The organism is Bosea sp. PAMC 26642, assembly GCF_001562255.1.
In the GTDB taxonomy this organism is placed as follows: Bacteria; Pseudomonadota; Alphaproteobacteria; order Rhizobiales; family Beijerinckiaceae; genus Allobosea.
Genome location: NZ_CP014301.1, coordinates 170,313 through 395,772, shown reverse-complemented (window position 1 = coordinate 395,772; position 225,460 = coordinate 170,313). Strand labels below are relative to the sequence as shown.

Here is a 225,460-nt window from a genome sequence, read left to right as displayed (position 1 = left end):
CAATGCCGGCGATGAACTGCAAGGCATCAAGAAGGGCATCATCGAGCTCGCCGACATCATCGCCGTCAACAAAGCCGATGGCGCCGGGGCGATGGCGGCGCGCACCGCGGCAGCGCAGTATCAGGCGGCGCTGCACATCCTGGCGCCCGCATCAGTGATCTGGTCGACGCCCGTTCTGACGATCTCCGGCCTGACCGGAGACGGTCTCGACGCGCTCTGGAGCAAGGTCGAGGACCACCATGCCCGGCACGAGGCCAAGGGCCTCGTTGCCGAGAAGCGTCGGCGCCAGGACGTGAAATGGATGTGGGCGATGGTTCAGGACCGGTTGCAGGCGAAGCTTCGGCACGATCCGGTGCTGAAAGCACGCGCGCCGGCGCTTGAGGTGGCTGTCGGCGCAGGCGAACTTGCCGCGACGGTAGCCGCCGACGACATCGCGAATGCGCTGGGATTGTGAGGTCGGACTGATGGACTTGCTCGTCACAGGGTTCGGCCCCTTCCCGCATGTCAGGGTGAATCCGACGACGACGCTCGCAAAAGCCGTCGCGAGCCGGCTCGCCCGGTCAGGCCTCGACGCGCGGGCACTCGTCGTCGAGACGAGCTACAGCGGTGGACTGCCGACGCTGCGCAAGCGTTTGGCAAAAGCGCGGCCCCGGGCCGTCCTGATGCTCGGTCTCGCCGCGCGCGCCCGTTTCGTGAGGGTCGAATTGTTTGCGCGCGGCCATTCCAGCCGGCTGCATCCCGACAAGACCGGCGGCACGCCGGCCGGGCGGCTGCAGGGTGCGCCGGCCCTGCCCCTGCGGACGACAGGCAATCCGCAAGGCGCGCTCGCCATGCTGAGGCGCAGCGGCATCGCAACGCAGCTTTCGGCCTCGGCGGGGCGCTATCTGTGCGATGCCTGCTATGCGGCGGCGCTGTCGGATACGAAAGGGACGGCCACGCCGGTCCTGTTCGTGCATGTGCCGTGGTTGAAACCGGCGCCCGGAACGAGGCCGACGGAGCGCAGCCGGGGCTTTCGCCCAGACGCGGGGACGCTGGCAGATGCGCTCGCCATGATCGGTCGCAGCCTTGTCGTGCAAGGTCGGCGCGAGCAAGCGGCGTTCCGCTAGTCGCGCACAGGCCGAATTCCTACGGCGATTTGTCTCAGGACAATACTACCAGCATGGCACACGCTTTGAAGCGGCGACGCTTGAAGGAGTGTTTCATGGCGTTTTCGCGACGTTCCGTGCTGGGAGCGGCCGTTTTCGGCACAGGGCTGGTCGCGGCGCGTCAGGCGTTCGGCCAGACACTGCCGCGTGCCGGCGCGGCCGTTCCGCTCGGTTCCTTCGGGCTGGACGCGGCGCAATTCGGCCTGCGCGCCGGCGCGACCGAAGATCAGTCCGGCATCCTTCAGAATGCTCTGGTCGAGGCGGCCAAACGGGAGGCACCGCTCGTTATCGCGCCCGGGCGCTACCGTGTCGCACAGATCGTACTGCCGGAGGGCGCGCGGCTCATCGGCATGCCCGGCGCGACGCATCTGGTCGCGGCCCGGGCCGGCCCTCTGCTGATCGGCCGGAGGATCAAGCGGGTCGCGCTGACCGGGCTGGTGCTCGACGGGCTCGACATCGCCACCGCGCAGCGTAGCGCGTTGCTGAGCTTCGACGAGGTGCTCGACGCCGGCGTGAGCGACTGCGAATTCGCCAATGCAGGCTCGGTCGGTCTTTCGTTGAACCGCACGGCGGGCCGCATCCAGTCGAACCGCTTCCGGACGATACGCGATGCGGCGCTGTTCTCGCTCGATTCGCGCGGGCTCTCGATCGAGGGCAACCAGATCGAGGATTGCGGCAATAACGGCATCCAGATCTGGCGCAGCCAGCCAGGCGATGACCAGTCGATCGTCAGGGGCAACCGGATCAACCGCATCCGCTCGGATGCCGGCGGCGACGGCCCCAACGGCAACGGCATCAGCCTGTACAAGGCCGGCGGCATCATCATCGAGGGCAATTCCCTGCGCGACTGCGCGCTGACCTTCATCCGCAACAATTCCGGCTCCGGCGTCCAGATGATCGGCAATCAGGGCCGGCGCTGCGGCGAGGTCGGACTCTATTCGGAATTTGCCTTCGAGGGCGCGATCATCGCCAACAATCTCGTCGAAGACTGCGCGCAGGGCGCCAACATCACAAATCTGGACCATGGCGGTCGGCTCAGCGTCTTTGCCAACAACATCATCCGCAATGCACAGAAGGGGTTCGCCCCCAAGGGCAAGGAGCCGGTCGGCGGCGTCGGCGTGCACGTCGAGGCGGAAGCCAGCATCACCGGCAACGTCATCGAGAACGCCAGCGAGACCGGCATCTCGCTCGGCTGGTCCTGGGCCATGCGCAATCTGGTGGCCACCGGCAACATGGTGCGCAGGACCGGCATCGGCATCTCGGTCTCGCTCGTGCCCAAGGAACGGAACTGCCTGATCGCCAACAACGTCATCGCGGAAGCGAGCAGGGGCGCTGTGGTCGGAACGGAATATGGGAAGGTCGTGACGGGAGATCTGACGAAGGCGGCCGATGCGCGGGCGGCGGGGGTCAGGGTCGAGAACAACGCGATTGGATAATCAGAAGGCCAAGCCCAATATGAAGGCCAAGCGGGTGTCGATCTCCTGCATCTGCTCTGGCGTCAACGACCCGATTACAGCTCCACATTTCTCTCGCGGCACCGCGATCACGCTACTCACCATGACCGCCGAAATCTCACGCAAGCCGTTTGCAGGCGTCGGAGCAACGACGAGCCTTAACGACGGCGCAGGCGATTTGTTGCGCGTAAGCGGGCAGACAAGCACTTTTGGCGTCGCGTCAACCTTGTTGTTCTGAACGACAAGCGCTGGTCTTGGCTTCCCGAAATCGCCTTGGATGGCAATCGTTACAAGATCGCCCCGCTTCATTCGTCGTCGGTCGGCCAGGCTGCCACGGCCTCGATAAACTTCATGACCTCGATTTCGTCCGGATCGTTCCTGATGAGTTCCATGTCTCGCTTCAACTGAGCGAGAAACGCTGGATCGCTGGTATCGAACGTCCAGATGCGCACCTCCTTCAACCCCGCCGCCTTCTTGGCGGCGCGGTAGCGGGCCTGCTTGGTCAGGCCGTCCTTGATCGCGGGGCGCGGCATGGCGATCTCCTTCGAACGCAAAGGTAATGCGCGACCTTTGCGCCGTCAAACCTCCGCCGCCCTCACCCGCCCGACCTCGATGCCGTTCCAGTTCGTCAGCACGCTCTCGCGCAATGGCGAAAAGCCGATCGTTTCCGTTTCGCTCATCGGCAGGAAACGGGCGATCAGCGCGGCCATGACGACCTCGGCGGCGCGGCCGGCACCGTCGTCGCATTTCAGAGCGATGCCGTAGCCCAGTTCCGGGATCGCGCCGCAATAAACGCCCTCGGCGCCCGTCTTGATGAAAATGCGCTCGCGCAAAAGCTCCATCGCGCGGGTGTCGAAGCGGCCGGTGCCCGCGACCATGAAGGGGTGGGCCGCCACGGCCTTGCGGATGCGGGCGGCAGCCTTGGCGCGCTTAGGGCCGAGGCCATGGCCCGTGCCGATGCGGGCAAATCCGAGTGCCAGCGCGCCCAACGGCACGGCGTAGCTCGGGATCGAGCAGCCATCGGTACCCATGCGCTCGCTGGTATGAGCCGCGCCCGTAACCTCCTCCAGCGCGCCGCGCACGGCCTTCTGCACGGCATGGCCAGCGGTGACGTAGCCGGCGGGATCCTCGTCCAGCCCGCAGGCGAGGCAGACGAAGCCGGCATGTTTGCCCGAGCAGTTGTTGTTCAGCGCGCTCGGCTCGGCGCCGGCCCTCGCGATGGCGCGTGCGGCGGCGTCGTTCATCGGCCAATGCGCCCCGCATTCGAGGCAACCGGCATCGCGCCCGGCCTTGCGCAGCATGGCAAGCGCAGTCTCGGCGTGCTGCGGCTCGCCGGAATGCGAAGCGACGGCAAGCGCGATTTCGGGCTCCGTCAGGCCGTAGCGATCGGCCGCGCCGCTCTCGAACAGCGGTAAGGCCTGGATCGCCTTGACGGCCGAGCGCGGAAACACCGGGCGCGCGACATCGCCGAGCGAGAACACCACCGCACCATCGGCATCGACCACGACCGCCGAGCCGCGATGGCGCGATTCGACGACGTTTCCGCGCGTCACCTCGGCGAGAACCGGGTTGTCCATGGCGATCTCCGCTGCCTGTCGCCGCGTTGGGCGGCGCGCCGCCTTGTGGCGTCTGCCACTCGACCTGTCAAAAGCCATGGCGCACACTGCAGCTCGCTGCCATGCAAGGACTTCCGCCCGCAACGCTCCGGGCCACGAACCCGAGACCAGAATGTCGCCGGACTACGAGACCGAATATAACAACCGCGCCCGCGTGCCCGAACATCCCGGCATCATCACCGGTTGGGCGAGCGATGCGGCGGCCTATCGCAACGCCGCCGTCGGCGAATTCGGCGTGCCCTATGGCGCGAGCGAGCGGCAACGCTACGACCTGTTCAAACCGGACACGGCCAAGGGCAACGCGATCGTACTGTTCATCCATGGCGGCTACTGGCAGGCGCTCGATCCGAGCTTCTTCTCGCATATGGCGCGGGGCCTGAACCTGCTCGGGGTTCCGGTGGCGGTCGCCGGCTATGATCTCTGCCCGCAAGTCGAGGTCGGCCACATCGTTTGGGAGATGCAGCAGGCGGCGGCGGCACTATGGCAGCGCTACAACCTGCCCGTGATCGCGGCCGGGCACTCGGCCGGCGGTCACCTCGCCGCCTGCCTGCTCGCCACGGACTGGAAGAATGTCGATCCGGAGCTGCCGGACCATGTGGTGCCCGCAGCCTATGGCATTTCGGGTCTCTACAATCTCAAACCCCTCACCGAGACCAGCGTCAATACGGCCCTGGGGCTGACATTCGAGGCCGCCGAGCGGGAAAGCCCGCTGTTCTGGCCCGCGCCTTCGCGGCTGGTCATGGACGCGGTCGTCGGCGGTACCGAAAGCGAGGAATATCTCAAGCAGAGCCGACGGATCGTCGATGTCTGGGGGCTGGAAGGCGTCCAGACGCGCTATGAGGAGATTGCAGGGGCGAACCATTTCACGGTGGTAGCCGGGCTTGCAGATCCCGAAAGCGGCATGAGCCGCAGGCTGGCGGCGCTGGCCGGCGCTTGATTGCGAGCGCTTGATCTTGAGGGGCCCGAGCCTCTATCAGAGCGGGCAACGGCTTGGAGCTACGCGATGCAGACCTTCTTCGTCGAGATCAAATGCAAGCTCGGCAAAACCTATGAGGTCGCCAGCGAGCTGGCCGACCGCGAGATCGCCTCGGAAATCTATTCGACCGCCGGCAATTACGACATCCTGGCCAAGTTCCATGTCGGGGCCGACGTCGATATCGGCCATTTCGTGGCGCAGAAGGTGCAGTCGATCCCCGAGATCGCCGATACGCACACAATCATCACGTTCAAGGCGTTCTGAGGCGGCGCCTGAGTTTTCACAGCCCATGAGGCCGAGTTCATGCATCGCTTGAGCCCCGAAATCTGAATCGTTTCAAGATTTTGTGGTGCAACGCTGATCCATTTTATTGTTTTGCTAACCATGTTTTGCGAGCAGCCGCGCTGACTTCGAGCGCAAAGGGCGCGCGCCTTGTCAATGGCCGAGCCTAAGCGTGCACCCGCATCCTCCTCAGTTTGATCAAACGAGTTTCGCCGCTCGATGCTTGACGCGGGCGGCCTTTCCGCGCGACCTCGTTGCCTCGATTACGGACGCGAAGGAAGCGTGGGGATGGCTAAGAGCACCTTGTCGGCAGATCTGCGCTCGGGAGCGCTGGTTTACCATCGCAGCCCCCGTCCCGGTAAGATCGAGATTCAGGCGACCAAGCCGCTCGGCAACCAGCGCGATCTCGCGCTCGCCTATTCGCCCGGCGTCGCTGCTGCCTGCGAGGCGATCGTCGACGATCCCGGCCAGGCGGCGGAACTGACCTCGCGCCAGAACCTCGTCGCCGTCATCACCAACGGCACCGCCGTGCTGGGGCTAGGCGACATCGGGCCGCTGGCCTCCAAGCCAGTGATGGAGGGCAAGGCGGTCCTGTTCAAGAAGTTCGCCGGGATCGACTGCTTCGACATCGAGGTCGAGCAGAAGAACATCGAGAAGTTCGTCGAGGTGGTAGCCGCGCTGGAGCCGACCTTCGGCGGCATCAACCTCGAGGACATCAAGGGCCCGGAATGCTTCGAGATCGAGGAGCAGCTCAAGGCCCGGATGCAGATTCCGGTCTTCCATGACGACCAGCACGGCACGGCGATCATCGTCTCGGCGGCGGTCCTGAACGGGCTCGATCTCGCTCAAAAGAAGATCGCTGACGTCAAGATCGTCGTTTCCGGCGCAGGCGCGGCCGCGCTTGCCTGCCTCAACCTGCTGGTCGAACTCGGGGCGCAGCGCAAGAACATTTGGGTCACCGACCTCGAAGGCGTCGTTCACAAGGGCCGCAACACCCTGATGGACCGCTGGAAGGAGATCTACGCGCAGGAGACCGACGCCCGCACGCTCTCGGAGGTGATCGAAGGCGCCGACATCTTTCTGGGGCTATCGGCGGCCGGCGTGCTCAAGCCCGACATGGCCAAGCGCATGGGGCCGAAGCCGCTGATCCTGGCGCTGGCCAATCCCAATCCCGAGATCACGCCCGAAGATGCGCTGGCAGTCAGGCCCGATGCGATGATCTGCACCGGGCGGTCGGACTATCCCAACCAGGTCAACAACGTCCTGTGCTTTCCCTACATCTTCCGCGGCGCGCTCGACGTGCAGGCGACGACGATCAACGAGGCGATGAAGCTTGCGGCCGTGCGCGCCATCGCGGCGCTTGCCCGCGAAGCGACTTCGGACATCGCGGCGCGGGCCTATGGCGGTGAGGCCTCGACCTTCGGGGCGAATTCGCTGATCCCCAACCCGTTCGATCCGCGCCTGATCCTGCGCATCGCTCCCGCCGTCGCGGAAGCCGCAATGGCGACCGGCGTGGCGCGCAAGCCGCTGGTCGATGTCGAGGCCTATCGCGAGGACCTGTCGCGCTTCATCTTCCGCTCGGGCTTCATCATGAAGCCGCTCTTCGCCAAGGCGAAGGCCAACCCCAAGCGCGTGATCTATGCCGAGGGCGAGGACGAGCGCGTGCTGCGCGCAGCCCAGGTCGCACTGGAGGAAGGGCTCGCCATCCCGATCCTGATCGGCCGGCCGAGCGTGATCGAGACCCGCATCCAGCGCTTCGGCCTGTCGATCAAGCCCGGCGTCGATTTCGAGCTGGTGAACCCGGAAGACGATCCGCGCTATCGCGACTATGTCCAGACCTATCTCGACATCGCCGGCCGGCGCGGCATCACGCCGGAGGCGGCGCGGTCACTCGTTCGCACCAACAACACCGTGATCGCGGCGCTCACCGTGGTGCGCGGCGAGGCGGATGCGATGATCGCGGGGCTGGAGGGGCGCTATCTCTCGCGGCTGCGGCACATCAAGGACATCATCGGCCTGGCGCCCGGCGCGCAGGACATCTCGGCGATGACGCTGATCGTGACCAACAAGGGCGCGTTCTTCCTGGCCGACACCCATGTGAAGGCCGATCCGACCGCCGAGGAGATCGCCGACATGACGGTGCTGGCGGCGAGCCATGTCGCCCGCTTCGGCATCGAGCCCAAGATCGCGCTGCTCTCCCATTCGGATTTCGGCGCGGCCGACACGCCCTCCTCGCTGAAGATGCGCAAGGCGGTCTGCCTGATCCGCGAGCGGGCGCCGGAGCTCGAATGCGACGGCGAGATGGAGGCCGACACCGCGCTGGTCGCGATGGTCCGCGAGCGCGTGCTGCCGTCCTCGCGGCTCAAAGGCGTCGCCAACGTGCTGATCTTCCCCAATCTCGACGCCGCCAACATCGCCTACCAGTTCGCCAAGGTGCTGGCCGACGCGCTGCCCGTCGGGCCGATCCTGATCGGCGCCGCCAAGCCCGCCCATATCCTTACCGGCTCGGTGACGGCGCGCGGCGTGGTCAACATGACGGCGGTCGCGGTGGTCGAGGCGCAGGAGCAGGAGGCGCTGGCGGGTTGAGGACCGACCATTGCCGACGCGGCATCCGCTCTGCCATCATCGGCATCCGATGAATGTCTCGCAGGAGCGATCCCTGTCCTCGATTGTCCGTCTCGCCGTGCTGGGCCTTGCCCTTCTTGCCATGGCCGCGACCGCTTCGCGAGCGCAGGAGCCCCTGCGCGAGGAGAGCACCTTCCTGCGCATCAAGCTCGGCGGTCGCGACGTTCGGCTGGAGGCGCTGATCGTGCGGCCGGCCGCGGCGGCCGGGAAGCTGCCGCTGGCCCTGATCACGCATGGCAAATCGGCCAGCCACATCAGCATGGGCGATCTGCGCGCGGCCTCCTATGCGACGGTGGCGCGCGATCTCGCCCGCCGCGGCTGGCTCGCGGCGGTGGTGATGCGGCGCGGTTTCGGCCAGTCGGACGGGCCGTTCCCGGCCGCCGCCTCCTGCGCCAATCCCGATCTGACGACCCAGTTCAACGGGGACGCCGACGAACTGATCGAGGCCTTGCGAACCCTCCAGCAGCGCCCCGACGTCGATCCCGAGCGGGCCATCGCGCTCGGCGAATCCGCCGGTGGGGCGGCCGTCCTGGCGCTGGCACGGCGCAAGCCCGCCGGTTTGCGCGGCGTGATCAATGTCGCGGGCGGCCTGAACCTCGAAGAGTGCACCGAGAAGGGCCGCGACGCGCTGGTTTCGACCGTGAAGGGCTTTCAGGCCGCGAGCGGCGTGCCTCAGCTCTGGGTCTATGCCAAGAACGACGAACTCTTCCCGCCGCCTCTGGTCGACCGGATGCGGGCGGCGGCGCTCGATGCGGGAGGCGATGTCCGCTTCGTCGAACTGCCCGAGATCAAGCCGCGCGGGCACCTGATCTTCCGCAACGGGCAGGCGCGCTATGTCTGGCTCGCCGAAATGGACGCCTCGCTGCGCGCCTGGAAACTGCCGACATGGTCGCCAGCGCAAGCGCGGCTGCGCTTTGCCAAGCTCGGGCTGACGGCGCGGGCGGGGACGTTCGAGCGCTATTTCGCCGCGCCCGGCGAAAAGGCGATGGCGCTGAGCCCCTCGACAAAGCATTTCCGCTACTGGTTCGGCACCGATAGTCTCGAATTGGCCCGCGAGAATGCGCTGCGCGAGTGCAAGAAGGCCGCGCCTGATTGCGTCGTCGCCTTCGAAAACGACAGGCCGATGCTGCCGGAATAGCGCCGCGCGCAGCGACGAAGCCGTTCGGAAGGGCTCGCATCGCTGGAAGGGCTCGGCTACGAAGAAAACCCATCCTGATCTCCCCTGCCCCTGCCTTGCGAGAGCCCCGATCCATGAGCCGCACTGTCTACGTCAATGGCGAATACCTCCCCGAGGAAGACGCCAGGATCTCGATCTTCGACCGTGGCTTCATCTTCGCCGACGGCATCTACGAGGTCTCAGCGGTGCTCGGCGGCAAGCTGGTCGATTGCGAGGCGCATCTTGCCCGGCTCGAACGCTCCTGCGGCGAGATCAAGCTACCCTTGCCCTGGTCGAAAGCCGAGCTGATCGCGATCCATGAGGAGCTGATCGCGCGCAACGCGGTCGACGAGGGCGGCGTCTACCTGCAGGTGACGCGTGGCGCGACCGATCGCGATTTCGCCTTCCCGAAGGATATCGCCCCGACGCTGGTGATGTTTACCCAAGAGCGCAACATGAGTTCGGCTCCGGCGGCCAGGACCGGCATCAAGGTGGTGACCTGCCCCGACATCCGCTGGGCGCGCCGCGACATCAAGAGCGTGGCTCTGCTGGCGCAGGTGCTGGCCAAGCAGTTCGCGGCCGAGAACGGCGCGGCCGAGACCTGGATGCTGGAGGGCGACGTCGTCACCGAGGGCGCTTCCTCGACCGCCTGGATCGTCAAGGGCAAGACGCTGATCTCGCGGCCGTTGTCGCAGAAGGTGCTGCCGGGCATCACGCGCAAGGCCGTCCTCGCCTATCTCTCCGAGTCCGGCTACGCCTTCGAGGAGCGCGAGTTCACCCTGAGCGAAGCACTCGACGCGGAAGAGGCCTTCATCACCTCCGCCACCAGTCTCGTCATGCCGGTGGTCTCGATCGACGGCCACACGATCCACAACGGCGCGCCAGGACCGGCCGCGCTTCGGCTGCGCGAGATCTATCTCGATTTCGCCAGGAAGGGCGGGGTTCTGGGCTGAACCGGCGTCATTCCGGGGCTTGGCGCAGCCAAGAGCCGGAACCCATACGCACCGTCGCCCGGTAGCCAGGGACCTGCGTTAGAGTTTTCCGCCCGAAGCGCAGTGGCTATGGGTTCCGGGCTCAAGCGCTTCGCGCTTGCCCCGGAATGACGGGAGCGCCCATCACATAGGTCGCGACGATATTGCTGGCGTCGCCCAGCGTGACCAGCACGAACAACTCCTCGGCCAGATCGCGCGCCGTTTCCAGCCGGTGCGCCATCGCCCGCGTCGCGGCGGGATCGAGCACCACGACATCGGCCTCGTGGCCGGTTTCCAGCGAGCCGATGAGGTGGTCGAGGCCGATAGCCATTGCGTTGCCGCGCGTGATGGCGTGGAGCGCCGCCAGCGCGCTGAGCGACTGCCCCTGCAATTGCAGCACCTTGTAGGCCTCGGCCATGGTTCGCAGCATCGAGTAGGAGGTGCCGCCGCCGATATCGGTCGCGACCGCGACGCGCACGCCCTCGTGGCGGGCGCGGGCCCAGTCGAAGAGCCCAGAGCCTAGAAACAGGTTCGAGGTCGGGCAGAACACCGCCACGGCGCGGGCTTGCGCAAAAGCGCGCCATTCGCGCTTGGTCATGTGGATGCAGTGGCCCATCAGGCTGTTGCGTCCGAGCAGACCGAAATCTTCGTAGATGCCGGTGTAGTCGGCGGACTCGGGATAGAGTTCGCGGGCAAAGGCGATCTCGGCCTGGTTCTCGTTGATATGGGTCTGGACGTGGCAGTCGGGATGTTCCGCCGCCAGCCGCCCGGCGGCCGCAAGCTGCTCCGGCGTCGAGGTGATCGCGAAGCGCGGGCTGATCGCGTAACGCTGGCGGCCCCGTCCGTGCCAGCGCTCGATCAGCGCCTTGCTGTCGGAATAGCCGCTTTCGGGGGTATCGGTCAGCGCCTCGGGCGCGTTACGGTCCATCATCACCTTGCCGGCGACCATGCGGGTGTTGCGGCGCTCGGATTCGGTGAAGAAGGCTTCGGCCGATTGCGGATGAACCGAGCAGAAGGCGACTGCCGTCGTGGTGCCGTTCGCCAGCAATTCGTCGAGCAGGAAGGTGGCGAGCTTTTCGGCATGGCCCTGCTGGCCGAGCTTCTGCTCCTCGACGAAGGTGTATCGGTTCAGCCAGTCCATCAGCTGCGCGCCATAGGAGGCAATCACCTGGGTCTGGGGCATGTGCAGATGCGCGTCGATGAAGCCCGGCATGATCAGATGCGGGCGATGGTCGGCGACATGGGTACCTGCCGGCAGCGTCGGCAGGAGCGCGGAGGCCTCGCCGACCGCCGCGATCAGGCCGCCTTCGATCAGCAGCAGCCCGTCCTCGATGTAGCGATGAGCGGCGTCGCCGGCCGCTTCAGGATCATCGACGAACCAGAGCAGGCGACCGCGCAGGGCCGTCAGGGCTTTCGTTTCGCTCAAGGCTTTCGGCTCCGGCCCAAATTCACGCCATATCTGCACCAAATCAGCGCTTCCGGCCAAGCCTGGAACATGCCTAATCTGCGGGCATGATTTGGACGAACGCCACGATCGCGCAAGGCGGTTTCGCGCTGGAACCACTGACGTCATTCCGGGCGCAGCGAAGCGGAGACCCGGAATCCATCATAGGGCGCGGTGCTCTGCGATGGATTCCGGATCGGCGCGGCTTTGCCGCTTGTCCGGTATGACGGCGGTGGTTGGTGCAGGCGTCGCGGGAACCCATTCGCATGCGTGACACGCTGCGCTTCATCCTCGGAACCGAACCGGTCGAGATCGCGTCCTGCGACCCGACGCTGACGGTGCTCGACTGGCTCAGGCTCGACCGGCGCCTGACCGGGAGCAAGGAGGGCTGCGCCGAGGGCGATTGCGGTGCCTGCACCGTCGTTGTCGGGCGGCTCGATCGCGGCCGGCTGCGCTATGAGGCGATCAATGCCTGCATCCGCTTCCTGCCGACATTGGACGGCTGCCATCTGCTCACTGTCGAGCATCTGAAAGGCGCGGACGGCGCACTGCATCCCGTTCAGCAGGCGCTGGTGGACTGCCATGGCTCGCAATGCGGCTTCTGCACGCCGGGCTTCGTGATGTCGCTTCTAGCGCTCTGGCTGAACGAGAACGCGCCGGACGTGGCCCGCATCGAGGATGCGCTCGCGGGCAATCTCTGCCGCTGCACCGGCTACGAGCCGATCATCAAGGCGGCACAGGCGATGTACCGACGCGGTGGACGGGCGAGCGACCGCCTTGCGCTGGACGCCGCCGAGACAGCCGGGCGGCTTGCCGCGATGGCCGGCGACGAGACGCTGTCGCTGGGCGACGGGATGCGGCGTTTCCTTGCGCCGGGCAGTGTCGAGTCGCTGGCCGAGCTTGTCGTCGCCCATCCCGACGCGACGCTGGTGGCAGGCGCGACCGATGTCGGGCTTTGGGTCACCAAGGGCATGCAGCAGCCGGCGACGGTGATCTATCTCGGCCGCATCGCCGCCCTGCGCGAGATCGCCGACGAAGGCGACCATTTGCGCCTCGGCGCAATGGCGAACCACGTCGATGTCCGCACCGCGCTGACGGCACTCTCACCGCAACTTGACGAATTGATGCGCCGTTTCGGCGGGGAGCAGGTGCGCAATGCCGGCACGATCGGCGGCAACATCGCCAACGGCTCGCCGATCGGCGATTTGCCGCCGGCGCTGATCGCGCTGGACGCGCGTCTGATGCTGCGCAAGGGAACGGAACGGCGCGAAATCCCGCTCGAACGTTTCTTCCTCGACTACCGCAAACAGGACCGGCAGCCGGGCGAATTCGTCGAGGCGGTGCTGGTTCCGAAGCTGCCGGCGGGTGCGCTCTTTCACGTCTCGAAAATCTCGAAACGCTTCGACGAGGATATTTCCGCGGTGTGCGGGGCGTTCTTCGTCAGGCTCGACGCGTCCGGCCCCATCGCAGAGGCTCGCCTCGCCTATGGCGGCTTGGCGGGCATCCCGAAGCGCGCCAAGGCAGCGGAGGCCGCGCTCCTCGGACGGCCATGGGACGAGGCCGCCGTCGCTGCAGCCATCGCCGCCCTGCCCCAGGATTTCACGCCGCTTTCGGACATGCGCGCCTCGGCCCGCTATCGCCTGACCGTCGCCGGAAACCTGCTGCGGCGCTTCCTGATCGAGACCACCGACGCGACCATCGAGACCCGCGTCGCCGGCCTGCTCGTGGAGGCCGCCGATGGCTGACGCGCGCAAGCGGCTGGAGCCGGCGAGCATGGCGGGCCTTGTCGGCGCCGCCGTCACACATGATTCTGCCGCCAAGCATGTCGCGGGCGAGGCGCTCTATATCGACGATGTCGCGAGCCCCGCCGGACTCGTGCACGCCTATCTCGGGCTGAGCACCATCGCGCATGGCAGGCTGGTCTCGCTCGACCTCGATGCGGTACGCACGGCGCCCGGCGTTCTCGCCGTCCTGACCGCCGCCGACATTCCAGGCGCCAACGATATCTCCTCGACGCATCGCCATGACGAGCCGGTTTTCGCGACCGGGACGATCCTGCATCACGGCCAGCCGCTTTTCGCGGTGGTCGCAGAGACACGCGACCAGGCGCGGCGCGCCGCCCTGCTGGCGAGGGCCTGCTATGACGAGAAGGCGCCAGTGCTCGACGTCGCGGCGGCACGCGCGGCGGGCGGCGGGCTCGTCACCGATCCGCTGACGCTCGAACGCGGCGACGTCGCCGCTGCCATGGCCGCGAGCCCGCGCCGGCTCAGGGGCTCGATGGCGATCGGGGGCCAGGACCATTTCTATCTGGAAAGCCAGATCGCGCTCGCCATTCCGGGCGAGGACGAGGACATGACCGTGCTCTCCTCGACGCAGCATCCGTCGGAAGTCCAGCACATGGTCGCAGCCGTACTCGGCGTCGGTTCGCATGCAGTGACGGTCGAGATTCGGCGCATGGGCGGCGGGTTCGGCGGCAAGGAGACGCAATCAAACCTGTTCGCCGTCGTGGCGGCGCTCAGCGCCCGCACGCTGAAGCGGCCGGTCAAGCTTAGGCCCGACCGCGACGACGATATGATCATCACCGGCAAGCGCCACGACTTCGTCTGCGACTACGAGATCGGCTTCGACGATGCCGGCCATATCCTGGCAGTCGATGCGGTCTATGGCGCGCGCTGCGGCTGGAACGCCGATCTGTCGGGGCCGGTGACCGACCGTGCGCTGTTCCACATGGACAATTGCTATTTCTATCCGGCGGTGCGGGCCGTCTCCCAGCCCCTGCTGACCAACACCGTCTCCAACACCGCTTTTCGCGGCTTCGGCGGGCCCCAAGGCATGGTCGGGGCCGAGCGCTTCATTGAGGAGGTCGCCTTCGCGACCGGGCTCGACCCGCTGGAGGTGCGCCGGCGCAACCTCTATGGCGGCAGTTCCTCCAGTGAAGGGCCGGGACGCGACGTCACGCCCTATCACCAGACCGTCGAGGACATGATCGCCGGCGAGGTGATGGCTGAGCTGGAGCGTCGTTGCGACTACACCGCGCGACAGCAGGCGATCCGCGAGGCCAACGCCAAAAGTCCGATCATCAAGCGCGGCATCGCGCTGACGCCGGTCAAGTTCGGCATCTCCTTCACCGCGACCTGGTTCAACCAGGCAGGCGCGCTGGTGCATGTCTATACCGACGGCACGGTCATGCTGAACCATGGCGGCACCGAGATGGGCCAGGGGCTCTATGTGAAGGTGGCGCAGGTGGTGGCGCAGGCCTTCGGGATCGGGCTCGATCAGGTCAAGATCACCGCGACAACCACCGGCAAGGTGCCCAACACCTCGGCGACCGCCGCCTCCTCGGGTTCCGACCTCAACGGCATGGCGGCGCTCGATGCCTGCGAGACGATCAAGGCGCGGCTCGTCGCTTTTGCCGTCAAGAAGTGGAGCGTCGCGGAGAGCGACGTCGTGTTTCTGCCCGGCCGGGTGCGGGTCGGCGCGCATGAGATGAGCTTTACCGAACTGGTGTCCGCCGCCTACATGGCCCGCACCCAGCTCTCGGCGACGGGCTTTTACGCCACGCCGAAGATCCACTGGGACCGCAAGACCGGGCGCGGCCACCCGTTCTATTATTTCGCCTATGGCGCGGCGGCAGCCGAAGTCGCGATCGACACGCTGACCGGGGAGTACAAGGTCGAGCGTGTCGATATCCTGCATGATTGCGGGACATCGCTGAACCCCGCGATCGACAAGGGCCAGATCGAGGGCGGCTTCATTCAGGGCATGGGCTGGCTGACCACCGAGGAGCTGGTCTGGGATGAGAAGGGGCGGCTCAAGACCCATGCGCCCTCGACCTACAAGATCCCGGTGGCCTCGGACCGGCCGCGCATCTTCAATGTCGAACTGCTGGAGAATGCACCCAACCGCGAGCCGACGATCCACCGCTCCAAGGCCGTCGGGGAGCCGCCGCTGATGCTGGCGATCTCGGTTCTGCACGCGCTGTCGGACGCGGTAGCGAGCGTGGGCGGGCACAGGGTTTGTCCGAGGCTCGACACGCCGGCGACGCCGGAGCGGGTGCTGGAGGCGGTGGAGCGGGTGCGGGCGGAGGCGGGGCTATGAACCGTTCCGTCATTGCGAGCGAAGCGAAGCAATCCAGAGGTCTCGCGCACACGTCTGGATTGCTTCGCTGCGCTCGCAATGACGGGCGCGGGGAACCCTCTCCCGGAGGGAGAGAGCAGGGTGAGGGGAAGGCCCTTCGCCGATATGTCCGGGACCTCTGCGCTGCCTCGTGCCGAGACGGGCGCGCAACTGGTCTTACGTCCGTCACCTCACCCCTGCCCCTCTCCTTTCAGGAGAGGGGTTCCCCGCGCTTCACCGGCATGCGCCGCGCGAGGCGGTCATGACGCCCCTCTCCGCCTTCCTCGCGCGCCATCTCACCGACGGCGCCATCCTCGTCGCCGTGACGCAGGCTGAAGGCTCAACGCCCCGTGAAACCGGCGCAGCCATGGCCGTCAGTGCCTCGGCCAGCGCCGGCACGATCGGCGGCGGGCAGCTTGAATTTCACTGCATCGACATCGCCCGCACCATGCTGGCGGAGTGCGCATGCGAGCGCAGCCTCGACATCCCGCTCGGGCCGCAGATGGGGCAGTGCTGCGGCGGGCGGGTTCGGGTCTCGCTCCGGCGGGCGACGCAGGCCGATCTCGCCATGCAGGCAGCGCGCGAGAAGGCCGAGGCCGCCGCCCGGCCCACGGTGCTGATCTACGGGGCGGGGCATACCGGCCGGGCTCTGGCGCAGGCGCTCAGCCCCTTGCCCCTTTCCGTCACGCTGATCGACGACCGCGACGGTGTGATGGACGGACTGCCGGCAGCCGTGACCTGCATCCGCATGGCCGATCCGGTCGAAGCGGTCGAGGCCGCGCCGCCGGGCGCCGCCTTTGTCGTGCTGACGCACAGCCATGCGCTCGACTACCGCCTGACGGAGGCCGCACTGGCGCGCGGCAACGCGGCCTATGTCGGCATGATCGGCTCGGCGACCAAGCGCGCGCGCTTCGAATCTGGCTTCCTGCGCGCCGGCGGCACGCGCGCGGCGCTGGCGCATCTGACCTGCCCGATCGGCGGCGGCGATGTCGCCGACAAGCGCCCCGAAGTGATAGCGGCCTTGACGGCGGCCGAGCTGGTGCGGAGCTTGCTTGGCCGGGATGGCGTAGCGGCTGCAAGCTCCAACGCGGGAGAAACGACGAGACGATGACCGCCCCTGCCCGCCTCGCGCTCGCGCATATCTCCAAGAGCTTTCCGGGCGTGAAGGCGAACGAAGATATCAGCCTCAGCGTCGCGCCCGGCGAGATCCACGCTCTGCTCGGCGAGAACGGGGCCGGCAAGTCGACGCTGGTCAAGATCATCTATGGCGTGCAGCAGGCCGACGAGGGCACCATCGCCTGGGACGGACAGCCTGTCGCGATCCCCTCGCCCAAGGCTGCGCGCAAGCTCGGCATCGGCATGGTCTTCCAGCATTTCTCGCTGTTCGACGCGATGACCGTGATCGAGAACATCGCGCTCGGGCTCGACGAGGCGGTCGACCGCGACGAACTCAAGGCCCGCGTCGCCAAAATCCTCGACAGCTATTCGCTGCCACTCGACCCCGAGCGCGAGGTCCACACGCTCTCGGTGGGGGAGCGCCAGCGCATCGAGATCGTGCGCTGCCTGCTGCAGAAGCCCAAGCTCCTGATCATGGACGAGCCGACCTCGGTGCTGACACCGCAGGAGGTCGACAAGCTGTTTCTGACGCTGCGGCAGATCGCGTCGGAGGGCTGCGCGATCCTCTACATCTCGCACAAGCTGCACGAGATCAAAGCGCTGTGCGAGGCGGCCACGATCCTGCGCGGAGGCAAGGTCGTGGCGACCTGCGATCCCAAGGTCGAGAGCACCAAGCGCATGGCCGAGCTGATGATCGGCGCGGAATTGCGCCAGATCGAACGCAAGCCGGCCGGCGGGACCGGCGCGGTCCGACTCGAGATCAAGGGGCTGTCGCTCGACGGCGAGCCGCCCTTCGGCACCGATCTGGAGGAGGTGACATTCGCGGCGCGGGCCGGCGAAATTCTCGGCATCGCCGGCGTCGCCGGGAACGGGCAATCGGAGCTGCTGACGGCGCTGTCGGGCGAGCGGCTGGCAGGGTCGCCGGGCGCGATCCTGCTCGACGGCAAGGCGATCGGGCTGGAGGGCGCCGGCGCGCGCCGGTCGCTCGGGCTCGCCTGCGTGCCCGAGGAGCGCAACGGCCATGCCGCCGTGCCGGATTTTTCGCTGGCAGACAACGCCGTGCTGACGGCGCGCCACCGCCTGCCGCTCGCGCCGCTCGGCTTCATCAGCCGGGGCGACGTGCAGCGCTTTGCCGACGCTGTGATCAAGCGCTTCGATGTCCGCACCACCGGGCCGGCTGCGCTGGCTCGCTCGCTCTCGGGCGGCAATCTGCAGAAATTCATCATGGGCCGCGAAATCGGCCAGACGCCCTCGGTGCTCGTCGTCTGCCAGCCGACCTGGGGCGTGGATGCGGGCGCGGCCGCCGCGATCCGGCAGGAACTGGTCGATCTGGCGGCGAAAGGCTCGGCCGTGGTGGTGATTTCGCAGGATCTCGACGAGTTGCTGGAGCTCGCCGACCGGCTCTGCGTGATCAACGAGGGCAGGCTGTCTGCCCCGCGCGACGTGGCGAGCCTCGGCATCGACGAGATCGGCCTGATGATGGGCGGCGTGCATGGCGAGGAGGCGCAAGCCCATGCTTGAGTGGCGACGCCGCCGCGAGCCGAGCACGCTGATGCTCTATGCCAGCCCGCTGATCGCGGTGGCGCTGACCATGCTGATCGGCATGATCGTGTTCACGGCGATGGGCTATGACGGCTTCCACGCCGTGCGCGACATTTTTCTGACGCCGTTCCTGGAGCCGCAGCGCTGGGCCGATCTCGGGGTGAAGGCGGCCCCGCTGGTGATGATCGCGCTAGGGCTCGCGATCGGCTTCCGCGCCAATGTCTGGAACATCGGGGCGGAAGGGCAATACGTCATGGGCGCGATCGCCGGCACCGGAGTAGCGCTGGCGACGCACGGCATGACCGGCTGGTGGATTTTGCCCGCCATGGCCGTCGCCGGCATCCTGGGCGGCATGGCCTGGGCCGCGATCCCGGCTTTCCTGCGTGTGAAGCTGCAGGTCAGCGAGATCCTGACCAGCCTGATGCTGACCTATGTCGCGGTGCAGGGCCTGTATTATCTCGTGCGCGGCCCGTGGAAGGATCCCGACGGCTTCAATTTCCCGCAGACGCGGATGTTCAGTGCCGACCAGACGCTGCCGGCGATGGCCGAGGGCTCGCTGGTCCATCTTGGTATCCCGCTGGCGATCGTCATCGCGATCGTCGCATGGCTGGTGATAGAAAAGACGACGGCGGGATATGCGGTGAAGGTCGTCGGCCTCGCGCCCGCTGCCGCGCGCCATGGCGGCTTTTCCGCGAATGCCGTGACCTGGGCCTCGCTGCTGGCGGGTGGCGGGCTTGCGGGGCTCGCGGGACTCTTCGAGGCGGCCGGCCCCTTCGGCCAGCTGACGCCGCAATTCCCGACCGGCTATGGCTTCACGGCGATCATCGTTGCGTTTCTCGGGCGGCTGAACCCGCTCGGCATCGTCTTCGGCGGGATTGTGCTGGCGGCGACCTATGTCGGCGGCGAGATCGCGCAGACCACGGTCAAGCTGCCGCAAGCGGCGACGGGGATGTTCCAGGCGCTGCTGCTGTTCGTGCTGCTCGCGACGGATGTGCTGGTGCGGTATCGCATCGGGTGGAAGGTGCGGGCGGCATGAGGATTCGGACATCCTCCTTTGTCATTCCGGGGCTTCGCGCAGCGAAGAACCCGGAACCCACGACCGGGCGAGACCTCGCGACCGGGCAAGAGGCAGGACGGCGCGATTACTCGGTCGTGGGTTCCGGGTTCGCGCCTCTGGCGCGCCCCGGAATGACAGAGGGCGCACCATGACCTCCGCCATGCTCGTTTCCATTCTGATGACCCTCGTTGCGGCCTCGACGCCGATCCTGCTCGCAGCGCTGGGCGAGCTCGTCGTCGAGAAGTCGGGCGTGCTCAATCTCGGCGTCGAGGGCATGATGCTGTGCGGCGCGGTCGCAGGCTTCGCCGTCGCCTACAGCACCGGCAGCACGGGGCTCGGGCTCGTGGCAGCGGCGCTTGCCGGCGTCGCCACCGCGATGGTCTTCGCCGTCCTGACGCTGTCGCTGACCGCAAACCAGGTCGCGACCGGTCTGGCGCTGACGATCTTCGGTATCGGCGCGTCGTCGCTGATCGGGGCCGGCTTCGTCGGGCGCACCATCGCGCGGCTCGGGCCGGTGTTTCCCGAGGCTCTGTCGGGCCATCCTTTGCTTCGCGCCATGTTCGGCCACGACATCGTCGTCTATCTCTCGCTTCTGCTCGTCCTGGCGGTCAGCCTGTTCCTGCGCAGGACGCGACCGGGGCTGATCCTGCGGGCGGTTGGCGAAAACGACGGCTCCGCCCATGCGATCGGCTATCCGGTGATCGGCATCCGCTATGGCGCGATCGCCTTCGGCGGCGCGCTGGCGGGACTGGGCGGGGCCTATTTCTCGCTGGCGCTGACGCCGATGTGGGCCGACCGGTTGACAGCCGGCCGCGGCTGGATCGCGCTGGCGCTCGTCGTCTTCGCGGCGTGGCGGCCCGGACGGCTGCTGCTGGGGGCCTATCTCTTCGGCGCGGTGATGACGCTGGAGCTCCAGGCGAAGGCCGCGGGCGTGACATGGCTTGCGCCCGAGTTCCTGGCGATGGCGCCCTATCTTGCGACGATCGCGGTTCTGACCATGATGTCGCTTGGACGAAAGAGCGGCCGGCTCGATGCGCCGGCCTGCCTCGGCAAACCCTTCTCGGCGTCCTGACGCCGCCACCACCACACGGGAGACCACGAGCATGACATCCATCATCACCCGCCGCAGGTTCAACTTCGGCGCCGGCGCGGCGGCCGCAACGCTTCCGCTGATCGGCGGCGCCTCGGCGCAGGCGCCGCTCGGCGTCGGCTTCATCTATGTCGGTCCGGTCGGCGACCATGGCTGGACCTGGACGCACGACCAGGGGCGGCTGGCGCTGGAGAAGGAGTTCGGCGCCAAGATCAAGACGAGCTTCATCGAGAACGTCGCCGAGGGGCCCGACGCCGCGCGCGCCATCCGGCAGCTGGCGCAGGCCGGCAACCAGATCATCTTCACGACCTCGTTCGGCTTCATGAATCCGACGATCCAGGTCGCCAAGCAGTTTCCGAAGATCCATTTCGAGCACGCCACAGGCTATCAGCGGGCCGAGAACGTCGCGACCTACAATGCCCGTTTCTATGAGGGCCGGGCCGTGATCGGCACCATCGCCGGTCACATGTCGAAATCGGGTCAGGCCGGCTACATCGCCTCCTTCCCGATCCCCGAGGTGGTGATGGGCATCAACGCCTTCACGCTGGCGGCGCAGAAGGTGAACCCCAACTTCAAGACCAAGGTGATCTGGGCCTCGACCTGGTACGACCCTGCCAAGGAGGCCGACGCCGCCAAGGCTCTGATCGACCAGGGCGCCGACATGATCACCCAGCATACCGATTCAGCCGCGGCCCTGCAGGCGGCCGAGCAGCGCGGCGTCTTTGCCTTCGGCCAGGCCTCGGACATGAAGGCGTTCGCGCCCAAGGCTCATCTCTCGGCGATCGTGGACGACTGGTCGGGCTATTACATCAAGCGCGTCAAGGAGGTCATGGACGGCCAGTGGAAGTCGGGCGACGTCTGGGGCGGCATCAAGGACGGCTTCGTCAAGATCGCGCCTTATAACGACGCGGTGACGCCGGCCGCGCGGGCTGCCGCCGACGAGGTGACGAAGGGGATCGTGGCAGGCACGCTGCATCCCTTCACCGGCGAACTGAAGGACCAGAAGGGCGTCGTCCGGGTCAAGGCCGGGGAAAAAGCCTCCGACGAGATCATGTCCAAGATGGACTGGTATGTGGACGGTGTGCAGGCGTGACGCACCACTGTCATTCCGGGGCTTCGCGAAGCTAAGAACCCGGAACCCACGACCGGGTGAATGTTTTCGTCCGGGCTGATGGATGTCTCGCCCGGTCGTGGGTTCCGGGTTCCCGGCGTTGCCGGGCCTCGGAATGACATCGGGCGGGAACCCGAAATTTCTTGCCCAAGAACCCCTTGCAGATATTTTAAGCTTGAAACAATATGGCCTCATCGCGTGGCCCGGGAGGTTGAGGGACCCCCGCCGCGCTGCCGCTTTCTCGCTCGTCCCGGGAGGACATTCGACATGACATCCAAGTTCGCGCTTTCACTCGGTGCCGGCCTGCTCGCGCTCGCCGCCGGCAGCGCCCAGGCCCAGGAGCCGATCAAGATCGGCGTCGTCAGCGTGCTGACCGGCCCGGCAGCCGCGCTCGGCCAGCAGGTCCGCGACGGCTTCCAGCTCGCGGTCGACAAGAACGGCGGCAAGCTCGGCGGCGTGCCCGTGCAGATCACCGTGATCGACGACGAACTGAAGCCCGACGTCGCGGTCGGCAAGGTCCGCAGCTTCGTCGAGGGCAGCAAGGTCGACTTCGTCGTCGGCCCGGTGTTCTCCAACATCCTCGGCGCCATCGCCAAGCCGGTGCTGGATTCGGGCGCCTTCCTGATCTCGCCGAACGCCGGCCCTTCGACCATGGCCGGCAAGGCCTGCAACCAGAACTTCTTCGTAACCTCCTACCAGAACGACCAGGTCCATGAGGTGCTGGGCAAATACGCGCAGGACCAGGGCTACAAGCGCGCCTACATCATCGCGCCGAACTACCAGGCCGGGAAGGACTCGCTCGCCGGCTTCAAGAACTACTTCAAGGGCGAGATCGTCGACGAGGTCTATGCGCCGCTGACCTCCATGGACTTCGCCTCCGACCTCGCCAAGATCGCCTCGACCAAGCCCGACGTGGTCTTCGCCTTCCTTCCCGGCGGGCTCGGCGTCAATTTCGTCAAGCAGTGGTCGCAGGCAGGCCTTCAGGGCAAGATTCCGTTCCTCTCGGCCTTCACCGTCGATGAATCGACGCTGCCGGCACAGCAGGACGCTGCCGTCGGCCTGTTCGGCGGCATGACCTGGGCGCCGAACATGGACAACCCGCAGACCAAGGCCTTCGTCACGGCCTATGAGGCGGCCTACAAGATCGTGCCGGGCTCCTATGCCCAGCAGGCCTACGACGCCGCCATGCTGATCGACTCCGCGGTCAAGGCGGCCGGCGGCACGGGCGACAAGGACAAGCTGCGCGCCGCGATCAAGAAGGCCGACTTCACCTCGCTGCGCGGCAAGTTCAAGTTCAACACCAACGGCTTCCCGATCCAGGACTTCTATCTGGTGAAGGTCGCGAAGCGGCCGGACGGCAAGTTCCAGACCGAGATCGCCCAGAAGGTGTTCACGGACTATGCCGATCCGCACGCGAAGGATTGCCCGCTGAAGTGAGGCTTCGGCGTAGAGCGCTGCGCTCCCCTTCTCCCCTTGCGGGAGAAGGTGGCTCGGCGCGATCGCGCCGAGACGGATGAGGGGTCGCACAGGTTGAGCCGGTGAGAGCGACGCCCCGCCAACCAGAGAGCGCACGGCAACCCCTCATCCGGCCGCTGCGCGGCCACCTTCTCCCGCAAGGGGAGAAGGGGAGCCCTTTCCCGATACGGTGCGCGAACCCATCCGCCATGACCACCAGCCTCCTCATCGTCCAGACTCTTAACGGGCTCCAGTTCGGCATCCTGCTGTTCCTGGTCGCGGCTGGGCTGACGCTCGTGTTCGGGGTGATGGACTTCATCAATCTGGCGCATGGCGTGCAGTACATGCTCGGCGCCTATCTAGCAGTCACCTTCGTTTCGCTGACCGGCAGCTTCGTGCTGGGGTTGGTGCTGGCGCTCGCGGCGGCCCTGCTGATCGGGCTGGCGCTCGAATTCCTCGTCTTCCGCCATCTTTACGAACGCGATCATCTCGATCAGGTTCTGGCGACCTTCGGACTGATCCTGCTGCTGAACCAAGCGGTCAAGATGGTGTGGGGCGCGGCTCCGCTCTCGGTTCCGGTGCCGGAATTCCTCTCCGGCTCGGTCAGGCTGATGGATGGCATCCTCTACCCGACCTACCGTTTCGCGCTGATCGGGGCGGGGCTGGCGGTCGGCGGGCTGCTCTGGTTCATCGTCGAGAAGACGCGGACGGGAATGCTGCTGCGGGCCGGCGCCTCCAATGCCGCCATGGTCTCGGCGCTCGGCGTCGACATCCGCAAGCTGTTCATGATCGTCTTCGCCTTCGGGACGATGCTGGCGGGCTTTGCCGGGGCGATGGCGGCGCCGATCCTCTCGGTCGAACCCGGTATGGGCGACACGGTGCTGATCCTCGCCTTCGTCGTCATCGTGGTCGGGGGGATCGGCTCGATCCGCGGCGCCTTCGTCGGCGCGCTGATCGTCGGCCTCGTCGACACGCTCGGCCGCTCCTTCATGAACGACCTCCTACGGCTGTTCATGAGCGCACCCTCGGCGCGGGCGACGGGTGCGGCGCTCTCCTCGATGCTGATCTATCTCGTCATGGCGATCGTGCTGTTCGTGCGGCCCGAGGGCCTGCTGCCCGCAAAGGGCCGCTCGTGAGGACGCTCGGCGATGCGCAGGCCCTGGCCTTGCCGGCGCGCAGGCGTCGCCCGCTGACCGCGATCGTGCTGTTCGTCCTGCTCGCCGCGCTGCCGCTGGCCGTCTCGCTCGGGCTGCCCGCGCATTGGCTGACGCTGGTGACGAGGGCGATGATTTTTGCGATCGCGGCGCTGTCGCTCGACCTGATTCTGGGCGTCGGCGGGCTGGTCTCCTTCGGCCATGCCGCCTTCATCGGCATCGGCGCCTATGTCACCGGGATCATGATCACGGAGGGGCAGACCGAGGCCCTGCTGGCACTGCCGGCGATCCTGTTGCTGTGCGCCGTCTTCGCGGCCGTCACAGGGGCCGTCTCGCTGCGGACCCGGGGCGTCGCCTTCATCATGATCACGCTCGCCTTCGGGCAGATGGCGTTCTTCCTGGCGCAGGCGCTCTCGGCCTATGGCGGCGACGATGGCTTGACGCTGTCGGATCGCAGCACGCTGCTCGGCTTCAAGCCGTTCGCGAACCGGACGAGCTTCTTCTACGTTGTGCTGGGGACGCTGGCAGGCTGCTACGCGCTGATCAGCGTCATCGTCGCCTCACGCTTCGGGCGGGTGCTGCGGGCGGCACGGGAGAACGCGACGCGGGTCACGGTGACGGGCTACGATGTCGGGCGCATCCGGCTGATCGCCTACATCATCTCCGGCATGATCGCCGGATTGTCGGGCTTCCTGCTGGCCAACCAGACCGAGTTCGTCAGCCCCGCCTACATGTCCTGGCAGCGCTCGGGCGAGTTGATCTTCATGGTCGTGCTCGGCGGCGTCGGAAGCTTGCACGGCGCGATCATCGGGGCACTGACCTATCTTTTCGCGGAAGAGGTGCTGTCGCACTGGACCGAGCATTGGCGCGTGATCTTCGGGCCGATGATCGTGCTGTTCGTGCTGTTCACCCGCGGCGGCCTCGTCGGCATCATGGGCAAGCTCGGCGGGCGCAGCGATGGCTGAGCCGGTGCTCGCCCTCTCCGGTGTCCGCAAGGCCTTCGGCGCGCTGAAGGTCACCGACGGCGTCAGTTTGTCGGTGGCGCCGGGCGAACTTCATGCGCTGATCGGCCCCAACGGCGCCGGAAAGACGACGCTCGTCCACCAGATTTCGGGGATGCTGCGGCCCGACGCCGGAGAGGTGCGGTTTCGCGGGACCGACATCACCGCCTTCTCGCCGGAAAAGCGCGCGCGGGCCGGATTGGCGCGCACCTTCCAGATCACCTCGACGATCGCATCGCTTTCGGTGCTGGAGAATGTCGCGCTCAGCGTCCAGGCGCGGGCGCCTTCGCCGCTCGCGCTGTTTCGCAACGCGGCGCGCGACGAGGCGCTGAACCGGCCGGCCTGGGCCGCGATCGAGTCCGTCGGGCTGGCGTCGCGTGCCCATGTGCTCGCCGGCCGGCTCTCGCATGGCGAGAAGCGCGCGCTCGAGATCGCCATGGCGCTGACGCTGGAGCCTGCCGCGATCCTGCTCGACGAGCCGCTGGCCGGGGTCGGCCGCGAGGAGGGCGAGCGGCTGATCGAGCTGCTCAAGAGCCTGAAGGGCCGCTATGCCATGCTGCTGGTCGAGCACGATATGGAAGCCGTGTTCGCACTCGCCGACACGGTGACGGTGCTGGTCTATGGCCGGGTCATCGCCTCGGGCGATCCGGCGACGGTGCGGGCCGATCCGGCCGTGCGCGAAGCCTATCTCGGCGAGGAGGGGTGATGAGAAGCGCCAGCCTTGTCATTCCGCGGCTTCGCGAAGCGAGGAACCCGGAACCCACGACCGGGCTCGCCCTTTGTGAGGCCATCGGACCGACTCACCCGGTCGCGGGTTCCGGGTTCGGCCCTGCGGGCCGCCCCGGAATGACGGAACGGGACGCTCCATCATGCTGACCGTCGAGGGGCTGGAAGCCGGCTATGGCGAGGCTCAGATCCTGTTCGGGATCGACCTCACAATCGCCGAGGGCGAGGTGGTGACGCTGCTCGGCCGCAACGGCATGGGCAAGACGACGACCGTGCGCGCCATCATGGGGCTGATCCCGCCCAAGGCGGGCAAGGTCAGCGTGGCGGGACGCGACCTGACGGGTGCTCCCCCGTTCCGCATCGCCCAGGCCGGGATCGGCCTCGTGCCGGAAGGCCGGATGATCTTTCCGACGCTGAGCGTCGAGGAGAACCTGATCGCGACTGCCGCGAGCCGTTTCGGCAAGGCGCGCTGGGACATCGCCCGAATCTACGATTTCTTTCCGCGGCTGAAGGAGCGGCGCGCCAATCGCGGCAACCAGCTTTCGGGCGGCGAGCAGCAGATGCTGGCGATCGGCCGGGCGCTGATGACCAATCCGCGGCTGATCATTCTCGACGAGGCGACCGAGGGTCTTGCGCCGATCATCCGGCAGGAGATCTGGTCGTGCCTGGCGGCGCTCAAGGCCGAGGGCGAATCGATCCTCGTCATCGACAAGAACGTCGATGCGCTGGCGAAGATCGCCGACCGGCATGTGGTGCTGGAGAAGGGCCGCGTCGTCTGGCGCGGCACGAGCGATGATCTGCGCAGCGACGCGGCGGTCAAAGACCGCTTCCTGCATTTCTGACGAGGGACAACGACCATGAAGCCGCTGACAGCAGGAGTCACCAAGGCCAATGAGGGCCTCGACGCCATCTCGTGGAACATCCTGGGCCAGACCTATGTGCCGAAAACGCTGAGCGCCGACTCGTTTTCCTGGCACGCGACATTCCCGCCCGGCACATTCGTGCCGCCGCATATCCACACCACCCAGGATGAGTTTATCTACATGCTGGAAGGCCGGCTCGATCTCGTCCTCGACGGGCAGGAGAGCTTTGCCTCGCCCGGCGATGTGATCCGCCTGCCCCGCAACGTGCCGCACGGGCTGTTCAACAAGAGCGACGCGGCGGTGAAGTGCCTGTTCTGGGTCGCGCCCACCGGGCGGCTTTACGACCTGTTCTGGGGCATCCACTCGATGGCCGAGCAGAACCCGGCCGATGTCGTGGCCCTGTCGGCGAAGCACGAGGTCGACTTCCTGCCGCCGCCGCCCGAGGGGGCGTGAGACGCCACCGGATTAAGCCTAACGCAAACTCAAGGCTGCGCGACCTTCGGCTTTCAGGCACGATACCGTGGACCAAGGCCTGCGGATCTGACGGCAGGCCGAGACAACGGAGCCGTGCGATGATGATCGACCGTCGTGAGACCAGGCGCGAACGGCTGCATTCGCGGGCGAGCATCGTATTCAACGGCCGCCAGTCGATTTTCGCCTGTACGCTGCGCAACCGGTCCGAGACCGGCGCCCTTCTCCGCCTGGCCGACTGGACCGAATTGCCGGCGGTTTTCGAAGTCGATGCGAGGGATGGCGAAACCCTGCGCGTGCGCCAGTGCTGGCGGCGCGGCGACGATGTCGGCGTCGTCTTCATGACGGAGGAGGAGTGCGAACCAAACACTCCAATCGATTTCGCTGCCTTCAGGGCGCTGCGGGCGCGGGTGGCGGCATAAACGCGAAGGCTTGTATATGGATCGAAGATCGGCGGGTGTCCGCTACGACCCGCATTTCTCTGCTCGTCAGGTAACCTTAACGGCTACAAAGCCGCACAACTTCGGAGGTTGCGTGTAGTGTTGCCTAGGTTGCAAAATGCAGCTGCCTGGAGCAAGCGGAGGGCCGCGACATGATGACTGAACGCCGGAATTCTCCGCGCCTTCGCACGTTTCTGGGCGGCCATATCCGCTTCAACAGGAACAACTCGACGCTGGACTGCATGGTCCGCAATCTCTCGGATAACGGCGCCCTGCTGCAGCTCTCCGATGCGGTCGCCCTGCCCCATGCGTTCGAGCTGGAAATCCTCCATCGCGAGCGCTGCTATCCGGCACGCGTGCAGTGGCGCGACGGCCAGCGCATCGGCATCGCCTTCGCGCAGGCTGCTGCAGAAGCGAGCGAGGTCGTACCGCTCGACATTGCGCGCCGGCTCAAGCAATCAGAGCAGGACAATGCCCGGCTGAAGAACCGGATCCGGCAACTGACCGAAGCAGGCTGAGACGCAGCACTACCGCTTCTGCGCGGCCAACTGATCCTTCGCAAACCCGGCCTTGCCGGCATAGGCCTTCGCGATCGCCTCGCGCTTGGCATAGCTCAGCACGCGCTCGACATCATCGAAGCCGTTTGGCGCCAGCGCCTCCACCGCATCGATGACGCGCTCGGGGCCGCCGACGCGGTTCATGGCCACGACCTCGGCAGTCGCAGGCAAGCGGATCGCCTCATAGGCCGCCAGCGCATGGCGCGGATGCTCGGCCCCCACCAGCAGATCGGCAAGGCAGCGCGCATCGAGGATCGCCTGCGAGGCGCCGTTCGAACCGACCGGGTACATCGGATGGGCGGCGTCGCCGAGCAGCGTGACCCGGCCATGGGTCCAACGCGGCAGCGGGTCGCGGTCGCACATCGGATAGTCCCAGAAGCCCGGCGAGGCCTGGATCAGGCCCAGAATATCGACGCCCGGCACGGTGAAGCGGCGGGCATGGGGCAGCACGTCCTCGAGCCGGCCCGGCTTCGACCAGGCCTCCTTCGGCGGCGGCTTTGCCGGATCGCCGGTCCGGATGTTGACGACCCAATTGGTCAGGCGCGTCTGCGGGCTCGATCCGGGCGCGATCGGGTAAAGCACGAGCTTGCCGGCCATGCCGCCGGCGATGATCATGCTCTCGCCGTCGAGGAAGAGCGGCCAGTCGCAGGCGCCGCGCCACATCTGCACGCCATTCCAGCGCGGCGGGCCCTGATGCGGGAAATAATGCGCGCGGACGGCCGAATGGATGCCGTCGGCGGCGACCAGGATGTCGGCCCGGTCGGTCTCGCCGGCCTCTCCGCGACGGGAATCGGCGAAATGCGCGGTGACGCCGCCTTCATCCTGCAGAAAACCCTGCAGGCGTCGGCCGGTGCGCAGCGCGCCTGATCCGAGCCGCTCGACGACGGCGTCACGGATCACGCCCTGCAGCCTGCCGCGGTGAATCGAGAACTGCGGGACCGGCGCTCCGGCATGCAGGCCGCGCGGTTCGCGCCAGACGGTCTGGCCGAAGCGGTTCATGTAGATCAGCTCGCGGGTCCGGATCGCGACCGCATCGAGCGCCGGCAGAAGGCCGAGCTCGGCCAGTTCCCTGATCGCGTGCGGCAGCGTGTTGATGCCGACGCCGACCTCGCGGAGCTCGCCCGACTGTTCGTAGACCGTCGCCGCGATGCCGCGCGCGTGCAGCATCAGCGCCAGCGACAAGCCGCCAATTCCACCGCCGACAATGATGGCCTTCATGCCGGAATCATCCCTCGTCTAATTATTTTAAGCTTGAAATAAGCGATCGAACTTTGTCAATCGCCCCGCCAGTGCCTGGCTTTTCGCGAGCTTTGGTCCCCTGGAGCCGGAACGAAGCCGATTTCTGTGCGTATCTACCGCCATGGCAGTCGTCTTTTGATTACCGTCATGTCAACTGCAACCCCGCGCGGTGCGATTCGAGTGCCCGCGGATCGAGCGATCGTCGGATACACAAATCCCGGCGCCTCGCGAGATACATGACCCAACACCCTCTCAAGGAGGATTTCATGACCAAGAACGAATTGATTGCCGCCATTGCTGAAGAGACCAGCAAGTCCAAGACCGACGTTTCGGCCATCCTGACTTCGCTGGGTGCGATCGTCGCCAAGACGCTGAAGGCCGGCGACGACGTCACGCTCGGCGGCGTCGGCAAGCTATCGGCTGCCAAGCGCGATGCCCGCGAGGCCCGCAACCCGTCCACCGGTGCCATGATCAAGGTTCCGGCCAAGACGGTCGTGAAGTTCAAGGTCACCAAGGACCTCGCCGAAGCCGTCGCGTAAGCGCGGACGCTCGTCGGGCAGCATCCGGCCTTTGCGCCGGTGCTGCTTGACCGCGGCACCGGAGCCCTCACAGTAAGGCGATGTTCCTCCGCCTTTTCACCGATCTGCGCGCCGCCAAGGTTCCCGTCACGCTGCGGGAGTATCTGGCCCTGCTCGAAGGGGTCGAGGCCGACCTTGCCGAGCACCGCGTCGACGAGTTCTACTATCTGGCGCGCACCTGCCTGGTGAAGGACGAGCGGCATCTCGACCGCTTCGACACCGTCTTCGCCCAGGTTTTCAAGGGCATGGAGACGCTTCAGCAGGCGATCGAGCAGGCCGGCATTCCGGAGGAATGGCTGCGCAAGCTCGCCGAGAAATATCTGAGCGATGAGGAAAAGGCGCAACTCCAGGCGCTGGGCTGGGACAAGCTCTGGGAGACGCTGAAACAGCGCCTCGAAGAGCAGAAGGGCCGGCATCAGGGCGGCTCGAAATGGATCGGCACCGCCGGCACCTCGCCCTACGGCGCCTATGGCTACAATCCCGAAGGCGTGCGCATCGGCCAGGACGGAAATCGCAATTTCCGCGCGGTGAAGGTCTGGGACAAGCGCGAGTTCGGGGATTTCGACGACACGCGCGAACTCGGCGTGCGCAATCTTCGCATCGCCCTGCGCCGCCTGCGCAAATTCGCCCGCACCGGCGCCGCCGAGGAACTCGACCTCGACAGTACGATCTCGGAGACGGCGCGGCACGGCTATCTCGACGTGAAGCTGCGGCCCGAGCGGCGCAACGCCGTCAAGGTGCTGCTGTTTCTCGACGTCGGCGGCTCGATGGACTGGCACGTCGAACTGGCCGAAGAGCTGTTTTCGGCGGCGCGGGCCGAATTCAAGCATTTCGAACATTTCTACTTCCACAACTGCCCTTATGAGCGGGTCTGGCGCGAGAACCGCCGCCGGCACGACCAGGTCATCCCGACCTTCGAGCTACTGCGAACCTATCCGGCGGATTATCGCGCGGTCTTCGTCGGCGACGCCTCGATGAGCCCCTATGAGATCGCGATGCCGGGCGGCTCGGTCGAGCACTGGAACGAGGAGGCGGGCTCGGTCTGGATGGAGCGGCTGACCGGGCGCTTCCCAAAATCGGTCTGGCTCAACCCGGTGGAGCAGCATCTGTGGAGCTACACCCAGTCGATCCGCCAGATCGGCTCCCTGATGGGTGGACGCATGTTCCCGCTGACGCTGGACGGGCTGGATGGGGCGATGAAGGTGCTGGCGCGGTAGCGAGACGTACAGGCCCCGCAGGGAGCTTAGGTATATGGGCAAAACGCTTAAGCCGATCCCGACCTTTCAGACCGAGGCGGAGGAACGCACGTTCTGGACGACGCATGATTCCACCGACTATGTCGACTGGACCAAGGCTGTCCGAGTCCGGTTCCCGAACCTGAAGCCATCTTCGACCTTGATCTCCATTCGGCTGCCAAATTCTCTGCTGGACGGGATCAAGATCGCGGCGAACCAGCGCGATGTCACCTACCAGTCTCTGATCAAGATTTGGCTTGCGGAAAAGATGGAGGCATCCAAGGGGTGAACAGCAAATAGCATCGCGCTCCCAATCACCACCACCGGCTAACGGCTCGGCGTGCCCTGGGAAATCGCATCCGCCAGCGCCCCTGAACGCGCACCCAGACCGAACTCCGCAGCGAGTGCTGTTCCTCCAAATCCAGGGGTGATTGCCGTGTTGAGCGATAGGTCAGAAGAGCAACGCCTTCCCCAAGCAGGCTCACCCGAAAATCAGACGCCTTCCTGACGTGTTTCGTCCGTTCCCTGGCAAGCGCAGCTATCGTCTGGTCGCGATCATGGATGCCGCCGGATCGCGCGAACTCGATGAAATCATCGGCCAGCAATTCAGTGACCTTCTCTGGTGATGCGCGCTGATCTGCGGCGAGAAGCTCTTCCTCCTGCATTCTGAGCAAGGTCAGTAGGGCATCAGCTTCCGCGCCAGCATCTTTCCGTTCGCTCATCATTGTCTCGCCTCGACCACCATGACTGAACAAAGCAATTGCGGCTTCGATGGCCAGAGACAAGTGCAAGGCGAGTCGCTAAGGCTCGCCGCGATGCAGTTAGAACCCGACGACACCCCTCCCCCGTCCTGGCGCCAACGGCCGCGCCCGATCGGCTTCGAGATCGCCTACAGGCTCGACGGCGATGCGCTGGAGATCGACACGACGCGGAAGGTCGAGCGGGTCAGGCTTTCGGCGGTCGAGCAGGTGCGCTTCATCTATGCGCCCAGCAATATCAGCACGAAAGGCTTCAAGACCCAATTGCGGCTCAGCGACGGCAAGGTGGTCACATTCGGTAACCTGTCCTGGCGCTCGCTGACCGACCTCGACCACGACGATGCCCGCTACCATGCCTTCGTCACGGCGCTTTCGGCCTGCATAGCCCGCGCCAATCCCAGCGTCCGTTTCGTCAGGGGCAAGCCCTATCCGTTATGGCTGGCACTCGCGCTGGTCGGGGGACTTTCCACCGCCATGCTGGCTTTCTTCACGGTGCGCGCCTTTCTCCAGGGCGCGAACACCGCCGGCTTTCTCGGCCTGGCGCTGGCAGCCGCCTCGTTCTGGCAGGTCTGGCCGATGGTAAAGCTCAACCGCCCGCGCGAACTGGCACATGGCGCAGTGCCCGACGATCTGGTGCCGGGGCGTATATCGGCCTGAACGGCCTACCGCACCACCAGCACCGAGCATTTCGCCCGCCGCACGATAGCCGAGGCGTTCGAGCCGATCACATAGGCGAGCATCCCGGGCTCGTGCGAGCCGATCACGATCAGGTCGGCGCCATGCGCGTCGGCCTCGGCGAGAATCTCGCCATGGACGGAGCCGATCAGCACTTTTGCCGAGACCCGCTCCTCGGGCAGCGGAATTTTGGCTGCGATGGCGGCGAGCTTGGCCTCGGCGTCGTCCTGCTGCTCGGAATCGAAACCGGCCGGCACGAACTCCATATAGGTGACCGGCACCAGCGAGCGGACATAAGCCAGCCGGATCGAACCGCCGGAGATGTCGGCCAGGCCCACCGCCGCATCGATCGCGGGTTTGGCCAGATCGGCTTCGGCGAGATCGACGGGGATCAGAATCGATTTGTACATGGCATCCTCCCGGTGCAGTCGATCGATCTTCGCCCGATCCCGCGGCACATGCCATCGATCAGCGCAAGCCCGACGAAATTAGCGCCTAAGGCGCGCCTGAATTGAGGCAGCTCCCGTCGGCCAGAGACGTGTGAGGGTTTCGCTCACCTGCCTGCGGCAACGGCGACCCGCGATGGGCCGCGGGAGGGATGGTGCTGTCGCGCGGCGGGGCTGGCTGCAGAAGGCGGCGTCAGCCCTGGCGCGCGGGCGTCCTGACGATCAGCCCATCGAGTTCGTCGCGCACCCGGATCTGGCAAGAGAGGCGCGAGGTCGGGCGGACGTCGAAGGCGAAATCGAGCATGTCCTCCTCCATCGACTCGGCGGCACCGGTTTTGGCGGCCCAGGTGTCATCGACATAGACATGGCAAGTGGCGCAGGCGCAGGCGCCGCCGCATTCGGCCTCGATGCCCGGGACGGCGTTGCGCACGGCGACTTCCATGACCGTGGAGCCGGTCTCGCCCTCGACGGTTCGGCTCGTGCCCTGCGCGTCGATGAAGGTGATCTGGGGCATCGTGAACTCCGGCCGGCCTTGAGACGCGCTCCGTTTAGATGATTTCCAGGCCAGGGGGAAAGCGCTTTTCGCCCTCACGCAGCGCTGTCGAAGCGCGAGATCGCGGCGCGCGCCTCGGCCGCCGCCAGTGCAAGCGAATCCATCGCGGTCTCGACGCGGCGCGGATCGGGCTCGGCGAGATGCCGCTCGATCGCGTCGGCAGCGTCGGCGACCTGCCAGGCCCCGATCGCCTGGGCGGCGCCTTTCAACGTATGGGCGGCGTCCATTTTCGCCTTGGCGTCCGCGCCGGCGTGGATCGTGCGCAAATGCCGCACGCATTGCTGGGCGAAAAGAGCCAGAAGCTCCCGCTCCAGAGCGTGATCGCCGCCGGTCTGGCGGGCGAGATGGACGAGATCGATGGCTGTCTGGGGCATTGGACGCTCGTAGCAGTGATGGCTGGGCCGAACCTTGCGCCAGCACTCTGACCGCTTAAGAAGCGCGATCATGGTGAATGAGGCGTTAACGACGTTTGTGAATCATGCAGGCAAACGGGTTCCCATCATCCGTGGGGTCCACTACCCTTCCAATCAGTAAATGATGGGCGCAGTGTCCTCGTCATGTCCGGGTCAGAGGCGGCCCGACCGGCGGCATAAGGCACGGCATTGTTGTTGCGTCTGTCGACAGTAGCGTGGTGAGGCGGCGATCATGACACGGCAAAGCAGGCTCCAGGATCCGACCGAGGCGGCCATGTCCGCGATCGAGGAAGCCTTGCGGCTGGATCAGCCGGGCAAGAGCCCCGACGAGATCACGCTCGCCGACGAGCCGAAACTGCCTTCGACGTCCGACACCGACCTTAAATTCGACCTGCCGCGGGTCGAGCCGGTGATGGCGCAGGAGACGGTCGCCGCGCCGCAGCCAAAGCCGCGTCCTGCCATCGCTCCCGACAAGAGCCGTGTCGCCAATGACGACCGCCGCGATTCCAGCTCTTTGGTCCAGGCCTTCTCGGCGCGACCTTCTGCCAAACCCTACTGGCTCGCGGCGTTCGCATCGGTCGCCTGGCTCGCAGGCGCCGCCTTCGCCGTCGTGGGCCGCTTCGGCTCGTTCTCAGGCGGTATGCCGCAAGGTCTGGCAGGCTTTGGACTCGGCGAATGGGCGCTGCTCGCGATCGCGGTCGGGGCACCGGTGGTGTTCTTCTTCGTTCTGGCGGCGCTCTATCGCCGTACGCAGGAGATGCGACTTGTCGCCCGTGCGATGACGGAGGTCGCGCTGCGGCTGGCGGAGCCGGAGGTGGTCGGCACCGATTCGGTTCTCTCGCTGAGCCAGACCATCCGCCGCGAGGTCGCGGCGATGGGCGACGGCATCGAGCGCGCGGTGGCCCGCGCGGGCGAGCTGGAGACCATCGTGCGTGGCGAGATCGCGACGCTGGAGCGCGCCTATGCCGACAATGAAATCCGCCTGCGTTCGCTGATCGACGAACTGGTGACGCAGCGCGAGGCTGTCGTCGGCAATGCCGAGCGTGTGAAGTTCGCGATCAGCGGCGCGCATGAGAACCTGTCCAAGGATCTCGAAAACGCCAGCCGGACGATCGCCGATGCGGTCTCGCAGGCCGGCGACCGGGTAACCGGGTCGCTCGGTGAAAAGGGCGACCAGATCACGCTCGCTTTGGGACGGGCCGGCGAGCGCATGATCGACGAGATCAGCGGCCGCGGCAACGATCTGGTCGAGCGCTTGCAGAGCACCTCGGGCGACGTCAGCGAGCGGCTATCTGGTGCGAGCGACAATTTGTCGGCGCTGCTCGACGGCCGCGCCAGGGAAATCTCGGCCTCGCTGGAGCGCACGGGCGCCGTGCTGACCGAGGGCCTGACGACCGGAGCCCGCGACGTCACGCGCGCGATCAGCGAGACCGGCACCCAGGTCGCCGACACGCTGACGGCGCGCGTCGAGACGGTCAACGAGACCCTGAGGCTGACGGGCGAAAGCCTGGCACAGGAAATTTCCGCCCGCGGCGCGACCGTGTCCGAGCGCTTCGAGACCAGCAGCCGCGCCATGGTCGAGCTGATCGAAGGCCAGAGTGAGGCCCTGCGCATTCGCCTCGCCGAGACAGGCGAGACCTTGCGCGGCGCCCTGGCGGAGGAAGGCGAGAGCGTCACTACACGGCTCACCGAGGTCGGGCGCGGCGTCAGCGGCCTGCTGAACCGCCAGAACGAGTTGATCGCCTCGCGCCTGCTCGAAGTCGGCAACAGCGTGAACACGCAGATCGGAAGCCAGGGCGAGACGCTCGTCGCGCGCCTGAGCGAGACGACGCGCAGCGTCGAGGATGTGTTGCGCGAGCGCGGCGATTCGATCGTGCTGCGGTTCGACGAGGCCAGCAGAACGCTGGGCGAGACGGTGCAGCGCCATGGCGAGGACCTGACGACGCGCATCACCGATGTCGGTGCGACGGTCCATGGGCTGTTTTCCGAGCAGGCGAGCAATCTTGTGACCCGCCTCTCCGAGACCGGCGAAACCGTGCATGTCCTGCTCGACCAGCAGGCCGAGAAGCTGGTTTCACGGATTGCCGGAGCCGGACAGGATGTCGAAGGCGCGGTCGGCAAGCAGGGCGAGCAGCTGGTCGAGCGCCTGCGGGCGGCAAGCACGGATGTCGAGGGGCTGATCGGCGCGCAGCGCGATGCCCTTGTCACCAGCCTTTCGGAGACCGGCACCAAGGTCGCCGGCCTGCTGGAGGAGCAGACCGGTGCGATGACGGTGAAGGTCTCGCAGGCCGGGCTCGAGATGCAGGACCTGCTCACCGGCCAAAGTCAGGCGCTGGTGAGCCGCGTGTCGGATGTCGGCCGCTCGGTGCATGGCCTGCTGGCGGAACGCAGCGGCGCATTGATCGCGCAGCTCTCCGAGACCGGCGAGGCTGTCCAGGGCAAGATCGCCGCGCAGGGAGATGCGCTGGCCGCCCAGGTGGCGACCGCGGTCGATACCGCGCGCAGCACGCTCGAACAGCAGCATAGCGGCTTCATCACAAGGCTCGGCGAAACCGGCGAACAGGTCGGCGCACTGCTGGGCGAGCAGCGCGAGACCCTGGTCCGTGACCTTTCCGGAACCGGGCGCGACGTGCACGCCCTGCTCGGCGGCCAGCGCGAGATCATGGTCCGTGACCTCGTCAGCACCGGGCGCGACGTCCAGATACTGCTCGGCGAGCAGCGCGAGACCATGGTCCGCGATCTCGTCGCCACCGGCCGCGACGTCCACACCCTGCTCGGAGAGCAGAGCGAGGATCTGGCGCGTCGGATGACGGACGCCACCCGCATCCTCACCGAAACGATCAATGTCGACGGCCGGCATGTCGCCGACCGCGTCGCCGAGGCGACGCAGGAGCTGCGCGACACCTTCACCATCCATGCCGAGGACGCCCGCATCAACCTGGCCGGCACCGGCAAGGAAATCGTGCTTGCCCTGACGCAGCAGGGCGGCCGCGTCAACGAGGCGCTGGCTGCCAACGCCGAGTCGATGCTGCGCTCGGTCGAGACCCGCGCGCAGGCGCTGAGCGAGAGCCTGGCCAGCCGCCATGACGCGCTGAACGCGCTGTTCGATACCCAGGGCCGGGAAATCGAGACCAATCTCGGGCTGCGTCTCGCGGCTTTCGAGGACATCCTGGTCAACCAGGGCGGCACGCTGGTCTCGCGCCTCTCGGCCGACGCGCATCACTTCGCCGACACCGTCACCACCCGCCTTGCGCAGGTCGAGCGACTCTTCGGCGAGGAAGGCAAGGCGCTCGCCGACAATGTCGGGGCCCGCTCGAACGAGGCCGTCGAGATCCTCAGGTCGCGCACGGCGGAAGCCGCTGCCGCGATGGAAAGCCAGATCAAGATCTTCGAGGAGCGCTCCGGCGCCAAGAGCGCCGAGATCGCCAATTCGCTGGATGGGCTGATCGACCGCATCGACGGCAACCTTGGATCGCGTGCCACGGCGCTCAACGAAGCGCTGGTCGAGCGCACGGTCGATATCGCCCGCGTTCTGGCCGAAGGCGGTCGCGAGGTCACCCGCGCGCTCGCGGCCAAGGCCGACGAGATCGGCGAGGTCGTGACCTCCAAGAGCGAGGCGTTGACGCGCACGCTGTCCGACAAGGCAGACGCGATCAACACCACGCTGGGCGGGCGGGCGCTCCAGATCGCCGACACGCTCGACCAGAGCGTCGCGCGCTTCGAGGAGCGCGTCGTCAACCGGCTCGACACCGTGTCGGGCACGCTCGACCTGCGCGGCCAGGAGATCGCGGATTCGCTGGAGAACCGCTCGGAAGCGATCGCGCTGGCGCTCGGCACGCGCACCGCCGAATTGCGCGCTCTCTTCGACGAAAAGGGCGGCAGCATGGTGGCCGCGCTCGGCCAGCGCGGAGACGCGATCGCCGCTGCGCTCGGTGTCCGGACGGAGGAGTTGCGGGCGCTCTTCGACGCGCAGGGGAGCGGCGTCGTCACGGCCCTGGGGCAGAGCGGCGAGACGATCGCCGCCGCACTCGGCGTTCGCACCGAGGAACTGCGCGCGCTCTTCGACGAGAAGGGCAACGGCATCGTCGCTGCTCTCGGCCAACGCGGACAGGCCATCGCCGCCACGCTCAGTGCCCGCACCGCCGAATTGCAGGCCCTCTTCGACGACAAGGGCGGCAGCATGGTCGCCGCACTCGGTCAGCGCGGCGAGGCCATCGCCAACGAGGTCGCTACCGTCGGCGAGACGGTCGTGCGTGCCATCGAAAGCCGCGGATCTTCGATCATCGAGGGCCTGCGCGAAAGCGGCGGGCAGATCACCACCGCGCTCGACAGCTCGTCGAATGGCTTGCGCCAGACGCTGGAAGCGGGAACGCGCCAGTCGGTCGATGCGCTGGTCGACACCAACGAGAAGCTTCGCGGCGAGCTGGGCGGCATGCTCGGGCGCCTCGGCGAGGCCAACCAGCTGATGCAGCAGATCGTGACCGGCGCGAACAAGAACCTCGTCGCGATCGAGGGCGGGCTCTCGACGCGGGTCGGCGAATTGCAGACCGTGCTGTCGACCGTCATGGCCGAAGCGAGCAAGGCCTCGCTGCAGGTCGTCGGCCAGATCGAGCAGTTGAAGGCGTTCTCCGAGGGCACGCTGCGCCAGACCGTCGAGCTGGCGACGCAGCTCGATACTCAGGGCACCTCGCTCGGCGAAACGACGCAAGCCAGTACGGCAGCCTTGCACGCCGCCGCCTCGCGGCTCGAGCAGGTCGAGGCCCGCGTCGGCAAGGCGCTGGCGGAGCGCAAGGACTCGCTCGAGCAGTTGCACGGGCTGATCTCCAACCGAACCGACGATGTCGAATCGATCACCCGCTCCTTCGCGGCCATGATCGACGAATCGCTCAGTTCCGCCGAAGCGCGGGCCCGCCAGATCGGCGGCGTCCTCAGCGACTCGGCCGAGGCGACGACGGGCGCGCTGTCGCAGCAGTTCGAGCTGATCCGCACCGCCACCGGCAAGGAGCGCGAGCGGACGGCCCATGCGCTACGCTCGGCCTATGAGCAGGTGACCAGCGAGGTCGGCAGCGAACTCGCCAAGGTGACGGAGCGCTTCCAGAGCGCCGCGCAGGACATGCGCGCGGTTTCGGCCGACATCCAGCAGGAGCTGGAGGCGACACGCGCCGAGCTGAAGCGCGGCGTGCTCGAACTGCCGCGCGAGACGCAGGAATCGACCGCCGCGATGCGGCGCGTCGTCTCCGAGCAGATCAAGGCGTTGAACGAGCTGACCGAGATCGTGACGCGCTCAGGCCGCAGTTCGGACGTCTCCAAGCCGAACCAGGCCCGCAGCCAGCCAGCCGCGGCCGCAGTGATCCAGTCCGGCCCGGCCTATGTCACGGCGGTGACGCAGGCACCGGCGCCGAGCGCGCCCGCGCCGCTGCTGCGCCCGACCATCGATGCGACGCCCGAGCGTGCCGAACCCGAGCGGAGCCCTGTGGCCGAGACGGTGACGGAGCTGCCGCGCGTCGAGTTCCGCCCATCCGCGCCGCCTGCCCCTCCGGCCGCCCGCCTGACCCCCGAAGCGCCGCGCCGCAACGGACCGACCGAGCCGCAGCCCCCGGCGAAGGCCGGCTGGCTGTCGGACCTGCTGAACCGCGCCTCGCGCGACGAGCGTGCCGCGGAGACCCCCAAGCCGACGGCGCATTCGATCGAGAAGCTCGATTCACTTTCGGTCGACATCGCCCGGATGATCGACCATGACGCGGCCGTCGAGCTGTGGGACCGCTACAAGCGCGGCGAGCGCAACGTCTTCACGCGCCGCCTCTACACGTTGCAGGGCCAGCAGACCTTCGACGAAATCCGGCGCAAATACCGCCGCGACGCCGAGTTCAAGGAGACGGTCGACCGTTATATCGACGAGTTCGAGCGCCTGCTCGCCGAAGCGGCCAAGGACGATCGCGACTCGATGGTGGCCAAGACCTACCTGACCTCGGAGACCGGCAAGGTCTATACGATGCTGGCCCATGCGAGCGGGCGGTTCGAGTAGGCCTCATCCAAAGTCGGGTTGAAAAAAGGTCGCCCTTATGGGCGACCTTCCCTTTTTGAAGCGCCACCTGCGTTCAAGCGATTTCGCCTGCAAACACTTCTTTTGCGGCAAAGAGGCCGTTCAGGGCAGCAGGGAATCCGGCGTAGACGGCCATCTGCATGAGAATTTCAACGATCTCGTCGCGGCTAAGCCCAATATTGAGGCCAGCCTGAATATGGATCTTGAGCTGCGGCGCGGCATTGCCGAGCGCAGCCAATGCGGCGATGGTGGCGATCTCGCGCGCTCTCAAATCGAGACCTGGGCGCGAATAGATGTCGCCGAATGGAAACTCGATCAGGTAGCGGGCAAAGTCGGGAGCAATGTCGGATAGTGCCGCGGCAACGGCCTCCCCGCCATTACCGTCGATCTCGGAGAGTGCCTGCCGGCCGCGCTCGAAGCGGGATGCCGGGATTGGTCGTGGGTGTTGATAAAGCATGGCCTGAAAGTCTCCGTTCTGCGTCGCCATAACCGGCGATCTTGGCATCGAGCACGGAGAGGCTGTCCTGGAGACTGGCGATGCGGGCGCTGACGACGTCACGATGCGCTTCCAGCAGTTCTTGGCGCTGGCTACTCGTCGAATCGCCCTGCGCGCGCAGCTTCCCGTAACGAAGCATGTCCCTGATCGGCATGCCCGTCGTCTTCAGACGGTCCAGGAATTCGATCCAGACCAGGATCGACGGATCGTAGTTGCGCTGCTTTGCGTCGTCACGGTCGGCATAGGGCAGAAGCCCGATCCGCTCGTAATAGCGAATTGTGTAAACGCTCAATCCGCTGCGCTTGGCGAGTTCGCCGATCTTCATGACGGCCTCTCTCGGTTTCGACGCAAGGACAGTTACCGGTTCGAGCGCACTCCAGGTCAAGAGCTAAAATCAAGATCGACGGCGCTGGCTTCACCGCACCCAGCGCACGATCTCTACGAGGACCTGCGAGAGCGCCCTGTCGAGTGCCTGGGCGGCCGCGCCGCCGTCGCCGGCCGTGGCGGGCACGCAGGCGGTGAAGAGGCGGGCGCGCTGGACGCGGCCGGTGCGGTCTCCGACCAGTTTTGCCGTGATCTCGACGACCGCGGAACCGGTTGCGGTGTCGATGTTGAAAGCGCGGATATCGGTGTTGAGCTGCAGCTCCGGCACGATGCGCTCGCCCGGCCTTGCCACCGAGCCGAGCCGGCTGCCGTTCTCGAAGGTCTGGATCAGACGGGTCTGGACGAGCTTGGGAACACGGTCGGCCCACTGAGCGCCGCCGGCGAAGGAGAGCGCGCCAGACGAATCCTTGACGATCACGCGGTCGGAATCGAGCGTCTGGACGGTCGTCGGTTCGGCCACGACGAGCGCCGCGCCGCCACCGACCCGGCCGAAATCGCGCGGGGCCGAAAGATCATAGGTCGTGGGCGTCGGGCCGCTGCAGCCTGCGAGCAGCACGGCGCCGGCAAACAGCAAAGGCATGGCGAACAGGCGGGCGGGACGCGGACGTCCGGTCGGGAACGACATCGTCATGGCGTCAGCGTGATCCGTTGTACTGGGGAAGCGGCGGCTTGCCGCCGAAGATGAATTGTTGGGGGTTGCGCTCGAGATTGCGCAGGGTCCGGGTCAGATCGGTCAGGGTGCGCCGGCCGTCGGTGGCGAGCGTCTCGATATCGCGCAGGCCCGGACCGGTGAAGCGGTTGATCCCAGCGGTGATTTCGGCGGTGCGCTTGTCGAGATTGTCGGCGAGCACGCGGATCGACTGGGCCGCGTTGCTGACCTCGGCAAGCGCGCCCTTCCCTTCCTCGCCCGCGGCGGAGTTCAGGAAAGCCTGCGCGCCCTTCAGCACACCCTCGACCTGATCGGCGGCGCGGTTGAGCTTGTCTGTGATCGAGGCAACGTTATCGACCGTCTTGCCGACCTGGTTGCTGGAGCCGCCCAGCGCCGCGGAGAACTTCTCGATGTTGTCGAGCGTGCTGGCGATCTTGGGTCCGTCCAGCGCCCGGTTGAGACGGTCCGAAACGGCGGCGGCATCGCGGATCGCATTGGTGACGAGTTCGCCGGAATTGCCGAGGATGGCGACGAAGCGATCGACGTTGTTCAAGGTGTTGGAAAGTTGGGTCGAATCGATCGCCGCGTTCAGCTTCTGGCTCAGCGAGGCGACTTCACGCACCGTCCTGGTGACATCCTCGCTGGAATTGCCGAGCGAAGCGGTGAATTTCTCGACGTTGTCGAGCGTGCTGGTGATCTTCTTCTGATCGATCGCGCGCACGACCCCCGACAGGTCCTCGCTCAGCGCACCGAGCTTCTGCGAGAGCGGCGCGATCGTCTCTGCGATCACGCCGGCGCTGCGCATCAGCTTATCGACGCCATCGGAATTGTCGCCGAGGGCGGCCGAGAACTTCTCGACATTGCGCACGGTGTTGCTGATCGAGCCGGCGTTCTCCTTGACCAGCCCCTCGACGCTGCCCAGCATCTCGTCGGCGCGCTTGGCGATGGTACGAACGGTCTCCAGGATATCCTGGAACTCGGAGCGCTCGGCGACGATGACCGGCATGGACTGGCCTGGCTGCGCCACCAGCGCAGGCGCGTCCGGCTCGCCACCCAGAAGCTGCACGGCGACGACGCCGGCAAGGCCCTGCGCCTCGATGCGGGCGCGCGTATCAACCTTGAGCGGGGTGGTGCCATCGACCGAAATCACGGCATAGATGCGGCGCGGATCGTCCGGCTGAAGCTGGATCGTGGAGACCTCGCCGACACGCAGGCCGTTGAAGAGCACGCTCGAGCCGCGTCCGAGCCCCGTGACGGTGCCGCTGAAGATGACGCGCACATTCAGCTTGCTGCCGGCGCCGCCGCTGTTGAACCAGTAGACGAAGCCGAACATCGCCGCCAGGACGGCGAGCGTGAACAATCCGACCAGCGCATAATTCGCACGCGATTCCATCGTCGAAACGCTTCGTCCTTACTTGTCCGACGCAAGCCGGGCGCGAGCCCGCTCGCCGCCGAAATAGGCTTTCAGCCAGGGATGATCGGATGCCAGCATAGTGGCGAGCGGTCCGACCGCGATCACCTTCTTGTCCGCCAAAGCTGCGATGCGGTCGCAGGCGGAATAGAGGCTGTCGAGATCGTGGGTTACCATGAAGACGGTCAGGCCCAAAGTCTGCTTGAGGGTCATGATCAGTTCGTCGAACTCGGCGGCGCCGATCGGATCGAGCCCCGAGGTCGGCTCGTCGAGAAAGACGATCTCGGGATCGAGCGCCAGCGCGCGGGCGAGCGCCGCGCGCTTGATCATGCCGCCGGAGAGTTCGGAGGGCGATTTCTCGGCGGAATCGGGTTTGAGACCGACGAGATCGAGCTTCACCATCGCCATCTCGTCGAGCAGCTTGGGCGAGAGCTCAAGATATTCGCGCATTGGCACCTGGATGTTCTGCTTGACGCTGAGCGCCGAGAACAGCGCGCCATGCTGGAACATCACGCCGAAGCGTCGCTCCATGGCACGGCGCTGGGCCTGATCGAGTGCGTCGACGTCCTCGCCCAGCAGTTCGATCGTGCCGCGGGCCTTGCGGACGAGGCCGAGGATGGTGCGGGTCAGCACCGATTTGCCGGTGCCCGAACCGCCGACGAAGCCCAGGATCTCGCCCCGCATCACGTCAAGGTCGAGCCCCTCCATGATGACCTTGTCGCCGAAGGCGACCTTGAGGTCGCGCACACGGATCACGATTTCGGGATCGGCCGCCTGGTCATGGCCGGTTTGGTCGCGGAGCGTCTGGCCGGGCTCCAGGGCCATTGTGTCGCTCATGATCGGATTACGATCCTCAAAACGCGATGGATGCAAAAAACATGGCAAAGAGGCCATCGACCACGATGACCATGAAGATCGCCTTGACCACCGAGGCCGTGACCTGACGGCCGAGCGATTCTGCCGAGCCCTTGACCGCCAGGCCCTCGATGGAGGCGATCAGGCCGATGACGAAGGCCATGAAAGGGGCTTTGATGAGGCCGGCTGCGAAATGCTTCCAGGTGATGACCGACTGGAGGCGCGCCAGAAAGGTGTCGATGCCGATGCCGCCATAGAGCCAGGCGACGAGAGCCGCGCCCGTCAGGCCCGACATCGACGACAGGAAGGTCAGGATCGGCAGCGAGATCACCAGCGCCAAAATGCGTGGCACGACCAGCACCTCGATCGGGTCGAGCCCCATCACCCGCAGCGCATCGATCTCTTCGCGCATCTTCATCGAGCCGATCTCCGCCGTGAAGGCCGAGCCGGACCGGCCGGCGATCATGATCGAGGTCAGCAGCACGGAGAGTTCGCGCAGGACCAGAATGCCGGTCAGATTGACGACGAAGACCGTGGCGCCGAACTGCTGGAGCTGGAAGATGCCCTGCTGGGCGACGATACAGCCGACCAGAAACGAGATCAGCATGATGATGGGGGCGCCATTGAAGGCGATCAGCTCGATCTGGTTGATCAGGGAGGGTCCGCGAAACCGACGCGGGCCGAGCATGACGCCGGCCGCCCCGACCACCACCTCGCCCAGGAACATCGCACCGGCGACCATGTCGCGCCCGAAGCTCACCACCGAGGCGCCGATATCGACCAGCACGCTGACGACGCCGAAATGAGCGGCCGGTTGCGGGACCTCGTGGTCGCGGACTCCGATCTCGGCAAGCAGGACCGCATGTTCGGGCCGGCTGCTGACGATCTCGACGGCGCCCCCTTGCGTCTCGCGGTCGGCCTTGAGACGATTGAGTACAAAGGCGCCCAGAGTATCGAGCCGCGCGACGGCGGAAAGGTCGAGCGTCGCACGCGACACCTTGCCGACGCGCTCGCCGATCTCCTCGATCAGCTGTTCGACACGCGGGCCACGGTCGGCGCTCCACGAGCCGGCAAGCGTCACGGCAAGCGTGCCCGCATCGTCAAGGAAGACCGCTTGCGGTTCGGCGGTGTCGGGGCTCGCCATGGCAGTCCGTGATCTTTCCCGCGCGGCCAAAAGGTCAAGTCGCGACCCGACCGTTGCAAAACGCCGGCCGATGCGCCCGGTTCCTACCCCTTGCGTCTATATCGCCGGGGCGACCACGCTTTGCAAGCAAGGCGGAGTTCCAGCTCGTCCATCGAAGATTTGTAACCCGGAAGATGCCCTTTTCGGCCGCGTATCGGCGCTTGCAGCACTTCCTTAATCAGTTCGGAACAGGATCAACACGGTGCATCACGGCCGGGGGCATTCGATTCGTCTGGCCATCCAGGGCAGACAGGCATGAGCGAAGCGCGTTCGCTGACCCCGCTGAGCGAAGCGGACTACGAGGTCATCGCGGCCGCCGTGATGGAAACGTCGCGCGGGCGCTGGTTCATGGCCGAATATGCCCGGCGAAACCGCCAGGCCGATACGACCCAGCTGCTGGGTGCGATCAGCCGGATCGAGCGGGCCGTGGGGGCCGCGTCCCAACAGGCAACCGCCACGAACGAACCCGGCCTGCGTGAGGCCGCCGCCCTCATCGTCGATCTGCGAGTCGATCTCGAGCGGGTCAGCGGCAAGGCCGGCGAACCGGCCTCGGGCCTTGCAGCACGGATCGAAGCGGCATCGGCCAGCATCGTGGCTGCGACAGAACATGTCCAGGAGGCCTCCTGGGGCCTGCGCGAAGCGGGATCGAGCGAGGAATTCTGCGACGCGCTCGATCGCAGCGCCACCGAGATCTATGCTGCAACCGCGATTATCGAGGGGGCCGGCTTGCAGATCGGCAAGATCGCCGACACCGTCGCAATGCTCGACAGCAGCCTGCGCGCCATTGCAGACGCGCCTCCCGAGCCGATCATCGGCGACGCCGAGATCGTCCCCTCGCCCGACCTGTTCCTCAACCTGCGGGAGGCTGCACCGCTCAGCAGCTACGAGGACATCGATATCGTCGAGATCGATAGCCGTTCTTCGTCGATCGTACCTGGCGAGCGACCGAGTGCTGCCAAGAGCAGCGCCGACCGCAAGATGGGCACCATGAAGGCGCTGGCCGACGACATCGTCTTCAGCGAGATCGGCAGCCCGCTCCCGGCCGACCCCGCCAAGCCCGCCGAAACTTCGGAGGCGGGCCTGCGCGCCATCGACATGCTGCCACCGGCCGAGAAGCTCGCCTATTTCGCCTGATCGGGCCGTTCGGGGAGCAAGCGCACCATCTTGGCGGGTCGAGCGGTCCGCGGGATTGGCGATCATCACGCTCGCTGCCTCAGGTAAGGCGATGATCTCGTTCAGGCGCTCGCGGATGTGACGCGGTTTCGCCGGGACGTTTGTATCTGGCTGCCGATTGACTGGAATTCGACCGTTAGGGGGGTCAAAAACAAAAGGGGCTCAAGCGACCTTCAAGGCTCGTTCGACCACCTCGGGAGCCTGATCGATCACCTTCAGCAGAGCCCGCGCGGTGCGATCCATGCTCCGGCGGCCCTGCTCCCAATCGCGCAATGTTGCGGCACTCAGGCCAAACTTTCGGGCAAAGGCATCCTGCGACAGCCCCAGCCTCTTGCGAATAGCCACAACGTCGACGATCTCGACCGCGATCGTCCTGGCGGGCTTCTTCTCACCACGAGCCATCGCCAGTGCTTCGCTGGCGCTTTCGATCAGATCCTGGCCGAACGTCGCCATGTCATCGCTCTCCTGTCTTCATCGTCTGCCGGTAGGCCTCGGCAATCTTCGGCAAGGTTTTGGCAAGATTGTTGCGTTCGGCCTTGGTCAGATTGGCTTTTTTCCCCTTGTCGATCAGCGCGAGGAGGAAGAGAGGCACATCGTCCCCGCCAAAGTAATGGATCGTGCGGTATCCGCCACTCTTGCCCTCGCCGCGACCGGCGTGTCGCATCTTACGGGCACCGCCGGTCCCGGCCATCAGATCACCCCCGAGGGGATCGCTCGCGATCGCTACGGCAACGTCCTGAATCTCCTCCTCACCCAAACCAGCCGCTTTGGCCTGCCGTTCGAAAACGGATGTCAACAGGACGGTCTGCATGGATGACAATATACGGCAATGCCGTATTCCTGCAAGCGGGACGGCGTGGGGGAGGCCTTGCGAACTCCGCTACTCCCCCGCCTTCATCTGCCTTGCATAGATGTCCTTGTATTGCTCCCGCAGCAGGTTCTTCTGGACCTTGCCCATAGTGTTGCGCGGCAGATCGTCGACGATGAAGACCTGCTTGGGCAGCTTGAACTTCGCCAGCCGCTGCTCAAGCGTCCGGGCGATCGAGGCAGCGGTGATCGTAGCGCCGGGCTTGACTACCACGACCGCCGTGACGCCCTCGCCGAAATCGGGATGGGGACAGCCGATGACGGCGCTTTCGATTACGCCCTGCATTTCGTCGATCTCGGTCTCGACCTCCTTGGGATAGACATTGTAGCCGCCGGTGATGATCAGGTCCTTGCCACGCCCGACGATGTGGACGTAGCCGGCAGGGTCGATCTTGCCGAGGTCGCCGGTGATGAAGAAGCCGTCGGCGCGGAACTCGGCTGCGGTCTTTTCGGGGTTGCGCCAATAGCCCTTGAAGACGTTGGGGCCCCTGACCTCGATCATGCCGATCTCGTCGGTGCCCAGCACTTTTGCCGTCTCGGGATCGGTGACGCGGGCCGCGATGCCCGGCAGCGGGAAACCGACCGTGCCTGCGACGCGCTCTCCCTCATAGGGGTTGGAGGTGTTCATGTTGGTCTCGGTCATGCCGTAGCGCTCGAGGATGGCGTGGCCGGTGCGCTGGCGCCATTCGCGATGCGTCTCGGCGAGCAGTGGCGCCGAGCCCGAAACGAAGAGGCGCATATGGGCGGTCAATTCCCGCGTCAGGCGCTCGTCCTGCAGCAGCCGGACGTAGAACGTCGGCACGCCCATCATGCAGGTCGCCTGCGGTAGGTACTTGAAGACCTGATCGGGGTCGAATTTCGGCAGCAGGATCATCGAGGCGCCGGAGAACAGCGCGCAATTGGTCGCGACGAAGAGCCCGTGCGTGTGGAAGATCGGCAGCGCGTGCAGCAGCACGTCGTCCTTCGTGAAGCGCCAGTAATCGACCAGCGCCAGCGCGTTCGAGGCGAGGTTGTCGTGACTGAGCATCGCGCCCTTGGAGCGGCCGGTGGTGCCCGAGGTGTAGAGGATGGCGGCGAGATCGTCGGGGCCGCGCTCGATGTCGGCGAAGTCGGTCGCAGCGGCAAGCGCCTTGTCGGAGAGCGTGCCTGCGGAAACGTCCGGCGAGCGCCAGACGCCTAGCGTCTCCAGCTTCGCCCCGGCCTTGTCGGCGTAAGGCCTCAGCGCCTCGGCCTTTGCGGGATCGCAGATGAAGACGGAAGGCTCGGCATCGCCCAGGAAATACTCGATCTCGACCGGCGTATAGGCAGTGTTGAGCGGCAGGAAGATCGCGCCGGCCCGCACCGTGCCGAGATAGAGCATCAGCGCCTCGATCGACTTCTCGACCTGGACCGCGACCCGATCGCCGGGCTTCACGCCGAGCCCGACCAGCGCATCGGCGAAGCGGGCCGAGACATCGACCATGTCGGCATAGGAATAGCGCCGGCCGTCATGGAGCAGCGCGAAAGGCGCATCCGGCGCAGGAATTCGGGCGCGGATCAGGTCGAACAGGTGGTTGCCCATGATTTCGGGTCCTTTCAGGCGTTTCCGGTCTGATGCTTCTTGAATTTCATCTCAGCCCTCATCCTGAGGAGCAAGCGAAGCTTGCGTCTAAAAGGATGCTCCAGAAAGCTCCGGGGATATCTGGAGCATCCTTCGAGACGCCGCTGCGTGGCTCCTCAGGATGAGGGCTGTATTCACATGTTCCTGGCCAAAACCAGCGTCAACTCGCGACCGGCCGCAGCAGTTTCCTCGCAGCCGAGGAGGCGACGACGGTGTTGCGGGTGGCGAAGGCCTCGTGATTGATCTCGATGTCGTCGAGGTCGTAGCGATAATTGACCATCACGCCATGCGACTCGCGCAGGCCCCGCGCCGACATGTTGCCACCGACATTGATACGCTCAAGCCTCGCACCGTTGCCGAGATGGAAGCGCGCCACGGGATCGATGACACGGCCCGACGCGCTGCGGGCGCGCAGAAGATATTGCGCCGCCATCTGGCCGAGCAGTTTGACGCGGCGGGCCTTGGTCGCATCGTCGAGGGTGATCGTCTCGCCGGTCGGCCGGGCGAGTTCGGACAACTCCTCATTGGACATCCGGACCTCGCCGGGATCGGCGACGAAGGCGTCGAGCCAGCGCGCAAAGCCCGGCAGGGGCGAGAGCGTGACGAAGGTGTCGAGGCCCGGCAGCTCACGCTTCAGATCCTCGGCCACCTGCTTGATCAGGAAATTGCCGAAGGAGATACCGCGCAAGCCCTCCTGGCAGTTCGAGATCGAATAGAACACGGCTGTCTTCGCAGCGGCGGCCGGCAGGACCTCACGAGAATCGGTCAGGAGATCGACGATGCCGGCGGGGATGTCGGCCGTCAGCGCGACCTCGACGAAGATCAGCGGCTCGTCGATCAGCTGCGGATGGAAGAAGGCGAAGCAGCGCCTGTCGCCCGGCTCCAGCCTGCGCCGCAGGTCGTCCCAGCCTTGAATCTCATGGACCGCCTCGTAGCGGATGATCTTCTCAAGCACGTTGGCGGGGGTGCGCCAGTCGATGCGGCGCAGCACCAGGAAGCCGCGGTTGAACCAGGAGCCGAAGAGGTGGCGGAAATCGCTGTCGACGGCCTTCAGCTCGGGGTCGGCTTCCATCGCCTCGAACAGGGCCTCGCGCATCCGCACCAGCACATGGGTGCCGCCGGGCGCGAGGTTGAGGCGGCGCAGCAATTCCTGGCGGCGCGGCTCCGAGGCCAGGTGCAGGCTGGCGATGTTGGCGGCGTTGGGATCGGCGCGATAGGCCTCGATTGCATTGCCGAGCCGTTGATGATCGGGACCGAAGCGCTCCTGCAGGATAGTGAAGAAGGCCTGCCGTCCGGCCCGGTCGAGCCGCTCCCAGGCGTCGAGAACGCCCTGCGCCAGCGCCATGCCCGAGGCCTCGCCGCGGCCCGACAGAAGATCCTCGCAGAGCTGGTCGATCGGGCGGCCCTTGCCGCCCCCGAACCGCTCGAAGCCGATGAGCGCCCGGCCGCGATCGGCCACGCTGGTCAGAAGATCGCCGAGAAACGCCATGTCCATGCCTACCCCCTTTCAGCGAGCGGCAGTCTATACGAGTTTCCTGCGGCCGAAACCGTGCGCCATCGACGCAAGCTCAGTTCAGCAGGCTCCACGCTTTCAGAAAGAAGTCGGGCGCGCCGAAATTGCCGGATTTGAGCGCGATCACCATCTCCGGCCCGCCGACCACGCGGGTCCAGGGCACGCCCGGATCGATCTCGGGGCCGATCTCCAGCGTGGCGATGCCCAGACCCTGAACGACAGCGCCAGAGGTTTCGCCGCCGGCGACGAGCAGCTTCGAGACGCCGCCCTGCGCCAGCAAGCGGGCAACCTCTGCGAAGACGCGTTCGACCGTCTCGCCAGCCTTTTCGCGGCCGAGCTTGTCCTGGATGCGCGTGACCTCCGCCGGGTCATCGCTCGAATAGAGCAGGAAAGGCTTTTCCGCCGACTGGGCCAGCGCCCATTGCGCAAGCGTCTCCGCTGTCTGCTCGCCCGAGGTGAGAGCGAGCGGATCGACCTTCAGCGCCGGATAGCCCGCCTCGATCGCCGCCTTGATCTGACCACGCGTCGCCGTCGAGCAGCTACCGGAAATGATGCCGGTGCGGCCTTGCGGGGCGCTCAGGGTCGCGGCCACCGCGCGCTCCGGCAGGAGCCCCGCCTTGCGGAAGTTCTGCGGCAGGCCCATCGCGATGCCGGAGCCGCCGGTCAGCAGGACATGGCCGTCGATCGCGGCGCCCAGTACCAGCAGGTCGTCATTGCTCAGCGCATCGGTGACGGCATAGCGCGCGCCCTGCCCGGCCAGCGCCTCCAGGCGGGCCTTCACGGCATCGACGCCGGCCTGAACCGTCGCGTGGTCGACCAGTCCGACCGTTGCCGTCGTCTGCGCCCCCATCAGCCGCATCAGGTTCGAATCGCGCATCGGCGTCAGCGGGTGGTCCTTCATCGAGCTTTCGTGAAGCGGCACGGCGCCGACGAAGAGATAGCCTTGGTAGATCGAGCGGCCATTGGCGGGAAAAGCCGGGCAGATGATGGCGATCTCCGCGCCCAGCCGCTGCATCAGCGCATCCGCGACCGGCCCGATATTGCCAGTCGGGGTCGAATCGAAGGTCGAGCAGTATTTGAACAGGATCTGCCGTGCTCCCGCCGCCAGCAGCGCTTCGCAGGCGGCCAGCGAATCCGTGACGGCCTCCGCCACGGGATTGGTGCGGGATTTCAGCGCCACGACGACGGCATCGGCGTCGGGCGGCGGGGCACCCCGCTCAGGCGCGCCGATGACCTGCACGGTGCGCATTCCGGCACGGTTGAGCATCAGGGCGACGTCGGTCGCGCCCGTCATGTCATCGGCGATCACACCCAGAAGCATTGGATCGGATTCCGTTCCTGGCCTGTTTCCGGCACGCTTCGGCCTGAAGCGCCGCAGATCCTTGTTAGCAGAGAAGATCGTAGCCGAAAGCCTTCCCGCACCGGAGCAGCTCGACCACAACCGCATATCGACATAGGGCTGGCCGCCTCCTTGCATGTGCCGGCCCGCCATGGCGGCATGTCTGTCGGCTGCAGGCAGCGAAACGGGCGGCATCGACGCCGGCTCGAAACTAGACCACACTGGTACCGAACGGAACAAAATCGCAGGCGATGGGCAGGGCGCCCCGACCATTGCGTCGGAGATGCGGCATCGTTTGCGCCCACAGTCACGCAAGTATGGGGACAATTCAGATGAAGCTCGTCACCGCCCTGGCTTCGGCCACGATCCTGGCACTTTCGGCCCTGCCGACGCTGGCGCAGACGCCGTCGGTCTTACGTATCGGGCTGCAGGAAGACCCCGACATGCTGGATCCGCACAAGGCCCGCACTTTCGTCGGCCGCATCGTCTTCAAGGGCCTGTGCGACAAGTTTTTGGACATCACGCCCGACCTGAAGATCGTCCCCCGGCTGGCGACGGAATGGTCCTTCTCTGAGGACGGCAAGACGTTGACGATGAAGCTGCGGCCCGGCGTCAAGTTCCATGACGGCGAGCCTTTCAACGCCGAGGCCGCCAAGGCCAATCTCGACCGCGCCCGCACCCTGCCCGACTCGCTGCGCCGCTCGGAGCTCGCCTCGGTCGACAGCGTCGAGGTGGTCGATCCGATGACGATCGCACTCAAGCTGAAGCGGCCAGACGCGACGCTGCTGGCGCAACTCACCGACCGGGCGAGCATGATGATGTCGCCGAAATCGCTCTCCGGCGATGTCGCGGCCAAGCCCGTCTGCTCGGGCCCCTACAAGTTCGTCGAGCGCGTGCAGAACGACCGCATCGTGCTGGAAAAGTTCGCGGACTTCTGGGAGGCGGACAAATATGCGTTCGACCGCATCGTCTACCGGGCCATCCCCGACACCACGGTGCGGCTGGCCAATCTACGCTCGGGCGAGCTGGACATGATCGAGCGCCTGGCCGCCACCGACGTGAAATCAGCTCGCGCCGACAAGAGCCTCAAGGTCGTGGACACGCCCGGCATCGGCTATCAGGGCATGACGCTGAACCACAACAATGGCGAGATGGCGAACTCGCCCTTCTCCAAGGACAAGCGCGTGCGCCAGGCGTTCTCGCTGGCGATCGACCGCAACGTCCTGAACGACGTCGTCTTCGAGGGCACGCATCCGCCAAGCATGCAGCCCTTTCCGCCGGCCTCGCCCTATTTCATGAAGGAGCTGGTCGTCACCAAGCGCGACATTCCCAAGGCGAAGGCGCTGCTCAAGGAAGCCGGCGCCGAGCGCGTCAAGCTCGACATGATGGTGACCAACAACCCGGTCGATGCCCAGCTCGGCCAGGTCGTACAGGCGATGGCCTCAGAGGCCGGCTTCGACGTGCAGCTGCGTTCGTCGGAATTCGCCAGCCAGTTGCGCGACCAGCAGCAGGGCAAGTTCCAGCTCAGCCGCGTCGGCTGGTCGGGCCGCGTCGATCCCGACGGCAACATTCACCAGTTCGTCCATTCGACCGGCAGCCAGAACGACGGCAAGTTCAAGAATGCCCGCATCGACGAACTGCTCGACAGGGCCCGCACCGTCTACGACGTCGCCGAGCGCAAGAAGCTCTATGACGAGGCGCAGACGATCATGCAGGACGAGATGCCGCTGATCTATCTCTACAACCAGCCCTGGTTCTTCGCGATGCGCGCCAATGTGTCGGGCTTCGTGGTCAGCCCCGACGGCATGATCCGGCTGGCGGGATTGAAGAAGCAGTGAGGGCAGCTTTTCTCATGCTCGCACAGAGCGGCGCTCACCTGTCCCCTTCCCCCCGCCTGCGGTGGGGAAGGGTTAGGGATGGGGGGGCGTGCAGGAAGAGGCGAAACGGCTCGTCTTGGCGACCCGCCCCCCCACCCCGGCCCTCCCCACCGCAAGCGGGGGGAGGGAGAAGAGCTCCATGCTGACCCTCATCGGACGGCGCATCCTGATCGCGCTGCCGACGCTGTTTCTGGTGTCGATCTTCGTGTTCGCCCTGCAGCGCGCGCTGCCGGGGGATCCGTTCCTGGTCATGGCCGGTGAGGAGCGCGATCCGGAGGCGATCGCGCGGCTGCGGGCGATCTACCGGATGGACGATCCGATCGTGGTGCAGTTCTTCGCCTGGCTCGCCCAGGTGGTGCAGGGCGATTTCGGGCGCTCGCTGCGGACCGGCGAGCCGGTTCTCGGGCTGATCCTGCAGAAGCTGCCTGTGACGATCCAACTTGCCACGGCCTCGATCATCATCGCGATCGCGATCGGTCTGCCGGCCGGGATTCTGGCCGCCCGGCGCAAGGGCAGCGTGGTCGATTACTCCGTCAGCGCGGTCGCCCTGACTGGTCTCTCGATCCCGAATTTCTGGCTCGGCATCATGCTGATCCTGGTGGTTTCGGTGCAGCTCAGATGGCTTCCCGCATCGGGATACGAGTCGATTTTCGTCGATCCGAAGGCCGCCATCGAGCGGTTGATCCTGCCGGCTTTCGTCCTCGGGAACGGCCTGGCCGCCTTCATCATGCGCCATACGCGTTCGGCCATGCTCGAGGTGCTGCGCTCGGATTATGTCCGCACCGCCCGCGCCAAGGGGCTTGACGAAGATACGGTCGTCAATCGCCACGCGCTGCGCAATGCGCTGATGCCGATCATCACGCTGTCGACGCTGCTCTTCGGCGAATTGCTGGCCGGATCGGTTCTGACCGAGCAGGTCTTCACCATCCCCGGGTTCGGCAAGCTGATCGTCGATGCGGTGTTCAACCGCGACTATGGCGTGGTCCAGGGCGTGGTGCTGTGCACCGCGATCGGCTTCATCCTGATGAACCTCCTGGCCGACATCCTCTATGTCCTCGCCAATCCGCGACTGAGGACCGGCTGATGGCGGATGCAACCCTCGACAAGCCGGCGCTGGCCACAGCCGGCGAGACGCCGCTTCCGAAGCGCCGCGGCGCGATCGGCAAGCTGCTGCGCAACCGCTCGGCGCTGATCGGCGGCACGATGGTGCTGCTGTTCCTCCTGATGGCGGTGCTGGCGCCGATCCTGCCGCTGGCGGACCCGCTGAAGTCGAACTTCCTCGCCATCCGCAAGCCGCCCTCGGAGCTCTACTGGTTCGGAACGGACGAACTCGGCCGCGACCAGGTTTCGCGGCTGTTCTACGGCGCGCAGACCTCGCTGTTGGCCGGCGGAGTCTCGGTGATGATCGCGCTGGCGATCGGGCTGCCTTTCGGCCTGCTTGCCGGCTGGTATGGCGGCTGGATCGACATCGCGATCTCGCGCGTGACCGAGGCGATGCTGGCCTGCCCGTTCCTGATCCTCGCCATCGCCTTCGCGGCGATCCTCGGCCCGTCGCTGACCAATGCGATGATCGCGATCGGGCTGTCGGCGGTGCCGATCTTCATCCGGCTGGTGCGCGGCCAGGTGATGAGCGTAAAGGCCGAGGATTTCGTCGAGGGTGCCCGCTCGGTCGGCGCGCGCGACCTGCGGATCATGGTCGTGCACGTGCTGCCGAACACAACGTCGCCGATCGTGGTGCAGTCGACGCTGTTCATGGCGCAGGCGATCATCCTGGAGGCCTCACTATCGTTTCTGGGGCTCGGCCAGCAGCCGCCCTCCCCGTCCTGGGGCCAGATGCTGAACGTGGCCAAGAACTTCATGGAACAGGCGCCGTGGATGTCGGTGGCGCCCGGCATCGCCATTTTCCTCGCCGTGCTGGGCTTCAACCTGCTCGGCGACGGTCTGCGCGACGCGCTCGATCCCAAAGACAACTGAGACCCAAGGATACGCCCATGTTCACCACCCGCCCCGAAATCCTCGGCACTTTCGGCGTCGTCACCTCGACGCACTGGCTCGCGACCGCGTCGGGCATGGCCATGCTGGAGAAGGGAGGCAATGCCTTCGACGCCTGCGCGGCCGCCGCCTTCGTGCTGCAGGTGGTCGAGCCGCATCTCGTCGGCCCGGCGGGCGACATGCCGGCAGTGTTCTATTCGGCGAAGTCGAAGAAGGTCGAGGTGATGTGCGCGCAGGGGCCCTCCCCCCAGGCCGCGACGATCGAGGCCTTCAAGGAACTCGGGCTCGACATGATCCCGGGCTCGGGGCTGCTCGCGACCGTGGTGCCCGGCGCCTTCGGCGGCTGGATGGCGCTGCTGCGCGACCACGGCCTGCTGAGCCTGCGCGAGGTGCTGGAGCCCGCGATCGGCTATTTCGAGAACGGCCATCCGATGCTGCCGCGCGTCTCGGACACGATCGGCTCGCTGACGGACCTGTTCACCAATGAATGGCCAACATCGGGCGCGGTCTATCTGCCCGGCGGCAAGGTGCCCGAAGGGCGCAAGCTGTTCCAGAACAAAGCGGCGGCCGAAACCTACAAGCGCATCCTGTCTGAGGCCGAAGCGGCAGGCCCCGACCGCCAGACCCAAATCCAGGCGGCCTATGACGCCTGGTACAAGGGCTTCGTCGCCGAGGCGATGGACAGGTTCTGCCGCACGACCGAGGTAATGGATTCCTCGGGCCGCCGGCACAAGGGCCTGCTGACCGCCGACGACATGGCGCGCTGGCAGCCGAGCTACGAGGCGCCCGCCAGCGTCAATTATCATGGCTGGGAGGTCTTCAAGATCGGCGCCTGGGGCCAGGGGCCGGTCTTCCTGCAAACGCTGAAGATCCTCGAAGGGATCGACATCGCGGCGATGGGGTCGACGAGCCCGGCCTTCGTGCATCACGTCATGGAGGCCATGAAGCTCTCCTTTGCCGATCGCGAGGCCTATTACGGCGACCCTGATTTCGTGAAGGTGCCGCTGGCGACGCTGCTTTCGGACGACTATGCGCGCGGACGGCGCGACCTGATCTCGGACAAGGCCTCGCACGAATTACGGCCAGGCATGATCCCCGGCTTCGAGACGCAGGTGTCGCGGATGCTGGCCAATCTGCGGATCGCCGGTCAATCGGGCAAGGGCGGCGCCAGCGTCGGCGAGCCGACCATGGCCTCGATGGTCGCGGCCGGGAAGACAGGCGACACCGTCCATATCGACGTCATCGACAAATGGGGCAACATGATCGCCGCGACCCCCTCGGGCGGCTGGCTGCAATCCTCGCCGGTCATTCCGGAACTCGGCTTCCCGCTGAATTCGCGCGCGCAGATGTTCTGGCTGGAGGACGGGCTGCCGGCATCGCTGGCGCCGTTCAAGCGCCCGCGCACGACGCTGACGCCGACGCTCGCCTTCGAGAACGGCGAGCCGCGCCTTGTCTTCGGCACGCCGGGCGGCGACCAGCAGGAGCAATGGCAGATGGGGATGTTCCTGCGCCGCGTGCATCACGGACTGAACCTGCAGGAGGCGATCGACCTGCCGCTGTTCCATACGCAGCACTTCCCTTCCTCCTTCTACCCGCGCGAGGCGCGGCCCGGCCATCTCATGGTCGAGGAGAGCATCGGCGAGGCGGCGCTGGCCGATCTGGAAAAGCGCGGGCACGCCGTCGAGCGCGCGCCGGCCTGGACGGTCGGCCGGCTGACGGCGGCCGAGACCGGTTCGGACGGCCTGTTGCGGGCGGCAGCCACCCCGCGGCTGATGCAGGCCTACGCCGCGGGGCGGTAGGACCTCGAAATTTCTTTAACCTCGACGCTGCGGCTTCCGATCCCCTCCCCCCGCTTGCGGTGGGGAGGGTTAGGGTGGGGGGCCGAAAAGCAGGTCTCGACCTGATTTCAGCGCCTCACCAAGCGGAACTGCCCCCCACCCCGGCCCTCCCCACCGCAAGCGGGGGGAGGGAGAAGCATGAAGCGCGGACGCTCACTTCGCGTCGAGCAGGTCCTTCACCGAGAGCAGGACGAGTTCGTTGTCGTCGGCCTTCTTCGGATCGCGCGACGACGAGAACGGCAGGTTGTTGTCGTTGCCGACGACGATGACGCCGTTGGCGCGATCGACGACATCGACGTTCTCGATGGTGAAGAAGGGGAAGGGCAGCACGCCGTCGATGGCGCCCTGCTTCGCCTTCTTGTCAGGGTCGGCAATCTTGAGCAGGTCGATATAGCCGACCTTGCGCACCGACTTGCCGACATTGGCGTCGGTCATCTCGATCTTCACGACGCGCTTGAACTTTGCGAGGTCGTGGAAACAGTCGGGGCCGCGCTGGCCCGCCGCGCAGGCACGGTCGGCGGTCCCTTCGCCATTGTCGCGTTCGATGATCAGCGCGGTGGTCGCATCGATCATGTTGAAATCGCCGATGGCGTTGCCCTTCTGCTCGAGCGGGAAGAACCAGGAGCGGCCGGTCCACTTTTCGGCGGCGACATCGAATTCGAGGATGCGCAGGACTTCCTTGCCGTCGACTTCCTCGTTGCCCTTGGTCTCGGCGTTCCAGAGCGGACCTTCGAGCAGCGGGTAGAGGAAGCGCCCGTCCGGCGACTGGGCCATGCCCTCATAGCCCTTGGACCGGCGAACGTTGAACTCGACGGGCAGATTCGGCGCGGCCGGCGTGGTCACGGCATAATGGTCGGGCGAGCGGGCGGGCTTGCCATCGACCGTCGTCTCGAACACGGCCTCGACCTTGCCGGTCGCATCGACGCGGATGAGATAGGGTCCGAACTCGTCGCCGATCCAGAACTTGCCGCCGATCGGCTGGATCGACTCGGGGTCGAAGTCGGAGCCGGTCAAATAGCGCTTCTCGGTGCCCTCGTTGGCGATGCGGAACGGCACCTTCTTGTCGGGATCGTGCAGGAAGGTGGTGGCGGTGCGCTCGATCGTGCCGCCCGCGAAATCGGCCTTCAGGCGGTGGAAATACAGCATGGCGTCGGGCGAGTTTGCCTTGGCGCCGAAGCCGTTGTCGGTCAGCACCAGGAACTCGCCATTGCCGAGCGAGCGAATGCCGGAGAAGCCCTGCACGGGCTGACCGGCGAAGGGCGTCGAGAGGCCGGTCGGGCGGCCGCCCGAGGTCCCCATGACGGTACCGACCGCCTCGACGCGTTTGCCGGGCGTGGTGAACTTGCCGGAGACCTTGAGGTCGGCCGGCGCATCGGCGGGAGCGGCGACCATGGTGTTGGCCGGCAGCAGCGCATGGCCGAGCAGCTTTGCCGGGAACTCCTTCTGAGCTTCCTGGGCGCCGGCGAGCATGGTGGAGGACAGCAGCAGGGCTGCGACGAGGGACAGGCGCATGGGACGCTCCGGGTTGGGGGATGGCCCCTCCGCTTGGCCCCGGCTGATTTCAGCGCGACGACGGGCGCGTGACGTTGGCGTGACGATCCGCCTTTGTCATTCCGGGGCTCGCGAAGCGAGAACCCGGAACCCACGACCGGGCGCGATCTTCAACAAGGCCAGTCGATCACACTCATCCCGTCGTGGGTTCCGGGCTCGCGCCTGCGGCGCGCCCCGGAATGACAGCTGGTGCTCAATACCCCCTTGCCGGATCGACCACATGCTCCAGCGGCTCGCCGGCTTCCAGCCGCCTGATCTGCGTCGCGATCAGGCTCGCCACGGCGTCCGGCTCCGACATCGCGGCGTTGTGCGGCGTTACCGTCACGGCGGGATGCGTCCAGAGCGGTGAGTCTGCGGGCAGCGGTTCGGTCTCGAAGACGTCGAGCGTCGCCCCCTTCAGCGTGCCGGCCTCGAGCGCAGCGAGAATGTCGGCCTCGACCTGGAGCCCGCCGCGGCCGGCATTGACCAGGAACGGCCCGCCCAGCCGGCCGTTCTGTGCCAGGCCGGCCAGCAGTGTCGCGTTGATGGTTCCGCGCGTTTCAGGCGTCAGCGGCAGCAGGCTGACGAGGATGTCGGTGCGGGCGAGAAAGCCTGCCATTCCATCGGAGCCTGAGAAGGTTGCCAAGCCATCGACAGTCTTTGGCGAACGGCTCCAGCCGGCGACGTCGAAGCCCATCACCTTCAGCTTGCGGGCGGCGTCGAGACCGAGTTCGCCCAGCCCCATGATGCCGACGCGCACCGAGCGGGCGGCAGGTTGATTGCGGTCATCGTCCCAGCTCTTCAGCGGTTGCTGCCGGTCGTAGCGCCGCTGCTGGCGCAAGATCATCAGGCAATGCAACACGATGTATTCGCTCATCCGCGTCGTCAGATCGGGATCGACTACGCGGGCGATCGGCGCTTCGGGAAGACGCGAATCGGCGAAGAGATGATCTACGCCGGCGCCCAGCGAGAAGATCGCGGCGAGGTTGGGCAAGCCGGCAAGGCTGCCCTCGGGATGCTTCCAGCTCGCGACATAATGCACCGAGCGCCGGTCGAAGGGCTCGCCGAGCGTCACGATCGGCATCTCCGGCAGCAGCGCGGCGAAACGCTCCCGCCAGTCTTCAAGATGCCAGCCGGTCATCGCCAGAAGCAAACTCATGCGTGCGAACTCTCCGTGATCCGCTCCGCGACCAGCGCGCCGCGTTCCGGCCTACCTTCTCCCAGGCGATAGGCTTTCCGCAAGCGCAGTTGGGCAGCCTCAAAACCGGCTTCATCGCGGGCGTGCACGATGCCGAGCGGGCGGCCCGCTCCAACCGCGTCGCCGAGCCCCGCGAGATCGACGATGCCGACGGCGTGGTCGATCGGGTCCTGTGGCCGCGTACGGCCGCCACCGAGCGCCACCACGGCGAGCCCGACGCCGCGCGTGTCGATCGCCTGGACCGTGCCGGGCGAGGTGGCGAAGACCGGCTTTACGATCGGCGCCGCCGCCAGATATTTGTCCGGCCGCTCAAGCAGATCGGCCGGCCCGCCCAGCGCCGCGACCATGCGCGCGAAGCGCTCGGCTGCGGCGCCGCTGGCGAAGGCCGCCTCGATTTTCGCCCTGGCTTGGTCGATATCGGCCGCGAGCCGTCCGAGCAGCAGCATCTCGGCGGCCAGCGCGACCGTGACTTCATGGAAGCGCGGCTCGCGCCGCCTTCCGGCGAGGTGGTCGAGCGCATAGGCGACTTCGAGCGCATTGCCGGCCGCGCTTGCCAGCGGCTCGTCCATGTCGGTCATCAGCGCGGTCGTCGGCAGGCCGGCGCCGTTGGCGACGCCGACCAGCGCGTCGGCGAGCGCCCGCGCCTTGCCGTAATCGGGCAGGAAGGCGCCCGAGCCATATTTCACATCCATCACCAGCCCGTGTAGCCCGGCCGCGAGTTTCTTCGACAGGATCGAGGAGGTCAGCAGCGGAATCGTCTCGACCGTCGCCGTGACGTCGCGGATGGCGTAGAGGCGCTTGTCGGCGGGCGCCAGATCGGCCGTCTGGCCGATGATGGCGCAGCCCTGCTCTCGCACCACTTTTCGGAACAGGGCAATGTCGGGCTGGGTGACGTAGCCCGGCACGGCGTCGAGCTTGTCGAGCGTACCGCCGGTATGGCCGAGGCCGCGGCCAGAAATCATTGGGACATGGCCGCCGCAGGCCGCGACCGCCGCTGCCAAGGGCAGGCTGACGGTGTCGCCGACACCGCCGGTCGAGTGCTTGTCGAGCGCCGGGCCCGGCAGATCGTCCCAGTTCAGCACCGTGCCGGAATCGCGCATGGCCAGCGTCAGCGCGACGCGCTCCTTGGCCGTCATGTCGCGGAAGAACACCGACATGGCGAAAGCGGCCGCCTGCCCCTCGCTGACCGAGCCGTCGGCGATACCAACGACGATCTGGCGGATGTCGGCGTCGGGCAGTTCGGTGCCGTCACGCTTGGCGGCGATGATTTCCTGCGTCAGTTTCATTTCAATAGGGTCCGCTTGCCTGTCCCGCCGCGCCGCCCGCGATCACATCGGCCAGCACCTGATGCAGCCCGCTCGCGCCGAAGCGGAAGGTCTCGGGTGTAGCCCAGCCTGGCCCCATGATCTCGTCGGCGAGCGCGAGATAGCCTGCAGCATCGGCAAGGGTGCGGATACCGCCAGACGGTTTCAGCCCGACCGGCCGCCCCGCCGCCGCCGCGATGACCGTGAGCATCGTCCGCGCCGCCGCCAGGCTAGCCGAGTGCGCGGTCTTGCCAGTCGAGGTCTTGATGAAGTCGGCGCCGGCGGCAATCGCGAGTTCCGAGGCTTCGCGGACACGGTCGAGATCGGGATATTCGCCGGTCTCGAGGATGACCTTGAGCGTCTTGGCCCCGCAGGTTTGCTTGATCTGCTCGACCATGCGGCGGGGGCTCTCGCGGTCGCCCTACAGGAAAGCCCGCCACGGCAGGACGAGGTCGATCTCGTCGGCGCCCGCGTCGAGTGCGGCCTGCGTCTCATCCGTGACCGCGGCGACATCCGTGCCGCCCGTCGGGAAATTGACCACCGTGGCGATGCGCATGGACAAGGGGCCCAGGGTTTGGCGAGCGACGCCGATGAAGCGCGGCCAGATGCAGATGGCGGCGACAGGCGAAGGTCCGCCGCGGGCGCGCTGGCACAGTGCCTGCACACTGGCCGCGCTGGAATCCTCTGCGAGATCGGTAAGATCGAGCAGCGCCAGCGCGCGCCTCGCGACCAGCATGTCCGACATGGGCTAGAGCTCCGACAGGAACGCGCGCAGAAGCCGGCGCAGCCCCGTCGTTGCGCCCGTGGCGACGTCGCGCGTCTCGCTGTGGCTCGGTGTGCCGCCGAGCAGGCCCGCGCCCATATTGGTGATGACCGAGATGGCGGCGACGCGAATGCCAAAGCGCCGCGCCAGAATCACCTCCGGCACGGTCGACATGCCGACCAGATCGGCGCCCAGCAGCTTCGCCATCCGGATTTCGGCAGGCGTCTCGAAGCTCGGGCCTGTGAACCACATATAGACGCCCTCGCCGAGATGCGCGCCGGAACTCGCCGCCGCTCTCGTCAGCCGTCCACGCAGATTCACGTCATAGGCATCGACCATCGGCACGAAGCGCCCGTCGCCGATGTCGCCGACGAGCGGATTGGGACCGTTCAGGTTGATGTGGTCGGTGATCAGGGCAAGTCCGCCCGGCCTCAGATCGGGCTTCAGGGAGCCGGCGGCATTGGTCAGGATCAGCGGCGGCGAGCCGAAGGCAGCCAGCATCCCGATCGGCACGCGCATCACGGCCGGGTTGCCGCTTTCATAGTAGTGCGCCCGCCCCTCGAAGATCAGCACCTTCTTGCCATGCAGGGTGCCGTAGCTCAGTTGCTTGGCATGGCCGGAGACCGCGCCCTCCGGAAATCCCGGAATCTCGGCGAAAGGGATCGTGACCCTGTCCAGCATCTCCTCGACGATCCGCCCCAGCCCGGTGCCGAGCACGATCGCGCAATCGATCACGCCATCCATGCCGCGGTCGATCAAGGTCGATGCCGCCTGGTCGAATACTGGATCGGCCGCCATGGCTTGTCTCCCGGTCGCGAAATCACCCGCCCCGGCAGGAGGTCCGGAAAAGCAAATCACCGGCGCAAATTGTCTGGTCCGAAGGACGCTGGCAACAGCTCGGCCAACGAAAAGCGCTGCCTGATGCCGCTTGGCCCGGCGATCGCGACGGGCGTGTCCGGGTTGGCGAATTCGCGGATGCGCTGACGGCAGGCGCCGCAAGGTGTGACCAGTGCCTCGCCCTCGCCCATCACGAGGATGGCCACGATGCGCTGGCTGCCGCCGGCGATCATCGCCGAGATCGCGCCGGCCTCGGCGCAGGCCCCGACGGGATAGGCGGCGTTCTCGACATTGCAGCCGGCATAAATCGCGCCGTCATCGGCGAGGATCGCGGCACCGACCTTGAAGTGCGAATAAGGCGCATAGGCCAGCGGCTGGACGCGGCCTGCCGCCGCGAAGAGAGCATCGAAATCGGAATCGACGGACATGGCGGCTCAGCGTTCCTTGACATAGGGCAGGCCCGAGGCTTTGGGCGGCGTCGACTTGCCGATGAAGCCGGCGAGCAGGATCACCGTCATCAGATAAGGCAAGGCCTGGATCGCCTGCACCGGCACCTGCCCGACGCCTGGCAGGACCACGCCCTGGAGCCGGATCGCGATCGCGTCGAGCCCGCCGAAGAGCAGGCAGGCTCCCAGCGCCGGGCCGGGGCGCCAGTTCGCGAAGATCACGGCCGCTAGCGCGATGAAGCCCTTGCCGGCGGTCATGTGCGGCAAGAAGCCGGCCGATTGCGAGACGGCGAGATAGGTCCCGCCGAGCCCGCAGAGCACGCCGCAGATGATGACGGCGGCATAGCGGAGGCCTGCGACCGAAATGCCGGCGGTATCGACGGCGGCGGGGTTCTCGCCGACGGCGCGCAGGCGCAGGCCGAAACGCGTGCGCTTCAGCACCAGCGCCGTCAGCAGCACGCTCAGGAAGGCGAGGTAGACCGGCGCGGCATGGCCGGAGACGACCTCGTCATAGAGCGGGCCGACGACCGGGACATGCTCGCGCGCCCAAGGACCGAGCGGCCAGGCGAGATCGGGGAAGCGCGCCGCGCCTTCGAGCGAGGGCGTGCGGCCGCCCTGCCCGTACCACGCGTTGCCGAGGATCACGGTGAGACCCGCGGCCAGCATGTTGATGGCGACGCCGGAGACGATCTGATTGCCGCGCCAGGTGATGGCGGCAAAGCCGTGCAGCAGCGCGAGCGCGACCGAGGCGAGGATGCCGGCGCCCAAGCCGGCCCAGGCCGAGCCGCTCTGCCAGGCGACGACCGCCGAGGCGAAGGCCGCGACCAGCATCTTGCCTTCGAGCCCGATATCGACGACGCCCGCCCGCTCCGACCAGAGGCCCGCCATGGCGGCGCAAAGCAGCGGAATCGACAACCGGATAGCAGAATCGAAGATCACGGCGATGGTCTGGACCCATTCCATCGTCAGATGCCCACTCCTGTCATTCCGGGGCTTCGCCCTCGGGTCCGTCCTTCGGCCGGCCCAAGGATAAACTCCGCGAAGAACCCGGAACCCACGACCGGGCGCGCGTGGCCGATGCGGTCACAGCGGGACTCGGCCGGTCGTGGGTTCCGGGTTCGGTCCTGCGGACCGCCCCGGAATGACGGAGGGGCTCGCCCTTTCATACCGTTCGCCCCAGGCGCAACCCGCTCGCGACGATGCGCCTGAACAGCCCGTCAAGCGCGCCGGCGAAGAGGATGATGACGCCGCCGATGACGACGACCATGTCGCGGGTGATGCTCGGCTTGTCGAAGGAGAGTTCGGCCCCACCCTGATAGAGGATGCCGAAGAGCAGGGCTGCGAGCGCGACGCCGACGGGATGGCCACGCCCCATCAGCGCGACCGCGATGCCCACAAAACCGTAGCCGGCGGTGAAATCGAGCAGCAGCCGGTGCTGCACGCCCATGACCTCGTTGACGGCAAGCCCGCCTGCGAGCGCACCGGAGATCGCCATCGCGACCATGGTGATGCGCGCGACCGAGATGCCGGCATAGGCGGCCGCGCGCGGATTGGCGCCGACGGTGCGGATGCAATAGCCCAGCCGCGAACGATAGATCAGCGCCCAGACCGCGACGAGCGAGGCCAGCGCCAGCAGGAAGGCGCTGTTCAGCGGCGTCGCCGGCAGAATAACGCCGAGCGGCGCCAGCAGCTTGTGCATCGGCGTCAGGATCGCATGGGGCGGGAACTCCGCCGTCTCGGGCTGCATCGAACCCGGCTTGCCGATGACTTCGACCAGCAGATAGACGATCACCGTCGCCGCGATGAAGTTGAACATGATGGTGGTGATGACGACGTGGCTGCCGCGTGTCGCCTGCAGCCAGCCGGGGATCAGCCCGTAGAGCGCGCCCCCCGCCGCCGCTGCGAGGACGGCGAGCGGCACCAGCAGGATGCCGGGCAGCGGTGCGAGCCAAAGACAGGCGAACGCAGCGAAAATGCCCGCCACCGTCGCCTGGCCCTCGCCGCCGATGTTGAACAGGCCGGCATGGAAGGCGACCGCGACCGCGAGCCCCGTGAAGATGAAATTGGTGCTGTAGTAGAGCGTGAAGGCGGTGCCCTCGGCCGAGCCGAGCGCACCGCGCAGCAGCAGCGCGGTCGCCTCCAGCGGGCTCTCGCCGATGCCGAGCACGACAAGGCCAGCAACGAGCAGGGCGGCCGCAACGGCAACGAGCGGGACGAGCCCGGCATCGGCCCAACGGGGGAGTTCGATGGGGGCGGCGCTCATGGCGCGGCCCCACAGGATGCGGCGCGGGGAACCCCTCTCCCGGGTGGGAGAGGGGCAGGGGTGAGGGACCGCCGGTGCAGACTGAAGCAGCGGCAGGCCCTCATCAGGCCCTCCGGGCCACCTTCTCCCATCCGGGAGAAGGAAAGAGGCCGTTGCGCGTGCGACAAGGCAGCCACCATCACGCGGCCCGCTCCGTCACACCCGCCATCAGCAACCCAAGATCGCGCTCGTCGGTCGCCTCGGCCTGGCGCTCGCCGGTGATGCGGCCGCCGCACATGGCGAGGATGCGGTCCGACAGCGCCATCACCTCCTCCAGTTCGACCGAGACCAGCAGGATGGCGACGCCGGCATCGCGCAGTGCGATCAGGCGGCGGTGGATGAACTCGATCGCGCCGATATCGACGCCGCGCGTCGGCTGGCCGATGAGCAGCACCTTCGGGGCGCGCTCGATTTCGCGGGCCAGCACGATCTTCTGCTGGTTGCCGCCGGAGAACTTTCCGCTTTTCAGCGCGGGATTGGGCGGACGGACGTCGTAGGCGGTCATTCCCGCCTTCGCATGCGCCCCGACGACCGAGGGCGAGAGGAACGGGCCGGGGCCGAAGGCGGGATCGTCCTGATAGCCGAGGATAGCGTTCTCGGCGGCGGAGAAGGCGGTGACGAGGCCGGCCTTCTGCCGGTCCTCGGGGATATGCATCACGCCGAGCCTGCGCAGGCGCGCCGGAGAGCGGTCGGCAGCGCCGAGGATCTGTCCGTTCAGCCTCACGACGCCGCGCGAGGGCTGGATCAGCCCTGCCAGCGTCTCCAGCAATTCGCTCTGGCCGTTGCCGGCGACGCCTGCGATCCCGACGATCTCGCCGGCATGGAGTGTCAGGCTCACGTCCTTCAGGGTCTCGCAGTTGCGCTCGTCGGTGTAGGACAGACCGACCGCCTCCAGCACGGGTGCGCCGCGCGGGCGCGGCGTCTTTTCGACGCGCAGCAGCACGCGGCGGCCGACCATCGCCTCCGCGAGCGCCGGCGGCGAGGTTTCGCTCGTGGCGACATGGGCGACCATCGCGCCGCGCCGCATCACCGAGACGCGGTCGGTCACGTCCATGATCTCGCGCAGCTTGTGGGTGATCAGGATCACTGTTCGCCCTTGCGCCTTCAGCGCACGCAGCAGCACGAAAAGCTGGTCGGCCTCGGGGGGCGTCAGCACTGCGGTCGGTTCGTCGAGGATCAGGATCTGGGCGCCGCGATAGAGCGCTTTTAGAATCTCAACCCGTTGCTGCAAGCCGACCGACAGATTGCCGACGATGGCGTCGGGATCGATGATGAGGCCGTAATCCTGCGCCAAGCGCTGCAGTTCGGCGCGCGCCCTGGCGATACCGCCGCCGAGCAGCGCGCCACCCTCGGCCCCGAGCACGACGTTCTCGACGACGCTCAGGGTCTCCACCAGCATGAAATGCTGGTGGACCATGCCGATCCCCGCCGCGATGGCGTCGCCCGATGAGCGGATGGTGCGAGGCTGGCCGGCGATCCTGATCTCGCCGCTATCGGCCTCGTAGAAGCCGTAGAGGATCGACATCAGGGTCGATTTGCCAGCCCCGTTTTCGCCGACGATGCCGTGGATCGAGCCCGCCGCGACAGAGAGGGACACGTCCCTGTTGGCCTGGACCGGGCCGAAGCGCTTCGAAATCGCGACGAGTTCGATGGCGGGAGGCGAGACCTCTCCACTCACATCGTGCACTTCGAATCCGACATGTAGTCGTGGACCTTGACGGCGCCTGAGATGATGTCGGCCCTGGCCTTGTCGGCGGCCGCCTTCATCTCCGGCGTGATCAGCGACTTGTTGGCGTCGTCCAGCGCCCAGCCGACGCCATCCTCCTTGAGGCCGAGCACCGACAGGCCAGGCTTCCAAGTTCCGTCGCGGGCGGCCTTGAACGAGGCATAGGCCGCGACGTCGACGCGCTTCAGCATCGAGGTCAGCACCTTGCCGGGCTGCAGCGCATTCTGGTTGGAATCGACGCCGATGCCGAGCTTGCCAGCGTCGGCGGCGGCGCGAAGGACGCCGATGCCGGTGCCGCCGGCGGCGTGGTAGATCACGTCGGCGCCGCGGTCGATCTGCGATTTGGCCAGTTCGCCGCCCTTGACCGGGTCGTTCCACGCGGCCGGGGTCGAGCCGGTCATGTTCTGGAAGATCTCCGCGTCCTTCTTCGCCGCCTTGACGCCCTGGACATAGCCGCAGGCGAATTTCCGGATCAGCGGGATGTCCATGCCGCCGACGAAGCCGACCTTGTTGGCCTTGGAGGCGAGGCCGGCGAGCAGGCCGACGAGATAGGAGCCCTCATGCTCCTTGAACACGATCGACTGGACGTTGGGCAGATCGACAACCATGTCGATGATGGTGAATTTCAGGGCCGGGAACTCGGCCGCGACCTTCTGCAGCGCTGTCGCCTGGCTGAAGCCGACCGCGATGATCGGCGAATGGCCGTCGCGGGCGAAGCGGCGCAGCGCCTGCTCGATCTGGGCGTCGTTATTGGGCTCGAAATCGCGAAAATCGACGCCGGTCTCCTGCTTGAACTTGTCGGCCCCGGCGAAGACGCCCTCGTTGAAGGATTTGTCGAACTTGCCGCCCTTGTCATAGACGACCGCCGGCTTGATCTCTGTCTGCGCCAGAGACGCCATCGCCGAAAGAGCGACGCCGGCCAGCGCCAGCGCGAATGACTTCAACCGCATGTCGTAATCCCCTCATGTGCTGAGCGGTTGAGCCGCCCTGTATGGGCCTACGATGGCATGGCTTGGCGACGTGGCCAAGCGGGGCCGAAACCGAAAGCGGCACGGGCGGCCGCGGCGATTGCCGGCGACGGGCGAAGGGCCTAACCCTTGCGCCATGAGCCTGAACGACGACGAAATCGAGCGCTATGCGCGCCATCTGGTGCTGCCGGAGATCGGCGGGCCCGGCCAGGCGAAGCTCAAGCGCGCTCGCGTCCTCGTGATCGGCGCAGGCGGGCTCGGCGCGCCGCTGATCCAGTATCTCGCGGCGGCGGGCGTCGGCCATATCGGCATCGTCGACAACGACACGGTCTCGCTGTCGAACCTGCAGCGCCAGACCATCTTCGGTACGCAGGATGTCGGCGCGCACAAGGCCGTGGCGGCGGCGGCCTTCGTGAAGCGGCTCAATCCGCATGTCGTGGTCGACGAGCATGTCACCCGGATCGATCCGCACAACGCCCGCGCGCTGGTTGCCTTCTACGACGCCGTCGCCGAGGGCTCGGACAATTTCGCGACGCGCTATGCCGTTTCGGATGCCTGCTTCCATGAGCGGAAGCCGCTGGTCACAGCGGCGCTGGGCCGCTTCGACGGCTCGCTGACGACGATCCGGGCGCATGAGACGGGCGCGGACGGCCTGCGCAACCCGACCTATCGCTGCCTGTTTCCGGTCGAGCCTCCGCCCGGCACCGTCGCGCCCTGCGCCGAGGCCGGCGTGCTCGGCGCGCTGGCTGGCGTGATGGGTTCGCTGATGGCGCTGGAGGTGATCCGCGCCGTCACCGGCTTCGGCGAGCCGCTGGTCGGCAAGCTTTTGCTCGTCGACGCGATGACGATGCGGTTCGAGACGATGGGCTATGGCTGGGACGAGGGGAATGCGTTGAACGGGGCAGTCGGCAATCGGCAGTAGGCAGTGGATCTTGTTCCTATTGCCTACTGCCCATTGCCTACTGCCTATCGCTTGCTCTCGATCACGTCCCACAACTGCGCCGCCAGATCCGGGCCGCCGAGCTTCTTGATGGCGCGCACGCCAGTGGGCGCCGTAACGTTGATCTCGGTCAGGTTGCCACCGATCACATCGATGCCGACGAGCAGCAGGCCGCGCTCGCGCAGCGTCGGGCCGATGGCCTCGCAGATTTCGAGTTCGCGCTTCGACAGGTCGGTGGGCTTCGCCGCGCCGCCGCGCACCATGTTGGCGCGCAGATCACCCTCTGCCGGCACGCGGTTGACGGCGCCGGCCGCCTTGCCGTCGATCAGGATGATGCGCTTGTCGCCGGCCGAGACCTCCTTCATGAAGCGCTGGACGACCCAGGGTTCGCGGAAGATGCCGGCGAAGAGGTCGAACAGCGAGCCGAAATTCGGATCGCCCTTGCCGGTCTTGAACACGGTCGCGCCGCCATGGCCGTAGAGCGGCTTCATCACGATCTCGCCGAACTCGTCGCGGAAGGCCTCGATCTCGGCCTTGTCGCGGGTGATCAGCGTCTGCGGCATCAACTCGGGGAAATGCGTCACGAGAATCTTCTCGGGCGCGTTGCGAACCTCGGCGGGGTTGTTGACCACCAGCGTCTTGGGGTGGATGCGCTCCAGCAGATGCGTCGTCGTGACGTACGCCATGTCGAAGGGCGGGTCCTGCCGCAGCAGCACGACATCGAGCGTCGACAGATCGACGCGCTCCTCCGTGCCGGCCGTGAAATGGTCGCCCTCGACGTCGCGCACGGTGACAGGCCTGATCCGGGCCGTGACCTTGCCGTCGCGCAGGGTCAGCTTGTCGGGGGTGTAAGTGTAGAGCGTGTGCCCGCGCGCCTGCGCTTCCAGCATCAGCGAGAAGCCGGTGTCGCCGGCGATCCGGATGCGCTCGATCGGGTCCATCTGGATGGCGACGTTGAAGGTCATCGGCTGCGCTCCGTTTGGCTGGCGCGCCCTTATGGTCCGGCACGTGGCGGATCGGCAAGTGGGCGCTGTCGCGTCACATGATTGGCGCGACGGCGGACGGGACATGGCGCCAGCGCTTGATTGACCGTGGGCATGGTAGCGCGCTACTTAAAGCTATCTTGATGCTGCCTTACCGAATCTTACTGGAGGACATCATGCCTCGCACCGCCGCGTCGAAGCCTGCCCAAAGCAAATTCGCCCGCTACCGCGCCTCAAAAAAGCGGCAGGGGCTCAAGCTGCTGCGCATCTGGGTGCCCGACGTCAATGCGCCGGGATTTGCGGAGGAGGCGGCGCGGCAGGCAGCGATCATCAACGCCGCTCCCGACAATGCCGAGATCATGGCATTCATTGACGCTTCCACCCTCGACTGGGATCAGGAACCTTACGATTGGGGGCCGGACGGACCACCCCCTTGGCCCGACCACTTGGACGACAAATCGCAACCAAAATGAGACGCGGCGATCTCGTCACCGTTGCGCTTCCCGGAAGCTACGGCAAGCCAAGACCGGCCATCGTCGTGCAGTCGGAACGCATGTCCGACGTAAACAGTGTTGTCGTCGCTATCCTCAGCAGCCATCAGCTCGATGCACCGCTTTATCGACTGCCGCTTGTCCCATCCAAGACAAATGGTTTGCACTGGCCATCCGATGTCCTGGCGGAAAAGCTGTTCACTGTTCCCAAAGAGAAGGTCGGCCCGGCCTTCGGTCATGCTTCCGACGAGCAGATGCTTACCCTCAATCGAATGTTGGCTTTCGTTCTGGGATTGTACGACGTCGAGCGCTAAAGATGTCACACGTCCAACTCGAACATCCGCACGATATGCCGCGGCCAGCGCCATGGCGCGAGAAACACAGCGTCGGCCCTCAGATGGCAATCCATCGCCCAGGGATTTCGCGCGAGCCACTGCCTGATCCGCATCTCGACGAGCCGGCGCTTCTGCGGCGTGATCGCGCCCATCGCATCCTCGATCACGCCACGCGCCTTGACCTCGACGAAGGCGACGGTGCGGCCGCGCTTCACGATCAGGTCGATCTCGCCGCCCTTGCCACCGAAGCGGCGGGCGAGGAGACGATAGCCCTTGGCGGAAAGCCACAGGATCGCCAGCCATTCGGCGCGGCGGCCGGTCATGCCCGAGCGTCTCGCGCGGGCCGTTCGGCCGGGCGCGGTCAAGGCTCCCGCGTCAGTTCGAGCGCGCGGGCGTAGATCGTGCGGCGCGGCTGCCCGGTCTGGGCCGCGACCTGGGCGACGGCCTCCTTCAGCGAAACGGCTTTCAGTGCCTCGCGCAGGCGCTCTTCGATGACGTCGCCGGCCGGCGCCAGTTCATTCGCTCCGGGCGGGCCGATGATGACCACGATCTCGCCGCGCGCCTCTTCCTCGGCGTCGTAATGGGCCGCGAGTTCGGCAAGTGGGCCGCGCCGGACGTTCTCGTAAAACTTCGTCAGCTCGCGCGCCACGGCGGCAGGCCGCGGGCCGAAAACGGCTGCCGCATCGGCCAGCATCCCCCCCAGACGCCGCGGCGATTCGAAGAAGACGAGCGTGCCCGGGATCGCGGCGAGTTCGGTCAGGCGCCCGCGCCGCGCGGCGGCCTTGGGCGGCAGGAAACCTTCGAAAAAGAAGCGGTCGGTCGGCAGACCAGCCAGTACCAGCGCCGCCAGCACAGCCGAGGGACCGGGAATGCCTGTGACCGGCAGCCCCTGCGCCACCAGTTCGGCGACGAGCTTGTAGCCGGGATCGGAGACCAGCGGCGTACCGGCGTCCGAGATCAGCGCGAGCTTGCCGCCCTCGCGCAGCTTCGCCAGGATCTTGGGCCGCATCTGCTCGGCATTGTGCTCGTGATAGGGGTAGAGCGGCGTCGAGATGCCGTAATGCGCCAGCAGCGTCTTGCTGGTGCGCGTATCCTCCGCCAGCACGGCGTCGGCGGCGGCCAGCGTCGCCAGCGCGCGAAACGAGATGTCGCGCAGATTGCCGATCGGCGTCGCGACGATGTGAAGGCCGGGCGCCAGAGGTTCGGCCTCGGCCTTCAGCCCAAAGGCGGTGTAGCTGTGGCTGCGCGGGGCCGGCTGATGGATCGACATGGCGGCAAACTGCCACAAGCACCGGCGCTGCGCCACGGCCGGAACCGCAATTTGGCCGGACGCTGCCCGCGCAACCCAGAGTTAACAACTTGAAAATACCGTGCCGGGCTGGCAGGAAAGACGTTCGTGGTAGACTGCTCTGGTGGACGGCCCTGCCGACCCGAATCAGGACTGGAGATCGCCTCGTGTTGCGTCAATGGCAGTTTGCTTCAGTCTCCCGGTTGAGCCTATCAGCCCTCCTGCTTTCGTTCGCGCTTGGGTTCTCGGCCTGTGTCGGCGGCCCCGGCGGCCTGCCCGGTGTCGATAACCAGCCGCCCGGCGCGGCTACGACCGGCCAGACGCTGGGGACCGGCTCGGTCAAAGTCGGGCTAATCCTGCCACTGACGGCCGAAGGCCAGGGCGCGGTCGTCGGCAACTCGCTGAAGAATGCCGCCGAAATGGCGCTTGCCGAATTCCCCGGCGCGGACCTGACCTTGCTGGTGAAGGACGATCGCGGCACGGCCGAGGGCGCTCAGGCCGCAGCCCAGGAAGCCTTGCGCGAGGGTGCAGAGCTCATCATCGGGCCGCTGTTTGCGCCCTCCGTACAGGCGGCGGGCCAGGTGGCGCGCGCCGCGAACCGGCCGATCATGGCCTTTTCGAGCGATTCCAACGTCGCAAGCCGCGGCGTCTATCTCCTGTCCTTCCCGCCCGAGAACGACGTCAACCGGGTGATCGCCTATGCGGCATCGCAAGGGCGGAAATCCTTCGCTGCGCTGGTGCCCGACACCGCCTATGGCAAGGTCGTCGAAGCCGCCTTCCAGCAGGCGGTCGCCAATCGCGGGGCGCGCACGGTCGCGATCGAGCGTTTCGGCTCGGACGCCAACAGCATGAGAGCCGCCGTCGGACGGCTGATGCCGTCGCTGGGGCAGGCCGACGCGCTTCTGGTTCCAGCCGGCGCCGATACCATGCCGGCGCTGGGGCTTGCCTTGCAGCAGGGCGGCTACGACCCGACCAAGGTCAAGCCACTCGGCACCGGCGTCTGGAACGACGCCAATGTCGCCCGCGTGCCGGCGATCCAGGGCGGCTGGTTCGCCTCGCCCGACACCGCCGGGTTCAACGCCTTCGCCGGACGCTACCAGCAGCGCTTCAACAGTGCGCCGACCCGCACCGCGACGCTGGCCTATGACGCAGTCTCGCTGGCGGCGGCGCTGGCCCGCACGCAAGGCTCGCAGCGCTTCTCGGAGGCCGTCCTGACCAACGCCTCGGGCTTTGCCGGCGCCGACGGCGTCTTCCGCTTCCGTCCCGACGGGCAAAACGAGCGGGGGCTGGCGGTGCTGGAACTGCGCAACGGCCAGATCGTGACGGTGAATGCGGCGCCGAAGGATCTGGGGCCGCGGACGCAGTGATCTCGCGTCACGCTCGGGTTTGAACCGAGCACCTCCCGAAAGAGATTCTCGGGTCAAGCCCGAGAATGACGGCGGGTTCTACGCCGCCAGATCTGCCACTAGCGCGTCCAGAACCAGCGCCCCGTCCGGCGTGCAGGCGAGCTTGCCGCCGGGCTTGTGGGTCAGAAGCCCCTCCCCGATCAGGCTGTCGACACGTGAGGAGTCCAGTTTGCGGCCCGAAAGCGCGCGGAATTTTACCGGGTCGATACCCTCGACCAGGCGCAGGCCCATTAGCAGGTATTCGTCGCCTTGCGCCTCGGCGTTCAGCCGCTCGTCCTCGACCAGGGCATGACCTTCCGCTTCGACGCGGGCCAGCCAGGTCTCGGGGCGCTTTTCGGTCGATTGCGCCATGCGGCCTTCAGTCGTGACCAAGCGGCCATGGGCGCCGGGTCCGATGCCGGCATATTCGCCGTAGCGCCAGTAGACGAGGTTGTGCCGGCATTCGGCGCCCGGCCGGGCATGGTTGGAGATCTCGTAGACCGGCAGGCCGTGTCTGGCCGTGATCTCCTGCGTAATCTCGTAGAGCACCGCGCCCGCCTCATGATCGGGGATGGCGAGCTTGCCGGCCTTGAACAGCCGCTCGAACGCCGTGTCGGGCTCGATCGTCAGCTGGTAGAGCGAGAGATGCTCGGCAGCATGGCTGATCGCCAGTTCGAGTTCGGCGCGCCACAAGGCGGGCGTCTGTCCGACGGAGCGGGCATAGATCAGATCGAAGGAATAGCGCTCGAAATACTTTCGCGCGATCGCAACCGCATCGAGCGCTTCCTGCGTCGAGTGCATCCGGCCGAGCGCCTTGAGATCGGTGTCGTTCAGGGCCTGCACGCCCAGCGAAACGCGGTTGACGCCGGCTGAGCGGAAATCGCGGAAGCGGCCTGCCTCGACACTGGTCGGATTGGCCTCCAGCGAGACCTCGACATCCGGGGCGACCGCCCAATGCTCGCCGATCGCGTCGAGGATGGCGCCGACGGTGCGGCCCTCCATCAGCGAGGGTGTGCCGCCGCCGAAGAAGATCGAGGAGACGGTGCGCCCCGGAGCAAGCTGCGCACGATGGGCGATTTCGCGCCGGAAGGCGGCGATATAGCGCGCCTGGTCCGGCTGCTGCAGGCGGACATGGGAGTTGAAGTCGCAATAGGGGCATTTGGCCAGACAGAAGGGCCAATGCACATAGACTGCAAAGCCAGCGTCAGAAGTCGGGTGCTCCGGCACCGTCGAACGTTCCGCGAAGGCGGCAAGCGCAGTCACGCCGGCGCCCTGAGGCAGGCCGCCGCGAGCAGCGCGAAGGCGCGTGCCCGGTGCGACAGCGCCTCGGCCTCGCCGCTCTTGATGGTCGTGCTCATCTCGGCAAAAGTCTGGTCATGGCCGTCGGGCTTGAAGATCGGGTTGTAGCCGAAGCCGCCGCTGCCGCGCGGGGCATCGACGATCTCGCCGAAGACGCGGCCCTCGAACAGCTCCTGATGCCCGTCCGGCCAGGCGATCACCAGAGCCGAGACGAAGTGGGCGCGCCGCTGTTCGGGCTTCGTCGCGCCGCGCTTGGCCATCTCGGCGAGCACCCGCGCCATGGCCGGCTTGAAATCCTTGCCGGGCCCCGCCCAGTTGGCCGAGAACAGTCCCGGCGCGCCGTCGAGCGCATCGACGCAAATCCCGGAATCGTCCGCCAGCGCCGGCAGGCCGCTCGCCTGCATTGCCGCGACCGCCTTGATCGCCGCATTCTCGGAGAACATGTAGCCGGTCTCGTCGGGCTCGGGCAGGCTGAGTTCACCAGCCGAGACCAGTTCGATCCCATAGGGCGCCATGAGCTCGCGCATCTCGACGAGCTTGCCCTTGTTGTGGGTCGCGATCACGACCTTGCCGGTGAGGAGGCGATGAACGGCCGTCATTCCGGGGCGCTCCGCAGGAGCGAACCCGGAACCCATAAACTCAGCGTCATGGTATCGAAGCGCGACGTCGTCATTGTCCTTGTCCAGGGTCCGTCTCGGGCGATCTCGCCATGTCGGTGTCTATGGGTTCCGGGCTCGACCTTTCAGGTCGCCCCGGAATGACGGAGGCCCTTACGCCACCGTCGTCTTCTGCAGCGCCACCAGCTTGCTCACCCCGCCCTTGGCGAGCTTGAGCAGGGCCAGCAATTCCTCTTCCGAGAACGGCGCGCCCTCGGCCGTGCCCTGAACCTCGACGAGGCCGCCGGAGCCGGTGATGACGAAATTGGCGTCGGTCTGGGCGCCGGAATCCTCGATATAGTCGAGATCGAGCACCGGATTGCCGGCGACGATGCCGCAGGAGATCGCGGCGACATGATCCTTGAGCGGGTTCGGCCCCTTCAGCATGGAGCGGCCCTCCATCCATTTCAGCGCATCGTGCAGCGCGACCCATGCGCCGGTGATCGAGGCCGTGCGCGTGCCGCCATCGGCCTGGAGCACATCGCAATCGACAACGATCTGGCGCTCGCCGATCGCGGTCAGGTCGACCACGGCGCGAAGCGAGCGCCCGACCAGCCGCTGGATTTCCTGGGTGCGGCCCGACGGCTTGCCGGATGTGACCTCGCGGCGGTTGCGCTCATGGGTGGCGCGCGGCAGCATCGCGTATTCGGCCGTGACCCAGCCCTTGCCGGTGCCGCGCAGCCAGGGCGGGCCCTTTTCCTCGACGGTCGCGGCGCAAAGCACCCTGGTCTCGCCGAACGTGACCATGCAGGAGCCCTCGGCATAGCGCACCACGCCGCGTTCGAGCGTGACCTTGCGCATTTCATCGGCCGCGCGTTTGGAGGGTCGCATGGAAATATCCTGATCGTTTCGAGGTTGGCGGCTTGTAGGCGGTCGGGCCGAAGGCGGCAAGGCGGTCGTCGCACGGGCTCTTGAACGAGGGCCGTGCAATACGAATTTAGTCAGGCCCGTAAATGAGTTATGATGCGGTATGACTTCACATACGCCGATGCGCCCCGAATCCCCCAGCGGCCTTATCGAGACCGACATGCGGTCGCGTGAGATATTTCGTCAGATCGTCGACGGCTATCTCGCCACGGGCGAGCCTGTGGGTTCGCGCAACATCGCCCGGCTGCTGCCGATGTCGCTGTCGCCAGCCACCGTACGCAACGTCATGACCGACCTCGAACTGGCGGGGCTGATCTATGCGCCCCACACCTCGGCCGGCCGCCTCCCGACCGAGCGTGGCCTGCGCTTCTTCGTCGATGCGATGATGGAGGTCGGCAACCTGACCTCCGACGAGCGCAGCCGGATCGAGGCGCAGATGAAGGCGGCTGCGACAGGCCGGACGCTGGACGGGACGCTGACGGAGGCCTCGGCGCTGCTGTCGGGGCTCTCGCGCGGGGCTGGTGTCGTCGTCACGACCAAGGCCAATGCGCGGCTGAAGCATATCGAGTTCGTCCGGCTCGATCCGGCGCGCGCGCTCGTCGTACTGGTCGCGGATGACGGCACGGTCGAGAACCGCCTCCTGGCGCTGCCGCCGGGCCTGCCGGCCTCGGCGCTGACGGAGGCCGGCAATTTCCTCAATGCCCGCATCATGGGCAAGACGCTGGGCGATCTGCGCCGGGAGATCGCCGAGCATCGCGCGCAGATGGAAAGCGAACTCGATACGCTGACGGCCAAGCTGGTCGAGAGCGGCATCGCCACCTCTTCGGGCCCGACGAGCGACCGGCATCTGATCGTGCGCGGACAGGCCAATCTGCTGGAGGACCTGCGGGCGCAGGAGGATCTGGAGCGCATCCGGCTGCTGTTCGGCGATCTCGAGACGCAGACCGACGTGATCGACCTGCTCTCCCGCGCCGAGGCGGGCGACGGCGTGCGCATCTTCATCGGCTCCGAGAACAAGCTGTTCTCGATGTCGGGCTCCTCGATGGTGGCCGCGCCTTTCCGCGATTCCGAGCAGCGCATCGTCGGCGTCGTCGGCATCATCGGCCCGACGCGCCTGAATTATGCGCGCATCGTGCCGATGGTGGACTACACGGCGAAGTTGGTCGGACGGCTGCTGGATGGCGGGCGGTGAGCCGCGCGGCCCATGCCCTCGCTACCCTGCTGGTTCTCACGATCATGACGACTCCTGCCGCCCATGCGAGCTCCGCGCTTCTCGCAGCCATGGGCGCTGGAGAGCTTGCCGAGGTCGAGCGGCTGATCGCGGCGCGGGCCGATCTGGAGACCCGGGATTCGCAAGGTCGCAGCGCGCTTATGCTCGCCGTCGCCGGCAACCATGTCGCCATCGCCAGAGCGCTGCTGGCGGCCGGTGCGAGCCCGAACGCACAGGCTGCCAACAAGGACACGCCATGGCTCCTCGCCGGGGCGTCGGGCCGGACCGAGATCGTCGCGGCGATGCTGCCGTTGAAGCCGGACCTGTCGATCCGCAACCGCTATGGCGGCAATGCGCTGATCCCAGCCTGCGAAAGGGCGCATGTCGAGACCGTGAAGCTGCTGCTGACGAGCGGGATCGACGTAAATCACGTCAACGATCTCGGCTGGAGTTGCCTGCTGGAGATCGTGCTTCTCGGCGATGGCGGACCACGGCATCAGGAGGTGGCGCGGATGGTTCTCGCCGCAGGAGCCGATGCCAACCTCGCCGACAAGGACGGCGTCAGCCCTTTGGCCCATGCCCGAAAGCGAGGCCAAACGGCCGTCGCACGGTTGATCGAGCAGGCCGGCGGACGCTGAGACCGGCCGCGATTTGGCATTGGCGGAAGATGGCGCTACCTCTGCGGCCACCGCGACGACGTTCGCCGCCACTCTTCGCATGCCAAGGCCAGCCCGATGACCGACACGCTTCCCGACCGCCTTTCCTCGAATCCCAACAGCCCGTTCTATGACGAGGAGTTGCTGTCGCGCGACATCGGCGTGCGGTTCAAGGGCGTCGACAAGACCAATGTCGAGGAATACTGCGTCAGCGAGGGCTGGGTGCGCTTGACCGCCGGCAATGCCAAGGACCGCTTCGGCAACCCGATGACAGTGAAGCTCAAGGGCGAGGTCGAGCCCTATTTCCGCCAGGCCGCGCCGGAGGCGTAAGACGGGCGGACGCTTCGGTTCAGCGCAGGCTCTTGTAGAAGAAGGTCGCGTTGCAATCGCTACCATCGGGCATCAGCGCGTAACGCGGGATGGTGCCGGCCGCGATCCAGCCGAGCTTGCCATAGAGTGCGTGAGCCGCGCTCGCGTCGTCGGTGTCGAGCACCAGCAGGTTGCGGCCGCGGCGCGCGGCCTCGGTTTCGGCGGCATGCATCAGTCGCTCGGCGATGCCGCGCCGGCGGGCAGCCGAGTGCACCAGCACCTTGGCGATCTCAGCCCGGTGCGGCTGGTTGGGCTTGCCGATGAGCTGAAGCTGCGACGTGCCGACGATGCGCCCGTCGCGCATGGCGACGAACAGGATGGTGCGCCCGGCGCCAACCTCGGCGGCCACGCCTTGCCAGAAGCGCTCATACTCGGCGATCGCCGTCCCGGCCATGAATCCGACCGAGGCGCCGCTCTCGACGGCATCGGCAAGGATGCCGGCGAGCTCCGGAATGGCCGCTGCCGCTCCGGCGACATCGAGCTGGGCGATCGCGATTTCATCGGCCTGCGTCATGTCAGTCGTCCGCTCCAGTTATCGGCTGCGGCGAGCACCACCGCATAACGCGCCGGCTCGGCGCCCGGATTGTGGAAGCTGATCGGCCCGTCGAGCAGCATGGCGAGGCAGTCGCCGGCGGCCAGCCTATGCTCGCGCTCGCCGAGGCCGATCACGAGTTCGCCCTCCAGCAGCCAGAACTGCTGGTCGAGCCGGAAGCCGGCGCGCTGCGCTTCGAGCAGCACGCGCGCGCCGGCCGGCATCTCGACCTCGACGATCTCGAGCCGCGAGCCGGTGCCGGCGGGCGAGACGGTGCGGCGGCGGTAGCCGCTGGCCGGATCGGTCCAGACCTGTTGCTCATCGCGGCGCACGAGCGGCCCGGCGCCGTGCTCGTCGCGAAAGAGCGCCGAGAGCACGATGCCGAGCCCGGCGCAGAGGCGGTCCAGCAGCGCGGCAGTCGGGCTCGATTCGCCGCGCTCGACCCGCGAGATCATGGCGCGGCTGACGCCCGAGCGTGTAGCGAGTTCGTCCAGGGTCAGATTCAGGCGCTGCCGCGTCGCCTTCAGGCGCACGCCGAGCCGCCTGTCGAGATCAACGGCATCAGTATCCATGCAATGAGATTTATTCTATTATATTAGAAACGCAAGCAGCGGATGGCCCTGGAACAAGAATACGGCCCCTGCGTCAAACCCTTGGCGCAATGCAGCAACGCTGCTATTCCCGCGCCTATGAGCACCCAGAGCTTCGACAACATCCGCAACTTCTCGATCGTGGCGCATATCGACCACGGCAAGTCCACGCTGGCCGACCGGCTGATCCAGACCACCGGCACGGTGGCGGCCCGCGACATGAGCGAGCAGATCCTCGACTCGATGGATATCGAGAAGGAACGCGGCATCACCATCAAGGCGCAGACCGTGCGGCTCGATTACCGGGCCCAGGACGGCAAGGATTATATCCTGAACCTGATGGACACCCCCGGCCATGTCGACTTCGCCTATGAGGTCTCGCGGTCGCTGGCGGCCTGCGAAGGCTCGCTGCTCGTCGTCGATGCCTCTCAAGGGGTGGAGGCGCAGACGCTGGCGAACGTCTACCAGGCGCTCGACGCCGGGCACGAGATCGTCACGGTCCTGAACAAGATCGACCTGCCGGCGGCCGAGCCCGAGCGCATCAAGCAGCAGATCGAGGATGTTATCGGGCTCGACGCTTCGGAAGCCGTGGCGATCTCGGCCAAGACCGGGATCAACATCGAGGGCGTGCTGGAGGCCATCGTCCAGAGGCTTCCCGCGCCGAAGGGCGACAAGGACGCCCCGCTGAAGTGCCTGCTGGTCGACAGCTGGTATGACGCCTATCTCGGCGTCGTCGTGCTGGTGCGGGTCATCGACGGCGTGTTGAAGAAGAACATGACGATCCGGATGATCCGGGCCAACGCCGTCTATGGCGTCGACCGCGTCGGCGTGTTCAAGCCCAAGATGCTGGAGGTCAAGGAACTCGGCCCCGGCGAAGTCGGTTTCTTCACCGCCTCGATCAAGGAGGTCGCCGATACCGCCGTCGGCGACACCATCACCGACGACAAGCGCCAGACGGCCCAGCCGCTGCCGGGCTTCAAGCCGGTGCAGCCGGTGGTGTTCTGCGGCATCTTCCCGGTCGATGCGGCTGATTTCGAAGTGCTGCGCGCCGCGATGAGCCGCCTGCGCCTGAACGATGCCTCGTTCTCCTACGAAATGGAGACCTCGGCTGCGCTCGGCTTCGGCTTCCGCTGCGGCTTTCTCGGCCTGCTCCACCTGGAGATCATCCAGGAGCGGCTGGAACGCGAATTCAACCTCAATCTGATCTCTACGGCGCCCTCTGTCGTCTACCATCTCAATCTGCGCGACGGCACGGTGCTGGAACTGCACAACCCGGCCGACATGCCCGACGTGATGAAGATCGAGACGATCGAGGAACCCTGGATCAAGGCGACGATCTTCACGCCCGACGAATATCTCGGTTCGGTGCTGAAGCTTTGCCAGGACCGGCGCGGCGTGCAGACCGACCTGTCCTATGTCGGCTCGCGCGCCAAGGTCGTCTACGACCTGCCGCTGAACGAAGTCGTGTTCGATTTCTACGACCGGCTGAAGTCGATCTCGAAGGGTTATGCCTCCTTCGACTACGCCATCACCGACTATCGCGAGGGCGACCTCGTGCGCATGTCGATCCTGGTCAATGCCGAGCCTGTCGATGCGCTCTCCATGCTGGTGCACCGGTCGCGCGCCGACGCGCGGGGCCGGGCGATGTGCGAGAAGCTGAAGGACCTGATTCCGCCGCACATGTTCCAGATCCCCGTCCAGGCGGCGATCGGCGGCAAGATCATCGCGCGTGAAACCATCCGCGCTCTGCGCAAGGACGTCACGGCAAAGTGCTATGGCGGCGACGCGTCCCGCAAGCGCAAGCTTCTGGACAAGCAGAAGGAAGGCAAGAAGAAGATGCGGCAGTTCGGCAGGGTCGAAATCCCGCAGGAAGCCTTCATCGCCGCGCTGAAGATGGATGATTGAGGGCTCGCCCTGTCGTCAATCCGATGACGGCGCGGCGTCTGCGTGCGATCCTGCCTACTCGCGATAGTCCTAGGTTGCCTTCCCTCTTGTCCAACGAACAGGACGCTTCCCATGACATGGTCCATCGTCGCCCGTGACGCCGCGACCGGCGCCTATGGCGTCGCGGTCTCGACCTGCGCCTTCGCCGTCGGCGCGCGCGTGCCCTATGGCGCAGGGCGTGTCGGCGCGATCGCAAGCCAGGCCTTCGTCAACCCGCTCTATGGCATCGACGGGCTGAGGCTGCTGCAAGAAGGACGCTCGGCGGTCGAGATCATCGCGGGCCTGACGGCAGCCGACGAGGGCCGGGCGCACCGCCAGCTGCATGTCATCGACCGCGAGGGCAAGACGGCGTCCCATATCGGCTCGGCCTGCATCGACTGGTGCGGCGCGGTCGATGGTCCCCAGGTCTCCGTCGCCGGCAACATGCTGGCCGGGCCGGAGGTGATCAAAGAGACGCTAAAGGCTTATATCGCCAACTCGGCGCTGGATTTCGACGAGCGGCTGCTGGTCGCGCTGGAGGCGGGCGAGAAGGCCGGCGGCGACAAGCGCGGCCGACAGTCCTGCGCGATCCGGATCTGGGCCGGTGAACCGATGCCGAGCTTCGACATCAGGGTCGATGACCATGCCGACCCGCTGGCGGAACTGCGCCGGATCTGGCGCGTGGCGCATCAGCGCTACGTCCCGTTCCAGGCCGCCTCGCCCTCGCGGGCTCGGCCGGCGGGCGTGACCGATCGCGAGGAACTCGACCGGCTGTGCACGGAGTATGCGGCCAACTGGAACGCGCGGCACCCGGAGACATGACGCCTCGACTATGCTTCTCCCCACAGCCGGTCGTGCTACAGTAACCTTCCGTCATCTCGTCACGCGATGCTGGAGGCCGCCATGGCCGATCCCGACACCGAAGGATTGCAACGTCGGATAGCCGCGCTCGAAGCCCAGCTCGCGCTCTTGATGCAGGCCATCACGGCAGATCGCGCCGGCAACGTAACGATCACATCCCCCGGCTTTTTCACGCTCAACTGCGGCGGCAACATCGCGGTGACGGCAGGCGGTTCCCTATCGATGACAGCCGGCAGCGCCATGTCGATGAACGCCGGTGGCGCGCTCGCCATGGCGGTCGGCTCCAATATGAGCCTCTCGGTCGGTGGGCGGATCAAGATCAACTGCGGCCAGGAGTTCGGCCTCGACGCGCGCTATTGCAATCTCTCCGCCTCGGTCGATTGCAGCGTTGTCAGCGGCCAGACGATTTCGGTCAAATCCGGCAAGGATATGAACGTCGCCGTCGGCAAAACGCTGCAGATCACAAGCCAGGACGTCTCAACTCTGAAATCCGGCAGCGCCGCACTCGGCCTGAAGAAGGACGGAAGCGTCGATCTCCACGGCCGCAACATCGTGATCAGGTCGAACGGCAATCTTGAGGTCAAGGCATCCGGGGCCGTCACCATGAAGGGCTCCAAGATCCTGCAGACCTGATGAATCCAGACCGCCGCCGAGCGTCCAAAGCGGCGATCCATCTCTTTGTGTCGGCATCGAATTTCCCCAAAACGGGAATTCCGCTTTTCAGTCCGATGCTCTAGCTCAGCTTGCCTCGCGCCGCGACCGGGAGTTCGCCAATCAGCTTGTCGCCGCGCACGGTGATCACTCGATCGACCATGTTGACAACAACGCAGACGTGGTTGGGCACCACGCGCACGACCTCGCCGACATTGGGCCGGTCATTGCTGGCCGAAAGGTCGAGGAAGCCGTGCTCCTCGGCGAATCTGGCGATTTTCGCTGCCGGGTATTCGAGGATGTAGCCATGGCCGTCGAGGCCGCCTGAGTCGCTGGTCAGCGTCTTCGAGCCTGAATCGAGAATGCCGCGCTCCGGCCCTGCCCGGCTCACCACCGTCGCATAGACCGTCAGCGCGCAGTCATCCAGCGTCGCCACGCCTGCCGCGACCTGCATGCGATCGTTGAAGATCGAGGTGCCGGCGCGGTGCTCGGTCGCGCCTCTGAGCTTTCCGATATTGGGGATGTTGGGCGAGCCGCCGGTCGAGATCATGCCGGCTTCCAGCCCGGCATCGCGCAGGCCGGCATTGGCGGTATCGAGGAAAAGCTGCGTGCGCTCCCAGCCGTCTTCCGGCGGGTACATCAGGAAGCCCGCGAAGCGCAGGCCGGGCAAACTCGCGATCAGCTTTGCAAGCTCGACCGCCTCGCCCGGCGTCTCGACCCCGGCACGCTGGCGGCCGGTGTCGCACTCGACGACGACCTCGAGGTCGCGATCGGCGATGCCGGCCGCGACCGGCAGGCCCGCGATGGTGACCGGGTTGTCGGCCGCCACGATCATCCGGACACGACGCTGCAAGGCGCCGAGCCGGCCGAGCTTCTGCTCGCCCAGAATGTTGTAGCTGATCAGGATGTCGTCGATGCCGCCATCGGCCATCACCTCGGCCTCGCCGAGCTTCTGGCAGGTGATGCCGCGCGCTCCGGACTCGACCTGGAGCCGGGCGAGTTCGGGAGACTTGTGCGTCTTGATATGCGGGCGGTTGGCGACGCCGGCGGCGTCGCAGGCCGCCTGGAGCCGGGCGATATTGGCCTCGACCTTGTCAAGATCGATGACGACGGCGGGCGTGCCGTAGAGGCGGGCGATTTCCTCAGAAAGAGCTGTCACGGCAGCACCCGGACGATGACTTCGATCTCCACGGGTTGCCGGGCAGCGAGCCCATGCCGACCGCAGAACGCGCATGGCGCCCGTTCTCGCCCAATACCGCCACGAAAAGGTCGGAGCAGCCATTGATGACTTTTGGCTGGTCGCCGAACTCTGGCACGCCGTTGACCATGCCGAGCAGCTTGATGACCTCGATCTTGTCGAGCGAGCCGGCGGCCTCCTTCATGGCCGCGAGCAAACCGAGCCCCGTGGTCTTCGCGAATTCATAGGCCTGCTCGGTGGTGAACTCCTTGCCGACCTTGCCGTTGGGGATCGAGCCGTCGGGATTGCGCGGACCCTGCCCCGACAGAAAGACGAGATCGCCGGCCTTTTTGAAGCGAACATAGTTGGCCATCGGGGCGGCGACGGATGGAAGCGTAAGGCCGAGTTCGGCGAGTTTGGCTTCGGCGGACATGGGAGGGTTCCTTTTAAAACAGCGTCATTCTCGGGCGGAGCAAAGCGGAGACCCGAGAATCTCCGGCCAGAGATGCTCGGGGCAAGCCCGAGCATGACGGCAGTGGTTCCGTAACCGCGCTACGCAGCAACCTTCCTGAACTTGTTGGTGCGCCTGGGATGCCACCAGGCGCCCTTGAGCACGACGCCTTCGGAGACGATCTTCTTGTCGCCGATCATGTGCTCGCCGGTGACGTCGGCATAGTCGAACTTGCCTTCCTTGACCGTAAGGATCGTCGCGTCGCCGAGCGAACCGACCTTGAGCGAGCCGTATTCGGGCCGCTTCAGCGCCATGGCGGCGTTGACCGTCGAGGCGGCGATGACATTGTTCAGGCTCATGCCCATGAGCAGGAACTTCGACATGGTGGTGACCTGGTCATAGGCGGGCCCATCGATGCAGAGCTTGTGGACGTCGGACGAGATCACATCGGGCTCGAAGCCGTTGGCGAGCATGGCGCGCGTCGTCTTGAACGAGAACGAGCCCTTGCCGTGGCCGATGTCGAAGATGACGCCGCGCTTGCGGGCGGCCTGGACCTCGGGCTTCACCGTGCCCTGCGCGGTGCAGGGCGCGTTCGGGAAGGGGCGGAAGGCGTGGGTCAGGACGTCGCCCGGCCGCAGCATGTTGACCACCTCCTCATAGGATGGCGGCGGATGGTCGATATGGCACATCAGCGGTATGCCGACCTCGTTGGCGACCTGCAGCGCGATGTTGAGCGGCGCCGTGCCCTGGTCGCCCGAGGCATGCAGCCCGACGCGAACCTTGATGCCGACGATGAGGTCGCGGTTCTTGTCCGCGACCTCGGCGCAATCGATCGGGTTCATCATCGCCATGTCGCGGCTCTCGCCGACCATGACGCGATGGTCGAAGCCGTAGATGCCGGCATGGGAGACATGGAGATAGGCGAGAATGCGGGCCTGGCTGCGCTCGATGACGTGCTTGCGGAAGCCCGGCCAGTTGCCGGGGCCAGCCGAGCCGGTATCGACCGAGGTGGTGACGCCCGAGGCGCGGCAGAACTCGTCGGCGTCGATGCCCAGCGAGGTGCCGCCCCAATAGACATGGGTGTGGAGGTCGATCAGGCCGGGCGTGACGATGTAGCCGGAGACGTCGCGGGTCTCTTTTGCGCCCTTGAGGTCCTTGCCGAAGCCGGAAACCTTGCCGTCGGTGAAGGCAACGTCGAGGACGCCGTCATGCTTCTGCGAGGGGTCGATGACCCGGCCGCCTTTGAGGATGAGATCGTGGGTCATGGCTTGTCCTGAGGGGCGGCTGCGGAAGGAAGAAAAGGAGCATATCGGGCAGGTCTGTCAGACCCAATTCTCGACGCGCAGGCCGGGCATGCGGTCAAATTCGCGGCGATTATTGGTGACGACGATCAGGCCTTGGCTGCGGGCATGGGCGCCGATCTGGGTGTCGAGCGGCCCGCAAGGTGTACCCGCGCGCGCCAAGACCGCGCGCAACTCGCCGTAGTGACCGGCAGCCTGAACATCGAATGGTAGGACGAGCATCCTGTCGATGAAGCGTTCCAGGGCTTCGAAGTTCTGCGCGCGGCGATCAGACTTCTCAGCTCCATAGCTCAGCTCTCCCAGAGTTACGCTGGAAACGCATACTCGACCGCTTGCATCCTTGAAATGCTGCCGGAGGGCTGGCAGCTTGTCCTTGATCAGGTAGATGCAAATATTCGTGTCGAGCATATAGGCCAGCATCAGAACTCTTCCCGTTCCTCTGCCGCCAGTGGCTGGTCCCTCGTGACCATGAAATCCTCACTGGCAAAGGGGCCATTGTCGAAGAAGTCGTCCCATCCCTTGCCTTTCGGCACGATCAGCACCCCCGAGCCCTGCCTGATGATCTCGACCTCGGTCACCTCCGGCGGGAAGGCAAGTTCTTTCGGCAGGCGCACGGCCTGAGTGCGGTTGGTCACGAAGAGCTTCGTCGTCGCTCGGGCCTTGGCCGGCATCGTCACCTCCGTATATCCAAGAAGGATATACTACGCCTCTGCCACCGATCCGACAAGGCCAACGCCATCACGTCGGTCCCACCGCGCCCTTGCGCTCGACGATCAGCCCATAGGCCTGCGGCTCGCGGTGCTTGGCAAAGTTGAAGGTCGAGGTCTTGTAGCTCCTGCCGATATCCATGTCGCAGCGGGCGACAACGAGTTCATCGCCCTCGGTCACGGCCTGCGCAACGACCTCGCCCGTCGGGGCGATGATGCAGGAGCCGCCGATCTGGTCGACGCCGGCCTCCAGCCCCGCCTTGGCGACGCCGACGACCCAGGTCGCGTTCTGGTAGGCGCCGGCCTGCATCACGAGCTGGTTGTGGAAATTGCCGAGCCGGTCGTGGTCCGGGGCCGGCGGATTGTGCTTGGGGGTATTGTAGCCGAGCACGATCAGCTCGACGTCCTGCAGGCCCATCGCACGGTAGCTTTCGGGCCAGCGCCGGTCGTTGCAGATCATCATGCCGATATTGGCGTCCATCGTCCGCCAGACCGGCCAGCCGAGATTGCCGGTTTCGAAATAGCGCTTTTCGAGGTTCTGGAACGGCGCCTCGGGACGGTGCTCCGGATGTCCCGGCAGATGGATCTTGCGGTACTTTCCGACGATCGAGCCGGTCTTGTCGACCAGGATCGCGGTGTTGAAGCGGCGCTTGCGGCAATCTTCATTGGCCAATTCGCAATAGCCGAGATGGAAGCCGATGCCGAGGCGCTTTGCCTCCTCGAACAGTGGCGCGGTCTCGTTGCCCGGCATCGCGCTCTCGAAATGGGAGTCGACTTCGTCTTCATCGTCGATCCACCAATGCGGGAAGAAGGCGGTCAGCGCCGCTTCCGGATAGACGACGAGGTCGGCGCCGTGGCCCTTGGCCTGCCGCATCAGCGCGATCATACGCGCGACCGCCGAGGCGCGGGGCTCGTCGCGCTGGATCGGCCCGAGCTGGGCCGCGGCAATTGTCAGGATGCGGGGCATGACGCCCGTGCTTTTCTCAGCGTCGACGGACAGGCGCGTGGCATAGATTTCTGGCGCGCTCCCACCCACGGGAACGCCGCGAAGCCGCCTGTTGCGCCGCCTCCAGCGTGGGCGTAGCGTCGGGCCAGCTGCCCGCCTGCGCGGCCCCAAACCGCTACCCAGCGCTCGTGCAGCGGGGGAGCAAAACCATGACCACGTTCAACGTCGTGCGTTTCCGCATCAAGGACGGCAGGGACGAGGAGTTTCTCGCAGCCCATCGCGATGGCCGGGCGCGCTGGCCCGGCCTCGTCGCCGGTCGCATCATCAAGACCGGGGACCGATCCTATTGCCTGATCGGGGAATGGGCCGATGCCGCGGCGATCAAAGCCGCCCGCACGCAGATGATCGCGACGCTCGACAGCTTCCGCGACACGCTCGAAGAGCTTGGCGGCGGCCTCGGCGTCACCGATGCCGTGTCCGGCGACGCGGTGGTCGATCTGACCGCCTAAGCGGGACGCGAGCAGTTCGCTTGCCGCGCAGTCTAGCCCGCGCGTATTGCGCGACTGCGCCGTCGCGCGCCACCTATGCTTCAAGGCCTCGGCCCGCGCCGTTTGCGCGCCCTTCTCGACCGATATCCAAACCCCAGTCACAACGCCTTTGCCAGACGTGGATCCAGCGAGTCGCGCAATCCGTCGCCAAGCAGGTTCACGGCCAGCACGGTGATCGAGAGGAACAGCGCCGGGAAGAAGATGATGTGCGGCCGAACCTGCCAAAGCGCCCTGCCCTCAGCCATGATGTTGCCCCAGGACGGTGTCGCCGGTGGCACACCCGCGCCGATAAAGGACAGGATCGCCTCGACGATCATGGCGCTGGCGCAGATATAGGTTGCCTGCACCATCATAGGAGCCACCGTGTTGGGCAGGATGTGGCGGAAGATGATGCGCGGAACGCGGGCGCCCTGGGACACCGCCGCCTCGACATAGGGCTGCTCGCGGAGGGACAGCACGACGCTGCGGACCAGCCGGGCGACGCGCGGAATCTCGGCAAGCGTGATCGCGATGATGACGTTCTGGACGGAGCCGCGCGTCAGGGCCATCAGCGCGATCGCGAGCAGGATCGGCGGGATCGACATCATGCCGTCGATGATCCGCATGACGATGCCGTCGGCCCAGCGGACGAATCCGGCGAAGAGGCCGATGGAGAGCCCGATGACGGAGGCGCAAAAAGCGACGCTGAAGCCCACCAGCAGCGAGACGCGCGCGCCATAGGTCACACGCGAATAGATGTCGCGGCCCAGCATGTCCGTGCCGAACCAGTAAAGCTCGGAGGGCACACGCGTGCGCCGCGAGGTCGAGATCGCGGTCGGATCGACGGTCCAGAGCAGGGGGGCGAAGACCGCGATGAAGATCATCGTCAGCAGCAGAACGGCCCCGACCGTCACGGCGGGATGCTTGCGCCAATAGGAGCGCTTGCGAGGAGCCGCGACGGGCACCTCTGCGGCGATCGTCTCGATGGGGGCGGATGGGGCGGTTGAGGCGCTCAATACCGTATCCTCGGATCAACAAGGGTATAGATCACGTCCACGAGCAGGTTCACCAGAACGTAGACGAAGCTGAAGATCAGCACGACGCCCTGGATGACGGGATAGTCGCGGCGCAGGATCGCATCGAGCGTCAGCCGGCCGAGACCCGGAATGGCGAAAACGCTCTCGGTGACGACGGCGCCGCCGATCAGCAGCGCCACGCCGATGCCGATGATCGTGATGACCGGCACGGCCGCATTCTTCAGCGCGTGTACGAAGAGCACGTTGCGCTGCCCGACGCCCTTGGCCTCGGCAGTCCGGACATAGTCCTGCTGCAGCACTTCGAGCATGGTGGCGCGGGTGATACGGGCGATAAGCGCGATATAGACGAAACCGAGCGTGATCGCAGGCAGGATCAGATTTCTGAACCAGGGCCAGATGCCCTGCGAAATCGGCGTGTAGCCCTGCACCGGCACCCAGTCGAGTTGCAGCGCGAAGACGTAAGCCAAAAGATAGCCGACGACGAAGACCGGCACCGAAAATCCGAAGACGGCGAAGGCGACGACGCTACGGTCGATCCAGCTGCCGGCCTTCCAGGCGGCGATCACGCCCATCGGCACGGCAACGACGACGGCGAAGATCAGCGTCAGCAGCATCAGCGACACGGTGGGCTCGATGCGCTGCGAGATGAGCTGGGTGACCGGCAGCGAGGTGAAGATCGAGGTGCCGAGATCGCCCTGCAGAACGCGGAAGAACCATTCGCCGAAGCGGATGAGATAGGGCCGGTCGAGGCCGAGGCTGGCCCTGATCTTCTCGACATCGGCCGGCGAGGCCTGATCGCCGGCGATGACCGCGGCCGGGTCGCCTGGCGCGATGTAGAGCAGCGAGAAGACGAACAGCGCCACGAACCCCATGACCGGTATCGTGGTGATGATCCGCCTGACGATGAATGCGAGCATGTTGATCCCGTTGTTCTCAGCGCCCCGGTGCTGGCCGCTCGTGCAGAGCCTGGTAACCCATCACCGGCAGCCTCGCCGGCGATCGCGACAGGCGATCCAAGGGGACGGCGAGCCGCCCCCCCCCGGACGCCGGAATCAGGCCTTGGCGACGCCCCAGAAGAAGGGCAGCGGTCCGCTGGCGACGCCGGTGACGTTCTTCCGCCAAGCCTGGTAGCCGAGATAAAAACCGGTCGGCGCGTAGACGACCTCTTCCATCGCGGCCTTGTTGAGCTTGGCGATGGCAGCCTTCTCCTCGTCGAGGTTCTTCGCTTCGAACCAGGCCGTGACCTGATCCTCGACCGCCGGGACGTTGGGCCAGCCGAACCAGGCCTTGTCGCCATTGGCGCGAATGGCCGTGTAGGCGGCCGGATTGGTGCAGTCGGCGCCGGCATGCCAGGTGTGGAACATGCTCCAGCCGCCCTGACCCGGAGGCGTCTTCTGAGCGCGGCGCGCACCGACGGTACCCCAGTCGGTGGCGACGAAATCGACCTTCATGCCGATGCTCTTGAGCAGTTCGGCCGTGACGTCGCCCATCGACTTGGTCGCGGCCATGTCCTGCGCCACCACGCAAACCACCGGCTCGTCCTTGTAGCCGGATTCGGCAAGCAGCTTCTTGGCTTCGGCGACGTTGCGCTTCTTCAGGATCTCGCCGCCCTCTTCAGAATAAAGCGGCGTGCCGGGCGTAAAATAGCTCGGCATGTTCTTCCAGAGCTTGTCGTCGTCGCCGACGATCGAGCGCATGTAGTCTTCCTGGTTCAGCGCGGTCATGACCGCACGGCGCACCTTCACATTGTTGAAGGGCGGGAAGAGATGGTTCATGCGGAACGCGCCGACATTGCCGAGCGGATCGCCGATATCGACATTGACGTTGGCGTTCTTCTTGAGAACCGGCACGAGATCGGAGATCGGCGTCTCCCACCAGTCGATCTCGCCGCTCTGGAGCGCGGCGGCTGCCGTCGCTGGATCGGGGATGATCACCCATTCGATGCGGTCGACCAGCATCTTCTTGCCGCCGGCAAGCCAGTCGGCGGGCTCCGAGCGCGGCACGTAGTCGGCGAATTTCTCGAACACGGCCTTGGCGCCGGGCACCCATTCGGCGCGCATGAACTTCATCGGGCCCGAACCGATATATTCGGTGATCTGCGTGAACGGGTCGGTCTTGGCGATGCGCTCGGGCATGATGAAGGTGCAGGGCGCATTGTTCTTGCCCATCGCCAGCAGCATCTTGGGATAAGGCTTGCTGAGCTTCCAGGTCCAGCTCGTGTCGTCGACGGGGGCGAGTTCGACCTCGATCGCCTTGATCATCAGGCCCATCGGATCGCGGGCCTGCCAGCGCTTCAGGCTCTGGACGACGTCTTTGGATGTGACGGGCGCACCGTCATGGAATTTGAGGCCCGGCCGCAGCTTGAAGGTCCAGACCAGGCCATCAGCGGAGACCGTCTCCGATTCGACCATCTGGCGCTGCGGCTGGAACTTGGAATCGATGCCGTAGAGCGTGTCCCAGACCAGGGCCGCCGCATTGCGCACGACGTATTGCGTGCCCCAGATCGGATCGAAATTGGCGAGGTTGGCCTGCGGCACGAAGCGCAGCGTCTTGGCCGCAGTGCCTTGCGACAGGGCCGGCAGCGACAAGGCGCCGGTCGCGGCAAGCGCACCCGTTCCGGCTGCGGATTTCAGAAACGTCCTGCGGTCCATGTCACGTTACTCCCCTGTAGCGGCAACCTCTAGGCGGGCGACCTTGGCGCGAGTTTGGGCAGAAAACATCCGCCGTGACAACACACCTGGCCGAGCGCCCACAGCCGGCCGCCGACTTGCAGGCTTCGTGCCAAACGGAACCGAGTTCCGGGAAGCGCCTCCATGTCGCGGAATTTTATACGGATTTCATTGGTCGGGCGGAACAACGCCTAACCTCGACGTCAAAGCGACCTGATCGGCGCGTCGATGCGGGCGAAAGGCCGTGCCGTCTCGAAGGCGGCGGCCGCGCGTAGCACCAGGGTGTCGTGCCCGAATGCCCCAGCGAGTTGCAGTCCTGCCGGCAACCCTGCCTTCGTCAGCCCGCAGGGCAGCGAAATCGCCGGCGCCTGCGTGATGTTGAAAGGATAGGTGAACGGCGTCCAGCGTGTCCAGTCATCGCCATAGGCGCCGTGCTCGGGCGTGTTGGCACCGACCGCGAAGGCCGGCAGCGGCAAGGTCGGCGTCAGCAACAGGTCGAAGCGTGCATGAAATTGCGCCATATGGTGGGCAAGCGCGTTGCGCTGGTTGAGCAGGGCATCGACATAAGCAGAGCCCGCGACGCGCTCGCCGGCTTCCGCAACCGCAACAAGGCCGGGATCCATCCGGGTGCGATCCTGCGGCCCGGCGCTGCGCAGGGCGAGGGCGGCACCGGCCGACCAGATCGTCATCAGGGTCTCGATCGGATCGTCGAAGCCGGGATCGACCTCCTCGACGCTTGCGCCGAGATCGCGGAAGGCCAGTGCCGCTTCGCGCGCCAGCGCCGCGATCTCCGGATCGACTTTCACGTCGCCGCCGAGCCTCGGCGACCAGGCGATGCGCAATCCCTTCACGCCGCCCTTTAGAGCGGCCACGAAATCCGGTGGCTCGTCGATCATCGCCGTCATGTCGCGGTTGTCGGGCCGGCCGATCGCGTTCATCGCCAGCGCCGTATCAGTGACCGTACGCGTCAGCGGACCGAGATGGGCGAGGAAGCCCATCGTCGAGACGGGATAGGCAGGTACCCGACCATAGGTGGGCTTGAGGCCGACGACACCGGTGAAGGCGGCGGGAATGCGCACCGAGCCGGCCCCGTCTGTGCCGATATGGATGCAGCCGAGATTGAGCGCGGCACAGGAGGCAGCACCCGCCGAGGAGCCGCCGGGGCCGGTCGCCGTGTCCCAGGGATTGCGCGTGATGCCGGAGAGCGGCGAATCGCCGACGCCTTTCCAGCCATATTCCGGCATCGTCGTCTTGCCGAGGAAGACGCAGCCGGCCTCGCGCAGGCGGGCCGCGGCCGGGGCGTCATCGGGCCAGGGAGCGTCCGAGCCGACCGCAGAGCCGCGCCGCATCGGCCAGCCGGCGATGCCGATGTTGTCCTTGATGGTGACCGGTACGCCGTCGAGCGGCCCGAGCGCCGCGCCTTTCAGGTGGCGGGCTTCGGCCGCTTGCGCCATCGCCAGCGTCACCTTCGCATCCCGCACCACGAAGGCGTTGATCTCAGGCTCGAAGCGCTCGATGCGGTCGAGCGCGTCCCTGGCCACCTCGACGGGGGAGAGAGCGCGGGAGACGAAGAGCGGGCCGAGTTCGGCTGCGGAGAGGGATGCGATGGCAGTCATAATCGGTCTCCTTCGACTGGGCGCAGGCGTCGCGCCAGTCGGCGCTCGGCAGGGCAGATCGGCGATTGTGCCGCCCACATGACGCGGATGATGGCCTGCCCGCAACGGCGGAGCCAGTACGTTTGCAATGGACGCCTGCGCATGGCGCGCGGATCGCGCCTGTCCGTCGATGGCTGTCGCCCGGAGCGAAGGACAGCTAGAAGCGACGGCCATGTCGGAGCTTGCCCAGTCGATCCGCCCGGTGAACCCCTGGTTCAGCGAAGCCAAAGCCATGCTGGCGCTGAGCTGGCCGATGGTGCTGACCAATCTTGCCCAGACGGCGATGACCACGACCGACGTGCTGATGATGGGCCAGCTCGGCCCGCAGGCGCTGGCGGCCGGCGCTCTCGGCGCCAATCTCTACATGGCCATGCTGATCTTCGGCATCGGCGTGATGAGCGCGGTCTCGCCGATGATCTCGATCGAACTTGGCGCCAACCGCCATGCCGTGCGCGAGGTGCGCCGCACGGTGCGCCAGGGGTTTTGGGCGGCTGTCACGCTGGTCGGCCCGATGTGGCTCTTCTTGTGGCAGGCCGACGTCATCCTGCCGGCGCTAGGCCAGGATCCGGCTCTCTCGCAGGCGGCCGCCTCCTATCTGCGGACGCTGCAGTGGAGTCTGCTGCCGTTCTTCGGGTACCTCGTGCTGCGCGGCTTCGTCGCCGCGCTGCAGCGGCCGTTCGCCGCCTTCGTCGTCGCGATCGTCGCCGTCGGCTTCAACGCCTTCGCGAACTGGTGCCTGATGTTCGGCCGGCTCGGCTTTCCGGAGCTCGGCCTGCCGGGCTCGGGCCTCGCGACCACGTTGTCATCGACGCTGATGTTCCTGGGCGTGGCGGGTGCGGTCGCGTTTGATCGGCGTTTTCGGCGTTACCGCCTGTTCGGACGCTTTTGGGTCGCGGACTGGCCGCGTTTCCGGGCTTTCTGGCGGCTTGGCCTGCCGATCGGGATCACGGTTGCCTTCGAGGTGTTGATCTTCAACGGCGCCGCCTTTCTGATGGGCCTGCTCGGGCAGACCTCGCTGGCGGCACACGCCATCGCGATCCAGATCGCATCGCTGACCTTCATGGTGCCGCTGGGGATCGGCCAGGCCGGAACCGTGCGCGTCGGGCGGGCGTTCGGCGCGGGCGACACAGAGGGCATAACGAGGGCCGGCGCGACCGCGATGGGGCTCGCCACGGCGTTCATGGCGGCGACTGCCCTGCTGATGCTTCTGGTGCCGCAACTGCTGGTCGGGCCGTTCCTCGATGCCGGACGGCCGGGCGCAGCGGCGGCGGCGGAACTCGCCGCCGTCTTCCTGTTCTACGCAGCCATCTTCCAGATCGCCGACGGCGTGCAGGTGGTCGGGTCCAGCATCCTGCGAGGTCTAGGCGATACGCGCGTGCCGATGCTGATCGCCGGGCTCGGCTATTGGGGGATCGGGCTGCCGCTCTCGGCCGCACTGGGTTTCTGGACGCCGCTGGCAGGCGTCGGCATCTGGATCGGCCTGGCAACGGGGCTCGGCATCGTGGCGATGCTGATGCTGTGGCGGTGGTGGCAGCGCGAGCGGTTCGGACTTCTGGTGGTCCGCCCGGAAAGCGACGGCACAATCTGAGCCGGTTTCGCAGAACGCCGGCGGTCGTGGTATCGTCGCCCTCGCCAACCTTGGACGCAATTGCTCCCGCCGCATGTGGGACATCGGCTTTAAGGCGGCAACGGGGGACCGGATGCGAGCTGACGACATCGCGCTGGTGCGCGAAAGCTTCGCCCATCTTCACCGCCGCAAGGCCGAAACGGCGACGCTGTTCTATGGTCGGCTGTTCGAGATCGCGGCGGAGACACTGTCGTTGTTCAAGGGCGACATGTCGACCCAAGGCGTCAAGCTGATGGAAATGCTGACGGTCGCGATCGCCACCCTGAACGACCGTGACGGCCTGACGACGCTGTTGAAGCGACTCGGACGCAACCACAAGAGCTACGGCGTCCACGACGAGCATTATGCGAAGATCCGCGAAGCCCTGCTCTGGACGATGAAGACATCGCTTGGCCCGGCGCATACTCCCGAGGTCGCGCACGCCTGGGCAGCGCTTTACGACCATATCGCCGCGATCATGATGGACGCCGGCCGCGCGACCTGAATGCCAGGGCGGAGCGTTTCGGCTCTCGATATCGCCTCAGAATTCTTCCCAGCCCGCATCGCTGGCGCGGGCGTTGGCGACCTTTTTGACCGGAACGCGCCGGACCTCCGCCTGCTGGCGAGCCTGCCCGAACGCGGCCTCTGCGAGCTTGCGCAGGCGCTCGGGCTCGCCGGCCGGGGTGGTGCTGCGGCCGGGCGCGTCCTGGCCGGTCCTGAACGCCGCGACGAGGTCGTTGAGCTGGCCGATCTTGCCGGTGAGCGAGCCCGCCGAGGCCGCGCTCTGTTCGGCGAGCGCCGCATTCTGCTGGGTCATCTCGTCGAGATGGGCGACCGCCTGGCTCATCTCGTCGATGCCGTTGGCCTGTTCGGCCGAGGCCGTCGAGATCTCGGCGATGGTCGAGGCGACCTTGCGCGAGGCCTCGAGGATGCGGGCCAGTTGCTCCCCGGCCTGGCGCACCAGCTTGACGCCGCCGGTGACCTCCTCGTTCGAGGACGAGATCAGTCCGGAGATGTCCTTGGCGGCCGAGGACGAGCGCTGCGCCAGCGTGCGCACCTCGGAGGCGACGACCGCAAAGCCCTTGCCGGCGTCGCCGGCGCGCGCGGCTTCCACCGCCGCGTTCAGGGCGAGCAGATTGGTCTGGAAGGCGATGTCGTCGATCACCCGGATGATGTCGGAGATCTTCTGCGAGGCCGTCTCGATGCGCGCCATCGCCGCCACGGCCTCGGTCGCGATCGCGCCGCCGCTTTGGGCCGCCTGCATCGCCTCGTCGGCGATCGTCGCCGCCTGGCGCGCGCCTTGCGCCGAGGCCTTCACCGAGGCCGCGAGCTCCTCGGTCGTGGCGGCGGTCTCCTCCAGGCTCGAGGCCTGCTCCTCGGTGCGCTTCGACAGGTCGTCGGCGCCCATGTTGATCTCGCGCGCTGCCAGACCGACATCCGAGGAGGTCGTCTGGATCGTGCGCACCGTCGTCGACAGACGATCCACCGTCTCGTTGATCGCACCCTTCAGCTCGGCGAACTTGCCGAGGTAGCCGGTCTCGATCCGGCTCGTCAGATCGCCGCCGGCCACAGCCTGCAGGGCCAATGCGAACTCGCTCGTCGCACTGTCGACGACTGCGTTGATCTCGTTGATGCCGGAGACCAGCTTCTGCATCTGCTCGTCGGCATGGTCGATCTGCAGCCGCGCCGAGAAATCGCCCGCAGCCGCCGCCGCAACCACCTCGCCGACATCGGAAACCACCGCCTCCATCGACTGCGCCCGCGCCAGACGCGCCGCCGAAGCCGTGCGCTCCTGATCCTGCAGGATGGCGACCTCCTCGGTGCTCTTGCGCAGAACCGCAACGGCGCGGGCCATCGCGCCGATCTCGTCCTTGCGCGAGGTATGGGGCACGGACATCTGCGTTTCGCCGGCGGTCAACTTCTCCATCACGGTTCCGAGATCGACCAGTGGGCGCGTGATCGAGCGCCGGGCGAAGAGCAGAGCGGCGGCGAGCGAGGCCAGCAACGTCGAGAGCAGGACGACCGGCAAGATCCACTGCACCTGCGCGGTAAAGGCCGCCGCCTCGTCGCCGAGCGCGTTCCCGACATTCTCGTTGCGCTTGCCGAAAGCCACGAGAAGGTCGTTCAGGGCTTTGCGGTTGGCGCGATTGAGATCGTTGTTGCCCTGGGCGTTGGCCGCTTCAGGCGAAACCGCGCGGCCGAGACGGACCGTTTCGGTGCGGAAGGTAATGAAGTCGGCGACGGCCTTCTCGACCTGGCCGACGCGATCGCGCTCGCCTGCAGGCACAAGCCGGGCGAGATCGGCGGTCAGTGTCCTGAGTTGGGGAAAGCGCGCCTCGATGCCCTTGGCGTAGGGATCGGCCTCTTGCAGCGTCTTCGACATGTAGATGCCGCGTGAATCCATCACGACGCCGAGAACGACGGCGTTGATCCGTTCCGTCAGCAACGCGATGTCGCCCTGAGTGCTGGAGCGGCCGTTGAGATCGGCGGATCGCGACAGCGCATAGAGGCTGAGACCAGCGGAGAGGATCGCGCCTGTGGAAATCATCGCAAGCATGGCGATGATCTTGAACCTGATGGATTTCATGCGGAGCGCCCCGTCCAGTTCATTCGCCGCCTCGCCGCATTCGCAGGTCGTCAATCCTGACGCATTGACTCCGGAAGCTGGAGGGACGGCCCGTCACATTGTGACGAAGCCTTGAAGAAAGCCTTAAACATGACATTTCGCGCCAGATCGCACTTGTTTCGGGCACGACGCGATCCCTTCCTGTCACCTGCCTACGCATCTCGTCATGCAGCGCAAGCAGGCATACTGTTGCCATGAAGCCACGCTCTGCGTTCGCCGCAATTCTGCCGCATCGAATCCACCTCAACGCCATGTGAGGTCACTCAACGTTTCGCTAGAAACGATTGCGATGGAACCACGCGGTCGCCTGCCTGTTTCTGCCCCGCAAGACAAACACCTGGAACGAGACCCAACTGATGCCCGCCTTGCCGACCCCGAATGCCCCCAAGCTGAAGGCCCGCCGTCTGGCCGCGCGCTTCGCCGCCATGCTGATGCCGCTGTTTCTGGCCGCCTGCCTGAACAACCAGCCGGAACCCTTCGAGTCGGCGCGGCCGATCGGCGTCAGCGCCCAGTATCTGGCGATGTATGGCGAGCAGCCCGACGAGACCTATCCGCTGCCCGCCACGGATCTGTCCGAGGTGGACCCGCAGTTCCTCCGCCGCGAGGTTGCCTATCCGACCCGCGAGCAGCCCGGGACGATCGTCGTCGATACCGACAACCGCTTCCTCTATCTGGTCCGCCCCAATGGCCGCGCCATCCGCTACGGCATCGGCGTTGGCAAGCAGGGCATGTCGTGGCGCGGCCGCGCCACGGTCGCCCGCAAGGCCGCCTGGCCGCGCTGGACGCCGACTGCGGCGATGGTAGCGCGCGATCCTGAAAAGAACGGCCGTTGGGCCGGCGGCATGGATGCCGGGCTCGAGAACCCGCTCGGAGCGCGTGCGCTCTACTTGTACCAGGGCGATCGCGACACGCTCTACCGCATCCACGGCACCTCCGAGCCCTGGTCGATCGGCCAGTCAGTCTCGAGCGGCTGCATCCGGATGTTCAACCAGGACATCATCGACCTGCACAGCCGCGTCCCGACGGGCACCACCGTGGTGGTGCTGAACCGCGGACAACTGCTCTCTCCCGAGTCCAGCAGCGGCCTCGACGAATTCCTGCCGCCCGACGACATCTGACGGGGCCCAAGGCCTCCGGCATTCGCGCAAACGCGCCGGGGGCTTTCTTCCTCGTCATCGCAGCGACATCGCGATCTTCCACCACGCGACGGGCGACGCGACGTTGTATCGCCGCGTCGTCCTGTTGTAGGCGGGGCAGCCTGTCGAAAGCAGGGGGTGCCGCGACGGGGTTCGCCCGGTCGGGGCGACGAGAAGGAATGCGGCGATGCGCGTGACGATGATCGGTTCGGGCTATGTCGGCCTGGTATCGGGGGCATGCTTTGCCGATTTCGGCCATGTCGTGACCTGCGTCGATACCGACGAAGCCAAGATCGCGGCGCTGAAGCGCGGCGAGATGCCGATCTTCGAGCCGGGGCTCGATGCGCTCGTCGCAAAGAACGTGCGTGAGGGACGGCTCAGTTTTACCACCGAACTGGCGCGGCCGGTGCGCGAGGCCGACGCGGTCTTCATCGCGGTCGGCACGCCGGCACGTCGCGGCGACGGCCATGCCGACCTGAGCTATGTCTATCAGGCGGCGCGCGATGTCGTTGCCGAGCTCGACGGCTTCACCGTCGTCATCACCAAATCGACGGTGCCGGTCGGTACCGGCGACGAGGTCGAGCGGATCATGCGCGAGGCCCGACCCGAGGGCGATTTCGCCGTGGTGTCCAACCCTGAATTTCTGCGTGAAGGCGCCGCCATCGCCGATTTCAAGCGGCCCGACCGCATCGTCATCGGAACGGATGACGGCCGCGCCCGCGGCGTCATGGAGGACCTCTACCGGCCGCTCTATCTCAACGCCGCGCCGCTGCTGTTCACCCAGCGCCGGACCTCGGAGCTGATCAAATACGCCGCCAACGCGTTCCTGGCGACCAAGATAACTTTCATCAACGAGTTGGCCGATCTCTCCGAGGCGGTCGGCGCCAATGTGCAGGAGGTCGCGCGCGGGATCGGGCTCGACAACCGCATCGGCTCGAAATTCCTCCATGCCGGCCCGGGCTATGGCGGCTCCTGCTTTCCCAAGGACACGCTGGCGCTGATGAAGACGGCGCAGGACATGGGGACGCCGCTGCGCATCGTCGAGACGGTCGTCGCCGTCAACGACCAGCGCAAGCGCGCCATGGCACGCAAGGTCGTGACGGCGTGCGGCGGCTCGGTGCGCGGCAAGCGGATCGCGCTGCTCGGGCTGGCGTTCAAGCCCAACACCGACGACATGCGCGAGGCGCCCTCGCTGGCAATCGTCACCGCCCTGCTCGATGCCGGTGCCGAGATCGTCGCCTACGATCCCGAGAGCATGGCGGCGGCCAAGCCGCTGCTGCCGGGCATCCAGTTCGCGACCGACGCCTATTCCTGCATCGATGGCGCCGACGCGCTGGTGATCGTTACCGAATGGGACGCTTTTCGCGCGCTCGACCTCGACCGGGTCAAGGCGAGCCTGCGCGAGCCCGTGGTGGTCGATCTGCGCAACATCTACCGCTCGGAAGACATGCGGCGGCGGGGGTTCCATTACAGCAATGTCGGCAACGCCTGATCGGCTGCCTTGATACCGTCATGGCCGTACCCCACCTCTTGATCGGTCGCGCAGCCGCGTGACCCACAATGAGAGGAGATGACGATGACGCCGCAAGAACGCGACGTGATCGCCGGGATTTTCGACCGCCTGAAACAGGCGGCCAACCAGCCCCGCGACCCCGAGGCTGAACGCTTCATCGCCGACCGCCTGCGCGAACAGCCCTATGCGCCCTATGCCATGGCGCAGTCGGTCTACGTCCAGGAGCAGGCGCTGACCAACCTGCAGGCGCAAGTCGAGGATCTGCAGGCGCAAGTTCGCGATCTGCAGAACCGGCCCGCCGAGGCGCCGGCGCAGGCTGGCGGTTTCCTGTCTGGCATCTTCGGGGGCGCGCAACCGCAGCCGGGGCGGCCGCGCTCGGTGCCTGCCTTTCCCCAGCGTGCCGACGGCGCGCCGTCCAGTGCCTGGAACACGCAGGCACAGCCGACCCAGATGCAGCCCGCCCCCGGGCAGCCCGGGATGCAGCAGCCCGGTCCTTGGGCGAACCAGGGCGCCCAGCAGCCGGGACGCGGCGGCGGTTTCATGGCAAGCGCCCTGACAACCGCAGCCGGCGTCGCCGGCGGCATGATGCTGGGGAATGTGCTGACCAACGCCTTTAGCGGCCACAAGGCCGGCGAGGCGAAGGCGGCGGAGACCGCCAGCGCCGATTCCACTGCAAAAAGCGACAGCGCCGGCTCGCAGACGGCCAGCGACAACAGCAACTACAACGATGGCTCGTCGGATTCGGGGAACTATCAGCAGGCGGCCAATCAGGCGCCGGCTGACGAAGGTTACGACGACGGTTCCAGCGGGATGGACGACGACGACAGCTGGGCCTGATCAAGGTCCGTACGGTCGCCAACGTCGGAAATGAAAGCCCGCCCGGTGCGAACCGGGCGGGCTTTTCTGCGCCTCGTGCGAACGGGCCGGACTTAGATCACCTGCACCTTGGCGCCGACGCGGACGCGCTCGTAAAGGTCGGTGACGTCATCATTGGTCATGCGGATGCAGCCCGAGGAGACCGCCTGCCCGATCGTGTGCGGCTCGTTGGTGCCATGGATGCGGTAGAGCGAGGAGCCGAGATACATGGCGCGGGCGCCCATCGGGTTCTCCGGGCCGCCGGGCATGAAGCGCGGCAGATCGGGACGGCGCTTCAGCATCTCGGATGGCGGCGTCCAGCTCGGCCATTCGGCCTTGCGCGTCACCGATTTCAGGCCGGCCCATTCGAAGCCCGGCCGGCCGACGCCGATGCCGTAGCGCAGCGCCCGTCCGCCCGACTGGATCAGGAAGAGGAATTTCTGGTTAGTGTCGATCACGATCGTGCCCGGAGCGTGCCGCCCGTCATAAGCGACCTCCTGCTTGCGGAAACGCGGATCGATGATGCGCTCGATCGGGCGTTCCATCTCGACCGGCTCGCCCAGCGCCGCCATGCGACGGCCGGGCACGCGCTGGGCCTGCTCGAAGGGATCGGCTCCGTAGCCCGGCGCCGGCTGCCGGCTCTGCCCATAAGCAGAATAGCCGCCGGGACGGTTGTAGCCAGCGGCACCACGGCCGACCGGCGTCGGATCACGGCCGGTCATCAGCAGTTCGATGAAGCCGCCGCCATAGGTCTGTGCGAAGGCCGGAGCCTGCGGCGCGATGCCGGCAACAGCAAGGGTAAAGGACAGCAAGAGGACGGGACGCATGACGCAACTCTCTCGACATTTGGATCGAGCGGAGACTGCTCAGCGGGCCGGCAACGAATGGTAAATCGTTGACTCTGAGGCGCCGTTTGGGGGCTTAATCGCGCGAATTCGACGAATTAACCTTAGCGAAGCGCTCAAAGACAGGGTGAACGGAGTGTTGCGGCGCGTGTCAGCGCTTGCAGCGGACGAAGACCATCGTGCCGTAGCGACCGGCGACGCTCGCATCGACCCAGCGCAAAACCAGCCGGGTGCCGTCATAGGAGACGATCTCGCGGTCCTTCGCGCCGCCTGCCTCTCCGGCCGGACCGATATAGCTCTTGCCCAACAGCGAGGATTTGACGACGTGCTCGCTCGTTCTGCTCTCGTCAGGACGATGCAGCATCACGCCCCCGGACGGCCCCTTGCCGATGATGTAGGGCGCGCCGCACTGGCTCGCGGCAGCCGCCGCCACCTGCGGAGCGGCGGCATCGCGGAAATAGGACGCCAGCCCCCAGCGGCCGACAAGCTGGTCGGCAGTCTGCGCCTGCGCCGGGATCGCATGAAGAGCGAATGCCGATGCGATCAGCACTGCGGTTGCCTTGCCAAGCATCATGGCGCGTTTCCTCCGGTTGTCGCCTTGCGGCCGCGGCGCATCGCGCGCCAGAGCAGCAGGCGGGTCCGGCCATGCATCACGTTGCAGGCCAGCAGCACGGCGCCGTAGACGATCGCGCCGATGCCGACCTGCAGGGCGAGTTCGATCGGGGCACTGAAGCGGCCCGATAGCGGCCAGATCGCCAGCGCCATCAGTGCGACGGCCAGCAGCACGCAGGCGCAGTTACGCCAGGACGGCCAGACCGGCAGCACCCGCAGCGCGCCTACGGCTGTGACGACGAGCGCGACCGTGAAGCCGGCCGACTGTGCGACCGCCAGCAGCAAGGGCCCTTGCATGAGCGCGGGGCCGAAAGCCATTGCGAGGTTTAGGGCGAGGCCGAGCCCGGCGGCGAGCGTCGCGATGCCGGTGCGCTTGCCGAGCAGGAAAACCGGGTAGAGCGCTGCCTGAAAAATGGTGATCGCAGCAAAGCCGGGGATCAAGATGGCCATATAGCCCGAGAAGTGACCCTGAAAACTCGGCGGCACGATCAGCCGCTCGAAGGCCGGCAGCACCAGAAACAGCCCGACCGCGGTCGGCAGCGCCACCAACAGGACCACGACCATATTGCGGGCGATCTGCCTGTGGGCCGCGAGCCGTCCGCGCGCCTCGTCGAGCCTGATGACCTCGCGCAGCAGCACGATCTCCAGCGTCGCGCCGAGCGCTCCGAACAGGCGCAGACCCATGTCGGAGGCGAGCGAGAAATAGCCGGCCTCGGCAAAGCCATAAGTGTTGGCCAGCAGCGAACGGTTCAGCAGGGGCATCAGCGAATAGAGCGCGTTTCCGGCGACGAGCGGCAGGGCATAGACCAGAAAGCTCCAGGCGAGATCCTTGCGCGCCCCAGAGAGCGACAGCGGGGCATCGGCAAGGGCGCGGCGCACGGCCAGCAGCGCGACCGCGACGCTGAGCAGTCCGCCGAGCAGAACGACCGTCGGGTCGCGGGTCAGCCAAGCGCCGCCGACCATCAGGATCAGCGCCATCAGATTCTTGACGACGACCATCCTGGCGTAGGCTGCGTCGAGATAGCGGGCGCGGGCGATGGCGCCGTGATAGTCGAACAGCCCGGCGCCGATGCCGGCCAGCACCGAGGCCGAGAGCAGCATCGCCGGCAGCCTGAAATCGACCCCGACGACGACTGCGATGACGAGCAGGCCAGCCAGCGCGATGCTGATGCCCGCCACCAGCACGTCGAGCGTGGCGCGGATCTCGGGCTGGGTTTCCCGGGTGGTCAGCGAATAGAAGCGCACGGCTGACAGGCGCAACCAGTCCAGCAGGGCGGTGTTGACCAGGACGATGATCGCCGCGCCGATGGCGTAGCGGCCGAACTCGGCCGGGCCGAGGAAATAGGCGATGAGCAGCCCGAGGACGAAATTGAGCCCGGCATTGACGACGAAGGGGACAAGGACGGTCATGTCGTCTGCGTCACGGCGTCCATGCGGCGTTTCTCTTTCGACTCAGGCAAGCGCCGGGAGGCCCGCCTTCAGCATGGCCTAGCCGTCCGGGTGGGGTTTTCCAAGGGGAAGCGCGACCGGTCGGCTAGACGACGTCCCGCGGATTGCGCCTCATCAGAACACGCGAAGCGCCGATTGCTGAACTCGCTCGCTCAGCAGCGGATGCAGGCTGTCGCGTGTGATCACATCGACCGGACGCTGCAACTCGTCTTCAAGGTAAAGCTTGATGCCGACCAGATCGAGAAGCGAGCAGCGTGAGTCCTGGTCATAGTCGATGAACAGGTCGATATCGCTCGTCTCAGACGCTTCGTCGCGGACCGTCGAACCGAACAGGAACAGCGCCGTCGCACCCATCGCCCTGAGGGCGTCGGCTCGGTGGTTCAACTCCTGCAGGGCGATATCGCGCTTCATCCCGGCAGTATAGCGTATCATGGCATAGGTGAAAACGCGGGCCGCTGTCCCGAGGATCAAGCCGGCCGACATGCGCGGGTCGAATGTAACCGGTCTGCGCAGCCACTGTCGCGCGCCGTGCCGGCTCGCTAAGGCAGGCGGCATGACCGCCGCCCTGCCGCCAATCCGCGATGCCCACGATACCGATTCCGAGCCGCTGGCAGCTCTGATCGCCGCAAGCTTCGCGGAATATCCGAACTGCCTGTTCGACTGGTCAGAGTTTCCCGAACTGCGCCGTCCCGCGAGCCATTTCGCCGCGAAGGGCGGCAGGCTCTGGGTCGCGGAGGCGCCCGGAGGCGGCATCGCGGGTTCGCTCGGTGTCGCGCCGGTGCCGGGACAGGACGCGGTCGAGATCACCAAGGTCTATGCCGATCCGGCCTTTCGCGGCGCGGGATTGGCACAGGCGCTGTTTGCGCAGGCGCGGGGCTTTGCCGAAGGCAGCGGCCATGCCGAGATGATGCTGTGGTCCGACACGCGCTTTGCGCGCGCACACCGCTTTTACGAGAAGCTCGGCTTCGTGCGCTGGCCTTGCACGCGCTACCTTGCCGATGTCTCAGCGACATGGGAGTTCCATTACCGACTGTCGCTGACCGGTGGGACGCCATGACCATCGGGACGGCGTTGCGGGCCGCGCTTGGAATCGCTCTGCTCACTGCGATGGACGCGGTGATCAAGGGGCAGATGCGGCAGCATCCCTTTCTTCTGGCGCTGTTCATGCGCTTTGCCATGGGCGGCGTCTGCGCGCTGGCGGTGCTGGCCCTGGTCCGCCCTGCCCTGCCGACGCGCAACAGCCTGATCGGCAATACGATACGCGTGCCCGTAGTGGTGATCACGGCCGGCAGCTTCTTCTATTCGCTCTCGGTGCTGCCGCTGGCCGAGGCTCTGACGCTGGCCTTCCTGGCGCCAGTATTCGTGGCGCTGCTCGGCGCGCTGCTGCTGAAGGAAAAGCTCGATTCGCGCATTTTCCAGGCGCTCGGCTTCGGCGTGGCCGGGATGCTGGTGATGGTCTGGCCGCGGCTGCAGGGCCATGTCAGCGGGGCCGGGCTCGGCGTCGCGGCCGCGCTGTTCTCGGCCGTCGCGTACGCCTTCAACCTGATCCTGCTCAGGCGGATCGCGATGAAAGAGCACCCGGCCGTTATCGTTGCGTTCCAGAATCTCGGGCCGGCGTTGCTTCTCGCGATCCCGGCGGCCTTCGTCTTCGTACCGATGACGGCCAGGGATCTCGGAGCCTATCTGGGGGCTGGCGCGCTCGGCGTGGCAGGCCACCTGATGCTGACCTCGGCCTTCGCGCGTGCCGCCGCCTCGCGGATCGCGCCGATCGAGTACACCGCACTGATCTGGGCGAGCCTGCTCGGCTACGCGATGTTCGGCGAGGTGCCGCTGTTCACGACCTATGCCGGTGCGTTGCTGATCGTGGCGGGAGCGATCGCGGTCAGCCGGCGCTAGGTCGCGCCGGGAAGATCATGCAGGTCTCGGTGCCGTGCGCCAGCAGCCTGCCCCGCGCATCGACCAGCCGACCCTCCGTCGTCACTACCGTGCCGCCGCGATGGATCAGCTTGCCCTCGCAACGGACGAGGCCGCTTCCGGGCATGACCGGCCGCACATAGTTCAGCTTCATCTCGAGCGTGGTGTAGCCCTCGCCGGCCTTCAGCGTCGAATGCGCCGCGCAAGCCATGGCGGAATCGAGGATCGTCGCGGTCCAGCCGCCATGGATGGTACCAAGCGGATTGAAGAACCGCTCCGAGGGTGTGCCGACGAAGACGACGCGGCCCTGCTCTACCTCGGCCAGATCGAAGCCCATTTCGGCCGCGAAAGGCGCGCCGGGATGGCGCCCTTCCATCATGCCGCGCAGGAAGGAAACGCCATCCTCCGCCAGCAGAACCTCGCGTGCCACCACTCCGACATTGCGCTTCATAACGGCGTCCATTCCACTAACGTGTAGATGCACGTTATTCGGAAGCCGAAGCCCCGGTCAAGCGTGGTTCAACCGCCACGGGCAACGCGACGTAACGCCTTCAGCCCGTCGCGGGTCTCACTCCAGCGCTCGATGCCGAGCCCGCCCTCGATCCTGTCCTGCGCGGCGCGCCAATAGGGGATCGCGGCCTCGATCGCGGCCTTGCCCTTGTCGGTAACGGCGTAGATAGAGGCACGCCCCTTGCAATCGACGGGTTCGATCAACTGCTCGGCCGCCAGAAGCTGGAGGTTGCGGCTCAACGAGGTGCGCTCCAGGGCAAAACGTTCGGCGAGTTCCGTGACCGAGCGCCAGACCCCGGTGCTGAGCGCCGAGAGCAGAACGAACTGGGTGATCTTGAGGCCGCTCGGGCGCATTGCCTCATCATAGGCGCGCGTCACGGCGCGCGCGGTCATGCGCACATGCAGCGCGACGCAGGAGCGCCCGATATCGTCGAGCCGCGGGTCCGATCCTGAAGCTGTCATACTCAGACGCTAGCGTGTTCCTGCAAACGGCGCAGCAGCCGTGCGCCCGCACCTGCCGCGATACTTTGTCTCGAAGATTTCTTGACTCGCGCAGGGGACGCGCCTATCTCCGCGCCATCGGCTGGCACTCACGATCCGAGACTGCTAGCAGATGCCCGTCGCGGGTCGTCTGAACGACGCCGCACCGAAATAAGACTTCAAGAGGAAGACAGAACCATGAAGTTCCGTCCGTTGCATGACCGCGTTGTGGTCCGTCGCCTTGATGGCGAAGAGAAGACCAAGGGTGGCATCATCATCCCCGACACCGCCAAGGAAAAGCCCCAGGAGGGCGAGGTCGTGTCCGTTGGACCCGGCAACCGCGATGAAGATGGCAAGCTGATCAAGCTCGACGTCAAGTCGGGCGACCGCGTCCTGTTCGGCAAGTGGTCGGGGACCGAGGTCAAGATCGATGGCCAGGATCTCCTGATCATGAAGGAATCCGACATCATGGGCGTCATCGGCTGAACGCCTGAGACCCCTTTTCCCGACATCTCATAAGGAGTTGCTCTCATGGCAGCCAAAGACGTCAAGTTCTCCACCGATGCGCGCGACCGGATGCTGCGCGGCGTGGAAATTCTCAACAACGCCGTCAAGGTCACGCTCGGTCCCAAGGGCCGCAACGTCGTCATCGACAAGTCGTTCGGCGCGCCGCGCATCACCAAGGACGGCGTCACCGTCGCCAAGGAGATCGAGCTCGCCGACAAGTTCGAGAACATGGGCGCCCAGATGGTGCGCGAAGTGGCCTCGAAGCAGAACGACGCCGCCGGCGACGGCACCACGACCGCGACCGTTCTCGCCGCCGCCATCATGCGCGAAGGCCTGAAGTCGGTTGCCGCCGGCATGAACCCGATGGACCTGAAGCGCGGCATCGACCTTGCGGTCGAGGCGATCGTTTCGGACCTGAAGAAGAACTCCAAGAAGGTCACGTCCAACTCTGAAGTCGCGCAGGTCGGCACGATCTCGGCCAATGGCGACGAGACGGTCGGCAAGATGATCGCGACCGCCATGCAGAAGGTCGGCAACGAGGGTGTCATCACCGTCGAGGAAGCCAAGACCGCCGAGACCGAACTCGACGTCGTCGAGGGCATGCAGTTCGATCGTGGCTATCTCTCGCCCTACTTCATCACCAACTCCGAGAAGATGGTCGTCGAGCTCGAGGATCCCTACATCCTCATCTTCGAGAAGAAGCTGTCGTCGCTCCAGACGATGCTGCCGATCCTCGAAGCCGTCGTCCAGACCGGCAAGCCGCTGCTCATCATCGCCGAGGACGTCGAGGGCGAGGCCCTGGCCACGCTCGTCGTCAACAAGCTCCGTGGCGGCCTGAAGGTCGCGGCCGTCAAGGCTCCGGGCTTCGGTGATCGCCGCAAGGCCATGCTCGAGGACATCTCGATCCTGACCGCCGGCCAGATGATCTCGGAAGACCTCGGCATCAAGCTCGAGACCGTGACGCTCGCCATGCTCGGACGCGCCAAGAAGGTGCGCATCGAGAAGGAGAACACCACGATCATCGACGGCGCCGGCAAGAAGAAGGACATCGAAGGCCGCGTTTCGCAGATCAAGGCGCAGATCGAGGAGACCACCTCGGACTACGATCGTGAGAAGCTCCAGGAGCGTCTGGCCAAGCTCGCTGGCGGCGTCGCGGTCATCCGCGTCGGCGGCGCGACCGAGGTCGAGGTCAAGGAGAAGAAGGACCGCGTCGACGACGCCCTGAACGCGACCCGCGCGGCCGTGGAAGAAGGTGTCCTGCCGGGCGGCGGCGTTGCTCTCCTGCGCGCGCTCCAGACTGTCAAGTCGATCAAGACCCAGAACGACGACCAGAAGACCGGCGTCGAGATCGTCCGCAAGGCGATCATGGCGCCTGCCAAGCAGATCGTCGACAACGCCGGTGATGACGGCGCCGTCGTGGTCGGCAAGCTGCTCGAGTCGAAAGACTACGCCTTCGGCTACAACGCCCAGACCGGCGAATACGGCGACCTCGTGAAGATGGGCATCATCGACCCGACCAAGGTCGTGCGCACGGCGATCCAGGACGCGGCTTCGATCGCCGGCCTGCTGATCACCACCGAGGCGATGATCGCGGAGCTTCCCAAGAAGGACTCCCCGATGCCGATGGGCGGCGGCGGCGGCATGGGCGGCATGGATTTCTGATCCAAGCTTCTCCTGGCTCGCAAGAGAACGAAGGCCCGGCGCAAGCCGGGCCTTTTTCGTTTGGGGGCCTCCGGATGGCTTTGGGCAGAGCATCCCATCATGGTGAGCCACTGTTAGCTCCCCCCTCCGCGTCATTCCGGGCGCAGCGAAGCGGAGACCCGGAATCCATCGTAAGGTATTGCGCTTTATGATGGATTCCGGATCTGCGCGGCTGCACCGCTTGTCCGGAATGACGTCGCAATTGATTGAACGAGACCGGGAGTCGTCGAGGGGCGCTTCCAGCGCTTGAATCGCAGCCGCCCGCCGTGATTATTTCCAGATCGGAAAAGATGGAGCGGGCATGGACCGGTTCGGCGATCTCGACGTCTTCGCCCATGTCGTCACCGCCAAAAGCATGTCGGCGGCCGGGCGGCAGCTGAAGCTTTCGCCGGCGGTCATCTCCAAGCGCATCCGACGGCTCGAGGAGCGGCTGGGCGTCCGGCTGCTCCAGCGTACGACGCGGCAGCTCTCTCTGACCGAGGCGGGCCAGGGCTTCTACGAGCGCGTGGTCTCGATCCTGTCCTCGATCGAGGATGCCGAGGCCTGGGTCGCGAGCGGCTCGGGGCAGGCGCGCGGCACGTTGCGCGTCTCTGCGCCGACCTCGTTCGGCCGGATGCATATCGCGCCGCATCTCAAACCCTTCCTCGACGCCAACCCGCTGGTCAATGTCGAGCTCATTCTGGGCGACGACTTCGTCGATATCATCGGCGAGGGCTTCGACCTGGCGGTGCGCATCGCCGATCTGCAGGATTCCAGCTTCGTCGCGCGGCGGCTGGCGCCCAACCACCGCGTCCTCTGCGCCGCGCCGGACTATCTGGCTGCGGCGGGGATGCCTGCGAATATCGACGAACTCGCCCGCCACACGCTGATCACGCACAATGCCGACCAGTGGCGGCTCGACGGACCGTCCGGGCCAGTCATGGTCCGGGTCGGCGGGCCGCTTCGGACCAATTCCAGCGAGGTCGTGCGCGAGGCGCTGCTGGCGGGCGTCGGCATCGCGCTGCGCTCGACCTGGGATGTCGGGCCGGAGCTGAAATCGGGCCGGCTGGTGCGCGTGCTGCCACGTTACTCCGTGGGCCAGCGCGTGGCTGTCCATGCCGTTTATCCGAGCCGGCGGCATATGGAGCAGAAGGTGCGCGCCTTCGTCGATTATCTCGCTGAACTCTACGGCGCGACGCCCTATTGGGACGAGGGGCTGAAGCTCTAACCTGCCTGTCAATTTTCAATCTTCACTATAGTTGCGACAATCTTTGCGAAAACGGCTCAAAGCGCTGCAATATGCTCACTGCATCAGCAACGGAGACGGGATCGCGATGGGACGGGTTCATGCAGCGCGGGCGACGGGCTTCGCGGCCATCCTGGCCATCGCAATCGCCGGCACCGAGGCGCAGGCCCAGGCCCAGTTCAAGCACGACGGCAATGGCCGCATCATCGCGATGACGAACCTGTCGCCGACTGCCGACTGCTTCCCCGAGATCGCGACAGGGACCGTCACCGAGCGCGAGTTCGAGAACGGCGTCGTGCGCGGGATCACCTTCCGCGACAACACGCATGGCGAGATCGGCATCAATGTCCCCGCGCTCTACAACTTCGCCAGCCCGGCGACGCAGGCAAAAGTCGTCGAAGGCTATCAGGCCCTGCTCGGCGCCGACCATGCACTGAGGATCGGCTTCAAGGTCTGCGGGGCGGCCGGACGGATCAAGAAGCTCGACGCCATCTCGCTGGTGGGCGCGCGCGCAGCGCCGGCGAAGCCGATCGCGGATGCGGAGGGCGACAGCGTGCTGACCCGGACACCAGGCAGCAACGACCCCGATCAGGCCCTGCTGCGCTCGCCGGGGACGGCGCCGGAGCAGCGCGTCGTGGCGGCGCAGCCGCCCGTGGCCTCACCGCCTCCGCAGGCGAAGCTAACGCCACCTGCCGCTCCAGCGCCCGCTGCTACCGAGGATGCCGAGGAAATGGACGGCTGGAGTACATCGAACGACAGCGGCTGGAGCAAGATGGGAGTCGCAAGTGGGATGCACTACATCACCATCTGGCTTCGCTGCACGCATCGGACCGGCATGGTCGAGGCGTGGGTCGATGATCCGAAAGCCCGCTATCGCGTCGGGTCGAGACAGTCCTTCACGCTCACGGCTGGCCTGCAAAGCATCTCGGCTCAGGGCAAAACCAGCTATAACGACATGGATGATGTCCGGCAGATCGAGGCCCGTTTCCCGTTCGACGCAATACGTCCGGTGATAGCAGAAATGGCACGCGGCAATCCGTTGACGATCACGAGCCGCGCCGGGCGAACCGTGGTTGCTACCGCCGGCTCCGACAAGGCCGCGCCGGCGTTCCTCTCGGCCTGCTCCAGCGGGCGCTGAGACAACTCCCACCCAATCCCTGTCCTTTCCACGCCCCTCACGGAGCCTCCATGACCGCGCCCATCCCCTTTCGCGCAGCCCTTCTGATCTGCGCCATGACCGCAGCCGCTTCCGCCTCGGCGCAATCCGCCCGCGAGCCGCGTTTCAAGTTCGACGGCAGCGGAACGCGGTTGATCGAGGTCTCGAACCTGCCCGGCACGGAGGGCTGTGCGCCGGCGACCAGTACGGGCCGGATCACCAAGCGCCATATGGAAAATGGCAAATTCACGGGCGTCACTTTCAAGGACGCCCGATACGAGGACCATATCAATCTGCCGGACGCGTCGGAGTTCAGGAGCCGCGCGACCGGCGAGCGCGTGCGGGAAGCGCTCGACGGATTGCTCGTCCCGGGCGCTCAGTTGCGGATCAGATCGGCGGCCTGCGGCGCAGCCGGACGGATCGTCGTCTTGTCCTCCGTGACCCTTGTCGGGGCGCAGGCCGAGCAGCCCAAGCCGGCGGCAAGCGCCGAGCGAGCTCAAGCGACGCTCGGCACCGAAGCGGCAAAACCGGCCGAGCGTGATGACGCCGACCGGGTTCTGTTGCAGGTGCCGGGCGGTTCGCGCGAGCCGTTGGCCGCTGCTCAAGCCGAGCGCAGCGACGCAGGCGTCCGGGCCGAAGCTTCGCCACCCAGCCTACCCAAGCGGACGGCCTGGCGCGCGAGCGCGCCGACGAAGGTCCAGTTCGACATGGCGATCGCTTCGACCGACCGCGCTGCGGGCTGGTCGATCAGCTGCATGAGGAACGTCAAAGGACAGGTCCATTTCAGCAACTGGCTGGTCGGATCGCGCAGCTGGCGTCCGAACGCGCAAACGCCACGGATCGCGATAGACGGCGTCGTGGTGAAGTGGGAGATCGATGGTGCCGATGAGGGCGTCGTCCTGAGCGACAGCATGCAGGACAATGCGACAGCGCTTTCTCCCAATGCGCTGATGCAGATCGCCCGTGGCGAACGCCTCGTCATTGCCGGATTCGGCCCTCGCGACAGACCGCGCGACATCGTCTTCGACATATCCGGTGGCGAGGCCGCATTTGCGTCATTCCAGGCGAGATGCCAGACCTTGCCGCGAAGCTGACCGGTCTACGGGGGTGGCCCCAAGCTCAACCGGCTCTTCATCTGCGGCACGACATCGCTCTACGCGGTTATCACCCGCACCAATGGCGCCGTGCGGCCAAAAGGCTGAGGATTCGATCGGCCAAGCGACACGGTTCCATGCCTCGTCTGGCATAGCGCTTGCTGACTTGTACGCACCTTCCTGCGAAATGGTGCTTACATGTTCAAACGCTTGGCAATATTGGCCGCCCTCGCCTTTTCCTTGACCACCGCGGCCGGGGCAGAGTCGGTGGTGCGCTACGGCATCTCGCTCGCCGATATCCCGCTGACATCAGGACAGCCGGACCGTGGCGCCGGCGCTTACAAATTCACCGGCTACACGATCTACGATCCGCTGGTTGCCTGGGAGATGGATGTCGCCGATCGCCCCGGCAAGCTCGTCCCGGGTCTCGCAGCTGAGTGGAAGGTAGACGCCGCCGACCAGAAGAAGTGGCTTTTCACGCTGCGCGATGGGGTCAAATTCCATGACGGCAGCGTACTCGACGCGGCCGCCGTGGTCTGGAACCTCGACAAGGTGCTAGACGAGAAGGCGGCCCATTACGACCGACGCCAGGCGGCGCAGGTCAAGCCGCGCCTGCCCTCGGTCGCGAGCTACCGCGTGGTGGACCCCAAGACCGTCGAGATCACCACCAAGGCGGTCGATTCCTTCTTTCCCTACCAGATGCTCTGGTTTCTGGTCTCGTCGCCCGCTCAATACGAGAAGGTCGGCAAGGACTGGGACAAATTCGCGATGACGCCCTCGGGCACCGGCCCGTTCAAGCTGGACAAGTTCGTGCCGCGCGAGCGCGCCGAACTGGTGAAGAACCCCGACTATTTCGACAAGAAGCGCCTCGCCAAGGTCGATCGCCTGATCCTGCTGCCGATGCCGGAGGTTCTGGCGCGCACCAATGCGCTGATCACCGGCCAGGTCGACATGATCGAGACGCCAGCCCCCGACACCGTGCCGCAGCTGAAATCGGCGAAGATGCGGATCGTCGAGAACGTCACGCCCCATGTCTGGAACTATCATCTGTCGGTTGCGCCAGGCTCGCCCTGGACGGATGTTCGGCTGCGGAAGGCCTTGAACCTCGCCATCGACCGCGAGGGCATCGTCGCTCTCCTGAACGGGCTGGCGCGCCCGGCCATCGGCCAGGTCGATCCGACCAGCCCGTGGTTCGGCAAACCCAGCTTCCAGATCAAGTACGATCCGGAAGCTGCGAAGAAGCTTTTGGCCGAGGCCGGTTATTCGACACAGAAGCCGCTGAAGACCACCTTCGTGATCGCGCAGGGCGGATCGGGACAGATGCAGTCGCTGCCGATGAACGAGTTCATCCAGCAGAACCTCAAGGATGTCGGGATCGAGATCGAATTCAAGGTCGTCGAGCTCGAAGTGCTCTACACGCGCTGGCGCAAGGGTGCGAAGGACGAGATGAATGCTGACGTCTCCTCGAACAACATCGCCTATGTCACCTCCGACCCGCTCTACGCGATCATCCGCTTCTTCCACTCCAACCAGGTCGCGCCGGTCGGCGTGAACTGGGGGACCTGGTCGAGCCCGGCGGTCGACGCCCTGCTCAATGAAGCCGCCACGAGCTTCGACGTCGCCAAGCAGGACGAACTGCTCGCCAAGGCGCACAGCCTGATCGTCGACGACGCGGTGCTGGGCTGGGTGGTGCACGACACCAACCCGCATGCGCTTTCGCCGAAGATCAAAAACTTCGTGCTGGCCCAGCACTGGTTTCAGGACCTAACGACGATCGGGGTGGATTGATCCTTTTGTCATTCCGGGGCTTCGCGAAAGCGAAGAACCCGGAACCCACGACCGGGAGAGCGTTTGTGATCGGGCTCACATAGTGTCTCACCCAGTCGTGGGTCCGGGTTCGGCCTTTGGCCGCCCCGGAATGACAGGAGCGCCCGAATGGCAACCAATCTGCCGCCTCAAGGCTTGGGCGTCTCGCCTTTCATGCGGGCGACGATGAACGGCATGGCGATGCCGATCATCAGGAAGCGAACAAGGTGATGGGAGCCGACATAGAGCGTGTCGAGCCCCATCGCGAAAGCCAGCATCGCCATGGCTTCCAGCCCGCCCGGAGCGAACGCCGTCATCGCGCTCGCATAGGATACGCCGGCAAAGCGCGCCGCCGGCCAGGCGAAGGCGAACGCCACGCCGATCGAGACGAAGAAGCCGCCAATCGCGAGCGGAAACAGGCCGAGAAGCTCGTTGCGGGGGATGTGGGCGATGCGGCCGCCCATGGTCGAGCCGAGCAGAACCAGTACCGCCGTCTGGATTTCGGTCGGCAGATTGCCTTCGACGAGCCCCGTCCCGTGCAGTAAGGCGCTGGCAAAGGTCGCGCCGAACATCATCGGCGCGGCCACGCCGAGGCGCTCGAAGACGAGCCCGACTGCAAAGCCGCAGAGCAGAAGGAGCAGCATCGTAGCGGCGCCGACCGCCATCGACGGCGGCATCGACGCGGCCGGATGGAGGCCGGTCATCTGCATGGCGCTCGGGAGCAGTGCGACCAGCACGAGCAGGCGAAAGAGCTGCACGACCGAGATGCGGCCGATATTGGCGCCCTTGGCCTGCGCCACGGCGAGCACGGTCGCAAGCGCTCCGGGCGCCGAGGCAAGCAGCGCGTCGATCCATGGCCAGCGCGCGACATAGCGCAGATAGGCACCGCCGGCGATCATGATCGCAGCCACGCCGATCACGAGAACGGCAAGCGAGGCCGGATAGCGCGCTGCTGTCGCCAGCGATTCAGGCGTCGCGGCCGAGCCGATGATCGTGCCGGAGAGCAGAACCGTCGCATCGAACCAGGATTTGCGCAGGAGCGGAAGCGGGCGAATGAACGCAACCGCGGCGCTCAGCATCATCGACCCGGACAGCCAGGCCGCGGGCACGCCGAGCAGGGCGAAAGCCGCACCACCCAGCGCGGCGATGCCGATGACGACGGCCTCGCGCGACAGAACAGCGAACGGGGACGAGGGATAGCCGAGCAGCGCCATCTGGCTCCGAGCGTCTGAGGACAGCAGCGACGCGAGCGATCTCATGACCGTCCTGCAAGCGGGCGTCAAATCGGGACATGCATAAGGGCATAGGCTCGTCCCAGCTGTCATGAAGGGCTTCTATAGCCCCACCGATCTGGTTCGCGCGCAGCGCTTCAGATGGCGGCGAGCGCCCTCTGCAGCCGCGCCACGACCTCGACCAGATCCGAGGCCTTGCGGGCAAAACACAGGCGCAGCCCCGTTTCGCCGCCGGCACCGAAGGCCGTTCCCGGCGCGAGACCGACATTGGCCCTGTCGACGAGTTCGATGGCGAGCGCGCGCGAATCCTCGCGGCCATCGACCGAGAAGAACTGGTAGAAGGCCCCGTCTGGCGGGGCGAGCGTGACGCGATTGGTCGCCTTCAGCCCCTCTGCGATGATCCTGCGTCCCTCGGCCGCACGGGCGATCTGCTCGGCGACGAAGGGCTCGCCCTCGTCGAGCGCGGCGATGGCGGCACGCTGGACGAAAACCGGCGAGCCCGAGGTCGAGTACTGGATCAGGTTCTCGATGATCTGGCCGAAAGCGGCGGGCGCCTCGATCCAGCCGATGCGCCAGCCGGTCATGGCCCAATTCTTCGAGAAGGTCTGGACGAAGAGAACGCGGTCGTCCTCGTCCATCACGTCATGGAAGGAGGCGGCGCGGGGCGAGCCGTCGTAGACGAAACGGGCATAGATCTCGTCGGCGATGATCCAAAGGCCATGCTTGCGCGCCAGCGCCAGGATCGCGGCAAGTTCATCCTTTGTCGCCGTCCAGCCGGTGGGGTTGGCGGGCGAGTTGATGGCGATCGCGCGGGTCCTGGGCGTGATCGCGTCCGCCAGCCGGTCGAGATCGAGCGAGAAGCGGCCATGGACATAGTCCATCGGGACGTTGATCGGCACCGCCCCGGCCACGCCGATGGCCGCGGCGACGTTCGGCCAGGCCGGCGTCGGGATCACGACCTCGTCGCCCGGGCCGGTGATCATGCGCACGACGATCTGGACCGACTGCATACCGGAGCCGGTCACGAAGAAGCGGTCCATCGCGAAGGGCTGGCCATAGAGCGCGGTGTGATAGCGCGCCAGCGCCTCGCGCAGATCCGGGATACCGCGCTGCCAAGTGTAGAAGGTCTCGCCGGCGGCCAAGGATTTGTTGGCGGCGCGCGTGATGAAGTCTGGCGTCGGCAGATCACCCTCGCCGACCCAGAGCGGGATCAGCCCGTCCTTCAGCCGGCCATGATTGACGACCTCGACGATGCCGCTCTCGGGCGCGTTGCGGGCCTCGGGGCGCAGGTCGGAGATCAGGCGGGCGCCCGCAAGCGTCGTGGTCGTCATGAGATCGGCCTCGCAAATGTCATGTCCTGCTTTAGCCGATGGCGGCGGAAGGAGGCATGAAATCGCGAGATCGGGTCGATCGGTCGCGGTGATGAATCATCGCGACCGATCTTGGGAATCAAACTGCTTTCTGCTTCAGCAAATCGCGGATTTCGGCGAGCAGCACGACGTCTTCGGCCGGCGGCGGAGGCGGGGCGGCAGCTTCCTTGCGCTTAAGCCGGTTGATCGCCTGCACGACGAGGAACAGCACGAAGGCGATAATCACGAAGTTGATCGCCACGGTGATGAACGAGCCATAGGCCAGGACCGCACCCTGCTTCTTCGCCTCCACCAGCACCGGAGCGGTGACGGCCTCGTTCAGGCCGATGAAATAATTGGAGAAATCGACGCCGCCGAGAGCACCGATGAACGGCATGATGACGTCCGAGACCAGCGAGTCGACGATCTTGCCAAAGGCCGCGCCGATGATCACGCCGATGGCGAGATCGACGACATTGCCCTTCAGGGCGAATTTCTTGAACTCCTCGAGCATGGCTCAGGCCTCTTCTCTGGTCGCTGTCCTCAGAACAGCGTGACTGGTCGCGTCGCGGCGAGATTAAAACGCTAACGGAGTCGGAGGTCGGTTAGAAGCCCGACGGTCGCTGGTGAGGGCAAACCCTGTTGATGGCTGACGATTGCCGGCAACAACCACACCGAATGGGCTATGGCGAGGGTCGAGTGTCAGCGCTAGGCTGGGCAGGCGCCGGAGCCTGAACGGACAGCCGCTGCTCAGCGCCGGCGAAGGAGGCCGAATGATCCCCGCCTGGTCCGTCATCCTGGTCGCGCTCGCCTATCTGTGCGGCCTGTTCACGGTCGCTCATGTCGCGGACACGTCGGGCCGGCACCTGATGAGCGGGCGGGCGCGCACGACGATCTATGCGCTGGCGCTCGGCGTCTACTGCACCTCCTGGACGTTCTACGGCTCTGTCGGCTTCGCCAGCAAGGCCGGGCTCGACTTCCTCGGAATCTATGTCGGGCCGATTCTGGTGATCGGCTTCGGCCACCGTTTCGTCTCGCGTATCGTCGAGATCGCCAAGTCGCAGAACATCACCTCGATCGCCGATTTCGTCGGCGCACGCTACGGCAAGAGCGAACGGGTCGCCGCGTTGGTCTGCATCGTCGCGGTGATCGGGGCCCTGCCCTACATCGCGTTGCAACTGAAGGCGCTTGCCAATTCGCTGTCGGTCTTCCTGACCGCCGTCGGCGGGCAGGCCCTGACGCCGGACGTGCCGATTCTGAGCGACCTGGCTTTCTTGGTCGCGATGGTGCTGGCGGGCTTCGCCTGCGCCTTCGGTACGCGCCATATCGATGCGACCGAGCATCAGCACGGGCTGGTGCTCGCGATCGCGGTGGAATCGCTGATCAAGCTCGTCGCCTTCCTCGTCCTCGGCATCTTCGTGGTCTACGGCCTGTTCGACGGCACCGCCGACCTCTTCACCCGGGCCGCCAATCTGCCGAGCGGCGTGCCGCTGTGGGAGCGGACCTCGAACTGGCCGACCTTCCTGACGCTGACCCTGCTGTCGGCCTGCGCCTCGCTTCTGCTGGCGCGGCAGTTCCACATGACCATCGTCGAGAACCGCGACCCGCGCGATGTCCGCCGCGCCGCCTGGATGTTTCCGCTCTATCTCGTCCTGATCAATCTCTTCGTGCTACCGCTGGCGATGGCCGGCGAACTTCTGATGCCCGGCCCCGGCATCGACCGCGACATGACCGTGCTGCTGCTGCCGCTGCAGCACAAGGCGGGGATGATCGCGCTGCTGGTCTTTGTCGGCGGCCTGTCGGCTGCGACCGCGATGGTGATCGTCGCCTCGGTCGCGCTGGCGATCATGATCTCGAACCATCTCTTCATGCCGCTGCTGCTGCGCGGGCGCGGGGGGCTAAGCGATCCGGCGCGATCGGTCGCCATGTTGACGTCGCAGAGCGCCAATAACGGCACGGCCGGCGGCGATCTCGGCTCGAAGGTCGTCATCATCCGGCGGATTGCGATCCTGATCGTGATCCTGCTCGGCTATGCCTATTATCGCGCGGCGGGCGAGGCCGCGCTGGTCTCGATCGGCCTTTTGTCATTCGCGGCGACGGCGCAGATCGCGCCGGCCTTCTTCGGCGGACTGGTCTGGCGACGCGGTACGGCGCTGGGCGCCGCGGCCGGGCTGACGATCGGCATCGTGACCTGGGCCTATACGCTGCTGATGCCGAGCCTGGTCCACCCGGGAGGGGCGTGGCACACGATCGTCACGGAGGGTCCGCTCGGCATCGCGGCGCTGCGGCCGGAAGCCTTGTTCGGCCTCGACTGGCCGCCCTTGCCCCATGGCGTCTTCTGGAGCCTTGGTTTGAATGTGCTGGCCTATATCGGCTTTTCGCTGTTGCGCCCCGCGAACGCGATGGAGCGGCTGCAGGCCAATGCCTTCGTCGAATCCGGCCATGCTACGATGGCGCAGTCCTTCTCGCTGTGGCGCTCCAGCGTCACGGAGGCCGAGCTGCAATCGACGATCGGGCGCTATCTCGGGCAGGAGCGGACCCAACGCGCTTTCGAGGGCTTCGCGGCCAGCCGCGGCGCGGCCTCGATCGGCAATCGCGAGGCCGACATCCATCTGCTGCGCTTCGGCGAGCACCTGCTCTCCTCGGCGATCGGCGCGGCCTCGTCGCGCCTAGTGCTGTCGCTGCTGCTGCGGCGGCGCAACCTCTCGACCGAGGCCGCCTTCAAGCTGCTCGACGACGCGTCGGCGGCGCTTCAGTACAATCGCGACATCCTGCAGCACGGGCTCGACCATGCCGGCCAGGGCATCACGGTGCTCGACCGCGACCTGCGCCTGCTCGCCTGGAACCAGGCCTTCATCCAGCTCTACGATCTGCCGCCCTCGCTGGTGCGGTTCGGCACGGGACTTGATGAGGTGGTGCGCTTCAACGCGGCACGCGGCGCCTATGGCGACGGCCAGCAGGACGAGTTGATGGCGGCGCGCCTGCAGAGCTTCGTGCGCGATCGCGAACCGGTGCGGCTCAGGCTCTACCCGTCGAAGAAGGTGATCGAGATCCGCTCCAATCCGCTGCCCGATGGCGGCGTGGTGACGACCTATACCGACATCACAGAGGCGGTCGAGGCGCAGGAGGAGCTGGAGCGGACGAATGAGAGCCTGGAGCGACGCGTCGTCGAGCGCACCGAGGAGATCCTGCGGGTCAATACCGAGCTGCAGCGCGCCAAGGGGGAGGCCGAGGAGGCGAACGCCTCGAAGACGCGGTTCCTAGCGGCTGCCAGCCACGACATCCTGCAACCGCTCAATGCGGCCCGGCTCTATGCCGCTTCGCTGGTCGAGCGCGACCGCGCTGCGGGACATCCCGACCTAGCCGACAACATCGACGCCTCGCTCGATGCGGTGGAGGAGATCCTGACCGCGCTGCTGGAAATCTCGCGGCTCGATGGCGGCGCGCTGAAGCCCGAGATCACGTCCTTCCGTGTCGACGAGCTGATGCGGCAGCTGCAGCGCGAATTCGAGCCGAGCGCGCAGGAGAAGGGGCTCAAACTCGTGCTGATGCCGACCACGCTGGCGCTGCGTTCCGACCGGCGGCTGCTGCGCCGGCTGATGCAGAACCTGATCTCGAACGCGATCAAATACACACCGAACGGAAAGGTGCTCGTCGGCTGTCGCAGACGGGGCGGACAGATCAGCGTCGAGGTGCTGGATACGGGGCTCGGCATCCCGCAGAGCAAGCAGAAGACGGTGTTCCGCGAGTTCCAGAGGCTCGACCAAGGCGCCAAGGTGGCGCGCGGGCTCGGCCTCGGGCTGTCCATCGTCCAGCGCATCGCGCGCACGCTCGACCACCGCCTGACGCTGCTCTCGACGCCCGGACGCGGCACGCGCTTCTGCGTGCTGGTGCCGCGCGCCTCGCCGCTGCCGGCGATGACGACGGGCGCCTCGCCAAGACAGGCTCCGGCCGGACAGCTGGCAGGATTGAGGCTACTCGTGATCGACAACGAGCCGGCCATCCTCGACGGGATGAAGCTGCTGCTGGAAGGCTGGGGCTGCACGGTCGATACCGCCGCAGGCCTGGACGAGGCGCTGACCCTGCGCGCGACGAAATGCCAGCCGGACGTGGTGATCGCCGACTACCACCTCGACAACGGCAACGGGCTGAGCGCGATCAGCGCCTTGCGCGAGCGCTCGACAGGGTCAATGCCCGCGATCCTGCTGACGGCCGACCGGTCGCCGCAGGTGCGTGAGGCGGCGATGGCGCTGGAGGTGCACTTGCTCAACAAGCCGCTGAAGCCCGGCGCGCTCCGGGCGCTGCTGGCGCAATGGCGCGCGACGCGGCTGGCGGCAGAGTAGGCCGAGCCCGATCTGCGCGTGTCAAGCGTCCGACGATGGAGCGGCTGCGCGCAGCGCATCCTCCGAAGCGAGAAAGGCCGCGACCTCGGGGCTCTGCGGCGGGCTTTCGGCATTCCGCCCGATTTCGCCGAGCAGCCGCGCAACCGGCACGAAGCTGCGTTCGCGCTTGTCGTAGAGGGCCGCGCGCACCAGCGCGACGGCCGCCACGATCTCGGCGCCGTCGCGACCGCGGCTCAGGACGCGATGCTGCATCACGAGCCAGGATTGCGTCCAGCAGAGGATTTTCGTTTCGACCCGGAAGGGCCGGAACAGCCGCAGTTCGCGTCGAAACCGAATGGTGCCGGCATTGACGACGGGCAGCCAGCGATGGCGCAGCACGGCGCGCCAGAGGCCGCTGCGGAGCATGAGATCGGTCCGGCCGAGATCCATCAAGGTCCAGTAGCGGCCGTTGTTCATGTGCGGGCTGGTGTCGAGATCGTTGAACCAGACCCGGAAGCGAAGCACGGACGGCGCGAAGGGAGCAACCAGCCTCGGCCGGAACGGTGTCGCCAGCAGCAGCCAGAGCAGTCGGAACCAGAGATTCATTTCGGCCTTGGATTTCGGAGACGTGCGCCGCGTTTGTAGAGCATGACGCGGTCGCTGCGAACATGGCTGGCACATGGGCCGACCTGCAGGCTTGCCTGCCAGCGCCGGGGTGGCCTATCTCATCGACCTACTCGGAGCCCGCCATGCCGACCCTGCACGTCTCGTCTCTGTCGAAACTGCATGAGACGGTGGCCGCCGTTCGGGCCAGCCATGTCGTGACGTTGATCAACGTCAACACGGTCGTCGAATGCCCGCCCGGGATCGACGAGGAGCGCCATCTCTTCCTCGGCATGTCGGACATCACGACGCCAATGGACGGTCATATCGTGCCTGGCGAAGAGCATGTCGCGCGCTTCCTGCGGTTCATGCGCGAATGGGATCGTGCCGCGCCGATCGTGATCCATTGCTGGGCCGGGATCAGCCGGTCGACGGCGGCGGCCTATATCGCGGCCTGCGCGCTCGGCCCCGACCGCGATGAGGACGAGATCGCCTTGCGCCTGCGCGCGGCCTCTCCCTCGGCGACGCCAAATGCAAGGCTGGTCGCGCTCGGCGACGCGATACTGGGACGGGACGGGCGAATGCAACGCGCGATCGCCCGGATCGGCCGGGGCGCCGAGGCCTTCGAAGGCGCGCCGTTCGAAGTCGAACTGACCTGAGCGACCGCGCCGCAACCGGAAGCTTCGTGCGGCCCCTCGCTCGTGACGCGTCGATATCTGGCGCATTCTTCGTCAATCGGCGCAGATTGTTGCTTGCATCGCTCACGTTTTGCGACAATGCATCGGGCAGGACAGGGCGCGATGGGCGAAGCCTATTTTGCTGCCATATCGTCCTACCGGAGCCCGCCACCGCATGACGATCGATCTCGATTCCCGCGACCGCACGATCCTGCGCATCCTGCAGACCGATGGTCGCATCACCAATTCCGAGCTTGCCGACAAGGTCCATCTGTCGCCCTCGGCCTGTCTGCGGCGGGTCCGGCAGCTGGAGGAAAGCGGGCTGATCCGCGGCTATGCCATGCTGCTCGACGACAAGATCGCGGGTTTTCCGGGCACCGCCTTCGTCTTCGTCACGCTCGACCAGCAGGGCCGGGCCTCGCTGGAGGGTTTCGAGCAAGCCGTGCAGAACCTGCCGGAAATCCTCGAATGCCATCTGCTGGCCGGCGCGCACGACTATCTGATGCGGGTGATCTACCGCGACAGCGCCGATTTCGAGCGCATCCACACCGACATCATCACGCAACTGCCCGGCGTCACGCGGGTGCAGTCGACGCTGACGCTGCGGACGATCAAGAAGAGTTCGGCGCTACCTGTGTGAGCGGGGTTGCGGCAGGCAACGGCGCTGCCGATAAGCTACGGCAAAAGGGAATCACGCCGTGACCGATGCCAAGAGCAACGCCGATATCGCAGCCCTGCCGTTCGAGGCGGCGCTCAAGGAACTGGAAGCGATCGTCACCCGGCTCGAGCGGGGCGACGTGCCGCTCGAGGAATCAATCGATATCTACACCCGAGGCGAGGCCCTGAAGGCGCGCTGCGACGCGCTGCTGAAGCAGGCCGAAGCCCGCATCGAGAAGATCACGCTCGGTGCAGACGGCAAGCCGACGGGAACCACGGCGCTCGACGTGGATAAGTAGGCGCCGACGGGTCATTGCTACTAAAGATAGCCGTTCCGGTCACCCAACTGCCTGGCAATATGCTTCCAGACCTGTCGCAGGCGGTGGACGTGGAGATCGTCGATCATCACCATGACCATATGGCGGGTCGTCTCCAGAGAGGGCGCGCCCTCATAGCCAGGGTTGCCAAGGATGAGCGCCTTGCGCAGTGCCTGGTCGCGGATGTTGTCGCGGACCAAGATGTTGCCAATCGCAGCGATAACCGAGGCGCCTGGTTCGGCCGGCGACTTGCCGGTTTCGGCTGCTAAGTTTTTGGCTTCAACCACTGGAGGTTTGACGCCGGCATTGGTGGGCGGGGGAACGGCAGGCAGGCTTATCGATGCCGCCGGAAGCGTCGCCCTCAGGACGCCGATGGCCTCGGCAACTGCCTTGACAGTAGCAGCGGAGGCTGCCGCGGCGGCTTCTGCGTCCTTTGCTTCCGCAGCGGCCTTCGCTGCAACTTTATCTGCGGCTGTCTTCGCTTCCTCCGCTACTTTCGCTTTGTCGATCTCTTCCGGCGTTCCCGAACCGCCTGGTTTTTGCAGTGCCGCGAGTGCCGCCCCAGCGAATTTGGCATCGAGTTCCGTTGCCTGCGCATGGGCTCTCGCCCTGGCTGCGGCGGCAGCCGCCGTTGCCGCCTGGTCTGCCAGCCCCTCGGGGCCCGGATCGAGCACGCGCGGCATGACGGCGCGCTCGAGATCGAAGATCGTGCGGATATTGAGTGTCTTGAGCAGCAGGAAGCGGTCAGGCCCGGCGACCGTGCAAAGCTGCGCCTGGGCGACCCAGTCGATCGTCTCGTAGATGCCGAAGGGGCTTTCGATGTGCAGCATGATCGGGTTCGCGGTCGCGAGGTTCTGGACGTCGAAGATGTTGGCCTCTTCCAGTCTATAGGCGATGAAACTGTCGATGCCGTCGAGAATCGTGACCGGCACGAGCTTGGTGTGCCGCTCGAGGTCGCTGTAGCGCTCCTTGAAGTTCAAACCGCTCTTCTGAAGCACGAACTGCAGCGCGGCGTCAGGAACGAAGCCGAGGCCGAAGGCCACGATCAGCCACAGCGCGCTGACGCTTCCAGCGGCGCCGGCCGGCGGGCAGAGGGCGGGCGTACAGACGTTCGGGATCGCAGGCTGCGGTGTGGTTGCGACACCAGCGGTAGCCCGGAGCACATCCCCGACGCGGGCCAGTGCGTTGGACCAGCCTTCGCCAGATGGAAAGACACGGTAGATCACCACCGCGAGCAGGATCGCCAGCAGGATATGTACGAAGCAACGCAGGAATGTGACCGGCGACAGGTCGAAGACGGCGACTGCCCTCAGTAGCAGCCGCAGACTGTAAAAATACGCACCGGAGAAGGCGAGCACCGCGATGGTCACGACATTGCCGTGCTGCGACGCAAGTGCGACAGCATCGTTGATCGTATTGAGGTCGAGGCCACCGGCTCCCAACACGCTTGGCCTGAACCACGAACCAATCGCATGGAGCTTGCTGAAATAGATCACCTCGACCAGCGGCGCGCACAGAAGAAAGGTGCCGAACCAAGCGATGCCCATATACGGGATCGCGCAGAACAGCAGCATCCAGTCGGCCCTCAACATCATCGGCAGACGCGGCACGTCTTCCAGCGTCGGCTCAATGCCATCTTGATGATCGATGTCGGCGTAGTATTTGCCCTTGACAAATTCAAACGAGACATTGGCGCCGCGGGCGGGGTCGATGAGCGCGGCTATGCCTTGGTTCTTGCCCGACTGGGTGACAAAATTGAACGTATCGGCAAAGAGCGAGATCAGCTTTATCCGTGTGACCCTAATCTCATGGCGGATCGCGATGATCGCGATCGGTGTCACGATCGCCAGAAACATCGCTGACCAGATCGCCGGGCGAAGCTGCTTATTGTTGCCAAACGAAGTCTGAATCAGCAGTCCTGCCGTCAGCATGAGGAGGATGAAGGTGAGGATGGACAGGAAGCCCTCCCGGGGTTGCCGCCAATCCACCACATTTCGTTTTGTCATTGCCAAGCTCCCAACCTGATGGAGGAGACCATTCGCCAGCCCGCGAGGCACAACAAAAACACACTACCTTAGGTTGTAATAGCGTATAATTCACGTTTTAGTTCACCGCTGATCTGTTTTCGAAATGCTCGCTTGCCTGGGCTCTGGGCCCGCAGCAAAGTTGCGACCAGCCGGAGTTCCCAATGTCCCAACTTCCTGCCGAAGACCCCGTCCTGGGCGATGCCCGCTCCTGCCAGGCGATCGAGCAGGTGATCGTGCCGCGCGCCCATGATCTCGGCGGGTTTTCGGTGCGCCGCGCCCTGCCCTCGATCGGGCGCAAGATGGTCGGCCCGTTCATCTTCTTCGACCAGATGGGGCCTGCCGAGTTCCATCTCGGCGAGGGGCTCGACGTGCGCCCGCACCCGCATATCGGCCTCTCGACCGTGACCTATCTCTTCGACGGCGAGATCATGCACCGGGATTCGCTGGGCACGGCGCTGGCGATCAAGCCGGGCGCGGTCAACCTGATGACGGCGGGACGCGGCATCGTCCATTCCGAGCGCACCGGGCTGGAGGCGCGCGCCAACGGGCCGCGCCTCTACGGCATCCAGGCCTGGCTCGCCTTGCCGAAGACGCATGAGGAGGTCGCGCCGGAGTTCATCCACCATGCCGCGCCCGAACTGCCGCGCATCGTCGAAGGCGGGAAGCGGATCAGCCTGATCATGGGCTCGGCCTATGGCGAGACGTCGCCGGTGAAGTTTCCCTGGGACGTGCTCTATGCCGAGGCCGTGCTCTCGCCCGGCGCAATCCTGCCGCTGGACGCCGAGCACGAGGAGCGCGCGGTCTATATCGTTTCGGGCAGGATCGACATCGCCGGCGACGAATTCGGCGCGGGGCAACTGCTGATCTTCAAGCCCGGCGACCGCATCTCGATCCTCGCCCTCGACCAGAGCCGGCTGATGCTGGTCGGCGGCGAGCCGATGGACGGGCCGCGCCACATCTGGTGGAACTTCGTCTCCTCCTCGAAAGAGCGCATCGACCAGGCCAAGGCGGAATGGAAAGCCGGCCGCTTCGACACGGTGCCCGGCGACGAGGCAGAGTTCATTCCGCTGCCTGAGGGGTGAGTTCCCCCTCCGGCATCGTTCTCAACTGCGGCATTCGCGAGGCGACGATCGCCAGGGTCGACAGAGCGAAGAGGGCCACCGGCAGTGCCATCGCCGCCTGCAGCCCGAACCATTCGCCGGCGAAGCCGCCCGAGAGCGCGCCGAGGGGGCGCATCCCGTACATCGCCGTCGTCAAGGTTGCGCTGACGCGGCCGAGCAGGGCAGGCGGCGTAACCGCCTGGCGCAGGCTGGTCTGGGTGATGAACCAGAGGATCGGGCCGAAACCCAGAAGCAAGAAAGCCAGCCCGAGCGCCGCCACGCCGAGCGCTGGCGGGGCGAGCGCCAGTGAGGTCACCCCGATGAGCGAGACTGCGGGGCCGAAGATCAGCAGCGCTCCTGTCGGCAGGCGCGCTATAAGCGTTGGCCCGACCAAAGCGGCCGCGATCGAACCGAGGCCGGCGATCGAGGAGGCTAGCCCGATCGCGGCCGGATCCAGCAGCAGCACGCGCGCCGCATAGGGCACGAACAGCGCAAGAAAGGCGAAGAAGGCGAGGTTCCAGGCGATGGCGCAAAGCGCGATCGGCCTGAGATAGGGATGGCGTGCGACGAATGCGCCGCCCTCGGCGATGGCGCGGTGCAGCGGCAGACGCTGCTGCGGCGCCGGCGCCTCGCCCGGCAACCGCCCCGCCGCGACCAGAATGGCAGCGCCAACACCCGCACAGAGGCCGAGGCCCAGCGACCCGACGCCGCGCGCCACCGCCCAGCCAGCGATGAGCGGCGAAGCGAAGCTCAGCACCGCGCGCCCGAGTTCGAGTCGGCCATTGGCGCGCGGCAGATCCGCCACGGGCACCATGCGCGGCAGCAATACGAAGATCGAAAGCGCGATCACGACGGGGCCGGACGCCGCGACGAAGGCCGAGGCGGCGAGCCCCGGCCCGACGAAGCCGAAGCCGAGCAGCGCCGCCCCGGTGAGCGAGCCGGCCAGCATCAGCGCACCGCCAAGCCGGATCAGCGCACGCGGAGCGATACGGTCGGCGAAGACGCCGGCCGGCAGCGAGACCAGCAGCCATGCCGCCGATTGCGCAGCGACCAACAGACCGACAAGGCGCGGGCTCGCGCCGGCTTGCGTTGCCGCCAGCGAAATGGTGTCGAGCGCCAGCTTGTCGGCGAACTGCGCGAGGACGCCGGTGAGCAGTAGGGCGATCGGGAGCGGGGACGGCATCGGCGGGTTCCTGCTTGCGGGACTATGCAAGCAGTCGCAGCACGGCAGCGCGGAACCCACCCGATTTCTGGCTGCCGGATGCCTTTTGAGCGCGAGTCATCCCGGGTGACCGGAGGTAGACCCGGGATGACGGCCATCGATATTCATAAGCGCGGACGAACCTCACGCCACCATCGGCGGCACCCTGAGATGATAGTCGGTCGCGTGCTGCAGCGCGTAGCCGATGCGTAGCGCCGTCGCCTCCTCATAGCCCTGGCAGCAGATCTGCAAAGAGAGCGGCAGGCCGCCGGCGGTGAAGCCGTTGGGCAGCGAGAGCGCGCACATTTCGAGGAAATTGCCGAACCGTGTGAACCGCGAGGGAAAGACCATCTGATCGACGTCGGCCAGTCTGATCGCAGGGGTCGGCGTCGTCGGGGTCAGCAGGGCGTCGATCCCTTGCATCGCTTCGGCCATGATCCGCTTCGACTGGGCCTGCAGGCGCTTCGTCGCGAGATAGTCCTGGGCGGAGACTTTCGCTCCAGCCAGGATGCGCGGGCGCACCGCCTCGTCGAGCTGGGCCTGCGGATCGTCGACCAGTTCGCGATCGAAAAAATAGGCTTCGGCGGCCGTCACCGCCTGCGCAGCGACGAAATCACCCAACAGGAACGGAAGCCTGATCTCGACGATCTCGGCGCCAAGTTTCGCCAGCAGGTCGAGCGAGGCGTCATAGGCCGCCAGCATTTCCGCATCGACGCCCTCGCGCTCGGCCTCGGGCATATGCGCGATGCGAAGGCCGCGCACGCCGCGTTTCAGGGTCGGCATCGGATCGGCCGCGGCGATGCCACGGGTGTTGGGATCCAGCGGATCGGGACCCTGCAGCACGTTGTAGAGCAGCGCCGCATCCTCGACGGTGCGGGCCATCGGGCCCGGTGTATCGAGCGTGGTCGAGAGCGGCAGGATACCGTAGGTCGAGATGCGCCCGATCGTCGCCTTCAAGCCGGTCAATCCGCAGTAGGCTGCCGGGAGGCGCACCGAGCCGCCGGTATCGGTGCCGATCGCCCAAGGCGCGAGCCGGCTCGCGACAGCGACGCCAGAGCCGCTGCTCGAGCCGCCCGGCGTCCGCGCATCGGTCGCGTCCCAAGGATTGTGGGGCGTGCCCATGTGCTGATTGGTGCCCCAGCCACCATAGGCGAACTCGACGGTATGGGTCTTGCCGAGGACGATCATGCCTTGGGCGATCATGCGTCGGGCGATCGTCGCGGTCACCGTGGAGCGGCGCTTGCGCCACATCGCCGAGCCGCCGGTGGTGACGCGGCCTTCGAGTTCGATCAGATCCTTGAGCGCGACCGGAACGCCGTGGAGCGGGCCGACGGCATGACCGGAGCGGATGGCCTTGTCGGCGCCTTCCGCCGCCAGGCGAGCATCCATGCCATAGACCGAAACGAAGGATTGCAGCTTCGGCTCGAACCTGTCGATGCGCCTGAGCAGCGCATCGACGACATCGACCGGAGATATCCTTCTGGCAGCGATCTCGCGTGCCAGCACATGGGCCGGCAGCAGCGCGAGATCGGTCACATTCGCGGATGTATCATTCATGGCGGTCACTGCATGTTGACGGCCGTCAGATCGACGAACCAGGACTGCGGGGAGACGAAACCCGTCACCCTGCGCGACATGGCGCGCGGGTTGAGATCATGGACGATGTAGAGCCAGGGCGGGTTGTCGACCAGCCGCTCATGGGCGAGCGCCGTCTGCTCGGCGATCGTTCTCGCATCGGTGGCGGCCGCGAGCCTGGCGAAGGCCGCCTCGAAAGCCTCATCCTTCCACTGTGCGAAGTTGAAGCCGTTGGGCGGTGCGCCCGCCGCCGCGAAGTAGCGGGCCATGACGCTGGGGTCGGTGGAGGGTGAGCTGATGTTCAGCGCGAGCGCGCCGTTCAGGGCCGAGGCATCGGGCAAAGCACGCATGTTGTTCAGGAGCACCTGCCATTCGGTGACGACGAACTCGATATCGACGCCGCAGGCTTCCTTGAGGCTGGCCTGCAGGAACTCGTTCATCGGGAGCGGCGACATCTGGCCTGACCCGGAGGTCGAGATCATGACCTTGAAGGACAGCCGCTTCCCGGCGGTGAAGCCGGCCTCGGCCAGCAGTGCCCTCCCGCGGGCGGGATCGAACCCGTAGCGGTTTTCCGGCTTGCCGAAGTCCGGGTCGCTTGCCTGGAGCCAGCCGATAGCGGGCTCCGCCGTGCCGTTGAGCAGAGCGACGATCCCGTCCCGATCGACGCAATAGTTCAGCGCCTGCCGAACGCGGACGTCCTTGAAGGGGCTGTTGGTCGCGGCGATGTTGAAGAACCATGGCCAGACATGCGGATATGAGCCGCTCACGATCGAAAAGCCGGCCTGCTTCAGCGAGGGAATACCGTCGGCAGGCGGAACCTCGATCCAGTCGACCCGGCCGGCGCGCAGCGCGGCAAGGCGGGCGCTGGCCTCCGGGATCGGCATCAGCACGATTTTTTCGACCCTGGCCTTGTGGGCTGAGTCCCAATAGCCATCGTTGCGCGTGAGTTCGACACGCTCGCGCGGGACCACATTCGCAATCCGGAAGGGGCCTGTGCCGGCCGCCCCCATCACGCCGACTTTGGCCCAGTCCCGGCCCGCCTTCTCGAACGAAGTCGGCGACGAGAACAGGATCAGGGCGGCCATATAGGGAAAATAGGATGCCGGGCTCGCGGTCGTGATCGCGACCGTGGCGTCCCCCAGCTTGCGGTAGCCGGTGACGATCGGTGCGCGGGCTCGCACGATCGCCGCCGCCGGCGGCTCGAACTGGGCGGAGTCCTTGTTGAAATAGCGCTCCAGGTTCCAGATCACGGCGTCGGCGTCGAAATCCGTGCCATCATGAAACCTCACGCCCCGGCGCAGATGGAAGATCCAGGTCCTGTTGTCCTCGGAGGCCTGCTCCCAGCGCTCGGCCAGACCGGGACGCAGCGTGGCGAGCCGGTCGGTCCGGCTCAGGTCCCAGAGCACGAGCGATTCGAAGCTCGGGTAGCCGAGGAAGCGCATACCCTCGAAGCCGTTATTGGGCAGGCCGGTCGCGGTCGGGATATCGGACGAGGTCATCGCGATGCGAAGCGTCTGGGCATCGGCGCCGCCTGACATAAAGATCGCGCCGGCGATGGCGCCGCATGACAGCCATCTCGACACGCGGCGAACCCTGGACATGGCTCTCTGGACGATGGTGATCTGCATGTTGGGTTCCGCTGCGGCAATGTTGTGACTATGGAAGTTCAGCAAATTGCGCGCCAGCCCTCCAGGCGCAATCACCTTCCGGCGCGGCCTTGTGTCAGCCCTTGCCGATGCGATAGACCGGTTCCGTGACGAAACGCGCCCCCACTCCCCTTCTCGACCGCGTCGATACGCCCGCCGACCTGCGCAAGCTGGCCGATAGCGATCTGCGCCAGCTCGCGGACGAGTTGCGTCTGGAGACGATCGACGCCGTCTCGGTGACGGGCGGGCACCTCGGCGCCGGCCTCGGCGTGGTCGAGCTGACGGTCGCCTTGCATCATGTCTTCGACACGCCGCGCGACCGGCTGATCTGGGATGTCGGCCATCAGGCCTATCCGCACAAGATTCTGACCGGCCGGCGCGAACGCATCCGCACCTTGCGCCAGCCCGGTGGCCTGTCGGGCTTCACCAAGCGAGCCGAAAGCGAATACGACCCGTTCGGCGCCGCCCATTCCTCGACCTCGATCTCGGCCGGGCTCGGCATGGCCGTGGCGCGCGACCTTGCCGGCAAGCCCAACAACGTCATCGCCGTGATCGGCGACGGCGCGATGTCGGCCGGCATGGCCTATGAGGCGATGAACAATGCCGGCGCGCTCGGCTCGCGCCTCGTGGTGATCCTCAACGACAACGACATGTCGATCGCGCCGCCCGTCGGCGCGATGTCGGCCTATCTGGCGCGGCTCGTCTCGGGTCGGACCTACCGCTCGCTGCGGGAGGTCGCCAAGCATCTGGCCGAGCGGCTGCCGCGCTTCCTCCACGACAAGGCCAAACGCACCGAGGAGTTCGCACGTGGGTTCTGGACCGGCGGGACGCTGTTCGAGGAACTCGGCTTCTACTATGTCGGGCCGATCGACGGGCATAATCTCGACCATCTGCTGCCGGTCCTGCGCAATGTCCGCGATGCCGGCAACGGCCCGATCCTCGTCCATGTCGTGACGCAGAAGGGCAAGGGCTATGCCCCGGCCGAGGCCACGCCCGACAAATACCATGCCGTGGTCAGGTTCGATCCCGTCACCGGCCAGCAGACCAAGGCCCCGGCCAACGCACCGAGCTATACCGGGGTGTTCGGCAACGCCCTGATCAAGGCGGCCCGCGAAGACGACCGGATCGTGGCCGTCACGGCCGCGATGCCGTCGGGAACCGGCCTCGACGCCTTCGCCAAGGAGTTTCCCGGCCGGACCTTCGATGTCGGCATCGCCGAGCAGCACGCCGTGACTTTCGCGGCGGGGCTCGCCACCGAGGGCTACAAGCCGTTCTGCGCGATCTACTCGACCTTCCTGCAGCGCGCCTACGACCAGGTTGTGCATGACGTCGCGATCCAGAAGCTGCCGGTGCGATTCGCGCTCGACCGGGCCGGTCTCGTCGGTGCCGACGGAGCGACCCATGCGGGCGCGTTCGACATCGCCTATCTCGCCTGCCTGCCCGACATGGTGGTGATGGCGGCAGCCGACGAGGCCGAGCTGACGCATATGGTCGCGACCGCGGCCGACTACGACGCCGGCCCGATCGCCTTCCGCTACCCACGCGGCGAGGGCGTCGGCGTCGAGCTGCCGCAATTCGGCGTGCCGCTTGAGATCGGTAAGGGACGGGTCGTGCGCGAGGGTACGCGCGTCGCGCTGCTGTCCCTGGGCACACGACTGGCGGAGTGCCTGAGCGCTGCCGAACTGCTCGGCCAACGCGGCCTCTCGACCACAGTGGCCGATGCGCGCTTCGCCAAGCCGCTCGACGAGGCGCTGATCCTGCGGCTCGCCCGCGAACACGAGATCCTGATTACCGTCGAGGAAGGCTCGGTCGGCGGCTTCGGCAGCCATGTGCTGCATCTCCTGGCGCGCATGGGCCTGCTCGATGGCGGGCTGAAGATCAGGACGCTGACGCTGCCGGACATCTTCCAGGACCACGACAAGCCCGAAGCGATGTATGCCCATGCCGGTCTGGACGCGGCGGGCATCGTCAGGACCGTCGAGGATGCGCTCGGCGTCTCCGAGGCCGCCAGACGGGCCTGAGCGTCAGGCGAAACTCACCATGAAGAGCCGGGCCGATCAGTTTCTCGTCGAGCGCGGCCTGTTCGAAAGCCGGGCCCGCGCCCAGGCCGCGATCGCCGCCGGGCTCGTGACGGCCGATGGCGAGGTCGTGCGCAAGGCCTCGTCCATGATCGCCGCCGATGCCGAAATCCGGGCTACGGCGCCTCACCCTTACGTCTCGCGCGGCGGCCTCAAGCTCGAGGCTGCGCTCGATGCCTTCGGCTTCGACCCTGCCGGCTGCGCCTGCCTCGATATCGGCGCATCGACGGGCGGTTTCACCGACCTGCTGCTGAGGCGGGGGGCGGCCCGGGTCCATGCAGTGGATGTCGGGCACGGCCAGCTTCACGCCTCATTGCGCAGCGACCCGCGCGTGGTCAGCCTGGAGGGCCGCGACGTACGCTCGCTCTCGACCTCGGAACTGGGAGAAGCGCCGGCACTCGCGGTGATCGATGTAAGCTTCATCTCGCTGCAGCTCGTGCTGCCGCCCGTGGCGGCGCTGCTGGCGCCCCATGGCAGAATCGTCGCGCTGATCAAGCCGCAATTCGAGGCCGGCCGTGCCGCCTTGAAGAAGGGCGTGGTCCGGGACGAGGCGATCCACCAGAAGGTCTGCGAGGAGATCGCAGGCCTGCTCGGCGATCTGCGCTTCGCGGTCGAGGGGCCGATCCCCTCCCCCATCACTGGAGGCGACGGCAATCGCGAATTCCTGATCGGCGGCCGGAAGCTCGGCTGAATTTCAGCCCGCCAGCAATGCGTCGATCTGCGCCTGCAGCGCCCCGCCATCGAGCGTCGTGATATCGATATCGCCGTTGGCGTTGATGAACTGGGTCGCACGGGCGATCAGGCTGCGCAGGGCTTCGCTGGCGACATCGACGACCATGGCCGTATCGGCGGCGCCCGGCATCTCCGCCAGAACGGCCGTCACGGTGTGGATCAGGCGCGCCATCGCAAGGCAGAGCTTCTCGAAGGCCTTCCTGCGACCACTGGCAAGCCGGTCATAGGCCAGCAGCGCCGAAGAGGCGCAGCGCAGCGGCGAATCCTGGAAATGCTCGCGATAGCCGATGAATCGCCAAGTCTGCAGATCGCCGAGGATGGTACGATCCGCCGGCGCCATCTCGATCAGCATCAAAGCTTCACCGTAACGATTGAGATAGTCGGTCGAAAGCTGCGGGCCGACCATCGCGGACAGCCGATCATCCACCGCAACAGCCGGTACCTTCATTGCGGGCAGGTTCATAAGAGACCTCGCGGGAAACGCGAGTATCGGCGCAAAACCCGAATAAAGTATTGATCGATCCGCTTCGTCCCGACACATCTGGCAGATCATGTGCGGACGCTATGCCATCACCCTGCCGCCGGAAGCGATGCGTGCGCTCTTCGGCTACGACGAGCAGCCGAACTTTCCGCCGCGCTACAACATCGCGCCGACGCAGCCAGTGCCGGTGGTGCGGCTGCATGAGGGCGCACGCCAGTTCATCCTGATGCGCTGGGGTTTCATTCCCGGCTGGGTCAAGGATCCGAAGGACTTTCCGCTGGTGATCAACATCAGGGGCGAGACCGCTGCCGAAAAGCCCTCCTTCCGCGCGGCGCTGACGCGCAGGCGCTGCCTGATGCCCGTCGATGGCTTCTACGAATGGCACCGAATCGCGCAGGGTCCGCGCGGGGAAAACCGGGCGTATCTGTTCCGCAAGCCCGATCGCGGCCTGTTTGCCTTTGCCGCGCTGTGGGAGACATGGCATTCGCAGGACGGCTCGGAGATCGACACGGTCGCGCTGGTCAACGGCCCCGCGAACGGGCTGATGGCGGCGATCCACGAACGCTGCCCGGTGATCGTCGATCCGCGCCATTTCGGGCTCTGGCTCGACCCGGCGACCGAGCCGAAGGAGGCGTCCGCGCTGCTGCGCCCGCCGCCGGACGATCTGCTGGAGATGGTCAGGATCGGCCCCGCCGTGAACAAGGTCGCCAATGACGGGCCGGAGGTGCAGGAGCCGTTCGACGCTTCGACCGCCGCCGCTCGAATGCCACCTGCTCCGAGCCATGCGCGCAAGGCGACCCGCAACCCCGGAAACGACGGGCAAGGCAGCCTGTTCTGAGACGCAAAATGTGGTCTGATCGCTGCGTCGGCGATGCCGGCTGCGACGACAGGGAACAAAGTCCATGCATGGCCGCCGACCGACGATAAGCTCTCGCCACGGCATGGTCGCCGCCGCTCATCCTTTGGCTGCGCAGGCCGGAGCGCGGCTGCTGATGGAAGGCGGCAACGCCTTCGACGCGGCGGCCGCGACGGCGGCAGCGCTGAACGTCGTCGAGCCGTTCATGTCGAGCCTGTTCGGCATGGGCTCGGCGACGATGTGGGTCGCAGCCGAAGCCCGGGTCCGGGTGCTCGACTTCGTGCCGCCGATCCAGGCGAGCTTCCAGCCCGAGCGCTTCAGCAAGCGCTCCGACCTTGAGCGCGGCGCGTTGTCGGTCGCCATGCCCGGCAATCTCGCCGGCTGGTGTGAGATCGCCGCGAGATATGGCCGCAAGCCGCTCGCCGAGATCCTGGCACCCGCGATCGCTCTGGCGGAGGACGGCTTTGCCCTGGCCGAGTTCGGCGTCGCCGAGTTCAACGAGCAGGCGCCGCTGCTGGAGGCCTGGCCCGAGCTCTATCCCGATTTCGCGGCGGACTATCTGCCCGATGGTGGCCCAGTGGCGCTCGGCACGCTGCTGCGGCAGCCCGATCTGGCGCGGACGCTATCGGGAATTGCCGCCAACGGCCCCGACCATCTCTATCGCGGCGAACTCGGCGAGCGGATCGTCGCGCATCTGGCATCGCTAGGCGGCACGATGACGATGGCCGACCTTGCCGCGGTCGCGCCGCGCTGGCGCGATCCGCTGAGCGCCTCCTATCGCGGCATCGACATCCATGTGCCGCCGCCGACCTGCGAGGCCTTCCAGTTCCTCTTGTCCCTGCGCATCCTCGAAGGCTTCGATCTCGGTAGCCTGCCAAAGGACGGAGCCGAGCATCTCGATCTGGTCTATCGCGCCATCCGCCTGGCTGCGGGGGTGCGGATCGCCAACAACAATCCGTCGGCTGCGAAGCTCGGCGAGATCCTGTCGGACGGTTTCGTCGAAGCGCTTCGGGACCGCGTCCGCGACGGGATGCCGATCAGCGGCCCGACCGAGCAGTGGACGCCGCAGGAGGGCGAGGACCCGGCGCATACGACCTCGTTCTCGGTCGGCGACCGCGAGGGCAACCTTATCTGCATCACCAACAGCCTCGGCAGCCCCTTCGGCAGCGGCGTCGTGGTGCCCGGCACGGGCTTGTGCCTGAACAATTTCCTGTACTGGGCCGACGTCCAGACCGGCAGCCCGAACCGCTCGCGGCCGGGCTCGGAGCTGCCGATGTGCATGTCGCCCAGCCTCTCGACCCGAGACGACAAGCCCGTGGTCGCGCTGGGCACGCCCGGCAGCTACGGCATCATGCAAACCCAAACCCAGGCGATGGTACAGTATCTCGACTTCAGATTGCCGCTGCAGGAGGCCATCGAGGCGCCGCGCGCGCGGCTCTGGGACGGCCGCTTCATTCAGGCAGAGAACCGCATTTCGCCGGAGACGATCGCCGAACTGCAGGCCCGCGGCCACGCGATCGAGGCCTTCGATACCGGCTGGACGATGCGCTGCGGCGGGATGCAGGCGGTAGCGGTCGATCCGGCGACGGGGGTGATGACGGGGGCGGCCGATCCAAGGCGGGACGGTTATGTGGTGGCGGTGTGAGGGTTGAAGGCCGGATGAGCATTCGCGACGAACTGATCGAGCGCTTCTTCCGCTATGCGGCGGTGACGAGCCAGAGCGATGCGAGCGCCGTCCCCTTGCCGAGCACGCCGGGCCAGCAGGACCTCGCGCAACTGCTGTCTGAAGAGCTTCTCGCGCTCGGGCTCGATCGCGTCGTCATCGACGAGCATGCCTGCGTGACCGCGATGCGGCGCGGGACCGTCCCCGGCGCGCCGCGCATCGGCTTCATCGCGCATCTCGACACGGTCGATGTCGGGTTGTCGCCCGACATCCGGCCGCAGATCCAGCGCTTCGAAGGGCATGATCTCTGCCTGAACGGGCCGGAAGATATCTGGCTGCGCGTCGCAGACCATCCCGAGATCGTGCGCTGGGCGGGCGACGACATCATCCTGAGCGATGGTACGAGCGTGCTCGGCGCCGACAACAAGGCCGCGATCACGGTGATCATGACGTTGCTCGGGCATCTTGGGCCCAATGACGCCCATGGCGACATTCTCGTCGCCTTCGTTCCCGACGAGGAGATCGGGCTGCGCGGCGCGAAGGCGCTCGATCTTGGCCGTTTCGACTGCGACTTCGCCTACACGATCGATTGCTGCGAAGTCGGGGAAGTTGTGATCGAGAACTTCAACGCGGCGCAGGCCGAGATCGTCTTCACCGGCGTAAGTACCCATCCGATGTCGGCGAAGGGGGTGATGGTGAACCCGGTGTTGATGGCCCATGATTTCATCGCCATGTTCGACCGGGCCGAGACGCCGGAGCGCACGGCGGGCCGCGACGGCTATGTCTGGTTCAACGCCATCGCCGCCAATGCCAGCGAGGCACGGCTGAAGGTCCTGGTCCGCGAGTTCGACAAGGACCGTTTCGCGCAGCGCAAGCAGCAGCTGCACGATGCCGCCGCCTCGATCGGGCAACGCTATCCGACCGGCCGCGTCGCATGCAGCGTCAGCGACACCTACGGCAACATCCACGATTCACTGGGCGAGGACCGCCGCTCCGTCGACCTGCTCTTTGCGGCGCTTGAGGCGCTGCAGATCAGGCCCAACCAGATCCCGATGCGCGGTGGAACGGACGGCGCCGCCCTGTCGGCGCGCGGCCTGCCGACGCCGAACTTCTTCACCGGCGCCTATAATTTCCATTCGCGCTTCGAGTTCCTGCCCATCCCGGCCTTCGAAAAATCCTGGGAGGTGGCGCGCATGATCTGCCTGATGGCGCCCCGGACCGGCGATCCCGGCGGCTGACGTCAGACCATCGCGCCCGGATTGAGGATTCCCTGCGGATCGAGCGTCGCCTTCAGCGTCTTCATCAGTGCCAGCTCGACCGGGTCCTTGACGCCCGGCAGGAGGTCGCGCTTGAGGCGGCCGATGCCGTGCTCGGCCGAGATCGAGCCGTGCAGTTCGCTGACGATGGCGTGGACCGCCTGGTTCATCTCGCTCCAGCGGGCGATGTAGCCAGCCTTGTCGGCTCCCACCGGCTGGCTGACGTTGAAGTGGATGTTGCCGTCGCCCATGTGGCCGAAGGGCACCGGGCGGCAGCCTGGAACAAGGGACTCGACGGTCGCGCAAGCGCGGGCGATGAACTCCGGCACTGCGTGCAGCGGCACCGAAACGTCGTGCTTGATCGAGCCGCCTTCAAAGGTCTGCACTTCCGACAGCATTTCGCGCAGCTTCCAGAAATCGGCGCGCTGGTTGAGCGAGCCGGCCAGCGCCGCATCGGTGACGAGGCCCTTCTCCAGCGTGTCGCCAAGAAAGGCCTCGACGGCCTCGTCCAGTCCCGTCACGGATTGGGACGAGACCTCCATCAGCACATACCAGGGTGAGGCTTCCGAAAGCGGGTCGCGCGTGCCCGAGGCATGGCGCAGGACGATGTCGAGGCAGAAGCGCGACATCAGCTCGAAAGTGGTGAGCGTACCGCCGGCGCCGGCCTTGGCGGCGTTGAGGACCGTCAGCGCCGCCTCCGGGCTCGGCACGGCCAGGAAGGCGGTGGCGCGCGCGGCCGGCAGCGGAAACAGCTTCAGCACGGCGGCCGTGATGATGCCGAGCGTGCCTTCGGCGCCGATGAAGAGGTTCTTGAGGTCGTAGCCGGTGTTGTCCTTGCGGAGCTGGCGGAGCCCATTCCAGATGCGGCCATCGGCGAGCACGACCTCCAGCCCCATGCAGAGTTCGCGGGCGTTGCCATAGGCGAGCACGGCGGTGCCCCCGGCATTGGTCGAGAGATTGCCACCGATCGTGCAGGAGCCCTCCGACGCCAGCGAAAGCGGGAAGAGGCGGCCGGCGGCCTCGGCCGCCTCCTGCGCTTTCTGGAGCGTCAGGCCTGCCTCAACCGTCATGGTGTCGCTGTCGGCATCGACGCTGCGGATCCTGTCCATGCGCTGGAGCGAGAGAATGATCTCGCGGCCCTCGGCGATCGGGATCTGGCCACCGACGAGGCCGGTATTGCCGCCCTGGGGGACCAGCGTCGCGCCGGCAGCGGCGGCGAGCTTCACGAGCGCCGAGACCTCCTCGGTCGAGCCCGGCCTGACGACCGCGCGGGCCTTGCCACGGAACAGGTCGCGCCACTCCTTGAGGTAGGGCACCATCGCGTCAGCATCGGTGACGACGTTCCTGGCGCCGACGATGGCGGCCATCTGCTCAAGGATATCGGTCGACATGAGGTCTCCGGAGGTCAGCGTCGGCCGGGGCGCCTGAACAGGCCGACGAGTTCGATATGAGCTGAATAGCGGAACTGATCGACGGGCGTGACCATCTCCAGCGCATATCCGCCCGCGATCAAGATCGCGGCGTCGCGGGCGAAGGTGGCCGCGTCGCAGGAGACATAAGCCACGGTCGCGACCTTCGAGGCCGCGAGTCGCCTGATCTGCGCTTCGGCGCCGGCGCGCGGCGGGTCGAGCACGATCGCGTCGAAGACGTTGAGCTCGTGTTCGAGCAAGGGCCGCTTGAACAAGTCGCGTGTTTCGGTCGCGATCGGCTTCAGGCCTTGCGTCGTGCCGGCGGCGCGGGCGAGCGCCAGCAGCGCCGCCTTGTCGCTCTCGAAAGCATGGACCTGCGCCGTTTCCGCCAGGCGAAAGCTGAACGGGCCGCAGCCGGCGAACAGATCCGCGACTTTTCTGGCCTTCCTGGGCAGAGCCGCCGTGACCTGTGCCGCGATCGTCTCCTCGCCGGCCGTGGTCGCCTGCAGGAAGCCGCCCGGACCCGGCGCGACCATCGCCTTGCCCATGCGTTGCTGCGGCGGGCGGCGCTCGACGACGATCTCGCCATGCATGGAGAGCCGGGCGAGATCGAGCCGCTCGGCGGCTTCCGTCAGCGAGAGGCGCAGCTTGTCGCCGGCCGGGCCGTGGCCGCGGATATCGACATCGAGGCCGGCATCGGAGGCCGTGATCTGGATGTCGAGCGGCTTGTTGGAGCCGCCGAGCCGGTTGGCCAGCAACTGCGCCACGGCCGGCGCGCGGGCGAGACCCGGCGCCAGCACCGGGCAGGCCTCGACGGCGATCAGATCGTGGCTGCGCGCGGCCATGAAGCCGACCATCATGCCGGCTCCCTCACGGCGCGCATGGAAGGTGACGCGACGGCGGCCGTCGCCATGGGCATCGACGACATCGGCAACCGTTGCCTCGACACCGGCCCGCTGCAGGGCCGTGACGACCTGCTGGCGCTTCCATGTCCGGTAAAGACCGGGTTCCATGTGCTGGGCGGCACAACCGCCGCAGCGGGTGAAGAGCGGGCAGATCGCGGCAATGCGCGAATCGGCGGGCGCGATGATCTCGACCAGTTGGCCGCGCTCGCCATCGCGCACGATGCGGGCCGTCTCGCCCGGCAGCGTGTAGGGCACGAAGACCTGGCCCTCAGGCGTCTCGGCGATGCCGTCGCCGCGCTGGCCCAGCCGCGCGATGGACACGGCGACGTTCATCGCCAGTCGTCCGGAAGGACGATCATCTCCGTGCGGGGGCCTGTCGGCGAGCATTCTTCTGACCTGCGGTAAAGGGGCCGGCGGGCTGATGACCCGATGGACGGTTTCGCCTATCAGATCGGGGGGAAACAGGGAAATCCGGCATGACCATCCGCAACGGCGTCATCGAAGCCATCGGCAACACGCCGCTGATCAAGCTCAGGCGCGCCTCGGCGCAGACCGGCTGCACGATCCTGGGCAAGGCCGAGTTCATGAATCCCGGCCAGTCGGTCAAGGACCGGGCCGCGCTCGCGATCATCCGCGATGCCGAGGCGCGCGGCACGCTGCGGCCCGGCGGCGTCATCGTCGAGGGCACGGCCGGCAATACCGGCATCGGCATCGCGCTGGTCGGCAATGCGCTGGGCTACCGCTCGGTGATCGTGATCCCTGAGACGCAGAGCCAGGAAAAGAAGGACATGCTGCGGCTGGCCGGCGCGACCTTGGTCGAGGTGCCGGCCGTCGGCTACGTCAATCCCAACAACTATGTGAAGGTCTCGGGGCGTCTCGCCGAGGAGCTGGCGAAGACCGAGCCCAACGGCGCGATCTGGGCCAACCAGTTCGACAATACCGCCAACCGCCAGGGCCATATCGAGACGACCGGGCCGGAAATCTGGCAGCAGACCGAGGGCAAGGTCGACGGTTTCATCTGCGCGGTCGGCTCCGGCGGGACGCTGGCTGGCGTCGGCATCGCGCTGAAGGGCTTCAACCCGAAGATCCGGATCGGGCTCGCCGATCCGCTGGGGGCGGCGCTGCATTCCTTCTACACCACCGGCGAGCTGAAATCGGAGGGCTCCTCGATCACCGAAGGCATCGGCCAGGGGCGGATCACCAAGAATCTGGAGGGCGCGCCGGTCGACGTCTCGTTCCAGATTCCCGATTCGGAGGCCGTGCCGATCGTCTTCGACCTGCTGGAGCATGAGGGCCTGTGCCTGGGCGGCTCGTCGGGCATCAACGTTGCCGGCGCGATCCGGCTCGCCCGGGAGATGGGGCCGGGCCACACCATCGTGACGATCCTGTGCGACTACGGCACGCGCTACCAGTCGAAGCTGTTCAACCCGGAGTTCCTGCGCTCGAAGGGCTTAGCCGTGCCGGGCTGGCTGGAGCCGGACGCGTCGGGGCTGAAGGACGTGATGGCGCGGGTTCTGGGGTGAGTGAAGGGCAGAGCGCTTTGAACGCTCCGCCAATGACCACAACCCTCGCCGTCATTCCGGGTGAAGCGAAGCGCAGACCCGGAATCCATCGTAAGACGAGACAGTGCCCCAGGATGGATTCCGGATCGGCGCCGCTGCGCGGCTTGTCCGGAATGACGCGCGTTTGATTTAAAAACGATCGCAGAAAAGCCGAATGCGATCGCGGTTGGCGCTCTACAGCCACTTCTTCCATCTGAAGAACAGATAGGGCAGCACGGCGAAGATCACCATCATCGCCAGCGCCATCGGATATCCCTGCGCCCATTCGAGCTCCGGCATGGTTTTGAAGTTCATGCCGTAGATCGAGGCGATCAGGGTCGGCGGCATCAGCACCACCGAGACGACCGAGAACAGCTTGATGATCTTGTTCTGCTCCAGCCCGACGAGGCCGAGCGTGGCGTCGAGCATGAACTGCAGCTTGCTGGAGAGGAAGGTGGCGTGTTCCTCGATCGCCTGGACGTCGCGGATCGAGGAGCGCCATTCGGGCACGATCGCGCTCGCCGATTTCTTCGTGCGCTTGAAATTGGCCGAGAGGAAGAGCAGCACGCGCTCGACCGAGACCATGCTCTCGCGTACGTTCGAGATGATGTGCTCGTACTGGCCGATCTTCTGAATGACCGCCTGATAGGCCCCGTTCTGCTCGACCTGCGCGCCCCGCCCCTCGAAGATAATCCGCGAGCGCAGATCGACGCGGTCGCCGACGCCCCGCAGGACCTCGGCCGCGCGATCGACGATGGCCTCGATCAGCCCCTCCATCACCGCAGCGGGCTCCATGCCGCAGCCGCCGGGCTTGGCGACGCGGTTGAGGAAGATCGCGAAGGCACCGGGTTCGTCGTAGCGCACCGTGATCAGCGCGGTCTCGGTCAGGATGAAGGTGACGTCGGCGAGCTTGGGCACCTGCGTGTCGGACTGGCAGATGACGCGCGCCGTCATGTAATGAGCGCCATTCTCGGTGTAGATGATCTCGGACGGCTCGAGATCGTGCATCTCCTCGCGCGTCGGGATCGAGATGCCGAGATGGGTCTCGATCTTTTTGTCTTCGGCCGCGGTCGGATTGAGCAGGTCGATCCAGAGCGCTCCCTTCGGGATCGGCTCCTCGGGGGGCAGCGTGCTATGGATCAGGCGGTCGCCATGGTCGGGGCAGATGCCGTGGATGAGGAGCATGGCGGAGTATCCCGGACTCAAAGCACGTCAGTGCGCGAAAGTGCGCTGCACAAACTCCAATCCCCCATCGGTGTCAAACCGATGACGGCCACGCCGGCGTCATTCCGGGCGCAGCGAAGCGGAGACCCGGAATCCATGCCTGAACCTTTGAGGACCAGCGTTCTGGCATGGATTCCGGATCGGCGCCGCTTCGCGGCTTGTCCGGAATGACGGTCTCACGCTGTCGAAAAGACGCCACCCTTGCCCCTCGGCTTTCGCCAAGCTACCCAACGCACGATCCCGCCCGTGAACACACAAAGCGAAGTCCCATGTCCGCCCCCAGCAAGCTCAAGGCGCGCCAGCCGCGCGGATTCGTCGATCGCGGGCCGGCCGATGTTGCCGCGACCGAGCGGATGCTCGGCGTCATTCGCGACAGCTTTTCGCGCTACGGTTTCGAGCCTGTCGAGACGCCCTTCATCGAGTTCTCGGATGCGCTGGGGAAATTCCTGCCCGATCAGGACAGGCCCAATGAGGGCGTGTTCTCCTTCCAGGACGATGACGAGCAGTGGCTCTCGCTGCGCTACGACCTGACCGCGCCGCTCGCCCGCTATGTCGCGGAGAATTACGACGCGCTGCCAAAACCCTATCGCAGCTACCGCGCCGGCTATGTCTTTCGCAACGAGAAGCCGGGGCCAGGGCGTTTTCGGCAGTTCATGCAGTTCGACGCCGATATCGTCGGGGCGGGTTCGGTCGCGGCCGATGCCGAGATCTGCATGCTGGCGGCGGATACGATGGAGGCGCTGGGGATCAAGCGCGGCGACTATGTCGTCAAGGTCAACAACCGCAAGGTGCTGGACGGTGTGATGGAGGCGATCGGGCTCGGCGGCGAGGAGAATGCCGGGCGGCGGCTGACCGTGCTGCGGGCGATCGACAAGCTCGACAAGTTCGGGGCCGAGGGCGTGCGACTGCTGCTGGGCGACGGGCGCAAGGACGAGAGTGGGGATTTTACGAAGGGTGCAGGTCTCGATGATCTGCAGGTCGACTATGTACTGGCAGTCGTTGAACATAGCCCCGGCATTTGGACAACGGCGAGTGAAGTTGATCGTGCTTCGACCTGGAACGCCAAGCTCCAGCGAAACGCCATGATGGATGAAGGTTTCGGCGAACTCGATCAACTAAGCGCGGCTGTCGTCGCGGCAGGCTACGAGCGCGACCGCATCCGCATCGACCCCTCCGTCGTCCGCGGACTCGAATACTATACCGGCCCGGTTTACGAGGTCGAACTGACCTTCCCCGTCACCAACGAAGACGGGCAGGTCGTGCGCTTCGGCTCGGTCGCGGGTGGTGGGCGCTATGACGGGCTGGTCGGGCGTTTCCGGCCCGATCCGGTGCCGGCGACGGGGTTCTCGATCGGCGTGTCGCGGCTCTATTCGGCGCTGAAGGCGGTGAAGTCGCCGATCGTCGATGCCAAGAGCGAACTGCCTCTCGTCGTCGTGACCGCGATGGACAACAAGTCGCCGGAGCACATGCCGGGTTATCAGGCGATGGTCTCGGCGCTGCGGCAGGCGAAGGACGATGCCGGCAAGCCACTGCTGCGGGCCGATCTCTATCTCGGCTCGTCGGGCTTCAACGCGCAGATGAAATATGCCGACAAGCGCGGCGCGGTCTGCGCCGTGATCCAGGGCTCGTCCGAGCGCGAGGCCGGGACGGTGATCGTCAAGGACCTGATCATGGGTGCGGAACTCGCGGCAGCCGGGCGCGAGGTCAAGGATTCCGCCGAGCACAAGGAGCGGCAGGCGCAGGCGCAGTTCGCCGTGCCGATGGGGGAGTTGGTCGAGGGGGTGAAGACGGTGCTGGCGCGTTATAAGTGAGGCACTGGAAGAACCCCTCTCCCGAGTAGGAGAGGGGCAGGGGTGAGAGACCGCCGGTGCAGACTGAAGCAGCGGCAGGCCCTCATCCGGCCCTCCGGGCCACCTTCTCCCAGCCGGGAGAAGGAAGAGACGGCAGTGCTTCCTCGGCGAGCCCCCTCCGATTCCCGTTCACCCAATTCGCTAAAATCCGTCGAAAATGCGCGTGACCGCTGCTAGGACAGCGGCGCAATCAGGATCATCCGCCTTGCCCGCCATCGCCGCCAGCATCGAGACCGTGATCGCGCTGTTTGCGCGCGAAGGCTATGGCCGCGCCGAGCCGGCGATCCTGCAGCCGGCCGACGTGTTCCTGGACTTGTCGGGCGAGGATATCCGCCGGCGCATCTTCATGACGCAGGATGCCGAGGGCCGCGACTGGTGTCTGCGGCCCGAATACACCATTCCCGTCGCGCTCGATCACATCGCCTCGGGCTCGAGCGAGCCTGCCGCCTATGCCTATGCCGGCCCGGTCTTCCGGATGCGGGCGCGGGAGCCCGGCGAATTCGCGCAGGCCGGGCTGGAATCCTTCGGCCGCAGCGATTTCGCCGCCACCGATGCCGAGATCATGGCGCTGACCATCGAGGCCGCGGCGGCGCTGGGCCTCGCGCAGCCGCGCATCGCGATGGGCGACGTCGCGCTGCTGGACGCCCTGCTCGATCAACTTGCCGTGCCGCAGGCGGCGCGGCGCCGGCTGATGCGTGCCGTCGTGCAGGGGCGCGGGGCCGCGGCGGTCGAGGCGCTCGATCCGCCTGCGAGCAATGGCGAGTCCGATCATGCCGGCCTGCTCAAGGCGCTGGAGGGGCAGGACCCGAAGGCGGCGCGGGCCTTCGTTGAGGACGTACTCTCGATCGCGGGGATTTCCAGCGTCGGCGGGCGCACGGCCGGCGATATCGCCGAGCGCTTCCTGGCGCGGGCGGCCGAGCGCGAGAATCCTGTCGGCGTAGAGGTCAAGGCGCTGCTCGGCCAGGCTCTGGCCATTGCCGGCGATCCGGATACGGCTTCGGCCGCATTGCGAGCGCTGGCGCAGGCCGCCTCGCTCGACCTCGGCGAACGGCTCGACGCTTTCGACGAGCGCACCGGATTTCTGGCGGTGCGCGGCGTCGATGTCGGCGCGATCGCCTTCTCGACGGCCTTCGCGCGCAATCTCGACTACTACACCGGCTTCATCTTCGAGCTGCACGATGCGGCGCGAGCCGACGGCAAGCCCGTCGCCGGCGGCGGGCGCTACGACAATGTGCTCACCCGCCTCGGCGCAGGGAGCGCGATTGCGGCCGTCGGCGCCTCGCTCTGGCTCGACCGGCTGGCGGGAGACGCCTCATGAGTTCGCAGCCGCTCGTCCTGGCAGTGCCCTCCAAGGGGCGCCTGCAGGAAAACGCCACCGCCTTCTTCGGGCGCGCCGGGCTGAAATTCGTGAAGTCGCGCGGCGAGCGCGATTATCGCGGCATGATCGCCGGCGTCGAGGGTGCCGAGGTCGCGTTTCTCTCCGCTTCGGAGATCGTGGCGCAGTTGGCTTCCGGGGCCGCGCATCTGGGCATCACCGGCGAGGATCTGGTGCGCGAGCAGGTCGCCGACGCCGATTCGGCCGTCGAGATGCTGACGCCCCTCGGCTTCGGCAACGCCAATGTCGTCGTCGCCGTGCCGCAGGCCTGGATCGACGTGCGCAACATGGCCGATCTCGACGACGTCGCCTCCACCATGCGTATCCGGCAGGGCCGCAAGCTGCGCGTCGCGACCAAATACGTGAACCTGACGCGGCGCTTCTTCGCCCAGCACGGCCTCGCCGACTACCGCATCGTCGAGAGCCTGGGGGCGACCGAAGGCGCGCCGGCGGCAGGCACGGCCGAGATCGTCGTCGATATCACCACCACCGGCTCGACCCTGGCGGCGAATGCGCTGAAGGTTCTGGATGATGGCGTGATGCTGGCCTCGGAGGCCAATCTCGTCGCCTCGGTGCGCGCTTCCTGGAGCGACGAGGCGCGGCTGGCGGCACGCACCATCCTGTCGCGGATCGCGGCCGAGGAGGAGGCTCGGACACTGCGCGAGATCCGCACGCTAATGCCCCAGGCTGCTCCAGCAATACTGGCCGACGTCGATACCCGCTTCGGCGCAAGGCTGCCGTTGGGCACGCCGCAGCCGGGCGAGGTGCTGACGATCCATTGTCCGGTGAAGTCGGTTTTCTCGCTGGTCGAGCACCTGACCCGCTCTGGCGCCGACGACGTCACAGTCAGCACGCCGGCCTATGTCTTCCGCAATGCCAACCCGCTGATCGAACGGCTTTTCGCGCGCATCGGCTGACGAAAGGCGAGACCGCTCCGGATGCGCGGCGCGAAGTCCGTGCCTCGTGCCGGTTTGCGCCGGCTCGAAAGCGCGCTAAGCGCTTTCGCTGCCCCGGCCCTTGCGATACGGTCCGAGCCAGAATTGCAGGTAGGATGACAATGACTCGACGCCTTGGCTACGCCGCCGCTCTCGCCACGCTGCTGGCGCCTCTGCTCGTGCCTGGCGAGGCGCTGGCGCAGCGCCGCCAGCAGATGCCCTCGCGCACCGAACTGGGCACACCCCCGCCTCCAGCTGCCGTGCAGGAAAAGACGTTTCCGTTCGGCTCCTCGTGGAGCGCGGCCTCGCTCAACGGAAAGCCGGTCAGCGACAAACGGGCGACGCTGCTGGTCGATGCCAATCTGCGCGGCACTGGTTTCGGCGGCTGCAACACCTTCTCGGCTGCCGCCTATCCGCTGCGCGAACAGGGCTTCGCGGTCGGGCCGCTGGCGCTGACCAAGCGCAGCTGCGACAAGGGCCTGTCCGATTTCGAGCGCAGCTTCCTGATCGTCCTGCGCGCAGCGAACAAATGGGATCTGGTCAACGGCAAGCTGGTGATCAAGGGCGGAGCCGGCGAGGCGACATTCGACCGGGCGATGTAAGTATTGACCACACTGGCCGACGGTAGCATTTTGGCCTGACAGCCTTCATCGCGAAAGCATGGCTCGAAATCGGTCGAACGATTTCAGCGATATCACGCCTTCCACGTTCGCCGTCATTCCGGACAAGCCGCTTTAGCGGCGCCGATCCGGGATCCATGCCGGAACGTGGGTCGGGCAAGGCCAGGAATGGATTCCGGGTCTTCGCTGCGCTGCGCCCGGAATGACGTCGCGTTAGCACTAAGCGTGTTGAGCCCGCTATTTAAGAGGCCCGCTTTCAGCCCTGCACGGGCACGTCGCGTTGGACCGCCTTCGGGCTGAACGTTCCGTCCTCGTTGGGCTCCATCCTCACGATCGCGTCGTGCATTTCGCGCAGGGTCGAGCGATGGCCGATCGAGACGATGCGCGTATCAGGCATCTCCTTGTCGATGGTGGCGTAGATCTCGCCCTCGAGCTTCTCGTCGAGCGAGGCGGTCGCCTCGTCGAGGAAGAGCCAGTCGGGCTTCGCCAGCAAGGCGCGCGCCACTGCCAGCCGCTGCTGCTCGCCGCCCGAGAGCCGCTGGCCCCAGAGATCGACGTCGTCCAGCCGGTCGGCAAGATGGCCGAGATTGACCTTTTGCATCGCGGCCCTGATGTCGGCGTCGGCGAAGACGGCTTCTTCCGAGGGGTATGATATCGCCGCCCTGAGCGAGCCCTGCGGCAGATAGGGCCGCTGCGGCAGCAGCATGATGTCGGCCCCGGCCGGAATGCCGACCTTGCCCTCGCCGAAGGGCCAGATGCCGGCGATGGCCCGGAACAGCGTCGACTTGCCCGAGCCCGAGGGGCCGACCAGCAGGGTCCGACGGGCGCCGCCGAGATCGAGATCCTGGATGCGGACGATCGGGGCGCCGTTGGGCAAGGCGAGCGTGGTGCCGCCGATATGCATGGAGGTGTCGGTCGCGGCGGCATGGTGGATGCCGGCCTCGCCGGCGCTCGCAGCCTGCGCCTGGGCGATCGCCGCCTCGAAAGTGGTGAGGCGGTTGATCGAGGCGAGATAGGAGGCGATCGACTGATAGCTGTTGATGAAGAAGGACATCGCCGTCTCGACGCGGCCGAAGGCCGAGGCGACCTGACTCAGCACGCCGAAGGAGATCGCGCCGGCGAAGTAATAGGGCGCCAGCAGGACGTAGGGGATAACGACGTTGGCCTGATTATAGGACAAAGTGAAGGTCGTCAGCTTCAGCTTGCGCCACATCAGCTGGTAGAAATTCTCGACGATGGCAGCAAAGCGCCGGCCGAGATGCTGCTGTTCGGCCGGCTCGCCGCGCATCAGGGCGATCTGCTCTGAGTATTCGCGCAGGCGCGCCAGCGAGAAGCGGAAATTCGCCTCGCGCCGCTCCTGCTCGAAATCGAGCGCAATCAACGGCTTGCCGATGAGATGCGTGATCCAGGTCGCGACGGCGGCATAGATCAGCGTCGCCCAGAACAGGAAGCCCGGAACGATGATGTCGGTGCCCGGGATCGGGATCGCGACCGGGATGTTCCATAGGATGATCGAGAAGGAGACCAGCGTCGAGACCTGCGTCAGCATGGTCAGCGAGAAGGAATAGGTCTGGTTCAGGAAGGACCGTGTGTCCTCCGAGATGCGCTGGTCGGGGTTGTCGGCCGTGCCGGCAAGCGAGATGCGGTAATGCGTGCCGTCGCCGAGCCAGCGCTTGCTGTATTCGGCTGCCATCCATTCGCGCCAGCGGATAAGCAGGACCGATTGCGCGACGATCTCGATCAGGTTGCTGATCGCGGAGATCGCGGCCCAGACGCTGAAGACGTAGATCAACTGCTCCCAAAAGGCGGCAGCGTTCTTTTCCTGGAGAGCGTTGTTGAAGTCGCGATAGAAGAAGTTGATGCGCAGCGAGACGCCGACCTGCGCCTGGTTCAGCACGATGATGAAGACGATCAGCGCAACCGCGAGATGGCCGAGCTTCACCTTGTAGCGCCCCAACAGCCATAAATCGGCGACGGTGGGTTCCTGCGAGAGGAAATAGGGCGAGGAAATGCGCGCGATGCGCTGCACCACCGGCACGAAAGAGATGACGTAGATCAGGACACCGAAGACGGCGACCGTGGTCGGCAGACTCGTCGGCAATGCCGCCGCCTGCCAGTCCTGCGGCCAGTAGCCGAGCTGGGCCAGAAGCGCCAAGCCGCCGAAAACGACATATTCCGTGCCGAAGATGCCGGAGAATATCTTCAGGAAATACGGGATCTCGGTCGAGCGGAAGATCGCTGCCGCGAGAAGGATGCCGACAACGCCCATGCCGATGGTGCCGGCGCTGCCGGTCTGCTGGCCGACGATCAGCGCAAGAACGGCCAGTGCCGCGATGGCGAAACTCAACGGACGCATCGACGATATCCCGGTGAAGGCTGTCCGGCGGCGGGCGCCGCGCGATTCGGACCATGCTGTAACGCAGCGCAACAGACAAGAAAGCCCGGCCTGTGACGCGACGCGACCAGATCAGCGATTCGTGAACGCCTGCGGGACCGGGCCCGCCTGGATGTCGCGCTCTTAGCGGATGATGTCGACATCCCCTGCCCTATTGAGGTTGCTTGCATAGCGTCCACGCTCCCGCCGATAATGACCCCCGGTGTTCCCACTCGAAGGATCACCTGACCCGCAAGGTTCGTCGCCTGACGAGCGAGCCATGGGTCGCGACGGAGGACCGATCCATGAGCGCCATCGCCTTTCCCCTGCCGGACCCGCGCATTCTCGCCCGCCGCGAGGAGATCATCGCAGGGCTGGCTGCGCTCGTGCCTCCCGCGGCGCTGATCACCTCCGAGGACGAGCGCCGGCCCTACGAGACCGATGCGCTGACCGCCTATCGCCGCCTGCCGCTCGCCGTCGTGCTGCCGTCGACGACGCAGGAGGTGGCCGCCGTGCTGAAATTCTGCGGCGAACAGGGCGTGCCGGTGGTGCCGCGCGGGGCCGGGACCTCGCTCGCCGGCGGCGCGATCCCGCAGGAGGACGCGGTCGTGATCGGCGTCTCCAAGATGAACCGCATCCTTGAGATCGACTACGCCAACCGCGTCGCCAAGGTGCAGGCCGGCGTCACCAACCTTGCCGTCACCGGCGAGGTGATGGCGGAGGGCTTCTTCTATGCGCCCGATCCGTCCTCGCAACTCGCCTGCTCGATCGGCGGCAATATCGGGATGAATTCCGGTGGCGCGCATTGCCTGAAATACGGCGTCACGACGAATAATGTGCTCGGGGTGACGCTGGTGATGCTCGACGGCTCGATCGTCGAGATCGGTGGCTCCCATCTCGATTCGGGCGGGCTCGACATTCTCGGCCTGATCGTCGGCTCGGAGGGCCAGCTCGGCATCGTCACGGAGGCGACGGTCCGCATCCTGCGTGCGGCCGAGGGCGCCCGCCCGGTGCTGTTCGGCTTCCCGACCAGCGAGCAGGCCGGCGAGGCGGTCGCCGCCATCATCGGCGCGGGCATCATCCCGGTGGCGATGGAGTTCATGGACAAGCCGGCCATCGAGATCTGCGAGGCCTTTGCTCATGCCGGCTACCCGATGGATGTCGAGGCGCTGCTGATCATCGAGGTCGAGGGTTCGGATGCCGAGATGGACGCGCAGCTCGCCCGCATCGTCGCGATCGCCCGCGAGCATGGGGTCCAGACGGTGAAGGAAAGCCAGTCGGCGATGGAATCCGCCGCGATCTGGAAGGGTCGCAAATCGGCTTTTGGGGCGACCGGGCGCATCGCCGACTATATCTGCATGGACGGCACGATTCCGACCGGGCAGTTGCCGCATGTGCTGCGCCGCATGGACGAGATCGTGAAGGGCTATGGCCTGCGCGTCGCCAACGTCTTCCATGCCGGCGACGGCAATCTCCACCCGCTGATCCTGTACAACTGCAACGACCCCGTGGAAGCGCAGAAGGCCGAGGACGCCGGCATGGACATCCTCAGGCTTTGCGTCGAGGTCGGCGGCTGCCTCACCGGCGAGCACGGCGTCGGCATCGAGAAGCGCGATTTGATGAATGTGCAGTTCAACGAGGCCGACCTGCACCAGCAGATGCGGGTGCGCGCGGTGTTCGACGGGCAATGGCTGATGAACCCGGCGAAGGTGTTCCCGCTGGAAGGGCGGGTTGCGGCGTGACGTTGCACACTCCCTCCTCCGAAGCCGATGCGTGCGCCTTCATCGCGTCCGCCGCTACCGCCCGCACGCCGCTCGCCCTCGTCGGCGGCGGGACGCGGGCCGGGCTGGGGCGGCCGACGCAGACCGAGCGCTCGCTCTCCAGTGCGGGGCTGACCGGCATCACGCTCTACGAGCCCTCCGAGATGGTGATCGGCGCACGCGCCGGGACGCCGCTAGCCGAAGTTCAGAAGACGCTGGCCGATCGCGGGCAGATGCTGCCCTTCGAGCCGATGGACCATCGCGCGCTGCTGAGGACGAGCGGCGAGCCGACCATCGGCGCCATCGCCGCCGGCAACATATCCGGCCCGCGCCGGATCAATGCAGGTGCGGCGCGGGATTCGCTGATCGGCATCCGGCTCGTCAACGGAAAGGGCGAGGCGATCAAGTCAGGCGGGCGGGTGATGAAGAACGTCACGGGCCTGGACCTGGTGAAGCTCGTCGCCGGCAGTTTCGGCACGCTGGGCTTTCTCACGGAGGTGATCTTCCGCGTGCTGCCGGTGCCGGAGCGCGTCGTCACGCTGGTCTGGCGCGGGCTTTCCGACGAGGCCGGCGTCGCGCTCCTGTCGTCAGCGTTGGGCTCGCCGTTCGAGCCGATGGCGGCGGCGCATTTGCCGGCCGGCATCGACGCCGACCATGCGCGCACCCTGCTGCGGCTGGAGAATTTTTCGGTCTCGATCGAGTATCGCCGGGCCGAACTCGCGACGCTGCTGAACTGCCATGGCGCGCCGGAGCTTATCGAGGGCGCGGCATCGGGTGCGCTCTGGCAGGGTGTGCGCGATGCGCGTTTCTTTGCCGGGTCGCAGGAGGCGGTCTGGCGGCTGTCGCTGGCGCCGACCAATGGGCCCAAGGCGATGGCCGCGATCGCCCGCGCACTCCAGCAGGCGCGCTGGTACTACGATTGGGGCGGCGGGCTGGTCTGGCTCGCGGTCCCGGCCGTAGGCGACGCGGGCGCCGCGACGATTCGGGGTGCGATCAGGCCGCTCGGCGGGCATGCGACGCTGGTGCGGGCGCCTGATGCGATCCGCGCTTCGGTGCCGGTGTTCGAGCCGATGAGCGGGCCGCTGCAGCGGGTGACGGCGGGTATCAAGGCAAGTTTCGATCCGGCGGGGATTTTCGAGCCCGGCCGGATGTATGCGGGGGTTTGACGTGGGCCGTCATTCTCGGGCGAAGCGAAACGCAGACCCGAGAACCTCTCGGGACGAGATGCTCGGGTCAAGCCCGAGCATGACGGGCTGGCAGAACGGATAAACCATGCAGACCAATTTCACCCCCGCCCATCTCGCCTCCGATCCGCGCCTGCCAGCGTCGGAGAAGATCCTGCGGACCTGCGTGCATTGCGGCTTCTGCACGGCGACCTGCCCGACATACCTCCTGCTCGGCGACGAGCTCGATAGTCCGCGCGGGCGCATCTACCTGATCAAGGACATGCTGGAGAACGGCAAGCCGGCGACCGAGGAGGTGGTGAAGCATGTCGATCGCTGCCTCTCCTGCCTGTCCTGCATGACGACCTGCCCGTCGGGCGTGAACTACATGCATCTGGTCGACCACGCCCGCGCCCATATCGAGGAGACCTATGAGCGCGGGCTCATGGACCGGGCGCTGCGGCGTGTGCTGGGCGCGGTCCTGCCCTATCCCGGCCGCTTCCGCCTGGCGATGCTGGGCGCGCTGATCGGAAAGCCCTTCGCCGGGCTGCTGGGCGCACTGCCGGTCGTCGGCGCGCGCCTGAAGGCGATGCTGGCGCTGGCGCCGGCACAGCTGCCGACGCGCTCTGCAATGGAAGGGCCGGCGACCTTCTCCGTCAAGGGGGTGCGCCGCAAGCGCGTCGCGCTGCTCTCGGGCTGTGCCCAGCCGGTGCTCGACCCTGGCATCAACGAGGCCACGATCCGGCTGCTGACGCGCCATGGCGTCGAGGTCGTGCTGCCCAGTGGCGAGGGCTGCTGCGGCGCGCTCGTCCACCATATGGGCCGCGAGCTTGACGCGCTCGCCTTTGCGCGCCGGAACATCGACGCCTGGATGGCCGAGATCGAGGGCGGCGGGCTCGATGCGATCGTGATTACGGCATCGGGCTGCGGCACGACGATCAAGGATTACGGCTTCATGTTCCGCAACGAGCCGGCCTATGCGGAGAAGGCGGCGCGCGTCTCAGGACTGGCGAAGGACATCACCGAGTTTCTCGAGACGATCGAGTTGCGCCATGTCCGGCAGGCGCCGGTCGCAATCGCCTATCACTCGGCCTGCTCGATGCAGCATGGACAGCAGATCAAGGACGGCCCAAAGCGGCTGTTGTCTGGCGCCGGCTTCAAGGTGAAGGAGGTGCCGGAGGGGCATATCTGCTGCGGCTCGGCCGGCGTCTACAACATCCTCCAGCCCGAGATCGCCGGGCAGTTGCGCGCCCGCAAGATCGGCAACATCGAAAAGACCAAGCCGCTGCTGGTGGCGACCGGCAATATCGGCTGCATGACGCAGCTGGCGAAGGGTTTTGCCGACAAGGGCGCGACGACGCCGGTGGTGCACACCGCCGAACTGCTCGACTGGACGACCGGCGGGCCGCTGCCGGCGAAGCTCGCCGGGATGGGGTTGGAGCAGATGGTGTCGGCACGCGCCGAGGTTTCGCTCGTGGCGGCGGGGTAAGTCGCGGTTCCAGTGTACGCGCTTTCCGCCACACTGCGTCATTCCGGGCGCAGCGCAGCGGAGACCCGGAATCCATGCCTGACCCTCCCAGGACCAGCGTTCCGGCATGGATTCCGGATTGGCGCCGCTGACGCGGCTTGTCCGGAATGACGGCGCGTTTTTCCGTATCCCGCCCCCACCCTCACGCGGGAATGGTGAAGCGCTCCGGCTGGGTCCCGTCTTTGTCGGTGAAGCCGTAGAGGCGGGCGAGATCGGCGACGCGCAGGACCTCTCCGGCGTGGCGGGCGATGTCGGGATCGGCCGCGAGTGCCACGACCGCGCGGCCGGCATAGAGCGGCGTCTCGGTGGTTTCGCCGGCAAGGCCAGCATCGCGCACGCGCTCGGTCAGGACATGGCCGGGCGACAGGCCGAGCGCCGTGACGCCGAAGGGCTTCAGTTCATGGCCCATGGCGAAGGTCAGCCGGTTCATCGCGGCCTTGGCGAGATCGTAGACGACATCGCCGAGATAGGCCTCAGCCGTATCAAAGCCGACCGTGACGATCAGCCCCCTGCGCGCCTGCACCATGGCCGGCGCGACGGCCCGCGCCAGCAGCAGCTGCGCGTAGACGCCGCTCTCGAAGTTCTGGCCAAGACGCGCCACCGGCCTGCGCCAGAACGGCGTGCCGAATGCCGAGCCGTCGGGGTAATGCTGCCCGTCATAGCCTTCGTTGCCGCCCCAGACCGCATCGACGACGCAGTCGAGCCGGCCGAAGCGGCGCAGGCACCAGGAGACCAGCTGGTCGACCTCGCGCTCCTGGGTGTGGTCGCAGCGATAGGGATGGCCCTTGCCGCCGGCCGCCTCGACCTCGCGCGCGGTATCCTCGAACGTTTCGGAGCGCTGGTCGGTGCGGGGTCCCGCCTCGCTGGAGCGGCCGGTCACGATGACGGTCGCGCCGGCTTCTCCCAGCGCTTTGGCGATGCCGCGGCCGAGACCGCGTGAGGCTCCGGCGACGAGGCAGATGCGGTTGACGAGCCGCTTCCCAGAATCTTCGTCGTTCATAGTCAGGAGCCTCGCGAACGCTCTGGCGGAGCAGAGGCCTATGCTCTAGACGAGCCATCCCCCGAAAAGCGAGAGCGGTCATGGAAGCCAGTGAAGTCGCGGCCTGTTGGGAGGCCAATGCCGAAACCTGGACCCGGCATGCGCGCGCCGGCTACGATCTCTATCGCGACGCGCTGAACACCCCCGTATTCCTGTCGAACCTGCCTTCGGTCGCCGGCCTGAACGGCCTCGATATCGGCTGCGGCGAAGGCTCCAACACCCGCAAGCTTGCCGGGCGCGGTGCGCGGATGACTGCCGTCGACATCGCGCCGACCTTCGTCCGCCATGCGCGGGATACGGAAGCCGCCGCTCCGCTCGGCATCGACTACCGGCTCGGCGACGGCACCGCCCTGCCCTTTGCCGATGCGACCTTCGACTTTGCCACCGCCTTCATGTCGCTGATGGACATGCCCCGGCAGGACCGGGCTCTCGCCGAGGCGGCGCGCGTATTGAAACCGGGCGGCTTCCTGCAACTCTCGATCCTGCACCCCTGCTTCACGCCGCCCTACCGAAAGGTGCTCCGCGAAGCCGATGGAACGGTGCGGGCTGTCGAGGTCGCGCGCTATTTCGACGGGATCGATGGCGAGATCGAGACATGGCGTTTCGGCGCAGCGCCGGCCGAGGTCAAGGCCGCCGCCGAACCCTTCCGCGTGCCGCGCTTTCATCGCACGCTCAGCGAATGGGTGGCGCTGATCGTCGCGGCGGGGCTCACCATCGAACACATGGCCGAGCCTTGCATCGATGCGGAGACGGCGCTTTCGCATCCCTATCTCGCCGATACGCGCGTCGCGCCGCTGTTCCTGCATATCCGGGTCCGCAAGAACGGCTGAGTGGGATCGCCCCGCTCACGCCGCGAAGACCGCCGTTGCATCCTCGACCGCACCCGCCCCTTCCGTGACGGCGAGTTCCAGTGCCGGGGCCTCGGTCGCGAGGTGCTCTGAAAAGAAGCGGGCGGTGGCGAGGTGGCTTAAGGCCCCCTCCTCGCTGCGCAGGGCCAGCGCCTTCTTCGCCAACCCCGTTCCGCCCTGGGCAAGCGCGAAGAGCTTGAGATATGGCGTCGCGCCGGCGAGTACGGCGCCCTGGCTTTCGCCCATCGTCGCCAGCATCCACTGGGTGGCTCGGTCGAGCGAATCAACTGCCGCCTTGAGGCGGGCTGCCGTGTGGCCGAAGCCCGGCGTGTTGGCGCCCTCGACCTCGGCGACGACGCCCCGCATCTCGGCGATCAGCGCCCTGACCGCCTCGCCGCCCGACAGCGGCAGCTTGCGCAGAACGAGATCGATGGCCTGGATGCCGTTGGTGCCCTCGTAGATCGTGCAGATGCGGGCATCGCGCAGATGCTGGGCGGCGCCGGTCTCCTCGATGAAGCCCATGCCGCCATGAACCTGGACGCCGGTCGAGGCGACCTCGACGCCGATATCCGTGGCATAGGCTTTCGCCACAGGCGTCAGGATCGCGGCCCGCTCGGCAGCGGCCTTGCGCTTGCCGGCATCGGTCTCGCGATGCGAGCGGTCGAGCGCCTCGGCGACCAGATAGCAGATCGCACGCGAGCCTTGGGTCTTGGCGCGCATCTCCATCAGCATCCGGCGGACATCGGGATGGACGATGATCGGGCTCATCGGAGCGCCCTTGGGCGCATCGAGCGCTGCGCCCTGCCTGCGCTCCTGCGCAAAGGCGAGCGCCTGCTGATAGGCCCGCTCGGCGATGGCGACGCCCTGCAGGGCCACGTTCAGCCGTGCGTTGTTCATCATCGTGAACATGCAGGCAAGTCCGCGGTTCTCCTCTCCGATGAGCCAGCCGATGGCGCCGCCCTTGTCGCCGAACGCCATCGAGCAGGTCGGCGAGGCATGGATGCCGAGCTTGTGCTCGATGCCGGAGCAGCGCAGGTCGTTGTGCTTACCCAGCGAGCCGTCCGCATTGACGAGGTATTTCGGCACGAGGAAGAGCGAGATGCCGCGCGTGCCGGGAGGGGCATCGGGCAGGCGCGCCAGCACGAGATGGATGATGTTCTCCGTCATGCCATGCTCGCCATAGGTGATGAAGATTTTCTGGCCCGTGATCCGGTAGGTGCCGTCTCCGACCGGCTCGGCCCTGGCCCTCAGTGCGTTGAGATCCGAGCCGGCCTGCGGCTCGGTCAGGTTCATCGTGCCCATCCATTCGCCGGAGACGAGTTTGGCGAGATAGGTCTCTTTCAGATGCTCGGAACCATGCGCGTGTACGGCCTCGATCGAGCCGATCGTCAGAAGCGGCCCGAGCGCAAACGCAAGCGAGGCCGAGTTCCACATCTCCGTACAGGCCGACTGCAGGAGGACGGGGAGACCCTGGCCGCCATAGGCCTCAGGGCCCGGCAGCGCATTCCAGCCGGCGCCGGCCCAGGCGTTGTATGCTTCCTTCCAGCCCGGCGGGGTGGTGACGACGCCGTCCTTCAGGGTCGAGCCGTGCTTGTCGCCGACGCGGTTGAGCGGGCTCAGTACATCCTGCGCGAATTTCGCAGCCTCCTCCAGCACCGCCTCGACGACGCCGCCCTCGAGCTCCGGCGCCAGCCCTTCCGCCTCCAGCCTGTCGAGCCCCGCAACATGGCGGAGCGTGGCGAGCATGTCCTCGACCGGAGCGCGATAACTCATGAATGTCTCCCTGACCGCCTTCGCAACTCGCCTGGCTGGCGGGCGGAGGCTCTGCTTTTGGCGTTGCGGCAATGTTAGCGAGGAACTATCCCCAACGCCACGCGCGGCAACCGCGACCTTCGTCCACGGCGCCGACGTTGCATAGTTTAGATATCAACCATCGCAGGTCAATGGTGCTGCCGCAACGCCCGACGCGACGCCTGGACGACAGCCAAGCGGGAATAGCCGAAGCGGCATCCCTGCTCGTGCAGGGCGGCCTCGTCGCGATCCCGACCGAAACGGTCTATGGGCTCGCCGCCGACGCGACCTCGGGGGCGGCGGTCGCCGGAATCTACGCCGCCAAGGAGCGGCCGAGCTTCAACCCGCTGATCGCGCATCTGCCCGATCTCGATGCGGCGCGGCGGCAGGGGCTGTTCGACGCCAATGCGCTGGCGCTGGCGCGCGCCTTCTGGCCTGGGCCGCTGACGCTGGTCGTGCCGGTCTCGATCGGCTGCACGGTCAGCGATCTGGCACGGGCCGGGCTCGATTCCGTTGCCCTGCGGGTGCCGTCGCATCCGGTTGCGCGCGCCGTTCTGCGCTCGGCTGGCCGGCCGATCGCGGCGCCCTCGGCCAACCGCTCGGGTCGGATCAGCGCCACCAGCGCCGCCCATGTGCTGGCCGATCTCGATGGGCGCATCGACGCCGTGCTCGATGGCGGGCCGACCGAGATCGGCGTCGAATCGACGATCGTCGCCTGCCTGAACGGGGCGCCGCGCCTGTTGCGGCCGGGCGGCGTGCCGCGCACGGCGATCGAGGGCGTGATCGGGCGCACGCTCGTGCTGGAGGGGCCCGCGGGCGCTGCGCCGATCTCGCCGGGGCTGCTCGCCTCGCATTATGCGCCCTCGGCACAGGTCAGGCTGGATGCGGTGGCGCCGAACCCGGGCGAAGCGTGGCTCGGATTCGGGCCGGGCGCGACGGAACTTGCTCCGTCAGAGGCCGCGCTCAACCTGAGCCCGCGCGGCGATCTCACGGAAGCGGCGGCCAACCTGTTCGGATATCTGCGCCGGCTCGATGAGGCGGGCCGGGCGACGATCGCCGTCGCGCCGATCCCGATGCACGGCCTCGGCGAGGCGATCAACGACCGGCTGCGCCGCGCCGCCGCCCCGCGCTGAAGCAGGCGCTATCTTGCAGTCACGCAAGATATCGGCTTGGCTGCGCGCGCGAGCATAGGGCTTCGCGACGGGACCCTGCCGCCGATGAACGCCAATCTCGCCTGGGACGATTTCCGCCTGATCAAGGCGATCTCCGATCATGACGGGCTGACGGGCGCGGCCGCAGCGCTCGGCGTCAACCATTCGACGGTGTTCCGGCGGCTCGGGCAGATCGAGGAGCAACTCGGCCTGCCCTTGTTCGAGCGGCGCAAGACCGGCTATGTCGCGACCGTCGCCGGCAGCGAGATGACCGCGCTGGCCGGCCGGATGGAGGAGGACGTCACCGCCTTCGGCCGCAAGCTCGCCGGGCGCGACGTGGCGCCCTCGGGCGAGGTCCGGGTAACGACGACCGACACGCTCTACCTCAACATGCTGCTGCCGATCTTCGCCGCCTTCCGCAACGCGCATCCGCTGATTCGGCTCGACGTGGTGATCGACAGCCAGACACTCAACCTGTCGAAGCGCGACGCCGATATCGCGATCCGGGCCAGCGATTCACCGGGCGAGACGCTGGTCGGCCGGAGGCTGGCGACCCTGACATGGGCGATCTACGGCCGGGTCCAGGATGGGTTGACGCCCGCCGAGACCGCCGACCCGTCGGCGCTGTTCCAGCGCGACTGGGTCTCGCTCGGCGACCAGCTCGGCTACGTCAAGGCGGCGCGCTATGTCCGCGACCGGGTCGCGCCGGAGCGGATCGCTCTGCGCAGTTCCGCCGTGCTCGGCCTGACCGAGGCCGTGGAACAGGGGCTCGGCATCGGCCCCCTGCCCTGCTTCATCGCCGACCAGCGGCCGGGCCTGATCCGCCTGATGCAGCCCGACCCGGATTTTTCGACCGGGCTGTGGATCCTGACCCATCCCGACATCCGCCACGCGCCGCGCGTGCGAGCGTTCATGGATTTCTGCGGGAACGAACTGGCGAAGAAGCGGGGGCTGATCGAGGGCACGCCGTCATAGCGCTATCTGCATTCGCATACTTGCCAGACTGTACTTTATTTCATACATTTTCATAGGATCGCCACCATGGCGGGGACTGAAGTTTTGCCGGTCGATTTCTTTCAGACCCGTGGCGGTGGTGAGCCGGTCCGGGACTGGTTGAAACAGATCGAGCCTGCGGATCGGCGCGTCATTGGTTATGATCTGTTGCGCGTGCAAAGAGGCTGGCCTGTTGGCATGCCGCTGTGCCGAAATTTGGGAGAAGGACTATGGGAGATCAGGTCAAACTTGCCGAGCCGGCGGATCGCGCGCCTCTTGTTCGTCGTTCGGCAGGAACGGGTTCTGCTACTGCACGGCTTCATCAAGAAGTCGCAGGCAATACCGGCAACGGAACTCGATCTGGCCCGGAAGCGGGCTCGGGAGAGCTATCCGTGACAAAGCCCTGGTATCGAGGCTCTTCGCTGGACGATTTTCTGAAAGAGGAAGGTGTCTATGAGGAGTTCAGCGCCGCGATCGATAAGGAAGTTATCGCTTGGCAGTTCGCCGAAGCGATGAAGGCTCAGAATCTGACCAAGACCAGGATGGCCGCTCTGATGCAGACGAGCCGCACTCAGGTCGACAAGCTGCTCAATCCCAAGGACGGCAACGTTACCCTGGAAACGCTACGCAAGGCGGCAACCGTCCTCGGCAAGCGCTTCGAATTCAAGCTGGTTTGATCCTCACCCGATCTCCACCACCACCCGCCCCCTCACCTTGCCCTCGACGATCGCCTTGCCGGTCTCGACGACGCTGTCGAGCGGGACCGCCGTGGTCATGATCGCGAGCTTTTCGCGGTCGAGGTCGGTCGCGAGCCTTGCCCAAGCTTCCAGCCGGCGCGGTTTCGGGCACATCACCGAATCGACGCCCAGCAGCGCGACGCCGCGCAGGATGAAGGGCGCGACCGAGGCCGGCAGGTCCATGCCCTGCGCCAGCCCGCAGGCGGCGATGGCGCCTCCATATTTCGTCATCGAGAGCACGTTCGCCAGCGTGTGCGAGCCGACCGCATCAACCCCGGCGATCCAGCGCTCCTTGCCGAGCGGGCGGCCAGGCGCGGACAATTCGTTGCGGTCGATGATCTCGGTGGCGCCGAGGCCTTTCAGGTAATCCGCCTCCTCCGCGCGCCCGGTCGAGGCGATGACGTGCCAGCCCGCCTTCGCCAGCAGCGCGATCGCCACCGAGCCGACGCCGCCGGCCGCGCCCGTGACCACGACCGGGCCGTCGGCGGGTTTCAGCCCGTACCTCTCCAGCGCCAGCACGCAGAGCATGGCGGTGTAGCCGGCAGTGCCGATCGCCATCGCCTCGTCGGGATTCATGCCGGGCGGCAGAGGCACCAGCCAGTCGCCCTTGACGCGCGACTTCTGGGCATAGGCACCCAGATGCGTCTCGCCTGTGCCCCAGCCATTGAGGACGACGAGGTCGCCGGGCTTGAAATCGGGGTGCTCGGAGGTCTCGACGCGGCCGGCGAAATCGATGCCGGGGATCATCGGCCAGCGCCGGACCACGGGGGCCTTGCCCGTCAATGCGAGCCCGTCCTTGTAGTTCACCGTCGAATGCGTGACGCGGACGGTGACGTCGCCTTCCATCAGGTCGGCTTCGGCAAAATCGGTGATGGCGAGGTTGGGGCCGGTCTCGCCCTTGGTGGCAACGAGGGCCTTGAACGTGGACATGGGCATCTCCTGTGCTTTGCGCTCAGGAGATACGCGACGCCGGCAGCGCGCAACCCCGCGATCGGTGCGTCTTTCGCCCGTCCCGGATCAGGCCGGCTGCGCCACGGGCCGCTCCACCGGCTTCTCGACGATCGGCAGGTTGATCAGCGCCGAGGCGATGCCGAGCGCGATCGAGAGCCACCAGACGATCTGGTAGGAGCCGGTCGCCTCGTAGAGCACGCCGCCGAGCAGGACGCCGAGGAAGCCGCCGACCTGATGCGAGAAGAAGGCGAAGCCGTAGAGCATCGCCATGTATTTCGTCCCGAACATCAACATGACGAGCGATGAGGTCGGCGGGATGGTCGAGAGCCAGAACAGCCCGATGACGGCGCCGAACATGATCGCGGTGGTCGGGCTCGGCGGCAGCAGGATGAAGGCTGCGATCGCGACCGAGCGGCCGAGATAAATCCAGGCCAGGAGATGGCGCTTTGGCATCCGCGTCGAGAGCCAGCCGGAGCAGAGCGAGCCGACCGCATTCGCTAGCCCGATGACGGCGAGCGTCCAGCCGCCGACCCAGGCTGCCATGCCGACATCCTTGAGATAGGCCGGCATATGCGCGGTGATGAAGGCAAGCTGAAAACCGCAGGTGAAGAAGCCGAGCACGAGAAGCACATAGGAGCGGTGCTTGAACGCCTCCGACAGCGCCTGCGCGATCGACTGGTTGGGCAGGTTTGCAGCCGAGGCGACCTCCTGCCCCGATTTGCGCGTCGCCAACATCACCGCGAACGGCATGACCAGCAGCACCGAAGCGGCGAAGACATACAGCGCCTGATGCCAGCCGATCTGTTCGATCAGAATGTTGCCGATCGGCGGGAACAGGAACTGGCCGAAGGAACCCGCCGCCGTGCCGGCGCCGAAGGCCATTGGCCGCCAGGATTCAGGCAGGAGCTTGCCGAAGGCGGCGAGCACCAGATTGAACGAGCAGGCCGACAGCCCGAAGCCGATCATGACGCCGGCGCCCAGATACATCGTCAGCGGCGTCGAGGCCAAGCCCATGACGACGAGGCCGAGCGCATAGAGCAAGGCGCCGAAGCAGAGCACCCGAACCGTGCCGAACCGGTCGGCGACCGCGCCGGCGAACGGCGCGCCGAGTCCCCAGAGCAGATTCTGGATAGCGATGGCGAGGCTGAAGGTGTCGCGGCCCCAGCCGAATTCTGTGGTCATCGGGATCTGGAACAGGCCGGCGCTGGCGCGCGGGCCGAAGGTGATCAGCGCGATGAGGCAGCCGGAGACAACGACGATCTCCGGAGCATAGCTGCGCACGGGGGCGGCACTCATGGGCAGTCTCCGAAGGTTCCGTGATCGTCGTGTGGCTGCACGATAGCGCCCCCGTCCGCGCTGCGACAGCGCCTTTTCGTGAGGTTTCATATCACGGACACGCATGGGCAAGCCCGGAACGGGACAACCGACAGATCGTGCATTAACCCGGCCTCAACCCTACCGCAGTGATAACGGATTCGCTGGAAAGGTGCGCAATCGCCGCCTTCCGGCGCCGTGGGCTCCAGACGAGCGAGTGGGCGTTGAGTCATTTGCGTTTGCGCAGACGTACGAGGCGGATCGGGTCGGTCGGGCTGAAATGGGCCGTCGCGACGGTTGCGCCCTGGGCTCTCTCAGCCGGGCTGCTGGTCTCCTTCACGGCCTCCGCCGGCCAAACCGACGGCGGCGACAGGATGCCGTCCTCCGTGGTGCAGCGCGCGGCGCCCGCCTTCGCTTCCGAGCTGGAGGAAGGCCCTTCGATGCTGGTCGCGAGCAGCGCCTTCCGGCTGCCCGGCCTCTCGCTCTCCTCGGCGATCCGGCAGGCGCATCTCTCCTTCGACACGCCCGAGCGGCGCATCGCGATCGATCCGCGCCAGCCGCGAGAGGACATGAAGCGCAGCGCCTCGGGCTTCCCGGAGGTCGACCGCACGGGCAAGGGCGACCCGCTGCCGGCCCTGCGGCCGACGATCACCAGCCGCCCGCCGCCGCGCGAACTCGAACAGGTCGTGTTCGGCGATACGCAGCCGGGTCTGATCTCGGCCGGTTTTTCACTCGACGCCCAGCGCGAGGCGGAAGGCATCGTCGGGCCGCAAATCGGCTTCGAACCCTATTCCAATGACGAAGGCCTGACCGACCCCGCGCTGTCGGACGCCTCACCGCATTCGCCCAAGGCGCCGATCACCTCGCCGCGCCACGCGGAACTGCATCTGGAGAGCATCGACGGCTCGACGCCTTCGGTTCCGACGGTTTCGGCACGCGCCTCATCGACGCCTTCGGTGCATTACGACGTCGCGACGCTGGCGCCGCCGACGACGCCGGCCCCGGCTCTCGGCAGCGGCCGGTCGAGCCTGACAGCCAAGGCGCCGGCTGCGGGCAGCCGAATCGCCAAGGGCGATACCGGCGAGCGCGAGATCTACACCTCTCTGATCGCCACCGCCGACATGGCGCGCCAGCAGCGCTGCCTCGCCGAGGCGGTCTATTTCGAGGCGCGCTCGGAATCGGACGAGGGCCGCGCCGCCGTGGCGCAGGTGGTGCTCAACCGGGTCAAGAGCGGGCTCTATCCCGACAGCGTCTGCGGCGTCGTCTACCAGAACAGCAACCGCTACCTTGCCTGCCAGTTCACCTTCACCTGCGAGGGCAAGTCGCTGCGTATCACCGAGCCGGCGCCCTGGCGCGACGCGGTCCGCATCGCCCGCGAGGTCTATGAGGGCACGACCTACATGCCCGAGGTCGGCGCCTCGACGCATTACCACGCGCAATATGTAAGGCCGTACTGGGCGAAGAAGCTGAAGAAGATGGATACGATCGGGCAGCACGTTTTTTACAAGCTACGGCCTGGGCAGACTTGAGGGCAGACGGTCAGATGGTAACTGGCCGCTTTTTTTAGAGGGCGGTTATCCCCTTGACGCAAGTTAGGCAGTGAAGGCCGCCCTGACTCGCATTCCGATAAAATGCGTGGTTCTGTAGGCGCGATGGCGCTGGAACTTGATGAAGCGGTTTTCTATCTGGATTCTGACAAAGAGCTGGCCGCCGGAGCGGGATGGCAGCCTAAGAAAAATCGCGCAGGCAGCTACCCAGTCATGTTTTTCGAGCGCCGCTTGCGCATCGCGCAGGCGATGCCGCGCGGGCTTAAATTTCGGATCTCAGTATTCCCAACCTTCCCTGACGTGGCCACGTTCCAATTGGAGTGTGACCAGCCGGGGCAGAAAACGTGCTTAGTTCTCTATCGCCTTGAATGGCATCCTATCAGCGGTCACAGCAACGGCCTTGGGCTGCCAACGCCACCGGAAATTCAGGGACTAGTTTTCTTGCCTGGAGACACGCACGAACACACATGCAGGGATCATGTGACCGCAGTTGAGCGCCGCGTCTTGGAACCTGGCGTTCACGCTGCGCGCCGGATCGAGCCCGACTTCCAGACATATGATGCTGCGTTATCCTACGTCTGTGGTAGAATCCGCCTGATCAATCCTGAGGCCATTCCCCCGTCAGGCGCGCAGTGGGATTTGGGTGTCTAAAAAATGATCACGGATACACGCCCTCTCAAAAATGCTATCGCGACAGCAGTTTCGCGGCTTGTCTCCGTGCGAGAGTTTGGCGAGGCCAGCGTTGTGAGCGTGCCTGTCTCCTACCCAAGCGGGGCGCTGGCGGCCGTCCATATTTCAGTATCCGGCGATAGATGCTTTGTGTCCGATTGCGCCCTAGGCATGCGCGAGGCCGAGATGTCGGGCGCTTCTGACTTCTTTGATAAAGCCGCGAAGGATACCGCTGATTGGTTTGGCGTCGGCTACGACGGCGCTAGCGTCTTCGCCGCATCCGCGCCGCTCGACCGGATTGAGGGGGCGATTATCTCTGTTGCCAATGCATCCACAGGCGCGGTTGGCCGGGCGCTACTACGTGCCTCAGAGTCCAAAGAGCGACACGCAAACAGCGCTGTTTTTGATCGGGTAAGCGACATCTTCGGCCGCCAGAACGTTGCTCGCAAGCAAGAAATCATGGGACGCGATGCGGCTTGGGAAGCTCATAATATCGTCGTGTTGAACGGGAAAAGAGCCGTTTTCGAGTTTGTTGGCGACCACGCGAACGCTGTCGCGAACAAGTTCCTGATGTTTTCGGATCTGGTGAGGGTGGCAGACGCGCCCTCGCTGAATTCGGTTGTCAGTTCGCTTGCGAAGATTAGCAGCAAGGCCAACATGCTAGGCGACGTGTCGCACATCCTAGAGATAGGTGCGACCAGCGAGACCTTTATCCAATATGCGAGGGCAGCGTGATGTTATCGCTTGAATAAGCAAGAGCGACCGGGGCTGCCCGAGTTGGGGATACTCCCCAAGCACTATTCCCTCGCATTCGAACCATTGCCTTCACCCCTCCTCAACACACCTAAACGCCGCCGCCCGCCTCAAACTGGTTAATTTTACCTTGTTTGGGCGTTTACCTTGCGTTCATCACGCCGGGCGGGCTTGCTGATCTCCACAAGCGGCGCGACGACGCCGCAAGGCAGGTCCGGTCCAAATGATGCGCAAGGTTCTCTCCGCTTCGGCCCTCACGGCAGTCATGCTGCTGGGCTCGCAGGCCGCCATCGCCGGCGGTTGCCGGGGTTCGGCCTGCTACAATCTGGTCTCGACGCCGCCGGTCTACGGCTCTGTCGCGGAGACGGTCATGACCCGACCGGAGCAGACCGAGGCCCGGATCGTGCCGGCCCGCTACGAATATGTCAGCGAACAGGTGATGCTCCATCCCGAGCGCCAGATTCCGCGCCACCAGCCGGCGCAATACGGCACTGTTTCCGAGACGGTGATGGTCTCGGCCGGCGGCAGGCGCTGGGAGGTGACCCGCGACGCCCATGGCCGCACCGTCGGCTGCTGGGTCGAGACCCCGGCGCGCTATGCCCATGTGCAGCGCACCGTCGAGATTTCGCCGGCCAGCGTCTCCTACGAGACGATCCCGGCCGTCTACACCCAACGCCAGCGCAAGGTGATGGTCAGTGCCACGCAGGTGGTGCACGAGACCATTCCCGCGACCTACGAGACCCGCCAGCGCCAGGTCCTTATGACACCGGCTTCCCGGCATTGGGCCCGAGCCGGATACTGAGTTACAGGCAGACCCTATCGACCACGGACACGACCACTTCAAACCCCCGGCTCAGGCCGGGGTTTTTTTATGGGGCAAGGTCTGACGCTGCCGTCATCCCAGGCAAGCGCAGCGCAGACCCGGGATCCATCGTAGGGCAGGACGGTGCCCTATGATGGATCCCGGATCGGCGCCGCTACGCGGCTTGTCCGGGATGACGCGGTGTTTTGGTAATGGGCGTGGACGGTGACGGGCGCGCGGGGACCGCAGCCGGATCAGGCCAGCCCACCCGCCAGCAGCGCCAGCACGCCGACGCCTATGGCGAAGGCGAGCAATCGCGCCGGCATGGCGATGAGGGAGCCCGGCGGGCTGCGCAGGGCTAGGCCCGCGACGATCTCGGCGAGGCCGAGTCCCAGCAGTACGAAGACGAAAGGCGGGAAGGCCTGCGATGTCGCGACCAGGCCCGCCTTCGAGAGATAAGCGACGACGGCTCCGAGCCCGGCGCCGAAGGCAATGAAGACCAGTTCGACCCGCGAAAAGCGCATCGCGCCGATCAGCGCCGACGGAAGTTCTGGTTTCGCGGTGGGCCGCCGGGGCCGGGGCCGGCCGTCTTCTGGCGGAAGTTGATGCGGCCGCGATCGAGATCATAGGGCGACATCTCGACGACGACGCGGTCGCCGGCGATGGTGCGGATGCGGTTCTTCTTCATCTTGCCCGCGGCATAGGCCAGGATCACGTGCTCATTGTCGAGCTTGACCCGGTAATTGCCGTCCGGCAGCACTTCGACCACCGTGCCGTCGAATTCGAGCAGTTCTTCCTTCGCCATTCTTTAGTCCTTCGTCTTCCATGGGCGCCGGGATCGGATCGGCCCCTGGGCGTCGATCCGATCCAACTCAAGCTGGTCGCGCGTCAGTTCGCGCGACGCCGGGCGCCGCCGGTGCGTCGTTGATCTGTTCTTTGCTGCAAGAAGGCGACGCCGCCAAGCCCTTCCTTGGCGGAACCCCCGTCTTTTCGCTGGGCGGGCTGCTCGGTGCGCGCCGGACGGTCGTTGCGCGGCGCCTCACTGCGGGGTGCCTCGCTGCGGCCGCCGCCGGCATGCTGGGGCTTGGCGCCCTGACGCTGGCCGCCGCCGGGCCGGCCGTGATCGCGCCCGCCACCGGCGCCCTGACCACCGCCGCGTCCGCCGCGACCCTGGTTCTGGGGCGGCTTCTTCGGTGTGCGGCCATCCCAATACGGCACCTCGCCCATCGGCGTGATGGCGATGCGGGTCAGCTTCTCGATCGCGGCGAGATCGCCGCGTTCTTCGGGTGTGCAGAAGGCGATCGCCATGCCCGAGGCGCCGGCGCGCGCGGTGCGGCCGATGCGGTGGACATAGGTCTCGGCGACGTTGGGCAAGTCGAACTGCACGACGTGGCTGATACCGTCGACATCGATGCCGCGCGCGGCGATGTCGGTCGCGACCAGAATGCGCAATTCGCCGTCACGGAAGGCGCCGAGCGCCCGCTCGCGCTGGCCCTGGCTCTTGTTGCCGTGGATCGCCGCGGACTTGATGCCGGACACCTCGAGCTGGCGGACGACCTTGTCGGCGCCGTGCTTGGTGCGGGTGAAGACGATGGCGCGCTCCATGTCAGGACCGCTCAGGGTCTTCGCCAGCAGAGCCGGCTTCTCACCGGGCTGGGTGAAGATGACGCGCTGGTCGATCTTCTCTGCGGTGGTCGCGACGGGCGCGACCGAGACCTCGACGGGATCGGTCAGATAGGCCGAGGCGATCTCGCGGATCGGCTTGGGCATCGTCGCCGAGAACAGCAGCGTCTGGCGCTTCTTGGGGATCAGCGTGGCGATCCGGCGCAGCGCATGAACGAAGCCGAGATCGAGCATCTGGTCAGCCTCGTCCAGGACGAGGTATTCGATCTCGCGCAGCGAGACGGCGCGCTGATCGACGAGATCGAGCAGGCGGCCGGGCGTGGCGACGAGGATATCGACATGCTGGCCGAGCGCGCGGATCTGCTTGCCGACGGGGACGCCGCCGAAGACGACGGTCGACTTGATCGTGGTGAACTGGGCATAGGCGCGGATCGAGGTCTCGATCTGCGCGGCGAGCTCACGGGTCGGCGACAGGATCAGCGCACGAACCGAGCGCGTTTCCATGCGGCGCGGCTGCGTCAGCAGGCGCTGGATCAGCGGCAGCGCGAAGGCGGCCGTCTTGCCGGTGCCGGTCTGGGCGGCGCCGAGAAGGTCGCGGCCCTGGAGGATCGGGGGAATCGCCTGGGCCTGGATCGGCGTGGGCGTGGTGTAACCTTCGGAGGCGAGCGCCTTGAGAAGCTGCTCGGCCAGGCCGAGGTCGGTAAATTGAGTCAAAACAGGTCTTTCCGGACGCCGCGACGCAAGGGGCACATGTGGGTATCGGCTGTGCCGCCGGATTGCGTCCGGCCTTGACTATTGGATCTGTCCTGCCGGCGAACCGCTAAGCCACAGCGCCGGAAGGTGTCTTTGGTGAACCAGGCCGGCGCAAGGCCGGCCTGGCCGATAGCTGTTGCTCAGGCGATGGCGAGGTTGCCGGCCGAGGACTTGCCGGTCTTGCGATCGGCGACCATCTCGTAGGAGACGACCTGGCCTTCGACCAGCTCGCGCAGGCCGGCGCGCTCGACGGCGCTGATGTGGACGAAGATGTCCTGGCCGCCGTTAGACGGCGTGATGAAACCGTAGCCCTTGGTGGCGTTGAACCACTTGACGGTGCCCTTATCCATGGAAGGTAGTCCTTACGTTTCAGATCCGCGCATTCGATGAGACCCATGGCTCGACGCGCGGACGCCTCGCCATGGTCGTGTAGTCGATGTGTGGTGGATCTGAATCGTGACCGCCGACCGGGTGAGCCCGCGCGGAGGAATGGCCAGAACCCGGCCGCATCTCGTCTTACGTGGGTTGGGCTAGCATAATTTGCAACGCGGGTCCAGCGGGCGGTCAAAAGGCGAGAGGCGGCAGGCTCTTTGAAACCCGCCGCCTCGTCTTTTCGCTAGCAAGCCTCAGCGCGGGCAGACCGCCCCCGTCTCGGCCCAGGCCTTGAAGAGCATGCCGAACTGGTCCTGCGTCCCGGGCGCGGGTTGGCGGCCCGGTCCCGGGCGCCAGGCCCAGCCGACGAGCGTGTCCTCGGCGACATGCTTGATCAGCGCGGCCATGTCGCGGCTGCCGTTGCGGTTAGGGTCCTTCATCTGCTCGCAGATCTGGCCGAGCGTCTTGCCCTCCCAGGCCATGGAGGCGGGAGCCAGCGCCCAGTGACCATCGCCGGGGACGCGAGCGGGATCGAAGTTCTCCTTGCCGTGGCAGGTGGTGCAGGCCATGCCGGGCGCCCCGTGCCCATCCTTGCCGCGCACGACGAGCGGCTGGTGCGGGCGCTGCGCATCGGTCTGGCGCGGACGCTCGGTCGCGGGATGGCAATTCACGCAGCGGGGATGCTGCAGGACCTTGCCCATTTCGGTGAAGATCGCCGCCGAACGCGCTTCGCGCTGGGCGATGGACTGGAAGCTCTCAACCGGCCGCAGCGTGCCCGCGGCAGGCAGGGCCACGGACGGCACCGCCGTCGTCTGGGCGACCGTAAGGGCCGTCCCGCCGAGCGCGAGGCCAAGCCCCGCCACGGCGGCAAGAAGCATCGAATATCGCATCAGACCATCCCCCCGACCATCGGCAGTTGACGCGGGCGACCCTGGCCGAGCCGCGCCAGCGCGTTGGCGACGGCAGGGCCGATCGGCGGCACGCCGGGCTCGCCCACGCCTGTCGGCTTTTCGGTCGAGGCGATGATCCTGACCTCGACCTCCGGCATCTCGTGGATGCGCAGCGAGCGGTAGCTGTCGAAATTGGTCTGGACCGGCTTGCCCTTGTCGAGGGTGAGTTCGCCATAGAGCGCATGGCCGAGGCCAAAGCCGATGCCGCCTTCCATCTGCGCACGGATGATGTCGGGATTGACGGCGATGCCGCAGTCGATCGCGCACCAGACCTTGTGGACCCTGGGCTCGCCGCCATCGCCCACCGAAACCTCGGCGATCTGGGCGACGAAGGAGCCGAAGCTCTCCGCCACGGCGACGCCGCGCGCCCGGCCGTTGCCGGCGTCGGGGCCTGTCCATTTCGCCAGCTCGGCGACGGCCTTCAGCACGCCGACCAGCCGCGGCTCCTTGCCCATCATGGCAAGACGGCCTGCGACCGGGTCCTGCCCTGCGGCCTGGAGCAGCTCATCGACGAAACACTCCACCGCATAGGCGGTGTGGGTGTGGCCGACCGAGCGCCACCACAAGGTGGGTACGCCGACCTTGGCCGTGTGAACCTCGCAGCGGAAATCCGCGACCTCGTAGGGCAGCTCGTTGGCGCCCTCGACCATGGTCGCATCGACGCCGTTCTTCACCGTCATCGCCTCGAAGGGCGTGCCGAGGAAGAAGGACTGGCCGACGATGCTGTTGGTCCAGGCGGTGATCTTGCCGTCCTTCACGGCACCGCGCAGGCGGTGGACGAAGAGCGGGCGATAATAGCCGCCGGTCAGGTCGTCCTCGCGGGTCCAGACAAGCTTGACCGGGCGGTTGGGGCCGATCGCCTTGGCGCACATGGCCAGTTCGGCTGCCAAATGCTGGCTCACCTGCGCGCGCCGGCCGAAGGATCCGCCGGCCAGCATGGTCTCGAGCTGGACCTTCTCCGGCGGCAGGCCCAGCACCGTCGCGATGGTCATGTGCTCCGTGGTCTGGAACTGGCTGCCGAAGCGGGCGAGCGCGCCATCGGCATTCCATTCGAGATAGCCGTCGAGCGGCTCCATCGGCGCATGCGCCAAATAGGGAAAGACGTATTCGGCCTCGATCACCCGCTCGGCCTTGGCAAGGACCGCCTCGGCATCGCCATGGCGACCGGCGACGGTGCCCGGCGTGCGGGCGAGCGCGCGATATTCGGCGACGAGCTCAGTGCTGCCGCGCTTCTCGGCCTCGCTCTCGTCCCAGACGACCTTCAGCGCCTCGCGGCCCTTGATCGCGGGCCACATGCCCTGCGCATAGACGGCGACGCCCGAGCCGATCTGCTTGACGTCGACGACGCCCCTGACCTTGAGCGCCTCCGCCGCGTCGAAGCTCGCGACCTTGCCGCCGAAGCGCGGAGCGCGGGCGACGACGACCGTCAGCATGTTCGGCGCGCTGATGTCGATGGTGAACTGCGTCTTGCCGCGGGCCTTGTCGGCGCTGTCGAGGCGCTTCACGGCGCCTTCCTTGCCGATCAGGCGGAACTGCGAGGGCTGCTTCAGCGGCGCGTCAGTCGGGACAGGGAGTTTTGCGGCTGCCTCGGCGAATTCTCCGAAGCGGCCCTGCTTGCCCGAAACGTGCTTCAGCACGCCAGCCTCGATCGTGATATCGCCCGCTGGCACCTTCCAGGCCTGCGCCGCAGCCTGGACCAGCATGGCGCGGGCGGTCGCGGCCGCTTTGCGAATCTGCTCGAAGGAATTCGCCATGGCGGTCGAGCCGCCCGTGCCCTGCACGCCGAAGGCGAGATTGGCGTAGAGCTTGACGTCGGCGGGCGCGTGCTCGGCGCGCATCTGGCCCCAATCGGCATCCATCTCCTCGGCCACGAGCGTCGCCAGCCCGGTGAAGGGTCCCTGTCCGAACTCGATATGCTTGACGAGAACGGTGATGCTGTGGTCGGCCGCGACGCGGATGAAGGCGTTCGGCGCAAAGGCGGCCGCTCCGCCTGGGCGGAAGGCCTGTGCCGCGCCGGACTGGGCGCGGGCGGCCTTGGGCAAATGCAACCCGATGATGAGCGCGCCGGCCCCTGACAGGAGCGAGCGGCGCGAAAGGGCGAGATCGTGGGCGGTCATGCTCAACCCTCCAGCGTGCGGGCGGCGGCGTGGATCGCCGTGCGGATGCGGGCATAGGTAGCGCAGCGGCAGATGTTGCCGTTCATCGCGAGATCGATGTCGCGGTCGCTGGGCTTGGGGTTCTCCTTCAGCAGGGCGACCGCGCTCATCACCTGGCCGGACTGGCAATAGCCGCATTGCGGTACGTCGATCTTGTCCCAGGCGGCCTGGACGGCATCGGCTTCCTTGCCGGAAAGCGCCTCGATCGTGGTGACCTTGCCTTCGACGGCCGAGACCGGCGTGACACAGGAGCGCACGGGCTGGCCGTCGATCCAGACCGTGCAGGCGCCGCATTGGGCAACGCCGCAGCCGAACTTGGTGCCGGTCAGGCCGAGATTGTCCCGGATCGCCCAGAGCAGGGGCGTGTCGTCATCGACATCGACGCTGTGCGAGCGTCCATTGATGGTGAGCGTGTGAGCCATGGCTGCCTCGCGGATGAAATGCGGTGTAAAAGCGGAACGACGCTGCGGTGCGGGGTTATCTGCGAACCCTTTCCGGCCTAGCGTTGTGCAGCGGCAGCCGTTGTGGCTGACCGATTTAGACTATTTGGATAAATCCAGTCTAATTGGTATGGTCGCTCAGAGTCTGGAATTCGTCAAGAGTAAGAATGAGCGGCTCACGAGAATGTGCCCCGGCCCCGCCGGACGAAGCCAGGACCCGCATCGAGCAGATCGCCGACGCGGCGCTGCGGCGTTTTGCACGCTATGGCTTCAAGCGCAGCTCGATGGAGGACATCGCGCGGGACGCAGGCCTCGCCAAAGCGACGATCTACCTGCATTTCAAGGGCAAGGACGATGTCTTCCGGGCGATGATCGCGCGCTTCGCGGCACAGGTCGCGGCGCGCTGCGAGGCCGTCATGGGGCAGCCTCTGCCCTTTCCGGACAAGCTTTCAGCACTGATGCTGGCCCATTTCGGGACCGGCTATGCAGCCTTCGGCGATGGCGAGCATCTGCTGGAACTCAAGGCCCTGATGGCCAGCATCGCGGCGCGCGAACTCCAGGCGTTCGAGGGCATCTTCACCACGAACGCGACGGCGCTGCTGACGGATGCTGCGGCGGCCGGCCAGATTACACTGGGGTCGCTCGAACCCGGTACGATCGTCGAGACGCTGGCGCAGGCCGCCATCGGCGCCAAGATGGGCCAGCAGCCCTCGCTGGAGACCTATGAGGCCAGGCTGCGCCAGGCCGCGGCGCTTGCGGCGCAGGCGGTGGCGAGGCGGTAGCGCACGCACCTTTCGCGTTTCGATCTGTGCCTGTCCGCCTCTTCGGCTCATCAGGATGAGGGCTCAATTCCAAACAGTGTCTCAGCCTTCCTTGGCCCGCACCGCACCCAGCGCCGCCTGAGCGGCGGCCAGCCGTGCGATCGGGACCCGGAAGGGCGAGCAAGAGACGTAGTCGAGGCCGACGCTCTCGCAGAAGCCGATCGAGGCGGGATCGCCGCCATGTTCGCCGCAGATGCCCAGCTTGATGTCGGGGCGGGCCTTGCGGCCGCGCTCGGCGGCGATCTTCACAAGCTCGCCGACGCCCTCCTGGTCGATGGTGACGAAGGGGTCGTTGGCGAGGATGCCCTTCGACGTATAGGAGCCGAGGAACGAGCCGGCATCGTCGCGGCTAATGCCGAGGGTCGTCTGCGTCAGATCGTTGGTGCCGAAGGAGAAGAATTCGGCGCTCTTTGCGATTTCCTCCGCTCTCAGGCAGGCGCGCGGCAGCTCGATCATGGTGCCGACCTGATAGGTCAGCTCGACCTTGCTCTCAGCCGTCACGGCCTTGGCCATCGCGTCGATGCGGGCCTTGACCAGATCGAACTCCGGCACGCCCATGACGAGCGGGATCATCACCTCCGGAATCACCGGCTTGCCCGTCTCCTTTGCAGCGATCACAGCCGCCTCGAAGATGGCGCGCGCCTGCATTTCGGCGATCTCGGGATAGGCGATCGCCAGCCGCACGCCGCGGAAGCCGAGCATCGGGTTGAACTCGTGCAGTTCGGCGGCGCGGTGCTTCAGTGCCTCGGGAGTGACGCCGAGCGCTTTTGCGACGGCGGCGATCTCGGCCTCGCCATGCGGCAGGAATTCGTGCAGCGGCGGATCGAGCAGGCGAATGGTGACCGGCAGCCCCTGCATGATGGTGAAGAGCTGGACGAAATCCTGGCGCTGCATCGGCAGCAGCTTGGCCAGCGCGGTGCGGCGGCCGGCATCGTCGTGTGCGAGGATCATCTCGCGCATCGGCTGGATGCGGTCCTCGTCGAAGAACATGTGCTCGGTGCGGCAGAGCCCGATGCCCTCGGCGCCGAACTCGCGCGCGGTGCGGGCGTCGTCGGGTGTCTCGGCATTGGCGCGGACCTTGAGGCGACGAACCTTGTCGGCCCAGCCCATCAGCGTACCGAATTCGCCCGAGAGTTCGGGCTGCTGCATCTTGATCTCGCCGAGCATGACCTGGCCGAGGGCGCCGTCGATCGTGATGAAATCGCCGGCCTTCAGCGTGGTCGAGCCGACCGTCATCGTGCCCTTGGCATAGTCGACGCGGATCTGGCCCGCTCCCGAGACACAGGGCTTGCCCATGCCGCGCGCCACCACGGCTGCGTGCGAGGTCATGCCGCCGCGCGTGGTCAGGATGCCCTCGGCGGCGTGCATTCCGTGAATATCTTCAGGAGAGGTCTCGACGCGCACGAGAATGACCTTGCGACCGGCCTTTTTTGCCGCCTCGGCATCGTCGGAATTGAAGACGATCTCGCCGGCGGCAGCGCCGGGCGAGGCCGGCAGGCCCGTGGTCAGGATGCGGCGCTCTGCCTTGGGGTCGATCATTGGGTGGAGCAGCTGGTCGAGCGCGCCCGGCTCGACGCGGCCGACCGCCTCCTCCTCTGTGATCAGGCCTTCCTTGGCGAGCTCGACTGCGATCCGCAGCGCTGCCTTGGCAGTGCGCTTGCCGGACCGGGTCTGCAGCATCCAGAGCTTGCCCTCCTGGATGGTGAACTCCATGTCCTGCATGTCGCGATAGTGCTTCTCGAGGATGCCGTAGATGCGGACAAGCTCGGCATAGGCCTCCGGCATCTCGCGTTCCATCGAGGGCTTGTCGGAACCCGCCTCCTTGCGGGCGATCTCGGTGATGTCCTGCGGCGTGCGGATGCCGGCGACGACGTCCTCGCCCTGGGCATTGATCAGGAACTCGCCATAGAGCGCGTTCTCGCCGGTCGAGGGATTGCGGGTGAAGGCGACGCCGGTGGCCGAGGTCTCCCCCATATTGCCGAACACCATCGACTGGACGTTGACCGCCGTGCCCCAGGCCGCGGGGATGCCGTTCAGTTCGCGATACTTGATCGCGCGTGCATTCATCCAGGACGAGAAGACCGCGCCGACCGCGCCCCAGAGCTGGGCTTCGGGCTCCTGCGGGAACTCCGAGCCGAGCGCCTTCTTCACGATGTCCTTGTACTTGCCGACCAGCACCTTCCAGTCATCGGCCGAGAGATCGGTGTCGAGATGGTGGCCTTTGCGCTCCTTGAAGTCCTCGAGTGCCTCCTCGAAATGGCCGTGGTCGACGTCGAGGACGACGTTGGAATACATCGTGATGAAGCGGCGATAGCTGTCCCAGGCGAAGCGGGCGTCGCCCGAAGCCTTGGCGACGGCCTCGACGGTGACGTCGTTGAGGCCGAGATTGAGGACGGTGTCCATCATGCCGGGCATCGAGGCGCGCGCGCCCGAACGCACCGAGACCAGAAGCGGGTTGGCAGGATCGCCGAAGACCTTGCCGGTCAGCGTCGCCATCTCGGCGAGCGCGGCCTTGGACTGGGCTTCGAGCTCGGGCGGGAAATTCTTGCCGTTGTCGTAGTACCAGGTGCAGACCTCTGTGGTGATGGTGAAGCCCGGAGGCACGGGCAGGCCGAGATTGCTCATCTCGGCGAGGTTCGCACCCTTGCCGCCGAGCAGATTCTTCATGCCCGCATCGCCCTGCGCCTTGCCGTCACCGAAGGTGTAGACCCAGTTGCCGTCCGCAATCTTGCCACCAGCCATCGTCACAGCCTTCCCCAGATACGACCAGGCGATCAGAACGCGCTGGCGACCGATATGGTTTCGCTTGCACATCGGTAAGCCCGCGCGCGAGCCGGTCATGCCGAAAAGCGCGCGAACAATCAATGAGCGAGCGTTGCCGCTAGCGTGCCTGCCGCGGGATTGACAGCGACTTGAAGCGCGACGCGGCTGCGAATATCCTGCTGTTCAGGCGGGACGAGACGCCTCCGGACCCGCGGAAAAGGCTCAGCCTGCTCGAACACCACAACGTCGATGCGTCTGCTCCTTGTGCAGCCGATTGCGGGTCTTCGGCCTCATGCACTGGAGGCACCATGTCAGAACTTCCCGCATTCCCGAATCTCGATCATCTGCGCAAGCAGGCCAAGCGCCTGCTGCGTGACACCCACGCCGGCACGAGCGAAGCGCTCGGCCGCTTCGCCGCGAGCCTGCCGGCGGCGCGCGGTCTCTCACTGCCGGCTCTGGCGCAGTACCCGCTGCGGCTTCACGATGCGCAGTCCGTCGTCGCGCGCGAACATGGCTTCCGCTCCTGGACCGAGCTCAAGCGCTATGTCGAATGGGCTCGCAGCGCCGCCACCGAGCGGCTGTCGCGCTGGCTGCGCTGCGTCTTCGAGGGCCAGGCGCGCGAGCGCGCACTAGCGCTCAGGATGCTGCACGCCGAGCCCGCGCTGGTCGCAGGCGATCTCTGGCTCGCCTGTCCGGTCGGCGATGTCGCCCGCCTCGAACGCGCGCTCGCGGCCGATCCGGCTTTCGCCAACCGGCCCGGCGGACCCTTCGCGATGCCGCCGCTCGCCGCCGTAACCTCGTCCGCACTGATCCGCGAGCCGGAGTTCGAGGACAGGCTGCTGGCGAGCGCGCGGCTGCTGATCGCCCATGGCGCGGATGTCGACGGCCGCTGGACCGATCCGCGCTTTCCGGACAACCCGCTCTCGGTGCTGTACGGTGCCGCCGGACGGACGCATCACGCCGGCATGACGCGGCTCCTGCTTGATGCCGGCGCTGACCCCAACGACAATGAATCGCTCTATCATTCAGTCGAAAGCGAGGACCTGTCCTGCACCCGGCTGTTGCTCGCGGCGGGCGCCCGCGTGGCGGGGACGAACGCCGTAGCGCGCTCGCTCGACTACGACCGGCCCGAGGCGCTGCAACTGCTGCTGGCGCGGCGCGAAGAACCCGTCGAGACGCATTGGCTGCATCACGCCATGCTGCGGGGGCGCTCGCTCGCCCATATCCGCGCATTGGTCGAGGCCGGCGCGGATCTTTCGGCACGCGACCGGTCCGGGACGAGCGTCTACGCTTTCGCCAGCCGCTTCGGCCGCGAAGACGTGATGGCGCTGCTGCGCGAGCGCGGCGTTATCGATCTCTTGAACCCCGACGAGGCGTTCGTTGCCGCCTGTGCGCGCGGCGATGAGGCAGCGGCGAAAGCAATGCTGCGAGCTGCCCCGGACATGCTCTCGCGTCTGAGCGAGGCGCAGCTCAAGGCCATGCCGCAACTCGCCGCGATCGGCCGGCTGGAGGCCGTCAGGACGATGCTGGCGCTCGGCTGGCCGCGCGAGGTCAAGGAGGGCTGGCAGGCCACGGCGCTGAACCTCGCTATCTTCTCCGGTGACGCGATGATGACGCGGCTGTTGCTTGAACACGGCGCGGATTGGCGCACGCAGCATGGCTATGGCGACAACGCGCTGGGCACGCTCTCCTTCGCGTCGCAGGCGGACGATCTCGGCGACAATGCCCCGCGTGATCATGCCGGCTGCGCGGCCGCCCTGCTCGCTTACGGCGTGCCGATGGAGGCCTTCGGGAGGTATGCTTTCTCGGAAGAGGTCAGCGATCTGCTCGAAGGCGAGCGCGTGGAGGAGCCGGAGATCGCCGACGGGTAATTGTCCCGAAGACAGGGCGAGGGTGCGCTCAGCGCGCTTTCGCCGCCTTCGGCCAGCGCAGCGGCCAGTTGACGATGCGCTCGGGCAGGTCCTCTTCGGCGACCTCGTCCTCGCTGGCGAAGACGCGGCCCTTCACCGAGATGCCGGCCTGAACAACGGTCTGCGGATCGCCGGAGACGAGCGGATGCCACCAGGGCAGGTCCGACCCTTCGGCCACGAGCCGGTAGGCGCAAGTCGGCGGCAGCCAGCGCAGCGTGCGCACCGCCTCGGGCGTCAGCGTCACGCAATCGGGCACGGTCGTCGAGCGCTGTTCGTAATCCTTGCAGCGGCACGTGCCCGCGTCGAACAGGCGGCAGCCGATATCGGTCGCCAGGATGGCCCCGGTATCGTCGTCTTCCAGCTTGATCAGGCAGCAGCGGCCGCAGCCGTCGCACAGCGATTCCCACTGGCGGGGCGACATTTCCTCAAGTGTGATCGTGCGCCAGAATGGCACGGAATTGGGCATGGCGTCGGTCATCGGCCCCTTATGCGCCCTTGGTCCCGGGGAGGAAAGCGGCGAAGGCGCGCATCGGGTGCGTGGAGGCCGGATTACACCTTGTCGAGCGTCCCGGAAGGATACGTTCACGACTGGCTTTCATTATGCTGTGAGGATGCAAGGCTCCGCTTCCGCAGCGGGCGCGAAACGCTTATTGAGACGTGGCGAGTCCACTGGTCCAGACAGGGACCTGGCGGCGTGGCGGGTTGAGACGGCAGCTGTCATTTGGAGCGCCACAGGGCGATGGAGTTCAAGAAGGCCCGCTGGACGACCAGGCTGAAGCGCTTCGCGCTGGCCTTCGACTCATGGGTCGATGCCGGCCTGTGGGGCGCCGGCCGGCGCGCTGGCGATGTCCACGAGCGCATCCGCAGCTTCGGCGACCGCTTCACCGTGACCGGAGGCAAGCGCCTGGCGGCCGAGTTCGCCAGCGAGGGGCTGAATATCGGCATCGCCGGCTCGATCGTCCTGCTCATGCTCGCGATCCCCGCCTTCCAGGAGGGCCGCGAGGACGCACTCAAAAACCAGGTCTTCGCCGTGACCTTCCTCGACCGCTACGGCTCCGAGATCGGGCATCGCGGCGCGCGCCACGACGATTCGCTCAAGCTCGAGGAAATGCCCGACCACCTGATCAAGGCCGTGCTGGCGACCGAGGACCGGCGCTTCTACGAGCATTTCGGCATCGACATCTTCGGCACGTTCCGGGCCATCACCGTCAATGCGCGGGCATCGGGCGTGGTGCAGGGCGGCTCCTCGCTGACGCAGCAACTCGCGAAGAACCTGTTTCTCACCAACGAGCGCTCGCTCGACCGTAAGATCAAGGAAGCGTTCCTGGCGATCTGGTTGGAGTACCGGCTGACCAAGAACCAGATCCTGAAGCTGTATCTCGACCGCGCCTATATGGGCGGAGGAACCTTCGGCGTGGCTGCGGCGGCCGACTACTATTTCGGAAAGTCGGTGAAGGACGTCTCGCTCGCGGAGGCGGCGATGCTGGCGGGCCTGTTCAAGGCGCCGACGAAATACGCGCCGCATGTCAACCTGCCCGCCGCCCGCGCCCGCGCCAACGACGTGCTGAGCGCGATGGTCGATGCCGGTTTCATGACCGCAGGCCAGATCGACAGCGCCAGGCGCAACCCGGCGACCCCGATCGACCGGCGCCGCGATGCCAGCCCCGACTATTATCTCGACTGGGCCTTCGACGAGGTTCGCCAGCTCGCGATCGACGGCAAGATCGGGCCCGAGCGCGTGCTGACGGTGAAGACGCCGCACGATCCGGCAATCCAGCACCGCGCCGACGAGGCGATCGAATCGGTGCTGCGCCAGCATGGCCCGACCTACCGCGCCAAGCAGGCTGCGACCGCGGTGCTCGATCCCGATGGCGCGGTGCGTGCGCTCGTCGGCGGGCGTGACTACGGCGCGAGCCAGTTCAATCGGGCGACGGCGAGCCTGCGGCAGCCGGGTTCGTCGTTCAAGCCATTCGTCTATGCGGCGGCGCTCTCGGCGGGGCTCTACCGACCCAACACGATCGTCACCGACCGTCCGGTCTGCATCGGCAACTGGTGCCCCAACAACTACGGGCGCTCCTATGCCGGCTCGATGCCGCTGACGGTCGCGCTGGCGAAGTCGATCAATACGATCCCCGTGCAGATGTCGATCGCGATCGGCAAGGCGGCCGGCGAGACGCATGATGCTCGCGCTGCCCGCATCGGCCGCATGAAGATCGTCGAGACGGCACGCGCCATGGGCCTCAACACGCCGCTGACGGACACCGTCTCGCTGCCGATCGGCGCGGCTGAGGTCACCGTGATGGACATGGCGGCGGGCTACGCCGTGTTCGCCAATGGCGGAAAGCGCGCCGCGCCCTATGCCGCGATCGAAATCCGCAACTCGCATGGCGAGGAGATCTATCGTCACGACCGTGACGAGCCGGAGCCGCGCCAGGTGCTGAGCACGCAGGTCGCGCAGGACATGAACTTCATGCTCTCCAAGGTACCCACCGAAGGCACCGGCCGCAGGGCCGCTCTGGAGGGCGTGATCACGGCCGGCAAGACCGGCACGACCAATGGCTACAAGGACGCCTGGTATGTCGGCTTCTCCGGCAACCTCGTCGGTGCGGTCTGGTTCGGCAACGACGATTCGTCGGAGACCGCGAATATGACCGGCGGTTCGCTGCCGGCCATGACCTGGAAGGAGATCATGCAGTTCGCCCATCAGGGCATCGAGCTCAAGCCGATCCCGGGCGTCTCGCCGGCCGATCCCAAAGCATCGACGGTCGCGAAGACCAGCACGCCGGCGACCCCGACGACCGCCGCGCAGACGGGAGCGGGCGCAGGCCATATGCCGCGCCAGTCCTTCGAGGTGCTCTCGGCCGTCGGCGCTATGTTCAAGACGATCGAGCCGGCAAGGGCAGCGGGTCGGCCGCTTCAGGTCGGCATCCGCGAGGTCTCGAGCACCGACAGCGGCACTCGGATCCGCTGAGCCGGTTGACGGCAGGGGGCGGGCTGGGTCAACTCCCGCGCTCGGCTGCCCGACCGTCTGGAAGACCTCGATCCCGTGCGTGTCCTCACCCTTTCCTACGTCCTGGCGATCGGCGCGACGCTCGGCTTCGCATCAGCGCATTACGCCGTCGCCGGGCGGCCCGTCTTCGGCAAGGTCGAGATCGGCGCGTGGACGGCCTGGCCGCGCAGCGGCGGGCGCGAGATCGACCCCTATATGCGCGCCCATCTCGCGCGCGGCGTGCATCTGCCTCTTGGCGCGGGTGAAGGGCTCGAACTGATCGCCGACCGCGACGATGCCGGCCGGCCGCTCGACGGTCAGTGCCGCTATCTCGTCACCGGCGCGACGCCGCCGACCCGCGGCTGGACGCTGAGCGTCACCGACCTGGACGGGCGCCCGTTCAGCCTCCCGCTGGCACGAAGCGGTTTCAGCGATGCGGAGATCGTGCGCGACGAATCCGGCAGCATCCGGATCGCAGCTGCCGCTACGACCCAGGGTGGCAACTGGCTGCCGCTGCCGCCCGTCGGGCGCTTCCAGTTCCGCCTGCGGCTCTACGACACGCCGATCTCGAGCCATGCCGGCGAGTTGCGGCCCGACGCGCTGCCGCTGATCACCCGAGGCGACTGCCGATGAGCGCGCTCGACCAGACCCAGGGCAGCGCAGCCACGAGCGACGGCCTGGGTTGGAGGCAGCGGATCGCTCTCGCTGCGCGGCGGCTGCTGCTGGCGACGCTGGCCGGGCTCGTTCTCGCCGGCATCGTGCACATCCTGACGATCCTGCTGATCCCGCCGCTGTCGCAGCGCGACGCCGCCAGCGCCTATGCGATGCTCGGCGCCAATGGCAAGGCCGAGCTCGTCTCGGCCCAGGGCGCACGCCTGCCGGTGATGCAGGACGCCGACCCCGCCGTGGCGACGGCCGTCTGCGGCTACGACCTGACAGCGGGTCCGATGCGGGTGATGGCGCGGGCCGGCGCCCTGCCGCTCGGCCTGACGCTGCACCGGCGCGGCGGCGGCGTGATCTATGCCATCACCGATCGTGCCGCGATCCGCGGTATGGTCGAGTTCGTCGTGATGACGGAGGCGCAACTCGACGAGCGGGTCGCGCGCGACGAGGAGGGTCAGACGGTCAGGGAGTTGCGCGTCGTCTCCGATACGCTCCAGGGCCTGATCGTCGCCCGCGTGCTGGCCAAGCTGCCCTCAGACCGCAGCGATGCCGAGGCGCTCGCGACCGGCGTCGCCTGCGGCCCGGCGGACTGATCAGCCCTTGTAGACCACGGCCTTGCCGCCACCTTGGTCGGGAGCGGATTTTGCACCGCCTGCGCCGCCTCCGAACACGCCGATCAGCGGCAATTTGCACAAGGGGACGGCCTCGGCCTCCAGCGCCATGATGCCACGCTCGGCCCTGATCGCCTCATGGGAGGGCATCTCTACGACGAGATTGGCCAGTGCATAGCGGTAGCTTTCGATCCGGAAGCGGACCCGCTCGCAGACCCACAGGATCAGGCCCTCGTTCTCGACGACGCGCGCGAAGGCAGGATCGTATTTCTCCGGCGGCACGAGCGAAGACCCTTCCGCCACCCGCAACCGGGTCCGGTCGGCGGAGACAACACGCGTCGCGTTGGCGCGAAAGGGGGCGATCAGCAGCCGGTCGGCATTGGCATCCTCCGCCAGCCTGGCATAGCGCGAGGCCTGCGAGGCGAAGGAGCCCGAGACCAGGGCATTGTGATAATCGGCCACCTGGTTCGACTGCGCCTGGACGGGAAGAATCCGGGCATAGGCAAGGGCGGAGACCTCGCCTTGAAAGAAGCTGCGCTCGTGGCCCGGCATCACGAAGCGCCAGGCGCGATCGCGCATCTGATCTTCGTCATCGGTCATGCGGAAATGGGAGGCGGCCTCGCCGCGAGCGGTCGCAGCCCAGAAGCCGATCTGCGGCGCGATGGTGTCACTCCAGACGCTGGGACGCGGCCGGCCGAAATCGCCGGTACAAGAGCCCGCCAGAAGACCAAGCAGAAGGACGGCGCTCCCCGATCGTGGCACTGCTCGCCTGCGAGCCGGTCGCGACGAATGCCGGCTCACACCGGCTGTCCGGCGCTCTTGCCGCGAGAGGCCGACTTGGCGACGCGCCTGGGGGCCCGCTCGCGCTTGGCGGCAGGGAGCGTCTCGGGCTGGCGCTCATAACGCACGCCCGTGAAGAACAGGATCGCAGCGGCCCGGCCCGGCTCCACGGCCGGCGACGGGCGGTCCTGGGCGCGCAAACGTGGCGCGAGAGGAATGACGTCGGACATGATGCGCCTCCTTGTCTGGCGCCAGAGGATGACCCGGCAGGACAATCGACCATACGGAGCTTGCGCGTAGCGGTTGCGGCTGTCCTGCCTGCATCAGGGCCTGACATGGTTAACGTCATCTTAAAGCCTCGGGCATTATGTTGTCGTTTGAGTCGAAATCCTCAAACGAGTTGCCCGAATGCCATCGCGAATCGCAGCCGAACTCGCCCAGCTCGCCCGCCTGGCGCGCGATGGCGGGCTCGATCTCAGCCAGGTCTCGCTGCGGGTAAAGGCGGACCTCCTGATGTCGATGCCCAATCCGCCGGCCGACGACATCGCCGCCTTCCGCGAGATGGCGGTCGCTCTGGTGCCCACGATCGACGAGCCGACCGCCGTCATTCTCGCGCGCAAGCTCGCCGGCTGGCGACATACCCCACAGCCCATCCTCGAGGCGCTGGCAGCACGCGGCGGCGAGGTTCTGGTGGCGCTGCTGCGGCACGATATGCCGCTTTCCGTCTCCGATCTGGAAATCCTGGCCGAATCCTGCGCGGCGGAGGCGGCGCTGGCCGTCGCCGAGCGCGGCGACCTGACGCCCGCCGCCGTCTTCGCGCTCGCCAGCCGTGACGACCGGGCGATCGACCTCGCCCTGATCGCCAATGCCGAAGTGCCGATGCCCGCGGCAGCGCTCGACCTGCTGATCGCTCGCGCGCGCAGCGGAGATGCCGCCTATGGCGCTGGACTGCTCGCACGTCGAGACATCGCCAGCTCCGACCTCGTTCCGCTTTTTCCGCTGGCCGGCCCGGAACGCCGCCGCGCCATGATCGAGGCGGTCGGCGCGATCGAGGCGCTCGGATCGTCAGAGCGGCGGCCGGCGCCGCCGAGCGACGTCCTCGACGGCTGGCTCGCGCTCGCCAGCAGCGATCGCGACGGGGCGTTCGGCGCCATCGCCGGTCATCTCGGCGGGGATGCCGAATTGGCCAGGGCGATGGCGGAGGATCGCAGCCGAGACCTCGCCGCGATGGCGCTGGTCGCCGCCGGGGTCCGCGTCGAGGACGCGACGCGCTTCCTGATCCGGCTCGGCGACGATGCGGCTCATTCGGTCGAACGCATTTTCGCGCTGGTCGCGTTGATGCGGGATCTGAGGCCGGCCGTGGCGCACAGCATCGTCATGCAGGTCGCCGGCCTCAGCGCCTCGCCTGCGATGCGGCGGAGCACGCATCAGCCAGCGATGGCCCCAGGCGGGACATCGTCCCGGCCCGGTGCGGCGCGGCCCGAAGCGCCGGCGTTGCTCGGCGACGTGATGCGCAAGCTCGGCCTCCGGCGCAGCGCGCCCTGACGAGGCTAGTCCCCTACCAGATCGAGGCGCGGGTCGCCCTGCCGGTTCTCGATCTCGACCAGCCAGAGATCGGGATCGAAGCGTCGCTCGCGCTCCATCCGATCCTCGATCGCAAGCGGATCGGCGTCCAGGATGAGCTGGAAGCGGCGCGCGCCGTCTTCGTCAGCCAGGGCCTGCGGGGCCGGGCCGTAGAGCGCGCCCGTTCCATCCAGGCGGTCCAGCTTGACGAAGATGGCGCCGGCCTCGCTGGCGCCGCGCCGTCTCAGGACGGCATCGAGCCCGTCATGAGCGGCCTGGCGCAGATAGGCCGAAACCCAGAAATCACTGGTCAGCCTCGGCACGGGCGCCGCCCTGCCCGGCTCAGTTCTCGGCCGACCGGCGCGGCTGGGCAGGCTTTGCCGCAGCGACGCCGCGAATCTCGGCCGGAGGCCGCAGGTCGCCGCCGTTGATCAAATCCGCGATCGGGTCGCGAGCGGCAGCGCTGCGAGCCGCCGGGACCGCTGTCGGAACGGGCGCGGCAGCCGTGCGCGAAACGGAGGTGACGGCGGCGGGCGGACGCGGCGAGGCCTCGCGAGCCCCTGCCGGCAGATCGGACGGGCGCGTCGGAGGGTGCGGGGCCGCAGCGCCCCCCGTCACCGAGGCAGGCTGTGGCTGGGCAGCGGGGGACTGAACCGGAGCCGGCGTCTCGGCCCGGCGCTCCACGGGGCGGGCCGGCTGCGTCGCGGTCGGCGCAGCTGCGATCGGCGCGGGGTGGCGCGCCTTCTGGAACAGCATGGCATTGACCATGATCGCAGCGGCCACGGCCGAGAACAGCAGCATGATCAGCGCCCGGCCGGGCCTGCGCGCTACCGTCCGCAGGATGCGGGTCAGCCAGGAGGTACGGGTGCGTGCCGCCTTCGCTCGCTTCACCGGGGCTGACAGCGTGGCGTTGGAATGGGCGCGGGCGGCGATGGTGGCGGACATGGCTGCTGGCTCTTTGGTCAGGCGGTCAAACGGAAGGGTTCTTTAGTGTCGAGGCCACGGCGCGGGGCGCGGGCGAAGGTCGCGATCTTGACCGGCTGCGAGGCCGCGGCGACGCCGGCGACCGGCAGCCTGACCGAGACGCGCGTGCCGACGCCGGGTGCGCTTTCGATGGTCAGCTTGCCGCCATGCAGGCCGACGAGCCCACGCACGACGGAGAGTCCGAGCCCGGTGCCCTCATAGGCGCGGTCATAGGAGCCTCTGGCCTGGAAGAAGGGATCGCCAAGGCGCGGCAGGTCGGTCGCGGCGATGCCGATACCGGTATCGGAAATCGAGAGGTCGATCATGTCGCCGTCGCGCACCAGCGCCAGCACGACACGGCCGCCGACGGGCGTGAACTTCACCGCGTTTGAGAGCAGGTTGATCACCACCTGCTTGAGCGCGCGCCGGTCGCCGACGACGGCAGGCAGATCAGGACCGAGGACGCGATCGAGCGTGACGCTGCCGGTATCGGCGCGCAACGCCATCAGCGTGCAGCAATCCTGCACGACCTCCGCCAGATCCAGCGGCTCCTGATTGATCGTCATCGCACCGCTCTCGATCTTGGAGACATCGAGCAGCGTGTTGACCACATCGAGCAGGTGATGCCCCGAGGCGTGGATGATCCTGGCGTATTCGAGCCGCTTCTCGTCGTCGAGCATACCGGGCATGTCGCTGCTCAGCATCTCGGAGAAGCCGATGATGGCATTGAGCGGCGTCCGTAGTTCATGGCTGACGGTGGCGAGGAACTGGCCTTTGACATCATTGGCCTTCAAGGCGTCGGCGTGGCCGCGCGCCCGCTCCTCCTCCAGGGCCCGGCGAACGGTGACGTCGCGCATCACGCAGACGACGGCAACGCCGTCACTGGCACCCGCAGTCTCGATCCGGTGAGCGTGCATTTCGAGCCAGACCGAGACGGGGCCGCCGTGCTCCGCCTCGGCATCGCGCGGGAGGAACAAAGTCCGGAAGCAGACCGTCGCCTCGCCGGCGCCATGGGCGGTATCGCTCAGCGCCTTCAGAAAGAGCGGCCGATCGGCGATGTGAACCCGCTCGAACAGACCGCGGCCATGGAGTTCATGAGGCTCCGCGCCGGCCAGGATCCTGGCGGCGGCGTTGGCGAAGACCACGGCGCCGGACGCATCATGCCAGGTGACGAGATCTCCGACATGCTCGAGCAGGAGCTGGGCCCGTGCGTCCGCGGCGCGGTGGGCACGCAGTTCATCGTCCCGGCGTCTGATGAAGCGCATCGCAATCGCGATAGCATGGCAGACCGCCACGGTAGCGAGCACAGGCACGATGCCGGAGGTCCAGGGCGCGGGCCGGGCGAAGACGCCCAGATGATGCGCGGCGAGTACGGCTGCGAGCGTGGCGGCAGCGATCGCGCCGGCCCGCACCACATAGCGGCGTGTGCCGTAGAATGCCGCCTCGGCCGGAACGGCGACGAGCCAGAGCAGAAGCGGCGAGCGAGCGCCCCCGGTCATGCCCGCCATGGCCGCGATGAACAATGAGAGCGCTGCAGCCGAGATCATGTGAGCGAGATCGAGCCGGCCGGTACGCGACAGCACGACCACCGCCAGCAGCGGCAGCGCGGCGGCGATGACGACTAGCGCCTCGAGACCGCCGAGCGTTCCGCGCCAGGCCAGATAGGCCGGCGCTACTCCGAGCGCGACCGCCCCCGTTGCGAGGCGTGTCAGCAGGAAGCGTTCCTGCCGGGCACGCTCGGGCGAGCCCGGCGGCACCGACGGATGCACCATCGCCGCCACCTGTGTCCTGATCGCCGTAATCGCCATGGAGAACTGCAACGCTTTACTCCGGCAGGCGTTGTCGCCCGCGTCCAGGCAACCACACCACCGCCGGTTTAAGCGGTGCTTAAGCCGGACGGCGACGAGGCCGCCCTGGAATACAAATTCCCCATAAAAGTGCTTTTTATTTCAATAGCTTATATGGTTTCTACGTGATCTGAAACATCATGCCGATGTTGGAAGCAGGGTGAACGGAAGCTGAAGATCAGGCCGCGCAATCGATTCAAATGCGACGCATCGCAAAGACGCGATCTTTTGACCTGGCGGCTATGGTGCCCTCCGGTCGATACCGGGCGCGAACGCCCGCCGGGAGCGAGATTCGACGATGGCCTATATCCTGCGCAGTCTTGCGATCATCGGTACGATCGCCCTGAATTCACCGGTTCACGGCGGCAAATCGAACGACGGGGCCGGCGTCGAGGCGGCACGTACCGCATTTCGAACGGCGGCGAAGATCGACCCGAAAACTGCCGCCAACGGCCTGATGGCGGCGCGCGAGGCCGCCGAAATCCTGGCCGGGCTGGAGCCCGCGACACGCGAGCGCTTCCTGGCCGCCACGACCGCGAGCCTCGCGCCGAAAGGCGATCCGAGCGCGTCTGGAAAATTGCGCTAGATCTGCCCAGGCGCTCCCATGCGGCAAGCCGGCGCTTGACGGCGGCCGGCGAGGCGGCGAAGAGCGGTCGATAGGCTGCCTCGGATCTTCGCCGCGGGCAGTCGGTAGCGGATCGAACATGAGTGAAAGCCTCGACAAGATCATCGCCAATTTCGACCTGCTCGACGAGTGGGACGACCGCTACCGCTATCTGATCGAACTCGGCAAAGGTCTGTCGCCGCTGCCCGAGGCCGCCCATAACGACGTCAACAAGGTGCGCGGCTGCGCCAGCCAGGTCTGGATCGAGGCGCGACCTGAGGGCGGACCCGGGCCGCAGACACGCCTGCACTATCTCGGAGACAGCGATGCCCATATCGTGCGCGGGCTGGTTGCGCTCGCTCTGGCGATCTATTCGGGCAAGACCGCAGCCCAAATCCTAGAGACGGATGCCTTCGCGACCTATGAGCGGCTCGGCCTCGCCGCCCATCTGACCCCGCAGCGCTCCAATGGCGTGCGCTCGATGATCGACCGCATCAAGGCCGATGCGCGGCAGGCGGCCGGCTGATCGATCAGACTCCCGCGCTACTTGCCGGCATGATCGCGGGGCGGGCGCCCTCGCCGCGCCAGACGGCGTTGCGGCGCCGCGGCGGCGCGGGCGCATCGATGCCGTAGTGAAGGGCCAGCGCCGACAGCGCCAGCCTGAGCACGATCTTGGCCGAACGCGCAGGCCAACCACGTTCGCGCTCGACCTGGTCGAGCCCCTTCAGAAAGCCGCAGACGTCGATGGCGAGGCCCGACAGTTCGGAGCCCATGCGGTCGCAGGCCAGCCTGACGCGCTGATGCGCCGCGAGAGCCGAGTCCGAGGCCTGTGCGGGATCGCGGCCGCCCGAGCCGCGCCGGTCGCCCGTGAGGGAGGCATCCCAGTTCATCGTCGTGCGCGGCATCATCTGAGCGAGCGTCAGATCGGTACGGAAGCGCTCGCCCGCTGCGAATTCGCTCGCCGATATCTGCGGCTTGCCATCCTTGCCGTTGCGGCGATGCAGCCAGAGCAGCGGGCTTTCGCGTTCGTCGACGACGACGGTTTCGATCTTGTCCCCAAGAACGATGGTCTTCGTCGCCAGTGCCCGTTTGGGAACGGGCTCGGCAAGCCCAAGGAGGCGAGCCGACCGCCCTGTCCCCACCCAGCGGGCACGCCCTTCCGCGACCAGCATCGCGGCCGCCTCGGCGGCGGCATAACCTGCTCCCAGCCTGGTTCCCCCGGCATCGCGATAAAGCGCAACGCGCCCGCAGCCGAGCGGCGAGACGACCCCGAAGCAGCCGGGCTCGCCAAGGTGACGCAACAGCCTGTCCCGGTCGCCTGACAGATGGGTTTTCGCGGTCATGAGCGCTTCTCCGTCAGCGCGGCGGCGCGCAGCGTGCGCGTCAGGGCGAGAAGGCCGGCTTCCAGCGCAGCCAGCGCCAGTTCGAGAGACGGATCATCGCGGCGATCCTCGATCAGGGCACAGGCATGTCTGACGGTGGTGCGGTCGCGGCCGAAGCAGATGCCGACCCGCGTGTAGGACAGACCGAAGACGACATGGGCGAGATACATCGCCGTCTGGCGGGCCAAAGCGACGGTGCGGCGCCCCCGAAACGTCCCGCGCAGCCTTGCGGCCGGCACGCGGGCCATCGTCGATACGGCAGCTTCCGCGAGACGGGCGCAGGCTGCCTGGTCGGTCGCATCGCATGGGTTGCTCCGCTTTGTGTTCATGATATGTTCCTTTTTCGGTCTGCCGGAGTGGCATTTCAACCTACAGGATAATATGATTATATTCCTATATTATGTTTGGCAAGCGCTTTTTCACCGCTTCGTCGAGGCTGTCCGCTCGCGCCACCGGCGCAAATAAAAAGGCCGCCGGAGAACCGACGGCCTTAAGCTCAGGACGAACAGGCCGAGGGCCGTTCGGATCGTATGGTGCCGGATCAGCGGCGCTTGCGGCGCTGCTGGCCGAGACCCATCTTCTTCGCCAGCTGCGAGCGCGCCTCGGCGTAGTTCGGGGCGACCATCGGATAGTCGGGGGGCAAGCCCCACTTCTCGCGATACTGCTCGGGCGACATATTATATTGGGTCCGCAGATGTCGCTTGAGCGATTTGAACTTCTTTCCATCCTCGAGGCAGATCAGATAATCGGCCGTGATGGACTTCTTGACCGGAATCGCAGGCTTGGGTGCCTCAGTCGGAACGACGGGAGCAATGCCGGCGACGACGTGGCTCAATGCGCCGTAGACATCGTTGATCAGAGCGGGCAATTCGGCCGCAGGAACAGAATTGTTCGAGACATAGGCAGATACGATGTCGGCGGTAAGCTCGATGTAATCCGAGCCGTCATTGTCAGCCATGATGGCATCACTCCTTATGTGTTATTGGACCAAATCTCGCGCCTGATCGTCTGGGTTCCCCAGCGCCGAACCTTCGCTCATCCGGGTCGGCAGCAGGTCAATCTCTGCGAATCATAGAATCCCGCCAAGCGCAACGATCAGCTTTTCTCGTAGTGCATAGTTAACCGCCCCGCAAGCCAACAATCTCTTAACGAATACGAATAAGCAGCCTGAATATTGCGTCTACCCGGACGTATTAGGCTAACCCAATGTCCATTTGGCTGGCGCGGCAGGCAAAAAAGTCATCTTGCCAGCCCTCCCCGCGCTCTCTACCAGTCAAGCCCCAGATGTGGGCATGGCGAATGACGCAACCAGGTTCGAGGTCGATGTCCACAGCTGAATCGCCATCGAACCGCAAGGGGAAGCGCCCGGCAGCGCCGCCTCATGCCGAACGCCGGACCGAAACGCGACTCGTCCACGGCACGCTGCTGACCGACGACTATGCCTGGCTGCGCGCATCCAACTGGAAGGACGTCCTGCGCGATCCCGACGTTCTGCCAGCCGACATTCGCGCGCATCTCGACGCAGAGAATGCCTATTGCAAGGCTTTGACGGCGCCTCTGAAGGGGCTGCAGCGCGATCTCGTCAAGGAGATGCGCGGGCGGATCAAGGAAGATGATTCGAGCGTTCCGCGACCCGATGGACCGTTTCTCTACTATTCGCGCTACCGAAAGGGCGGCGAGCACCCGCTGATCTGCCGCAAGCCCAGAACGGGTAAGGACGACACTGGTCGGGAAGACTTGGGCAAGGACGACCTGCGCAAAGGCGGCGGTGGAAACCGTCGTGAGCAGATCATGCTCGACGCCGATATGCTGGCCGATGGAAAGGACTTCTTCGACCTCGGCGACACCGTCCACAGCCCCGACCACAGCCTGCTCGCCTGGAGCGCGGACGAGGCGGGCTCCGAGCTGCACATGATCCGCATCCGCGATCTGGCCAGCGGCAAGGATCTCCCGGATGCCATCGCCGACACGACGGGCGACATCGTCTGGGCGGCGGACAGCCGCTCGTTCTTCTATGTCGGTGTCGATGCCGACCACCGCCCCTCCAAAGTCTTCCGCCATCGGCTGGGCGACCAGCCCAGCCAGGACACGCTCCTGCATCAGGAGGACGATGCCGGGATGTTCGTCGATATCGACGAGACGCAGTCGGGCCGGTTCCTGCTGATCTCGATCAGCGATCATGAGACCTCCGAGATTCGGATCGTCAATCTGGCGGAACCCGATGCGCAGCTCCGCACGATTGCGCCGCGGCAGCCGGGACGGCGGTACGATGTCGAGCATCACGGCGAGGATTTCCTGATTCTGACCAATGCGGGCGGGGCGGAGGATTTCAAGATCGTCCGCGCCCCGGTCGGCGATCCGGGGCCGGAGCAGTGGCACGACCTCGTCCCGCACAAGCCGGGACGCCTGATCCTGAGCCACGTCTGCCTGCAGGGACGGCTGATCCGGCTGGAACGGGAGGATGGGCTGCCGCGTATCGTCATCCGCGACCTTGCCAGCGGTGCCGAAAGTGCCATCGCCTTCGAGGAAGAGGCCTATGGGCTCGGCATGGATGCCGGATACGAATTCGACACAGATACGCTGCGCTTCATCTACGCCTCGATGGCGCGGCCCGCCGAGACCTACGACTACGAGATGACGAGCGGCGAGCGCACCCTGCTGAAGCGCCAGGAGGTGCCGTCGGGCCACGACCCGGCGGCCTATCGCGTCCGCCGTGTGTTCGCAACGGCCAAGGACGGCGCGAAGGTACCCGTCTCCCTGCTGCACCGGGCCGATACCGCGCTCGACGGCTCGGCGCCGTGCCTGCTCTACGGCTACGGCTCCTACGGCTCGGCGATGTCGGCGTCGTTCCGCAGCACGCCGCTCAGCCTCGTCGATCGCGGCTTCGTCTACGCCATCGCCCATGTCCGCGGCGGCACCGACAAGGGCTGGGGCTGGTATCTCGACGGCAAGCGCGACAAGAAGCCCAATACCTTCACCGATTTCATCGCCGCCGCCGAGATGCTGGCGGCCGAGCGCTTCACGAGCCCCGGCCGGATCGTCGCCCAGGGCGGCAGCGCCGGCGGCATGCTGATGGGGGCAGTGGCCAATCTGGCGCCGCATCTCTTCGCCGGGATCATCGCGGAGGTGCCGTTCGTCGATGTGCTGAACACCATCCTCGACGACACCCTGCCCCTGACGCCGCCGGAATGGCCGGAATGGGGCAACCCGATCACCGATATCGCCGCCTTCGAGACGATCCGGGGCTACTCGCCCTATGACAACATCACGGCGCAGGCCTATCCGCCGATCCTAGCGATGGCCGGGCTGACGGACCCGCGCGTGACCTATTGGGAACCGGCGAAATGGGTGGCGCGGCTGCGCGCGACGATGACCGGCGGCGGCCCGATCATGCTGCACACCAACATGGATGCCGGCCATGGCGGCTCGGCCGGCCGTTTCGATTCGCTCAAGGAGATCGCGCTGGCCTACGCCTTCGCAATCCAGGCCGCCGGCGACGGCTGGCCGGAGGCAGTCGCGTGATCAGACGCCAAGCCGGCTCTTCTCGCTGGCGAGATAGGTCTTGAGTTCGTCCATCGAGCCGAAATCATAGTCGCCGTCGGGCGTGCTTGCCCTGATCGAACCGTCGGCAAACAAGGTGAAATGCGCTTCGCCGACCTGGTAGGCACCAATGACGCCCTCATCGGATGCTGCGGGAGGCATATTTGCGGCCGGAACGAGCGCCGTCCGTTCCTCCGGCTCGGCCGAGAGTGCTGCTTCGCGCGGTCTGTCGTCGAATGACGCTCGGTCTTCCGGCTCGGCCGCCGGGACGGCCGGGGACGGGATCCATTCCGGTTCGCTTGCCACGGGTTCCGCGGACGGCTCGCCAAAAAACGGCTCCCGCCGCGCGAAGACCGGGTTCATCCAGGCTTCGGCGGCGTCGATCGTGCCAGGCTTCTCGGCGTCAGCCGGCGGCTGAACCGCTTCCGTGACGGGAGTATCAGCGCTCAAATCTGGCAATGCGGGGCCGGTATTCAATCGTTCGCGCAGGGAGGCCAGGTCATCACCGGGTTGAGGCGCGGTCTCAGGCGCAGCCTGATCCTGTTCGGCCGACGCGTTGATCTCGGGCCACCAGATCGAGGATTCAGCAGCCGGCCTGGTGTCGGCTTCATCGTGGGCTACGACGACAGGCGATGGCTCGGGCGGCGCCCGCTCCTCGGACGGAATGACAATGGATGGTTCCGCGAGAGCGGCGGAAATCGCGGCCGCGAGCGGATCGACGTCCGGCACCGGTACGGCGGCCGCCTCGTCATGCGCTTCGGCTTCGTGCACCGCTTCCGGGATATCCTCGACAGGCTCGGTCCGTGGCGGGAGGGGCGCGAAGCCTTGCGCCGTACTCAATTCCGGCGCGAGCCAACGTGTATCAGGCTCCTCGACAGGATCGATCTTGGGTGCAACGGTCTCGACCGGCCCGGCAGCCGGTTCCTCGGTCGCCCTGGACGCAACCCCGGCGAGCGTGCCGGCGGCGAGCGCGGTACCCGCCGCTGCGAGGCCGATGGTAGCCGGCGATGCTTCGATAGAGTCCGGCGCGGCCGGTTCCGGCATTGGCTGCGGCACGGGCCGCGAAGGCCAGGCCACCGGCGCCGGCTCGCCCGCCGACATATTCGCTATCGCCAGCGCGGCAACTGCGCTGGAGACCGAGGCCTTGACCCGGCGCAGTTCCATCATCAGCCACCATAATCCCAGCAGGATAACGCCGCCGGTGACGGCAACGGTGCCGATGATGACCTGGGTGAAGCCCCGCTCCAGCACCATATAGGGCCAGCCATCGACGATGGCCCAGACGCCGCCGCCAAGAAAAGCCACACCCAGCAAACCGAAGATCGTGATCAAGACAACATCCCTAGATCATGATGCCGAATAACGAGAAGCGGCATTCGAACGACATCCTACTCTAACTCTTTGCCGGAGAAACGGATTCGGACTCCAAGTCGCTTCGACCCAAAGTCATCCGGCTCCAACGACACCGCCGAAAGAAGGCCACAGCCCCTCTCAATAGATCATATTCTAACTTATTGAATAAGAGAGTGTTTCCAAAAGGCCAGCTGCAGGAACCAAGATTCGGGCCGAAGCAGGGGCTGTCGGCCACAGCGGCGGGTTCTGGAAGCGCCACCGCTCCGGCAGGACATGGCATTTCGTCGACCGCGGCGGTTGCCGCATGGCGCCGGGACGCTTAACTATCGCGGGGGATGGCGGAGGTTCCGCCGGGCCGCGACGGCCCAAGCCGTTCATTACGAAGCCATTCTCAACCCAAGCGATTTCGACAGCCCAAATTTCGACAGCCCAAGGAGAGGCGCCCATGTCCTTCACCCTTCCCGACCTGCCCTACGCCCATGATGCGCTGCAGCCCTTCATGTCGAAGGAAACGCTGGAATACCATCACGACAAGCACCACCTCGCCTATGTCACCAACGGCAACAACGCCATCAAGGGCACCGAATTCGAGGGCAAGTCGCTCGAGGAGATCGTCAAGGCCTCGCACGGCAAGAACCCGGCCGTGTTCAACAATGCCGGCCAGCACTACAATCACCTGCACTTCTGGAAGTGGATGAAGCCCAATGGCGGCGGCAAGCTGCCGGGCGCGCTCGAGAAGGCCGTGATCGAATCCTTCGGCTCGGTCGAGAAGTTCAAGGATGATTTCGTCGCCGCCGGCGTCGGCCAGTTCGGTTCGGGCTGGGCCTGGCTGGAAGTGAAAGACGGCAAGATCGCCGTCTCCAAGACCCCCAACGGCGAGAGCCCGCTCGTCAACGGCGCCACCCCGATCCTCGGCGTCGACGTCTGGGAGCACTCCTACTACATCGACTACCGCAACCGTCGCCCCGATTATCTCAAGGCCTTCCTGGAGAGTCTGGTGAACTGGGAGTACGTCGCCGAGTTGTACGACGGCGCCGCCAAGGCTTGAGGCCTGCGACAGTTCTGATCGAAACGGGGCCTTACGGCCCCGTTTTTCGTTGAACCGACGCTGCGCCGCTCAGGCCGCGACGCTGCGCAGGAACTGATCGACCGTGGAGCGCAGGCGAAGCGCCTGGGCCGCGACCTCGCCGGCCGCACCGCGGACCTGTTCGGCAGACTGCCCGGTCTCCTCGACGCTGTCGGCGAGCACGCTGAGGTCGCTCGAGACCGACAAGGCGGAGGAGGAAGCCATGGCGACGCCGCTGGCGATCTCGCCCGTGGCGATGGCCTGCTGCTCGATCGAGGTCGCGACCGCGTTGGCGAAGTTCTCGATGGCGCCCATACGCTCGGCGATATTCTGGATGGCGCCGACGACCTCGCCGGTCGCGCCCTGGATGGCGCCGACCTGCGTGACGATGCGGTCGGTCGCATCGGCCGTCTGGGATGCCAGGCTCTTGACCTCGGAGGCGACGACGGCAAAGCCACGCCCCGCCTCACCGGCCCGGGCGGCCTCGATCGTGGCGTTGAGCGCGAGCAGGTTGGTCTGGGCGGCGATGTCGCGGATCAGGTTGACGACCTCGCCGATGGCACGCGCCGTTTCGTCGAGCGCCCGAACCGAGCTTGCCGTGTCGCGCGAGATCGAGGCGGCTTCGACGATCTCCATGCGCACGCGCCGGACCTGGAATTCGACCTCGCGGATGGCGGCGCCCATTTCCTCGGCCGCCTGGGCCGCGCTTTCGACATTGTTGGAGGCGCCCTGCGAATTCTGGGCCGCGCGGGCGGCGCGTCCGGAGGATTCCGCGGCGACCCGGGCGAGACCGTCCGAGGCCTCGCTCATGCGGTCGGCATTGCTCTTGAACGCTTCCAGCGCGACACCGACCTCACCGCGAAACAGCGCGATCGCTTCATCGACGCCGTGCTGATGCTGGCGACGCTCGGCTTCGGAGACATGCTGCTTCTCCTGCAGCGTCGCGCGTTCCGCCAGCCTGATCTTGAGGATACCGAGAGCATGGGCAATGGCGCCGATCTCGTCGCGGCGACCGACGGCATCGATCGGCGTGTCGAGATTGCCGTCGGAAATACTGACGATCGCCCTCGTCATGCTTTGCAGCGGCTTCATGGTACGCGACAGCGAAACCCAGAGCAGCGGTCCCATAATCAACAGGATCAGGACGCCGAAACCGATGGTGACGAGTTGCTCCCAGGCGGCGCGGGCGACGAGGCGGGTCTTGTCGAAGCGGATCGCGATATAGCCGATCTGCTTCTGATGTCCGCCAACCTTCACGACATAGAGTTTTGTGACGAAAGTATTGTCTTCGATCGCGGTCGAGGCGACGTCCGCCAGGACATCCCAGGGCGCGCGGCCGAGAGCCGCCGTCAGGGCGCGCGGCGTCAGCGACAGTCGCGCTTCCTCGTTGCGCCCGGCATTCGCCAAAACGGACACATCGTCGGCGACGATACCCGCATCGAAATCCGGGTCGCGGCGCAGTGATTCCAGAATGTAGCCCAATGTCGTGGTATCGCGCGCCAGGATCAGTGCCGGCGAGGCGTTCACCACCATCGTCGTCAGCGCGATGATCTTCTGCTCCAGGTCGCCTCTGGTCTTGGCATCGTTGTAGCGCGCGATCGCAATGACGCTGAAAACAGTGGCAATGGCGACGATGGCGACGGCAGCTCCGGCGATCCTGCTGCTCAGGGAACGCGCGACGCCTTCCCTGCCGGGCACCGGCCGGGCCATCTCCGCCAGCGCCTTCGATCGCTTGAACCACGTCATCGGGTTGATATCCTCGCCCCATCCGGGGGATGCAGAACCCCAGGCACGGGGAACTGCCATCGAGACTGGCCGAACCGGGTAAATTTTCGATTGCGGTACCGGCATGACCGGCCAATCGTGCCGATCATTCGGCGACTGTCCTGCATCTAGAGCCTGGGATCCAGGGCTGCGAAGCGCGTCATCCTGAGCGAGGCGGGCGGCTCGAAGGCCAACAGACCCGTATGCTCGACCGGTCGAGTCGCGATGACGGGATCGAGGCGGGCCAGTTCATCGTCGATGAAGCCGGGATGGCACATGACGAGATGGGCCTGTCCCGGCCTGACCAGAAAGCTGTGCAGATCCGCGCCGAAGTCGCGCTTCGGGTCGAAGGGAGAGACGCCGGAGAAGCCCCGATTGACCGGAATGCCGACCCGGCTCGCGCTGCGCCCGAAGCCGACCGCCAGACCGGCGATGACGAGTGCCTTTGCAACCGCCACGCCACGCGCCCGGATGGCCGAAGGCGAATCGCCCGGGTCACGCAGATAGACCGAGCCAGGAGCATAGCGGCCGGCTACGGCCGCGATGACGGCATGTCGGATGCCGGGCAACACATGGACATGCTGGTGGCCGTCGACGAAGTCGGGCGGGCGACCGAGCGCATCCTCGAATGCCGAGCACTGCCGCGCGATCTCGGCTGCGATCTCGGCGCGCGCGGCCCCCGACTGCAAGGCCATCCGCGCAAGTTCTCCCAGTGCCGGCAGCGCACCGCCTGGCGCCACGGTCGGCATGGCGCCGAGCGGGGCCGCGCATGTCAGATTGAGGTGTACCCCGAGCTCCGCCTTTGGCGCGAAAACCGCGAGTTCGCAGGAGAGACGGGCCCAATGCGGCCGGTTGGTCATCGCCCCCGTCGCCGATAGCTTGCCCCGCTCCAGCAGCTCCAGAATCGAACGGCTGATACCGTCGGTCATGGCGAAATCGTCCGCGCAGAGCACGAAGCCGGTTGCCATCGGTCGTTGTTCCTCGTTCATGCGCCACCCGCTATGGACGGCGACGCCGTTGCAAACGTTTATTGCGGGCGGCAGGCCCCAGGCGACGGGGCTTGTGAGCCTGCAAGCTTTAAGGTTCTGTGCGCGCCACGTCATCCGGCCGGATGCATGGTTGCAGGAATGGCCCGGCCGCGCGAAGCCCGGGAATGAGGTCGCAGTGTCCGAAACGTCGTCCGCCTCACATTCGATACCGGCTGCGGCAAGGCCGGAGCTGTCGATCGTCGTGCCCGTCCATAACGAGGCCGATAATCTGCCGATCCTGGTCGAACGGCTGAAGGCCGTGCTGGACGGCGAGGTCCGCTCCTGGGAGTTGGTCTGCATCGACGACGGCAGCCGCGACGGTACGCTCGCGGTGCTGCGGCTCCTGAACGCGAGCGATCCTCGAATCAGCGCGGTGTCGTTCAGCCGCAATTTCGGCAAGGAAATCGCGATCGCAGCCGGGCTCGACCATGCGGCGGGCGATGCGGTCGTGATTATGGATGCCGACCTGCAGCATCCCCCCGAGACGATCCCCATCTTCCTGGCCAAATGGCGCGAGGGTTTCCTCAACATCTACGGCCAGCGCGCCGACCGCGCGGGCGAGAGCCGGCTGAAGCGCAACTTCGCCAAGGCGTTCTACCAGCTTTTCGCCAGCTTCGGCGAAACCGAACTGCCAGAGGGCGCCGGCGATTTCCGCCTGCTCGACCGCAAGGTGGTCGATGCGCTGCGCGCCCTGCCCGAGCGCGCACGCTTCTCGAAGGGGCTTTATGCCTGGGTCGGTTTCCCCTCGACCGGCGTGACCTTCGAGGTGGCCGACCGCATCCATGGCGAGACGAAGTTCAGATACCGCAGGCTGTTCAGCTTCGCCTTCGACGGGCTGTCGTCGTTCTCGACCGTGCCGCTCAAGGTTGCGACCTGGACAGGGGTGATGATCGCGATCATCGCCGCCTTCACCGCGCTGTTCTTCCTGATACGGACGCTGTTCTTCGGCACCGACCTGCCCGGCTTTCCTTCGCTGATCGTCTCGATCATGTTTTTCTCCGGCATCCAGCTGATATCGCTTGGACTGATCGGCGAATATGTCGGGCGCATCTTCGCCGAGGTGAAGCGACGGCCGCTCTATCTGATCGGCGAGCGCGTCGGCTTCGATGCGCGCACGGTCGACCATCCGCGCGGCGACGCGCTGCCGCCGCTGATCCGGTAGACGCAAGGCGCCTGATCTGGGATGAAGCCAGCGTCTCGTTTCGATGTTCTGTCCCAAACGCGCCGTCATCCCGGACAAGCGGCGAAAGCCGCGCCGATCCGGGATCCATGCCGGAGCGCTGCCGGACAGGTTCAGGCATGGATCCCGGGTCTCCGCTTCGCTACGCCCGGGATGACGGCGTGGTGGCTGTGAGCAAAGTCGTCACGCCCGATGCTTCGTAAAATCCTCTCCGTCGGCGGTTTCACGCTGCTTTCGCGCGTGTCGGGCTTTGCCCGCGACATCGTGCTCGCGGCCGTGCTCGGCGCGGGCGCCATGATGGACGCTTTTTCGGTGGCACTGCGGCTGCCCAACCATTTCCGCACCATTTTCGGCGAAGGCGCCTTCAACCAGGCCTATATCCCGGCCTATGCGCGCATCCGCCAGCAGGCCGGGGCGACGCAGGCGGCGCTCTTCGCCAACCGGGTCTTCAGCTTGAACCTCGCCGTGCAGATCGTTCTGCTGGCGCTGGCCCTGCCCTTCATGCCCGAGATTGTGCGCCTGCTGGCGCCGGGCTTCGCCAACGATCCGCAACGTTTCGAGCTGGCCGTGGCACTGACGCGGATCACCTTTCCCTATCTCCTGTTCATCACGCTGGTGACGCTGCTCGGCGCCAATCTGAATGCGGTCGACAGGTTCGCAGCCGCCGCGGCCGCGCCGATCCTGCTCAATCTGTGCCTGATCGCGGCACTCGCCATCGCATTTTTGTTCCCCAGCGCGGCCTATGCGGCGGCCTGGGGCGTCGCTGTCGCCGGCGTGCTCGAATGGCTGCTGCTGACGTTGGCCGCCTCCAGGGCCAGCGTCGCCACGGCGCTGACCCGGCCACGCCTCGATGCCGATGTCAGGGGTTTCCTGAAGGCGTTCGGACCGGCCGTGATCGGCTCGGCCGGCGTCCAGATCGCGCTCTTTGCCGACACGATCATCGCCTCGCTGCTGCCGGCCGGAGCCTATGCCGCGCTGTATTATGCCGAACGGCTCTACCAGCTGCCGATCGGCGTGATCGCGATCGGTGTCGGCACCGTGCTGCTACCGACGATGAGCCGCCTGCTCGCGTCAGGCGACATCGCGGCGTCCGACAAGGCGCAGAACCGCGCCGTGGCGCTGACGCTGGTGGCGGCGGCACCGTTCGCTGCGGCGTTCCTCGCCATTCCCGAGCTGATCGTCTCGGGGCTTTTCGAGCGTGGCCGCTTCGACGCGACGGCGAGCCAGGCGGCTGGCGCAGTACTTTTCGCCTATGCGATCGGGCTGCCGGCGATCGTGCTGATCCGGACCCAGGTTGCGAGCTTCCAGGCACGCGGCGACACGACCACCCCGATGCTGGTCTCGCTCTGCGCGATCGCCGTCAATGTCGCACTGAAGCTCCTGCTGTGGCGCGATTGGGGGGCGCCAGGGCTGGCACTGGCGACGGCGGCCGGGGCCTGGATCAATGTCGGCGCGCTGTTCGTGCTGGCGCTCCAGCGCGGGCTGGTGAAAACCGACAGAAGCCTGCCGCTACTGGCGCTGGCCGTGGCGGGAGCGGGAGCAGTCGCAGGATCTGCAGCGTATCTGGTGGCGCCACGCATACTGACCGCGGTTGGCTTTACGAGCGAGACGAAGCTGGTCGCCCTCGCTCTCGTCGGTGCCGTGGCAGTGCTCGTCTATGCGCTGCTCATCGGCGTCGCGCTCAAGGCGGCAGGGTTGACCAGGCTGCTGCGATAGCCAGCCCTCGCCTCAGCAGCGCGAGACCGCCGTTCACGCCGCCTTCGTATTGGCGAAATCCATGTAGAGCTCGCGCGCCTTGCGGAAGAGCGGACCGGGCTGGAGCGTGGTGTTGTCGATCCGCGTGACCGGCATGACCTTCGAGTAGTTGCCGGAGATGAAGATCTCGTCGGCCTGCTCGAAATCGCTGTAGCGCAGGCTCGTCTCCTCGACCGTGACGCCATCCTGACGCAGGAGTCCGATGACGCGCTGGCGCGTGATGCCGTTGAGGAAGGTGCCGTTGGGCGCCGGCGTCCGGACCACGCCGTCCCTGGCCAGGAAGATGTTGGAGGTCGCCGTCTCCGCGACATTGCCGAGCATGTCGAGCACCAGCGCATTGTCGAAGCCGGCCGCCTTGGCGGCGCGCAGGATGCGGGCGTTGTTGGGGTAGAGGCAGCCGGCCTTGGCGTCGGTCGGCATGGTCTCCATGGTCGGGCGGCGGAAGGCCCCTTGGGTCACCGAGAATCCATTGGTCGGCTGCGGCATCGGCGCTTCGAACAGGCAGAGGCAAAACTGCGTCGATTCGGCGTCGGGCATGATGGTCGAGGGCCCGTCGGCCTCGCCCCAGTACATCGGCTTGATGTAGAGCGCCGTGCCGGGCGCGAATTTCTTCACGCCCTCATGGGTCTTCTCGATGATGAATTCCGGCGTCACCGTCGCCTTCAGGCCGAGCGCCACAGCCGAGCGGTTGACGCGGGCGGCATGGGCGGCGAGATCGGGCGCGACGCCATCGAAATAGCGTCCGCCATCGAAGACCGAGGACGCCTGCCAGAGCGCATGGCTGCGCGGGCCGACGAGGCCGGGATTGCCCTCGTGCCACGCACCGTCGAACCAGCTCCATGTCTGCGAATACCAGGCCATCTCGGCACTCCTGAATCTGTCAGTATTGTTGTCCAAATACCGTCTGCCGACAGCCCCCTCGCGTCAACATGCGCGCGACCGCCCTGCGATGACGGGATGTGATGGGTGCGATCGGAACGGCTGATGAATCAGAGCCCGAAGGCGCGTGCCGCGGAGACCGCACCCATGCCGACGATGAGCGCGAGCAGCTCGCTGCGCCGAAACACCATGCTGCCGATGGCGGCGACCAGCGCCAGCGCCGCTGCGAGGCCCAGCCTCTCGACGAGCGGCAGCACGGTTGCAACGACGATGGAGCCCGGCAGCGCGGCCAAACCGCGCCGGACACGCGGCGTCAGGGGGATGAAGCCCATCAGCACCACGCCGGAGATGCGGCACAGATAAGTCGCCAGCGCCATGGCAAGGATGGCAAGCGTAGCGCCCCAGGGGCCGGGATCAGGCAGGCTCATCAAGGAAGGCCCCCACGATAGCGCCCGACAGCGAGCCAAGAATGACGAAGGCATAGCCGTCAATCAGCCGCGCGGCGATCAAAGCGACGATGCCGGCGACGACCCAGGGCAGCGCGGCACGCCGGCCACGCCAGAGCGGCACGATCATCGCCGCGAAGAAGATCGGCATGACCAGGTCAATGCCATAGGTGCGGGGGTCGGCGACGAGCGCGCCGAGCAGGTAGCCGAGCGCCGTAGTCGCGACCCAGACAACCCAGAGCAGGAGCCCGGCGCCAACCACCACACCGAGATCGCGCCCGCCTTCGGCGTGGTAGCGCGTGCCGATCAGCCAGCTGGCATCAGTGAAAAGGAACAGGTGCAATGCATTGACGCTCCTTGGATAGTTCGCGAACCAGGGCTGCAGCGCGGCTCCCTGAAGGACCATGCGGGCATTGACCGTCGCGGTGACGACCGCGAGGCCGACGATAGCGCCCCAGCTCCATTCCGGCCGCCAGATCTCCATGGCCACGAGCTGCGAAACGCCGCCATAGACGGTGGCGCTCATCAGCACGGCCTCGAACAGACTCAGCCCCTTGGCGCCCGCAGCCGCGCCGAAGGCGACCGCGAAGACGACGACGCCGGGCACCAGCGCAGAGACCCGGCGCAGGCCGAGTACGGCGCCGGCACCCGTCAATGGCGCACGAATCGTCGGGGGCGGCGTTTCCGCTGTTGGTTCTGGCGCGTTGGACATGATGCCCCTGTCAAAGGGCGAACGCAGCGCAGGGTCAACGGGGCTGCACGACGACGGCGCATGAGCCTCGCGCAGGACAGCGACAAGGTGCCGCCGCGCCGCTACGCTGCGGACGATGATCTGGCTCGATTCACCCGACGCGCCCGCGCCTTCCCTGCCCGCGGTCTGGCTGATAACGACCGGCGCGCGGCCAACCGATCTGGCCCAGCGCTCGGCTCTGCGGCGGCAAGTCGCGCAGTCCGTGATCGCGCGGCATCTGCACATCCGCAAAGACGCTGTCGCAATCGGCCACGATAGGCATGGCCGGCCGTTGCTGGCGGCCCCCGCGGCGACAGGCCTGCATCTGTCGCTGGCGACGCGTGCGGGCGTTGTCGCGGTGGCGCTGGCGGAGCAGGCCGTCGGCGTCGATGTCGAGCTGGTGGACGACGCCGCCGCTATGCCGCTCGACTCGCTCCACACGCAGGAGCGGACGGGGCTGAGCGCCCTGCTCGCCCATGACCGCAGACGCGCCTTCGCCGGCCTCTGGGCCGCCAAGGAGGCCTATGTCAAGGCGCTCGGCAGTGGCTTCGTGCGGCCCCCGGAGAGCTTCTGCGTGAGCTTGCGACCGAACGGCTGTTTCGCCGTCGACGATCCATTGCGGGCTGTCGCCCATTGTGCAGGACGGTGGCGCCTGACGAGAAACGGCGGCCAGGATGAGCTGGCCGCCGCGGTGATCGTGCTTGATCGACCCTGAAGGTCAGCCCGGCTGGTCGGCGGGCTTCTTCTTGAGCGCATAGGCCACGGCGCAGACGAGGGCTGCACCGATCACCGAGGTGACGTAGTGCGGCATGTTGGCGGGTGCGATCCCGATGGCGCTGACGTCGGCCGGAACCGGCTTCACCCATGTCGGCATGTTGACCTGGAGCCATTGCAGCACGGCGATGTCGCCCAGGATCATCTCGGCTGCGATCCAGCCGAGCAGGGCCGCGCCGAGCCAGACCAGGATCGGATACTTGGTGATGATCGCGGTGAGGAACTGCGCGCCCATGATGATCAGCGGGATCGAGAGCAGCAGGCCGAAGATGAAGAGTTCGGGGTGTCCACGCGAGGCCGCCGCGATCGCGATGACGTTGTCGAGGCTCATCACCGCGTCGGCAATGGCGATGGTGCGCACCGCCTGCCAGAGCGTCGAGCCGCCGTCGATCTCGGCATGGGACTCGTCTTCACCCATGGCGAGCTTGACGGCGATCCAGAACAGCAGCAGGCCGCCGATGATCTTCAGATACGGCACCAGCAGCAGATAGGTCACCACCAGCGCGAAGATGATGCGCAGCCCGATGGCCGCCGACGCGCCCAGCCAGATGCCGACCTTGCGCTGCTTTTCAGGCAGCGAGCGGCAGGCGAGCGCGATCACGACCGCGTTGTCGCCCGAGAGCAGCAGATCGATCCAGATGATCTGGAGCAAGGAAACCCAGAATTGGGAGGAGGAGAAGTCCATCGGTCGGTCAGTCCCTCGTTTCTTGGGGTGTTACGCCCCTGTGACCCTATCAGGCCGTTTAAGGCAAGTGGCCCGTGCTGAAAACCAGCTTCATAGGCAACCTTCCCGGAACAGGCCGCGCCAGCCTGCTCCATCCGATCGCTCGGCCTCAGCCGAGCGCCTGCTCGACGGCCTTGCCGGCGGCTTGCGTGCCGAGCGTGCCACCGAGATCGCGCGTGCGGGTCCGGGCGTCGCCGAGCGCGCGCTCGATGGCCGTCTCGATGCCCTTGGCGGCCTCGTGCTCGCCGAGATGGTCGAGCATCATCGCGCCCGACCAGATCTGGCCGACCGGGTTGGCGATGCCATGGCCAGCGATGTCGGGCGCCGAACCATGGACCGGCTCGAACAGCGAGGGATGGTCGCCTGTCGGGTTGATATTGCCGCTGGGAGCGATGCCGATCGTGCCAGTGCAGGCCGGGCCGAGATCGGAGAGGATGTCGCCGAACAGGTTCGAGGCGACGACGACGTCGAACCGGTCGGGATTGAGCACGAAATGCGCGGTCAGGATGTCGATATGGTACTGATCGACGGCGACGTCGGGGTAGCTTCTGGCCATCTCCTTCACCCGCTCGTCCCAGTACGGCATGGTGATCGAGATGCCGTTCGACTTGGTCGCCGAGGTCAGCTTCCTGCGCGGACGGCGCATCGCAAGCTCGAAGGCGTATTTCAACACGCGATCGACGCCGACGCGGCTCATGATCGTCTCCTGGATGACGATTTCGCGCTCCGTGCCGGCATACATCCGGCCGCCGACGGAGGAGTATTCGCCTTCGGTGTTCTCGCGCACGACGAAGAAGTCGATGTCGCCGGGCTTGCGGCCGACGAGCGGGCCGGGAACCCCGGGCATCAGCCGCACGGGGCGCAGATTGACGTACTGGTCGAATTCGCGCCGGAACAGTAGCAGCGAGCCCCAGAGCGAGATGTGGTCGGGCACCTCGGCCGGCATCCCGACGGCCCCGAAGAAGATCGCGTCATGGCCGCCGATCTGCTCCTTCCAGTCCTCGGGGAGCATCTTGCCGTGTTTGGCGTAGTAGTCGCAGGAGGAGAAGTCGAACTGGTCGAGTCTGAGTTCGAAACCGTATTTCTTCGAGGCGGCTTCGAGGACGCGCAAGCCCTCGGGCATGACTTCCTTGCCGATGCCGTCTCCAGCGATGACGGCGATGCGGTAAACGCGATTTGTCCCGGTCATGCGTGTTCTCCAAAAAAGGCAGCAAAGTCCGCCGCGACCAGATCGGGCACCTCTTCAGCGAGATAATGTCCGCCCGGAAGGCTGTGTCCACGCACATCCTCGGCCCGCAGCCTCCACAGCGCCAGCGGATCGAAGCAGCGGCCGATGATACCATGCTCGCCCCAGAGCGCGAGCAGCGGCTGGGTCAGCTTGCGCCCGCCATCCTCGTCGTCGTGACGGGTGTCGATCGTGGCCGCGGCGCGATAGTCCTCGCAGCTGCCATGAATGGTCGCCGGATCGGAAAAGCAGCGCAGGTAGGCGGCGAGGGCTTCCTGGGCGAAAGGCTCAAGCCCCGCCGAGCCGGAGCCGCACTTCTTGCGCCAATAGGCCTCGGGATCGGCCGCGATCATGCGCTCTGGAAAGGGGGCGGGCTGGATCAGGAAGAACCAGTGCCAATAGGCGCGGGCGAAGGCGTCCGTGGTGTTGGCGTACATCTCGCGGGTCGGAGCGATGTCGAGCGTCGCCAGACGCATGACGCGGCCGGCATGGTCCAGCGCAAGGCGATGGGCAACACGCGCGCCGCGGTCGTGAGCCCCTACGAAGAAGCGCTCGTGGCCGAGCGCGCTCATGACCTGCGCCATGTCGAGCGCCATGGCGCGTTTGGAATAGGGGACATGCTCGGCGTCGGTCGCCGGCTTGTCACTGTCGCCATAGCCGCGCAGATCGGCGCAGACGAGGGTGTAGCGGTCCTTCAGCCGCGCGGCGACCTTGTGCCAGAGCGCGTGCGTCTGCGGATAGCCATGCAGCAAAAGGAGCGGCGGCCCCTCGCCACCGATGCGCACGCGAATCCGCGCGCCCGACGTCGCGACGTCGAGCAAGCGGAAGCCCGGAAACAGGCTGTCGGTGACAGGCACTTCGGTGACGGACATAGGGGCCGCGACATTTGCAACAATGAAACAGCCGATAGCCTGAATTAGCGGCGATTGCGTGCGCCTATTATTACACAATCCTGATCAATAGCCGGATGCGGGCAGCGCCCGGCCCGGGGGGCCGGCCTGATCACCCCGCGACGGAGCGCTGTTCGCCCAGATCGACCGATTGCGAGGCCTGGACGATCCGGTCCACCACGCGCAGGCCGAACGCGACCGCGAGCAATGTCGGGTTTGCATAGCCCCCGGTCGGCATGACACCGCTCGTGGCGACATAGAGATTGTCGATGCCGTGCACGCGGCAATTCGCATCGACGACGCCTTTGCGGGGGTCGTCGCTCATCCGTACCGTGCCCATGTAGTGGCAGGTCGACGAACTGACCAATGAGGGCACGCCGTTGTCGCTCTTGATCTCGTAACGGCCGATCCCGGCCGAAGCGAACATGGCGGCGAAGGCCTTCTGGCTCTCGACGGTCGCGGCGATGTCATCGTCATGCCACTTCCAGTCGATGGCCACGCGCCTGACGCCGAACCTGTCCTTCTCCTGGGAGAGATAGACGCGGTTTTCGCGGTGGGGGAACTGCTCCGCGATCTGCAGGACATGGAAGCGATCGAAAGCGCCGTAGTGCTCGCGCTGCTTCGACCACCCGCCACGGCCGAGATTGGCTTTCGGCCGCCGCCGGCTGTCGAGCAGGCGCTTGACGATTCCGTCGATGCCGACGATGGCATCGAAGGTTTCGCGCGGCGTGGGAAACTGCCGTCTCAAAATCTGCTCGCGCAACAGCAGCGAGGCCATGAAGCCGCGGTTCTGCCTGGGCGAAAGATGCTGGTTGCGGCGCCAGTCGTCCTCGCGGGGGAAGATCATGCAGCTCATGCTGGCAAGATGCTCGGCCGCCAAAGCCTGATCGCTGATCTTGAAATGACCCAGGATCGGGACATCGTCGACCAGCCTCATGTCGTAGAACTCGAAGCGCTCGAACGATGTCCTGTCGAAGGGCACGAGGTCGCCGCCATCGATCAGCGGATGATCGATGAAATAGCGGCCGACATTGTCGTATGTGTTGCCGATGCCGTTGGGGTTGCGCGTCGTCGAGTTCAGCAGGATCTGGACGGACCCGATGCCGCCGGCAGCGATGACGACGTGCCTGGCGACGACGTTGAACAGATCGCCCTCGGCCGATTTGTAGTGAACCGTCGTGACGTGGTCGTCGCTCTCGCTGACATCCAGATCGGTGACGGTCGCATTCAGGATGAACCGGACATTGGCGTCCTTGGCGAGCTTCTCTTTCTTCCCGATAACGAATTCGCGGGCGTCGCCAAACTGGAAGACCGCCGTATCGACACGCGCATCGCCGGTCTCGATATCGGCGCAATCGGCCTTCCGCCAGCCTTCAGGCGAAAAGCCGTTCGGCGGGAGTCCGAAATAGGACAGTGCATCATCGACATAAGGCGTCATCTCGTCATGCAAGATGGGCCAACCGCTGTCTTCGATATGCGGGCGCGCCGCAATATCGCCTGCGGTCGGACTGATCAGGCGGACGCCGCGTGAACTCGTGTCGGTCCGGACAAGCCAGGCATTGGCATTTCCACCGAACTGCCTCGTAAACTGGAATTGATCGATATTGCCGATATGCGCATTTTGCTCCGGCATGGCCAAAGCGTCAGCTTCGGCAGACTGCTCGAGACCGCCACTCTCCAAAACGATGACGTTTAAGCTTGAACGCGACAAGCGATCGGCAACGGCAACGCCGACAGGCCCCGCGCCAATGACGCAGACATCGCATTCAATGCGTTGATTTACTACGAATGAGCGCGAGCTGACGAACATTTCGACGTATCCATGAAATTTGGATGCCTGCATCCACGGTGTAAAATTGGCGTGAAGGCTTGTCAAACGCGCCAAAACCAAAATCCCCAAGAAAGTTTACTTTTGGGCATTCAGGAATATCTGTATGTATTTTATTAGTTAAAATTTTAATTAATTAATATATTTGCAATTAACACTCCCCATTATGTAAATTAAAATCCTATAATATTAAAACTATTCGTTATATCAATAAATATATATTTTATGCCTTTTTCGTACATATTTTTCTCAGCATGAATCTCGAAGAAATTCTTCATCTTGCTCAGAATGACCTCTGGAGATTCGCGCTGTCGCGCGAACGATTATTATATTCGTATAAATTCTCTTTAAATAAGCTTATTTGCGGATAAAATTATCATTTAGATCCACTTTTGCAAGATATTGGCCGAAGAGAGTGCCGACTCAGCATCGGCGCAACGAATTGTAATCGGCGCTTCTCAATCGAGATTGCCCGGCACTGCTAACCAATATTGTCAAACAAGCGCCGGCGCAGTCTCGTTTTGCAACGAGCGCTTTTACAACCCTTAAGCCCGCAAGGTCGCGCCGTAACGCTTGGCCATCTCCGCGACGATTTTCGCGCCGACAGCCTCGATCTCGGCTTCAGCCAAAGTCTTTTCGACGGGCTGCAGGGTCACTGCGAGTGCCACCGACTTCCTGCCCGCCTCGACGCCCGGGCCCTCGTAAAGATCGAACACGGAAACATCCGAGATCAGCGTCCGGTCGGCATTCTGCGCGGCCTTGATCATGTCGCCGGCCGGGACGGTCTCGTCGACGATGAAGGCGAAGTCTCGCGTCACCGGCTGAAAGCCCGACAGAGCGAGTTTCGGCTTGACCTTGGTCGGCTTGTATTTCGGCAGCGGCAACGCATCGAGATGGATCTCGAAAGCGACCAGCGGGCCCTTGACGTCGAGCGCCTTCATCACCCGGGGGTGGACCTCGCCGAAGGCACCGATGACGCCCTTGGGGCCAAACTGCAGCGTGGCCGAACGGCCGGGATGCGCCCAGGCAGGGCCGCCCGCCACGATCTGAAGCCCACCGACCGGCACGCCGAGGCCGGCGAGGAGGCCGATGACGTCGGCCTTCGCGTCGATGACGTCGGCGGACTTCGTCGCACCATCCCAATTGCGCCCGACGCCTTCGAGCCGGGCCGAGCCGCGCCGCAGACCGGCGGCCGCAATAATCTGGCCTTCCGGCTCGTCGCTGAGGAAAATCTGCCCGACCTCGAACAGCGCGATATCGCCATGGCCCCTATCGGCATTGGCCTGGGCCGAGCGGATCAGCCCCGGCAGCAGCGAGGGGCGCATGTCGGAAAGATCGGCCGCGATCGGGTTGGCGAGCGCGAGCTTGCGCGAGCCGCCGCCGAAGAGCCTTGCCGCGTCCTGCGAGATGAAGGACCACGTCACGGCCTCGACCATGCCGCGGCTGGCGAGCAGGCGCTTGGCGGTGCGGGTGCGCTTCTGCAGCACGGTCAGCACGGGCTTGACGACCTCGCCCCTGATGCGGGGCAGCGGCGTCGAGACGACGCGGTCGAGCCCGGCAATCCGCAGGATTTCCTCGACGAGGTCGGCCTTGCCGGCGACATCGCCGCGCCAGGTCGGAGGGGCGACCTTGACGCGGTCGCCCGCGCCCGAGACGTGGAAGCCGAGGGAGGTCAGCGCCAGTTTCATCTCGACGACGGGCAGATCGATCCCGGTCAGGCGCTTGACCTCCGACCAGGGGAAGTCGATGGCGCCGGGGCTGTCGGGCAGTCCGCCCTCGAACACCATCTCGGACGCCTCGCCGCCGCAAAGCTCGATGATCATCGCGGTCGCGAGATCGAGCCCCGGTCGACAGAAATCGGGATCTATGCCGCGTTCGAAACGATAGCGCGCGTCCGAATTGATGCCGAGCGCGCGACCCGAGCGGGCGATGTTGAGGGGGTCCCAGAGCGCGCTCTCGACCAGCACGTCGGTCGTGCCCTCGTCGCAACCGGACGCCTCGCCGCCCATGATGCCGGCAAGCGACTCGACGCCGTTCTCGTCGGCGATGACGACCTGCTCGTCAGTCAACGCATAGGTCTTGCCGTCGAGCGCAAGAATGGTCTCACCGTCCCGCGCACGGCGCACGATCAGGTCGCCCTTGACCTTGGCCGCGTCGAAGACGTGGAGCGGCCGGTTACGGTCGAAGGTCATGAAATTGGTGATGTCGACCAGCGCATTGATCGGCCGCAGCCCGATCGCCCGTAGCCGTGCCTGCAGCCATTCCGGCGACGGGCCATTCTTCACGCCCCGGACAAGCCGCAGGGCGAAAGCGGGGCAGAGGTTCTTGTCTTCGGGGACGAAGTCGAGCGTCACCCTCACCGGGCAGGGAAAGCTGCCGCGAACTGGCTGGGCCGGAGGCGTCTTCAGCGATCCGAGGCCGGCGGCGGCGAGATCGCGCGCGATGCCGGCGACGCCCAGCGCATCGGCCCGGTTGGGTGTGACCGCGACCTCGATCGTGGCATCGTCGAGCCCGAGCCAGGCGGCGTAGGGCTGGCCGACCGGAGCGTCGGAAGGCAGATCGATGATGCCGTCGGATTCGTCGGAGGTCTGCAGTTCCGCCGCCGAGCAGAGCATCCCGTTGGATTCGACGCCGCGGATGACACCCTTGCCGAGCGTGATGTCCTTGCCGGGTATATAGGTGCCGGGCGGAGAGAAGACGCTCTTCATGCCGGTACGGGCATTGGGCGCGCCACAGACGACCTGCACCGGCTCGCCCGCGCCGGTATCGACCATGCAGACGCGCAGGCGGTCGGCGTTTGGATGCTGCATCGCCTCGATGACATAGGCGATGGTGAAGGCGGAAAGCGCCTTGGCCTTGTTCTCGACGTCCTCGACCTCGAGCCCGACGCGGGTCAGCGTCTCGGCGATGCTGTCGAGCGAGTCGGAGGTGTCGAGGTGGGTCTTCAACCAGGACAAAGTGAACTTCATGACTGTCCGTCGTTTCTCAGATTGGCATGAGACAGGGCGGGAGCGGTTGCATTCAGCTCATCCTCGCCATCCGTCCTGATCTTCATGGCATTGCCGCGCCAGGTGACCTCGCCGGCAATGAAGGCATAGGCCCAGATGCCGGGGAACACGATGTCGCGGACCAGCAGCGCCAGCGGCATCCGCCAGGAGACATACCAGCCGACGCCATAGGCCAGCGCCAGTTCGGCTGAATACCAGGGCACCAGCACGCAGGCGACCGCTAACAGGCTCGACAGGCCGAGCCAGGGCGCAGCCAGCAGCGCCAGCACGACCGGGATCAGCGGCCCCGACAGGATCTCCGGCGCGAAGAAGGGCAGGAAGGTCACGCGCCGCAGCCGCGCCCAGCGGAACTGGCGCTGGACGACGTCGTAGAGCGTGCGCTTGCCCAGAGGTTGCTCGAAGGGCTGGCCGACGAGATGGACATGCTTGCCGGCCCGGCGCACCAGCTTGGTCGCCGCCGCGTCCTCGGCGATCTCGGCTGCGAGCGCCGCGATGCCGCCATTGGCGTCAAGGAAGGGCTTGTTCCAGAGCATCGACTTGCCTTGGGCGAAGCCGAATCCGCACGCCTCGCCGGCATATTGCCAGCGCGCCTGGAAGGTGTTGAGGAAGGCGCATTCCAGCTCGGCCCAGAAGCCGTTCGGGCGCGAGCCGACCGGCGTCGAGCAGACCAGACCGGAATCGGGGCGCCACGATGCCAGCAGGCGCTGGATGTAGTCCTTCGGCATCAGCACGTTGGAATCGGCGAGGATGACCCATTCGGTCGTCCCTGCCTCCCAGCCCTTGACGCAATTGTTGAGCTTGGGATTGGCGCTGACGGCGACGTCGCCGGTGATCAGGCCGACGCGCTCCGCGCCCTGCAGGCCGATCAGTTCCTCGAGCAGCGGAACGATCGGGTCGTTGGCATCGGCGACGCAGAAGAGTGTCCGGTAGCCCGGATAGTCGAGCACGAGGCCAGACGTCAGCGTCTCGCGGCTGAAGGCTTCGAGCCCGCGCACCGGGCGCACGATCGTCACAGCCGGCTGCGCATCGAGTACGGCGGAGCGCGTCACAATGCGGCGCAGCCGAACGAAGGCGATCGCCTGGCACAACAGGTTGGTCGCGACGAACAGCGCCGCAAACAGCATCGCCCATCCAGCCGGGCTCATGCCGCCCTCCCCGGTTCAGCGCGCGCCGTCACGACGACAGACCGCCGGTCAGCGTCGGCAGGTCGAGCGGGCGGAAGCCGTAATGCGCGAGCCAGCGTACATCTGCCTCGAAGAAGGGGCGCAGGTCCGGCATGCCGTATTTCAGCATGGCGATGCGGTCGATGCCCATGCCCCAGGCAAAGCCCTGATAGATTTCCGGATCGAGCCCGCAATTGCGCAGGACATTAGGGTGGACCATGCCGCAGCCGAGGATTTCGAGCCAGTCATCGCCCTCGCCGAAGCGGATCTCGCCGCCCTTGCGGGAGCACTGGATATCGACCTCGACTGAGGGCTCGGTGAAGGGAAAGAATGACGGCCGGAAGCGCATTTTGACGCTGTCGATCTCGAAGAAGGCCTTGCAGAACTCCTCCAGGATCCATTTGAGATGGCCCATATGCGCCTTCTTGTCGATCACCAGGCCTTCAACCTGGTGGAACATCGGCGTGTGGGTCTGGTCGGAGTCCATCCGATAGGTCCGGCCCGGGCAGATCACCCGGATCGGAGGTTCCTGCGCCATCATGGTGCGGACCTGCACGGGCGAAGTGTGGGTGCGCAAAAGCTTGCGCTCGCCATTGGCGTCGGGCTGAAAGAAGAACGTGTCGTGCATCTCGCGGGCGGGATGGCCTACGGGGAAGTTCAGCTTGGTGAAGTTGAGATCGTCGGTCTCGATATCGGGACCTTCGGCGACGGCGAAGCCCATATCGCCAAAGATCGCGGTGATCTCATCGATGACCTGGCTGATTGGATGGATACGGCCGCGCGCTTCCGGCCCTTCGCGCACCGGCAGCGACACGTCGATGCGCTCGGACGCCAGCCTCGCCTCCAGCGCCGCCTCGCCCAGCGCCTCCTTGCGCGACGCCAGCGCGCTCTGGACGCGGTCGCGCAGGCCGTTGATCAGCGGGCCCTTCTCCTTGCGCTCGTCTGGCGTCATCGCGCCGAGCGTCTTCAGCAGCGCGGAAATCGAGCCCGTCTTGCCGAGCGCGGCGATGCGAATCCGCTCCAGCCCGGCCTCATCGGTCGCGGCGGCGATCTCTGCAAGAAGGCTCGCGCTTAAGTTATCGGTCTCGATCATGCCTGCTCTGGTCCGTTTGCGAGGCATCTTCTAGGGTGTCGTCTACGGCGATGCTAGAGGCAACGTGCTGGCAAAGCATTGCCCTGCCGATGAAACCGGCCTGCGAGGCCGGGAGGGGCGGGACGGACATGACGATCGTGTCTCGATGGCGCGGGCTTCTTGCAGGCATGGCGCTCACGCTGGCGAGCGCTGCCCCCGCCATGGCGCAGGACGGCCGGCGCGTCACGGTCACAGGCGAGATCAGCGATACCTGGTGCACGATCAGCGGCCTGATGTTCGCCAAGGGAACGGCGCATCATCAATGCGCGGTTTGGTGCGCGCTCGGCGGCATTCCGGTCAGTATCCGCGATGCGGACGGCGCACTCTATCTGATCCTCAGAATCGGCGACGACGAGGACAGCGCCTCCAATCCGCGCGTTGCCCGGATGGCGACGCATGAGGTCACGGTCGACGGCGAACTGCTCGAACGCGACGGGGTGAAATACCTGCTCGTCGACCGCATCGCCGACGACAAGGGCATCATCACGATGACCCATGAGGAATACGGCATCCAGCCGTTCGGGAACTGAGCGATGATGGCGTTCCACCGCCTTGCTGCGACTGCGGTTGCCACGGCTCTGGCGGCGGCTCCCGCCTCCGCCGCCGAGGCCTGGAACATCCCGCATGAGGAACCTGCGGTGCTGAAGGGCAAGGTCGTCGACGCGCTGTGCCATCTCAAGGGGCGCTGCGCGCCCGATTGCGGCGGCGGCAAGCGTCAGCTCGGCCTGGTGTTGGGAGACGGCACGTTCCGGCTCGTGGCAAAATCGAATGTCGATTTCGCCGGGGCGATCCGGGACCTCGCCGGCTTCTGCGGTCGCGAGATCGAGGCCGACGGCCTGCTGATCGAGAACCCGGCGGTGACGCTGTTCTTCGTTCAGGGCGTGCGCAGTGATCCGGCGCAACCTTTCGTCCCGGCCGAGCGCTTCAAGGCCGATTGGGAGGCGCAGCACGGCAAGGCAGAGGAATGGTGGCGGGCCGATCCCGAAGCCAACCGCATCATTGCGGAGGATGGCCCGTTCGGACGCAAGGACATCAAGCCGAAATGACCCTGCAGTTGTGCCGCAGGACGTTCCTCTGCGGCATCGCGGCCGGCTTTGCTACGCAGGCTCCGGCTCAAAGCCATGCCGGGCATGGTGCGCCCGCTCCGGCAAGCGCCATGGACGACCGGCTCGCCACGCGGTTCGGCGGTCCGTTCACGCTGACCGACCACACCGGCAGGCGCGTCAGCGACCGAGATTTCCAAGGCCGGTTCATGCTGGTCTATTTCGGCTTCACGCGCTGCACCGACACCTGCCCTATCGACCTGCCGACGATCGCGCAGGCGCTCGATGCAGTCGGCCCCGCGGCGGACAAGCTCGTCCCGCTTTTCATCACGGTTGATCCCGGCAACGACACCCCACCGGTGCTGGCGGCCTATGTCGCCGCCTTCCATCCGCGCCTGATCGGGCTCACCGGCAGCGAGGCCGAGATCGCGGAGGTCGCCAGAGCCTACAAGGTGCATCGGCGCAAGCTGACGCAGCCTCACCACGGCGCAAGCGAGTATGCCGTCGACCATGGCTCACTGACCTATCTGATGGGCACGGACGGGCGCTTCGTGACGTTGCTGCCGCATAATTCGGGGGCCGGGCGGCTGGCGGCGATCCTGCGGAAATATCTCGCCTGACGGGACAGTCCGCGCCGGCGCCGCTATTCAGGGCGCAAATTCGCAGGACGACGCCATGCCCGACAACACCGCCCAGAAGACCTCACCCTCCTACCGGCTCGCCGCGCTCGACCCGGATTTCATCCTCGGCGACTCGACGCGTGGCGCGCGCTTCATGCTCGAATACCAGAAGGCCGAGGACCATTTGCGGGCACGCGGCATCGCCTCGACCATCGTCGTCTTCGGCTCGGCGCGGGTGCGCGAGGGCAATCCCTGGTACGAGGCGGCGCGTGCGTTCGCGCGCATCGCCTCGGAAAAAGGAGGCGCGCTGGCGACGATCGGGGGCGAGCACCGGCACGTCATTGCCACGGGCGGCGGACCCGGCATCATGGAAGCCGCCAATCGCGGCGCGGCGGAAGCCGGCGCCCTCTCGATCGGCTTCAACATCACCTTGCCGCACGAGCAGGATCCCAATGCCTGGTCGACGCCGGACCTGACGTTCCGCTTCCATTATTTCGCGATGCGCAAGATGCATCTGGCGATGCGCGCGGCGGCACTGGTGGTCTTCCCCGGCGGCTTCGGCACGCTCGACGAATTGTTCGAGATCATCACGCTGGTGCAGACCGGCAAGATGCGCCCGGTTCCGATCGTGCTCTATGACAGCGCGTTCTGGAAGGGTCTGCTGAACCTCAAGACCATGGCCGATGCCGGGCTGATCCGGGCCGAGGATCTCTCGCTGTTCCGCTATGCCGACACGCCGGAGGAGGCCTATGATTGTTTGGTATCCGGAGCGGGCGATAGTTGGGAGCCGGCGGCCGAGGGCAGCGTGCGGACGTAAGGCCCGGTTCGTAAAGCACCGGCGTCGCTCGGTAGCTGGTCAGTTTCGGTTCCGCCTCCGACCCAAACCGGACGTTTATAAGCGGAGTTGTCCCAACTCGTGAAGAATCGCCGCGCTGCATCGAATACCGTTGTGAAAGCATTCGAGTGTCAAGTTCTCGTTTGGCGCATGATTGGCGGAATCTGCGTTAGCATAATTCACCACAAACGCCGGAATGCCCAGAATGTCTGTGAAAACGTAGCTGGGTAGACTGCCGAAGCCTGACGGATAGAGCAGAGGGTCTGTCCCGTATGCGCAAGCGATTGCCCGTTCAATAGGCTTAGCCAATGGAGAGTTCATTGGCGTCTTTGAGGGATACATACCTTCGTCATTGCAGATGAACTCGACCTCAGGTGCATGTCGAGCGACATGGGCCGCTATCTTTGCAGCAATATCAGCGGGGTTTTGTGCCGCAACCAGTCTCACGTCGCATTTTGCGGTCGCCTCATGCGGCAACACTGTCTTAGTTCCAGCCCCGCCATATCCGCCGTGGATTCCGTTGAGCGTCAACGTAGGGTAAAAGCTCAACCGCTCGTAAAATGGGCGATCAATGGGCGTATCGAGCCGGTCGAGGCCGAGCGCATCCATGAAATCAGCCATGTCGATTGGTAGCCGTGCGGCAGCTTCGCGCTCCTGCGCGCTGGGAACGATTATGGCGTCGTGAAATCCTTCAATCGTGATCTCGCCTTGTGCATCCTTCATTGTCGTCAAAAGCTGGACCAATGTCCAAAGGGGGTTTGGTACCACACCGCCAAAATTGCCTGAATGAACATCTCGGTTGGCGTGCCGAACCCGGAGATCGAACGAAATCACACCTCGGCAGCCAAATTTAAGGTTTGGTCGGCCGGAAGCGTGCATACTTCCGTCGGCCGTCACGGCCAAATCTGCGGCAAACATTTCTCGATGCGCGCGCATAAACTCTGCAATATGCGGGCTACCAATTTCCTCTTCGCCTTCCAATATCAGTATTACGTTGCACGGCAGGCAACCATGTACTTTGAGATGACCTTCGATCGCTAGGATTTGCGCTAGGTGCTGACCTTTATTATCAGCCACGCCCCGCGCATATATTCGCCCTGCCCGAATCGCAGGCTCGAAGGGTGGCGTCGTCCAAGCATCTAGTGGCTCTGGGGGCTGAACGTCGTAGTGGCCATACAACAGCACGGTGGGACGGTTGGACGCCCCAGTCCAGCGTGCGGAGACAATTGGATGCCCGGCCGTTTTCATGGCGCGCGTTTCTAATCCTACTGCCGTTAACATGCTGACCAATCGATCCGCGACGTCCGCGATACCTATGTTTTGAGCGCTGATGCTGGGATAACGTAGATAGTCGAGGAGCCGATTGACCGATCTGTCTCGCTCTTGGTCAATATAGCTGAAGACAGAAGCAAGATCGCGGTTCATGCAATTCACCTGACGGACGCTACAACAGATGCCGATCGCGCCTGTTTCCACGCATTCAATAAAGAACATAAAGAGAACGAAACCTTGGGTCAAGGCTCGCGCTTGTCAGCTGTGAAGACGTTTTCGGCAGCGTCTGCTTCCGACGCTGAGCAGCAATTGCACTCGCCCTCGAACCTGCATTCCAGGGCTCATCGCTACGCACGCGCCGGAACGACAGGCACCCCTCAGAGCAAAGAAAAAGGCCGGCATCGCTGCCGGCCTTCTCCGTAGTCCAAACCGAAGCAAAAGCCTCAGGCGGCCTTGCGCTCGCCGGCGTTGGGCTCGGCGGCCAGAACGGCCTTGACCTGCTCGACGACGGCCGTGAACGAGGCCGCATCGTCGATCGCCATGGCCGACAGGGTCTTGCGGTCGAGCTCGATGCCGGCCTTGGTCAGGCCGTTGATGAACATCGAGTAGACCAGACCATGCTCCCGCACCGCGCCGTTGAGGCGCTGGATCCAGAGCGCGCGGAACGAGCGCTTCCGGTTCTTGCGGTCGCGATAGGCATATTGCATCGAACGATCGACGGCGGCCTTGGCGGCGCGGATCGTGTTCTTGCGGCGGCCATAGAAACCCTTGGCGGCCTTGAGTGTCTTCTTGTGCTTTGCGTGGGACGTTACGCCCCGTTTCACGCGAGCCATGTGATGATCTCCGGAAGGTTAGAGGGCGTCAGCCGTTGGGGAGGAAGTATTTCTTCACGTTGGCCGCATCGCCCTCGAAGAGAACGTTGGTGCCTCGGTGATTGCGGAGCTGCTTGTTGGTCCGCTTGATCATCCCGTGACGCTTGCCGGCCTGGGCATAGAGCACCTTGCCGGTTCCGGTGATCTTAAAGCGCTTCTTGGCGCTCGACTTCGTCTTGATCTTGGGCATTTCCGCTCCTCATAGGTCGCGAGCGCGCAAACGGCGCCGCTTCATGTTTGCTTGCTGGAAGCAAAGATCGACCGCCACGGCAGCCCTTATCAGCCGGGCGATCGAAGGACGCGCGTATGACAGAAAAGCTGCGGGGAGGCAAGGGAGCGTCGAGAGTGAAGCTCCTGCCTCAGCAAGACAGGCTGCCAGGGATGCCGTCGGCGTCTGGCACACTCATTGCTTATCAAGCTTGCATACAAGATTGATAAGCAGGACAACATGGATCCGGTTTCGCTGCCCATCGATCGCATCATCGTCGATGCGATCCTCGCCGGGAGAATCCGTGCGGGGACGCGGCTCGGCGAGCAGGCGCTGGCTACATTGTTCGGGGTCTCGCGGACATCCGTAAGGGAAGCGCTGATCCGGCTCGAAACACGCGGGATCGTCCAGGTCAGTCCACGCCGGGGCTGGTTCGTCATCGAGCCCTCTCTCGAGGAAGCGCAGGAAGCTTTCCAGGCACGCCGCGCCATTGAAATGGGCATCCTGCGGACCATCGAGACGGTTGAACCGACCGTCATCGCCAAGCTGAAGGACCACATTGCCCGCGAGCGCGAGGCGATCGCCAGCAACGATGCGGGTGCGCGCAGCTATCTTCTCGGCGATTTCCATGTCTGCCTCGTCGAGGCCTTCGGAAACCGCATCCTCGCCGACATCCTGCGCGACCTGACTGCGCGGACCGTCCTGATTTCCGCGCTCTACCAGTCGGACCACGACGCGACTGAATCCTGCGACGAGCACGAGCACATCACCGAGGTGCTCGCCAGCGGCGACCTCAAGCGCGCCGCCGAGCTGATGATCGACCATATCGGCAATGTCGAGGCGGGGCTGACCAAACGCATCGACACCGATCCACTCCTCGATCTGCGCCACGCGCTGCAGCTGACCATCCAGAAGAGCGGGCCGACCGACCCGCCGCGAAAGCCATAGCAAAAGAGCACGAGGGCTAGGGAAACCTCCGAGAGCATTCCGTCACCTGTTTCACCAGAAGGAATTGCATGATGACCGCCGAAGCCCTCGCCGCTCCGCTACCGAGCGCATCGACTCCGATCTATAAATCGCTCTTCGCCCAGGTTCTTGCCGCGCTGGTCCTGGGTATCGTTTTGGGCATGGCCGCGCCGACCTTTGCCGTGCAGCTGAAGGTGCTCAGCGACGGATTCCTGAAACTGATCTCGATGATCGTCGCCCCGATCGTCTTTTGCGTCGTCGTTCATGGCATCGCAGGCGCGGGCGATCTGAAAAAGGTCGGGCGCGTCGGCATCAAGGCGCTGATCTATTTCGAGATCATGACGACGATCGCCCTGGCACTCGGCGTCGTGCTGGCTTACGTCTTCGGCCCCGGCCACGGCATGAACATCGATCCGACCAAGCTCGATGCCGGCGCCATCAACACCTATGCCGCCAATGCGCACAAGCTCCAGGGCGAGGGCATCGGCAGCTTCATCCTCAACATCATCCCGACGACCTCGATCGATTCGCTGGCCCGCAACGACGTGCTGCAGGTGCTCTTCTTCGCCATCATCTTCGGCGTCAGTCTCGCTCTGGTCGGCGAAAAGGGCGAGAAGGTCACGTCCTTCATCGACGCGGTCGCCGCCGTGCTATTCAAGGCGATGGGCTTGATCGTGCGGGTCGCTCCGCTCGGCGTGCTCGGCGCCGTCGCCTACACGGTCGGACGTTACGGCGTGGGCTCGCTCCAGCAGCTTCTGTCGCTGGTCGCGCTGTTTTATGTGGCGGTGGCCATGTTCGTCGTCGTCATCCTCGGTTTCGTCATGCGGATGGCCGGCCTCAACATCTTCAAGTTCCTGGCCTATCTCCGCGAGGAACTGACGATCGTGCTCGCCACCGCCTCGTCGGACTCGGTGCTGCCTCAGATCATGCGCAAGCTCGAGCATATGGGCATCAAGAAGTCGGTCGTGGGCCTGGTCGTCCCCACCGGCTACTCGTTCAATCTCGATGCATTCTCGATCTACCTGACGCTCGCCGTGGTCTTCATTGCCCAGGCGACCAATACGCCGCTCTCCATCGGCGACCTGATGCTGGTGCTCGGCATCTCCCTGCTGACCTCCAAGGGCGCCCATGGCGTTCCCGGCTCCGCGATCGTCATTCTCGCGGCGACGCTCAATGCCGTGCCCTCGATTCCCGCCATCGGCCTCGTTCTGGTTCTTTCGGTGGACTGGTTCATCGGAATGGCGCGCGCGGCCGGTAATCTCATCGGCAATTGCGTGGCGACGGCCGTGATCGCGGCCTGGGAAGGCGATCTCGATCGCGTTCAGGCAGAAAAGGTGTTGAACACCCCTGCCCTGGTCGATGTGACGGCAGGGTGAGGCCAGAAATCTGCGCTCGATGGATTTGGCCAGCTTGCTCGTCTCCCCGAGCAAGCTGGGCTATCATGCAGCACTCGCCCTCATCGACGGTCGATCAAAATACCGCCTTGCCGGACGGGCTCGGGCCCGGTCGGCGAGGCGGGCGGTCTTAGGGAAGACACCGCAAGCGTCGGCGTACTCAGGCGATCACTCGGCGGCGCGGATGAAGCCGTTGCCGCCCTCTGTCTCGATGCGCGCGCCGAGCCGGTCGATGTCGAGCACCATCAACATGCCGGCCGGCTCACCGCGTCCGTCGCGCATGGCGACGACGCCGAGCGCGGGGACGTCCGCCTTGGCGGTGAAATCGCGCAGTGGCTGAACCTCGTTCGTAGCGATCTCGGGGATCTGGCCAAGCGTATCGACGATCAGGCCGAGCGTGCGGCCGGCGGCCCGGACGATGACGATCTGTTGGCCCTCGGCGACGGCGTCGGGGATGCCGAGCATCCGGGCGAGGCGCAACGCGGGAACGGGCGTGCCCTCATGCAGCTTGTACCCCGCCAGCAGGCCGTCGGCGGTCTGCCTCGCCGAGGGCTTGAGGCCACCCAGGTCGACCGCCTCGATCACGTCGCGCGCTTTCACGCCGAGCCAGTGACGGCCGATATGGAAGGTCGCGACCTCATATGTCTCGACACCGTCGACGGCTTTGCGCGCCGCCAGCGCTGCCGCCGCATGTGGAGCCGGCCTCGACACAATGCCCGTCCCAATGGCGCCGAGCGGCACCGCGCAGAGCGCGACCACATCGGCCTGATGGCCGTCCCTGGTCTTGTATTCGCGATAACCCTTGGAAGGCGAGGCGCCGAGCGCGACATGCTGCCCGTCGAGCGGGCGGATACAGGCAAGATCGCCGTCGGCCGCCAGCGTCGCCGGGTCGATCACGATGGGAGCCTGCGCGCCGACCGGAAAGCGTGGATCGCTTGAAGAAACGATACGCCCGTCGCTCCCGACAAAGAGAGCAAACGACCCCGGCAGCGCGGTCCCGGTTTCGTCGGATGGCAGTGAATCCTTCAGGATCGCGGCAAATTGCGGGGTCGAATCGAAGACGATCGCGATGCCGCCGACCGCGCGGCCGCCTTCGGCCGCCTGGACCGCGGCGGTGTAGATCAGCGTTTCGGCCCCGCCATAGAGGTCCGTCCGCTCGAAGGGCGAGACGGCGTAATGCTGGCCCGAACGCAGGCCGAGCGTGCGCTGCACCCATTCGGCGTCGAGCGTCCTGCCCACGAGATAGGCCTGCTCCGGTTGCGACACGGCAATGACTTTGCCCGCCGCGTCGAAGAGAATGAGATTGCTGTAGACGGTATACAGCCCGTTGATCGTCGCCAGGATGTCGCTGCAGGTCCTGGCGCCTTCCGGAGACGGCGCGGCGAGGACGCGCGCGAAGGTCGCATTCAGCGCCCACCAGCGGCAGTCGTTTGCGCGCTCGTAGAGATTGCGGTCCATCACGTCGATGGCGAATGCCGCACGGGAGCGGCACTTTTCCATGATCGCCGCAATCACGGTGCGGTGCAGATCGCCGATAGAGGCGTCGAAGACGGACTGCGTCTTGCGGCCGGCGCTGGAAATCTCCCAGAGCAGGATCTTGGAGAAACCCGCATTGGCCTCGCTGGAGCCCGATTGGCGGATCGAGCCGTTCCAGACCGAGCGGTTGAGGTCGCGCTGGATCATAGCCGCTTGCCGCGACACCAGCCGCAGCGCCTCGGGAAAGAGCCCGGAATGGCTCGTCACGGCGGCGAGAAGATCGTCGTCGATGCTGCTTCCGAGTTCACCGTCGTCCTGGCCGAAGGCAGCCTGCAGCGGCAACAGTCCCAGACCGATCCAGCCCGGCCCGAGGTAACCCTGATAGCCCGCACTGCGGCAGGCGACGGCAAGATATTGCCGCCCGCCAAGCCGGACAACAGGCTCGCGCGCATTCAGGATGCCGGGAGAGATCGCGAGGCCCGCCGGCAGCTGGATCTGGCAGGAGCCCGCCACGACGAGCCCACCGGGCGTCACGCAACCCAGAACCGTCCAGTCATTCTCGGGCAGCAGCTTGCGGAAGATGCCCTCCATCTCGTCGGCGAGGCGGAAGACCAGGACCAGCACGCCGAGCGGCCTGCGGCCATTGTCCTCGACCCGCCAGGCATAGACCAGCGCGGGACCGCCGGAGATAAAGTCGATCTCGCCGTAATGCTCGACATAGGCGCCATCCGAACTCAGCGCCTCGTCGATGATCGGGTGCCTGGCCGTTGCAACTTCATGCGGCGCGAGCCTCGCCCGGATGGTGCCTTCGAGATCGACCAGCAGGATGTCGGAATAGACGGAGTACTTTGCGACATAGTCGCGGAAGCGGCTTTCGATCGCGGCTCTTGCCGGCTGGGACGGGGTCTTCTCCTCCAGCATCTCGCGGATATCGGTATCGGCGGCGAG

The 225,460-nt window shown here is 66.2% G+C and carries 208 protein-coding genes and 1 pseudogene (2 of these 209 only partly in view); 103 read left to right on the top strand and 106 right to left on the bottom strand.

The features are described from left to right. The 3 genes from meaB to AXW83_RS01815 form a co-directional block, all read left to right on the top strand. Positions 1–454, top strand: partial view of a methylmalonyl Co-A mutase-associated GTPase MeaB gene (gene meaB, locus AXW83_RS01825; protein WP_066610108.1) — the final stretch only. The gene continues 533 nt to the left of window position 1, outside the view; only the last 454 of its 987 coding nucleotides appear in the window; its start codon lies off the left edge, out of view; its stop codon occupies positions 452–454. A gap of 10 nt (positions 455–464) precedes the next feature. Continuing rightward, positions 465–1,106: a pyroglutamyl-peptidase I family protein gene (locus AXW83_RS01820; protein ID WP_168166042.1), complete on the top strand. Its 642-nt coding sequence runs from the start codon at positions 465–467 to the stop codon at positions 1,104–1,106. 95 nt (positions 1,107–1,201) lie between these two features. Then, a complete protein-coding gene (locus tag AXW83_RS01815) occupies positions 1,202–2,581 on the top strand; it encodes a TIGR03808 family TAT-translocated repetitive protein (RefSeq protein WP_066610102.1) in 1,380 nt (459 codons plus the stop codon). On the opposite strand, the gene AXW83_RS01810 is transcribed toward AXW83_RS01815, so the two are convergent. From AXW83_RS01810 to AXW83_RS01800, 3 genes are read right to left on the bottom strand one after another with little or no spacing between them, the layout of a single operon-like run. Beyond that, positions 2,582–2,908, bottom strand: coding sequence for a type II toxin-antitoxin system PemK/MazF family toxin (locus AXW83_RS01810; RefSeq protein WP_066610100.1), 327 nt, complete (start codon positions 2,906–2,908; stop codon positions 2,582–2,584). Continuing rightward, positions 2,905–3,132 carry an antitoxin MazE-like protein gene (locus tag AXW83_RS01805; RefSeq protein ID WP_066610098.1) on the bottom strand — a complete coding sequence of 76 codons (228 nt, stop codon included), beginning with the start codon at positions 3,130–3,132 and terminating at the stop codon, positions 2,905–2,907. The genes AXW83_RS01810 and AXW83_RS01805 overlap by 4 nt, the downstream gene beginning before the upstream one ends. A gap of 45 nt (positions 3,133–3,177) precedes the next feature. Then, the gene (locus AXW83_RS01800; RefSeq protein ID WP_066610097.1) at positions 3,178–4,176 is read right to left on the bottom strand and encodes an asparaginase; all 999 of its coding nucleotides are present in this window, start codon (positions 4,174–4,176) and stop codon (positions 3,178–3,180) included. Positions 4,177–4,327: 151 nt separating this feature from the next. Between AXW83_RS01800 and AXW83_RS01795 the strand changes: the two genes are divergently transcribed. From AXW83_RS01795 to AXW83_RS01775, 5 genes are all read left to right on the top strand, one after another. Beyond that, positions 4,328–5,152, top strand: a complete 825-nt coding sequence (locus AXW83_RS01795) for an alpha/beta hydrolase (RefSeq protein ID WP_066610095.1) — start codon at positions 4,328–4,330, stop codon at positions 5,150–5,152. A 66-nt stretch (positions 5,153–5,218) separates the two neighbouring features. After that, on the top strand, positions 5,219–5,455 hold the full coding sequence (locus AXW83_RS01790; RefSeq protein WP_066610093.1) for an Lrp/AsnC ligand binding domain-containing protein: 237 nt from the start codon (positions 5,219–5,221) through the stop codon (positions 5,453–5,455). A gap of 306 nt (positions 5,456–5,761) precedes the next feature. Then, positions 5,762–8,059 (top strand): NADP-dependent malic enzyme, encoded by a 2,298-nt coding sequence (locus AXW83_RS01785; protein ID WP_066610091.1) that lies wholly within the window; start codon positions 5,762–5,764, stop codon positions 8,057–8,059. Positions 8,060–8,069: 10 nt separating this feature from the next. Beyond that, entirely contained in the window at positions 8,070–9,236 is a 1,167-nt protein-coding gene (locus AXW83_RS01780; RefSeq protein WP_066610089.1) for an alpha/beta hydrolase family protein, read from the top strand. A 113-nt stretch (positions 9,237–9,349) separates the two neighbouring features. Continuing rightward, the gene (locus tag AXW83_RS01775) at positions 9,350–10,207 is read left to right on the top strand and encodes a D-amino-acid transaminase (RefSeq protein ID WP_066610087.1); all 858 of its coding nucleotides are present in this window, start codon (positions 9,350–9,352) and stop codon (positions 10,205–10,207) included. A gap of 121 nt (positions 10,208–10,328) precedes the next feature. On the opposite strand, the gene guaD is transcribed toward AXW83_RS01775, so the two are convergent. After that, positions 10,329–11,651, bottom strand: coding sequence for a guanine deaminase (guaD, locus tag AXW83_RS01770; protein ID WP_066610086.1), 1,323 nt, complete (start codon positions 11,649–11,651; stop codon positions 10,329–10,331). Positions 11,652–11,935: 284 nt separating this feature from the next. Here guaD and xdhA point away from each other — a divergent pair, with 284 nt between their 5' ends. The 15 genes from xdhA to AXW83_RS01695 all read left to right on the top strand — a co-directional run bounded on the left by xdhA (position 11,936) and on the right by AXW83_RS01695 (position 28,329). After that, positions 11,936–13,414, top strand: coding sequence for a xanthine dehydrogenase small subunit (gene xdhA, locus AXW83_RS01765; RefSeq protein WP_156639684.1), 1,479 nt, complete (start codon positions 11,936–11,938; stop codon positions 13,412–13,414). Beyond that, a complete protein-coding gene (gene xdhB, locus AXW83_RS01760) occupies positions 13,407–15,767 on the top strand; it encodes a xanthine dehydrogenase molybdopterin binding subunit (RefSeq protein ID WP_066610084.1) in 2,361 nt (786 codons plus the stop codon). The genes xdhA and xdhB overlap by 8 nt, the downstream gene beginning before the upstream one ends. A 280-nt stretch (positions 15,768–16,047) precedes the next feature. Beyond that, a complete protein-coding gene (xdhC, locus tag AXW83_RS01755; RefSeq protein ID WP_066610083.1) occupies positions 16,048–16,896 on the top strand; it encodes a xanthine dehydrogenase accessory protein XdhC in 849 nt (282 codons plus the stop codon). Beyond that, the gene (locus AXW83_RS01750) at positions 16,893–18,422 is read left to right on the top strand and encodes an ABC transporter ATP-binding protein (protein ID WP_066610081.1); all 1,530 of its coding nucleotides are present in this window, start codon (positions 16,893–16,895) and stop codon (positions 18,420–18,422) included. Before xdhC ends, AXW83_RS01750 begins: the two co-directional genes overlap by 4 nt. Beyond that, the gene (locus tag AXW83_RS01745) at positions 18,415–19,479 is read left to right on the top strand and encodes an ABC transporter permease (protein WP_066610075.1); all 1,065 of its coding nucleotides are present in this window, start codon (positions 18,415–18,417) and stop codon (positions 19,477–19,479) included. Before AXW83_RS01750 ends, AXW83_RS01745 begins: the two co-directional genes overlap by 8 nt. A gap of 181 nt (positions 19,480–19,660) precedes the next feature. Then, positions 19,661–20,572, top strand: coding sequence for an ABC transporter permease (locus AXW83_RS01740; RefSeq protein WP_066619637.1), 912 nt, complete (start codon positions 19,661–19,663; stop codon positions 20,570–20,572). Positions 20,573–20,603: 31 nt separating this feature from the next. Beyond that, entirely contained in the window at positions 20,604–21,683 is a 1,080-nt protein-coding gene (locus AXW83_RS01735) for a BMP family ABC transporter substrate-binding protein (RefSeq protein WP_066610073.1), read from the top strand. A 285-nt stretch (positions 21,684–21,968) separates the two neighbouring features. Further along, positions 21,969–23,138, top strand: a complete 1,170-nt coding sequence (locus AXW83_RS01730; RefSeq protein ID WP_066610071.1) for an ABC transporter substrate-binding protein — start codon at positions 21,969–21,971, stop codon at positions 23,136–23,138. 227 nt (positions 23,139–23,365) lie between these two features. After that, positions 23,366–24,292 carry a branched-chain amino acid ABC transporter permease gene (locus AXW83_RS01725; protein ID WP_066610069.1) on the top strand — a complete coding sequence of 309 codons (927 nt, stop codon included), beginning with the start codon at positions 23,366–23,368 and terminating at the stop codon, positions 24,290–24,292. Further along, complete coding sequence (locus tag AXW83_RS01720; protein WP_082766889.1) at positions 24,289–25,275, top strand: branched-chain amino acid ABC transporter permease; 987 nt, start codon at positions 24,289–24,291, stop codon at positions 25,273–25,275. Before AXW83_RS01725 ends, AXW83_RS01720 begins: the two co-directional genes overlap by 4 nt. Further along, on the top strand, positions 25,268–26,017 hold the full coding sequence (locus tag AXW83_RS01715; RefSeq protein WP_066610068.1) for an ABC transporter ATP-binding protein: 750 nt from the start codon (positions 25,268–25,270) through the stop codon (positions 26,015–26,017). The genes AXW83_RS01720 and AXW83_RS01715 overlap by 8 nt, the downstream gene beginning before the upstream one ends. Before the next feature lie 163 nt (positions 26,018–26,180). Next, entirely contained in the window at positions 26,181–26,879 is a 699-nt protein-coding gene (locus tag AXW83_RS01710; RefSeq protein ID WP_066610067.1) for an ABC transporter ATP-binding protein, read from the top strand. A gap of 15 nt (positions 26,880–26,894) precedes the next feature. Beyond that, entirely contained in the window at positions 26,895–27,353 is a 459-nt protein-coding gene (locus AXW83_RS01705; protein WP_066610066.1) for a cupin domain-containing protein, read from the top strand. Positions 27,354–27,472: 119 nt separating this feature from the next. Next, on the top strand, positions 27,473–27,793 hold the full coding sequence (locus AXW83_RS01700; protein WP_066610063.1) for a PilZ domain-containing protein: 321 nt from the start codon (positions 27,473–27,475) through the stop codon (positions 27,791–27,793). Between the two features lie 170 nt (positions 27,794–27,963). Beyond that, on the top strand, positions 27,964–28,329 hold the full coding sequence (locus tag AXW83_RS01695) for a PilZ domain-containing protein (protein ID WP_066610061.1): 366 nt from the start codon (positions 27,964–27,966) through the stop codon (positions 28,327–28,329). Positions 28,330–28,338: 9 nt separating this feature from the next. Here the strand turns inward: AXW83_RS01695 and AXW83_RS01690 are convergent, their stop codons facing one another. After that, positions 28,339–29,586 (bottom strand): flavin-dependent oxidoreductase, encoded by a 1,248-nt coding sequence (locus AXW83_RS01690; protein WP_066610059.1) that lies wholly within the window; start codon positions 29,584–29,586, stop codon positions 28,339–28,341. A gap of 287 nt (positions 29,587–29,873) precedes the next feature. On the opposite strand from AXW83_RS01690, the gene AXW83_RS01685 reads away from it, so the two are divergent. From AXW83_RS01685 to AXW83_RS01675, 3 genes are all read left to right on the top strand, one after another. After that, entirely contained in the window at positions 29,874–30,146 is a 273-nt protein-coding gene (locus tag AXW83_RS01685; RefSeq protein ID WP_066619631.1) for an HU family DNA-binding protein, read from the top strand. A gap of 80 nt (positions 30,147–30,226) precedes the next feature. Continuing rightward, positions 30,227–31,402, top strand: coding sequence for a vWA domain-containing protein (locus AXW83_RS01680; protein ID WP_066610057.1), 1,176 nt, complete (start codon positions 30,227–30,229; stop codon positions 31,400–31,402). 34 nt (positions 31,403–31,436) lie between these two features. Beyond that, a complete protein-coding gene (locus AXW83_RS01675; RefSeq protein WP_066610055.1) occupies positions 31,437–31,709 on the top strand; it encodes a BrnA antitoxin family protein in 273 nt (90 codons plus the stop codon). 25 nt (positions 31,710–31,734) lie between these two features. On the opposite strand, the gene AXW83_RS01670 is transcribed toward AXW83_RS01675, so the two are convergent. Further along, on the bottom strand, positions 31,735–32,205 hold the full coding sequence (locus tag AXW83_RS01670) for a nuclear transport factor 2 family protein (protein WP_156639681.1): 471 nt from the start codon (positions 32,203–32,205) through the stop codon (positions 31,735–31,737). A 30-nt stretch (positions 32,206–32,235) separates the two neighbouring features. Between AXW83_RS01670 and AXW83_RS01665 the strand changes: the two genes are divergently transcribed. Beyond that, entirely contained in the window at positions 32,236–32,835 is a 600-nt protein-coding gene (locus AXW83_RS01665) for a hypothetical protein (RefSeq protein WP_066610051.1), read from the top strand. Between the two features lie 5 nt (positions 32,836–32,840). Here AXW83_RS01665 and AXW83_RS01660 read toward each other — a convergent pair whose 3' ends face one another. The 3 genes from AXW83_RS01660 to AXW83_RS01650 form a co-directional block, all read right to left on the bottom strand. Next, positions 32,841–33,263, bottom strand: a complete 423-nt coding sequence (locus tag AXW83_RS01660) for a universal stress protein (RefSeq protein ID WP_066610048.1) — start codon at positions 33,261–33,263, stop codon at positions 32,841–32,843. A gap of 229 nt (positions 33,264–33,492) precedes the next feature. Further along, positions 33,493–33,813, bottom strand: a complete 321-nt coding sequence (locus AXW83_RS01655; protein WP_066610046.1) for a 2Fe-2S iron-sulfur cluster-binding protein — start codon at positions 33,811–33,813, stop codon at positions 33,493–33,495. 74 nt (positions 33,814–33,887) lie between these two features. After that, positions 33,888–34,226, bottom strand: coding sequence for an Hpt domain-containing protein (locus tag AXW83_RS01650; RefSeq protein ID WP_066610044.1), 339 nt, complete (start codon positions 34,224–34,226; stop codon positions 33,888–33,890). Positions 34,227–34,497: 271 nt separating this feature from the next. Here AXW83_RS01650 and AXW83_RS01645 point away from each other — a divergent pair, with 271 nt between their 5' ends. Then, entirely contained in the window at positions 34,498–40,290 is a 5,793-nt protein-coding gene (locus AXW83_RS01645; protein WP_066610043.1) for an apolipoprotein A-IV repeat region-like domain-containing protein, read from the top strand. A gap of 73 nt (positions 40,291–40,363) precedes the next feature. Here AXW83_RS01645 and AXW83_RS26345 read toward each other — a convergent pair whose 3' ends face one another. From AXW83_RS26345 to AXW83_RS01615, 6 genes are all read right to left on the bottom strand, one after another. Further along, positions 40,364–40,765 (bottom strand): carboxymuconolactone decarboxylase family protein, encoded by a 402-nt coding sequence (locus tag AXW83_RS26345; RefSeq protein WP_082766888.1) that lies wholly within the window; start codon positions 40,763–40,765, stop codon positions 40,364–40,366. Continuing rightward, positions 40,686–41,129 carry a MerR family transcriptional regulator gene (locus AXW83_RS01635; protein WP_066610039.1) on the bottom strand — a complete coding sequence of 148 codons (444 nt, stop codon included), beginning with the start codon at positions 41,127–41,129 and terminating at the stop codon, positions 40,686–40,688. The genes AXW83_RS26345 and AXW83_RS01635 overlap by 80 nt, the downstream gene beginning before the upstream one ends. Positions 41,130–41,219: 90 nt before the next feature. After that, complete coding sequence (locus AXW83_RS01630) at positions 41,220–41,819, bottom strand: ABC-type transport auxiliary lipoprotein family protein (protein WP_066610037.1); 600 nt, start codon at positions 41,817–41,819, stop codon at positions 41,220–41,222. Positions 41,820–41,823: 4 nt separating this feature from the next. Further along, the gene (locus AXW83_RS01625; RefSeq protein WP_066610035.1) at positions 41,824–43,230 is read right to left on the bottom strand and encodes an MlaD family protein; all 1,407 of its coding nucleotides are present in this window, start codon (positions 43,228–43,230) and stop codon (positions 41,824–41,826) included. A gap of 18 nt (positions 43,231–43,248) precedes the next feature. After that, positions 43,249–43,956, bottom strand: coding sequence for an ABC transporter ATP-binding protein (locus tag AXW83_RS01620; protein WP_236841905.1), 708 nt, complete (start codon positions 43,954–43,956; stop codon positions 43,249–43,251). A 145-nt stretch (positions 43,957–44,101) separates the two neighbouring features. Next, the gene (locus tag AXW83_RS01615; RefSeq protein WP_066610030.1) at positions 44,102–45,247 is read right to left on the bottom strand and encodes an ABC transporter permease; all 1,146 of its coding nucleotides are present in this window, start codon (positions 45,245–45,247) and stop codon (positions 44,102–44,104) included. Positions 45,248–45,541: 294 nt separating this feature from the next. Here AXW83_RS01615 and AXW83_RS01610 point away from each other — a divergent pair, with 294 nt between their 5' ends. Then, a complete protein-coding gene (locus AXW83_RS01610; protein WP_066610028.1) occupies positions 45,542–46,420 on the top strand; it encodes a hypothetical protein in 879 nt (292 codons plus the stop codon). 201 nt (positions 46,421–46,621) lie between these two features. Here AXW83_RS01610 and AXW83_RS01605 read toward each other — a convergent pair whose 3' ends face one another. The 5 genes from AXW83_RS01605 to otnK all read right to left on the bottom strand — a co-directional run bounded on the left by AXW83_RS01605 (position 46,622) and on the right by otnK (position 51,760). Then, positions 46,622–46,912, bottom strand: coding sequence for a helix-turn-helix domain-containing protein (locus AXW83_RS01605; RefSeq protein WP_066610025.1), 291 nt, complete (start codon positions 46,910–46,912; stop codon positions 46,622–46,624). A gap of 1 nt (position 46,913) precedes the next feature. After that, the gene (locus AXW83_RS01600; RefSeq protein ID WP_066610024.1) at positions 46,914–47,270 is read right to left on the bottom strand and encodes a type II toxin-antitoxin system RelE/ParE family toxin; all 357 of its coding nucleotides are present in this window, start codon (positions 47,268–47,270) and stop codon (positions 46,914–46,916) included. A 69-nt stretch (positions 47,271–47,339) separates the two neighbouring features. Next, positions 47,340–48,887 (bottom strand): malonate--CoA ligase, encoded by a 1,548-nt coding sequence (locus AXW83_RS01595; RefSeq protein WP_082766887.1) that lies wholly within the window; start codon positions 48,885–48,887, stop codon positions 47,340–47,342. 199 nt (positions 48,888–49,086) lie between these two features. After that, positions 49,087–50,421, bottom strand: coding sequence for a malonyl-CoA decarboxylase (locus AXW83_RS01590; RefSeq protein WP_066610023.1), 1,335 nt, complete (start codon positions 50,419–50,421; stop codon positions 49,087–49,089). A 73-nt stretch (positions 50,422–50,494) separates the two neighbouring features. Then, entirely contained in the window at positions 50,495–51,760 is a 1,266-nt protein-coding gene (otnK, locus tag AXW83_RS01585; protein ID WP_066610022.1) for a 3-oxo-tetronate kinase, read from the bottom strand. Between the two features lie 350 nt (positions 51,761–52,110). Between otnK and AXW83_RS01580 the strand changes: the two genes are divergently transcribed. The 4 genes from AXW83_RS01580 to AXW83_RS01565 all read left to right on the top strand — a co-directional run bounded on the left by AXW83_RS01580 (position 52,111) and on the right by AXW83_RS01565 (position 57,446). Next, positions 52,111–53,616, top strand: a complete 1,506-nt coding sequence (locus AXW83_RS01580; RefSeq protein WP_066610020.1) for an ABC transporter substrate-binding protein — start codon at positions 52,111–52,113, stop codon at positions 53,614–53,616. A 178-nt stretch (positions 53,617–53,794) separates the two neighbouring features. Then, complete coding sequence (locus AXW83_RS01575) at positions 53,795–54,739, top strand: ABC transporter permease (protein WP_066610018.1); 945 nt, start codon at positions 53,795–53,797, stop codon at positions 54,737–54,739. Continuing rightward, complete coding sequence (locus AXW83_RS01570) at positions 54,739–55,629, top strand: ABC transporter permease (protein WP_066610016.1); 891 nt, start codon at positions 54,739–54,741, stop codon at positions 55,627–55,629. The genes AXW83_RS01575 and AXW83_RS01570 overlap by 1 nt, the downstream gene beginning before the upstream one ends. Before the next feature lie 17 nt (positions 55,630–55,646). Beyond that, entirely contained in the window at positions 55,647–57,446 is a 1,800-nt protein-coding gene (locus AXW83_RS01565; RefSeq protein ID WP_066610014.1) for a gamma-glutamyltransferase family protein, read from the top strand. A gap of 192 nt (positions 57,447–57,638) precedes the next feature. Here the strand turns inward: AXW83_RS01565 and AXW83_RS01560 are convergent, their stop codons facing one another. The 10 genes and pseudogenes from AXW83_RS01560 to AXW83_RS01515 form a co-directional block, all read right to left on the bottom strand. Next, on the bottom strand, positions 57,639–58,997 hold the full coding sequence (locus AXW83_RS01560; RefSeq protein ID WP_066610012.1) for an esterase-like activity of phytase family protein: 1,359 nt from the start codon (positions 58,995–58,997) through the stop codon (positions 57,639–57,641). Positions 58,998–59,229: 232 nt separating this feature from the next. Continuing rightward, positions 59,230–60,174, bottom strand: coding sequence for a 2-hydroxyacid dehydrogenase (locus tag AXW83_RS01555; protein ID WP_066610010.1), 945 nt, complete (start codon positions 60,172–60,174; stop codon positions 59,230–59,232). Further along, a complete protein-coding gene (gene deoA, locus AXW83_RS01550; RefSeq protein WP_066610008.1) occupies positions 60,171–61,499 on the bottom strand; it encodes a thymidine phosphorylase in 1,329 nt (442 codons plus the stop codon). Before deoA ends, AXW83_RS01555 begins: the two co-directional genes overlap by 4 nt. Before the next feature lies 1 nt (position 61,500). After that, a pseudogene (gene deoC / locus AXW83_RS01545) lies at positions 61,501–62,262 on the bottom strand (deoxyribose-phosphate aldolase). Between the two features lie 3 nt (positions 62,263–62,265). Next, positions 62,266–63,078 carry a purine-nucleoside phosphorylase gene (locus AXW83_RS01540; RefSeq protein WP_066610006.1) on the bottom strand — a complete coding sequence of 271 codons (813 nt, stop codon included), beginning with the start codon at positions 63,076–63,078 and terminating at the stop codon, positions 62,266–62,268. A gap of 56 nt (positions 63,079–63,134) precedes the next feature. Further along, positions 63,135–63,545, bottom strand: coding sequence for a cytidine deaminase (locus AXW83_RS01535; protein ID WP_066610005.1), 411 nt, complete (start codon positions 63,543–63,545; stop codon positions 63,135–63,137). 6 nt (positions 63,546–63,551) lie between these two features. Continuing rightward, a complete protein-coding gene (locus tag AXW83_RS01530; RefSeq protein WP_066610003.1) occupies positions 63,552–64,526 on the bottom strand; it encodes an ABC transporter permease in 975 nt (324 codons plus the stop codon). A 199-nt stretch (positions 64,527–64,725) separates the two neighbouring features. After that, positions 64,726–65,826 (bottom strand): ABC transporter permease, encoded by a 1,101-nt coding sequence (locus AXW83_RS01525; protein WP_066610001.1) that lies wholly within the window; start codon positions 65,824–65,826, stop codon positions 64,726–64,728. Positions 65,827–66,004: 178 nt separating this feature from the next. Then, positions 66,005–67,543: an ABC transporter ATP-binding protein gene (locus AXW83_RS01520; RefSeq protein ID WP_066609999.1), complete on the bottom strand. Its 1,539-nt coding sequence runs from the start codon at positions 67,541–67,543 to the stop codon at positions 66,005–66,007. Beyond that, the gene (locus tag AXW83_RS01515; RefSeq protein ID WP_442855238.1) at positions 67,540–68,535 is read right to left on the bottom strand and encodes a BMP family lipoprotein; all 996 of its coding nucleotides are present in this window, start codon (positions 68,533–68,535) and stop codon (positions 67,540–67,542) included. Before AXW83_RS01515 ends, AXW83_RS01520 begins: the two co-directional genes overlap by 4 nt. Before the next feature lie 160 nt (positions 68,536–68,695). Here AXW83_RS01515 and AXW83_RS01510 point away from each other — a divergent pair, with 160 nt between their 5' ends. After that, positions 68,696–69,481 carry a HesA/MoeB/ThiF family protein gene (locus AXW83_RS01510; protein ID WP_066609997.1) on the top strand — a complete coding sequence of 262 codons (786 nt, stop codon included), beginning with the start codon at positions 68,696–68,698 and terminating at the stop codon, positions 69,479–69,481. A 44-nt stretch (positions 69,482–69,525) separates the two neighbouring features. Here AXW83_RS01510 and gshB read toward each other — a convergent pair whose 3' ends face one another. Next, entirely contained in the window at positions 69,526–70,464 is a 939-nt protein-coding gene (gene gshB / locus AXW83_RS01505; protein ID WP_066609995.1) for a glutathione synthase, read from the bottom strand. 194 nt (positions 70,465–70,658) lie between these two features. On the opposite strand from gshB, the gene AXW83_RS01500 reads away from it, so the two are divergent. After that, positions 70,659–70,955: an antitoxin MazE family protein gene (locus AXW83_RS01500; protein ID WP_082767431.1), complete on the top strand. Its 297-nt coding sequence runs from the start codon at positions 70,659–70,661 to the stop codon at positions 70,953–70,955. Next, positions 70,952–71,287, top strand: a complete 336-nt coding sequence (locus AXW83_RS01495) for a type II toxin-antitoxin system PemK/MazF family toxin (RefSeq protein ID WP_066609993.1) — start codon at positions 70,952–70,954, stop codon at positions 71,285–71,287. Before AXW83_RS01500 ends, AXW83_RS01495 begins: the two co-directional genes overlap by 4 nt. A 5-nt stretch (positions 71,288–71,292) precedes the next feature. On the opposite strand, the gene AXW83_RS01490 is transcribed toward AXW83_RS01495, so the two are convergent. Next, a complete protein-coding gene (locus AXW83_RS01490) occupies positions 71,293–71,631 on the bottom strand; it encodes a YraN family protein (RefSeq protein ID WP_082766885.1) in 339 nt (112 codons plus the stop codon). Positions 71,632–71,669: 38 nt separating this feature from the next. Further along, a complete protein-coding gene (gene rsmI, locus AXW83_RS01485) occupies positions 71,670–72,578 on the bottom strand; it encodes a 16S rRNA (cytidine(1402)-2'-O)-methyltransferase (protein ID WP_066609988.1) in 909 nt (302 codons plus the stop codon). A 221-nt stretch (positions 72,579–72,799) separates the two neighbouring features. Here rsmI and AXW83_RS01480 point away from each other — a divergent pair, with 221 nt between their 5' ends. Then, positions 72,800–73,963 (top strand): penicillin-binding protein activator, encoded by a 1,164-nt coding sequence (locus tag AXW83_RS01480; protein ID WP_236841791.1) that lies wholly within the window; start codon positions 72,800–72,802, stop codon positions 73,961–73,963. A 78-nt stretch (positions 73,964–74,041) separates the two neighbouring features. Here AXW83_RS01480 and hemW read toward each other — a convergent pair whose 3' ends face one another. The 3 genes from hemW to rph form a co-directional block, all read right to left on the bottom strand. After that, positions 74,042–75,244 (bottom strand): radical SAM family heme chaperone HemW, encoded by a 1,203-nt coding sequence (gene hemW / locus AXW83_RS01475; RefSeq protein ID WP_066609986.1) that lies wholly within the window; start codon positions 75,242–75,244, stop codon positions 74,042–74,044. Continuing rightward, positions 75,241–75,879 carry an RdgB/HAM1 family non-canonical purine NTP pyrophosphatase gene (gene rdgB / locus AXW83_RS01470; protein WP_066609984.1) on the bottom strand — a complete coding sequence of 213 codons (639 nt, stop codon included), beginning with the start codon at positions 75,877–75,879 and terminating at the stop codon, positions 75,241–75,243. The genes hemW and rdgB overlap by 4 nt, the downstream gene beginning before the upstream one ends. Positions 75,880–76,050: 171 nt before the next feature. Further along, complete coding sequence (gene rph / locus AXW83_RS01465) at positions 76,051–76,767, bottom strand: ribonuclease PH (RefSeq protein WP_066609982.1); 717 nt, start codon at positions 76,765–76,767, stop codon at positions 76,051–76,053. 139 nt (positions 76,768–76,906) lie between these two features. On the opposite strand from rph, the gene hrcA reads away from it, so the two are divergent. The 3 genes from hrcA to AXW83_RS01450 all read left to right on the top strand — a co-directional run bounded on the left by hrcA (position 76,907) and on the right by AXW83_RS01450 (position 78,999). Beyond that, positions 76,907–77,995, top strand: coding sequence for a heat-inducible transcriptional repressor HrcA (hrcA, locus tag AXW83_RS01460; RefSeq protein ID WP_066609981.1), 1,089 nt, complete (start codon positions 76,907–76,909; stop codon positions 77,993–77,995). Further along, positions 77,992–78,651 carry an ankyrin repeat domain-containing protein gene (locus tag AXW83_RS01455; RefSeq protein ID WP_066609980.1) on the top strand — a complete coding sequence of 220 codons (660 nt, stop codon included), beginning with the start codon at positions 77,992–77,994 and terminating at the stop codon, positions 78,649–78,651. The genes hrcA and AXW83_RS01455 overlap by 4 nt, the downstream gene beginning before the upstream one ends. A gap of 96 nt (positions 78,652–78,747) precedes the next feature. Next, positions 78,748–78,999: a DUF3297 family protein gene (locus AXW83_RS01450; RefSeq protein WP_066609979.1), complete on the top strand. Its 252-nt coding sequence runs from the start codon at positions 78,748–78,750 to the stop codon at positions 78,997–78,999. 19 nt (positions 79,000–79,018) lie between these two features. Here the strand turns inward: AXW83_RS01450 and AXW83_RS01445 are convergent, their stop codons facing one another. Next, positions 79,019–79,552, bottom strand: coding sequence for a GNAT family N-acetyltransferase (locus AXW83_RS01445; protein WP_066609975.1), 534 nt, complete (start codon positions 79,550–79,552; stop codon positions 79,019–79,021). Beyond that, entirely contained in the window at positions 79,549–80,142 is a 594-nt protein-coding gene (locus AXW83_RS01440; RefSeq protein WP_066609974.1) for a helix-turn-helix domain-containing protein, read from the bottom strand. The genes AXW83_RS01445 and AXW83_RS01440 overlap by 4 nt, the downstream gene beginning before the upstream one ends. Positions 80,143–80,259: 117 nt before the next feature. Here AXW83_RS01440 and lepA point away from each other — a divergent pair, with 117 nt between their 5' ends. From lepA to AXW83_RS01425, 3 genes are all read left to right on the top strand, one after another. Further along, the gene (gene lepA, locus AXW83_RS01435) at positions 80,260–82,065 is read left to right on the top strand and encodes a translation elongation factor 4 (protein WP_066609973.1); all 1,806 of its coding nucleotides are present in this window, start codon (positions 80,260–80,262) and stop codon (positions 82,063–82,065) included. Between the two features lie 111 nt (positions 82,066–82,176). Beyond that, positions 82,177–82,905 carry a DUF1028 domain-containing protein gene (locus AXW83_RS01430; RefSeq protein ID WP_066609972.1) on the top strand — a complete coding sequence of 243 codons (729 nt, stop codon included), beginning with the start codon at positions 82,177–82,179 and terminating at the stop codon, positions 82,903–82,905. 81 nt (positions 82,906–82,986) lie between these two features. After that, a complete protein-coding gene (locus AXW83_RS01425) occupies positions 82,987–83,577 on the top strand; it encodes a DUF2345 domain-containing protein (RefSeq protein ID WP_066609971.1) in 591 nt (196 codons plus the stop codon). Positions 83,578–83,677: 100 nt separating this feature from the next. Here the strand turns inward: AXW83_RS01425 and AXW83_RS01420 are convergent, their stop codons facing one another. From AXW83_RS01420 to AXW83_RS01395, 6 genes are all read right to left on the bottom strand, one after another. Then, on the bottom strand, positions 83,678–84,754 hold the full coding sequence (locus AXW83_RS01420; protein ID WP_066609969.1) for an alanine racemase: 1,077 nt from the start codon (positions 84,752–84,754) through the stop codon (positions 83,678–83,680). Beyond that, a complete protein-coding gene (locus AXW83_RS01415; protein ID WP_082766883.1) occupies positions 84,738–85,205 on the bottom strand; it encodes a RidA family protein in 468 nt (155 codons plus the stop codon). Before AXW83_RS01415 ends, AXW83_RS01420 begins: the two co-directional genes overlap by 17 nt. Positions 85,206–85,324: 119 nt before the next feature. Continuing rightward, positions 85,325–86,488 (bottom strand): amidohydrolase/deacetylase family metallohydrolase, encoded by a 1,164-nt coding sequence (locus AXW83_RS01410; protein WP_066609968.1) that lies wholly within the window; start codon positions 86,486–86,488, stop codon positions 85,325–85,327. 57 nt (positions 86,489–86,545) lie between these two features. Next, entirely contained in the window at positions 86,546–86,944 is a 399-nt protein-coding gene (vapC, locus tag AXW83_RS01405; RefSeq protein WP_066609966.1) for a type II toxin-antitoxin system tRNA(fMet)-specific endonuclease VapC, read from the bottom strand. Further along, the gene (vapB, locus tag AXW83_RS01400; RefSeq protein ID WP_066619609.1) at positions 86,944–87,195 is read right to left on the bottom strand and encodes a type II toxin-antitoxin system VapB family antitoxin; all 252 of its coding nucleotides are present in this window, start codon (positions 87,193–87,195) and stop codon (positions 86,944–86,946) included. The genes vapC and vapB overlap by 1 nt, the downstream gene beginning before the upstream one ends. Before the next feature lie 67 nt (positions 87,196–87,262). Then, positions 87,263–88,198, bottom strand: coding sequence for an N-carbamoyl-D-amino-acid hydrolase (locus tag AXW83_RS01395; protein WP_066619607.1), 936 nt, complete (start codon positions 88,196–88,198; stop codon positions 87,263–87,265). A 188-nt stretch (positions 88,199–88,386) separates the two neighbouring features. Here AXW83_RS01395 and AXW83_RS01390 point away from each other — a divergent pair, with 188 nt between their 5' ends. Continuing rightward, positions 88,387–88,686: a hypothetical protein gene (locus tag AXW83_RS01390; protein WP_066609965.1), complete on the top strand. Its 300-nt coding sequence runs from the start codon at positions 88,387–88,389 to the stop codon at positions 88,684–88,686. 137 nt (positions 88,687–88,823) lie between these two features. On the opposite strand, the gene AXW83_RS01385 is transcribed toward AXW83_RS01390, so the two are convergent. From AXW83_RS01385 to AXW83_RS01370, 4 genes are all read right to left on the bottom strand, one after another. Beyond that, positions 88,824–89,690: an ABC transporter permease gene (locus AXW83_RS01385; RefSeq protein WP_236841903.1), complete on the bottom strand. Its 867-nt coding sequence runs from the start codon at positions 89,688–89,690 to the stop codon at positions 88,824–88,826. Positions 89,691–89,716: 26 nt separating this feature from the next. Beyond that, positions 89,717–90,658, bottom strand: coding sequence for an ABC transporter permease (locus AXW83_RS01380; RefSeq protein ID WP_066609963.1), 942 nt, complete (start codon positions 90,656–90,658; stop codon positions 89,717–89,719). A 135-nt stretch (positions 90,659–90,793) separates the two neighbouring features. Next, positions 90,794–92,392, bottom strand: a complete 1,599-nt coding sequence (locus AXW83_RS01375; RefSeq protein ID WP_066609962.1) for an ABC transporter substrate-binding protein — start codon at positions 92,390–92,392, stop codon at positions 90,794–90,796. 221 nt (positions 92,393–92,613) lie between these two features. After that, positions 92,614–94,026, bottom strand: a complete 1,413-nt coding sequence (locus AXW83_RS01370) for an amidase (protein ID WP_066609961.1) — start codon at positions 94,024–94,026, stop codon at positions 92,614–92,616. A 211-nt stretch (positions 94,027–94,237) separates the two neighbouring features. Here AXW83_RS01370 and AXW83_RS01365 point away from each other — a divergent pair, with 211 nt between their 5' ends. Both AXW83_RS01365 and AXW83_RS01360 read left to right on the top strand, forming a co-directional pair. Then, on the top strand, positions 94,238–95,653 hold the full coding sequence (locus tag AXW83_RS01365) for an MATE family efflux transporter (protein WP_066609960.1): 1,416 nt from the start codon (positions 94,238–94,240) through the stop codon (positions 95,651–95,653). 112 nt (positions 95,654–95,765) lie between these two features. Then, a complete protein-coding gene (locus tag AXW83_RS01360; protein WP_168166041.1) occupies positions 95,766–96,176 on the top strand; it encodes a globin domain-containing protein in 411 nt (136 codons plus the stop codon). A gap of 36 nt (positions 96,177–96,212) precedes the next feature. On the opposite strand, the gene AXW83_RS01355 is transcribed toward AXW83_RS01360, so the two are convergent. Then, positions 96,213–98,258: a methyl-accepting chemotaxis protein gene (locus AXW83_RS01355; protein ID WP_156639678.1), complete on the bottom strand. Its 2,046-nt coding sequence runs from the start codon at positions 98,256–98,258 to the stop codon at positions 96,213–96,215. A gap of 395 nt (positions 98,259–98,653) precedes the next feature. Between AXW83_RS01355 and AXW83_RS01350 the strand changes: the two genes are divergently transcribed. From AXW83_RS01350 to AXW83_RS01340, 3 genes are all read left to right on the top strand, one after another. After that, positions 98,654–99,415 (top strand): L,D-transpeptidase, encoded by a 762-nt coding sequence (locus AXW83_RS01350; RefSeq protein ID WP_082766882.1) that lies wholly within the window; start codon positions 98,654–98,656, stop codon positions 99,413–99,415. Between the two features lie 205 nt (positions 99,416–99,620). Beyond that, a complete protein-coding gene (locus tag AXW83_RS01345) occupies positions 99,621–100,925 on the top strand; it encodes a UDP-glucose dehydrogenase family protein (protein ID WP_066609955.1) in 1,305 nt (434 codons plus the stop codon). An 84-nt stretch (positions 100,926–101,009) separates the two neighbouring features. Further along, a complete protein-coding gene (locus AXW83_RS01340) occupies positions 101,010–101,783 on the top strand; it encodes a DUF2076 domain-containing protein (RefSeq protein ID WP_082767428.1) in 774 nt (257 codons plus the stop codon). Between the two features lie 92 nt (positions 101,784–101,875). Here the strand turns inward: AXW83_RS01340 and AXW83_RS01335 are convergent, their stop codons facing one another. The 4 genes from AXW83_RS01335 to AXW83_RS01320 form a co-directional block, all read right to left on the bottom strand. Beyond that, on the bottom strand, positions 101,876–102,628 hold the full coding sequence (locus AXW83_RS01335; RefSeq protein WP_066609954.1) for a L,D-transpeptidase: 753 nt from the start codon (positions 102,626–102,628) through the stop codon (positions 101,876–101,878). Positions 102,629–102,797: 169 nt separating this feature from the next. After that, positions 102,798–103,220 (bottom strand): hypothetical protein, encoded by a 423-nt coding sequence (locus AXW83_RS01330; RefSeq protein WP_066609949.1) that lies wholly within the window; start codon positions 103,218–103,220, stop codon positions 102,798–102,800. Next, the gene (locus AXW83_RS01325) at positions 103,217–104,668 is read right to left on the bottom strand and encodes a lipopolysaccharide biosynthesis protein (protein ID WP_066609948.1); all 1,452 of its coding nucleotides are present in this window, start codon (positions 104,666–104,668) and stop codon (positions 103,217–103,219) included. The genes AXW83_RS01330 and AXW83_RS01325 overlap by 4 nt, the downstream gene beginning before the upstream one ends. Before the next feature lie 153 nt (positions 104,669–104,821). Next, a complete protein-coding gene (locus AXW83_RS01320; protein ID WP_066619604.1) occupies positions 104,822–105,118 on the bottom strand; it encodes a nucleotidyltransferase family protein in 297 nt (98 codons plus the stop codon). A gap of 142 nt (positions 105,119–105,260) precedes the next feature. Here AXW83_RS01320 and AXW83_RS01315 point away from each other — a divergent pair, with 142 nt between their 5' ends. Together AXW83_RS01315 and AXW83_RS01310 are read left to right on the top strand one after the other, a co-directional pair. Next, entirely contained in the window at positions 105,261–105,764 is a 504-nt protein-coding gene (locus tag AXW83_RS01315; RefSeq protein WP_066609947.1) for a GNAT family N-acetyltransferase, read from the top strand. After that, positions 105,761–106,603, top strand: a complete 843-nt coding sequence (locus AXW83_RS01310) for a DMT family transporter (protein ID WP_066609946.1) — start codon at positions 105,761–105,763, stop codon at positions 106,601–106,603. The genes AXW83_RS01315 and AXW83_RS01310 overlap by 4 nt, the downstream gene beginning before the upstream one ends. Here the strand turns inward: AXW83_RS01310 and AXW83_RS01305 are convergent. Both AXW83_RS01305 and AXW83_RS01300 read right to left on the bottom strand, forming a co-directional pair. Beyond that, a complete protein-coding gene (locus AXW83_RS01305) occupies positions 106,590–107,072 on the bottom strand; it encodes a PaaI family thioesterase (RefSeq protein ID WP_236841790.1) in 483 nt (160 codons plus the stop codon). The two genes, AXW83_RS01310 and AXW83_RS01305, sit on opposite strands and share 14 nt — an antisense overlap. Positions 107,073–107,140: 68 nt before the next feature. Then, positions 107,141–107,593 (bottom strand): MarR family winged helix-turn-helix transcriptional regulator, encoded by a 453-nt coding sequence (locus AXW83_RS01300; RefSeq protein WP_066609944.1) that lies wholly within the window; start codon positions 107,591–107,593, stop codon positions 107,141–107,143. Between the two features lie 216 nt (positions 107,594–107,809). On the opposite strand from AXW83_RS01300, the gene groES reads away from it, so the two are divergent. The 6 genes from groES (at position 107,810) to AXW83_RS01270 (ending at position 115,082) form a co-directional block, all read left to right on the top strand. Then, the gene (groES, locus tag AXW83_RS01295) at positions 107,810–108,097 is read left to right on the top strand and encodes a co-chaperone GroES (protein WP_066609942.1); all 288 of its coding nucleotides are present in this window, start codon (positions 107,810–107,812) and stop codon (positions 108,095–108,097) included. A gap of 45 nt (positions 108,098–108,142) precedes the next feature. After that, entirely contained in the window at positions 108,143–109,780 is a 1,638-nt protein-coding gene (groL, locus tag AXW83_RS01290) for a chaperonin GroEL (protein WP_066609941.1), read from the top strand. Positions 109,781–110,120: 340 nt separating this feature from the next. Beyond that, positions 110,121–111,026, top strand: coding sequence for a LysR family transcriptional regulator (locus tag AXW83_RS01285; protein WP_066609940.1), 906 nt, complete (start codon positions 110,121–110,123; stop codon positions 111,024–111,026). A 106-nt stretch (positions 111,027–111,132) separates the two neighbouring features. Then, positions 111,133–112,182 carry a hypothetical protein gene (locus AXW83_RS01280; protein WP_066609939.1) on the top strand — a complete coding sequence of 350 codons (1,050 nt, stop codon included), beginning with the start codon at positions 111,133–111,135 and terminating at the stop codon, positions 112,180–112,182. 50 nt (positions 112,183–112,232) lie between these two features. After that, on the top strand, positions 112,233–113,294 hold the full coding sequence (locus tag AXW83_RS01275) for a hypothetical protein (RefSeq protein ID WP_066609938.1): 1,062 nt from the start codon (positions 112,233–112,235) through the stop codon (positions 113,292–113,294). A 198-nt stretch (positions 113,295–113,492) separates the two neighbouring features. After that, a complete protein-coding gene (locus AXW83_RS01270; protein ID WP_066609937.1) occupies positions 113,493–115,082 on the top strand; it encodes an ABC transporter substrate-binding protein in 1,590 nt (529 codons plus the stop codon). Between the two features lie 167 nt (positions 115,083–115,249). Here AXW83_RS01270 and AXW83_RS01265 read toward each other — a convergent pair whose 3' ends face one another. The 3 genes from AXW83_RS01265 to mscL form a co-directional block, all read right to left on the bottom strand. Further along, positions 115,250–116,359, bottom strand: coding sequence for an AbrB family transcriptional regulator (locus AXW83_RS01265; RefSeq protein WP_168166040.1), 1,110 nt, complete (start codon positions 116,357–116,359; stop codon positions 115,250–115,252). Between the two features lie 110 nt (positions 116,360–116,469). Beyond that, a complete protein-coding gene (locus tag AXW83_RS01260) occupies positions 116,470–117,663 on the bottom strand; it encodes a pyridoxal phosphate-dependent aminotransferase (protein WP_066609934.1) in 1,194 nt (397 codons plus the stop codon). Positions 117,664–117,781: 118 nt separating this feature from the next. Next, positions 117,782–118,195 carry a large conductance mechanosensitive channel protein MscL gene (mscL, locus tag AXW83_RS01255; protein ID WP_066609932.1) on the bottom strand — a complete coding sequence of 138 codons (414 nt, stop codon included), beginning with the start codon at positions 118,193–118,195 and terminating at the stop codon, positions 117,782–117,784. 259 nt (positions 118,196–118,454) lie between these two features. Between mscL and AXW83_RS01250 the strand changes: the two genes are divergently transcribed. Continuing rightward, on the top strand, positions 118,455–122,024 hold the full coding sequence (locus tag AXW83_RS01250) for a hybrid sensor histidine kinase/response regulator (RefSeq protein ID WP_066609930.1): 3,570 nt from the start codon (positions 118,455–118,457) through the stop codon (positions 122,022–122,024). A gap of 21 nt (positions 122,025–122,045) precedes the next feature. Here AXW83_RS01250 and AXW83_RS01245 read toward each other — a convergent pair whose 3' ends face one another. Further along, on the bottom strand, positions 122,046–122,609 hold the full coding sequence (locus AXW83_RS01245) for a thioesterase family protein (RefSeq protein ID WP_066609928.1): 564 nt from the start codon (positions 122,607–122,609) through the stop codon (positions 122,046–122,048). Positions 122,610–122,752: 143 nt separating this feature from the next. Between AXW83_RS01245 and AXW83_RS01240 the strand changes: the two genes are divergently transcribed. The 3 genes from AXW83_RS01240 (at position 122,753) to AXW83_RS01230 (ending at position 124,239) form a co-directional block, all read left to right on the top strand. Beyond that, on the top strand, positions 122,753–123,265 hold the full coding sequence (locus tag AXW83_RS01240; RefSeq protein ID WP_066609926.1) for a tyrosine phosphatase family protein: 513 nt from the start codon (positions 122,753–122,755) through the stop codon (positions 123,263–123,265). Positions 123,266–123,458: 193 nt separating this feature from the next. Next, positions 123,459–123,923 carry an Lrp/AsnC family transcriptional regulator gene (locus tag AXW83_RS01235; RefSeq protein ID WP_210179633.1) on the top strand — a complete coding sequence of 155 codons (465 nt, stop codon included), beginning with the start codon at positions 123,459–123,461 and terminating at the stop codon, positions 123,921–123,923. A 58-nt stretch (positions 123,924–123,981) separates the two neighbouring features. Next, positions 123,982–124,239: an exodeoxyribonuclease VII small subunit gene (locus tag AXW83_RS01230; RefSeq protein WP_066609923.1), complete on the top strand. Its 258-nt coding sequence runs from the start codon at positions 123,982–123,984 to the stop codon at positions 124,237–124,239. A gap of 20 nt (positions 124,240–124,259) precedes the next feature. On the opposite strand, the gene AXW83_RS01225 is transcribed toward AXW83_RS01230, so the two are convergent. Then, complete coding sequence (locus AXW83_RS01225) at positions 124,260–126,263, bottom strand: hypothetical protein (RefSeq protein ID WP_156639675.1); 2,004 nt, start codon at positions 126,261–126,263, stop codon at positions 124,260–124,262. A gap of 182 nt (positions 126,264–126,445) precedes the next feature. Between AXW83_RS01225 and AXW83_RS01220 the strand changes: the two genes are divergently transcribed. Next, positions 126,446–127,366: a pirin family protein gene (locus tag AXW83_RS01220; RefSeq protein ID WP_066609919.1), complete on the top strand. Its 921-nt coding sequence runs from the start codon at positions 126,446–126,448 to the stop codon at positions 127,364–127,366. Here the strand turns inward: AXW83_RS01220 and AXW83_RS01215 are convergent. From AXW83_RS01215 to AXW83_RS01205, 3 genes are all read right to left on the bottom strand, one after another. Continuing rightward, entirely contained in the window at positions 127,344–128,567 is a 1,224-nt protein-coding gene (locus tag AXW83_RS01215; protein WP_066609918.1) for an MFS transporter, read from the bottom strand. The two genes, AXW83_RS01220 and AXW83_RS01215, sit on opposite strands and share 23 nt — an antisense overlap. A gap of 162 nt (positions 128,568–128,729) precedes the next feature. After that, positions 128,730–130,142, bottom strand: coding sequence for an amidase (locus tag AXW83_RS01210; protein ID WP_066609917.1), 1,413 nt, complete (start codon positions 130,140–130,142; stop codon positions 128,730–128,732). Positions 130,143–130,147: 5 nt separating this feature from the next. Next, positions 130,148–131,788: an ABC transporter substrate-binding protein gene (locus tag AXW83_RS01205; RefSeq protein WP_082766880.1), complete on the bottom strand. Its 1,641-nt coding sequence runs from the start codon at positions 131,786–131,788 to the stop codon at positions 130,148–130,150. Between the two features lie 125 nt (positions 131,789–131,913). Between AXW83_RS01205 and dxs the strand changes: the two genes are divergently transcribed. Continuing rightward, complete coding sequence (dxs, locus tag AXW83_RS01200; RefSeq protein ID WP_066609916.1) at positions 131,914–133,827, top strand: 1-deoxy-D-xylulose-5-phosphate synthase; 1,914 nt, start codon at positions 131,914–131,916, stop codon at positions 133,825–133,827. A gap of 19 nt (positions 133,828–133,846) precedes the next feature. Beyond that, positions 133,847–134,575 (top strand): TlyA family RNA methyltransferase, encoded by a 729-nt coding sequence (locus AXW83_RS01195; protein ID WP_066609915.1) that lies wholly within the window; start codon positions 133,847–133,849, stop codon positions 134,573–134,575. Positions 134,576–134,578: 3 nt separating this feature from the next. On the opposite strand, the gene AXW83_RS01190 is transcribed toward AXW83_RS01195, so the two are convergent. Further along, complete coding sequence (locus AXW83_RS01190; protein WP_066609913.1) at positions 134,579–135,079, bottom strand: hypothetical protein; 501 nt, start codon at positions 135,077–135,079, stop codon at positions 134,579–134,581. 88 nt (positions 135,080–135,167) lie between these two features. Here AXW83_RS01190 and AXW83_RS01185 point away from each other — a divergent pair, with 88 nt between their 5' ends. The 3 genes from AXW83_RS01185 (at position 135,168) to pepT (ending at position 138,854) form a co-directional block, all read left to right on the top strand. Further along, a complete protein-coding gene (locus AXW83_RS01185) occupies positions 135,168–135,935 on the top strand; it encodes an SOS response-associated peptidase (protein ID WP_066609912.1) in 768 nt (255 codons plus the stop codon). A 64-nt stretch (positions 135,936–135,999) separates the two neighbouring features. Continuing rightward, on the top strand, positions 136,000–137,598 hold the full coding sequence (locus tag AXW83_RS01180; protein WP_066609911.1) for a gamma-glutamyltransferase family protein: 1,599 nt from the start codon (positions 136,000–136,002) through the stop codon (positions 137,596–137,598). Positions 137,599–137,612: 14 nt separating this feature from the next. Then, positions 137,613–138,854, top strand: coding sequence for a peptidase T (gene pepT, locus AXW83_RS01175; RefSeq protein WP_066609910.1), 1,242 nt, complete (start codon positions 137,613–137,615; stop codon positions 138,852–138,854). A 2-nt stretch (positions 138,855–138,856) separates the two neighbouring features. Here the strand turns inward: pepT and AXW83_RS01170 are convergent, their stop codons facing one another. Both AXW83_RS01170 and AXW83_RS01165 read right to left on the bottom strand, forming a co-directional pair. Further along, positions 138,857–140,263 carry an FAD-binding oxidoreductase gene (locus AXW83_RS01170; protein WP_066609908.1) on the bottom strand — a complete coding sequence of 469 codons (1,407 nt, stop codon included), beginning with the start codon at positions 140,261–140,263 and terminating at the stop codon, positions 138,857–138,859. A 14-nt stretch (positions 140,264–140,277) separates the two neighbouring features. Then, positions 140,278–141,519 (bottom strand): class I SAM-dependent RNA methyltransferase, encoded by a 1,242-nt coding sequence (locus tag AXW83_RS01165; RefSeq protein WP_066609906.1) that lies wholly within the window; start codon positions 141,517–141,519, stop codon positions 140,278–140,280. A gap of 143 nt (positions 141,520–141,662) precedes the next feature. Between AXW83_RS01165 and AXW83_RS01160 the strand changes: the two genes are divergently transcribed. Next, positions 141,663–142,709, top strand: coding sequence for a cysteine synthase A (locus tag AXW83_RS01160; protein WP_066609904.1), 1,047 nt, complete (start codon positions 141,663–141,665; stop codon positions 142,707–142,709). A 213-nt stretch (positions 142,710–142,922) separates the two neighbouring features. Here the strand turns inward: AXW83_RS01160 and AXW83_RS01155 are convergent, their stop codons facing one another. After that, entirely contained in the window at positions 142,923–143,912 is a 990-nt protein-coding gene (locus tag AXW83_RS01155; protein ID WP_066609902.1) for a magnesium transporter CorA family protein, read from the bottom strand. A gap of 308 nt (positions 143,913–144,220) precedes the next feature. Between AXW83_RS01155 and hisS the strand changes: the two genes are divergently transcribed. The 4 genes from hisS to AXW83_RS01135 all read left to right on the top strand — a co-directional run bounded on the left by hisS (position 144,221) and on the right by AXW83_RS01135 (position 148,713). Continuing rightward, on the top strand, positions 144,221–145,762 hold the full coding sequence (gene hisS, locus AXW83_RS01150) for a histidine--tRNA ligase (RefSeq protein ID WP_066609901.1): 1,542 nt from the start codon (positions 144,221–144,223) through the stop codon (positions 145,760–145,762). A 202-nt stretch (positions 145,763–145,964) separates the two neighbouring features. Next, entirely contained in the window at positions 145,965–147,119 is a 1,155-nt protein-coding gene (locus AXW83_RS01145) for an ATP phosphoribosyltransferase regulatory subunit (protein WP_442855214.1), read from the top strand. After that, complete coding sequence (gene hisG, locus AXW83_RS01140) at positions 147,116–148,093, top strand: ATP phosphoribosyltransferase (protein WP_066609899.1); 978 nt, start codon at positions 147,116–147,118, stop codon at positions 148,091–148,093. The genes AXW83_RS01145 and hisG overlap by 4 nt, the downstream gene beginning before the upstream one ends. 140 nt (positions 148,094–148,233) lie before the next feature. Then, the gene (locus tag AXW83_RS01135) at positions 148,234–148,713 is read left to right on the top strand and encodes an META domain-containing protein (protein ID WP_066609898.1); all 480 of its coding nucleotides are present in this window, start codon (positions 148,234–148,236) and stop codon (positions 148,711–148,713) included. A 274-nt stretch (positions 148,714–148,987) separates the two neighbouring features. Here the strand turns inward: AXW83_RS01135 and AXW83_RS01130 are convergent, their stop codons facing one another. Beyond that, entirely contained in the window at positions 148,988–151,087 is a 2,100-nt protein-coding gene (locus tag AXW83_RS01130) for an ABC transporter ATP-binding protein/permease (protein ID WP_066609896.1), read from the bottom strand. A gap of 323 nt (positions 151,088–151,410) precedes the next feature. Here AXW83_RS01130 and AXW83_RS01125 point away from each other — a divergent pair, with 323 nt between their 5' ends. From AXW83_RS01125 to glcF, 3 genes are all read left to right on the top strand, one after another. After that, entirely contained in the window at positions 151,411–152,847 is a 1,437-nt protein-coding gene (locus tag AXW83_RS01125; protein WP_066609892.1) for an FAD-linked oxidase C-terminal domain-containing protein, read from the top strand. Further along, positions 152,844–154,031: an FAD-binding protein gene (locus AXW83_RS01120; protein ID WP_066609891.1), complete on the top strand. Its 1,188-nt coding sequence runs from the start codon at positions 152,844–152,846 to the stop codon at positions 154,029–154,031. The genes AXW83_RS01125 and AXW83_RS01120 overlap by 4 nt, the downstream gene beginning before the upstream one ends. A gap of 106 nt (positions 154,032–154,137) precedes the next feature. Then, on the top strand, positions 154,138–155,517 hold the full coding sequence (gene glcF, locus AXW83_RS01115; protein ID WP_066609890.1) for a glycolate oxidase subunit GlcF: 1,380 nt from the start codon (positions 154,138–154,140) through the stop codon (positions 155,515–155,517). Positions 155,518–155,698: 181 nt separating this feature from the next. Here the strand turns inward: glcF and AXW83_RS01110 are convergent, their stop codons facing one another. After that, positions 155,699–156,556 (bottom strand): SDR family NAD(P)-dependent oxidoreductase, encoded by an 858-nt coding sequence (locus AXW83_RS01110; RefSeq protein WP_066609889.1) that lies wholly within the window; start codon positions 156,554–156,556, stop codon positions 155,699–155,701. 80 nt (positions 156,557–156,636) lie between these two features. Between AXW83_RS01110 and AXW83_RS01105 the strand changes: the two genes are divergently transcribed. After that, positions 156,637–157,425 (top strand): class I SAM-dependent methyltransferase, encoded by a 789-nt coding sequence (locus AXW83_RS01105; protein WP_066609888.1) that lies wholly within the window; start codon positions 156,637–156,639, stop codon positions 157,423–157,425. Positions 157,426–157,440: 15 nt separating this feature from the next. On the opposite strand, the gene AXW83_RS01100 is transcribed toward AXW83_RS01105, so the two are convergent. After that, on the bottom strand, positions 157,441–159,216 hold the full coding sequence (locus tag AXW83_RS01100; RefSeq protein ID WP_066609882.1) for an acyl-CoA dehydrogenase: 1,776 nt from the start codon (positions 159,214–159,216) through the stop codon (positions 157,441–157,443). A gap of 170 nt (positions 159,217–159,386) precedes the next feature. Between AXW83_RS01100 and AXW83_RS01095 the strand changes: the two genes are divergently transcribed. The 4 genes from AXW83_RS01095 to AXW83_RS28125 all read left to right on the top strand — a co-directional run bounded on the left by AXW83_RS01095 (position 159,387) and on the right by AXW83_RS28125 (position 162,055). Next, positions 159,387–160,367, top strand: coding sequence for an L-threonylcarbamoyladenylate synthase (locus AXW83_RS01095; RefSeq protein WP_066609881.1), 981 nt, complete (start codon positions 159,387–159,389; stop codon positions 160,365–160,367). A 36-nt stretch (positions 160,368–160,403) separates the two neighbouring features. Further along, on the top strand, positions 160,404–161,360 hold the full coding sequence (locus AXW83_RS01090) for a LysR family transcriptional regulator (RefSeq protein WP_335339333.1): 957 nt from the start codon (positions 160,404–160,406) through the stop codon (positions 161,358–161,360). A gap of 66 nt (positions 161,361–161,426) precedes the next feature. Continuing rightward, on the top strand, positions 161,427–161,774 hold the full coding sequence (locus AXW83_RS01085) for a type II toxin-antitoxin system RelE/ParE family toxin (protein ID WP_066609879.1): 348 nt from the start codon (positions 161,427–161,429) through the stop codon (positions 161,772–161,774). A gap of 116 nt (positions 161,775–161,890) precedes the next feature. Next, the gene (locus tag AXW83_RS28125; RefSeq protein WP_335339350.1) at positions 161,891–162,055 is read left to right on the top strand and encodes a helix-turn-helix domain-containing protein; all 165 of its coding nucleotides are present in this window, start codon (positions 161,891–161,893) and stop codon (positions 162,053–162,055) included. 3 nt (positions 162,056–162,058) lie between these two features. Here AXW83_RS28125 and acuI read toward each other — a convergent pair whose 3' ends face one another. Together acuI and AXW83_RS01070 are read right to left on the bottom strand one after the other, a co-directional pair. Next, complete coding sequence (gene acuI, locus AXW83_RS01075; protein WP_066609876.1) at positions 162,059–163,045, bottom strand: acrylyl-CoA reductase (NADPH); 987 nt, start codon at positions 163,043–163,045, stop codon at positions 162,059–162,061. An 87-nt stretch (positions 163,046–163,132) separates the two neighbouring features. After that, positions 163,133–164,362, bottom strand: a complete 1,230-nt coding sequence (locus AXW83_RS01070) for an MFS transporter (RefSeq protein WP_066609875.1) — start codon at positions 164,360–164,362, stop codon at positions 163,133–163,135. Between the two features lie 257 nt (positions 164,363–164,619). On the opposite strand from AXW83_RS01070, the gene AXW83_RS01065 reads away from it, so the two are divergent. From AXW83_RS01065 to AXW83_RS01050, 4 genes are all read left to right on the top strand, one after another. Next, positions 164,620–165,909: a cell wall hydrolase gene (locus AXW83_RS01065; RefSeq protein ID WP_066609872.1), complete on the top strand. Its 1,290-nt coding sequence runs from the start codon at positions 164,620–164,622 to the stop codon at positions 165,907–165,909. Positions 165,910–166,011: 102 nt separating this feature from the next. Further along, on the top strand, positions 166,012–166,578 hold the full coding sequence (locus tag AXW83_RS01060; RefSeq protein WP_156639672.1) for a hypothetical protein: 567 nt from the start codon (positions 166,012–166,014) through the stop codon (positions 166,576–166,578). A 3-nt stretch (positions 166,579–166,581) separates the two neighbouring features. Next, positions 166,582–167,331: a hypothetical protein gene (locus tag AXW83_RS01055; protein WP_156639670.1), complete on the top strand. Its 750-nt coding sequence runs from the start codon at positions 166,582–166,584 to the stop codon at positions 167,329–167,331. 241 nt (positions 167,332–167,572) lie between these two features. After that, positions 167,573–168,151 carry a hypothetical protein gene (locus tag AXW83_RS01050; RefSeq protein WP_066609868.1) on the top strand — a complete coding sequence of 193 codons (579 nt, stop codon included), beginning with the start codon at positions 167,573–167,575 and terminating at the stop codon, positions 168,149–168,151. A gap of 254 nt (positions 168,152–168,405) precedes the next feature. On the opposite strand, the gene AXW83_RS01045 is transcribed toward AXW83_RS01050, so the two are convergent. The 7 genes from AXW83_RS01045 to AXW83_RS01015 all read right to left on the bottom strand — a co-directional run bounded on the left by AXW83_RS01045 (position 168,406) and on the right by AXW83_RS01015 (position 174,427). Then, entirely contained in the window at positions 168,406–168,675 is a 270-nt protein-coding gene (locus tag AXW83_RS01045; RefSeq protein WP_066609867.1) for a hypothetical protein, read from the bottom strand. Positions 168,676–168,683: 8 nt separating this feature from the next. After that, on the bottom strand, positions 168,684–168,956 hold the full coding sequence (infA, locus tag AXW83_RS01040; RefSeq protein WP_066609866.1) for a translation initiation factor IF-1: 273 nt from the start codon (positions 168,954–168,956) through the stop codon (positions 168,684–168,686). Positions 168,957–169,039: 83 nt separating this feature from the next. After that, a complete protein-coding gene (locus AXW83_RS01035; RefSeq protein ID WP_066609864.1) occupies positions 169,040–170,488 on the bottom strand; it encodes a DEAD/DEAH box helicase in 1,449 nt (482 codons plus the stop codon). 179 nt (positions 170,489–170,667) lie between these two features. Then, the gene (locus AXW83_RS01030; RefSeq protein WP_066609862.1) at positions 170,668–170,877 is read right to left on the bottom strand and encodes a cold-shock protein; all 210 of its coding nucleotides are present in this window, start codon (positions 170,875–170,877) and stop codon (positions 170,668–170,670) included. A 276-nt stretch (positions 170,878–171,153) separates the two neighbouring features. Then, positions 171,154–171,789, bottom strand: a complete 636-nt coding sequence (locus AXW83_RS01025) for an Isoquinoline 1-oxidoreductase subunit (RefSeq protein WP_066609861.1) — start codon at positions 171,787–171,789, stop codon at positions 171,154–171,156. Beyond that, entirely contained in the window at positions 171,789–173,966 is a 2,178-nt protein-coding gene (locus AXW83_RS01020) for a xanthine dehydrogenase family protein molybdopterin-binding subunit (protein WP_156639667.1), read from the bottom strand. The genes AXW83_RS01025 and AXW83_RS01020 overlap by 1 nt, the downstream gene beginning before the upstream one ends. A gap of 2 nt (positions 173,967–173,968) precedes the next feature. Continuing rightward, a complete protein-coding gene (locus AXW83_RS01015; RefSeq protein WP_066609859.1) occupies positions 173,969–174,427 on the bottom strand; it encodes a (2Fe-2S)-binding protein in 459 nt (152 codons plus the stop codon). 185 nt (positions 174,428–174,612) lie between these two features. Between AXW83_RS01015 and AXW83_RS01010 the strand changes: the two genes are divergently transcribed. Further along, complete coding sequence (locus AXW83_RS01010) at positions 174,613–175,227, top strand: TetR/AcrR family transcriptional regulator (RefSeq protein ID WP_066609857.1); 615 nt, start codon at positions 174,613–174,615, stop codon at positions 175,225–175,227. A gap of 81 nt (positions 175,228–175,308) precedes the next feature. Here the strand turns inward: AXW83_RS01010 and ppdK are convergent, their stop codons facing one another. Then, positions 175,309–178,008 carry a pyruvate, phosphate dikinase gene (ppdK, locus tag AXW83_RS01005; protein WP_066619596.1) on the bottom strand — a complete coding sequence of 900 codons (2,700 nt, stop codon included), beginning with the start codon at positions 178,006–178,008 and terminating at the stop codon, positions 175,309–175,311. Between the two features lie 329 nt (positions 178,009–178,337). Here ppdK and AXW83_RS01000 point away from each other — a divergent pair, with 329 nt between their 5' ends. After that, positions 178,338–179,900 (top strand): ankyrin repeat domain-containing protein, encoded by a 1,563-nt coding sequence (locus AXW83_RS01000; protein ID WP_066609855.1) that lies wholly within the window; start codon positions 178,338–178,340, stop codon positions 179,898–179,900. Between the two features lie 28 nt (positions 179,901–179,928). Here AXW83_RS01000 and AXW83_RS00995 read toward each other — a convergent pair whose 3' ends face one another. Then, a complete protein-coding gene (locus tag AXW83_RS00995) occupies positions 179,929–180,417 on the bottom strand; it encodes a YcgN family cysteine cluster protein (protein WP_066609853.1) in 489 nt (162 codons plus the stop codon). A 261-nt stretch (positions 180,418–180,678) separates the two neighbouring features. On the opposite strand from AXW83_RS00995, the gene AXW83_RS00990 reads away from it, so the two are divergent. The 3 genes from AXW83_RS00990 (at position 180,679) to AXW83_RS00980 (ending at position 184,184) form a co-directional block, all read left to right on the top strand. Then, positions 180,679–182,910, top strand: coding sequence for a transglycosylase domain-containing protein (locus AXW83_RS00990; RefSeq protein ID WP_066609851.1), 2,232 nt, complete (start codon positions 180,679–180,681; stop codon positions 182,908–182,910). A gap of 75 nt (positions 182,911–182,985) precedes the next feature. Further along, entirely contained in the window at positions 182,986–183,561 is a 576-nt protein-coding gene (locus tag AXW83_RS00985; protein ID WP_066609847.1) for a DUF1214 domain-containing protein, read from the top strand. Continuing rightward, entirely contained in the window at positions 183,558–184,184 is a 627-nt protein-coding gene (locus tag AXW83_RS00980; RefSeq protein ID WP_082766878.1) for a DUF1254 domain-containing protein, read from the top strand. Before AXW83_RS00985 ends, AXW83_RS00980 begins: the two co-directional genes overlap by 4 nt. Here AXW83_RS00980 and AXW83_RS00975 read toward each other — a convergent pair whose 3' ends face one another. Both AXW83_RS00975 and AXW83_RS00970 read right to left on the bottom strand, forming a co-directional pair. Further along, on the bottom strand, positions 184,185–184,964 hold the full coding sequence (locus AXW83_RS00975; protein WP_066609845.1) for a hypothetical protein: 780 nt from the start codon (positions 184,962–184,964) through the stop codon (positions 184,185–184,187). A gap of 35 nt (positions 184,965–184,999) precedes the next feature. Next, complete coding sequence (locus AXW83_RS00970) at positions 185,000–185,212, bottom strand: hypothetical protein (RefSeq protein WP_066609843.1); 213 nt, start codon at positions 185,210–185,212, stop codon at positions 185,000–185,002. Between the two features lie 178 nt (positions 185,213–185,390). Between AXW83_RS00970 and AXW83_RS00965 the strand changes: the two genes are divergently transcribed. Continuing rightward, the gene (locus AXW83_RS00965) at positions 185,391–186,527 is read left to right on the top strand and encodes a hypothetical protein (protein ID WP_066609842.1); all 1,137 of its coding nucleotides are present in this window, start codon (positions 185,391–185,393) and stop codon (positions 186,525–186,527) included. Positions 186,528–186,532: 5 nt separating this feature from the next. On the opposite strand, the gene AXW83_RS00960 is transcribed toward AXW83_RS00965, so the two are convergent. The 3 genes from AXW83_RS00960 to AXW83_RS00950 are packed head-to-tail and all read right to left on the bottom strand — an operon-like array spanning position 186,533 to position 189,328. Continuing rightward, complete coding sequence (locus AXW83_RS00960; RefSeq protein ID WP_066609841.1) at positions 186,533–186,868, bottom strand: DUF1491 family protein; 336 nt, start codon at positions 186,866–186,868, stop codon at positions 186,533–186,535. A 19-nt stretch (positions 186,869–186,887) separates the two neighbouring features. Then, a complete protein-coding gene (locus AXW83_RS00955; RefSeq protein WP_066609839.1) occupies positions 186,888–187,490 on the bottom strand; it encodes an RAD23 family protein in 603 nt (200 codons plus the stop codon). Between the two features lie 17 nt (positions 187,491–187,507). After that, positions 187,508–189,328, bottom strand: coding sequence for a sensor histidine kinase (locus AXW83_RS00950; RefSeq protein ID WP_156639664.1), 1,821 nt, complete (start codon positions 189,326–189,328; stop codon positions 187,508–187,510). A 325-nt stretch (positions 189,329–189,653) separates the two neighbouring features. Here AXW83_RS00950 and AXW83_RS00945 point away from each other — a divergent pair, with 325 nt between their 5' ends. Further along, a complete protein-coding gene (locus tag AXW83_RS00945) occupies positions 189,654–189,941 on the top strand; it encodes a hypothetical protein (RefSeq protein ID WP_066609833.1) in 288 nt (95 codons plus the stop codon). Between the two features lie 118 nt (positions 189,942–190,059). Beyond that, positions 190,060–190,485, top strand: a complete 426-nt coding sequence (locus AXW83_RS00940; protein ID WP_066609831.1) for a SufE family protein — start codon at positions 190,060–190,062, stop codon at positions 190,483–190,485. Positions 190,486–190,489: 4 nt separating this feature from the next. On the opposite strand, the gene AXW83_RS00935 is transcribed toward AXW83_RS00940, so the two are convergent. From AXW83_RS00935 to AXW83_RS00925, 3 genes are all read right to left on the bottom strand, one after another. Further along, complete coding sequence (locus AXW83_RS00935) at positions 190,490–191,302, bottom strand: DUF6456 domain-containing protein (protein ID WP_066609829.1); 813 nt, start codon at positions 191,300–191,302, stop codon at positions 190,490–190,492. Then, complete coding sequence (locus tag AXW83_RS00930; RefSeq protein ID WP_066609828.1) at positions 191,299–191,670, bottom strand: helix-turn-helix domain-containing protein; 372 nt, start codon at positions 191,668–191,670, stop codon at positions 191,299–191,301. The genes AXW83_RS00935 and AXW83_RS00930 overlap by 4 nt, the downstream gene beginning before the upstream one ends. A 212-nt stretch (positions 191,671–191,882) precedes the next feature. After that, positions 191,883–192,299: a Ros/MucR family transcriptional regulator gene (locus AXW83_RS00925; RefSeq protein ID WP_066609825.1), complete on the bottom strand. Its 417-nt coding sequence runs from the start codon at positions 192,297–192,299 to the stop codon at positions 191,883–191,885. 365 nt (positions 192,300–192,664) lie between these two features. Between AXW83_RS00925 and AXW83_RS00920 the strand changes: the two genes are divergently transcribed. Beyond that, positions 192,665–194,863, top strand: coding sequence for a S9 family peptidase (locus AXW83_RS00920; RefSeq protein WP_082766877.1), 2,199 nt, complete (start codon positions 192,665–192,667; stop codon positions 194,861–194,863). Here the strand turns inward: AXW83_RS00920 and AXW83_RS00915 are convergent, their stop codons facing one another. Next, on the bottom strand, positions 194,864–196,213 hold the full coding sequence (locus tag AXW83_RS00915; RefSeq protein WP_066609823.1) for a hypothetical protein: 1,350 nt from the start codon (positions 196,211–196,213) through the stop codon (positions 194,864–194,866). Positions 196,214–196,679: 466 nt separating this feature from the next. On the opposite strand from AXW83_RS00915, the gene AXW83_RS00910 reads away from it, so the two are divergent. Continuing rightward, a complete protein-coding gene (locus AXW83_RS00910) occupies positions 196,680–197,282 on the top strand; it encodes a superoxide dismutase (protein ID WP_066609822.1) in 603 nt (200 codons plus the stop codon). A gap of 69 nt (positions 197,283–197,351) precedes the next feature. On the opposite strand, the gene AXW83_RS00905 is transcribed toward AXW83_RS00910, so the two are convergent. Further along, a complete protein-coding gene (locus AXW83_RS00905) occupies positions 197,352–199,046 on the bottom strand; it encodes a methyl-accepting chemotaxis protein (RefSeq protein WP_066609821.1) in 1,695 nt (564 codons plus the stop codon). A gap of 146 nt (positions 199,047–199,192) precedes the next feature. Next, positions 199,193–200,032 carry a ChbG/HpnK family deacetylase gene (locus tag AXW83_RS00900; RefSeq protein ID WP_066609820.1) on the bottom strand — a complete coding sequence of 280 codons (840 nt, stop codon included), beginning with the start codon at positions 200,030–200,032 and terminating at the stop codon, positions 199,193–199,195. A 196-nt stretch (positions 200,033–200,228) separates the two neighbouring features. On the opposite strand from AXW83_RS00900, the gene AXW83_RS00895 reads away from it, so the two are divergent. Together AXW83_RS00895 and murJ are read left to right on the top strand one after the other, a co-directional pair. After that, positions 200,229–201,254 (top strand): glycosyltransferase family 2 protein, encoded by a 1,026-nt coding sequence (locus tag AXW83_RS00895; protein ID WP_236841787.1) that lies wholly within the window; start codon positions 200,229–200,231, stop codon positions 201,252–201,254. A gap of 210 nt (positions 201,255–201,464) precedes the next feature. Next, a complete protein-coding gene (gene murJ, locus AXW83_RS00890) occupies positions 201,465–202,988 on the top strand; it encodes a murein biosynthesis integral membrane protein MurJ (protein WP_066609818.1) in 1,524 nt (507 codons plus the stop codon). A gap of 33 nt (positions 202,989–203,021) precedes the next feature. Here murJ and AXW83_RS00885 read toward each other — a convergent pair whose 3' ends face one another. The 3 genes from AXW83_RS00885 to AXW83_RS00875 all read right to left on the bottom strand — a co-directional run bounded on the left by AXW83_RS00885 (position 203,022) and on the right by AXW83_RS00875 (position 205,007). Then, positions 203,022–203,888, bottom strand: a complete 867-nt coding sequence (locus tag AXW83_RS00885) for a branched-chain amino acid aminotransferase (RefSeq protein WP_066609816.1) — start codon at positions 203,886–203,888, stop codon at positions 203,022–203,024. A 128-nt stretch (positions 203,889–204,016) separates the two neighbouring features. After that, positions 204,017–204,334 (bottom strand): AzlD family protein, encoded by a 318-nt coding sequence (locus tag AXW83_RS00880; RefSeq protein WP_066609814.1) that lies wholly within the window; start codon positions 204,332–204,334, stop codon positions 204,017–204,019. Beyond that, entirely contained in the window at positions 204,321–205,007 is a 687-nt protein-coding gene (locus AXW83_RS00875; RefSeq protein WP_236841786.1) for an AzlC family ABC transporter permease, read from the bottom strand. The genes AXW83_RS00880 and AXW83_RS00875 overlap by 14 nt, the downstream gene beginning before the upstream one ends. A gap of 172 nt (positions 205,008–205,179) precedes the next feature. On the opposite strand from AXW83_RS00875, the gene AXW83_RS00870 reads away from it, so the two are divergent. Continuing rightward, a complete protein-coding gene (locus AXW83_RS00870) occupies positions 205,180–205,797 on the top strand; it encodes a 4'-phosphopantetheinyl transferase family protein (RefSeq protein WP_066609810.1) in 618 nt (205 codons plus the stop codon). A 3-nt stretch (positions 205,798–205,800) separates the two neighbouring features. On the opposite strand, the gene AXW83_RS00865 is transcribed toward AXW83_RS00870, so the two are convergent. From AXW83_RS00865 to pheS, 7 genes are all read right to left on the bottom strand, one after another. After that, positions 205,801–206,541 (bottom strand): TerC family protein, encoded by a 741-nt coding sequence (locus AXW83_RS00865; RefSeq protein WP_066609808.1) that lies wholly within the window; start codon positions 206,539–206,541, stop codon positions 205,801–205,803. 148 nt (positions 206,542–206,689) lie between these two features. Then, positions 206,690–207,769 carry a tartrate dehydrogenase gene (locus tag AXW83_RS00860; protein ID WP_066609806.1) on the bottom strand — a complete coding sequence of 360 codons (1,080 nt, stop codon included), beginning with the start codon at positions 207,767–207,769 and terminating at the stop codon, positions 206,690–206,692. Next, positions 207,766–208,677, bottom strand: coding sequence for an alpha/beta fold hydrolase (locus tag AXW83_RS00855; RefSeq protein WP_082766875.1), 912 nt, complete (start codon positions 208,675–208,677; stop codon positions 207,766–207,768). The genes AXW83_RS00860 and AXW83_RS00855 overlap by 4 nt, the downstream gene beginning before the upstream one ends. A gap of 130 nt (positions 208,678–208,807) precedes the next feature. Further along, positions 208,808–210,505, bottom strand: coding sequence for an FAD-dependent oxidoreductase (locus AXW83_RS00850; RefSeq protein WP_066609804.1), 1,698 nt, complete (start codon positions 210,503–210,505; stop codon positions 208,808–208,810). A gap of 563 nt (positions 210,506–211,068) precedes the next feature. Then, entirely contained in the window at positions 211,069–213,492 is a 2,424-nt protein-coding gene (gene pheT / locus AXW83_RS00845) for a phenylalanine--tRNA ligase subunit beta (RefSeq protein WP_066609802.1), read from the bottom strand. Next, the gene (locus AXW83_RS00840) at positions 213,489–214,676 is read right to left on the bottom strand and encodes a glycosyltransferase (RefSeq protein WP_066609801.1); all 1,188 of its coding nucleotides are present in this window, start codon (positions 214,674–214,676) and stop codon (positions 213,489–213,491) included. The genes pheT and AXW83_RS00840 overlap by 4 nt, the downstream gene beginning before the upstream one ends. Positions 214,677–214,704: 28 nt before the next feature. Continuing rightward, positions 214,705–215,787: a phenylalanine--tRNA ligase subunit alpha gene (gene pheS / locus AXW83_RS00835; protein WP_066609800.1), complete on the bottom strand. Its 1,083-nt coding sequence runs from the start codon at positions 215,785–215,787 to the stop codon at positions 214,705–214,707. A 128-nt stretch (positions 215,788–215,915) separates the two neighbouring features. On the opposite strand from pheS, the gene AXW83_RS00830 reads away from it, so the two are divergent. From AXW83_RS00830 to AXW83_RS00815, 4 genes are read left to right on the top strand one after another with little or no spacing between them, the layout of a single operon-like run. After that, a complete protein-coding gene (locus tag AXW83_RS00830; protein ID WP_066609798.1) occupies positions 215,916–216,356 on the top strand; it encodes a hypothetical protein in 441 nt (146 codons plus the stop codon). 3 nt (positions 216,357–216,359) lie between these two features. Then, entirely contained in the window at positions 216,360–216,872 is a 513-nt protein-coding gene (locus AXW83_RS00825) for a hypothetical protein (RefSeq protein ID WP_066609796.1), read from the top strand. Next, on the top strand, positions 216,869–217,489 hold the full coding sequence (locus AXW83_RS00820) for an SCO family protein (RefSeq protein ID WP_168166039.1): 621 nt from the start codon (positions 216,869–216,871) through the stop codon (positions 217,487–217,489). The genes AXW83_RS00825 and AXW83_RS00820 overlap by 4 nt, the downstream gene beginning before the upstream one ends. Before the next feature lie 55 nt (positions 217,490–217,544). Then, on the top strand, positions 217,545–218,306 hold the full coding sequence (locus tag AXW83_RS00815) for an LOG family protein (protein WP_066609793.1): 762 nt from the start codon (positions 217,545–217,547) through the stop codon (positions 218,304–218,306). Between the two features lie 75 nt (positions 218,307–218,381). Here the strand turns inward: AXW83_RS00815 and AXW83_RS00810 are convergent, their stop codons facing one another. The 3 genes from AXW83_RS00810 to rpmI form a co-directional block, all read right to left on the bottom strand. Continuing rightward, positions 218,382–219,749 (bottom strand): M20/M25/M40 family metallo-hydrolase, encoded by a 1,368-nt coding sequence (locus tag AXW83_RS00810; protein ID WP_066619587.1) that lies wholly within the window; start codon positions 219,747–219,749, stop codon positions 218,382–218,384. A 290-nt stretch (positions 219,750–220,039) separates the two neighbouring features. Continuing rightward, complete coding sequence (rplT, locus tag AXW83_RS00805) at positions 220,040–220,429, bottom strand: 50S ribosomal protein L20 (RefSeq protein ID WP_066609791.1); 390 nt, start codon at positions 220,427–220,429, stop codon at positions 220,040–220,042. Between the two features lie 28 nt (positions 220,430–220,457). Then, positions 220,458–220,658 (bottom strand): 50S ribosomal protein L35, encoded by a 201-nt coding sequence (gene rpmI, locus AXW83_RS00800; protein WP_066609790.1) that lies wholly within the window; start codon positions 220,656–220,658, stop codon positions 220,458–220,460. Positions 220,659–220,916: 258 nt separating this feature from the next. Between rpmI and AXW83_RS00795 the strand changes: the two genes are divergently transcribed. Both AXW83_RS00795 and AXW83_RS00790 read left to right on the top strand, forming a co-directional pair. Continuing rightward, positions 220,917–221,624, top strand: coding sequence for a GntR family transcriptional regulator (locus AXW83_RS00795; protein ID WP_066609789.1), 708 nt, complete (start codon positions 220,917–220,919; stop codon positions 221,622–221,624). Positions 221,625–221,695: 71 nt separating this feature from the next. Then, the gene (locus AXW83_RS00790; RefSeq protein ID WP_066619586.1) at positions 221,696–223,018 is read left to right on the top strand and encodes a dicarboxylate/amino acid:cation symporter; all 1,323 of its coding nucleotides are present in this window, start codon (positions 221,696–221,698) and stop codon (positions 223,016–223,018) included. Between the two features lie 186 nt (positions 223,019–223,204). On the opposite strand, the gene AXW83_RS00785 is transcribed toward AXW83_RS00790, so the two are convergent. Continuing rightward, on the bottom strand, positions 223,205–225,460 hold the 3' portion of the coding sequence (locus AXW83_RS00785) for a chemotaxis protein CheW (RefSeq protein ID WP_066609788.1). It continues 324 nt past the right edge of the window; only the last 2,256 of its 2,580 coding nucleotides appear in the window; the start codon falls outside the window, past its right edge; it ends in the stop codon at positions 223,205–223,207.

What these genes read in the sequence shown, in the direction of transcription:
- AXW83_RS01820 (WP_168166042.1), top strand. Translation starts at nt 465, where the DNA reads ATGGACTTGCTCGTCACAGGGTTCGGCCCCTTCCCGCATGTCAGGGTG.
- AXW83_RS01815 (WP_066610102.1), top strand. Translation starts at nt 1,202, where the DNA reads ATGGCGTTTTCGCGACGTTCCGTGCTGGGAGCGGCCGTTTTCGGCACA.
- AXW83_RS01810 (WP_066610100.1), bottom strand. Translation starts at nt 2,908, where the DNA reads ATGAAGCGGGGCGATCTTGTAACGATTGCCATCCAAGGCGATTTCGGG.
- AXW83_RS01805 (WP_066610098.1), bottom strand. Translation starts at nt 3,132, where the DNA reads ATGCCGCGCCCCGCGATCAAGGACGGCCTGACCAAGCAGGCCCGCTAC.
- AXW83_RS01800 (WP_066610097.1), bottom strand. Translation starts at nt 4,176, where the DNA reads ATGGACAACCCGGTTCTCGCCGAGGTGACGCGCGGAAACGTCGTCGAA.
- AXW83_RS01795 (WP_066610095.1), top strand. Translation starts at nt 4,328, where the DNA reads ATGTCGCCGGACTACGAGACCGAATATAACAACCGCGCCCGCGTGCCC.
- AXW83_RS01790 (WP_066610093.1), top strand. Translation starts at nt 5,219, where the DNA reads ATGCAGACCTTCTTCGTCGAGATCAAATGCAAGCTCGGCAAAACCTAT.
- AXW83_RS01785 (WP_066610091.1), top strand. Translation starts at nt 5,762, where the DNA reads ATGGCTAAGAGCACCTTGTCGGCAGATCTGCGCTCGGGAGCGCTGGTT.
- AXW83_RS01775 (WP_066610087.1), top strand. Translation starts at nt 9,350, where the DNA reads ATGAGCCGCACTGTCTACGTCAATGGCGAATACCTCCCCGAGGAAGAC.
- xdhA (WP_156639684.1), top strand. Translation starts at nt 11,936, where the DNA reads ATGCGTGACACGCTGCGCTTCATCCTCGGAACCGAACCGGTCGAGATC.
- xdhB (WP_066610084.1), top strand. Translation starts at nt 13,407, where the DNA reads ATGGCTGACGCGCGCAAGCGGCTGGAGCCGGCGAGCATGGCGGGCCTT.
- xdhC (WP_066610083.1), top strand. Translation starts at nt 16,048, where the DNA reads ATGACGCCCCTCTCCGCCTTCCTCGCGCGCCATCTCACCGACGGCGCC.
- AXW83_RS01750 (WP_066610081.1), top strand. Translation starts at nt 16,893, where the DNA reads ATGACCGCCCCTGCCCGCCTCGCGCTCGCGCATATCTCCAAGAGCTTT.
- AXW83_RS01745 (WP_066610075.1), top strand. Translation starts at nt 18,415, where the DNA reads ATGCTTGAGTGGCGACGCCGCCGCGAGCCGAGCACGCTGATGCTCTAT.
- AXW83_RS01740 (WP_066619637.1), top strand. Translation starts at nt 19,661, where the DNA reads ATGCTCGTTTCCATTCTGATGACCCTCGTTGCGGCCTCGACGCCGATC.
- AXW83_RS01735 (WP_066610073.1), top strand. Translation starts at nt 20,604, where the DNA reads ATGACATCCATCATCACCCGCCGCAGGTTCAACTTCGGCGCCGGCGCG.
- AXW83_RS01730 (WP_066610071.1), top strand. Translation starts at nt 21,969, where the DNA reads ATGACATCCAAGTTCGCGCTTTCACTCGGTGCCGGCCTGCTCGCGCTC.
- AXW83_RS01725 (WP_066610069.1), top strand. Translation starts at nt 23,366, where the DNA reads ATGACCACCAGCCTCCTCATCGTCCAGACTCTTAACGGGCTCCAGTTC.
- AXW83_RS01715 (WP_066610068.1), top strand. Translation starts at nt 25,268, where the DNA reads ATGGCTGAGCCGGTGCTCGCCCTCTCCGGTGTCCGCAAGGCCTTCGGC.
- AXW83_RS01710 (WP_066610067.1), top strand. Translation starts at nt 26,181, where the DNA reads ATGCTGACCGTCGAGGGGCTGGAAGCCGGCTATGGCGAGGCTCAGATC.
- AXW83_RS01705 (WP_066610066.1), top strand. Translation starts at nt 26,895, where the DNA reads ATGAAGCCGCTGACAGCAGGAGTCACCAAGGCCAATGAGGGCCTCGAC.
- AXW83_RS01700 (WP_066610063.1), top strand. Translation starts at nt 27,473, where the DNA reads ATGATGATCGACCGTCGTGAGACCAGGCGCGAACGGCTGCATTCGCGG.
- AXW83_RS01695 (WP_066610061.1), top strand. Translation starts at nt 27,964, where the DNA reads ATGATGACTGAACGCCGGAATTCTCCGCGCCTTCGCACGTTTCTGGGC.
- AXW83_RS01690 (WP_066610059.1), bottom strand. Translation starts at nt 29,586, where the DNA reads ATGAAGGCCATCATTGTCGGCGGTGGAATTGGCGGCTTGTCGCTGGCG.
- AXW83_RS01685 (WP_066619631.1), top strand. Translation starts at nt 29,874, where the DNA reads ATGACCAAGAACGAATTGATTGCCGCCATTGCTGAAGAGACCAGCAAG.
- AXW83_RS01680 (WP_066610057.1), top strand. Translation starts at nt 30,227, where the DNA reads ATGTTCCTCCGCCTTTTCACCGATCTGCGCGCCGCCAAGGTTCCCGTC.
- AXW83_RS01675 (WP_066610055.1), top strand. Translation starts at nt 31,437, where the DNA reads ATGGGCAAAACGCTTAAGCCGATCCCGACCTTTCAGACCGAGGCGGAG.
- AXW83_RS01665 (WP_066610051.1), top strand. Translation starts at nt 32,236, where the DNA reads ATGCAGTTAGAACCCGACGACACCCCTCCCCCGTCCTGGCGCCAACGG.
- AXW83_RS01660 (WP_066610048.1), bottom strand. Translation starts at nt 33,263, where the DNA reads ATGTACAAATCGATTCTGATCCCCGTCGATCTCGCCGAAGCCGATCTG.
- AXW83_RS01655 (WP_066610046.1), bottom strand. Translation starts at nt 33,813, where the DNA reads ATGCCCCAGATCACCTTCATCGACGCGCAGGGCACGAGCCGAACCGTC.
- AXW83_RS01650 (WP_066610044.1), bottom strand. Translation starts at nt 34,226, where the DNA reads ATGCCCCAGACAGCCATCGATCTCGTCCATCTCGCCCGCCAGACCGGC.
- AXW83_RS01645 (WP_066610043.1), top strand. Translation starts at nt 34,498, where the DNA reads ATGACACGGCAAAGCAGGCTCCAGGATCCGACCGAGGCGGCCATGTCC.
- AXW83_RS26345 (WP_082766888.1), bottom strand. Translation starts at nt 40,765, where the DNA reads ATGCTTTATCAACACCCACGACCAATCCCGGCATCCCGCTTCGAGCGC.
- AXW83_RS01635 (WP_066610039.1), bottom strand. Translation starts at nt 41,129, where the DNA reads ATGAAGATCGGCGAACTCGCCAAGCGCAGCGGATTGAGCGTTTACACA.
- AXW83_RS01630 (WP_066610037.1), bottom strand. Translation starts at nt 41,819, where the DNA reads ATGACGATGTCGTTCCCGACCGGACGTCCGCGTCCCGCCCGCCTGTTC.
- AXW83_RS01625 (WP_066610035.1), bottom strand. Translation starts at nt 43,230, where the DNA reads ATGGAATCGCGTGCGAATTATGCGCTGGTCGGATTGTTCACGCTCGCC.
- AXW83_RS01620 (WP_236841905.1), bottom strand. Translation starts at nt 43,956, where the DNA reads ATGGAGGGGCTCGACCTTGACGTGATGCGGGGCGAGATCCTGGGCTTC.
- AXW83_RS01615 (WP_066610030.1), bottom strand. Translation starts at nt 45,247, where the DNA reads ATGGCGAGCCCCGACACCGCCGAACCGCAAGCGGTCTTCCTTGACGAT.
- AXW83_RS01610 (WP_066610028.1), top strand. Translation starts at nt 45,542, where the DNA reads ATGAGCGAAGCGCGTTCGCTGACCCCGCTGAGCGAAGCGGACTACGAG.
- AXW83_RS01605 (WP_066610025.1), bottom strand. Translation starts at nt 46,912, where the DNA reads ATGGCGACGTTCGGCCAGGATCTGATCGAAAGCGCCAGCGAAGCACTG.
- AXW83_RS01600 (WP_066610024.1), bottom strand. Translation starts at nt 47,270, where the DNA reads ATGCAGACCGTCCTGTTGACATCCGTTTTCGAACGGCAGGCCAAAGCG.
- AXW83_RS01595 (WP_082766887.1), bottom strand. Translation starts at nt 48,887, where the DNA reads ATGGGCAACCACCTGTTCGACCTGATCCGCGCCCGAATTCCTGCGCCG.
- AXW83_RS01590 (WP_066610023.1), bottom strand. Translation starts at nt 50,421, where the DNA reads ATGGACATGGCGTTTCTCGGCGATCTTCTGACCAGCGTGGCCGATCGC.
- otnK (WP_066610022.1), bottom strand. Translation starts at nt 51,760, where the DNA reads ATGCTTCTGGGTGTGATCGCCGATGACATGACGGGCGCGACCGACGTC.
- AXW83_RS01580 (WP_066610020.1), top strand. Translation starts at nt 52,111, where the DNA reads ATGAAGCTCGTCACCGCCCTGGCTTCGGCCACGATCCTGGCACTTTCG.
- AXW83_RS01575 (WP_066610018.1), top strand. Translation starts at nt 53,795, where the DNA reads ATGCTGACCCTCATCGGACGGCGCATCCTGATCGCGCTGCCGACGCTG.
- AXW83_RS01570 (WP_066610016.1), top strand. Translation starts at nt 54,739, where the DNA reads ATGGCGGATGCAACCCTCGACAAGCCGGCGCTGGCCACAGCCGGCGAG.
- AXW83_RS01565 (WP_066610014.1), top strand. Translation starts at nt 55,647, where the DNA reads ATGTTCACCACCCGCCCCGAAATCCTCGGCACTTTCGGCGTCGTCACC.
- AXW83_RS01560 (WP_066610012.1), bottom strand. Translation starts at nt 58,997, where the DNA reads ATGCGCCTGTCCCTCGTCGCAGCCCTGCTGCTGTCCTCCACCATGCTC.
- AXW83_RS01555 (WP_066610010.1), bottom strand. Translation starts at nt 60,174, where the DNA reads ATGAGTTTGCTTCTGGCGATGACCGGCTGGCATCTTGAAGACTGGCGG.
- deoA (WP_066610008.1), bottom strand. Translation starts at nt 61,499, where the DNA reads ATGAAACTGACGCAGGAAATCATCGCCGCCAAGCGTGACGGCACCGAA.
- AXW83_RS01540 (WP_066610006.1), bottom strand. Translation starts at nt 63,078, where the DNA reads ATGGCGGCCGATCCAGTATTCGACCAGGCGGCATCGACCTTGATCGAC.
- AXW83_RS01535 (WP_066610005.1), bottom strand. Translation starts at nt 63,545, where the DNA reads ATGTCCGTCGATTCCGATTTCGATGCTCTCTTCGCGGCGGCAGGCCGC.
- AXW83_RS01530 (WP_066610003.1), bottom strand. Translation starts at nt 64,526, where the DNA reads ATGGAATGGGTCCAGACCATCGCCGTGATCTTCGATTCTGCTATCCGG.
- AXW83_RS01525 (WP_066610001.1), bottom strand. Translation starts at nt 65,826, where the DNA reads ATGAGCGCCGCCCCCATCGAACTCCCCCGTTGGGCCGATGCCGGGCTC.
- AXW83_RS01510 (WP_066609997.1), top strand. Translation starts at nt 68,696, where the DNA reads ATGAGCCTGAACGACGACGAAATCGAGCGCTATGCGCGCCATCTGGTG.
- gshB (WP_066609995.1), bottom strand. Translation starts at nt 70,464, where the DNA reads ATGACCTTCAACGTCGCCATCCAGATGGACCCGATCGAGCGCATCCGG.
- AXW83_RS01500 (WP_082767431.1), top strand. Translation starts at nt 70,659, where the DNA reads ATGCCTCGCACCGCCGCGTCGAAGCCTGCCCAAAGCAAATTCGCCCGC.
- AXW83_RS01495 (WP_066609993.1), top strand. Translation starts at nt 70,952, where the DNA reads ATGAGACGCGGCGATCTCGTCACCGTTGCGCTTCCCGGAAGCTACGGC.
- AXW83_RS01490 (WP_082766885.1), bottom strand. Translation starts at nt 71,631, where the DNA reads ATGACCGGCCGCCGCGCCGAATGGCTGGCGATCCTGTGGCTTTCCGCC.
- rsmI (WP_066609988.1), bottom strand. Translation starts at nt 72,578, where the DNA reads ATGTCGATCCATCAGCCGGCCCCGCGCAGCCACAGCTACACCGCCTTT.
- rdgB (WP_066609984.1), bottom strand. Translation starts at nt 75,879, where the DNA reads ATGACGGCCGTTCATCGCCTCCTCACCGGCAAGGTCGTGATCGCGACC.
- rph (WP_066609982.1), bottom strand. Translation starts at nt 76,767, where the DNA reads ATGCGACCCTCCAAACGCGCGGCCGATGAAATGCGCAAGGTCACGCTC.
- hrcA (WP_066609981.1), top strand. Translation starts at nt 76,907, where the DNA reads ATGACTTCACATACGCCGATGCGCCCCGAATCCCCCAGCGGCCTTATC.
- AXW83_RS01450 (WP_066609979.1), top strand. Translation starts at nt 78,748, where the DNA reads ATGACCGACACGCTTCCCGACCGCCTTTCCTCGAATCCCAACAGCCCG.
- AXW83_RS01445 (WP_066609975.1), bottom strand. Translation starts at nt 79,552, where the DNA reads ATGACGCAGGCCGATGAAATCGCGATCGCCCAGCTCGATGTCGCCGGA.
- AXW83_RS01440 (WP_066609974.1), bottom strand. Translation starts at nt 80,142, where the DNA reads ATGGATACTGATGCCGTTGATCTCGACAGGCGGCTCGGCGTGCGCCTG.
- lepA (WP_066609973.1), top strand. Translation starts at nt 80,260, where the DNA reads ATGAGCACCCAGAGCTTCGACAACATCCGCAACTTCTCGATCGTGGCG.
- AXW83_RS01430 (WP_066609972.1), top strand. Translation starts at nt 82,177, where the DNA reads ATGACATGGTCCATCGTCGCCCGTGACGCCGCGACCGGCGCCTATGGC.
- AXW83_RS01425 (WP_066609971.1), top strand. Translation starts at nt 82,987, where the DNA reads ATGGCCGATCCCGACACCGAAGGATTGCAACGTCGGATAGCCGCGCTC.
- AXW83_RS01415 (WP_082766883.1), bottom strand. Translation starts at nt 85,205, where the DNA reads ATGTCCGCCGAAGCCAAACTCGCCGAACTCGGCCTTACGCTTCCATCC.
- AXW83_RS01410 (WP_066609968.1), bottom strand. Translation starts at nt 86,488, where the DNA reads ATGACCCACGATCTCATCCTCAAAGGCGGCCGGGTCATCGACCCCTCG.
- vapC (WP_066609966.1), bottom strand. Translation starts at nt 86,944, where the DNA reads ATGCTGGCCTATATGCTCGACACGAATATTTGCATCTACCTGATCAAG.
- vapB (WP_066619609.1), bottom strand. Translation starts at nt 87,195, where the DNA reads ATGCCGGCCAAGGCCCGAGCGACGACGAAGCTCTTCGTGACCAACCGC.
- AXW83_RS01395 (WP_066619607.1), bottom strand. Translation starts at nt 88,198, where the DNA reads ATGCCCCGCATCCTGACAATTGCCGCGGCCCAGCTCGGGCCGATCCAG.
- AXW83_RS01390 (WP_066609965.1), top strand. Translation starts at nt 88,387, where the DNA reads ATGACCACGTTCAACGTCGTGCGTTTCCGCATCAAGGACGGCAGGGAC.
- AXW83_RS01380 (WP_066609963.1), bottom strand. Translation starts at nt 90,658, where the DNA reads ATGCTCGCATTCATCGTCAGGCGGATCATCACCACGATACCGGTCATG.
- AXW83_RS01375 (WP_066609962.1), bottom strand. Translation starts at nt 92,392, where the DNA reads ATGGACCGCAGGACGTTTCTGAAATCCGCAGCCGGAACGGGTGCGCTT.
- AXW83_RS01370 (WP_066609961.1), bottom strand. Translation starts at nt 94,026, where the DNA reads ATGACTGCCATCGCATCCCTCTCCGCAGCCGAACTCGGCCCGCTCTTC.
- AXW83_RS01365 (WP_066609960.1), top strand. Translation starts at nt 94,238, where the DNA reads ATGTCGGAGCTTGCCCAGTCGATCCGCCCGGTGAACCCCTGGTTCAGC.
- AXW83_RS01360 (WP_168166041.1), top strand. Translation starts at nt 95,766, where the DNA reads ATGCGAGCTGACGACATCGCGCTGGTGCGCGAAAGCTTCGCCCATCTT.
- AXW83_RS01355 (WP_156639678.1), bottom strand. Translation starts at nt 98,258, where the DNA reads ATGAAATCCATCAGGTTCAAGATCATCGCCATGCTTGCGATGATTTCC.
- AXW83_RS01350 (WP_082766882.1), top strand. Translation starts at nt 98,654, where the DNA reads ATGCCCGCCTTGCCGACCCCGAATGCCCCCAAGCTGAAGGCCCGCCGT.
- AXW83_RS01345 (WP_066609955.1), top strand. Translation starts at nt 99,621, where the DNA reads ATGCGCGTGACGATGATCGGTTCGGGCTATGTCGGCCTGGTATCGGGG.
- AXW83_RS01340 (WP_082767428.1), top strand. Translation starts at nt 101,010, where the DNA reads ATGACGCCGCAAGAACGCGACGTGATCGCCGGGATTTTCGACCGCCTG.
- AXW83_RS01335 (WP_066609954.1), bottom strand. Translation starts at nt 102,628, where the DNA reads ATGCGTCCCGTCCTCTTGCTGTCCTTTACCCTTGCTGTTGCCGGCATC.
- AXW83_RS01330 (WP_066609949.1), bottom strand. Translation starts at nt 103,220, where the DNA reads ATGATGCTTGGCAAGGCAACCGCAGTGCTGATCGCATCGGCATTCGCT.
- AXW83_RS01325 (WP_066609948.1), bottom strand. Translation starts at nt 104,668, where the DNA reads ATGACCGTCCTTGTCCCCTTCGTCGTCAATGCCGGGCTCAATTTCGTC.
- AXW83_RS01320 (WP_066619604.1), bottom strand. Translation starts at nt 105,118, where the DNA reads ATGAAGCGCGATATCGCCCTGCAGGAGTTGAACCACCGAGCCGACGCC.
- AXW83_RS01315 (WP_066609947.1), top strand. Translation starts at nt 105,261, where the DNA reads ATGACCGCCGCCCTGCCGCCAATCCGCGATGCCCACGATACCGATTCC.
- AXW83_RS01310 (WP_066609946.1), top strand. Translation starts at nt 105,761, where the DNA reads ATGACCATCGGGACGGCGTTGCGGGCCGCGCTTGGAATCGCTCTGCTC.
- AXW83_RS01305 (WP_236841790.1), bottom strand. Translation starts at nt 107,072, where the DNA reads ATGAAGCGCAATGTCGGAGTGGTGGCACGCGAGGTTCTGCTGGCGGAG.
- AXW83_RS01300 (WP_066609944.1), bottom strand. Translation starts at nt 107,593, where the DNA reads ATGACAGCTTCAGGATCGGACCCGCGGCTCGACGATATCGGGCGCTCC.
- groES (WP_066609942.1), top strand. Translation starts at nt 107,810, where the DNA reads ATGAAGTTCCGTCCGTTGCATGACCGCGTTGTGGTCCGTCGCCTTGAT.
- groL (WP_066609941.1), top strand. Translation starts at nt 108,143, where the DNA reads ATGGCAGCCAAAGACGTCAAGTTCTCCACCGATGCGCGCGACCGGATG.
- AXW83_RS01285 (WP_066609940.1), top strand. Translation starts at nt 110,121, where the DNA reads ATGGACCGGTTCGGCGATCTCGACGTCTTCGCCCATGTCGTCACCGCC.
- AXW83_RS01280 (WP_066609939.1), top strand. Translation starts at nt 111,133, where the DNA reads ATGGGACGGGTTCATGCAGCGCGGGCGACGGGCTTCGCGGCCATCCTG.
- AXW83_RS01275 (WP_066609938.1), top strand. Translation starts at nt 112,233, where the DNA reads ATGACCGCGCCCATCCCCTTTCGCGCAGCCCTTCTGATCTGCGCCATG.
- AXW83_RS01270 (WP_066609937.1), top strand. Translation starts at nt 113,493, where the DNA reads ATGTTCAAACGCTTGGCAATATTGGCCGCCCTCGCCTTTTCCTTGACC.
- AXW83_RS01265 (WP_168166040.1), bottom strand. Translation starts at nt 116,359, where the DNA reads ATGAGATCGCTCGCGTCGCTGCTGTCCTCAGACGCTCGGAGCCAGATG.
- AXW83_RS01260 (WP_066609934.1), bottom strand. Translation starts at nt 117,663, where the DNA reads ATGACGACCACGACGCTTGCGGGCGCCCGCCTGATCTCCGACCTGCGC.
- mscL (WP_066609932.1), bottom strand. Translation starts at nt 118,195, where the DNA reads ATGCTCGAGGAGTTCAAGAAATTCGCCCTGAAGGGCAATGTCGTCGAT.
- AXW83_RS01250 (WP_066609930.1), top strand. Translation starts at nt 118,455, where the DNA reads ATGATCCCCGCCTGGTCCGTCATCCTGGTCGCGCTCGCCTATCTGTGC.
- AXW83_RS01245 (WP_066609928.1), bottom strand. Translation starts at nt 122,609, where the DNA reads ATGAATCTCTGGTTCCGACTGCTCTGGCTGCTGCTGGCGACACCGTTC.
- AXW83_RS01240 (WP_066609926.1), top strand. Translation starts at nt 122,753, where the DNA reads ATGCCGACCCTGCACGTCTCGTCTCTGTCGAAACTGCATGAGACGGTG.
- AXW83_RS01235 (WP_210179633.1), top strand. Translation starts at nt 123,459, where the DNA reads ATGACGATCGATCTCGATTCCCGCGACCGCACGATCCTGCGCATCCTG.
- AXW83_RS01225 (WP_156639675.1), bottom strand. Translation starts at nt 126,263, where the DNA reads ATGACAAAACGAAATGTGGTGGATTGGCGGCAACCCCGGGAGGGCTTC.
- AXW83_RS01220 (WP_066609919.1), top strand. Translation starts at nt 126,446, where the DNA reads ATGTCCCAACTTCCTGCCGAAGACCCCGTCCTGGGCGATGCCCGCTCC.
- AXW83_RS01215 (WP_066609918.1), bottom strand. Translation starts at nt 128,567, where the DNA reads ATGCCGTCCCCGCTCCCGATCGCCCTACTGCTCACCGGCGTCCTCGCG.
- AXW83_RS01210 (WP_066609917.1), bottom strand. Translation starts at nt 130,142, where the DNA reads ATGAATGATACATCCGCGAATGTGACCGATCTCGCGCTGCTGCCGGCC.
- AXW83_RS01205 (WP_082766880.1), bottom strand. Translation starts at nt 131,788, where the DNA reads ATGCAGATCACCATCGTCCAGAGAGCCATGTCCAGGGTTCGCCGCGTG.
- AXW83_RS01195 (WP_066609915.1), top strand. Translation starts at nt 133,847, where the DNA reads ATGAAGAGCCGGGCCGATCAGTTTCTCGTCGAGCGCGGCCTGTTCGAA.
- AXW83_RS01190 (WP_066609913.1), bottom strand. Translation starts at nt 135,079, where the DNA reads ATGAACCTGCCCGCAATGAAGGTACCGGCTGTTGCGGTGGATGATCGG.
- AXW83_RS01185 (WP_066609912.1), top strand. Translation starts at nt 135,168, where the DNA reads ATGTGCGGACGCTATGCCATCACCCTGCCGCCGGAAGCGATGCGTGCG.
- AXW83_RS01180 (WP_066609911.1), top strand. Translation starts at nt 136,000, where the DNA reads ATGCATGGCCGCCGACCGACGATAAGCTCTCGCCACGGCATGGTCGCC.
- pepT (WP_066609910.1), top strand. Translation starts at nt 137,613, where the DNA reads ATGAGCATTCGCGACGAACTGATCGAGCGCTTCTTCCGCTATGCGGCG.
- AXW83_RS01170 (WP_066609908.1), bottom strand. Translation starts at nt 140,263, where the DNA reads ATGTCGACCGATATCCTTGAGCAGATGGCCGCCATCGTCGGCGCCAGG.
- AXW83_RS01165 (WP_066609906.1), bottom strand. Translation starts at nt 141,519, where the DNA reads ATGAACGTCGCCGTGTCCATCGCGCGGCTGGGCCAGCGCGGCGACGGC.
- AXW83_RS01160 (WP_066609904.1), top strand. Translation starts at nt 141,663, where the DNA reads ATGACCATCCGCAACGGCGTCATCGAAGCCATCGGCAACACGCCGCTG.
- AXW83_RS01155 (WP_066609902.1), bottom strand. Translation starts at nt 143,912, where the DNA reads ATGCTCCTCATCCACGGCATCTGCCCCGACCATGGCGACCGCCTGATC.
- hisS (WP_066609901.1), top strand. Translation starts at nt 144,221, where the DNA reads ATGTCCGCCCCCAGCAAGCTCAAGGCGCGCCAGCCGCGCGGATTCGTC.
- hisG (WP_066609899.1), top strand. Translation starts at nt 147,116, where the DNA reads ATGAGTTCGCAGCCGCTCGTCCTGGCAGTGCCCTCCAAGGGGCGCCTG.
- AXW83_RS01135 (WP_066609898.1), top strand. Translation starts at nt 148,234, where the DNA reads ATGACTCGACGCCTTGGCTACGCCGCCGCTCTCGCCACGCTGCTGGCG.
- AXW83_RS01130 (WP_066609896.1), bottom strand. Translation starts at nt 151,087, where the DNA reads ATGCGTCCGTTGAGTTTCGCCATCGCGGCACTGGCCGTTCTTGCGCTG.
- AXW83_RS01125 (WP_066609892.1), top strand. Translation starts at nt 151,411, where the DNA reads ATGAGCGCCATCGCCTTTCCCCTGCCGGACCCGCGCATTCTCGCCCGC.
- glcF (WP_066609890.1), top strand. Translation starts at nt 154,138, where the DNA reads ATGCAGACCAATTTCACCCCCGCCCATCTCGCCTCCGATCCGCGCCTG.
- AXW83_RS01110 (WP_066609889.1), bottom strand. Translation starts at nt 156,556, where the DNA reads ATGAACGACGAAGATTCTGGGAAGCGGCTCGTCAACCGCATCTGCCTC.
- AXW83_RS01105 (WP_066609888.1), top strand. Translation starts at nt 156,637, where the DNA reads ATGGAAGCCAGTGAAGTCGCGGCCTGTTGGGAGGCCAATGCCGAAACC.
- AXW83_RS01100 (WP_066609882.1), bottom strand. Translation starts at nt 159,216, where the DNA reads ATGAGTTATCGCGCTCCGGTCGAGGACATGCTCGCCACGCTCCGCCAT.
- AXW83_RS01095 (WP_066609881.1), top strand. Translation starts at nt 159,387, where the DNA reads ATGGTGCTGCCGCAACGCCCGACGCGACGCCTGGACGACAGCCAAGCG.
- AXW83_RS01085 (WP_066609879.1), top strand. Translation starts at nt 161,427, where the DNA reads ATGGCGGGGACTGAAGTTTTGCCGGTCGATTTCTTTCAGACCCGTGGC.
- AXW83_RS28125 (WP_335339350.1), top strand. Translation starts at nt 161,891, where the DNA reads ATGAAGGCTCAGAATCTGACCAAGACCAGGATGGCCGCTCTGATGCAG.
- acuI (WP_066609876.1), bottom strand. Translation starts at nt 163,045, where the DNA reads ATGTCCACGTTCAAGGCCCTCGTTGCCACCAAGGGCGAGACCGGCCCC.
- AXW83_RS01070 (WP_066609875.1), bottom strand. Translation starts at nt 164,362, where the DNA reads ATGAGTGCCGCCCCCGTGCGCAGCTATGCTCCGGAGATCGTCGTTGTC.
- AXW83_RS01060 (WP_156639672.1), top strand. Translation starts at nt 166,012, where the DNA reads ATGCGTGGTTCTGTAGGCGCGATGGCGCTGGAACTTGATGAAGCGGTT.
- AXW83_RS01055 (WP_156639670.1), top strand. Translation starts at nt 166,582, where the DNA reads ATGATCACGGATACACGCCCTCTCAAAAATGCTATCGCGACAGCAGTT.
- AXW83_RS01050 (WP_066609868.1), top strand. Translation starts at nt 167,573, where the DNA reads ATGATGCGCAAGGTTCTCTCCGCTTCGGCCCTCACGGCAGTCATGCTG.
- AXW83_RS01045 (WP_066609867.1), bottom strand. Translation starts at nt 168,675, where the DNA reads ATGCGCTTTTCGCGGGTCGAACTGGTCTTCATTGCCTTCGGCGCCGGG.
- infA (WP_066609866.1), bottom strand. Translation starts at nt 168,956, where the DNA reads ATGGCGAAGGAAGAACTGCTCGAATTCGACGGCACGGTGGTCGAAGTG.
- AXW83_RS01030 (WP_066609862.1), bottom strand. Translation starts at nt 170,877, where the DNA reads ATGGATAAGGGCACCGTCAAGTGGTTCAACGCCACCAAGGGCTACGGT.
- AXW83_RS01025 (WP_066609861.1), bottom strand. Translation starts at nt 171,789, where the DNA reads ATGCGATATTCGATGCTTCTTGCCGCCGTGGCGGGGCTTGGCCTCGCG.
- AXW83_RS01020 (WP_156639667.1), bottom strand. Translation starts at nt 173,966, where the DNA reads ATGACCGCCCACGATCTCGCCCTTTCGCGCCGCTCGCTCCTGTCAGGG.
- AXW83_RS01015 (WP_066609859.1), bottom strand. Translation starts at nt 174,427, where the DNA reads ATGGCTCACACGCTCACCATCAATGGACGCTCGCACAGCGTCGATGTC.
- AXW83_RS01010 (WP_066609857.1), top strand. Translation starts at nt 174,613, where the DNA reads ATGAGCGGCTCACGAGAATGTGCCCCGGCCCCGCCGGACGAAGCCAGG.
- ppdK (WP_066619596.1), bottom strand. Translation starts at nt 178,008, where the DNA reads ATGGCTGGTGGCAAGATTGCGGACGGCAACTGGGTCTACACCTTCGGT.
- AXW83_RS01000 (WP_066609855.1), top strand. Translation starts at nt 178,338, where the DNA reads ATGTCAGAACTTCCCGCATTCCCGAATCTCGATCATCTGCGCAAGCAG.
- AXW83_RS00995 (WP_066609853.1), bottom strand. Translation starts at nt 180,417, where the DNA reads ATGACCGACGCCATGCCCAATTCCGTGCCATTCTGGCGCACGATCACA.
- AXW83_RS00990 (WP_066609851.1), top strand. Translation starts at nt 180,679, where the DNA reads ATGGAGTTCAAGAAGGCCCGCTGGACGACCAGGCTGAAGCGCTTCGCG.
- AXW83_RS00980 (WP_082766878.1), top strand. Translation starts at nt 183,558, where the DNA reads ATGAGCGCGCTCGACCAGACCCAGGGCAGCGCAGCCACGAGCGACGGC.
- AXW83_RS00970 (WP_066609843.1), bottom strand. Translation starts at nt 185,212, where the DNA reads ATGTCCGACGTCATTCCTCTCGCGCCACGTTTGCGCGCCCAGGACCGC.
- AXW83_RS00965 (WP_066609842.1), top strand. Translation starts at nt 185,391, where the DNA reads ATGCCATCGCGAATCGCAGCCGAACTCGCCCAGCTCGCCCGCCTGGCG.
- AXW83_RS00955 (WP_066609839.1), bottom strand. Translation starts at nt 187,490, where the DNA reads ATGTCCGCCACCATCGCCGCCCGCGCCCATTCCAACGCCACGCTGTCA.
- AXW83_RS00945 (WP_066609833.1), top strand. Translation starts at nt 189,654, where the DNA reads ATGGCCTATATCCTGCGCAGTCTTGCGATCATCGGTACGATCGCCCTG.
- AXW83_RS00940 (WP_066609831.1), top strand. Translation starts at nt 190,060, where the DNA reads ATGAGTGAAAGCCTCGACAAGATCATCGCCAATTTCGACCTGCTCGAC.
- AXW83_RS00935 (WP_066609829.1), bottom strand. Translation starts at nt 191,302, where the DNA reads ATGACCGCGAAAACCCATCTGTCAGGCGACCGGGACAGGCTGTTGCGT.
- AXW83_RS00930 (WP_066609828.1), bottom strand. Translation starts at nt 191,670, where the DNA reads ATGAACACAAAGCGGAGCAACCCATGCGATGCGACCGACCAGGCAGCC.
- AXW83_RS00925 (WP_066609825.1), bottom strand. Translation starts at nt 192,299, where the DNA reads ATGGCTGACAATGACGGCTCGGATTACATCGAGCTTACCGCCGACATC.
- AXW83_RS00920 (WP_082766877.1), top strand. Translation starts at nt 192,665, where the DNA reads ATGTCCACAGCTGAATCGCCATCGAACCGCAAGGGGAAGCGCCCGGCA.
- AXW83_RS00910 (WP_066609822.1), top strand. Translation starts at nt 196,680, where the DNA reads ATGTCCTTCACCCTTCCCGACCTGCCCTACGCCCATGATGCGCTGCAG.
- AXW83_RS00905 (WP_066609821.1), bottom strand. Translation starts at nt 199,046, where the DNA reads ATGACGTGGTTCAAGCGATCGAAGGCGCTGGCGGAGATGGCCCGGCCG.
- AXW83_RS00900 (WP_066609820.1), bottom strand. Translation starts at nt 200,032, where the DNA reads ATGGCAACCGGCTTCGTGCTCTGCGCGGACGATTTCGCCATGACCGAC.
- murJ (WP_066609818.1), top strand. Translation starts at nt 201,465, where the DNA reads ATGCTTCGTAAAATCCTCTCCGTCGGCGGTTTCACGCTGCTTTCGCGC.
- AXW83_RS00885 (WP_066609816.1), bottom strand. Translation starts at nt 203,888, where the DNA reads ATGGCCTGGTATTCGCAGACATGGAGCTGGTTCGACGGTGCGTGGCAC.
- AXW83_RS00880 (WP_066609814.1), bottom strand. Translation starts at nt 204,334, where the DNA reads ATGAGCCTGCCTGATCCCGGCCCCTGGGGCGCTACGCTTGCCATCCTT.
- AXW83_RS00870 (WP_066609810.1), top strand. Translation starts at nt 205,180, where the DNA reads ATGATCTGGCTCGATTCACCCGACGCGCCCGCGCCTTCCCTGCCCGCG.
- AXW83_RS00865 (WP_066609808.1), bottom strand. Translation starts at nt 206,541, where the DNA reads ATGGACTTCTCCTCCTCCCAATTCTGGGTTTCCTTGCTCCAGATCATC.
- AXW83_RS00860 (WP_066609806.1), bottom strand. Translation starts at nt 207,769, where the DNA reads ATGACCGGGACAAATCGCGTTTACCGCATCGCCGTCATCGCTGGAGAC.
- AXW83_RS00855 (WP_082766875.1), bottom strand. Translation starts at nt 208,677, where the DNA reads ATGTCCGTCACCGAAGTGCCTGTCACCGACAGCCTGTTTCCGGGCTTC.
- AXW83_RS00850 (WP_066609804.1), bottom strand. Translation starts at nt 210,505, where the DNA reads ATGTTCGTCAGCTCGCGCTCATTCGTAGTAAATCAACGCATTGAATGC.
- pheT (WP_066609802.1), bottom strand. Translation starts at nt 213,492, where the DNA reads ATGAAGTTCACTTTGTCCTGGTTGAAGACCCACCTCGACACCTCCGAC.
- AXW83_RS00840 (WP_066609801.1), bottom strand. Translation starts at nt 214,676, where the DNA reads ATGAGCCCGGCTGGATGGGCGATGCTGTTTGCGGCGCTGTTCGTCGCG.
- pheS (WP_066609800.1), bottom strand. Translation starts at nt 215,787, where the DNA reads ATGATCGAGACCGATAACTTAAGCGCGAGCCTTCTTGCAGAGATCGCC.
- AXW83_RS00830 (WP_066609798.1), top strand. Translation starts at nt 215,916, where the DNA reads ATGACGATCGTGTCTCGATGGCGCGGGCTTCTTGCAGGCATGGCGCTC.
- AXW83_RS00825 (WP_066609796.1), top strand. Translation starts at nt 216,360, where the DNA reads ATGATGGCGTTCCACCGCCTTGCTGCGACTGCGGTTGCCACGGCTCTG.
- AXW83_RS00820 (WP_168166039.1), top strand. Translation starts at nt 216,869, where the DNA reads ATGACCCTGCAGTTGTGCCGCAGGACGTTCCTCTGCGGCATCGCGGCC.
- AXW83_RS00815 (WP_066609793.1), top strand. Translation starts at nt 217,545, where the DNA reads ATGCCCGACAACACCGCCCAGAAGACCTCACCCTCCTACCGGCTCGCC.
- AXW83_RS00810 (WP_066619587.1), bottom strand. Translation starts at nt 219,749, where the DNA reads ATGAACCGCGATCTTGCTTCTGTCTTCAGCTATATTGACCAAGAGCGA.
- rplT (WP_066609791.1), bottom strand. Translation starts at nt 220,429, where the DNA reads ATGGCTCGCGTGAAACGGGGCGTAACGTCCCACGCAAAGCACAAGAAG.
- rpmI (WP_066609790.1), bottom strand. Translation starts at nt 220,658, where the DNA reads ATGCCCAAGATCAAGACGAAGTCGAGCGCCAAGAAGCGCTTTAAGATC.
- AXW83_RS00795 (WP_066609789.1), top strand. Translation starts at nt 220,917, where the DNA reads ATGGATCCGGTTTCGCTGCCCATCGATCGCATCATCGTCGATGCGATC.
- AXW83_RS00790 (WP_066619586.1), top strand. Translation starts at nt 221,696, where the DNA reads ATGACCGCCGAAGCCCTCGCCGCTCCGCTACCGAGCGCATCGACTCCG.